Origin of the sequence: Actomonas spartinae, from assembly GCF_051209155.1 — a bacterium.
Classification (GTDB): domain Bacteria; phylum Verrucomicrobiota; class Verrucomicrobiia; order Opitutales; family Opitutaceae; genus Actomonas.
The window spans coordinates 1-226107 of sequence record NZ_JBPJGB010000002.1; the positions used below are offsets into that span (position 1 = coordinate 1).

Genomic DNA, 226107 nt, shown 5'->3' on the forward strand with positions numbered 1-226107 from the left:
AACTCGCCGCATGTTCGTGCTGCGACCGATCAGCAAATTAACTCCTGATGCCCCCAATCCCAAGATGAGATCGCAGTGCCTCAGCCGTGTGGTTCACCCCGAGCCCACTCCAGTTTTACGCTTCCGCAGGCCCGGAGTGAACCACACTGGAAGACCGATACAATCGCCGGAGACAAGGCCGACAAGTCGGCCTGTCTCAGCTTAGACGTTAGGCTGATCCATGAGGGAAATACTTCCTGCCGACATTGATACCCGCATTAAATTTCTTTGCGCAGCCGGAGATGCACTAGCGGCAAAGGGAGAACCGCGCGAGGCCTTCCAAAACTACAGGGAAGCACTTTCTATCTTACCCGACCCCGTTGAAGGATGGGAAGCCGCGACCTGGATATTAGCAGCTATCGGCGATCTATATTTTGGCATCCTGAGGTTCGAGAAAGCCAGAACCGCATTTGCCGATGCGGTTGCCTGTCCTGGTGGATTGGGAAATCCGTTCATCCACCTCCGACTTGGACAGTGTCAGTTTGAGTTGGGCGAAATGCATCGAGCAGCAGATGAGCTGACTCGAGCTTACATGGGCGCGGGAAAGGATCTGTTTCTATCCGAGGACCCGAAGTATTTCGATTTCCTGAAACAGCAGATCAAACTATGAAAAGCCTAACCAACCAGTGGAGCCAACGTCGGGCTGCGCCCGCCGCGGCTCACTTCTAACGTTGGGCGAAGAAGACACCATGCATCCGAGAAACAAAGCGGCCGTGGGGCTTTTGGTGAGCGGCACGCCCGTTCTGCTCGTTGTCGGGCTGCTAACAAACGCTCATTTGTTCAGTTGGCAGGTTCTCACTGCTTCATTGGTCGTCATTGCCATAGCCGTCTCAATCGGTCGTTCTCTCCTTGCCCCAAAATCCGAAGGTGAGATCGACGCGGATTCCGCAGACGGAAAGCACGCGGGCGTCGCTGACACCCTCAGAGACAAATTTGTCCTTTGGCTAGTTATCGCAGCGACCATGGTGGTCGCATGCTGGTTCGCATTACGCATGGCGAAATGACGAAGAGCCCAACCAATCAGTGGAGACAACTCCGGTCAGTGCTCCGCTCCGACCTCCGTGTCTCACTTTAGACGTTGGGCGGCCGCATGCACACAAAACTCGTTATAGTTCTGACGATGCTATTTCTGGCCGGCTGCTCACGCGTCAATGAACGGGCGTCCTTACGCATCGAGCCTACATTTCAGAAACCAATTACATTTCATATCGAGAGCGAAGGGACAGAGCTTTTTCTTCGAGTGACTGTTTACGAGAGGCTTGGCGGATACGCCAAAGGCGGTGTGGAAAGGGTTAGCCGGCACGTTCTGTCTGCAGAAGAGGCGACGTTGGTTCGGGCTGCGCTCGAGGCGGTTGAATCATCGTCTCCCAGCGACCCTGAGCTGAGTGGATGGCGCGATGGGTCGATGTGGTATTTCGAGGGCGGCGGTCTTTGGCCAAAGAGGATGGAGATTTGCTCCCCAGAAGTTTTCGCCGATGAACGCGGGACGCAGCCGCTCGTAAATTTAGGCGTGCTTTTGCAGCGTTTGGGAAAAGTCACCGACAAATATCAACATGAAGAGACGCCCAACCAGCCGGCACAGCCAACTCCGGGGAGCTGACGCTCCCCGTCGTGGCTGACCTCAATCGTTCGACATAGAAGCATGAGGAAGTGGAGCATCAGACTAGTTTTAATCGCCGTCTGCTTCACCGGAGTCGGTCTCGCACTTTGGTTGAGCCCTATGATGGCAGATGTGCGCGCCGCCCATAAGAAGGTGGACGACTTCATGGCCCTCGATGACTCCCGATACGAACACCTCATTGCGCTGTCTTTGCAGATCGAGTCCAGTCATTCGGACAGCTCTTGGCACAGATTCGGTGGCATTGGAGAGCCGCCCGTTCCGACGGAGTTTGCTGATTTCGGATTCGAGCGACTTGAGGTTCGCGAGGGCCATGTCGAAGGCTGTCTCTATTGGTTGGTAGACTCCGGTGCGTTTGTGAGAATCGACCTCGGATCCAAGCCTGTGAAGATCAGTTTAGTTCGAGGCGACTATGGCGATATCCTCGACGAGATTTACCCAAAGAAAGAGTCGAACCAGTAGGAATGAGAAGGCGTGAGTCTACCGGATCGCGGTAAGCGGCCGGTGGATACAGACTCCGCCTTATGAAGCCCGCCACAACATCGACCGATAGTTCCGCCTGCACGATTGGCCTCGACCTGGGAGACCGCCGCCACGCGGCCTGCGTTCTCAACCGCCCGGGTAAGATCATCGACGAGCACACTGTGACCAACGATCGCGAGGGGCTCGCTCGCTTGAGCACTCAGTATCCCGGGGCTACCCTCGCCATGGAGACCGGCACGCACTCGCCGTGGATCAGCCGGTTCTTTACCGAGCGTGGCCATCGGGTCTACGTGGCCAACGCACGCAAACTGCGCGCGATCTCCAAGTCCGACACCAAGAGCGATCGACACGACGCCCGGATGCTCGCTCGGTTGTGCCGCGCGGATCCGCAGTTGCTCAGTCCGGTCACCCATCGCAGCGAGCGCTGTCAGCGGGCGTTGCTCAAGATCAAGGTGCGCGACGCCTTGGTGCGCAGCCGGGTCGCGCAAACCAACACCGTGCGCTTCCTGCTCAAGAGCCTGGGCATCCAGCTGCCCGCCGCGACCAAGGCCTGCCGCTTTGTGGCCAAGGCCAGGGCCGCGTTGGACGAGTCGACCCAGGCACTGGTCGAACCGTTGCTGTGTTCGCTGGAGCACCTCAGCGAGCAGATCAAGACACTCGATCAGGAGTTGGAGCGGATGGGACGCGAGGAGTATCCAGTGACCTTGCAACTGCGACAGATCCCCGGAGTCGGCCCGCTGACTGCGCTCTACTTCGTGTTGGCCATCGAGACGCCGCAACGCTTCGGCGACACACGCACGGTGGGCGCCTACCTCGGGCTGGTGCCACGAAGAGACCAATCGGGCGAGACCGACAAGCAGCTGCGGATCACCAAAGCGGGCAACACCGCGTTGCGATGCCTGTTGGTCAACTGCGCCCATTACATCCTCGGACCCTTCGGGCCGGACACCGCGTTGCGCCAGACCGGCCTGCGTCTGTGCGAACGCGGCGGCGCGGCCGCGAAGAAACGCGCGGTGATCGCGGTGGCCCGCAAACTGGCCGTCACCATGCTCGCGCTATGGAAGAGCGGCCACGACTACGAACCCCAACCCCTCCTTTCCCGGACCGTTTGTCCCGTCCAAGCCACTGCGATCACGGTGACAGCATGAAACACCAATGCGCTATCCAGTAGGCAGGGCTTGAGACTGGACTCTCACCTGCACCGGTGGCACTTAGAAGCCGCCCCCAGAGTGCGTATGGAAGCCTGACAAACGGACTCCGATCTCAACCACGCCACCAACCCCTTCCACCCAAATGGTGAACCATTTGAAACCTCTTAAACTTGACGCCTTCTCATGGAAGTCACCGCAGCCAACGCAGGTCAGCTCCGCTGACCCTCGCGGCTGAGTTCAAGCGAGGGCAGAGCATGAGGGTCATCAAACGATGTGGCGCCGCATTTGTTCTCGGATGGTTGATTTACATGTTCGCGCTTCCCAAAGTCGATGAGCGATCGCCGTTCGTTATCCAGTCAGTCGAAGCGGGCATCTCCAGCGGAATATTCGTCGTCGGTGCGCTATTGGTCGGTCTTCCTTTGCGGTTGCCGAAGATCCGAGATGTATGGATCTCCGTCGGATTCTGGCCGCTTCTCCTGACCGTTGCATCAATTGTCGTTATTATCTTCCATCGGAAGCTTGGACTTCAGGCCACGACAGTGGTTGGATTTTCGTCAGACGAGTCAGTAGAGATCATGTCACGAGAAGCAGCACGGATTTGCTACTTCGTGGCTCTCTTTCCGGTCGTGAATCTACCCCAAACAAAGAAGCCCATCCGGTTGGTGCAGGCAGGACCCACTAGTAGCTCTTTCTGAGCGCTACCGATGAAATGGCTGCTCGCAATTCTCGTTGGTGTCATCGCGTTCGCGGTCGGATTTTTTGCTCGCCCGCTCTACGACGACAAGCGCTTCGAGGAACACAGGGCACACATGGAAGAGCATCTTCGCGAAGCGTTGCCCGTGGGGAGTAAGATCAGTGACAGCAGGAGCCGCCTCGTGAAGGCGCTAGCGTCCTCGCAGAATTTCGGTAGGGGTGAATTCGAGGCAGTTTTACCGCCCGATACAGATGAGCGGCTGCGCGTCTACGTGGAAGTAGATGGTTCAGATCGCGTTAAGTCCGTTCATGTCATTCGAGAGAAACTGTAGCGAATCGGTTGAACAACCGCCGGAAGCGGAGCGGACAAGTCCGCCTGTCTGACCTCAAACGATTGGCCTATTTCAGAAGATTTTCGGCCATGAAGTATTCTTTGGATTTCCGTGGACCGAGAGTCGGAGTGAAGTCGACCCTTTGCGGTTTCAACCTGCGAAATGATCCCGGTGGCTTTCCCCAGGCTCAGCCAAACACGTAGTCCAATCCGTAGGCGCCGTGGAGGCCGCCGTCTTGCCAGGTCTCACCGAGGTCGTCGCTGAACCAGCTGCCTTGCTCGAAGGTGGAAGCCCAGAGGCGACCGGGACCCGGGCGCTGCGGGTCGAAGGCGAGGACGAAGATGCGGCGGTTGGGCAGGCCGACGCTGCGGTCGGTCCAGGTCGTGCCGCCGTCGGTGGAGACGCGGACGCCGGTTTCCCAGCCTCCGGTGGCCATGATGTTTGGATCGTGGGGGGCGAGGGCGGCGGCGTAGAGGTGGGCTTCGGCGGTGGCCGGGTCGAGGGGCTGCCAGGTCGTGCCGGTGTCGGTTGAGCGCCAGGCGCCGCGTTTGAGTGTCGTGGCGAGCAGGTGCGTGGGGTGACTTGGGCTTTGGGCGAGTTGGGTAGTGGTGGCGTCGGGGAAGGTGGCGACGGGTTGCCACGTGAGGGCGTCGTCGGTCGAGACGTAGAGGCCGTTCTCCATGCCGAGCAGAATGCGGCCGGGTTGGGTGCGGTCGGCGACGAGGGTTTGGCAGTAGAGGCGGTCGAGGCCGGCTTGCGTGGTCGACCAGGTTTGGCCGGCGTCGACGGAGCGCAGGGGGCCCCACATGGTCGCGGCGTAGACGAGGTCGGGGTTGCCGGCGTCGAAGACGATGGCGCGCACGTCGACGACCTGCCAGCCGGTGGTCTTGCGCCAGGAGCGGCCACCGTCGGCACTGCGCACGACGCCGTCGGAGCAGGCGATCAGGCGGATGGCTGGTTGGGTGGGGTGAATGGCGAGGCTGGCGACGCCAAGGATGCGCGGGCCGGTGTGGATCCATTCGCCGGAGGGCAGGCGTTGGAAGAGTCCGGCATCGGACGGCGTGGCGGTGTTGCGCTGGTTGCCGGTCATGGTGGCCGCGGCGTAGAGGGTCGGCTCGGTGGTCGGCGCGATCTCGGCAACGGGCTGGGGCGACGGCGTGGGTTGGGTGGAATGGCCCCAGGGCACGTCGGTGAAATCGAGCACATGGGTTTCGTCAGCATGCCTGATCGTGAGACGACGGCTGCCGACGGCGGACTCGCCAAACGGGCTGCCGAAGAGCGGCCAGCCGGCGAAGTCGACCGGCGTGCCGTTGATCTGCGGGGTGTCGCCGTAGTGGGCGTGGAGCGTTGTGCCGTCGAGCGCGGTGAAGGTCGCGGTGGGGGTCGGGTCGACGCTGAACGTGAGCGGGCGGGTGCGCACGGCGTCCTGAAAAGCTGAATACGTGGCGAAGTCGCGCACCGGGGCGACCTGCACGACGTAGCCGTTGCGCGGGGCTTCGCTGACGAAGCAGCGGTGGCCGACGCCCCACTCGTTGAAGTCGCCGCTCACCAGGATGCCGCCGGCGCCGTTGGCGAGGAAACCGGTCCAGTCGTTGGGCCGCCACTCGCCGGCGACAAAGGGCCGCACCGCGAGGTAAACCGGACCGCCTTGGGCGAAGATCCAGCCGGACGGATCCTCGACGACCTCGGTGAGGTCGCGGGAGAAGAAGAGGGTGATGTGGCGGAAGAGCGCGTGTGCCGGAATGTCCTGCAAGGCGATGAGGGCGGTGCCGTGTTGCATCACCTGTTCGTAGGGCGAACCGCCGGGGAGTTTGTCGGGGGAATCGTAGTCGGCCTTGGAGCGGGTGATGAGGTCGGTGGCGACGTCGGGATCGACCGGGAAATACATGCTGCCCTCGATCGCGGAGGCGTAGGGTTGGCAGCCGAAGAAGGAAGGACAGCGGTTGATCGCGTCGGCGGTGCGCCAGATGAGGCCCCAGGTCTGTTGTTGGATCGGTTGGAGCAGGCCGCCCTGCGAAGACCCGAGCACGAAGTCGGGATCGACGTAGCTGGTCTTGTAAACGGGCACGGTGCGGCGGTCGCCGACGACGAAGGAGTCGGGGCCGGCGTGGCGCATGCGCCAGCGGGTGCGTTTGCGCTCGAGGTTGACGTAGGGCGTGGTGCGGGCGCGGGCGATGCGTTCGAGGATGGGCGGAGGGGTGTAGCCGGTGAGGGCGAGCAACTTGGCGCCGCGTTCGGGCAACTCCTCGCGCAACTGGTGGCGGGTCACTTGACGCTCGCTCGGCTCGTAGTCGCCGAGCCCGAAGAGCAACCAGCCGAGCGCGGCGGCGGCGGTGCGGGCGGGCGCCATGATGTGGCGTGGATACACGCGGCTGTGGGCGCCACCGTAGAGGCCGTCGAGGGTTTCGACAACGTAGTCGAAGAAGATGTAGTCGAGGGCGCGTTTGGCGCGGTCGCGGAAGTCGGGTTCGTCGGCCCAACCGGCGAGCATGGCGAGGCCGATGGCGTATTCCTCGATGTAGTTGGGGGAGTCATACTCGCCCTGACCCTGACTGGTCATGACATTGATCCAGTGGTTCAGGTAGTCGCGGGCCTCGGCGCGGTTTTCGGCGGCGGAGCGGCCGTTGAACCACTGGTCGGGTCCGGCGTCGGGGTAACATTGCGCGGCGAGGTAGAGGCTCGCATAGGACAGCACCCAATGGTTTTCAGTGTCGCCGCGGCTCGGCCAGTAGGTGCGCCAGAGTTCGGCGATGCGGTCGCGGCGGGCGGCGTCGAGGTGCGACGGGCCGGCCAGCATCACGCTCACGGTGGGATAAACCCAGAACATGTCGCCGGAGGGCGGACCGTCGTCGAGCCGGGCGAGCCGGGCGAGCGCGGCGTCGAGGTTGCGGCCCGTGTGCAGGCAGGCGGCGATGTCGAACTTGCTGCCTTGGGTCGGGTCGCCGGGGACGATGCTGGCGACCGCCTCGCCGAGGATGAAGGCACGGCGTTCGGCCAGGCGGTGCGCGATGGCGGCGTCGGACAGATCGGGGTCGGTAGGCGTGCGGGGAGTGGGGCGGTCCGAGGTCGGCATGACGGTCGAGTTTCGCACTGCGGTCGTGATGGATGCGAGAGCTTATCTCGCATAATATCAGTCAGTTGTGAAATTTCATTCTGCTCAGCGCGGCGCGACTTTCGGGACCAAAAAAAGCTCCCGGCGAATGGCGGGAGCTTGGTGGGCTGACTAGGCCGGTCTATTCAGCCGGTTACTCGATCTCCAAGATCGTTTTTCGTCGTGCGGCGTATTCTTCGTCTGAGACCAACCCGTCGGCTCTAAGCTTTTCCAATTCAGCCAATTTCTCGGTGATTCCCGGCGCGGCGTCTGGTGCGGGACCGGCATCGGCGATTCGCACAAGCTCAACCTGAATCGGATTGGGAAACAGATCCTTCATCGCGCCCGTGCCGGCGTCGACGGCTGCGCCGATCAGGCCGCCCACCAGAACATTGCCCGCCATCCCGGCACCGCCCGCGCCGACGACTTTGGGGGTCACGTTCACGGTTACAGTCTCATAGCCTTCCTTGCTGATGGTCACCACGAGCGCGTGCTTTCGCGGCAACTCGAAGGAAGTCGGCGTTTTTCCACGTAGGCCGTTGGAGAGTTCTACGTCCGCTCCCGGAGGATTGGATTCGATCACGAGCACGTCTTTGGTGCCGCGGGTGACGGTCGTGCAACCGGTCATCGTGATGATGGAGAGCGCCAAAACTAAGGCGCGGAGGATATGGTTCAGTTTCTTCATGCTGGCGTGTGAATCGATGGATGGAACGCACGACTGTTCGAGCCATGCGAAGCGCGGGTGAATCGTCACTCAGTGCCAGCGGGCCCGTCAGGATGCGGTGGTCGAAGATTCGACCGTTGAACGGGTTCGCTGGCGGGCCAGTCAGCGAACGGTCCGCGCTCAGACTTCGAGAAACTGGATTCGACAAGCAATCTCGATTTTCAAACGGCGCCTCGTTTTGCGATACAGCAGCGCCAGCTTGCGGGAGGATTGGCCGTCAGCGCCCGGAAAGGTTCGATCGACTGAGTGGCACGCGAAACGCGCGGCGGGCCTTGGTGGCGCGGGGGCGGGAGGCGCAGCCGTCGGCGTGGTCGTTGATCAGACCCATGGCCTGCATGAAGGCGAACATCGTGGTCGGACCGACGAACTTCCAGCCGCGCTTTTTGAGATCCTTCGACAGCGCGATCGACGCGGGGGACGTCGTGAGCGTCTGGGGTGGAGCGAGCTCGCTGGCGGCGGGTTCAAAGCTCCAGAAGTAGGCGGCGAGGGTGCCGGTCTCGGCCACGAGTTCGACGGCGCGGCGGGCGTTGTTGATCGCGGCCTCGATCTTGCCGCGGTGCCGGATGATGCCGGCGTTGCCGAGCAGGCGTTGCACGTCGCGGTCGGTGAACTTCGCGACCTTGTGATAGTCGAAGCCGGCGAACGCGGCGCGAAAGGCGGCACGCTTGTTGAGGATGGTGCGCCAACTGAGCCCGGACTGGAAACCCTCGAGGCAGATCTTCTCGAACAAGCGAATGTCATCCCCGACCGGAAACCCCCACTCGGTGTCGTGGTAGGGGATGAACTCGGGGATGTCGCCGCACCAAGCGCAGCGGGCTTGGCCATCGGGGCCGGTGATGGTGGAGGGCATGGGAGGCGGCCGGGGCTTACAGCGTGAACTCGCCGTCGCAGTAGATGACCTTCGTCGTGCCGTCCGCGAGGTGGGCGGTGACGACACGGTTGCTGGTCGCGACGATGTCGGTGTGCACGACCGAGTTGTTGTAACCCATCTCCGCCCACTGTTCCTCGCTCACCGTGGCGGGGTCGCCGGTGAAGGAGTCGCGGTAGGCGCTGCCGACGGCGAGGTGGGTGTTGCCCCACTGGCCGCCGACGTTCTCGTCGAAGAGGGTCTCGCCCATGAATTTGGTGATGCGCGAGAAGCGGCGGTCGGTGAGGGAGAACTCGCCAATCTTGTCGGCGTTCTCCACCGCGATCATTTCGCGCAGGAGCTCCTCGCCCTTGGTGGCGGTGGCGGAGGTGACGCAGCCGTCCTTGAATTCCAAATACGCGCCTTCGATGAGCGAGCCGTAGCGGTAGAGCGGCTCGGTGAACTGGATGCGGCCCTCGGTGCCGCGCCAGTCGGGCGAGATGAAGAGCTCGAAGCTGGGGATGTTGCGGCCGGAGCCGCCGAGCCATTTGCGGTTGGGGCCGATCTGGACCCAGATGTCGGTGTTGTCCGCCTCGACGTGGAGTTTGTCGATGGCGAGGGCGTCGAGCTTGGCCTTGGTGGCATAGAGCTCGGCGTAGAGGGCCTTCCATTTCTCGGCCGGCTGTTCTTCGTCGAGGTAGCAGGCCTGAATGATCTCCTGCCAATAGTCCTCGAGGCTCAGGCCCACTTCATCGGCCATGGCCTGGGTGCCATACATGGCGAGCGTCCAGGTGTAGTCGCCGGCGCTTTCCTTGGCGCGGCGCCAGTCCATGTAGGGCTTCATGGCCTTCTGGGCGGCCATGATCTTTTTGGAGGGAATGCCGGCGAGCTCCTGTTTGTCGGTCTCGGCCAGGATGGCGACGGTGTGGTCGATCTGATCGACGGTGCCGCGGTAGTATTTTTCGGCGAAGAACGAGAGCTGTTCTTCGTTGGCGAGCTCGTAGAATTCGCGGGCGAAGTCGTCGGGCGTGTAGAACACGAGCGGGTGCGCGCCGGCTTTGAGCACGGCGCGGCGGAGGGCGACGAGCAGGGGCTTGGCGGCCTCGGTGACGCGGAGTTGGACGACCTCGCCGGGCTTCACGCCTTCGCCGCTGTTGAGGGCGAAGTTGATGAGCACGTCGGCGTATTTATCGAGCAGGGCCTCGGACGGTTGATATGTCATGGGCCGAAGTTTGCCGGGCGGCGGGCGAGCGCAAGCCCGGTTAGGGGATGCCTACTCCGCCCAGTGCCGCGCGATGACTTCGCGCATGTGGGGTTCGCTCATGAGGAAGGTTTCGCCGCGGGAGTCGCCGGGGAACCATTTCCAGAGGAAAGCGCCGAGCAGGTCGTCGCCGGGGGCGTCGACGGCTTCGAGGGCGCGGTCGAGGCAAAGGGCCTGCAGAGCCGCGCCACCTTCGCGACGATCGCCGTCACGCCAGGGTTCGCGGGCGGCGTTGAGGCCGGTGTCGTAGCCGAGTTCCATGAGCACGACGCGACGCCCCTCGCGGCGACCGTAGGCGAGCAACTCGTGGCGGATGTCGGCCCAGGCCTGGTCGAGTTCGTGCGCGGTCGGCTCGGCGTCGTGTTGCACGAGCGGGAAGTAGGCAGAGACCGAGATGCAATCGAGGGCGTCCCAAAAAGGCACGCGTTGGTAGTCGGGCCAGTTGGCGGCGTAGGAGAGGGCGGAGGTCGTTTCGCGGCGCACGGCGGCGATGATGTCACGCCACTCGCGTTCGTGGCCGGGGATGGTTTGGTCGAGCTCGGAGCCGACCACAAATCCGTCGGCGTCGCGGCAAAGGCGGGCGAGGCGGGTGATCCAGGCTTGGTAGTTGGCGAAAAAGCGGGCCCAGGTCGCCTTGTCTTCGAAGCGGATGTCCCCGCGCCACGACCACCCGGCGCGCCATGGCGCGAGGTGCGGGGTGATGCAGATTTTAAGGCCGAGGCGTTTGGCTTCGGCGATGGGGCGGGCGAGCCAGACAGGCGCCTCGTCGGGGTTTTCGGGCAGACGACCGAAGTTGATCGTGCCGTCGCGCTGGATACCGCCGTAGGGGTGGATCTGCACCCAGTTGCCGCCGAGGGCTTTGATCTCGGCCATCGCCTCGACCATCTCATCGGTGCCCCATTCCCGGCCCCACGTTTGGCAGGAAATCACGATCCCACGAATCGGCGGCTCAGCGTCTTGCGCCTGCACGGCGAGCACGCCGAGCAGCATGAACCAGAAATAACGCAGCGTTCGCATGGGAATAACCACAGAGGTCACAGAAAACACGGAGCAAAGGATCTGTGCTCTTCTGTGCAATCTGTGGTTCAACTTAGTCCTTCTTCGGAAAGAGCAACGAGGCGCCGACGGAGACGGCGAGCACGAGGCCGATGATGCCCAGCGAAATGCCGACCGGGATGTGAAACTTGGCGGAGAGCAGCATCTTTACGCCGATGAAACTCAGGACGACCGACAGCCCGATGTTGAGGAAGCGGAACAGGCCCATCACGCCGTTGAGCGCGAAGTAGATCGAGCGCAGGCCGAGGATGGCGAAGATGTTGGACGTAAAAACGATGAACGGCACATCGGTGATCGCCAGCACGGCCGGGATCGAATCGAGCGCGAAGGCGACGTCGGTCGTCTCGATCACGAGCAGCACGACAAACAGCGGCGTCGCCATGCGGATGCCGTGATCGACGGTGAAGAAGTGTTTGCCGTGGTATTGATTGGAGACCGGGTAGAACTTGCGCAGCAGGCGCACCGCGATGTTTTTCTCCGGGTCGAAATCGTCCTTTTGCGGCAGCGCGAGTTTGATGCCGGTGTAGACCAGAAACGCGCCGAAGACGTAGATCAGCCAGTGGAACTTCGCCAGCAGGCTGACGCCGGCAAAGATGAAGACGAAGCGCAGGACGGCCGCGCCCACGATGCCCCAGAACAAGACCCGATGCTGATGCTCCGGCGGCACCTTGAAGTAGGTGAAGATGACGATGAAGACGAAGACGTTGTCCACGCTCAGCGCGATCTCGACGACGTAGCCGGTGAGCCACTCCATGCCGTGCTTGGGGCCGAGCGACCACCAAACCACCGCGCAGAACACCATCGCGAGCGAGAACCACACGCCGCACCAGGTGAGCGCTTCGCGCAGTTTGATGGTGTGCGATTGCCGGCGAAACACACCCAGATCGAGCGCGAGCATCGCAATGATGAAGCTGAGGAAGGCGGCCCAGGCCCAGAGTGGCATCGTCTCCATGGAGTCGCGCAGGATGCGTTTGGCGGAACCCGCGGTGCAAGCAGCGAGTCATTTGTCACCTCTCCTGTCACTTGACCCCGTCCCCGTGCGTCATTGTGTTGGAGTTTCTGTCATCCCTATGTCCGCCCGCCGTGTCCTGATCCCCCTCCTTGTCTGCGTTGCCGCCGTGGCTTCGTCCGCGCAGACCATGCGCAATCCCTTCGCGCAAAAGGTGGAGGAAGCGACCGATGCTCCCGCGGCCGCCGCGCCGGTGGAGAACGCGCAACTGCAGTTCTGCGGGACCTACGGCAGCGGCGACACCCGACGTTTCCTACTCTTCAATGTCTCCAAGAACCGCTCCGCGTGGCTCGGCATCGGCGAAGAGGGACCGGACGGCGAAGTGGTGGAAGCTTACGATGCGGAGTCGGGCGCCGTGCAAGTGCGGCAGAACGGTCAACCGCTCAACCTCGCGCTGCAGGTCGCGACGATTTCCGGCGCGCCGCGTCCGGCGGGTCCGGTGCCAAGCGCCGCCCAATCGCAGACGGCGTTGCAGACGACGGTGAAGGTGAATCCGACTCCGGCCGACGAACGCCGCCGTTTGGAAGCGGTCGCCGCCGAAGTGCGCCGCCGCCGCGCCATGCGCCAGCAGGCGAAGAGCAACCAGAACCCCGGCGCGCAGCCGAACTGAAGCGCGCGCGTGGTTTCGGACCGGCGGCCCTTGTCGCCAAATTGTGGATACGTCCGAGCGGCGCACGGTTGCGGGGTCTTTCCCGGGTGGTTCGGCTTTGCCCGCCCGCTTGGTTTACCTCTGAAAATACCCCGTTTTACCTCTGAAATTCATGTTGCTTTGTGTCCGGCGCAGTCTACACCCGGAATTCGCTATGGCTAAACGCAAACCCAACGCTGCATTCATGAAACCGGTAACCCCCGACGAAGCCCTCGCGGCCGTTGTTGGGTCGAAGCCGCTCCCCCGGACCGAGCTCACCAAGAAGCTCTGGGTCTACATCAAGAAGAACGGCCTCCAAGATCCGAAGGTGAAGACCAAGATCAATGCCGACGACAAGCTGAAGAAGGTCTTCGACGGCAAGAAGTCCGTCAGCATGTTCGAGATGACCAAGCTCGTCTCGGGTCACGTGACCAAGTAAGCTTTCTTACCCCGCTTTCCCTTTTCTTCTTTCAACGCCACGGCGCGAAGCCGTGGCGTTTTTTTTGGCGAGTTGGTCGGACGGTGCAGGTTGGGTTTAAAACGTAAGACCAAGCTCGGGAGGCGCTTACGTCAGCCCGTGCCGATCAATTCATTCGGTCCCGAACCTACCCATCCAGCGCCGCGACGATCTGTTTGCAGGCCGTGCGCAGGACGTCGAGGCGGGCGTAGCGTTTGTTGTTGGCCGGCACCAGGTGCCAGGGCGCGTGGGCGGTGTCGGTGAGGGCGAGCATGTCGCCGACCGCGGTTTCGTAGGCCTTCCACTGGGCACGGTTGCGCCAGTCCTCGTCGTTGATCTTGTGCTGCTTGTAGGGCGTGTTCTGGCGCGACTCGAAGCGGGCGAGCTGTTCCTCCTTGGAGACCTGCAGCCAGAACTTGATCACGATGCTGCCGTGGTCGGCGAGTTGTTCCTCGAAGTCGTTGATCTCATCGAAAGCGCGCCGCCATTCGTGCGGATGACAAAAACCTTCGATGCGTTCGACCAGCACACGGCCATACCAGGAGCGGTCAAAAATGGCGGTGAAACCGTCGCGCGGGATCTGCCGCCAAAAGCGCCACAGGTAGTGGTGCGACTTCTCTTCGTCGGTCGGTTTGGCCACCGGGATGACGCGGTAGTCGCGCGCGTCGATGGCGCTGGTGAGGCGTCGGATGGCGCCGCCCTTGCCGGCGGCGTCCTGGCCTTCGAAGACGAACACGAGGGAACGCTTGGCCGACTTCGCGCGGCGGATGGCCTTGTTGAGGCGCCCCAGCCATTTCTCGCGCTTGGCCTCGTAGTCCTTGGAGCTGAGCTTGTGATCGAGGGGCAGCGCGAGCAGGCGATCGCGACCATCGGGCCGCAGGGCCACGATGCGCTTCGGTTTGATCGGTGGTTTGGTGATGTGCCGGGAAAGCAGGCGTTTGTGCTCGCGAAAGCGGCGGAGCAGCATCTGTCCAAAGGCGAGGTTGCGCAGCTTCGGGTTGGCCGCCTCGATGCGATCCCAATGCGCGCCGGGTCGATCGGTTTCGCCGAGGATGTGTTCGGCCGTGCGGGCGAGCCGATCGTAGATGCGGTGGGCGCGTTGCTGGTCCTCGGTGACGCGCCAGGCGGTGTCTTCGTTGGCGAGCAGCTCTTTGAGGCGGCGGCCCTGCTCGACCTTGGAAAGGTGGAACCAGACCTTCACGACGAGCGTGCCGTTGTCGGCCAGGAGGCGCTCGAAATGGCGAATGCGACGCAGCTCGTGATCGAGTTCGGCCAGGGCCTTCTTGCCCCGTGCCTCCTCCCGCAGGGTTTCGGTATACCAGGAGCCGACGAAGATGCCGACGCGGCCGCGAGTGGGCAGGTCGCGCCAGAAGCGCCACATGAGCGGGCGCTGGCGTTCCTCGTCGGACGGGTCCGACACGGCAATGGTTTCGACGCCGCGCGGGTCCAGCCAACCCATGAGCGTATTGATGGCATCGCCGCGGCCGGCGCCGTCGACGCCTGCCGGGATGAGCACGATTTTGAAAGGCGCCTCTTTCAGGTCGACCTGGAGTTGCACCAGATCCTCCCGGAGCTGGGCGACCTGCGCGTCGTAGTCTTTTTTGGAAAGCTTGCCGATCTCGCCGTTGCCTTTGGCCATGGGCGGGAAGCTTGGTGACAGCGGTCCGGGCCTGTCGAGCCTGCGGCGTGCGAGAAGACACGGCGAAGCCGGACTTGGCGCGGACCGCGAGGCCGCTAGGGTTGAAGGTTTTCCCCTTCATGCCTGCCACCGATCCCGCGCTGCGCCGTCGTGCGATATTGATGCTGCTGCTGGCCACCAGCTACTGGGGGCTGAGCTTTCCGCTGATGAAGGCGACCGGGCAGCTCGTGGCCGCGGCGGTGCCGGAGGCCGGGTCATGGTTCTCCACCGCCATGATGATCCTGCCGCGTTTCCTGCTCGCGGCGTTGGTGCTGGCGGCGGCGTTGGGGCGGTCGCTGCGCACGATCACGGCGGCGGAGTGGCAACAAGGCGCGATGCTGGGTGGCTTTGCGGCGATGGGCATGGTGTTCCAGGCCGACGGGCTGCAGTTCACCGCCGCGTCGACCTCGGCCTTTCTGTCGCAGTTTTACGCCATCCTTATCCCGCTGTGGGTGGCGCTGCGCACGCGGCGCAATCCGGGCGCGCGGGTGTGGATGTGTGTCGGCTTGGTGCTGATTGGTGTGGCGGTGCTGGGTCGCTTCGACTGGCACGGGCTGCACCTCGGGCGAGGTGAGGCCGAGACCTTGGTGGCCTCGGTGTTTTTCATGGGGCAGATCCTCGCGTTGGAGCGGCCGGAGTTTGCGCTCAACCGCGTGCTGCCGATCACGTTTGTCATGTTCCTGGTGGAGGCGACGGTGTTCGGCGCGCTGGCGGTGGTCGCGGCGCCGACTCCCGGCGCGTTGGTGGCGCCGTTGAGTTCGGTGCCGTGGTGGGGGTTCACGCTCGCGCTGACGGTGTTTTGCACCCTCGGGTCCTTTCTCACCATGAACAAGTGGCAGCCGCGCATCAGCTCGACCGAGGCAGGTTTGCTCTACTGCGCGGAGCCGGTGTTCAGCTCGGTCATGTCGCTCTTCCTGCCGGGTTTGTTTTCGCTGTGGGCGGGATTGAACTACGCCAACGAAGCGATCACGGGTCACCTGCTGGTTGGCGGAGGATTTGTCCTCGCGGCGAATGTGCTGCTGCAGTTACGGCGCGGTGTCGCTTAGCGACGCATCTTTATTCTTTCCTCTTTATCTTGGCAGAGTGTCGCTTTGCTCGGAACTCTTTCTCCCCCCTGGCCGGATGGGTTCCGCTCCACGTGGATAATGAGAAAGAGGGGGCGGGCTTTGCCCGATCACCTCGTGAACCGGCCTTCGCGCAGGAAGGCCACCACTTGGGCGATGGGTTTGCGGCGGTATTGGATCCAGGTGTGCGAGTGCGGCAGGACGATGTGATCGCTCATGCCATCCAACTTGGTGTCCTCGACGCGCACCTTGCCGTCGCCGGGGCCGCCGGTCCAGTGGGCCAGCAGCGGATTGACCGGGCGGTCGCCGGCGATGATGCCGAGCTCGGGACCCTCGGGCCAGGAGCCGAGTTGGTTGGGAAAGGAGTCGGCTGCCGTGCTCAGTTCCCGGCCGTTGATGCCGGTGCTCAGGCGAAAGAGGCGCCAGGTGCCGATGCGGTCAACGAGCGTCGACCCCTGATTGGGTGGGGCGAACATCACCACGCGGCCCCGGGCGAGCGCCGGCGGCACGTCACCGCGTTCCTTTAACCAGCCCCGCAACACGATCCCGCCCATGGAATGCGTCACGAAGTGCAGGGTGGGTGCGTGGTCCTCGAGCTCGACGTCGTGCGCGGCGAGTTGGGTGGGCAACCAGGTTTGGGTGAGCTCGGGCAGCGGGGTGCGCAGCGAATCGTAGCTGAGGTTGATGACGCGGTAGCCGTCAGCGGTCAGCGCGCGTTCGGTGCGTTTCATCGCCCACGCGCCGAGACCGAGGCCGTGGAGGAGCACGACGGTTTCGGAGGGGGGAGTATCGGCGCGTTGATTCACGGCAAGAAGACCCAGCAGGGCGAGGCACCGTGCGAAACGTTTCATGACTTGGCAACGACGCCCGGCATGCGCGGCCGGCGCAGAGAAGCGACGGCGCGCAGGGTGACGGCGGCGAGCACGATCGCGCCGCCGGCGAGCGACAAGGGGGTGGGTTTCTCCCCCAGCGCGAGCAGCACCCAAACCGGATTGAGCAACGGCTCGATCACCGGAATCAGCACCGCCTGCAACGCAGTGACGTGCCGGATGGCGTAGGCATAGAGCAAATACGAGATGCCGAGCTGCACGATGCCCAGCGTGATCAGCGCGCCCCAGCCGCTGGCCGACGGCGGCGGTGCGGACAACATCCACGGCAGGCCGATGATAAACCCGAGCGCGTTGCCGAGGATGACCGACTCAAGCGGTGAGCTGTCCTTTTGGTAGCGCAGCGCGATGACCATCGCGGCGAAGAACACGCCGGACAGCAGCGCGATGCCGTCGCCGAGCAGGTTGCCGCCGATGCTGAGTCCGTCGGCGAGGAAGAGCGCCATGCCGCCGAGCACGATGGCCACGGTGAGCCAATCGAGGCGGCTGGCGCGCTCACCCAGAGCCCACGCGCCAAAGAGCGCGATCCACACCGGCGCGGTGTATTGGAGCAGAATGGCGTTGGCCGCGGTGGTGAGTTTGGTCGCGGAGCAAAAGGCGACCGTGCAGCCCGCGTAGAACACCGCACCGAGCAGCTGCGGCCGCGACCAGGTGAAGCGCAGTTGGCGGCCGCGGGCGGCGAGCAGGAACAGGCCGGCGAAGAGTCCGCGACCGCCAGCGACGGCGAGCGGCGGCCAATCGACGTGTTTGATCAGCAGTCCGCCCGTGCTCCAGAGCAAGGCCGCCAGCGCCAGCAGGAGGACGGCGCGGCGATGCTCCGCGGGCGACGACATGGGCGATCAGTCTTTGGGGCGGCGGTAGGCCTTGTGGCCCGAGCGCTGGGTGTCGCGCATCTTGCCGACGAGTTCCTCGGCCTTGGCGTTATCGCCGGCTTTCACGGCGGCGATGGCTTCCTCCACGATCGCGATGAAGGCGTGCATGTCCTCTTTGAACGATTCCACGAAGTGAGCCTGTTCACCGGCCGGTTTGTCGGCGGTGTATTCGGGCTTGAAATCGAGACTGTGTTGCGCGGCGGCGTGAATCGTCTCGAGCAGCTCGAGGGTCGACGCGTTTTGTTCGGCGTCACCCGCCTGACGGCGCAACTGGCGGAAGGCGTCGCCGATGACCTCCATCTGTTCGCCCAGGGGGGTGTGGTCGTCCTCGGCGAACGAAACCGTGGGCAGCGAGATGAGGGTGGCGAGCGAGGAAGCGAGGAGCAGGCGGCGAAGATTCATGGCAGGGTAGGGTGGAAGAGGTTTGAGGTGGGACGCAGCCAGACAGATTGGCCGGGGACGGTCAACGGGGACGACGCCGTGACCTTGCTTTCGCTTTAACGAGGTTACGTTTCTGCGCGGCGGTCCTTGCGGCCGCGATCCCGCTCGCCGGAGGGGCGCGGAAACGCCAGAGTGGGTGTCTGCGCCCGTCATGAAATCGTTGTCCTCACTCCTGCCTCTCTGCCTGCTCGTTTGCGCCGTTCCGTTGCGGGCCGCCGATGCTCCGGCGGCGTCTCCGCGCCTGGTCGTGGGCATCGTGGTCGACCAGATGCGTTACGACTACCTCACGCGCTTTGGCGCGGCGATGGGCGAGGATGGGTTCAAGCGGCTCATGCGCGAGGGCACGCAGTTTCGCTCCATGCATTTCAACTATGCGCCGACCGCGACCGGGCCGGGTCACGCGGCGATTTGGTCGGGCGCCTACCCGGCGACGTCCGGCATCGCCAACAACGATTTCTACGACCGCCAGCTCGGCCGCGAGGTGTATTGCGTGGAGGATGACACGGTCGAACCGATCGGAACGACGGCGACCGAGGGGCGGCGTTCGCCGCAGCGGTTGCTCGTCACCACGGTCGGCGACGAACTCAAGCTCGCCACCAACGAGCGCGCCCTGGTCTATGCCATCAGCTTGAAAGACCGCGCCAGCGTGCTGCCGGGCGGGCACTTTGCTGATCAGGCGTTTTGGTTTGATGTCACCTCCGGCCACTTCGTGAGCTCCAGCTACTATGCGCCGGCGCTGCCGGACTGGGTGGGCGACTACAATGCCTCGGGGCGGGTCGACGCGCTCATGCACACGCCATGGACGCTGCGCGATGATGTCGCGACCTACACCGAAAACATCGGGGACGATAATCCCTTTGAGGAGCCCTTTGACGGGCAGGCGGCGCCGGTGTTTCCGCATGACCTGAGCCAGGTCACGCCCATGGCCGGCGAACCTTACAAACCGATCGCCACCTCGCCCTGGGGCAACACGATCGTGCGCGAGCTGGCGCAGGCGGCGCTCGTGCATACCGCGCTCGGCCGCGACGCGACGCCCGATGTGCTGGCGATCAGTTTTTCGGCCACGGATTATGTGGGCCATCGGTTTGGGCCGACCTCCTTGGAAGTCGAAGACCTGTATCGACGATTGGATGACGATCTGGCGGCGCTGCTCGACACGATCGATCGCACGGTAGGGCTGGAGCACACGATTGTGTTTCTGACCTCCGATCACGGCGTGTCGTTCAACTCCGCCTTTCTGCGCGATCGTGGCCTGGCCTCCGCCCGCACGCTCAACAAGCAGGCCTTCGTCGACAGCATCAAGCGCACGCTGGCCGAGCACTACGGCACCTCGGGCGCGGCGCAGTGGGTGTTGAGAGTCTACAAGGGACAGATCGTGCTCGACCGCGCCGCGATTCGTCGCGCCGGTCATGAACTCGAGGAGGTGGCGGAATTTCTGCGCGATCGGTTGCTGGAGACCGAAGGGGTGGTCGACGCCATGACGGCGGACGAGCTGCACGGAAGTGCGACGGAGGACGGCTACCGCGCCCTGATCCGACGCGGCGCCCACGCGACGCGCTCGGGGGATGTGTTTGCCCTGTTCGCGCCGGGCTCGGTTTTTGGTTACGCCCACGGTGGCGCCGGCCACAGCGAACCGTTCAGCTACGACACGCACGCGCCGTTCCTGATTCGTGGTCCGGGCATCGCGGCGGGAGCCGAGGTTTACGAGCGGGTGGCGATCACGCAGATCGCGCCGACCATTTCGGCACTGTTGCGCATCAACGAGCCGGCCGGCGCCTTTGAGGGACCGTTGCCGATCTTTGGCCGTTGATTACATGCGGCGCTCAGCGGACGTGCCGTCGATCCACTTGAGGCCCCAGTCGCGCAGCGCGCGCATGGCGGGTCCGAGCGCCCGTCCCTTGGCGGTGAGCTGATAGCCGGGATGCCGGGAGCCGTCGGAGGCCGGCACCTGTTCGACGATACCGTGCGCGAGCAGCCGCTTCAGACGCTCGGCCAGGATGTTGGTCGGGATGTGCTCGGGCGAGGCGGCGAATTCCTTGTAGCGCTCCGCCCCGAGCATCAGGTCGCGCACCACCAACAGGGTCCATTTGTCGCCCAACACATCAAGGCTGCAGGCCACGGGACAAGGGCTGCGGGGCGGGGGTTCGGCGGCGGGACGTCGGGACATGCGCGGAAGGAAGATTCGATGCTTGCAAAACACAAGTAAGTGTTACTTGCATAATGAAAGTATGGCTACCGCCACTCCCTCCTCTTCTCCCCGTCTGGCCCCGCCCGGAGCCGGTTTGCCCGCGCCCGAATTGCTCGTGGCGCGGCTGTTGTTTCGCCTCCACCGTTGGCGCCACGATCAGGTGGCCCGCCGCGACCTGTTTGTTCGCGAGCGCGACACCATTGTGAAATTGGTGCGTTCGGTGCCGCCGGTGGCGGCGACGCAACAGGTGCTGATCAAGCGGCTGCCCGGCATGGAGGACAGCAGTCGCAACTGGTCCTTGTGCATGGTGGTGGAGCACCTGCGGATGGTGAACCGAGGCATCCGCGGCGCGATGGTGGCCCTGAAGGCGGACCGGCTGCCGCCGGAGCCGGCCAGCACCGCCACGGTCAAGCCGGCCCCCGGTGTGCGGATCGAGGTCGTTGAGGCCTTTGCCAGCGAGTGTGATGATTTTCTGAATACGATCGACGGTCTGGGCGACCTGTCCACGCGACTGCGCTACACGCACCCCTGGTTTGGCCCGCTCGACGCCGAGGCCTGGTGGGCGTTGGTCGGCTTTCACCAGCGGCTGCACCGCAAACAGATCGAGCGCATCCTGGCGACGATGGCCGCATGAACGCGCTGGCTCCCGCCCCGGCGCCGTTGCCTCCGGCGGCGACGTTTGCGCCGCCGACGAGCAATCCCTGGCGGATGTTTGTGCTGACGGCGGGCGCGGTGTTTGTGGTCACCCTTGATGCCACCGCGGCGGTGGCGGCGTTTCCGGTGTGGCGCGAGTCCTTCGCGGGCGCGGCGCCGGCCTTGCTGTCGTGGATCCTCAACGCCTACACCATCGTCTACGCGGCCTTGCTGGTGACGGCGGGCCGATGGGCCGATGGCCACGGCCGGGCGCGGGCGTTTCAGGTGGGGCTGATCTGGTTTGGCGTGGGATCGGTCTGGTGCGCGGTGGTGGACGCACCGCTGTGGTTGGTGGCCGGCCGTGTGGCGCAGGCGGTGGGGGCGGCGTGGCTGACCCCCAGCTCGCTCGCGCTGGCGCTCGGAGCGTTTCCGCGGGCGCGGCGGGGTGAGGTGATGGGCCTGTGGGGGGCGATCGGGGCCTTGGCGGCGGCGGTGGGACCGGCGGTGGGCGCGGGTTTGATGGAGCTCACCTCGTGGCGGGCGATCTTTTGGATCAATGTGCCGTTGGTGGCGCTCATGCTGGTGCGGTTTCGACGGGCGCAGGTTGGGCGGTCGGCCGAATCGGAGCAGCGGTTCAGTCGCGGCGCATTCGATCCGCTGGGCACGGCGCTGCTCGTGGCCGGCGTCGGGCTGCTGGCCTGGGCGCTGGTCGATGCGGGGAGCGAAACCGGCGCGGCCTCCTCGGGATCCTGGCTACGCTTCGCGGCCGGGCTGGGGTTGCTCGGTGCCTTGGCGGCGTGGGCGGTGCGTCGGCCGGGCGGGGCGATCGACGCGAGTTTGTTCCGGTCCCCCTCCTTTGCCTTGGCAACGCTGCTGCTGGCGGTGTTTGGCGCGGCGTTTTCGGCCATGTTCCTGAACAGCTACCTGTTCCTGACCGGGGTCTGGGGTCTGAGCCGATCGCTGGCGGGTCTGGCGAGTGTGCCGGGTCCGCTGGTGGTGATTCCGAGCGCGATCCTGGCCGGGCGGCTGGTGGCGCGTTGGGGACACCGGCGCCTGTTGGCGAGCGGCGGGCTGCTGTTCGCGCTCGGCCAGATTTGGTATCTCCTGCGAGTCGGGAATGTGGTGGCCTATTGGTCGGACTGGCTCCCGGGGCAGCTCCTGACGGGGGCGGCCATCGGACTGGTGCTGCCGACCCTCTTCGGCGCGGCGATGGCCGCGCTGCGGGAATCGGCGCTGGCGGAGGGCAACGCGATGGCGACGACCGCGCGTCAGCTGGGCGGGGCGTTGGGGATCGCGCTGGCGGTGGCGTGGGTGGGCGGCGTCGAAACCGCGGCGGCGCACCACCGCCTGCTATGGGGCTTCATTGCGGCGGCGGGCGGGTTGGTCGCGGGATTGAGTCTGGGTTTGCGCGATGAAAAACGCTGACCGGAGGGTCAGGGCACTTCGAAGTAGTTGCGGGCGGAGTTGTAGCGGAGTTCGCGCTCGGGGGCTTCGCCGTTGAAGGCGGCCATGAAGGCGCGGCGCACGTGCTCGTTCTGCAGCGGATCGCCCTCGAAGTAGGCGTGGGAGCGACCGACCTTGGCGGCGTCGGTAAAGTTGAGGTAGGTGGCGTTGCGGGCGTTGAGGCCAAAAAGGTAGTGACCGAGCCGCGCCTTTTGTTGCTCGCCCATCTTGAGCTGGGAGGCGGCGAGGGCGATGTCGTGCTCGTTGATGGTGATGAGCACGCGACGGCGGGCTTTGATCTCTTCGACCCAGGCAGCGTGGTCCTCGCTGTTGGTGTCGGCGGCCACCAGCACGACGTTGTCGAAGATCGGGAGGGCGGCGCGGAAGGCCGAGGTGCCGAGCGCCTTTTTGAACAGGTAGTTGCCCATGCTGTGCAGCACGAGGTTCACGGTGAAGGGACAGCGGGCCTCGGCGCGTTGGGTGTAGAACGAGAGCCAGGCTTCGTCGTTGTCGCCGTGGCGCTGGTCGGCCCGGGTGGCAAGTTGGGCCTCGTAGCTGGCGTGCGCCTCCAGGAGGAGGGCTTTGAGCTTTTCGAGCACCCGGCCGAAGGCGCCGACCGAGGCCATGGCGTCGCGCTTGTCGCTCAGATAGCTGGCGACGCCTTTGGCCCCGCCGCCGTTGGCCGGCCAGGAGAAGACGAGCACCTCCACGTTGTAGGTCTGTTCGAAGTCATGCGCGCGATCGAGCGCTGCCTCGAGGTCGTTGTTGAAGCCATGCACGAAAAGCACGAAATTGCGTCCGCTGCCGCCCTGGGTGGGGTTGATGCGGGCGAGCAATTTGGCGGCGACGTAGCGGCTGGCGTAGGCCTTTTCGCCGGCCTTGAGCTTGAGACCGGCGTCCTTGGCCATGGCGGCCGTGACCTGGTCGGGCAGGATGCGGACGGACCATTTGCCGCGGGTTTTGTTGGCCTCGGCGAGGCGCAGTTCGTGGGGGCCGGCGGGGTTGGGCAAGGCGCCAAAGGCTTTGAGGCTGGCGCGGTTGGGGAAAACGTTGCGATTGGTGACGACGAACATGGCAGACGGAGGGGCGGAGGTTTGCGCTTTCAGGATGAAAAACGCGGTGGCGCGAAGCATCCCCGCGGCGGAAGGCCAATGCTCCGCCAGTCTGCCCCACCGTTTGTGGTTCGCGAGTTTTTACTCCAACGCGTCCAGCACGATGCTCGGAGTGAGGAGCTCGGGGAGGACAACCGGGTCCGGTTCGCCAGGGAGGTAGAACAAGTTGAACGGGACCGCGCTGCGGTTCCATTTGGCGAGCTCGGCGGTGATGGCCGGGTCTTTGTTGGTCCAGTCGGCCTTGAGGGTGAGCACGTTGCGGTCGCGGAAGGTTTCCTTCACGTCGTCGGAGGCGAACACGAGCTTCTTGTTGGCCTGGCAGGTGGCGCACCAACGCGCGGTGAAATCCACATAAACCGGGCGGCCGTCGGCGCGGGCGGCGGCGATGGCTTCGGGGCTCCACTTTTCCCAGACGACGTCGTTCGGCGCGGGCGGCTTGGGCCAGCCAAAGGCGGTGCCGGCGCCGAGCAGAAGCAGCCCGGCGAGGATGCCGACGTTGCGGCGGGTGGCCTTGGCGCCGGGCGCGGCGTAGCGGCCGTAGAACCACACGCCAAAGGCGATGAGCGTGAGGCCGAAGATGGCGTTGAGCGCGCCGCCTTCGGTGGTCTGGCCGACCAGCACCCAGACGAGGTATCCAACCGTCGCATACAGCGGGAAGGCCATGGCCTGCTTGAAGGTTTCCATCCAGGCGCCGGGGCGCGGCAGGATTTTGACCGCGCTGGGGAAGAGCGAAAGCAGCAGGTAGGGCAGACTCAGGCCGACCGCGATGGCGGTGAAGATGACGAACGATTCGGTCACGGACACCGCCAGCGCCGCGCCGAGGGCGGGCGCGAGGAAGGGTGCGCTGCAGGGGGTGGCCACGACGGTGGCGAGCACGCCGGTGAAGAAGGTGCCGGTGAGGCCGTCCTTGGACTGGAGCTTCGCGCCGACCCCGGTGGCGCCGAGACCGAACTCGAAGACGCCACTCATCGCCATGGCGAAGACCAACATCACCGCCGCGAGCACGAAGACGAAGGGTGCGGACTGCAGTTGGAAGCCCCAGCCGAGTTGATCCCCGCCGGCGCGCAGCACGGCAAGCAAGCCGGCCAGCGACCAGAATGAGGCCAGCACGCCGAGGGCGAAGACCCAGCCGTGCGCGGCGACTTTTTTGCGGTCGGCCCCGGCTTGGTTGACGAAGCCGAGGATCTTGATGCCGAGCACCGGGAAAACGCAGGGCATGAGGTTGAGAATGAGGCCGCCGACGAAAGCGAGGGCGAGCGTGCCGACGAGGCTGGTGGTCGCGGTGCCGGCGGCGGTCGCGGCCGAGGGGGTGGCGGAGGCAGTCGGGGCGGCGGTTGCGGCACCAAACGCGACGTCGATGGCGAGGCCGTCGAGGGAACCCGCCGAGCTCCAACTGGCGTCCTGCCGCAGGGTGCCGAGCAAGCGGTCGCCGTCGCCTTCGTAATATTCGGCGAAGGGCAGGGTGATCGTGAGGGTGCCGTCGGCGTAGGTGACCGTTTGCGGCTGGTCGTAGGCGATCTGCGCGTCGCTGGCGAAGAACCAGGGTTCGACCGGCTCGGCGGTGAGCCCGGAAACGGTGAGGGTGGCGGAGGTGGCGGACTTGGCCGCGCTGACCTGCACGTTGGCCGGCACGGTGGGCAAGGCCGCGATCGTGGCGCGCACCTCGTCACCGTGTTCGCCGTGGGCTTCGACCGAGGTGCCGGCAGGCACGACCGGGAGCGTGAGCTCGATGGGCGTGTCGCCGGGGATGCAAACATCGGCGCACATCAGCCAGTCGGCGTGGCCTTTCAGCGTGACTGAGGAGCCGGGCGCCAGATCGGCGGGCGGAGTCAGCGTGATGGGCAGATAAGTGACGTCCTCATAGCCGTTGCCGGTGATGGTGCCGTGGCTGTCGCGGATGATCTTGGGCGTGGGCCATTGGATCTCGCCGGCGGTCCAGCCCTCCGGCAGGTCCCAGGTGATCGAGGTCGGGTAACCCGTGCCGGCGTTGATCCAATAGGTGTGCCAATGGGGCTCGTGGTCGAGGCGCAGGGCGACGGTGATCGGCTGACCGGGGCGCACCGCGGCGTCGGCCGCCGCGAGCGAGGCCTCGACTTGGGCGGAGGCGGCTGAGGCAAAAAGGGCGACGGAGAGCGTCGCAACGGCGTGGCGCAGGAAAGACATGGCAGGAACAGAGTGGCGAAAGAAGAGAGAGGCGCAACCGACGGGATTGTTCCCGGGAGGCAGGTCGCGTTGTCCGTTCAGCTCGGTGGGCAGAACAAACGGGTCGAATAATAACGTTCGGCGCGGTCGCACAGAATGGTGACCACCTGGGCGTCGGGACCGAGTTCGCGAGCGACGGAGAGCGCGGCGCAGAGGTTGGCGCCGGAGGAGGTGCCCACGAGCAGGCCGAATTCGCGGGCGAGCCGCTGCGTCATGGCGATCGCGTCCGCGCTGCTGACCTTCACTTTGCGATCAATCGGCGCCTGCCGCACCAGCGGTGGAATGTATCCGCCCGCCACCCCCTCGATGGCGTGGCAGCAGGGCATTTCGCCGGAGAGCATGGCGGCTTCGGCGGGTTCCATGGCGACGATGAGGGTGTCGGCCGCGGCGGCTTTCAACGCGCGGCCGCAGCCGGTGAGCGTGCCGCCGGTGCCGTAGCCGGACACGAAGGCGTCGACCCGACCGTGCGGGACCTGCCGCAGGATCTCGGGTCCGGTGCTGTGCTCGTGGTCGAGGGCGTTGAGCGGATTTTCAAACTGGTTGGGCAGGAAAATGCGGTCGTCGCGGGCCGCCATCTCGCGGGCGAGGCCGATGCCGGTGGCGTAGCCTTGGGTCGGCGCGAACAACTCGATCTCGGCGCCGAAGTGCCGAATGAGGTGCCGGCGTTCCACGCTGGCGGATTCGCTCATCAGGATTTTGACCCGGTAACCCTTGGCGGCGCCGACCATGGCGAGGGAGATGCCGGTGTTGCCGGAGGTGCACTCCAGGATGATCGAGTCGGACCGCAACCGGCCCTGGCGCTCCGCGTCCTCGATGATGTGCAGCGCGAGCCGGTCCTTGATCGAGCCCGACGGGTTCAGGTATTCAGCCTTCGCATACACCGTGATGCCTTCGGCGGCGAAACGCAGCGGCACCAGGGCGGTGTTGCCGACGAGATTGAGCAAGGGTGAACGCCCCCGGCGGGTGGCGTAGGGCCGGGCAAAGGGCAGGGCGGGCGAACTCATCGGTAGGTGCGGGCGGATTTCCAGGCTTCGCGTTCGGTGAAGGTCGACGTGGCGGTCGAGCCTTCGTGGTTCTCACCATTGAGCAGGACGAGCCGTTCGCGCTTCGTCGGACCGGAGAGGGTGTCGCGCAGGAGGGCGACGAGTTCGGTTTGGTTGAGCGCGTCCAGCGCGGCGAGGGTCTCGTCCTGGCGGTCCCAGTCCTCGTCCTGGTCGAACGCGAGGCTGAAAAAGCGGCCCGCCTTTTCGGGCAGGCTCTTGTCCTTCGCCTCAAGGTTGGCACGGGCGCCGGCCATGAGCGCGGCGAAGGCGTCGGCTGGCAGGGCGGCAAGCTGGTCCGGCAAGGTTGCCATAAAGGTCTCGGCGCGCTGGCGCAGTTCGTCGGGCGCATGGGTGCTGGACTGGATTACGAAGTAGAGCGCGCGGGTGCGGCGGGAGCCGTTGCTGCCGGCGCCGACGATGTAACCGAGCTGTTGCTGGGTGCGCAGTTCGTTGAAGAAGGGTTGGGAAACGAAGTTGCCCAGCACGACGGCGGCGGCGCGGTCGCGGGCGGTCACGCCGGGCAGCAACAGTTCGGCGCTGTAGGCGGAGTTCACGCCGGCGGTGGCGTCGACCTCGACCAACAGCTCGCCCGGCTCCTGCACGAGTTCGCGCGGACGGCGCAGCGATTCCCCGGTCGCGGTGGCGAAGTTGAGCTGCTCGCGCATGTCGCGAGCGGTGGCCAACGCGGCTTCGGGGGCGAGGTGGCCGTGGATCACGCCTTCCAGCGTGCCGCCGGCGAAGAACTCGCGCGCGGCGGCCTGCACCTCGGCCCAGGTCGCGGCGGTGGCGGTGGGCAGCAGTTGGTCGGGCAAGTAGGAGAGTTCGTGGGTCCACGCACCGCGGCGCATGCTGGCCATGCGGAAGGCCTCGGTTTGCGGGAAGCTGCGCAGGGAGCGGAGGTAACCCTCTTGCAGCACAGCGAAGCGTTCGGCGGTGGGCTCGACCTGGTGCACGCGGCGGATGACCTCGTTGGCAAAGCGCACGGCGGAGTCCCCGAAACCGGTCACGGTGAGGTTGAAGCCGTCGAGGCTGGCACCGACGTTGAACGACACGCCGGCGCGGGCGGCTTCGCCGGCGGTCTCGTTGAGCGCATCGCCGAGGCATTGGTCAAACAGCGCGATGAGCGCGGCCGTGGCCGGACTGGTGTTGGCGCGGCGCGGCACAAAGCGGAAACGCAGCGTGGTCTGTGGGCGCTTGAACTCGAGGTCGGGCGCGTAGAAGAGGGTGAGGCCGGGCTCGCGGGTGAGCAGCACTGGGCGCTCGGGCAGCAGTTCAGGTTGGTCGGGCTGGTAGGGGTTGGCGCGGGGCAGGGCGAAGGTGCCGTCGGTCGGAGCGCGCGCCGCGAGGAGGCGGGCGTAGGCGGGACCGGTGTCCTCGGAATATGAATACGCGGTGCCGTAGAATTCCTCGGTGCGGTCGGTCGGCACACCCTGGGCGGCGAAGACGGCGATGAAGTTGTCGGGCGTGAGCTGGGCGAGGATGTGGCGGTAGTCGGCCTCGTCGGGCGCGACCCACAGGTGGGGCACGCGTTCGGCGAGTTCGAGTGGGTAATACAGGGCCTGGTTGGCGAGATTGGTGGCGAGGTTCGCGCCCTCGCCGCGGTCGTTGTAGGTTTCGTTGAGCGCGGCGATGCGGGCCGATTCCTGCCAAAGCGTGGTGGGGAAGTCCGCCTGCCGCAGGAAGTCGAGGTAGCCGAAGACGAGGTCGAACACCTCGGGCAATCGGTCGGCACCCTCGGGCGTGAGGGCGATGGAGAGGAACAGCGAACTGTAGTCGGCGCTGCGGTCCCAGAAGCCGCCGCCGGCGGAGAGGGCGAGGCCGGCGTCCTTCAGCACGGCCTCGAGTCCGCCGGGGTTGGCGTGCGAGAGCAGCGTGCCGATGAGCGCGTCGTTCTTGGCACCGAAGTTGGCGCGGGTGGCGTCGAGCGGGAACTGGAGTTGGAGCTCACGCACCTCGCGCACGGGCTCGACCTGGGCCAGGCGCAGGGCGGGCTCGCGGGGCAGGAAGGTCGACGTGCGGTGGTTCGGGCCGAGCTGGCGATTGGGGATGGCGGAAAAGTGGCGGCGGGCCATGGCCTCGAGTTCGGCCAGCGGCGCCGCGCCGGTGATGGCTAGCGCCATGCGGTCGGCACTGTAGTAGGACTCAAAGAAGGCGCGCACCTTGGCGGAGTCGGCGTCGGCAAGGGTGTCCTTGTTGCCCGCGGTGAAGCGCGATTCGGGCGAGCCCGGGGTGTAGAGTTCGCGGAGCACGTTGTAGATGCGGCGGCCGTCGTTCTGCACGTGGCGCATGACCTCGTTGTGCACGGCGTTGACCTCGCGCTCCGTGTAGGTGGGCGTGAAGAGTGGGGCGATGAAGAATTGGGCGAAGCGGTCGAGCGTCGGGTCGAGCGCCTCGTGGCGCACCTCGAACTGGTAGTTGGTGTGGTCGGACGAGGTGTAGGCGTTGGTGTAGCCGCCGTTGTTTTTCACGAAGGTGCCGTATTCGCCCTCGTCGGGGAACTTCTCGGTGCCGAGGAAGAGCATGTGCTCGGTGAAGTGGGCGAGGCCGGTGGTCTCGGCCGGGTCCTCGAGCTGGCCCACGTCGATGGCGAGCGCAGCGGCGGATTTGTTGAACGACGGATCGCTGACCAGCAGCACGCGCAGGCCGTTGGCGAGGACGAGGCGGTCGAACTTGGCTTGGTCGGTCGGCGCGATCTCGCGCGTAGGGACGTCCTCGAGACTCAGATGTTCGCGGGCGGAAAGGGAGGCTTCGGCTCGCAGGGCAAGGACGAGCGGAGACAGGACGAGCAGAGACAGGACGAGGAGATGGACGACGGGTCGGAAACGCATGAACAAAAAGGGGATTTGGACGGAGGGTGGTGTGAAAGTTAGGACGAACGGGAGCGGACTATCCTCAGGGCTTAGTTCCGCTCCGGGGCAAAAAGGGCGGTCGACAGGTAGCGGTCGGCGCGGTCGCAAAGGATCGTGGCGACGCGGGCATCCGGACCGAGATCGGCGGCCAGGCGCAGCGCGGCGCACACGTTGGCTCCGCTGGAGGGACCCACGAGCAAGCCGAATTCCCGCGCGAGTCGGCGAGTCATGGTCAGGGTGTCGTTGACGCTGACCGTGAGGGTGGCGTCCAGCGGCACGTCGGCGAGCAGGGGTGGGCGAAAGCCGCCGGTGAATCCTTCGATGAGTTCGCAGCACGGCATCTCCGCCATGGCGGAGCCAGTGCCGACCACCTCGACGGCGGCGAGGGTGAGGGACGGGTTGGTGGGTCGCAGGGCCTGCGCGCAACCGGCGAGCGTGCCGCCGGTGCCGTAGCCGGACACAAAGGCATCGACACGGTGGTCCGGCATCTGGGCGAGGATCTCGGGGCCGGTGTGTCGCGCGTGGTCGGCGGCGTTGAGCGGATTTTCGAACTGGCGCGGCAGGAACACGCGCGGGTCGGCGGCCGCCATGTCCTCGGCGAGGGCGATGCCAGTCAGGTAGCCGCGATCGGCGTGAAAAAGGGTGAGGTCAGCGCCGCAGTGGCGGATGAGGCTGCGTCGTTCCAGGCTCGCGCTGTCGCTCATGAGGATGTGCACCGCCACCCCGAGGCGGGCGCCGAGCCGGGCGAGGGCGATGCCGGTGTTGCCGCTGCTCACTTCGACAATGCGCAGGTCGGGCGTGAGCCGGTCGAGTTGGATCAACTCAGTGAAGATGCAGGCCGCGAGGCGGTCTTTGATCGAACCGGAGGGATGCAGGTATTCCGCTTTGGCGTAGACGGTGATTTCCTCCGCGGCGAAGTGCAGGGGCAGCAGCGGAGACGCGGCGAGTTGGAGGTCGCGCGGGGCGTCGGGGGCTGGATTGAATAACGGAGAAACGTGCATGAACGGTCGCAGGGCGGAGCCCTTGTAGCGACCGTGAAGCGCGATGCGGCGGAGTCAGGTTAACTTTAGTTAGCTCTTGGTCCGGTGCCTTTCGCGACGAGGCGTGACCCCAGAGCAACCACGGCTAATTCAGCGCAATGCGATGATGAGCTGGGCCCGGCTGCCGACGCGCAGCTTTTGGTAGATGCCGCTGATCTGCACGCGCACGCTGCCTTCGGTTTTGCAGAGTTTCTGGGCGATGATCTTGTTGGGGAGCCCTTCGCAAATGAGGGCGGCGAGTTCGCGTTCGGCCGGTGTCAGTTGAGCCAACAGGTGGCGGGTCTGACTTTGGCCATCGGAGCCCGCGGCAGCTTCCTTGAGGCGGATGACAAAAACGGGTTGCTCGTGCCCACCGCGGTTGTCGCGGCGCAAGGTGACGGCGGCTTCGCACTCGCCGCGTGGGGCGACCACCGTGAGCGTGCGCGGCGCGGGTTCGGCGTTGGGCGAGATCTCGCGTCCGGACGTCAGCAGGGAGTTCTTGAGCTCTTCGCAGGCGCCGGCGATTTCGGCCGGCAGGGCAAAGACGGCCTGGGAGTTGTAGCGGCGGGCTTCATCGGCGCCAAAGTTCCACACCGCGCAGAGGCGGGAGGCTTCGACGCTGGTGTAGATCACGTGCAGGTTCCAATCGAGGAAGAGCACCGCGTCGGGCTGGGCGCGGTAGAAGGACTCCAGCAGCACGCGGGTGCGACGCTCGCCTTCGTAGGCATCGAGGCGGTCGAGGGCGGCGCCGATGTGCGGGTGCAGGGAGTGCAGGCGGGCGAGTTCCGCGGCGGTGAAGTCGCTTTGGTCGGGCCGGCGGCGCAGCGCGAACGAAGTGGTGACCTCGCCGCCTTGCCAAAAGAGCATGTGGGCGGAGTAGCGCCAGCCGAGCGGTTGCATGAACCGTTTGTAGTAACGGGTTTGCGGAACTTTGCGCGGATCGGCCAGCACCTGACTGTGGCTGTAGACCGGCACCCCGTGGCGCGCGTCGAGAAAGGGTTGGAAAAAATTGCGCCCTTCGCCGGCCACTACGGGCTGAATGCTGGTGTCATCCACCACGCGGGACTTGGCCGAGGTGAGTCGGCGGGTGGTGGATTCCTTGCGCCAATCGGTGTAGCCCTGCGACATCACCAGGCTGTCGTGCGGGACCAGATCCTCGAAGAGGGACTGCAGGCTCTTCCACAAAGCGTTGACCCCCAGGGCCCGGTTCACCTCCAGAATGGCGTCCTGCTCCACGCCGTGGAGGGCGCGGGCGGGCGGAAGTTCGGGACAATAGGTGGTCTCAGGCATGCCGGAAGGGTGCATCGCAGAGCAGGAAACGAACCAGAGGGTGGCGGCCTGCTCTTAACGTTTGTTAGATTGAAGTGGTCGTAACGCAACCGCAACGGTCCTTCCATGGCCACGCCGACCTATCGCAAACATTTCGCCACCGCCCTGCTCGCGGTGGCTTCCTCCGTCGCCGCGCTGCAGGCGCAGGAGACGTCAACCGCTTCGACCAACACCGCCGACACCGCCCGCGAGGACGGGGCGGTTGTGCAACTCCAACAGATGGAGGTGACTGGATCGCGCCTCCGCTCCCTCGTGGGTGAACAGCCGGCCATGCCGGTCATCAGCTTCGACGCCATGGAACTCGAGCGCCGCGGCCTGACCCGCCTCGCCGACGTTCGCTGGGCCATCCCGCAGCTGGGCGCTTCGGTGGGCTTCAATGACAACCTCTCCAATGGCGGTCCGTCCCGCGCCCAGATGGCCAGCACGACCTTTGACCTGCGTGGTCTCGGCGGTAACTCCACCCTCGTGCTGGTCGACGGTCGCCGCGTCCCGCACTCCGGCCAGGCCTTTCCGGGCGGTGCGGGTGGTCGCGAGGACTTCAATATCGACGGTCTGCCGATCTCGGCCGTCGAGCGCATCGACATCCTGCCCCAGGGCGCCGGCGCCATCTACGGCTCCGAGGCCATTGCCGGCGTGGTGAACATCGTCCTCAAGAAGGACTACAACGGCGGTCAGCTCGACCTCACCTACGACAATGCGTTCGACAGCGACGTCGCCAACCTCACCGCCAGCCTCACCGGCGGCATCACGAAGGACAAATTCTCGCTCTTCGCCACGGTGACCGCCGCCACCCAGAACGCCCTCGCATCGCGGGACCGCGCCTTCAGCTTCGCGCCGCCGGCGTCAAATTTTGTGCCTTACGAGGGGGCCACGCTCTCCACGGCGTTCTACCCGGCCACCGGCGGGGCCAATCTGCCCGGGCTCTCCACCCATGTGGTGGCGCTGCCCGACGGCACCAACGGCTCCGGCTACACCGTCGCCGATTTGGTCGGCAATTCGATCGCGCCGGCCTACAACTCGGCCAACTACTCCTACCTCGTCGATGAGTCCGAGACCCGCAGCATCCTGGTCAAGGGCAGTTACACGCTGAGCGAGGCGTTCCGTTTCTACGCCGAGACCCGTTGGAGCGAGGCCAAGTTCGACTACGTGGGCTCGCCGCTGACCCTCATCACCTCGCTGCCAGCCGGCTACCTTGGCAACCCGTTCGGCTCCCAGGTCAACCTCGCCAAGGTGTTCTACGACATCATGCCGCAGAGCGAATCCAGCCAAACCAACTCCGGTCTCACCGTCGGCGTCCAGGGCGACCTCGCCCACGGCTGGCGCTACGACGTGGGTCTCACCTGGACTCGCAACGTGGTCTATGACAAGGGCACCCGCACTGGCTTCAACTTTGGTGCGCTCAACGCGGCCAAAAATGAAACCGACCCGACCAAGCAACTCAACTTCACCTATGATTCCCGCACGGCGGCGCCCTACGCCGGCGCGCTCGACAGCGTGCTCGTCAACAGCCTCCACGAAGACACGTCCGACGTCTACGATCTGCTGATCACGGCCGATGGTCCGATCTGGTCCGGCTGGGCCGGTGACGTCCGCCTCGCCGTGGGCGCCGAGAGCCAGCGCGAGGAGGTCGAGTTCTTCATCGACCCCTCGCCCGGTTATCAGCTGCAGGATCCCTTTGATCGCACCATCAATTCGGCTTTCGCCGAGATCGCCGTGCCGCTCATCAGCGACGAACAGAAACTGCCCTTCGTCCATCGCTTCGAGCTGCGTGGCGCCGGCCGGTATGAGGATTTCTCCGACATCGGCGATCACCTGACCCCGAGCGTCAGCGCGCTGCTGCAGCCTGTTTCCTGGATGACCATCCGCGCTTCGCGCAGTGAAGGCTTCAAGGCGCCCAAGCTCTTCGACCTGCAGAGCCCGCAAAGCAACTTTACCACCAGCATCACGGCCTCCCGCAACGTCTACGACACCGCCCGGGGCGGCGAAGCGGTCATCGGCAGTTACTCCCTCACCAGTGGCGGTCAGCCTGGGCTGAATGCGGAGACCTCTGTTTCCCGCAACGTGGGCATCGTCATCGATGTGCCGTGGGTGAAGGGCCTCTCCCTGTCCGCCGACTGGTGGGACACGGTGTTCGACGACAAGGTCGGTTCCACCTCTTACCAGACCCTGATCGATTTCTTCCCCGAGCGCGTGATCCGCGGTCCGAAGCCGGCGGGCGATCCGGCCGACTGGCTCGGCCCGATCACCGGGTTCGACACCAGCGCGCTCAACCTCGCCTGGCAGAAGGCCCAGGGTTATGACCTCGGTCTGTCCTACCACCGCATCACCGATCTGGGCGAGTTCATGCTGACTGGCACCTACACCAACCAGGATCCGCAGGCCTCCCTGTCGACCCCGGCGGCCTCACTCTCCTACAGTTACAAGCCGGACCGGTTCAGTGGTTCCTTCTTCTGGGCCAAGGACGGCTGGGAAGCGGGTGTGTCGGTCAACTACCAAGGCCTTTACGAGATTTTTGGCCCGTCCTTTCCGCAGTTTAGCTATCCGTCCTATGTGGAGTGGAATCCGCGCGTATCCTACAGCTTCAGCGATCAGGGTCCGGACAACGCGTTTGGTCAGCTGTTTGCCGGATCGAAGATCGGCCTTACGGTGATCAATGCCTTCAACACGGGTCCCTCCGACACGGCTGCCGCCAACGGTCGCGTGGTGATGGATCCCCGCCTGAGCCGCTACATCCTCAGCTTCACCAAGAAGTTCTAACCTGGTCCGACGCCATGACTCGATTCGCCTCCCGTCTCCGCCCTCTCGCCCTGGTTCTTCTCGCGCTGCCCATCCTGCCGGCGGGCCTCGTCGCGGAGGACGTGCCGACGGCCGCCCCCGCGACCGTTTCGGCGGCCGACGCCGATTGGGCGACGGTGCAGGCGATCATCGAGCGCCAGCCGCCGGTGAGCGGCAACTTCGCCGATCTCTCGCCGGCCGACGGCCGGGAACTCATCCGTTTCTTCGACCAGAGGGCGCAGGATCTCGAGGCCGCCATCGACGCGTTCGCCGCGGCCCATCCGAACGATCCGCGCCGGCTGGATGTGTTCGTGCAGCTGTCGTATCAGCCGCCCCACTACCTGCTGGGTTTCAACATCCCCGACGACGAACGCCCCTCGTGGAATGCGCGCATCGGCGACGAGGCGAAGCAGGCGGCTTTCCGCGAGCGTCAGGACCGCCGCATTGACGAAGTGCTGGCGTCGCCCGATGCCACGCCGCGCCACGTCGGCGGCGCGCTCTACACGCGCTATGTCGAGGCTCGGGGGCGGTTTGTGCGCGACCAGACCCCGGAGAACTTGCAGGCCTTCATCGACGTGGCGGACGCCGTGATGGACCGTCGGCCCGATATGGCCGGCGGCCTCGCTCGCGAGCATCTCGGCTTCCTCGACCGCTTCGGCACCGCCGAGCAACGGACCGCTTTCCGCGCCCGCCTGGAGGGGAGCGAAGATCCCCAGATTCAGCGCATGCTGGCCGAGGCCGCCGGTGACTTCAGCCGGTTCGATGGCATCGCCGAGCTCGCCTTCACCGCCGCCGATGGTCGCGAAGTGGATCTGGCCAAACTGCGCGGCAAAGTCGTGTTGATCGACTTCTGGGCCACCTGGTGCGCGCCGTGCATCGCCGAGATTCCCAACCTCCTCGCCAACTACGAGAAGTATCACGATGAGGGCTTCGAGATCATTGGCATCACCTTGGAGAACTCCGGTGTCCGGGAGGACTTCGAGAACCCGGCCAACGCCGGCAAACTCAAGATGGCCAAGTCCCGCATGCTCGCCTTTACCAAGAAGAACAACATGCCGTGGCCGCAGTTTTACGACGGCAAATTCTGGCAGAACGATTACGCGAAACGCTTCGGCATCGATGCCATTCCCGCGATGGTGCTCATCGGGCCGGACGGCGAGGTCGCGTCGATCGAGGCCCGCGGGCCGGAGCTCGAGGTCCAGATTCGGCGCCTGCTCAAGTTGGATGCCTGATTTCGTCGTTTCCCGTTTCCGCTAACGTTTTCGTTCGTAGTTGTGACCGACCCGCGAGCTCCCATCGGAGTCGCGGGTTTGGTTTTGGCGGAATGAGGCAACCGGCCGCTCGCTCGTCCCAGAGACTGTCATGGCTCGATCTGCAACCACGCCTTCCCGCCGTCGCGATTCACGGCCCCGCACTTGGCGCGACCTCGGACTCGTGGTGCTCGGGTCTTTGGTGGTGGCGCTCGGGTTCAACCTGTTGCTGCGCGCCGGCGGCATCGCGCCAGGTGGGGTGCCGGGGGCGTCGCTGGTGCTGCAACGGCTCAGCGGGCTCGAGCCGGCACTTTGGCAGGCAGGCCTCAATGGTGCTTTTCTGATTTTTGGGGGCTGGATGCTGGGGCGCGCCTTCCTGGTGCGCTGTGCGCTGGGGTCGGCGCTGGTGCCGCTTTTCGTCGCCCTCACGCGCGGTCTGCCGCCCTTGACGCAGAATCCGCTGCTGGCGGCGATCTGCGGTGGTGTGGCGGTTGGTGCAGGCATCGGCCTGGTGTTCCTCGGCCGGGGTTCGGTGGGTGGTTTCAGCACGGTGGCGATCGTAGCGCATCGCATATGGGGGTGGCCGGTCGATCGTTGCATCCTGGTGCTCGATGGCGTCGTGATCACGGCGGCGGCGTTTGTGTTTCCGACTGAGCAGGCGCTGTGCGCCATCGTGTCGTCGGCATTGATCAGCCGCACGGTCCGGCGGGTGTTGGGCGGTGGCGACCATGCCAAACTCGCCCTCATCGTCACGACGCAACCCGCGGCGGTCAGCGAAGCCGTGTTGCACGACATCGACCTTGGCCTGACACGGCTGGCGGGGGAGGGCGGCTACACCGGCGAAGCGCGGGCGGTCTTGATGGTCGTGATGCGCCCGAGCGACACCCCGCGCTTGAAACGGGTGGTGCGCGAACACGACCCGCGCGCCTTTGTCACACTCACCGACGCCAGTGAGGTGCTCGGTTACGGCTTCAAAATGCACGAATAGGCGCGGCCGGCTCGTTTTACGGGTTCCGAGCCTACGACGAACGAACTCCGCAAACCCGTAAGGAATGTGGTGAATATCGGGAAAACCCTTGCGGGTGGCCGCGCCCGGCACGTCAGCTGCACGCGCCGGCCCTGTTCTCGACTCGACCATGCCGCCCGACACTGCGCCCGAAACCGTTTCCTGGTATACCGAGCAGGTGCAACCGCACCGCCCGGCGCTGCGCGCGTGGTTGCTGGCGCGGTTTCCCTCGCTGCCGGATGTGGATGACCTCGTGCAGGAAGCCCTCACGCGCATGATCCGGGTGCGCGAATCGACCGAGATCCAATCCGTGCGCGCCCTCTTGTTCACCACCGCGCGCAACCTCGCGTTGGATGCGGTGCGGCGGCAGAACGTGGTTTCGTTCGAACCGATTACGGAGGTCGGTGATCCGTCCGTCTTTACTGATACCACCGATGTGGTGGCCACCGTCAGCAAACAACAGGAACTCGAACTCTTGACCGAAGCGATCCAATCCCTGCCGCATCGCTGCCGCCGCGTCTTCACGCTGCGGACCGCCTACGGCATGACTCAGGGCGAGATCGCGCGCAAACTCGGTGTTTCCCTCAGCACGGTTGAAAAGGAGATGGCCAAGGGTGTGCGTCTTTGCACGAGCTTCTTTCAGCACGGCGACGTCCGGTGATCCCGACATGAACCCCCCGTCCTCACCATCCTCTTCCCAACCTGCCAGTGCGGCCCTGCAAAAAGCGGCCACCGATTGGCTGGCGCGCCGCGATCGCGGTCTGACCGCCGCCGAGCAGGATGAATACATGCAGTGGCTGAGCGCCGATTCGCGCCACGCCGCCGCCGTCGCGCAACATGCCCAGGTGCTCGAGCGTATGATGCAGCTTTACGAGTGGACTCCCGCCAACGCGGTGGAGCCCAACCCGGACCTCTTCGCGCCCCCACCCCGACTCGAGCGCGTGCGCCAACTGGCGCGCAAACGGTCCTGGTGGGCATGGAGCGGTGGACTCGGTCTCGCCGCCGCCGCGGCTCTCATGGTGCTGTTGTGGCGCGGCTCGCCCGCAACGGATGCGCCGCCGGCCGACGCTCTGGCCGCCAACCGCCCGGCCTCTTTTCTCCACGTCAACGAACGCCTTGCGCTGCCCGACGGTTCGCGCGTGGAGCTTAACGATGGCGCGGAGCTGGTCGTGCTCTATTCCGAACACGAACGCCGCGTGCGCCTCACCGCCGGCGAGGCGCACTTCACGGTGTGGAAGGACGTTTCCCGTCCGTTCATCGTCGAAGCGGATGGGGTCGAGGTCGTCGCCGTGGGCACCGCTTTCAATGTGCAGCTTAGTCCCGAGGCGATCGAAGTCCTCGTGACCGAAGGTCGCGTGCGCGTGCAGTCCGAGACCGAATCGGTCGCGGCCGTGGCACCGGCGGCGGCCAAGGCGGCCGAGATGTCCGCCGAAATGTTTGTGTCCATGGGGCAACGCGCGGTGGTGCCGCGCGCGGTCGCGTTGGCTGCCGGCGTCCGGGTCGAACCGTCCGTTACCGCGGTATCGACCGACGAGATCGCGGCCGAATTGGCCTGGCAGGCGCCGCGCCTGCAGTTCGACAACACGCGGCTGGCCGACGCCATTGCGGAGTTCAACCGCCTCAACCGCCACCAGCTCGAGCTGCGCGATCCGCGTCTCGGCGATCTGCGCATCGGCGGCAATTTCCGGCCCGACAACGTCGACGGGTTTGTGCGTCTCCTTGGCCTGACCTTTGACATCGCGGCCCGGCCGCTGGGCGAGGGCCGCACCGAGCTTTCCCGCGGTCGCTGATTGTATCCGGATTTCGGATGCGGCAACAGGCGTCGGACGGCTGCGAAACTTTTTCGTGAAAACGTTTACGGGTGGGGCGGGGCGACTCGTCTCTAGAATGGACCGCCCCTGCGGTCGCCGATCATGACCTATCTCCAAATGCTCAAAAGCCTGCGCGCCGTGATGTTCGGTGTGCTCTGCACCGTGGCGGCCTTCGCTGCCACCGAGACCGAAAAGACCTACAACCTGCCGGCGGGCGATGCGACCGTTCGCCTCAAGGAGTTTGCCGAGATCTCCGGCCGGGAGACGCTCTTTGCCGCCGAAACCGTGCGCGGCATCACCACCAAACCCGTGCAAGGCAAACTGGGCGCCGTTGACGCGCTCAAACAAATGCTCGCCGGCACGGGCCTGGTGGTCATGACCGATCCGCAGACCGGCGCGCTCGCCGTGCGACGGGATTCGGACCCAAACGTCCCACGGACGGCGCCAGCGGCCAGCGACCGTCCGAACCAAACGACTCGCATTGAAGACGGCGCGCTCGTGCTCGAGCGCTTTGAGGTCACCGAGCATCGCATTGAGGGCGTGATCAATCGCGGTCTGCTCCAATCCGGCGAGAACGCTCCCCTCTACCACGACGTCATCACCCGCGCTGAAATCGAGCGCATGGGCGTCGCCAGCCTGGAGGAACTTTTCCGCAACCTGCCGCAGACCTCTTCGCTGTCCACGCCGCTGCAAGGCACGGCGAGCAACACCGGCGTCTCGGGCGGTTTGCTTCCCACCTACTCGACGGTCGGTTTGCGTGGTTTCAGTTCTGCGCAGACCGTTGTGCTGGTGAACGGTCGCGTGATGCCGCGCACCGGTCTCACCGACGGGGGCGGCGCCGATCTCGGTCGCATTCCGCTCGCCGCAATCGAGCGTGTGGAGCTGTTGCCGTCGTCCGGTTCCGCCATTTACGGCGCGGGGGCGTTGGGTGGCGCGATCAACATCATCCTGCGCAAGGAATACGCCGGTCGTGACCTCACCGCCTACATCGGCACTTCGACCGAGGGCGGCGCGACCGAGGCACGCATGACCTACCTCGAGGGCATGCGCTTCAACGACGGCCGCACCGGCCTGACCACCACGCTCAGCTACCACCACCGCGACGCTCTGCGGTCGGAGGATCGCGATTACCTTGCCAAAGCGATGCGCCGCTACGGTCCCAACTCCACCCTCACCAATGCGCAGGGTGTGCCTTACTTCGAAAGCATGATGCTGCGCGCCTACGCCGGTGCGCCCGGCACCATCCTGATCGGCGGCCAAGCCAGTCAACCCGGCCTCGGCATTCCCGGCGCCGAGGGGGCGCGTTACGCGGCGGTGCCGACGGGCACGACGCCGGAGCAATCCTTCAATCTGACGCCGGCCGACTTCGCCGGCACCGCCGGCGTGGCCAATCTCGAACCGCGTTTCGGTCGCACCGTGATCTATGAACCGATCGACGTGTTGAGCTTCAACGCCATCCTCGAGCATGAGTTCGTCCCGGACCGACTCGACGGTTACGTCGAGCTCACCGTGGGCCGCACCGAGAAAAACTACGCCGCACCGCAGAGCTTCAGCATCAGCCTGAGTGAGACCGATCCCCTCAATCCGTTTCGCACCGATGTGACGCCGGGATTTGTGGGCCGACCGATCACCGTCTTTCTCGACCTGCCCGATCTCCCCGATCCGGAGTTTGACTCCCAATACGATTCCGCCCGTCTCGTCGCCGGCCTCAAGGGCCAGCTGACCGAGACCTGGGAATGGTCGGTCGATGGCACCCTCGACTACATCGAGAGCGACGTGCACAGCCTCAATCCGGAGCAGGCAGTCTCAAACCTCTCCGCCCTCTCGCCCTTCGCCAGCCCGGGGCCGTCGGCCTCCGCCGCGACCCGTCGCGCGTATTACCCGATCCTCGCCGATCACGACGCGTATCCGGTCAACGCAGCCGACGCGGCCAACTACACCCTGTATGATCGCAACAGCTTCAGTCGCGGGGTGCAGAAGGAAATCAACGCCCGCCTGCTCGGCGATGTCTTCAACCTGCCGGGTGGACCGCTGCGCGCCTCCGTGGTGGGCAAGTTCTCCGATTGGACCTACACGGGTGGCCAGCGTATCATTCAGGGCAACGGCCTTTACCAAGCCATCAATGGCGAACCGTATTTCGACGACCCCTCCTCCTCGGAAGCTTCGCGCGAGGTGACCTATGGCGCAGTGGAGATCAGCATTCCGGTCTTTGGCGCCGACTGGAATCCGGTGCCCTTCATCGAAAGCTGGGACATCCAGGCCAGCCTTTCGATCGAGGAGAGTTCGACCGAGGGGATCGACTCCAACGACAATCCCTTCACGAACGATCAGTCGGCCGACAGCAATGTCATCGCGACCAAGATCCAGTTCACGCCCGACATTGCGATTCGTGGTTCCTACTCGGAGGGGTTCTATCCGCCCAACTGGTCCGACGTCAGCCTGCCGGAAACGCAGTTCATGTTGCCGGGTTTCTTCCCCGATCCCGCCCGCGGCAACACCATGCAGTTCACGCCGATGATGACGATCAAGCAGGGCGGCAATCCGGGCCTCGAGCCGGAAACCGCCGAGTCCTACAACGTCGGCCTGGTCTTTACGCCGCGTTTCCTGCCGGACTTCTCCCTCAACCTCGACTTCTGGCGCATCGAGAAAGCGGACGCGATCGTCTTCCAATCCTTCGTGAACGTGATCGCGAATCCGGAGGCCTTTGGTTTCCTCATCACTCGCGAAGAGCCGACCGCTGCCGAGGCGGCGATGGGCTGGCTCGGCCGCATCACCGAAGTCGACGCGCGGGCCTTCAATGCTTCGATCACGCGCACCGAGGGGGCCGACATTCGGCTGCGCTACCGTTTCGGCGCGGGCGAGCTGGGTGACTTCATCTTCAATGCCAGCGCGACCTTCACCAACAGCTTCGAGCTGCTCGCCACCCCGACCGCACCGATTGTGGAGCAGGTGGGCGCCGGCGGTCCGGTGCACTGGCGCGGCAACGCGGCGGTGACCTGGCAGCGCAACCGTTGGTCGGCCACCGTCACCGGGCGCTATGTTGACAGCCGCTTCGGTCCGACCACCGATCCGTCACCGAGTTTCCCGGGGGCGTATCCGATCGATGGGCACAAGCTGCCCTCCATTCTCACCGGCGATGTGCAGGTCAGCTACGAGGTCCCTTACGCCGCCGATTCGCGCAATTGGTTCCGGGGCACCAAGTGGACCCTCGGCGTGCTCAACGTCACCAACGAGGAGCCAACCTTCATCACCGACGGTCAGGCCTTTTACGACCGCGCCGCCGATCCGCGGCAGCGCTTCCTCTACGTGCAGATCAAAAAATCCCTCTGAGACCCGCCATGACCTCCCGTAACCTTTTGGCCCGCTTTCGGCGGATGATCCCCGTTGTCGCGGCGGGCCTGGCGTTCGTGTTGGGCGCCGGGTCCGTCGTGGCCGCTGAATCCGCCGAGGCCGACTTCCAGGCTCTGCGCGAGCTCATGAGCTCGCCGCGCCCAGATGAGCTGAATCCGCGCGAGAACTACCTCTGGTTTGACGGCGTCACGCGCAAGGTGAGTGCCGCCGCGCTGCAGTTTCTGGAGGACCATCCCGATGATCCGCTGCGCTGGGAAGTGGCACTCATTCTGCAGCAGCGCCGCTTCCACCCGCGCTTTGTGATCTCGATCGACGAAGGTTACCCGGAGGGCGGCGAGTCCGCGGTGCATCGCGACACGGCCAAGGAGCAGGCGTTCGAGGCCAAGGTCGCCCAGATCGAACTCGAACTGCGCGCCGCCACCGACGCCCCGGATCACGTGCGCGAGCAACTCGAGTTTGCCGATCTCAATCCGAAGTTCTTCCCGGCCTACGACGCCATGCGCGAGGGGCGGTCACCCGATCTCTCGACGATCGAGCCGGCCTTTCGGGATTTCATCGCCCGCTGGCCCGACAGCGAGACCGGCCGCGGTATGCTCTCGACTTTCGTCAGCCTGAAGATGGCGACGGCGGATAAACCGACCGAAGAGGAAGTGCTGCAGACCTTCGCCGACAGTCCCAATCGCCACGCCCGGGCCTACGTGAAGGACCGGCTGCGGTTCTTCGAGCTCAGCCAGGCGCCCTTTGAACTGGCTTTCACCGCCATCGACGGCCGCGAGGTCGATCTGGCGAAGCTGCGGGGCAAAGTGGTGCTGATCGATTTCTGGGCCACCTGGTGCGGCCCCTGCATCGCCGAGCTGCCCAACGTGAAGCAGGTGTATTCGGATTACCACGACAAGGGCTTCGAGATTGTGAGCATCTCGCTCGACGACGCGAAGGATCGACAGAAGTTCATCGACCTCGTCGCCAAGGAGGAGGTCACCTGGCCGCAGCGCTTCGAAGGCCTGGGCTGGAATGATCCGCTGGTGAAGACGTGGACCGTGAGCGGCATCCCGGCCATGTTCCTGCTCGACCAGGACGGCATGCTGGTCTCGACCAACGCCTGCGGTCCGAAGCTCGAGGCCGAGGTGAAGCGTTTGCTCAAACTCTGATGAAGGCGCGCAAGCTGCTCCGGCCCCTGATGCTGTTGGCCTGCGCCGCGGGCTGGCTCGCGGCGGAATCACCGACGCCGGAGGAGCAAGCGATCAATGCGATTGTGCGCGAAACGTTTGCGCCGCTCTTCGCCGCCGCGGCCGGCGCGCAGGCGCAACAACAGCCCTACGACGCGGCGCCGCTGGATGAGGCGATGCGAGCCTTTCTTGCCGAATGGCCGGATGCTCCGCACGGGTGGGACCTGTTCGTGGCTTACTCCCGTTTCGCGCTGGGCGGTTCACCCGCCCGCACGGAAACGGAGTTGTTCGAAAGCTACCGCGATTCACCCAACCGCTACGTGCGGGACTACGTCGAGAATCGGCTGCGTTTCAGCGAGCTGGCGGAGCAGCCGCTGGAGTTGAGTTTCACGGCCATGGATGGGCGCGAGGTCGATATGGCGCAGTTGCGCGGCAAGGTCGTGCTGCTCGATTTCTGGGCCTCCTGGTGCCAGCCCTGCATTGAGGAGCTGCCCAACGTGAAACACGTTTTCGCCGCGTATCACGAACAGGGTTTTGAGGTGATCGGCGTCTCCCTCGACAAAGCGGCGGCGCAGGGGGCGTTTGCCCGAAAGGTGGAGGAGCACGACCTGCCCTGGCCGCAGTGCTTCAACGGTCTCGGCTGGCATGACCCGCTGGCTTCGAAGTTCGGTGTCACCGCCATTCCGGCGACCTTCCTGTTCGATCAGAGCGGTCGGCTGGTGCGTTCGGACGTCCGCGGCGAGGAGCTTGAGGCTGCCGTTGCGGAGCTGCTGGCACCCTGAGCGATCAGTGCCGGGTGCGGCGTTGACTTGCCAGCTCGGGCTCAGGTGCTACGCAAACGGGTGACATGAATATTCGTCCCCTGGGCAAGACCGGCCGCAAAGTCGGTGAAATCGGACTCGGCACCTGGCAACTTGGCGCGAACTGGGGCGATGTGACCGAAGAAGACGCGCTGGCCACCCTGCAAGCCGCCGTGGCGGGTGGCGTGACCTTTCTGGATACCGCCGATGTTTACGGCGCGGGCCGCAGCGAGACCATCATCGGCGAGTTTCTGGCCGAACACTGCGACGAACCGGACGAGTTGTTTGTAGCCACCAAACTGGGTCGCGGCAGCGAGCCGGGCTGGCCGGAAAATTTCACCCGTGCGGCGGTGCGCCAGCACACCGAGGACTCGTTGGAGCGGCTAGGGGTCGATGCGCTCGACCTGACGCAGCTGCACTGCGTGCCGACCGAAGAACTTAAAAAAGGCGCCTTGTTCGACTGGCTCGACGAGCTGAAGGACGAGGGCAAAATCAAGGCCTACGGAGCGAGCGTCGAGTCGATGGAGGAAGCGTTGTATTGCATCGACGATGGCCGCGTCGCCTCGCTGCAGATCATCTTCAACGTGCTGCGGCAAAAGCCCATCACCGCGCTGTTTGAAAAAGCCAAGGCCGCCAACGTCGGTCTCATCGTGCGCCTCCCGCTCAACAGCGGGCTGCTCGGCGGCAAGATGTCGAAATACACCACCTTTGCGGCCGACGATCACCGCAACTTCAACCGCGACGGCCAGGCCTTCAACGTGGGCGAAACCTTTGGCGGGCTGCCGTTCGAGACCGGCTTGGAAATCATCGAAGAACTGCGACCGCTCGTGCCGGAAGGTTACACCATGGCCGAGTTTGCCCTGCGCTGGATCCTCGATCACGACGCTGTGAGCGTGGTCATTCCTGGCGCGCGCAGTCCCGAGCAGGTGAAGGCCAACCTGGCCGCCGCCGCGCTTGAGCCGTTGTCGGCCGAACTGCACGAAAAGCTCGCGGCCTTCTACCGCAGCCACGTCGCCGACCACATCCGCGGACCTTACTGAGGGGGCGGGACGGTGGACTGCTGAACGACCGCCAGCGGAAGAGAGATTTGTCGTCGCGCCAAAGGGGGGTCGCCCTAGAACGGAGCCATTACCCCGTTCCTGCTCCTGATCCTCACGGTGGCGTTCATTGTGTTCGCCACCACTCGTTGGCGACTGCCGCCGTTCCTGGCGCTGCTGGTTGGCGCGTTGGGCTTCGGCCTGGCGAGTGGTTTGTCGGCGGAGCAAACGCTGACCGCGATGACCGGCGGCCTCGGCAAAACTGTCGGCGGCATCGGCGTCATCATCGCCTGCGGCTGTGTGATCGGCGCCGTGCTGGAGCACACCGGCGGCGCGCGGGCGCTGGCGGAACTGGTGTTGCGGGTCGTGGGCCGCACGCGGGCCGTGCTGGCGATGGGGCTGACGGGTGGCGTGGTGTCGATCCCGGTGTTTTGTGACTCGGGTTACGTGGTGCTGTCGCCCCTGGCGAAATCGGTGGCGCGACGTTCGGGTCAGTCGATGGGCGCGATCGCGGTCGCGCTCAGTATGGGGCTTTACGCGACCCACTGCCTCGTGCCGCCAACACCGGGTCCGGTGGCGGCGGCGGGTGCGTTGTCGGCCGATCTCGGGCAGGTGATGGGTTTTGGCCTGCTCGTCGCCGTGGTGGTGATAATGGCGACCGGCCTGTTTGCGAAGTGGGCGGGACGCCGTTGGCCGGTGGCGGTCGACGATAAGGTGGCCGATGAGGCGACGGACACGGGTGTCCTTGGGGCTGGTGCCGCGATGTTGCCGTTACTGGTGCCGGTCGGGCTGATCGCGGTGCGTTCGTTCGCGCCGGGGGAGGCCGGATCGACGTGGCACGCGGTGGTATCGGCGTTGGGCAATCCGAATCTGGCCCTATTGATCGGCGCCTTGCTCGCGCTCGTCTTGGGGCGACGCAGCGGCGCAGCGGCTCTTGGCGAGTGGTCGGGTGATTCGCTGAAAACCGCGGGCAGCATCGTGCTGGTGACCGGGGCTGGCGGCGCCTTGGGCGCGGTGTTGCGGGAGACGCCGTTGGTGGATGTGATCGGAACGACCTTGTCCCAACTGCAATTGGGACCGCTCAACATCGTGCTGCCGTTCCTCGTGGCGGCGGCGCTGAAGACCGCGCAGGGGTCGTCGACCGTCGCGATCGTGACCACGGCGTCGCTGATGGCGCCGTTGCTGGCGACGCTCGGACTTGATCAGGGCGCCGTGCTCGCACTCACGGTGCTGGCGATCGGCGCGGGCGCGATGACGGTGTCGCACGTGAACGACAGCTATTTTTGGGTCATCACCCAGCTCTCCGGTTTGAGTGTCGCGCAGGGCTATCGTTTGGTGACGCTCGGCTCGGGCGTCGCCGGCCTCACGGCGATCGGGGCCGTGGTGGTGCTACGCATGCTCTTCGGTTGAGCGGTGCTGCGAGAGGTGGGCCATCAGCAGGGTGAAGAAGCAGAGCACCAGGTTTTGCATCGGCAGCTGTAGGGGCACGGGCAATACATAGATGAGTGCAACGGTGGGCGCCCAGATGCCGAAGTTGGCGATGAAGACGGGAAGCAGGTTGCGCGCATACCAGCCCGGCCGCCGCATCTGGGACCAAACCGGCGCGAAGCGGTAGCGGTGTTCAATCCACTGGTAGCCGATCCACATGGTCGGCACCGCCCACAGCGGACAATAGACCAGTTGATCGAGAAAGGATTTGAGCAGCACGGTGCTGATGGTGGGTTCGTTGCCCAGCAGCAGTGCGAGTCCCGCATAGAGGGCGTGCACTTCGAGTCCCTTGATGCCCCAGAACAGCACGAGGCCGAGCCCCTGCCGACCATCGTAACGGGCGCGCGTCGCGGGCATGAGGCGCAGGTAGATCCATGGGATCAGTCCGCCGGCCAAAGAGGTGGAGAGCATGCTGAACCCGACGCCCCAGCGCGCTCGCAGGTCGGTCAGCCCCTTCAGGCCATCCGCGATGCCCGGCACAAAGTAGTAGCCCAGCACCAAGCTCAAAGCCACCGCCTGCAATACCAGCCCTGGCCCGATATTGGCCCGCGCCCCCTCCAGCCCGGCTCGCCAAGGCGCCCGCGCAACGATCCCACCGGAGGCTGATTCTGAACTCATCGCGCGACGCTGCTCAGGGCCCTTCCGCAACGCGAGCCCAACCCCAGTAGCCGCCCCACTTGTCACTTGCTAAGTGACAAGTGGCTTCCGAATCGCTGGTCGCGATCCCGGTGGCCGACCGTTGGTGGTTCCGGTTTGTCACTTAGTAAGTGACAAACCAGTTGGCGTGCGGAAGGGAAATTGCGGTGTCTTAGCCATCACAGGGAATCTGGTGCGGGAGTGGAGGGAACGCGGGCTGCTTGTTCCGCCCGGATGAGCCACGCGACCAGCATCAGAGTCCGTTCCGCATCCGGCATGGCCGAACCACGGCGAAGGAATTCGGTGACGCGCTGACGGGGAAGATTGAGTTCGCGGGCGAGCACGGCCCTGGCGCCCCGTTTGTCGAGGCGCCGTATGAGTCGCTCCCGCAGGTGGTTCCACATGGGAGTGTCCGCGCCGGGCTGGAGATCGTGGCGCCGCGAGGTTTCAAGCCCGGTGCGCTTCAGGGTGGCGGTGGCGCGGGCCTGGCGCCCTGCTTCGACAGCATAGTCTAGGATCGCCATCAGCGTATCTGTGAAAATCGCATCGGGAGGAGGCAGGCCGCTGCCGAAGGTAGAGGTCATGGAAGCCAATCGGTTTGAAGGGTTGTGGCCAGCGAGACCAAGCTGGTTTGTCACTTAGTAAGTGACAAGTTCACGTTGGAGAAGCGGTGGGACGGGTCGGTGGGCGGTCGTTTGTCACTTAGCAAGTGACAAGTTTTTTGGGGGTCGGGGTGGGGTGGTGGTGAAGGCGGTGGTGACGACGCCGATGTAGTTGGTGGGGGTGACGCGGGTGGGGTCGATGATGCCGTCGTTGTTGACGCCGACGGCGAGCCAGCCTTGCCGGGTGGACTTGTAGAGGGCGTGGGCAATCATGCGGCCGTTGCGGGCGCGGTAGAGCACGACTTGGCCGGGTTGCAGATCGGCGTAGGGCACGGGTTCGGTCATGATCCAGGCGTCCGGTGGAATCAGGGGTTCCATGGACAGCCCGAGACCGCGCCAGGTTTGGGCGCCGGGAATGGTGGCGGCGTAGGCGTCGGCGCGGCGGGAGAGGGCGCGGTTGATCTCGCGCGGGGTCGCGGCGGGGTCGGCGAGGGTGAAGCGCTCGATGCGGGGGATGGTGACCGTGAGCGTCGGGCTGGCGCAGCCGGCGAGCAGCAGGCCGATGGCGAGGGGGAGGACGGACGCGTGTCGCAAGATCTTCAATACACGAAAATCATGCGGGCGGTGCCGTGGGAGACCGTGACTTCACCGACGCCGATCGCCTCGACCCGCAGGGGGAGCGCGACGCCGGCATATTCGATGATGGCCACGCCGCCTTCGGGAATCGGCACCTGGTTGATGACGATGTATTGGCGGTCGGAGACGGTGACGACGCCGGCCACGTGGATGACCTTGATGAGGTTGGCGAGGATGCGCTCATCCGGAGTGAGGTTGGGGTCGTCGAGACCCTCCTCCTCGGAGACGACGGTGGCCGGCAGGCTTTCGGTGGCGGGTTCGCGTTTGCGCACGAAGACATTGAACTCGGGGCCAATCTTGGCCGGCGGATCGTCGCGTTCGGCAAACAGTTCGGTGATCTTGCCGCGCACTTCCAGTTGACGGTCGGCCAGTTGGGGAATGGCGGGCGCGGGGTTGGCCTGCGCCCGCGCGCTTGCGGTGGCGAGGGTGAGGCCGGCCGCCATGGCGAGGAGGAGGTGTCGGGCGCGGCGGGTCATTTTTTGCCGAGGAGTTCGATTTCCAGTTCCATCTCGATGGAGCCTTCGGCGGCGCCGACGCGACGCATGGTGAAGCGGGAGAGGTGAAGCAGACGCGGGCCGGTTTCGAGCAGGCGGAGGAACTCGGCCACCTGGAGGAAGTCGCCGGTCACGCGCAGGTCGTAGGGGATAAGTCGATACTTGTCGTTGGCGCCAGGCTTGGAGCCGTTCTGTTGGTGCAGATCGGTCAGGCGGGTGCGGGCGCGGTTTTCGATGCTGTAGAAATACCAGAGGTTCTCGGCGAGGTTGTCCTCGATGACGAGGTTGTCCTCGGTGCGGTTGACCGCGAGTTTGACGAGGTCGAGTTCGCGCTCGAGCAGGGAGCGGTTGGCAATGACGTCGAGCAGGGAGTCGCCTTCGCGGTTGAGGTCCTCGAGTTCGCGGTCGTAGGCCTGCGCCTTGTCGATGATCCACAGGTTCGCGGCGAGCGCCGCGATGGCCACGAAGGTGCACCCCACAATGAAGGGGAAGCGTCGGATGGTCGTGAACAGGGGCTGGGACATGGCGGCGGCTCAGCGGGGGGTGAGGGTGATCTCGAAGAGCAGCCCTTCTTCGTCGTCGAAGCGTTCGAGGCCGGTGAGTTTGACGGTTTGGAAAACGGGACCGAGGACCTCGTGTTTGGCGAGTTCGCCGACCCAGTTGCCGACCAGTCGACTGGCGCGCTCGGAGTCGTCGTCGAGCTGACCGCGCACGACGAGGGCGCCCTGTTTGGTGTCGATCATGTCGACGACCATGCCGGGCGGGAGGGTCTTGGCCAACTCGACCAGAAAGGTGGTCATGGGGATCGGGTAGCTGACGAGCCGGTGGATCTCGTCGATGCGGGCGGCTTCGACGTCGTAGGCGCGTTGCAGGCGATCGATGTGGCGCACGTCGCCGTCGGCGTCGGCGATGCGGGATTCCCAGTCGGCGATGCCGTTGAGGGTGGTGTAGAGGGTGTAGCCGGACCAGGCGCAGGCGAGCAGCGCGGCGCCCGCGATGGTGCCGGCGACGAGGTTGGCGAGGAAGCGGCGGCCGACGACGGAGTCCTCGGGGAGGTCGTCGGTCAGGCGGAAGTCGAGCCGCCAATCACCGGAGGTGGGCGCTAAATCAGTCGGCTTCGCCATGGTCGAAGGTTTGAGGATTGGCCGCGAGGGCGAGGGTGGGCCACCAGTCCTCGCCTTCACCGGGCAGGGCGTCGAGCCGGAGTTGGTGGTCGGCGGCCCAGGCATCAATGTCGAGGGTCACACGGGGGAGGTCGACGGCTTCGCACATGGCCGGACCGAGCCAGGCGCGGCGGGTGGGGAGCTGGACGGGCAACATGGCGCGCACGGTGCGGCCGGTCTGGTGTTCGTAGTAGTCGAGGCAGAGCCGGAGGTGGCTGGCAAAGATGCGGAGGAGGCGCGGCAGGTTTTGACGCAGCGCGTCGTCGGGCTCGTCGAGGCGGGCGGCGGTGGCCTCCAGGTCGTCGAGTTTTAGGTCCTTTTGCGCGCTTTGGGTGAAGGTTTGCAGGCCGAAAGACACCGGCTGCTGTGGTTTCACGCCTTCGCGGTCGACGATGTAGACGGTGGTTTCCTGCTGGCCGAACTGGCAGAGAGCGACCGCCTTGCCGTCGAGGTGGGCAGTGGCATGGCGGGCGAGGGCACCGAGCAGGGGGAGCGTGTCGAGCTCGAGGCGGCGCGGGCGCAGGTGCTGTTTGAGGAGCTGGCGTTGGTGAGAGACGAGTTCGGCCCGGGGCACGCCGACGATGAGGGCGTCGACCATGGCAGTCGTGCCGGCGAGGGGACCGCCGCGCAGGGGGTCGAGCAGGCCGAGGTGCCAATCGGGGGCGGAGGCGGCACCGGCGGCGTTGCTGAGGGCGGTGCGCGCGGCGGCGAGTTGGGGGACGTTTTCCTTGAAGGGCACGTCTTCGCGCACCAGGCGGTGGCCGGCGGGGTGAAAGCCGGCGATCGCCGGAATCCAGTTTCCGGATACGGAGACATGGTCTTTGATCCACTGGCGCTGCGCGGCGGTATCGCCAGGGGGCAGCTCGGCGGCGGCGGAGACGCGCAGATCGCCGCCGTCTTTCTGCAGACGGGCCAGTCGCACGAAATGAGGCGTGCTATGGGCGAGGACGAGGCTGCGGGGAGAGCGTTCGAGCATGGGACGACGGCGCGATGGCGGACAGACGGAGCGTGGAAGAACTCAGTTGGTCATGCCAAAGACAAAGGCCGTCTCAATGCCGTTAAAATAGGCATTCTTCAAATCCCGATCAAAGTGGAAGCTGGTGCGGCCGTCGAAGAGGATGCGATCGGCCAGGATGGCGCCAAAGAGTTCACGGTCGTCGCCGCGGACGGTGAGGTCGGCCTGCGGCGAGTAGATGACGCCGTGGAAAGGGGTGGCGGTGTTGACGGTGATGGCGGTGTCCGCGTCGCTGGTGCCGATGACGGCGCAGCGGGCGGGGAGGGCGGAGCCGTTGAGGATGCCCTGGCCCCCGAGGTTGACGTTGCCGCTGACGTGGATCTCGAGCGAGGCGGTGTCGGCGATCTGGATATTGGCGGAGTCCTGCAGGGTAAGGTCACCGTCAACGACGAGGATGGTCGGACCGATCACGAGGTAGAAGGCGTCGCCGCTGAGCGCGAGGTCGGAGGCGTAGTAGATGCGGGCGACGGAGGAATCGACCTGGCCGAGCACGGTGCCGGGAGCGGGCAGGGCGGTGCCGACGCCGGAGGCGGCGGTGGTCGCGAGATCCGGTTGAAAGGGGAAGGCGATGACCCGCGCGGGATCGACGTCGACCTCTTCGTCGGTGTCGGGACCGAGCAGGCTGGCGCGGCGGCCAAAGGTGGGTTCGCGGCGACCGGAGGCGGAGGCGTAGCCGCGAACTTCGGCGCGGTGCACGATGACCCGGTTGCTGGCGACGACGGCGTCGTAGCTGCGGTTTTCGTCGGAGTAGGCGCCAAGGGAGGAGTCGTAGCTGTCGATCACGCCCTCGCGGCGGAGGCGGATGAGGCCGCGGGCGACCAAGGCATTGTGAATGGGGTGCAGGGCCTCGATCTCGGCGGTGAGGATGCGTTCGTGGATGGCGCCGTTGCCGCGTTGGTCGCGCTGGATCAGGCTGAGTTCACGACGGGTCGAACCGGCGGAGAGGCCGGTGAGGGTCATGGTGATCTCGTTCGGATCAATGATGTCCTTCACGACGGCCTCGGCGGTTTCGACGGTGTCTTCCACGACGGTTTCGGGGGAGCCATAGCTGAGCATGCCGAGCAGCCCGAAGGAATTGGTGCGGGAGGATCGTTCCATGCGCTCGCGGAAACGACGCATCATCGCTTCCCACGGGTCGACCACGGCGGGTTCCGGGCGGGGCGGGGGGATGACTTTCAGCTCCTCATCGAAGGTGAAGGGGAGGGTTTCGAGGAGGGAGTCAATATCCAGGTCGGTGACGACGCGGGTGGCGGTGTCGCCGTCGACGGTCCAGTCGGACAAGTCTGCGGAGGACACGTTGTGGAGCGTTTCCTCGAGCGTGTTGGTGGCTTCGATTTTTGCGGCGACCTCTTCGGCCTGAGCCTGGGCCTGTTGCATGGCGCTGTAAGAAACCGTGACGTAGCCCGCGAGCGAGATGGCGATCACGCTCGAGAAGCAAAGGGCGGCGAGCATGGTCGCGCCGCGTTCCTTACGTTGGCCTTGCAGTTGCATGAACATCGGCTCGGCGAATCAGAAGGTGGGGCTCGCGATCAGCATCGCCGGACCCACGAGTTGGTGAGTGGCTCCGGTGCCGAGGGTGGCGCTGCCGCTGCTCAAGGTGGCGTCGAACTCGATCCGGCGCACGACGCCCGGAAGCGTGGTGGGATCGGAGTCGGCGTCGGTGAAGGTGAAGGCGCAGGTGGTGATGTTGCGCAGCACCACGTAAGTGTGCGACGGGGCCGAGCGGGTGAGTTCGCCGGCGGCGGCGTCCCAGGTGTAGGTGACCGATTCGCTGCCACCGGTGGAGGTGGCGACGGTCAGGGTGAAGGCGTTGTTGGACAGGGCGGTGACGGCGGAGGCGAGCGCGATGTCGCGCTGGAGGGTGGCCGAGGCGGTGTTGGCCGCGTTGAGCAGGCTGGTCTCGTTGGACATGCGCACGAGGTTGCGGCCGAGGTAAGTGATGCTGCTGATGACCCCGAGGGTGATCACGGCGCCCAGACTCATCGCGATGAGCAGTTCAACCAGCGTGAAGCCGCGCGAGAAGTGCAGTTCAGAGACCATAACTCGCGTTGATGCCGTTTTTGGCGATGAGCACGTCTGCGCTGCGGGTGATGGTGGAACCGATGAAGTTGGTCCACGTGACGGTGTAAGTGACCCGGCAAAGATCGGCGGCCTCCTGCGTGACCTCGCGCCTGAGCGTCATGTCGCCGGCGACCTCGCTGAAACGCGCGGGCAGGGACAAGGTGCGTTGCGCCGGATAGGCCGCCAAAGTGGCCCAGGACTGCATGCGCGTGTCGTTGACCTCGTGGGTGAGCAGATCAGTCGCGACCGCGATGTGCCGGGAGGTATTGAGCATCTGCATACCCGACGTGATGGCGGTCAGGGTGCCCGTGATGACGAAGAGCATGACCGTGGCCGAAATAGCGACTTCCGCGAGGGTGAATCCCGCGGTGGAGCGATGTCGGTTGGAGGTCGGTGCTGGCATCTATATCAGGGTGAATACCCTAAAATGTGCCTGCCTCGTTCCTGCCTCAATTTGTGAGATTACGTAATCTGATAACGGCCGCCGACTATGCACCTGATTTATGTTCGGGAATTGGTGGTGCAGCGTTCGGGCAAACGATGCGCAGTGCCGAGGTTGGCGAGCGGCGCGAACCAGGTTGGCTGAGAGCCAGCGTCCGCCGCCTCGTGAAGAAGCAAGATTTATCCCGTAATAATCGATAAAACAGCGATTAACGTAATATCAATCATCGCGAAGCGAGGGCATTCAGGGCGTCATCGGCGACCAGGTGGTCCGCGCAAAACGCAGGCAAGTGGCACTCGCCGCGCGGACGCCCTAAATACCATAGTCTTGCATAAGGTCGTCTGATTGCGGAATGCGGTGATTACGTAAGCGGAAATCCTAGCAGAACGCCGAATATTCCGCTTCAGGTTGGCCAAGCGCGTGCCGAATACATTGAGTTTGGGCATGTTGCTCGATTTCGCCGCCCTCGAACCGCGCCACGCCTACCAGTGGATGATTTCGATGATCGTGCCTCGCCCGATTGCCTGGGTGTCGACGGTCGGACCTGAAGGTCAGGTTAACCTCGCTCCGTTTTCGTTTTTCAACGGAATCACCTCGCGACCGCCCACGATCATGTTTGTGCCGGTGACCCAAGCCGACGGCACGCCGAAGGACACCTTGCGCAATGTGGAGGCCACGCAGGAGTTCGTGGTGAACCTCGTTTCGGCGGACCTTGCGGAGCAGATGAACTCCACCGCGGCGAAGCTGCCCTACGGCGAAAGCGAATTCGAAACCTTCGGCGTCGCAGCCGCTGCCAGCGAGCGGGTGAAGGCGCCGCGCGTGGCCGCCGCGCCCATCGCGCTCGAGTGCCGCCTGCACACGATCGTGCGCATGGGCGATGAGCCGGGCGTGGCCAACTGCGTCTTTGGCCACATCCTGTGCGCGCACCTGCGTAACGATATCCTGAATACAGATGGTCGCATCGATCCGACCAAGCTCGACTTGATCGGCCGGATGGGGGGCAACGATTACTGCACCACCCGCGACCAGTTCACGATCGGCCGGCCCGGTGCCTGACTCCCCCATGCGACGATTCGCGACTTCCCTTGCGATCGGTCCCTCGCCAGTTTGAGCGCCCGTGATCGACGAAGTCTCGCCCGCCGTGTCCGCGACTGATGCCGCCGCCTCCGGAGGGGGTGGCTTCCAACCCGACGCCTGGCGCGGCGACGTCGAACGCCACCGGGTCGGGCGCACCCGAGACGGTCGTTGGTGGTGGGTGCATCCGGAGCAGGGGGCGTTGTTTGTCGCGGGTCTGGCCGGCGTCGAGCGGACTGTCGGTTCGCAGCCGGCGATCAGCCAAGTGCGCGGCTGGGGTTTCAATCTGCTCGTGCCGCCGGTGGCGGATGGTTTTTGCAGCCGCGGCCTGCCGCACCTCGTCGCCTTGGACCTGGCCCGCGCCGGGGACTGCGTGATCCGCCACTGCGGCGTGGTGCTGCCGGATGTATTTGATCAACGCTGGACGGAGGCCGTCACGCAACGGGCCGGCGTGGTGACCGCGACGGCCGGCGTGGCGGGTTACCTGGTCGACCAGGACTTGCGCTGGGGCGGCGATGCAGTGGCGGGAGAGCCCTTGCCCCGGCCCGCGCTGTTGCAGGTGTGCCTGAGCCTCGACCCCACCCACGCCGCCTATCACGCGGCCTGGGAGTTTGTGTTGGCGACGCGGCCCGGCGGCTTGAGCGATCTGGTGCGGGACTGGGGCATTCGCCTGCCCAACAAGGAGTCGCTGCGCCAGCAAACCGCGGACGACGTCGTGATCGACACCCCGGGTTTCCGCGTCGACCAAGATCGTTTTCTGCGGGAATTCTCCCAACGCTACCACCGCACCGTTTCGGAGGCGATGCGGGTCGCGGATGCCTCCCGCATGTGGCTCTGCGCCCCGCTCACGCCCGCGACGCCCGCCATCGTGCGGGCCAATGCGGCCAGCCTCGCGGGCGTGGTGCCGGTGACTGCGCCGGGACTCGGGGGTGGCCGTGCGCCGGAGCTGCTGTGGCAGGTCGATGGCGTCGATTGGGGCCGGCAGCGCCGCGCGGTGGACCCGGTGGCAATGAGCGCGCTGGAGCGGCAACTCGCCCGCACGCGTGAGACCTTGCTGGCGTGGTGTGAACAGCCGCAAGTGGTCGGCTACGTTTGGGCGCGCCACGCGGGTGGTGATCTGTCGGCGGACGGGCCGGCGTCGACGGCGCTGGTTGACGACAATGGCCGCGTCAACGAGGCACGGGTGGCACCCTTGGCGGCGTTCAACGCCAAGGCCACGGCGGTGCGATCCGCCGTCGGTTCGAGCGAGGTTTGAACGATCACGCGCACCAGCGGTCAGTGAGGAGGGTTTCCCTTGCCGCGACAGGTCGCGCGCGGGCAGTGTCGACGACCCTCTTCTGTCCCTCTTGTCCATGGAACCCAATCGCCTCGCCGCCTACTTGAAAGAGCGCATCCGCACGGTGCCCGACTGGCCCATCGCCGGGGTTAACTTTCGCGACGTCACCACCCTCTTCAATGATCCGGATGCGTTCCGGGTCATGATCGAGGCCTTCTCGCTCGATTGCTCCGCGTTGGGCGTCGATGTGATCGCAGCGATCGACGCGCGCGGCTTTATCATCGGCGGCGCGCTGGCCTACCAGTTGCACAAGCCCTTCGCGCTGGTGCGCAAGAAGGGCAAACTGCCCTACCGCACGGTCTCGGCCGACTACACCCTCGAATATGGCTCGGCCACCATCGAGATCAACGAGGACGCCTGCGCGGCCGGTCAGCGGGTGCTGCTGGTCGACGATCTCATCGCCACCGGTGGCACGCTGCTCGCTGCCGTGAAGCTGTTTGAACAGATCGGCGCCGAGGTCGCGGGCGTCGCGGCCATCATCGACCTGCCGGAGCTTGGCGGCTCGGCGAAGCTGCGCGCGGCCGGGTTGCCGGTGCACGCCTTGTGCGCATTCAACGAGGCGGAGTAACCACATTTTCACTACAACCTTCCGCTTCGTCTGCTTTTGACCATGGGACTTACGATCTGGTGCAACGCCAAGTTTGATGACGCTGCCACGGCGCATCTCGAACAAACCCTCGCCGCGCGCGGCCATCGCCTCATCTGGGCGGCGCAGTCCAGTGCTTCCGTGCTCGATGCAGGGGGCGAAGACCCGACCCTCGACGCAGCCGACATCGCGTTTGGCCAGCCCGATGCGGGGCAGTGCCAACGCTCGGCGAAGCTGCGTTGGCTGGAGGTGACGACGGCCGGCTACACGCGCTACGATACGGCCGATTTCAAAGAAACGCTGACCGCTCGCGACAGCGTGTTCACCAACATGTCGGGCGTCTTCTGCGAGCCCTGTGCACAGCACCTGCTCGCCATGATGCTGGCCCTCGCGCGGCAGCTGCCGCAGTCGTGGTCCGATCAGCATCAGGACGAGCCGGGTTGGGCGTATTATCCGCGCCGCGCCGCTTCGCACCTGCTGGGCGGGCAGACGGTGTTGTTGCTGAGCTACGGCGCGATCGCGCGACGCCTGGTGGAGTTGCTCCAGCCCTTCGGTATGAAGGTCTACGCGCTGCGTCGCCGCACCTATAGCGAACGCGGCGTGCACATCATCGCAGAGGATCGACTCAGCGCCGTGCTGCCCGAGGTCGACCACCTCGTGAACATCCTGCCGGAAAACGAAGCGACGCATCACTTCGTCAACGCCCGCCGCCTCGCCCAGCTGAAGCCCAGCGCCCGTTTCTACAACATCGGTCGCGGCACGACGGTCGACCAGATCGCACTGATGGAGGCGTTGAACAGCGGCAAACTCGACGCGGCTTACCTCGACGTGATGGACCCGGAACCCTTGCCGCCGGAGCATCCCCTGTGGCGCACCAAGAACTGCTTCATCACGCCGCACACCGGTGGCGGCCGCAGCGATCAGGACCAGGCGATCATCGGCCACTTCCTCGGCAACCTCGCCGCATTCGAGCGCGGCGAACGGGACGCGATGGTGAACCGGATTGTGTGAGGCAAGGCGCGCGAACTGAGGGGCAGGGAACCGGGGTCACCGACCCCGGCTACAGCGAGGTGCTGTCGGTTGTTCTGTAGCCGGGGTCGGTGACCCCGGTCGCGGGCACTGCTCGACTCAATCGTCGGGGGTGATGCGGCGGCCGCCGCGTTTGGGCTCGAAGGCCTTTTTGCGCCAGCCCGGTTTGTTGGCGACGGCGCGGGATGCTTTGGGAGCGGCGGTCTTGGGGGCGTGGTCGCCGGTGATCTTCAGGTAGTGGATGTAGCGCTCGGGATCGAGTCGGCCGTCGGCCAGGGCGGCCTGGATGGCGCAACCGGGTTCGGACTCGTGTTGGCAGTCGGAGAAGCGGCAGTGGCAGGCGAGATCGACGATGTCGGTGAAGGCCTCGGTCACGCCGTCGGCCGATTCCCAAAGCTGGAGTTCGCGGAGGCCAGGGGTGTCGATGAGCAGCGCGCCGCCGGGGGTGCGCACGAGTTCGCGGCGGGTGGTGGTGTGGCGGCCCTTGCTGTCCTTCTCGCGCACTTCGCCGGTGGGCAGGAAATCGTCCTGGCTGAGCAGGTTGGCGAGGGTCGATTTGCCCACGCCGGAGGAGCCGAGCAGAGCAAGGGTGACGCCGGGAGCGGCGAGTTTGCGCAACTCACCGAGTCCGCGGCGGCGGGTCGTGTTGGTGAGGATGACGCGGACGCCGGGGACGAGTTGTTCAATTTCGGCCTTCACCGCCTCGGGCTCCGGATGCACGTCACTTTTGTTGAGCACGATGACGGGTTCGGCGCCGCTCTCGCGGGCGGCGACGAGGAAGCGTTGGATGCGCGCCGGGTTGTGGTTGCGGTCGAGCCCGCTCACCAGAAGCACGTAGTCGATGTTGGCGGCGACGACTTGCTCGATGTCCTCTTCACCGGCGGCGCGACGGGAGAACTTGGTCCGGCGCGGGAGCACCGCGTGGATGTCGACGCGTTTGCCATCGCTGCGATGGCTGATCGCCACCCAATCGCCGACCGCCGGGAACGCACTCGTTTCGGCATGGCGGTGAAAAAAGCCGCCGCGGCATTCGCCGAGCCATTCTTTGTCGACGTCCTGCACCGCGTAGAACTTCCGGCGCAGCTCGCACACCACCCGCGCCGGTTGGTGACCGGCCGCGGCGTGGGGGGCGAAGGATTCCGCCCACAGATCGTTCCATCCGAATTGCTCAAGCGACATGTGCGAAGCGTAATTTGTGTCCGGGCCAAGGGGTGCGTGGCAATGGACAAACCATGCGGTAAGAGAACGGCCGTTGTGTCGTATACTTCAACCATGACAACACAGCTCCCGACCGTTCCGCCGGCGGTGGTGCGAGCTGGCTCCAGAAGCAAGAAAGCCCCCGCCGCAATCCGCCCGCTTCCGCGGGCAAACCCCTCGCTCGATCGCCCCGATTGGCGCTACGAACCCGCCCTGCCGCTCACCGGCATCCCGTGGTCCGCGTTGATCGTGTCCGGTGCCGCCCACCTGGTGGTGCTGCTCGGATTCAACAATCCTCCCGCCCCCGAAGTCGTCGACACCGGGGTGCAGGAACTCGCCGTGGTCTTCATGGAAATGCCCCCCATCGAGGACCTCGAAGAACCCGACAAGGTGTTCGATCCCGACGCCGCGCAACAGGAGGAACTCGACCCGGGGGCCTACGTGCCCATGCAGTCCGACGTGCCCTCCATCGTGACCGACGCGACGTTCGTGCAGAAGCTCGACTTCCAGTCGCTGTTGCCGAAACCCGACTTCGATGCGGCCAAGGTGGTCAGCATCCCGTCGCGCATCGCGCACGGCAAAGTGAGCCCCAATCAAATCAAAGATCTTTTCGACCTGGGTGATCTCGACCGCGTGCCGGTCCCGCTGCTCCAGCAGCCGCCGGTCTTCCCCGGCCACCTCAAGCACGAGGTGCGCGAGGCCGAGGTCGTGGTCGACTTCATTGTAGGCGCCGATGGCAAGGTCCCCTGGGCCAAGGTGTATTCATCGACGCATCGCGGTTTCGAGGATGCGGCGGTCCTCGGAGTTTCCCGCTGGCAGTTCCGCCCCGGCATGAAGAATGGCCGCAAGGTCGCGACGCGCATGCGCGTGCCGCTGAAATTCCGGGTCGTCGACGACGACTAGGCTCCCCCACGCGAGCCCTCGTCCCCCGCCACGGGAAAGTGTCAACGAGGCGTCGGACCCCAGATCGGGTCCGGCGCCTCCTTCGTTTTTCAGCAGGTGGCGGCAACGCGTCCGATCTGCGCAAGGTTGCGTATGGCGGGTGCGCGTGGTTCCCGCTAGACTCGGGACGTTAGTGGTTCTGGTTCCTAGTTTGCCGACTGGCCTGCCGGCCTGCTCCGGCGCCCCCTTTCGTCCTGCTGGCGTGGGACGAGAGTCGAGTCGAGCCGCGCCCTGCTTCGTGCGGGGTGCGGCTCATAGGCGAAGGGTGGTGACCGGGCTCACCGAGCCCGCCTTCAGCGATCCGGCGGGCCACCTGTGGCCGGGGTCGTTGACCCCGGTCTGGCCGTTGGCTTGTGCTACTGTTCGGCGTCGGGAATCGGCCGGTAGAGCAGCGCGGTGCGTCCGACCGTCCCGACCAGTGCACTGTTGGTGGCGGCGGCGAGTTCGGTAAAGAGCGCCTCGCGGGCCTTGCGGTCGGTTTCGCCGGCGCGGACCTTGATCAGGCCGTTGCGCGTGAGCTGGCTGTCCAGCTCCTTGGTCACCGTCGCGGTGATGCCCTCACGGCCGAGCGTGACGCTGGCTTCCAGCAGTTGGCCTTCGCCGCGCAGGGCGCGACGTTCGGCGCCGGTGAGGGTGGGAACTTGAGTCATGGGCGATGAGCGGAACTTCAATCCGAGGCGTCGTCAACATGGGCGATGGACGAAGACGAGCCGGTATGGCTACGCTCCGCGCATGTTCGTCGGACACTTTGGAATGGGCTTCGGCCTCAAGCGCTGGGCGCCCGCCGTTTCCTTGGGCACGCTGTTTTTGGCGACTCAACTCGTCGATCTGGTCTGGCCCACGTTCCTGCTATTGGGCGTGGAGCAGGTGAACATCGCGCCCGGGATCACACGTATGACGCCGCTGGATTTTGTGCACTATCCCTACACGCACAGCCTGCTGGCCGGCGCGTTGTGGGCGGCGCTGTTTGGCGGGATCTACTGGTTGCTGGCCAAGTCCCCGCGCGCGGCGGTGGTCTGTGCGGTCGGGGTGATCAGCCACTGGGTGCTCGATCTGTTGGTGCATCGACCGGACCTGCCGCTGGTGCCGGGCGGCGGGCCGATGGTGGGTTTAGGGGCGTGGAATTCTCCGGCGCTGACAGTGTTGCTGGAGTTTCTGTTTTTTGGCGGCGGCCTGTGGCTCTACCTGCGGGCGACGGCTGCGCGCGATCGGGTGGGGCGGTGGGGATTGGCGGGTTTGGTTGCCTTCCTGGTCGTGATCGAAATCAGCAACCTCACCGGGCCACCGCCGCCGTCGGTCACGGCGATCGCGGTTGTGGGGCACGCCCAGTGGCTGCTCGTCTTGTGGGGTTGGTGGGTGGACAAGCACCGCGAGGCGCGGTGAGGTCGCCGCGAGATCACCAGGTCCAGCGCAGGCCTGCGCGGGTGAAGCGCGGGGTGCCGAGGTCGTAGAGTCCTTCAGGCGTGCGGCGCGTGACGACGGTTTCGTCGAAGAGGTTTTCCACCGCGGCGAAGACCTCGCGGCCATCCGCGATGCGGTAGGCGACGCGGAGGTCGATCGTCGTGACGGCGTCCAACACGAGCGTGTTGGCGTCATCTTCAAACGCGTCGCTCACGTAGCGCAGTTGGGCGCCGAGGCGGAGTGGGGTGACGGGTTGCCAGTCGGCGCCAAACACGAAGGTGTGTTGCGGCACCTGCGGCAGGGTCTTGGCCGAGCCGTGATCGGTCGCATCGCTGTAAAGGTAATCGGCCCGCAATGTGAGGCTGGGGTCAGGGCGAAGGGTGGCGGCGAACTCGAAGCCATTGACGTCGACGCGGTCGAGGTTCTCCCGGCGCCGACCGAGTCCGCCGGCCGGCACAAATCCCACGCCCGGCACCACGCCCGGGCCGGCGCCGAGGGTGACGTTGGCCACGGCGTCCTCGAGGCGGTTGGTGAAGGCGCTCACGCGCAGGTTGGCGGTGGGGGTGCCGAAGGTCGTGCCGATCTCCGCGCCCCGCAGGGACTCGGGCGCGAGGTTGGGGTTGGCTTCGGTGATGGTGCTGCCCACCCGGAAAGGGCGGTAGAGCTCGTTGAGGGTGGGCAGGCGGAAAGCGCTGTAGGCGGCGGCGTGCCAGCGCCACTGCGGCGTCGCCTGCCACACGAGTCCGGCGCGCGGGCTGAACTCGTATCCGTTCCGGTCCGACAAGGTGTCTTTGCGCACGACGGCGCCGGTGGTGCGGTCGGTCTCGATACGGTAGGGATCGGTCAGCGCCCAGCGGTCGAGTCGGGCGGAAACACTGCCGCGCCAACCCGGTGCGAGGACGCGGTCGTGATGGGCAAACACGCCGGCGAAGGTCTGGGTGCCGCCGGCGTGGCGCTCGCGACTGAACTCGTTGCCGACGCGAAAGTAGCGTTCGCCGGTCTCGCCGTCGACCCAACGCACGTCGGCGCCGACGGTGGTGGTTTGGTCGGCGTCGGACCAGGTGGCGGTGGCCGCGGCACCGGCGGCGTCGGCTGGCACCGCGAACTGGTCGAGCACCGGTGTCTCGGCGTCGCGCGCGTCGGTGACGGAGGTGAAGAGGTTGGAGAACTCCTGTGTCTGCACGTAGGCGGTGGCGGACCAGTCAGCCACGTCGCCGAACAGATCGCGACGACCGTTGGCGCTGGCGGCGAGCAGCGCCTCGCGGGTGCGGTTACGTTGCAGCGGCGTGCCGTTGCCGCGTTCTTCGGTGAACACGCGGGCGGTGATCGTGCCACGGGTGCCGGCCTCGGTGGTGCGGGCCCAGCTGAGTTGCAGCATGCCTTGGTCGAGGTCGGTGGGTCGGTCGATCGGTCCCGCCCAGCCGGGCGCGGTGCGGGCAAAACCGTCGGAGTGAAACGCGCGGGCGTTTATGCTGATGCTATCGGCGCCACGGACCGTTGTGTGGGCGAGTTCGCCGGACACCGTGCCGAAGTCACCGGCCTCGACCTGTATCTGCGTGGAGGATACGCGGGCGGCATCGGGCAACGCGGTGGCGCTCAACAACTGCACGGTGCCGCCGAGGGCGGCGCTGCCCCAGGCGCTGGAACCGCCGCCGCGCACGATCTCGGCGCCGGCGAGGGAGAGGCGCGGGGCCTTGGTCCAGGCCACCCACCCGCCGAAGGGATCGTTGAGCGGAATGCCGTCGACCAGCACGAGGGTGCGCCCGGCGCCGTTGGGGCCGAGGTTGCGCAGCGAGACGCCTTGGGCGGTGGGGTTGGCCGAGAGGCTGCCCTGCCGGCGAAAGAGCGAGAAGGCGGCTGAGCTCTTGAGGGCGTCGTCGATCGTGAGGGTGGCGCCGTTGTTGAGCTGGTCGGCCGCGAACACATCAACCGCGACCGGCAGGGCCGAAAGTGGCTGCGGCGCGCGGGTGGCGGTGACGACGAGCGGATCGAGCAAGGTCGCTTGCGCGGAGAGCACGGGTGCGAGCGACAGCACGCAGGAAATGAAAATGGAGGCGCGGGGAAGCGTCATGGAGCGGGAAACATTCTGGCCGAGTGGCCGGCGGGTCAACTGGAGCCCCGCGAAGCGGTCCGCTGCACGTCAAGCCGCCCTTCTGCCCCCGCCCGCCGCAACCCGACAGGTCACACCGGCCAATTGTAACCTAATAGGTGACAAATTATTCAGCCTTCAGCGGCCCCTTCCAGTCGTGAGCGGAGGTAAAAGTGTCACCTAATAGGTTACACTTTTCGGGATGCTGTGAGAGGTGGCGGTGAGCGGCGGATTCGGGGGTGACGGTGGTTAAAGGATTGCGTTGGGCAGGGGTGGGGGCCTTGCTGCGCGGCTCGTTGCGTGCCTGCGGCGAGTCGCTTCTTACCCACCCAGCTTCACATTTCCATCACACCGCCCTCGCGAGGGCGCAGGCGTCGACCCCAACGTCGGCGCGTTTTGTTGGGGGCATTCGACCTCACAACATGACCAATCCTTTTCGTAAGAAACGCGGCAACTTTAAGGACGATGCGCTCTCCGGGCTCACCGTTGCGCTGGCGCTCGTGCCCGAGGCGATCGCCTTCGCCTTTGTGGCCGGGGTGCCGCCGCTGGTCGGGCTTTATGCGGCCTTTTTCATGGGCTTCATCACGGCGGCCTTTGGCGGGCGGCCGGGTATGATCTCAGGCGCGACCGGTGCGATGGCCGTGGTCATGGTCGCGCTGGTGCAGGAGGGCAATTTGCGCGGCGGCGAGGGCGCGGGCCTCGAGTTCCTTTTCGCGACGGTGATTCTGACTGGCGTGATCCAGATGTTGGTGGGAGCGCTGCAACTGGGTCGCCTCATCCGGCTGGTGCCCCACCCGGTGATGATGGGTTTCGTGAACGGGCTCGCAATCGTGATCTTCCTGGCGCAGCTCGACATGTTCAAGGAGCGCAACGGCGCGGAGGTGGGCGACTGGCTGAGCGGCAGTGCGCTGTGGATCATGCTCGGCCTGGTCGTGCTCACGATGGCGATCATCCATTTCCTGCCCAGGTTCACCAAGGCCGTGCCGTCATCGCTGGCGGCCATCCTGGTGGTGGCGGGCATCGCCTTCCTCGGCGTGAACACGCAGGTGGTCGGCGACCTCGCCACCGTGCAGGGCGGCCTGCCGCAACTGCACCTGCCGAACGTGGCGTTCAACTGGGAGACGCTGTCGTTCATTTTCCCCTACGCGGCGATTCTGGCCTCGGTCGGTTTGATCGAGTCGTTGATGACCCTCCAGCTGGTTGACGAACTCACCGAGACGCGCGGCAAGGGTAACCGCGAGTGCATCGCGCAGGGTGCGGCCAACCTGGTGAGCGGTTTCTTTCAGAGCATGGGCGGTTGCGCGATGATCGGGCAGAGCTTGATCAACATCCGCTCCGGCGGCCGGGGTCGCACCTCCGGCATCGTGGCGGCGGTCGGCCTGTTGGTTTTCATTCTGGTGGGGGCGCCATTCATTGACCGCATTCCGATCGCGGCGCTCACCGGCGTGATGTTCATGGTGGTCATCGGCACCTTCGAGTGGGCGACTTTCAACACCTTCGGTAAGGTGCCGAAGAGCGATATCCTGGTGATCGCGATTGTGACGGGCGTGACGGTTTACGCCGACCTTGCCATCGCGGTGCTGGTGGGGGTGTTGGTGTCGGCCCTGGTGTTTGCCTGGAAGAGCGCGCAGCACGTGCGGCTCGTGACGATCGCGGACACGCATCAGCAGCGCACCTACCTGCTGAGTGGCTTGTTGTATTTTGGCTCGGTGCGCGAATTCGCCGAGCAGTTTAAGCCGAGTGAAGATCCGGATGACGTGGTGATCGATTGTCGGGACACGCGCGTGTGTGACCTGTCTGGCCTCGAGGCGATCAACGCGCTGGCCGAACGCTACCGCAAGGTCGGCAAGACCCTGCACCTGCGCCACCTCTCGCCGGACTGTCGCATCATGCTGCAGAACGCCGGCAACCTGGTCGATGTGCAGGTGATGGACGACGACCCGCACTACTCGGTGGCCCGCATCTGAGGTGACGAACAGCGGTTGCGTGCTGGCCGGACGGCGGCTGGGATGCTCCGCGTCCCCTCCGCCCCGATGCTGCCCCGAACCTTGTTGCCCCTCGGCGTCGCGCTTGCGCTGACGCTTTCCCTCTCCGCTGCCCGGGCCGAACTGAGGGGCTTTGCCATCGCGGCGCCAAATCCCGCTGGGGTGGAGCGGTTCGTTGCCTTCATCGAGCAGGAACTGGCACCGCGGGCAATCAACACACTCGTGCTGCGCGTCGACTTCCGTTACGAGTTCGAGAGTCACCCGGAGCTGCGGGACGAAAATCCGCTGACGGCGCAGCAGGTGGCGCGGATTGCGGCGGTTTGCCGGCAGCACGGGATCCGCGTGGTGCCGCAGATCAGTTTGCTCGGCCATCAGTCCTGGCATTCGGAACTGGGGCGCCTGCTCACGGTGTATCCGCAGTTTGACGAGACGCCGGACATCACCCTGCCGGAGACCTACAAGTGGCCCAATCCGGACGGCCTCTATTGCAAGGGTTATTGCCCGCGGCATCCCGATCTCCACGCCATCGTGTTCGCGGTGGTGGACGAGATCGTCGCGGCCTTTGGCGCAGATGCCTTTCACGCGGGCATGGACGAGGTTTTCTATTTCGGTGACGACGATTGCCCGCGTTGCGGCGGTCACAACAAAGCCGAGCTCTTCGCTGCGGAGGTGACCCGCATCCGTGACCACTTGGCGAAACAGGGTCGCGAGTTGTGGATCTGGGGTGATCGGCTGATCGACGGCGACACCACGGGCATCGGGATGTGGGAAGGCAGCACCAACGGCACGCATCCGGCGATCGACCTCATCCCGCGCGACGTGGTGATCTGTGACTGGCACTACGAGCGGGCTGAGCCAACCGCAGCGCTCTTTGCGTTGAAGGGCCTGCGGGTCGTCACCTGCTCATGGAATCGGCCAGCGGTGGGGGCAGCGCAGGTGGCAGCCTACCGACAATTTCAGCAGGACGCCAACCCGGTGCTGGCCGAGCGTTACCTCGGGTTCATGCACACGGTCTGGACCTCGGCCGATCAGTTTCTGGGCGCGTATGACGGGACGATTGAGACCGACGAAAGCTTGCGCGGTCAGGTCGAGTGTTTCCACGCGATGTTTGATGCGCTGGCGCTGTAGCGTTGCGCTGCGGCGGTATCAACCGCGCGAATACCATTGCTGCGGATCGAGGCGGTAGTAGGCCTCCAGTTCGGCGTAGAGGTCGGGGCGTTTGCGGGCGAGTTGGCGCGGTTTTTCGAAGAAGGCCTCGGTGGCGACGGCGAAGAACTCGGCGGCGTTGGTGGCGCCGTATTTGTCGAGCACGGTGCGTTTGCCCTTGGCGGCGAGTTGCTCGAGGCGGGCGTGTCCGTCGGTCATGATCTCGGTCCAGCGGGCGTAGCGCGCGGGGTCGAGCAGGTGAGGCGTGCCATCGCCGCGGCCGTCGGCCTGGTCGAGTTGGTGGGCGAATTCGTGCAACGTCACGTTGTGGCCGTCGCGGGTGTTGCGGGCGCCGCTGAGCACGGCGTCCCAGGCCAGCACGATGGTGCCGTTGGACCAGGACTCGCCGAGGCGGGTGACCTCGCGTTCCATGACCACCCCCATGCCGCGGGCGACCTGTTCGCGAACGCGGTAGGCGCCCGGGTAAACGAGGATGGTGCGGAGCTTGGGGAAGGGCGGACCGGGCAGGTTGAGCGTGAGCACGCAGGCCTGGCCGGCGATGGTGAGCACCATCTCGTCGGTGAGCTTGAGGCCGCCGCAGCCCTCGAAGTGTTTGTGCCGCACGAAATGCGTGATCTGCATGTGCAGCCGCTCCCGCAGGCCGGACGGCAGCAGCACGTAGAGCGGCACGTTGGTGGTCAGAATGGCGACCCACTCGGGTTTGAATTCGAGTGGACCGGGGTCGGGGGGATTCAGCCAGGCGGCGAGGCGGGCCCAGAAACTCATGCGCCGGCAGGCAACGATGAGTTTTCGCAGAAGGCAACGAAGAGCGCGAAGTCGGTCCGGCGCGAGGCAGGCCGGCAGCGTGGTCAGTCGATGCGCAGCGCGATCATGGGGTCGAGACGGGAGGCGCGCCAGGCGGGTATCAGCGTGGCCACTGCGGTGGCAATGGCGACGGCGCCGGTGGCGAGCAGCACGGGCATGACGGTGACGCCGTCCATGTCGTAGACGATCGACTCCAACACCTTGGCGAGGGCGAAAACGCCGGCGATGCCGAGGGCGACGCCGATGAGGACCCAGCGCAGTCCCTGACTGAAGATCAGGCCGAGGATGTCGCCCTTGAGCGCGCCGATGGCCATGCGGACACCGATCTCGCGGGTGCGTTGCACGACGTGATAGGACAGGGTCCCGTAGAGGCCGACCGCGACGAGGCCGAGGGCGATGCCCATGAAGAAGTTCACCAGGCCGGCCATCACGCGCTGGCCTTGGGTGGAGTCGAGCACGACCTGGTTGAGCGTGCGCGGGTCCTCGATGGCGAGCTCGGGGTCGAAGTCGGCGATGACGGCGCGCACTTGGGGGATGAGGGCGGCGGCGGGTTGCGGCGAACGCAGGTTGAGGTGCACGCGGTTGCCCCAGTGGCCGGGCGGCGTGGTATACATTTCCGGCTGCATGGGCGCGGCGGCGCCCCATTGCCGCACGTCTTCAACGACACCGACGACAGTGGCGGTATACCACGGGTCGGCGGGTTGGTTGGCGCGGAAGACCTGGCCGATCGGGTCCCGGTCGGGCCACGCGCGCTCCACGAACGTGCGGTTGACGACCACCCCGAGTCGGCCGCCCTCCTGCATGTCGTCTTCGGGGCGGAGGAGGCGGCCCTGCAGGAGCTTGAGCCCCATGGTGTCGAAGTAGTCGAAGGTGACCGACGAACGCTCGACCTGGGTGCGGCGCTGGGTGGGATCATAGACCTCATCGTTGACGAGGGCGTTGGTGTTGCTGCCGCCCTGGAGGGGCAGTTTGGAGGTGAGCCCAACGTGGCTGACCCCGGGAATGGCGGCGAGGCGGCGCTCAAGTTCCTCCCAGGCGGCGACGCGTTGTTCGTTCTCTTCGTAGCGATCGCCGCGGAGGGTGAGTTTCGCGGTGATGACCTTGTCGGTGGCGAGGGTTTGGTTTTCGGCCAGCAGCTTGAGGTAGGCGTTGGAGAAGAGCACCGCGCCGTTGGCGAGCACGAAGGCGACGGCGATCTGGCCGATGACGAGGGCGCGCAGCATGTGGTGGCGGGACTTGGAACCGACGGCGCCACGGGCGTCGGTGCGGATGACGGTGTTGAGCGAGGTGCGCACGGCCGCCAGCGCGGGAGGCACGCCAGCCAGCAGCGAAGTGAGCGCGGTGGCGCCGAGGGCGAAGAGCAACACGCTGCCATCCAGACTCATGGCGGCGCGGCGGGCTTCGCTGATCGGGGCGATGGTCTTGAGCACGGCGATGCCGCCGTAGCTGATGAACAGACCGCCGATCGCGCCCGCCAGCGCAAGGGCGAGGCTTTCGGTGAGGGCGAGGCGAATGAGGTCGCCGCGGGTGGCACCGAGGGCGACGCGCACCGCATATTCGCCCTGACGGCGGGCATTGCGGGCGAGCAGCATCGAAGCGACGTTGGCGCAGGCCACGAGCAGCACGAGGGCGACGGCGCCGAAGAGCATCCAGACCTGCGAACCGATGTCCTTGGTCATCTCGTAGCGCAGCGAGCGAACGAGAAACTTTTTGTCGGTGTTGGAGTTGGGATAGAGTTCCGAGAGGCGCCGGCCGATGGTTTTGATCTCGGCGTCGGCGGCCTCGACGGACAGGCCGGGTTTCAGGCGCGCGACGCTGGTGAGCCAATGGCTGTCGCGGTTGTCGCCGCTGTGGTTGAGGTAGGTGATGGGGGTGAATACCTTTACTTCCTCGGTGCGCACCCAGGGGCCGGAAAACTCAAACTCCGGCGGCATGATGCCAATGACGGTGACATCGCCGCCGTTGAGGCGGATGGTGCTGCCGACGAGGTCGGGTTTGCCCGAGAAGGCGCTTTGCCAGAGGCCGTAGCTGATGACGGCGACCGGCGGAGCGCCCTCGACCTCGTCGGTGGGTTCGATCAGGCGGCCGCGAATCGGCCGAAGACCGAAGGCGTCGAGCACGCCGTGGGTGGTGCTCACGCCGGCGACAACCTGAGCGTTGCGCTCACCGAGGTTGACCGACTCGGGCGAGTAGACGCCAAAGGTTTCGAAGGACGATGACTGGTCGTGGAGGTCGACGAAATCGGCGGGCGAGAGCGGCCAACCATCGCCCGACCACACCATGACGAGACGATCCGACTCCGGGTAGTCGAAGGGGTGCACGACCAAGGCGCGCAGGGCGCTGAACATCGACGTGGCGGAGCCGATGCCGACGGCAAGGGTCAGGGTGGCGACGAGGGCAAAACCGCGGGCGGAGCGGAGATTGCGAAGGGCGAGGCGAAGATCGTTGAGCATGGCGGGTATGGAGGGAATACCCGCTGAATGGGAGGGGAGTTACAGGGAAACTATTCCAACCCGTAGCTGGCGACGTGTTCGAGGAGGGCGAGTTGAGCCTCGGTGAACGGAACGCCGAAACCGGAGGGCAGAAAACTCACCCACCCGGCAGTGGGGTCGGAGGTGAAACGTTTCACCCATGCGCCCGGGCGGCCGACTTCGTCGCGAGCCAGCACGGCGACGTCGTTGGGTGCGGTCGGATCGAGGTAGGCGAAGGTGGTCTTGGTGCGCGCGGGCAGACCCCAGTTGCGGCCGAGTTGCGTGGCGGTGGCGGCGTAGTTGCCGCCGTCCTCGAAGTCGATGACCTCAATTTCGAGCAGGCGCTCGGCGACGGTGGGATCGTAGGCTTTGAACCCGCCGTCGGCGTGGAAGGTGAGCTTGTTGGGGATGCCCCAGGGCCAGACGACTTTGCCGCCGGCTTCCAAGTAGGCGCGGAGCGGACCGGTGGCAGGATCGGTGCCGATGGTCGACTCCGGAATGAGCGGAAAGCCAAACACGAGCGCGCTGCGGGCCTTTTCGGACGTGCGGGTGGTCACCCAGTCGGCGAGCGCATCGGGGGAATCGAGCAAGGCGTAACCGCGGCTGGTCAGGAAGTCGGCGAGTGCGGCATCGATGATGAAGCCGCGCAGGTTGCCCGGGATGTTGGCGGGCAGATACACCGCGCGATGGGCGGGGGACGGCGCGTCGGCCACGGCGAGCAGACGGCCATCGTCGGTGCCGAAGAAAAAGGTGCCGTCGGTGTAGGCCGGTGAGCTGTAGATCTCGCTCCCCACGGCGTAGGCAAAGCGGCGTTCGCCGGTGGCTTTGTCGAAGCCGTGCAGGTGACCGTCCGCGCTGCCCCAGACGACGGTGTCGCCGACGATCGTGGCGGTGGTGTAAGTGTGGCTGCCGACGGTGGTGTCCCATTTGAGTTCGCCGGTGTGAAGATCGAGGGCGCTGAGCTTGTTGTTGGTCGACCACCCGACGAAGACGGTGCCGTCGGCCACCGTGGTGGACATGGCCCAGGTCGAATCGTAGTTGAAGGTCCAGGCCGCCTCGTGCGTGGCGACATCGATGGCGTAGACCTTGGAGTCGCGGGAACCGATGACGAGCAGGCCATCCTGCAGCGACGGCCGAGTGAAGATGTCGCTGCGAATAAAGCCCTGGCTCAGGTCGAAGTTCACGCCGTCGGTGGCAAAGCGCCATCGCTCTTCGCCGGTGGCGGCGTCGACCGCGTAGACATGGTCGTCACCACTGGGTTGATACACCACGCCGTCGACGACGAGCGGCGAGGCACGCAGGCTGTCACCGGTGGTGAAGTGCCAGCGCTCGGCGCCAGTGGCCAGATCGAGCGCGTAGAGCTTGCCGTCACCGGACGGCACCAGCACCTGATCGCCGTCCGCGACCGGCGCGGCGGTGAAGTAGTTCCAGCTCGTGAGCGTGGGCATCGTCGGACCCAGTGCGAACGACCAGCGAATTGAGCCGTCGGTCCGATCCACCGCGAGCGCGTTCGAGCCGCGCCCGGCGACGACGACGATGTCGTCCGTCACGGCAGGCGCGCCTGCGATGGCGCCGCCGGTGGCAACCTTCCAGCGCAGGGCGCCGTCGGCCGCATCGACTGCGTAGAGGAAACCATCGGCGCTGCCGAAGTAGACCGTGTCATCAACGACGACGGCTTCGCCGCGAATGGGACCATCGGTTTGAAAGGCCCACTGGATCCGCAGGTCGGCGCGGGCGGAGCCCGCGAGCGCGGTGAAGAGGATGAGGGCGAGCGAAACGAAGCGGGGGGAAGAACGCACGGACACCTAACCCCGCAGCGGGTCAATTCTCGTCAACTCTCCGGGCGGTGAGGGATTTCCGAACTGGACGCCGCGCCCGAAAGCCCCCCAATTTTCCGAAAGTGCTGGGCCTGTAGCTCAATGGTTAGAGCAGGGGACTCATAATCCCTTGGTTCCGGGTTCGACCCCCGGCGGGCCCACCACTGCGGGAGGAAATCGACGTCCGCGCAGGTGGCTCAGCGCACCCCAAGGATCCAGCCTTCGAGGTCGGCGATCTCGCGTTCGTGCGCGCCGAGTTTCACGTCGAACCATTCGTCGAGTTCGAAGTAGGCGTCGATTTCCTGCATCCACTGCGCGACGAGGTAGGCGTCCTGTTGATCGGGTGTGCGCCCTTCGGCATCGCCGGGATCGCCGTCGTTGAGCAGGCGGGGATAGACCTCGGCGACGACCGACATGCCTTCCGGCGGCACCCAGCCGTCGAAGGGCCAGAAGTGCAGGTGGCCGGTCAGCTCCTTGCCGAGATGGAGCAACCAGGGCAGGCCGCTGTGAGTCGACTTGGCAACGCTGCCCTGCACGTCGAAGTGGAAAACCGATTTCGCGGCGCCGGCGCGCTGTTCGGTCAGACGTCGCCAGCGGGCGTTACCCGCGCGGGCGGCGCCATTGCCGACCAAACCCCGCCGCACGTCCTCTACGCGCACGTCTTCAAGATCGGTCGGCCAGTGATGTCGGAAATCCTCGAGGAACCAGAACCAGTCTTGCGGCAGGCCGTGTTTTTGAAAGTAGGGCAGGGGAAAGGAGAATCCATGGTCGATACCGATAAGGGTGGGTGGTCCTTGCTTGATGGTTTCGATCAACCACGCGGCGAGGCCGCGCCGCGTCCAGTATTTGCGCAGGCCGGGCGGGGGATCGATTTCAACGGGCTCTTCGCCACGCGCGTCGGCGTAGTAGACGCGAATGCCGGGGAGGCTGGAGTCGGGCGTCTTGGCGCCGGAATAATCGATACCGAGGTAGCGTTCGAAGCGTTGCATGGACGAAGCGGAGCGAGCCGTTTGATACGGCTCGCGCGTTGCTTACGCCATTCGGTTCCGCGTGTCGAATGTCGGACCGCGTTTTGGCGGCCCTCTTCAGGGGGCGGGCGACGCCCGGCCTAGGACTTCGTGATTTCGTCGAAGGACGAAACACGGACCTTCACGTTGGGCGTGGTCGTTTCGGTCGCCGTCGGGGCCGCGAAAACCGGAAGTCGGCGAACGGTCTCGGTGGGCGTCTTGGCCGCCGGGTTGGCGGTCGCCACGCTGGGCACTTCGTGGCCGGGAATCGGCTCGGTGATGACGGTCAACAGCCGGGGCTTCGGCGCGGGTTTGTGACCGCGGGGCGTGCCCCAGTAAGCCACAGCGCCACGGTGAAACATCACGAGTCCGCCGGCATCGAAGGTCCATTGTTTGTAGCCGCGGGCCTCGTGCACGATGAGCGGGGTGCCGAGGATGGAGGACACCTCGAACTCGTTCAGTCCCGAGCTCATGTCTTCCCAACGCGAATCGGTGCGTGCGGTGGCAACGCACGTGAGGGCGGAGCAGAGCAGCAGGAGTTGAGCGAGTCGGTTGAACATGACGGGAGTGGTTTACCCAACGTGTCGGCACCGATGCACGTCGCATGAAGTCAGTCGCGGACCTTTGACACGGTGTTTACGCGGGGCTGGGGGGTTCCCGATATGGGGGTAGGGAGGAGGCCCCAGAAATGGGTGGGAAGGTGGGGAAAACAGGTGGACCGCGACCTCCGGACGCGGTGCGATCGGCGCGATGAAACTCGATCGCCTGCTCGCCAAACACGACCTGATGGGTCGCTCGCGGGCGCGGGCCGCCGTCCTGGCGGGACGGGTGCGCGTCGATGGCGTGCCGGCGGACCGTTTCGATGTGGCGGTCGATCGTTTCAGCGAAGTGCGGCTCGATGAGTCGGTGGTGCAGGCGGCGAGTCGGCGCCTGTATCTCATGCTGCACAAACCGATCGGCGTGGTGAGCGCGACTTCGGATGCCGAACACCCGACCGTGCTCGATCTGATCGATGATCCCGACAAGGAATCGCTGCATCTGGTGGGTCGGCTCGATCGTAACACGTCAGGACTCGTGTTGCTCACCAACGACGGGCGTTGGTCCAAGGCGCTGATGCATCCGGATCGCAAGGTGCCCAAGGTTTATCACGTGACGACCCGCGACCTGATCCCGGCGGCGGCGGTGCAGGCGTTCGCGGAGGGGTTCTATTTTCACACCGAGGACCACACGACCCAACCGGCGCAGCTCGAGATTCTGAGCCCGCACACCGCGCGGCTCACGCTGCACGAAGGCCGCTACCACCAGATCAAGCGGATGTTTCACCGTATCCAGAATCAGGTGACGGCGCTGCACCGCGAAAGCGTCGGCGACATCGGGTTGCCTGCCGACCTCGCGCCGGGCGAGTGGCGGCCGATCGAGCCAGTCCTGATCCAATTCCAGCCGATGTAGCCGCGAGCGTGAGCGAGTGGACTGCGCGACGGAGGAACCGGCCTCACCGAGGCCGGCTACAGCAGGCGGCATTGGGCGCTTTAGCCCATGTGGCCGCGAGCGTGAGCGAGTGGCTCGAACCGAAAGCGTTTACTCGAACAGAAACTCCTGCTTCACCTGCACGTAGGTCGGTTGACCGTCACGGGTGGGGCGGGAGAAGCGACTGCGGGTGAGCAATAGTGCGGCGGCGATGGCGACGTCGTCGTTGTCGCGTTCGACGGCGGAGGGGAAGCGGGGTTTGCCCTGCGGATCGATGTAGAACTCGAGCAGACAGCGCCCCTGTGCGGGCAGGGCGCTGTGGGTCGAGCGCACGCGGCGGGTCGGGGCGAGTCCGCGGATCGGTTCGTCGAGTTCGTCCAGCTCGCTTTCGCGATAGACAAACGACGAAGCCGAAGTGGCGTAGATGCGGCGATCGGCGGCATCGGAGGCGGAGTTGCCAAACGGCCGGACGCTCAGGCCCATTTTCCAAGCGCGTTGTTCGGGATCGTAGAAGCGGACGGTGACGGTCGCGCGGCTTCGCACGGGCGTGCCGTCCTGCTGGGCGGGTTGCAGGTCGGCATTGAGCAGCACCTCGGTCGCGGTGGGGATGAGGTCGCGGTGATTGCTGGCCGTGGCCATGACATCGAAGAGCGTGCCGTCCTCGCCCAGATCGATGAAGAAGGTGACGTAAGGGTTGTCGATCAACAGCCCCCGCAACTCCGCCGGCACCGTGGCGCTGAGCGACGTGCCGACGGTGATCGGCGTGTCCTGCGCAGGCGCGGTGCAGGCACAAGCAAGACCCAGAAGGCGCAGCAGCCAACCAACGGCGTGCCGCCATCGTGGGTTCACGGGCATCTGGTGAGGACGAAACAGACGGCGCGAGACGGACCCGTGGGAGTGCATGCCGGGTAAAGTTGCTCGCGGTGCAATTTAATGCAACATAATGCTGGACCGTGGTTCCTTTCAGCGCGTTTAGGCCAGCCTCATCACCAGCCACGAGATGACGGCCACGATCCCGACGCTCAGACCGATCAAGAGCAGCCAGCCCCACCACGGGGTCTTGAGCTGCGGTTCGCGCGCGAGGGCGGCGCGATAGGCCGCAGGATCAAGTCGGTTGGCTTCCGCGAAGTCGGCCAGCAGGGCGACGACTTGCTCGAAGTTTTGCAGTCGATCGAAGATCACCACCTGACCTTGGGTGGTGCGGACGGTGACTGCGCGACCGTGATTGTCGGCACGCGGTTCGAGGTGCAGGATATCAGTCGCGTGCAACACCTGTTCGGTTTGCGTGGGGTTGCGCATGAAGTGGCGGAGGAACGTGAACTGCCGAAACATGATGCGGCCCGACGCAGGGTCGATTTCAATGGACTGGCGACCGCCGCCGGTGCGCATCAGTTCGCTCAGAAACCAGATTCCGCCGATGACGACGACGAAGCCCAACACGGCCAGCGAACTGAACCACGGCCGCTCGGCGTAGAGTTGCAGGAGTAGCAGCACCACGAAGACGACGGGAATGGCGACCACCCAGATCCAGCGCAGGGAACGTCGCAGCGGCGGAGGTGAGGAGGCGATGACGGTTTTTCCGGAGTGGGCGAGTTTGCGGGCGACTTCTCCCGCGCCGGTTGCGGCCGGCCGGTCGGGTCGGGCGAGGCGGTGGTGGATGGCCCGATCAAGCGCCATCGAGGTGACCACGCCGAACATCAGTGCGCCGAACAAGGTCAGGAATCCGGTGCCACGTAGCTCGAGCCAGCGGTTCAGGCTTTGTTGTTGGGCGAGCCAGGTGCGGTGGGCCTCCTCCAGCTCCCGCGTGTCGGGACTGCCGTCACGCAGCCGCTCCAGGGATGGAGCCACCACCTCGCGATGAGTGTCGCGAAGTTGCTCCCGTTTGATCCACGACATGACAAACGAAGTCGCGACCAGAACCAGGCCGAGCGCGACTGCCCCCAGCGTGATCCGCGCGATCAATCGTCGCCACCAAACGAGGTTGTCCAGGTGGGAGTCAGTCATGGGCGCAACGGCGTGAGACGGGTGAAGCCAAGCGGCCGGACTACTTTTTCGCCTTCAGCCGGACCAGGTGCGTCACGCCGCTCTCCTCCTTCTGGCGTTTGGTTTCGAACAGATCGATGGCGGCGAAGAGGTCGCTGAGTTTGGCGTAGCCGTAGTTGCGGGAATCGAAGGAACCCTGGTTGGCGATGTGGGCCCCGACGGCGCCGAGGTGAGCCCACTCGTTTTCGCCCATGGCGGCGCTGACGGCGGTGCGCAGCGTGTTGATGAGTTTGGTGTCTCCCTTGAGCTCCTTGCCGGATTTCTTGGTTTTGATGCTCGGCGTATCCTTGGTCGCGGACTCCTCGTCGAGGTAAAGGAACTTGGAGCAACTGTTCACGAAGGGCGTGGCGGCCTTTTGGCTACCGAAGCCGATGACGGTCTTGCCCTCGGCGCGAAGCCGCAGCACGAGCGGGGTGAAATCGGCGTCGGACGACACGATGCAGAACACGTCGGCGTTCTTGGTGTAGAGGATGTCCATGGCGTCGACCAGCAGGGCCATGTCGGCCGCGTTCTTACCCTTCACCAGGTCGTATTGCTGGACGGGCGTGATGGCGTATTCGTGCAGCAGCTTCTCCCAGCCGGACAACTCGGCCTTCTTCCAATTGCCGTAAGCGCGCCGGATGTTGACGACGCCATGGCTGGCGAGCTCGGCGATGATGAAGTCGATCTTCGCCGCCGGCGCATTGTCGGCATCGATGAAGAGAGCAATATTGGCGGAAGGTTGGGTGAGGGGCATGGGTGTGTGGGTAGTCAGTGGTCGAGTGGCTGCCACTTCGGAGTGAATTCGACCAGTTTCACTTGCCCGTTGGATTCTTCGGTGAGGGCTTCGTAGCCGCGGCGCGTGGTGCGAACTTGTCCAGAGCCGACGTAGTATTCGATTTCGACGTTGCCAAAACTTCGGTAGCGCGGCCAGCCGGCAACGGATTCGGTCCGCAGCGGGGTGACCTCGACGCGGCGAATGCTTAGGTCGTTGGAGCCAAGTCTGTAGTCTTCCAGGAAATATCTCTCGGCTTCCCGCTCGACGAAGACCTGGTGCCGCTGCTGGATGGCCTCACGGCTGGATCTGGTTGGCTGAGATTGCGCACGGGCGGCGGAAGTGGGGACGGGCTGGGTTCGCTGAGGTCTTGGCGCCGGTGCGGCGGGTTTCGTAGTGGTTGCTTTTCGCACCGGAACACTGGCTGTCGACAAAGGCGATGCCGGGGAAAGAGATAACGGGCCACCAGAACGAGCTGCGTTTGCAGGAATGAGACTCGCAGGCTCAGAGGTGCTGGAAACCGGCGAGACCGAGTCGTGAAGGCGGACGTGGTCCGGGTTGGAGAATAGGATCCAACCCGCCACGGAAAGCGCGATGACGAGCACCAGCGCGACGAAGATCAGGGGGGCACGGCTTTGCGGTTCGCCGGCGATATCCACCAAGTCGGGAGACCGCGTTTCAGGTTTGGAGAGGCCCCGCGTGATCTCGCGAGCACGGCGGAGTTCGTCGTCGTTAAATTTGGGTTTCAAGCAGGTGCAAACGTAGTGGCTAGGTGTTTACAGCGGGCTCATCAGAACTGAGCACAGGTTCAGCACGGCTCATTGAGCTTTGGTAGAGAGGTCCATGAAACGCTCAGCTTTTTGCCGCCACGGCCCTTTGAGAGTTTGGCGCGCGGTATTCTTCTGGCGTCGAACATGAAGTGTTCGCTGATCTTAACGACGATCAGGATGTTGAAATGTCCTCGGCGCTTCGCGGTAGCGCGGGGTTTTGTTTTCCAAGGAGTGATCGTTTTGACCTCGTAGAAGTCATTGCCAACTCGTCCGTCGGAGCCCTGCGCATAGGGGCGTTGGCGCGTCATGCCGTAACGGATTTCGGCGTAGAGCTCTCCCATTTCGCCAAAGTTGATTTGCTCTCGGAGCCCACGGCGAAGCAGCTCCTTGGCTTCGTTCACTTTCAGTTCGAGCTCATCCAATTTTTCTTGGGTCGTGCGATGGGGCTCTTGCTCGTAGTCGTCTTCGACTTCACTCGGCTCGATTTGACCCGAATCGACAAGGTAGCGGTCGATGTCCTCCCAGCTAATCCACTCGCCATCGTCCCAAATCGCGTTCGAGGAGTCCAAGGGATCTGACGGCATGTGGTGGGCTTAGATTGATTTGAAATCCCAGTCTAAGCGGAAATCGGCAATTCGGGCGGGGCGCCGGTTGCTGGGGGATTCAGGACCGCTTCGATCTGAGTGAGAATCGCGCGGGGATCGTAGGTGGCCTGTGCTTTGACGCGGAGCAGGGGAAGTCCGGTCGCTTTGAAGGTCTGATCCACAAACTCGTCGCGTTTGACGCGTTTGGCGCGTTGGTGGGACTTATCGTCGAGCTCGATACCGAGGATCGGTTTGCCGTCCGATTTCTGCACGAGCAGGAAATCAACGTGTTTGGACGTGATGCGGTTCACCGCCCGTTGCCGCTCGCTGCGATCGACGCCTGGTTTGACCTCAAAAACGTCAGCCAAGCGAACCTTACTCGAAACCGTCAGCTCACCGAGGTCGATCCTTTCCAGCACACCGAAGAACGAACGTTCGGCAGGGGTGAAAATGGAGGGCCGCAAGGTGTAGAGGTTCGGCGCGCCACCGGAGTCACCCTGCGCTTTCAGCTTCAAGACCACGGCGGCCAATACGGACAGCCCGAGGAGAACCAAAACGACCAGAGCGAGGAGTAAGAGCGGATTCATGGATGAGCCAAAAGCTGTCTAAAGACCATCGCGTGAAACGCATCGAGGCTACCGAATCTTTCAGAAATTGCGCCCGAAAGTTCAGGGATGGTTCGCTGCGGATTTGGCTGAATTCAGGCACCCGCTGCCTTTCGAACCTAGTTCGACTACAAACTACAAAGCCTGACCCATTCTGGTCTCCCGTTCTTGAAGGTCCGGTATTTCATACTCATCGATGATTGCTTGGCGCTAAGTAAGCATGAATTGACAATCCATCCCGTTTGGACGACCTGTGTCTCGGGCCTGCCCTTACTGAAAGTCGTCTCCATGACGTCGCGGCGAAAGTCGCTCAGGTAATCGGCGGGCCTAATTTATTGGCGGCGGTCAACGGGTTACGTTTGTCGTAGTAGTTCTTGGATCCCGGGTATTTGTCGCGGTCGTAGAGGTCGACCACGACGCGAATCTTATTGGCAAGGTAGTTGTAGAACCGAACGTCGCCTTGTTCGAAAACCCGCTGCACGGCCCAGCACAGGTAGTCAGAGACGGTGAGCAGCGGTTCGGTTCGGGGGTTCTGCACGTTAAAAACCACTCGGGTTTTAACGTCAGCGTCACCCCACCTTTTGCTAGCCCGGGCGACGGCCAAATTCAATGCACTGCCGAGCACCTTCTCGCGGGTGCTTGATCCGCGTTCTGCAACGTTCAGAACCAGCTTCTGTTCCTTCTTCAGGCGGCGCTTGATCAAGTGGGAGAGCAGGTCGGCATAAAACTCATCTTCTCTGCCGTGGTGCTGCTTTTCAAAAAGTGCAGGGATCTTCCGTGCGATCACGATCTCTGCTTCGCAGGGCAATTCGCGGAGGTAGCGAAAAAGGACGGCACGCACATCCGGGGTATCTTTGCAGGCGTGGAAAAAGAAGCCGCCGGACGCGATCCGCTTTTGGACGCTGGGGATTGGATACAGCAAAGGATCGGTGCTGACTTGCTGCTCCAAGGCGCGGATTTCTGAGCGAATGTCCGGCAACGGACGATCGATACGAACTATCCCCATGCCAAAGCTGAGTGACACACCGTCTCGACCAATCAACAGCTTCCGCCCCTTGCCGAAAAAGGTCGCATCTCCGGTCTCGTCGAGGAACCGGTGGGCAACCTCCGATCGTGAGTGTAAAACGTCGGTCGCGTTCACCCCTTGGGGCCTCCACGAATTGGGGTTCCTACACCTCCTCCGTAAAACTGCGTTTTAGATCCGGCGGTAACGAACTGGTAGCTCGACCGGTCAATTCCCGAATCAGGAATGCTTTGAACTGCGATTCGGATATCTTGCTCGCCGTAGCCCAGCTTGGTCATGGCGGTGTAAATGACGTCGCGTTTGCTGCGGTTGCTCAGGTTAGTGAGCGCCCAATAGTTGGTATTGGGGATTCGCTCCGGAAACGTGCTCTTACCGCTATTTTCGATGTGATCCGGACTGTCGGATATCTGAACCCGCTTTCCGCGGCGAAGTCCAAGTGCAACGGTTTCAAACTTCTGGAAATCTTCACCAATGAGGAACCCCAGCAAGCTGAGGTATCGCCCTTTGCCATTTTTGTGCTGGAAATCTGCCGACGAAACAAAGGTTTCGATCGCTGAGCGCTCAACTTTTGCGCCAGCTGGGATGGAGCCGGCAGCACCCTCGGCAAGAGTAGCCTGGAGCCTGAGTAGCCGCTGAATCACCGTTTCCGGGGTTTCCCCGAATCCGGATACCTGAGCCTCCAAGGCTGAATAGGTCTGGTCGCTGACTTCGATCGTTTTCATGGCGTTGGCGCTCGTTGGAAGCTGTGTTCCGTCGACTCCATGTCAACAATAATTAAAAGCCCTGATCTAACGCCTTTTGATAATTGCTGATTTTTGCCCTAAATTTCCGTCACAATGTAATCTTATCTATTTACGGGATAATGGGTTCCGCTATTCACCTTGAGTCCTAGCCCCAAGCGATCACCGATCACCCTCTCAGATGGCGGAGGGCCTGTGCCCGAATTTCAGGCGAAACCCCACCAAGCATACGGAATAGCCCGTCGAGCGCGTTGTCGTCCCAGAACTGCTGAATGAGTTTGGTAACGGCCGTGCGAACACTGCCGGGAAGGATTCTCTGAACCATGGCCCCGATTGGAGCGGTCATCCCTCCGCCCACATGCGGCAGGCTCGTGAGACTCAGACTGACATCGAAGCTGAACCTCGCCCACCACTTGCCCTTGAAGAGGCGATCCACGTCGGCCGCCGCTGCTTCGAGCAGCGCAATACTTTTGGCAGAATCCTTGGAGCCCCGCTCAAGTGCTTGCTGAAATTCGCCAATCCACTCGCGAACGTTTCGGTAATCGTCTCTCAATTGAATCGCGGTGGGAATCAAATCCTCCGCTTCATGGCAGGCTGAGATCACTTCCAAGGCAACGGGAGGCAGGCTGAGACTCGTGGCTCGTGTGGTTTGGTTCGCGCTAATGCGGTCAAAGAGTTTTACGCGTTCGCTGCTGACAAAGCGATTGATCACATCGAGCGCCCCCATCCGCGATCCGCCCAATTGCCCCAGACCAATCACGCGACCTCGTGACGGGTGTCCCAAGTAAGGACGCTTTAAATACTGGCTCCGCGCAATCATCCCGGCCGTGCCCCAAAGGAGAGTGGAGAAGATAGGATGCGACTCACCCTTGAACGACTTTCGAAACGCAGTGAAGTCCTTGGCTAGCTGTGGAGAGAAACAGAGCTCCTCCTCCACGCATTCTCGTATGGGTAGCCATTCCTCCCTGACCTCGTTTAGGGGCCTTGCGAAGACGATGCCCTCATCACGCAGCAACTTCAATGGGCTACCATCTTGGTCCCAAGAAGCGGCGAACTTGGCCTCCACGACCAACTCGTCTTGGAGCACAATCGTGTTCAGAATCTGCAACAGGGCTTCCACTTGAATTCCCGCCGAAGAGACGAGCTTTACCTCATACCCGGCTTCGGCCGACGAGGCGCCAAGCTCTGGTCGTTCATCGTCATCCAACCCGGCCAAGATTGTGTAGGCCGCGTCCTGAAGGGCGAAATTATCGATAAATAGGGACGCGGAAGGTTTCAAAGTTTGCTGATCAAGTTACTGGTTCCCCGAGTCAGTATTTGGCTCACGACCTTGAAATCGGGCCAGTCCTATTTGCTTGAGAATGGCGTCGTGGCGGTCTGTGGCGGACCGGATGTCCTTTTCGATCTCGGGCATGGGGCCGCGGCGATGCATTCATTTTTGAGCGGCGAATTCCGGTTTGAAAACGCGATGGAAGGCTAGGGCATGTTTTGCGGCCCATTCGTGCAGCTTCGCGTTATCGACATCTGCGGGAATGCTGCCGTCGGTTGCGACCGCGATCCGACAGGCCCTCTTTTTATCCAGCGACTGCCACTCGACTGGAAATCCGAGTTCCTTCTCAATCGACATTTTACGCGCACTGAGTTGGTCGAAGGTCGCCCGCGTTGATTCCGCGTCTCCGTCGTCCAGATACAGTTCTATACGAAAGCGCTTTTTACGACCGAACACGGCAATGATCGTCGCACGACCACCTTGGTCTAGATAGACGAGGGGGTCCCAATTTGTGCCTTGTGGACCGCCGGCGCGCAGAGTGAACGCACGCGATTTTCTCAAAAGCGCCCGCACTCGGCTAAAGAACGAAATATATTCATTTTGGCGCTCATCTGTTCGCACAAACGTGAGTCGCTTTTCGTTCATGCTGACTGCTTGCGTCTTCCAACTTTGGCTCAACCAAGCGACCGCTTGGGGGCTATCTTCTTGGTTCGCCCACCAAGCTCGATACTCAAAGGCAGAACGAGGTAGTTGCTTCTCAAGGATCTGTTCTATCTCTCCAAAAGTCAGAGTCACAGAAGTCGTGTCAGTTTGGACTCTCCGTAGCGCTTCAGAAAGTTTTGCGTAGGAGCCCGATGGCGCAGTATCTTCGCCCGCGCTTTCGATCTCGGTATCCGAAGGCTTGGAACTTCCGACCTTTACGTATTCCCCTGAAACGAGAGTCGTTGAAATTTTCAACCCCTCTACGTGGGTTGGGAAGTTCGATTTTGCGATCTCGGGCGGGACGGCCATGGACTCCGGCAGATTATTCTCAAGCCAGCGTTTGGTATATCGGATATGGCTTCGTTCAACTGCGCTGATGTCCCCACGAAAGTGGGCGAGTTTGTTTCGGGCATCCCGAACTTGTTCTAGCATCTTTCGAACTTCGGCCGAGTCTTTCGCGCCTTCCAGTTTGGGCGCTTTCGGATGTTTAAGCAGAAGCTGTATGAACTCATCGAACGAAAGTCGGTCAAAGGGCTTCCCAGCTTTGGGTAGCGCGAGTAGATTCTCCGCCGCCATCAACGCAGCTCTCTCCGCCGCGGACTTTGGAGGAACGGGTATGTCCTGCTTTTCAAGGTAGGCCCTTATCGCAGCAGGCAACCTACGCCGAATTTCAGACGCGCGATCCGTGATACTTTCGATTGCTGCGGTCTTTCCTGTATTGTCTTCCGCATAAAGAACTTCAATGGCCTCTTTGACACTCGTTTCAATGTCTTCAATGAGCATGAAGTCCTGCGCGCGATGGCGGAAGAATTCGGTGGTATCGGCCGTGCTAACCAACCCGACAATTTTATCCTCGTCGTCTACAATCAGCACGAAGTCATTGGATTGGATATCTCCGAGAGCCGCCATCGGATCTTCGTCCTCGCGATACACTTTGGCAGGAACGCGCACGTCTGAAACGGTAAGTGCGGTCGCATGCGTGTTCATTGAGACCATCGCTTGAACTATTCCGCTAAAGGTAACCACTTCGCCGAGACAACGACGTTCCCCGTCGACTATTGGTAGCTGGCTGAACTCGTGGTGCCTCATGTGCTCAAGAGCTTTCTCGACGGGGTCCGATGCTTGGACGCAGAGCGGAATCTGTTCGGGCGGTAAAAGGTCTTTGAGCTTGAGTGGCATAGCTAGCTTGAACTTCTTGCTGTCGCTTTGGGGGAGACGCTGCGTTGACGAAATTCAGCAATTGAATGCGGCGGGCGAACAGACGGAGGGAAAGTGCGAGGTTGTATCTGGCATGGCGCCCAGCGGCACTTGTCCAGCGTTTGCTGCTTCGGGCAATTCGCGATATCTGAAATTCGTGACAGCCACATCACTATCCACCCCTTCTGAGGCATCTCGTAAGATTACATTAAGGTTTCGGATGTGCATATTGGTGAAACGTTACATTTGGCCCAAGTCTTTCAGGGTTTCGAGGATTTGGGTGATTTCGGTGAGGCGGGACTTGGTGCGTTTGCCGAAGTGGGCGGCGAGGGCGCTGGCGTCGGGGCCGGTGGTGGGGAGGAGGGCGCGCAGGGCGCTGACCTTGTCGGGGAGTTTGCTCGGCCAGGTCAGTTTGCCCGCCGCGGCCGGGACCACCGGGGTGTCGACGTCGAGTTGGGTTTGGGTGGCGGCCGCGGCGGTCTGGCCGGTCGGGTTTTGATATTCGGGGCGGAGCCAGCGGATCTTGCCCGCCGCTTCCTCGGCGGCGCGTTCGTGGTTGAGGGCGACGAGACGGGTGAGCAGGGCCTGCTCCAGAACTTCGTCGCCGCGGGCGAGGCGGTCGGCGAGCGGGACGGTGGTGGCGAGGTCGCTCCAGCCGTAGGCGGCGAGCACGGCGGCATCGAGTTCGTCGTGCAGTTGTTTCAACACCGCGGCGAGGCCGTCGTCGTGGATCTGGCGCTCCTTGGCGGTGAGCGCTTCCGCCCGTCGCAACTTTTCCACTACGTTGTAGAGGCCGGTGAGCGTGAGGTCGGGATGCGCCGCCTGCTGCCGCTTGCGGTGCGCGTCGAGCTGTTCACCCAAGTCGCGGATCGTCGCCTTCAGCGGATCGTCGTCGGCGAGGTCGGGGAAGGGGAATTTGTTAAAGCTGTCTCCGACAACGTAGGTGGGACGGTCCTCAAGCTTGGCTCCGACGTTGAGCGTCCAAATGTCATGAATAGCAGATGACACTACTCCGCACCCGAATGAGTCCCCCAGTGCGACACAGATTAGCTTACTGTCGGGCAGCGTCGGTGAATCCACGAATTGAAATATGCGATGTTTGGCCGTCTTTACCGAAACGAGGTATCGTGATAGATCGTAAATCGCATTTCGCATATCGGTGTTCTTACGACCGAAGAGCCACCAGTTCACACGTCGGTAGGCCTCTTTGTTTTCGAGCCTCTCGGGTCTTACGTTGTCGTAGACGTGCTGGTAAATCGAAGGCATTTGACCTCTGACTTCCGAATCGGTGAGGCCATGTAGGTCTATAATGAATACGTCGCGATCAGTCTGTGTTATATCGCGCCCGTTCTTGTAAGGTTTGATGTAGCGCTCTGTGGTCACGTCGGACTCGATGAGTTTCTGGCGTTCAGCTCTGCTGAGCACAAATCCCATGCCGTGTGGCTTAATTCCCTCAGACGCGAGTCCCAGATTGGCTTGCAATGAAACTGCCGAGGTGAGGTCCGCGCCGATCTTCAGATTCGCTGCGATCTTCCCGAGATCCACGTCGAGCTCCACGCGATGCTCTCCGTTCTCAACCTCGGTTTCTTCGGTTACGCGATTGAGTTCACCGAGGAATGGTTCGCTCGTGCCGACCGTCATCGCGATGCGGACGGCGGCGCCGTCGGTGCTGTCGACCCAAGGGTGATCCGGGATGGCGTAAGCGAGGGTGAGCGGGGACTTGTTGTCGTTAAGGTGACGCTCGACGACGCGGCGATTGAAAGTCTGGTGGATGCTGTTGGTGGTGATGAAGCCGAAGCGTTTGGTCGCGCCGGCGCGGACCTGTTCGGCGGCTTTTTCCCACCAGAACATCACGAAGTCGGCGGACTCAGGCACGTCGCCTTTCCATGCGCCGCGGAGGGCTTCGGTGTAGCCGTCGCCGAGTAGGTCGCGCATGCGCGAGGCGCCGATGAACGGCGGGTTGCCGACGATGTAGTCGGCTTGGGGCCATTCGGCGCGGCGTGGGTTGGTATAGTCGTAAACGGGTAAACGCGCGGTTTCGTCGGGGACTTCGCGTTGGGTGACGGGGTGCGGTTTGGTGGTGCGGCCGTCCCAGATGGTGACGAAGTTGCCGTCGGCGTCCTTGCGCGGGACTTCGGCGTCGTAGGCGAGCACGGCGTCCTGCGCGATGATGGTCTGTTCCTTGGGCAGGAGTGGGCGGTCGCCGGTGTCGGAGCGGCCGGTCGTCTTTTTGTGCCACTGGAAGTAGCCGATCCACAGCACGAGCTGGGCGATGGCGACGGCGCGTTCGTTGATCTCGAGCCCGTGGAACTGCTGCGGGCGCACCTTGAACTGCTCCATCTCGAAGGTGAGTTCGGTGTCGCCGAGGTTTTCGAGGAGTTCGAGCACTTCGCCTTCGAGGCGTTTCATGTGCTCGAGGGTGACGTAGAGGAAGTTGCCGGAGCCGCAGGCGGGATCGAGCACGCGCAGGGAGCAGAGCTCGTGATGGAAGGCTTTGACCTCGGCGATGGCAGCGGCGGTTTTCTTCGCGGCCTGGTGTTGGGCGGCGGCGGTGCGCACGGCGTCCCAGCGGGCGCGGAGCGGATCGATGATGGTGGGTTTGACGAGGCGTTCGACGTAGCTGCGCGGGGTGTAGTGGGCGCCGAGTTTGTGGCGGTCGCGGGGCGAGAGGGCGCGCTCGAGCAGGGTGCCGAAGATGGCGGGTTCGACGTCGGACCAGTCGGGTTTGGCGGCGCCGAGCAGGATGGCGATCTGCGCGGCGCTCAGCGGGAGCGGCGTGGCGTTTTCGAAGAGGCCGCCGTTGAAGTGGGCGATGCGCTGCATGAGCAGCGTCGAGTAGTCCGTGCCGGTGGCCATCTCCCGCCAGAGCTGGGTGACGAAGGCCATAAAACCCTGCGGGTGCTCGCGGGACTTTTGGAGGATGCCGAGGAAGGCGTTGTCGGGCAGCAGGCCGGTGTCCTCGGCGAAGAGGGTGAAGAGGCAGCGCTGAAGGAAGGTGGCGATGGGTTGCGGCTCATGGCCGTCGGCTTCGAGGGAGGCGGCGAGGCGGGCGAGGTGTTCGGCGACCTCGCGGGTGACGCGGGCAGCGTGTTTGGCGGGATCGAGCGAGGCGGGGTCGGTCCAGACGGCGCGCAGGCGGGCACGGATCTTGGCGTCGCGCAGATCTTCGAGGTAGATGCGGTGCGAGGTGGGATCGGGGAACCGCACGTAGGTGCCGCCGGTGCAAGTGAACTCGCTGTAGAGCTCGATGACGTAACCGACGTCGCAGACGATGAGGAAGGGCGGGCGGCCCTCGTCGGCCGGCAGGTCGCGGATGTAACCGCGGGCCTGGTTGTAGGCGCGTTCGAGGGCGAGGTCCCATTGTTTGGTGCCGCGCACGCCGTGGCCGGTTTTGTAGGGGGCGGGGTCTTCGCCGAGCAGGCCGAGTTGGCCGGGGTTGGCCTTTTGTTTGGCGTGGGCGCCCTGCTTGGTCTCGAGGATGAAGGCGCCGCGTTGGTAGAGGTCGGCGTAGACGGTGACCGCGGAGCCGTCGTGTTTGGTGCGGGTGATGGAGCGGTCGAAGACGTAGCGGTTGAAGGCGTTGTCGGCGCCGGAGGGATCGGGATGGGGGACGCCGAGCAGGTCGCAGAGTTCGGTGAGGAACATCTGGTAGTTGGCGCGTTCGGCCGCCTCGGCTTGGGCCCAGCGGGTGATGAAGGCTTCGACGGATTCGGGCGTGGAGTCGGGGGACTCGGGCATGCGGGAGAGGAAAGAAATTCGAGGCGAGGCCAGCGCCGAAGTGGTTCGGGATGAGAGCTATGGCAGGTGCGACGGTGACGGTAAAGCCCCGGGAGGCGGGAGAATCGTGAAAGACTAGGAATGAAGGTGGGACGCTGACGCGTCAGGCGAAGGTGGTGAGGGGGAGTTCGCGGTAGGTGCCGGGGGGGAGGTCGCCGAGGGTGAGGGGGCCGAAGGTGGTGCGGTGAAGGGTTTCGACGTGGATGCCCTGGGTGGCGAACATGCGGCGGACCTGGTGGTATTTGCCTTCGATGAGGGTGAGCTCGGCGAGGCGGGGCTCGAGGATGCGGAGCTCGGCCGGGGCGCAGGGGGCTTTTTCGCCTTCGAGTTGGAGGGTGCCGGTGGCGAAGAGGGCGATGAGCGCGGGGTCGAGGTCGGTGTCGACCGTGGCGCGGTAGATTTTGGGGACCTTGTGTTTGGGGCTGGTGAGCTGGTGCACGAGCGCCGTCTGGTCGGTGAGCAGGAGGAGTCCGCTGGTGTCCTTGTCGAGGCGGCCGATGCTGGTGACGACGGGGTTGCGGGCGCGCCAACGCTCGGGGAGGAGCGAGTAGATGAGCGGGCCTTCGCGTTCGTCGTGCGAGCAGGTGAGTCCGGTGGGTTTGTGCAGGAGGAGCAGCAGGCCGTCGGGGTGGTCGGGCGGTTCGCCGTCGATGAGGATGGTCTGGCGCGCGGGGTCGATCTTGTGGCCGGGGTCTTTGGCGGGCGTGCTGTCGATCGTGATGCGGCCGGCCTTCACCCAGGTGCGGGCGTCGCGGCGGGAGCAGTAACCGAGGTTGGCGAGCAGTTGGTCGAGACGGCGCATGGTTGAAATTTCGATTTTCGGTTCTCGATTTTGGATTTCGGGCGGCGGATGGCGTATTTGCGAGACCGGAGGACGTCGGAAGGAAGCAGGGGATTTGTGCTGGTGGTCGGGAATTGGGGTTTGGGTTTTAGGGTTTCCGGCAACTTCCGATGCCGGCATGTGTTTTAGGGTTCATGCGTTGGCTATTTCTGAGTCTGAGTTTGGGGCTGCTGGCGTGGTCGTCGCTGGTGGTGGTGAAGGCTTGGAACACCTTCCTGTGGAAGCTGGCGCTGATCGCGGGGGAGTTTGGACACTTCCTGGGGCTGGTCGCATTGGTGCTGGCCTGCACGATCGTGGCGCATGGGGCGGTGTTGGGGGTGAGCGAGGCGGCGTCGCCGCGGCGCGAGTGGCTGCTGATGGGCGGGGGTTTTGCGGCGAGCTTGTTGGCCACGGGGTTGTTCTTCGCCCCGGCGGTGCTGGCCACGATGGTGGGGCAGCCGTTGCCGCGGCAGCTGGAGAAGGCCTTCGGTGGCAAGGTGACGTCGTTTGGCGTCACGTCGTTGGGCGACATGTTGCTGCCATGGCCGGGCGTGGAGCGGGTGGGGGTGAGCACGCGAGTGTTCGCGCACGAGGGCACGGCGCAGGAGCTGGCGCTGGATTTTTACGCGCCGTCGGGCAGTGCGGCGGGGCGGGTGCCGTGCGTGGTGATGGTCCACGGTGGCGGTTGGGATAGTGGCGACCGCACGCAGTTGGCGGACTTCAATCACTGGCTGGCAGGACAAGGCTACGCGGTGGCGGCGATCTCGTATCGGCTGGCGCCGGCGTTTCCGTGGCCGGCCCAGCGCGAGGATACGCGGGCGGCGATCCGTTGGCTGAAGCGACATGCGGCCGAGCTGGGGATTGATCCGACCCGGCTGGTGTTGATGGGCCGCTCGGCGGGCGCGCAAATCGCGGCGGCGGTCGGCTACGGCGCGTCCGATCCGGATGTGCGCGGGGTGATCGGCCTGTATGGCGTCTACGACATGAACTTCGTGTGGTCGCTCGCGCGGGAGGACGACGTGCTCAACTCGGTGAAGTTGATGAACCAATACCTGGGCGGGGAACCGACGCTGGCCAACCAGGAGGCCTACGACTCTGCCAGCGCGCAGGGCATGGTGGCCAAGGGGCAGACGCCGCCGACGCTGCTCATGCACGGGACGATCGACACCCTGTGTTGGGTGAAGCACAGCGAACGGCTGGCCGAGCGGCTGCGGGAGGCGGAGGTGCCGCATGCCTTCGTGGAGCTGCCGTGGGGCGTGCACGCCTTCGACTACAACCTGCATGGGCCGGGCGGGCAGCTCACCCGCTACGCCGTGGCGGAGTTCCTGCAGATGGTTACTGGGCGCTAGGTGGCTGGTGGCTGGTGGCTGGTGGCTGGTGGCTGGTGGCTGGTGGCTGGTGGCTGGTGGCTGGTGGCTGGTGGCTGGTGGCTGGTGGCTGGTGGCTGGTGGCTGGTGGCTGGTGGCTGGTGGCTGGTGGAATGTTTTTATAATAAGAATGTTATGAAAGTTTGTCACTTGCTAAGTGACAAGTGGCGCGAGGGGGTGATTGCGGGGCAATGGAGGGTGGGGGTGAGATTAGTCTGGGCTTGGGGCGTGTGATCTGGGAGGGGTGGGGCGCTTAAACGCATTTTAACCAAGCATTCATGGCTATCTGGGAATACAAAGTGATCAGCAGCGGGAAGGGTGGGTTCGCATCCCCGCAGTTGCTGGAAAATTTTCTGAATCAACTGGGCAAGGACGAGTGGGAGATCATCGACTTCCGCCCCGCACCCGAAAATCCGCTGGCCTTCACCGGGCTGGCCAAGCGCGGCACGCAACGCGATTGGACGCTGGAGGCCGCCCAGGCCGCCCAGACCAAGGCCGAGGAGGAGAAGAACCGGGCCGAACTCGCCGCCGTCCGCGCCGCCAAGGAGGCCGCCGAGCGCGATGCCGAGAAGGCCCGCGAGGCCGCCGCGGCCGCGATTGCGGGCGAGGGCGACGATGCCCCGCAACGCGACGAGAGTCTGCGCACGCTGCGCGACACCGAACGCGACGACGACCCCGAGGCGCTGGCCGAGGAGGCCGAGGCCGCCGCGCTGGGCGACGATTGGGACGAGCTCGCGCTCGATGACGATCTGCCGACGCTGTTCGACGCCATCAAACCCCACCTGCGCCGCAACCAGAAGGGCATCGGCGAGGCCGCTGCGATCGACTACCTGGCACGCCGCTGGGAGCAGGAGACCGACGACGTGCTGGGCGCCCTCAAGGAGTGCGGCCTGACCTTGCCGGAGAGTGAAGATGCGATGCCGGACACCTTCGAATTTGAGGGCGATCTCTATTGGCTGAACATCAACAACCGTGGCCAGGTGTTCATCAACGTGCGCGAGAAGCCGCGTCCCCGATTCAAACCGACGCCGATGCGCAAACTCGATCCGGATGATCCGGCCAACGAGGAGCTGCGCGCCGAGCATGAGGCCGAGCAGGAAAAGAAGCGCGCCGCCCAAGCCGAGCGCGAGGCTCGCGAAGCCGAACGCGCTGCGCGCAAGGCGGCTGCCGAGGCCGAGGCCAACAAACCGCCGGAGCCGCTGCCCGAGGGCGAAGCCATCCTCGAGGTGGTGAAGCCGAAGATGCGTCGCAACCGTCGCGGTCCAGGCTACTCAGGTTCTGTTTCGTTCCTCGCCAAGGCGCTGAAGCACAGCGAAGAGGACATTTTGGCGGCCTTTGCCGCGATCGGGCTCAAGCTCGCGGAGGGCGACGACGAGAAGCCCGCCTTTGTCGAAATCGACGGCCAGTTGTATTGGCTGAAGAAGGACGGTCGCGGCGGTGTGTGGATCAACGCGCGCGACAAGGATAAGGTGCGCAAGAAGGACCAGAACGCCGAGGCGAAGTCGGATGACGCCGATCAGGAAGCGAGCGACGATAACGATGCGGGTTCCGCCGACGATTCCGCCGACGATGCCAACGACACGTCTTCCGACGATGCCGGCGACGGTGATGACGACGCTCAAATCGAAGTGACCTTCGAACCTGGCGCGAAGGCGCTGCCGGCGCTGCGGTTGCTGCTCAAGCCGAAGTCCCGCGGCACGGGCGCCTCGGCGGAGATCAACACCCTTTCCCGCAAGCTCAACAAACCGGCGGTCGAGATCCTGGAGTCCTTGGTGAAGGCCGGCCTGAACGTGCCGGAGGATGCCAAGGAGAAGCCGAAGTTTGCCGAGCTGGGCGACGAGATCCTCTGGCTCAACCGCAATGAAAAGGACGATTCGCTGTGGCTGAACGCCAAGGCGAAGCCGAAGCGTTCGCGTTCGCGGTCGTCGAAGAAGACGACGACCAAGAAGGCTGCGGCCGCGGACAAAAAAGAAGCCGCCGAGGGCGAAGCCCCGGCGGCGGAATAAGGCGCGGTCAAATCAACCGGGGTCAGCGACCCCGGCTACAGTGGAAGCATCACTCGGCTTTGCGAACGATGATGTCGCCGTTCATGGTGGCGATCTGCAGGTCGCCGTTGGCTTCGCCGGCGTCGTTGAGGGTGCCGCTGATGACCTTGCCACCGGACAGTGAGGGGATGCTCGGCGGGCGCGGGGCGCGGGGAGCGACGGGCACGTCCACATCGACGTTGACGCGATGCTCGCCGTCGCGGTCGGCGCGCATATTTTTCACGGCCACGCGCACGTCCTCAGCCACCTCGCGGGCGACTTCGGCGGCTTCGCGGGCGAGCTCACGGGCGGTCTCGGCGAACTCCTCCTTCATGCCGGGAGCGAAGGCCGGGCCGGAGGTGGTTTTGGTGACGAGCACGCTTTCGTCGAAGTCGGTGAGGATGCTGCCGTTCTGGGAGCGGAAGCGCACGTTGGCGGAGGCGTCGGCGGGAACGGTCACGTCGACCTCGCCGTTCATGGTGGTGATCGAGACCGGGTTGGCGGCGTTGAGTTGGGTGAAGCTGGCTTCGATCTCGCCGTTCATGGACTCGACGATCGCGCCGCCGCCGAGGTTGCTGAGGGAGATCTCACCGTTGAGGTTCTGCACGGTGACGTTGCCGTCGATGTCACTGACCATGATTTCGCCGCCGTAGTTGGTGCGCAGCTCGAGGCTGGTGTTGCGCGGCACGGTGACGAGGAAATCGGCGGGTTCGCCCCAGTCGGCGAGGCCGTATTGGAGGACCATGTGGTTGTCGCTTTCCTCGACCGCGAAGGACGTGCTCGAACTGATGACGCGGAGGCCATCGGAGCGGCGTTTGTCCTTTTGCTTGGACTCGGCGTCGGTGCGGACGGTGACGGCGTCGACGTCGGCGCCCTGGACCCGAATCTCGCCGTGGGCGATGTGCACGGTGAGATGGCCGGGTTGGCTGGGATCGGAGAAGGCGAAGGTGTTTTCATCGGCGCGCAGGGCCGGGCCGGCGGCGAGGCCGAGCGCGACGGTGGCGAGCAGCGGAAGGCGGTTGTATTTCATGAATGGATACGTTTTTGAATTTTGAAGAGGGTGCAGTGGATGTTGAAAGAGGGTCAGAGCAGGCTGAGGCCGCGGCGGGCGGCTTCGCGGACGACGGTGTCGGCGGCGGGGTTGCGGGCGAGCCGGTCGAGGGCGGGCGCGGCAGTGGGGTCGCGGGAGGCGACCATGAAGTCGATCATGGCGACCTGCACGAGGGGCGAGGGTTCGCGGGGCAGGGCGTTGATGATGCCGGCGCGGACGGGTTCGCGGTCGACGTGGGCGTAGAGGGCCTCGAGGGCGGTGAGGCGCACGTTCACGCTGGGGTCGAAGGCGAGGGTGTTGAGCAGGTCCGCGAGGGTGCGGTCGTTGGCGTCGTCTTCGTTGAGGGCGGCGATGACGCTGCGCAGGCGGTTGGTGGCGGGCTGGGTGAGCAGGTGGGTGCTCACGACCTTGTCCATCGATTCGACGCGTTCGCGGAGCGCGGCGAGTTCCTTTTGGGTGGCGGGGTCGGTCTGGGTGATGGTGCGCACCTCGGGCTCGGGCGTGGGCAGGAGGCGGGCGCCGAGCCAGACGCCGGCGAGGAGCACGGCGACGGTGAGGGCAAACTGCAGGGCGGGCCGGTTGGGCAACAGGGCGGCGAAGAAGCTGTCGAGGCGGCTGCGGGCGAGGGCGAAGGGGCTGGGTGCGTCGGCCTCGGCCTGGGCCTCGTCGAGCATGGCGTAGAAGTTGGCGCGCAGGCGGGGGGAAGGCTCGGGCGTCGGGAGTTTGTCGAGCGTGAGCAAAGTCTGTTGCAGGTCGGCCCACTCACGTTGGCAGGTGAGGCAGGTCTTGAGGTGATCGCGAACGGTGGCGGCCTCGTGAGTCGGCAGGGTGCCGGCCTGGTAGTCGATGAAGTGGTCCTGAATGCGTTGGCAGTTCATGGCGAAAATAGGCTTAGGCCGCGGAGGTGCGGCGGAGTTGGAAGAACTTGGTGCGCAGGGCGGTGAGGGCGCGGTGAACGCGGACTTTGGCGGCGCCGGCGGTGATGTTGAGGAGGCGGCCGATCTCGTCGTGTTGCAGGTGTTGGAAGCGATGGAGGACGAGGATCTCGCGTTGGTCGTGCGGGAGGATGGAGAGGGCGCGCTGCATGAGATCGAGGTCGTCGCGGCGGGCGGTCTGTTCGTCGGCCGCCGGGGCGTCGGAATCGGAGAGGCTGGTGAAGTCGGCCGGGTCGGTGGGCAGGGGCAGGCGTTTGCTGCGCTGGTAGTGGTCGGCGGCGGCACGGCGGGCGAGGTGGTAGAGCCAGGCGGTGAACTTGCCCTCGTCGCGGTAGGTGTGGCGGTATTTGAGGATGCGTTGAAAGACGATCTGCACGAGGTCTTCGGCGGTCTCAGGCTGCCCGGTGAGACGGGTGAGAAAGCCGTAGAGCGGGCGGTGGTGGCGCTCGAAGAGGTCGCCGAGCCGGGCGAGGTCGCCGGCCCGAACGGCAAGCATCAAGTCGTGATCGCTGGCTTCATCCATGACGGGATCGTCCGAGAGTGTGGCGGTGCGGTCGGGCGAGGCGAAGGTGATTTGTGAGGTGGTCGTCGGCACGGTGAAGCGGAGGCATGGTGTCGGTTGGGAAGGGGAAACCGGCCGGGATGTCGGGTGTTACGCACTATTTTGAGCCATTGCACCCCGAGTTGTGTAAGTGATTTGCGGAAGGAAATTTCCGCACGCTTTTTCTGAAAGATTGGCCCTGCGGAGGGCGTTACAGGGACGGGGCGGCTTGGGCTGTCTCCCTCATTCAAAACTCGAAACTCAACTCCCCTATTCATGAGCGATTCCCTGATTCTTGTTACAACTTGCAGTGGCCTGACGGCCGATGGTCGCCGTGTCGCATGGCAATCGTTTCGCCCGGCGAGTGCCGCGGCTGGTTCCGATCCGACCGTCTATTTTACGACGTTGGGTGCCGCGCCTGATGCGACCGGCACCACTTCCACCAACCTGATCACCGCCGGGGTGCAGGCGATCAACCACCCGGTGACCATCACCTTGCTGGATGGGCCAGCGGAACTGAAATTGGCCGACGGCAAGGTGCATGCGTTGCCGGTCGGCGGAACTTACACTTTGCCGGCGCGGGGCACGGCCGACGCGGTGGTGCTGACCTTCACCGCTCTGACTTGCACGCTGAAGGCCGAACCGCAGCGCGGCGGAGTCGAGACCAAATCCCTCGAGGGTGGGTTGATGCGGAGCGCGGCCACCACCGAGGGAGGAAGTGGACAGGGCGACGGTGGTGGTGGCGGGACCGGAACGCCGCCGCCGCCGCCGTTGCCGGGCAACGATGGCAACGATTGAGGCCGGTGGTTGTCCTGCAGCCGGTAAATCGCGCCGCGCGGGACCTCCAGCCGGAGGTCCCGCTATTTTCGCCAGATGCGCATGGTGCCGTTGTGGCAATGCGCGAAAAGAACGTTGCCGTCCGCGGAAAAAACGAGGCGCGAGATCCCGCTGGTGTTCGCGTTGTCATTCGCGGCGTTGAGCAGCAAAGATGGTTGCTCCTCCCAGCGATCCTGGCTGCCAAGGCGAAACAGTCGCAGCGAGGTGCGGGTGCCGTTGCAGGCGAGGAGCTGGCCATCGGGGTGGAAGGCGAACCCACCGACCATCGGCGCAACGTTTTCGATCAAGAGCGCGCGACTGAAGTCGGCGTTTCGCACGACGACCGTGTCGTCGATCGAACCCACCAAGGTCAGCCAGCGATTGTCGGGCGATACAACGATATCGGGCGGACGAGCGGAGTGGTGCCGCTCCAGCAGGAGTTGGGGAGTTCCCGCGGAGCAGTCCCATTTTTGCAGCCGCTGGTTGAAGTCCACGAAGATCACGTGGCCATGGTCATCGACGGCCAGACCGATGGTCGTGTAGTCGCTCGTCATGCGGCCGAGCAATCGCTCGGTGGATCGATCCCACAAATAGATCTGGTTGGAAAAGTCGGAGACCACGATCAAGCGGCCGTCGGGGGAGGCGTTGGCTTCCCGGACCTTTTCGCCAGGATCAAGGATGGCGGGGAAGGTGATCGCCGACTCCTGGTCGAGGGGCACCTGGCACAGACGTCGGTCGGTGGTTACCCCCCAGAGTATGCTGTTATCCAAGAGGACGCCGAAATCGATGTTCCGCTTGTTGGGGCGAAAGGAACCGTCCCGCGAATCGACAATGATGCTTCCGCTCCGGCCGCCGGGAACGAAGACATACGGACCCCGACGATCGGTCAGCATGTGGTAGCTGCCATCATCCGGGCCTTCTCTGGGCGGCAAGGCCAAGACGTCGGGCGAGCTTACGTCGGGCTGCGTGGACCAAAGGCGCACGTCGCCGCGGCGCGAGCCGACCAGCACGTGCTGTGAATCGGGCAGCCAAGCGAAAGCGTTGGGTTCGCCGGCGTGTCCCAGCAGCGTGGCTCGCACTTCGCCGGTCAGCGTCTCGGCGACGGTGACCTGTCGTCTGCGGTTGCCGAGCACGAAGAGACGGTTGTCGGGCGAGATGTTGGAGGTTATCTGCGGTCCGGCCTCCAGTATTAGCGGAAGTATCCGCGGTGGTTGATCCGCCACGTGGAGCTCAAGCTTCTGGTTTACCTGCGATCGCAGCCACAGCTCGCCATCGGGCGAAAAGGCGAACAGTTCGTTGTTTTCCGACGGCTCATCCGTCGATACCAGCTGCGGAACACCTTGGCTGAGATCCCAGCGGTAGGCGCGGAATTGATAGGCACCCAAAGACCCGTGAGCGGCTTGAAAGGCAATATGGCGCAGGTCGGCGGAAGCCGTGGCTTTATGAAAGTCCCAGACGAGTTCCCCTTCACGACGGGGAATGTCCCAGGAGATCTCGTCCTCGCCGGTATCCAAATTCTGGATCGCAAACCGATGGGGCGCGTCGTCGAGACTGTCCTGGAAATAAAGCAGCCGGGGGGCGTTGGCATCGACGGCGATGGGGCGGTGAATACCCGGGCGATTTGGCCGGGGATCGGGCGAGCCGTCAGCGAACGACCAGGTTTCGAGCTCGTATTGGGGATTGGTGCCGACCAGGCGCCGGCCGTCCGGGGTGAAGCCGGCCAGGCGGTGAATGCCCGGGATCCTGGTCACGAGTTTGGTGGTCGCGAGGTCGTAGATTTCGACCGCGGTGGAGGCGTCGTCGATGGCGACGAGACGGTGGTTCGGCGACAAGACGATGCGATCCACCCGGGCACCTTCCGTGCGCAGCACGATGGCGGGGTCGCCATGGGTCTCGCGTTCCAGCGCATACCATTCGAAGCCGCGCAGGTCCGGCTCCCCGGGTTTGGGCAGGGCATTGGCGAGCGCTTCGCGCGCGGCGCCAAAGTCATCGTAGGCCAGCGCGCGCTGGGCGTTGACGATGCTGGACTCGTAGAGGGAGCGGCGGGTGAGGGCAGCGAGCTGTTCTTCGGCGACGCGGCGGGCGGCGGTTTCGATGTCGGCGCGTTGTCGTTCGAAGTAGGCGCCCACCCCGGCCACGGCGGCGATGGCGGCGGCGGCGGCGACCCATTTGCGGGCGCGGGCGAGTCCGGCTTCGGCCCGTCGCAGGCGCCGAACCGAGCGGCCGGCTTCGAGCAACTGCAGGTCGGCCAGAAGCGCGGGGACGTCGGGATAGCGTTCGAGTGGGTTTTGTGCGCAGGCGCGCAGAATGATTTCATTGAGCTCGAGGAGTTCGCGGTGGTCGGAGCGTTGCCCGAAATCGTCGGGCAGGCGCGGGAAGTCGTGGCGGTCGCGGCCGGTGGCGAGCTCGTAGAGGACTTTGCCGAAACTGTAGATGTCGGCCGCGGCGGTGCCGGGACCTTCCGGAGGCATGAAGCCTTCGGTGCCGACGAAGGTGAGGGCCTCGCTGCTGTGGGTGACCAGACCGATGTCGGCGAGTTTGGGGCGGCCGTGCACCAGGATGATGTTGGACGGCTTGATGTCGCGGTGCAGGTGTCCGGTGGAGTGGAGCTCGGCGAGGCAGCGGGCGAGCTCGATGGCGTGGACGATGACGTCCTTGATGGGCGGGGTGGTGTTGGTTGCGCGGTAGGTGCGAAAGGTGAGGGGCTCGTAGCAACCGGGGTCGATCTCGCGGCCGGTAACGACGTCGTCGGCGAGATCCATCACGTAGTAGAAGAAGCCCGCCGGATCGTTGCGACCGACGTGGAGCAGGGAGAGTTGCAAGGTTTCGCCGGCGGTGATGCGGGCGAACTCGCGCAGGCCGTTGAATTCCCGTTCGTAGGGACCGATATCCTGAAAACGGGAGCGCCAGACGATCTTGACCGCCCGGAACAGGCCGGTGGCGCTGCGGGCGAGCCACACGTCGCCGTAGCTGCCGCGGCCGATCAAGCGAAGCAGCTCGTAGTCGGGGATGGGTGGCGGCGGGGTATCGGTGCTGGCGTCCGGCGGCGGCACAGAGATCAATCAGGCAAAGCGTCTCGGTCTCGTCGAATGGTTTCCATGCGTCGGGGAAAAAGGAACGCGCCGCGACCTGGAGGTCGCGACGCGCGTCTCGGAATGGTGATTAGGAACCGAGAAAAGGGGATGGAGCGTCGGCGAAGGCCGTGACGGCGGACGCTCAGCCGTGGTGGTCGCGCAGGCGGTCGACCTCGGCGCGCAGGCGCTTGGTGAGGCGGTGAGCGATGAGGTAGACGGTGGGTGCGTTCATCTCGAGGGTCTCGGCGATGCGCCGGACCGGCCAGCCTTGGCGGGAGTAGAGATCGAAGGCTTGGAAGTGTTTGGCCGGCACCTGGGCGGCGAGCCGCTCCATGGCGGCATTGAGGATGTGTTGCTGCCACTCGACCTCCCAAAAATCGACGATGTCGTTTTCGGCCGGGATGTCGTCGAGCGGGTCGCTATCGTGGTGGATGCTGCGCGCGACGCTGTTGCTCTGCGGGGCGGTGGCGCGATCGCGTTGGCGAAACTTGTCGGCGATGCGCCAGCGGGTCTGGTTCATCAACCAACGGCGAAAGGCGCCGCGGCGTTCCCGCGCCTCGTAATCGCCGATGTGTTCGGCGACGTTTTGCAGAACCTCCTGCACCACTTCGTCGGCTTCGGGAGAGCTGAGGCCGGCGCGCGAGGCCAAACCGTGAATGAAGCGGCGGTAAAGGCGGTGAAATTCCTCCCAACTGGAGTGGTCGTTCCAGTCCCGCAGCCGGTTGAGCAGGCTGGGCCGCGTGAGCAGGGAAGGCTGGGTTGGGATTGGCATGGGCGTTGTCATTTGTCCCCTGAAACGGGGCGAACGGCGCATTTCTTGCGACGAAATGAAACTTTTTTCGCATGGGGTCGCAAGATTCGGCGGCAGAGCGAGTTGGGGCGGTGGTTTCCGAGCTCAGATCGGCCAGGGAAAGTTTTTTCAGAATGGGGCACTTTTTCTGAAAGATTCGGAAAACTTGGCCCGTTTCATAGGGCGACACCGCTTTCTGTTCGCACCATGAATTCATTTTCCAACTCCAGTTTAGCACCGGCCGGGTTGCCGCTACCGGTGAGTTTGGAGCGTTGGCTGATGGCAGCGAAAGCGACAGCGGCGGCGAACCGACCGGAGCCCTTGGGGAGTGCCGCTGCCGCGAATACCGAGCGGGTAAGGTGGCACGCACCGGAGGATTTGCCGGCGGTGCCCGGGCCGGACGAGGTGTTGCCAGCGCTGCCGAGCAAGCGGGTCAAGATCGTCTGTCTGCCCAAGGCCCAGTCGGAGCTCCTGCCGTCCCAAGTGCGGGCGGCCTGTGCGGAGCAGGCCGACCTCGGGCTCAAGCTTTCCTCTACTTTCAGCCACGATCGCAGCGTGTTCCTCGTCTTCAAACGGCTATGACACCGCGCTTGGCATCCACCACTTTCAGGGCGTCGTTTAGAGTCGAGTCACCGACTCCCTGAAAACCCGGGGTCGCCGGCTCGAAGGCCAGTGTGCCGGCGGCCCCCTACTTTTTCTTTTGTCGGGTAATCGGTAGTTCCGCCGGCCGCGCTTCCGTTGGGAGTGCGGCCGGTTTGGTTTCAGGGCTGGCGCAGCACTGCGCGGATGGGCGAGCCGTCCCCGGTGGGAATGCGCAGCGGCAGGGCAATGAGCTCGTAGGTGCCCGCCGGAGCGGCCTCGAGGAGGAGGTTTTCCAGTATCAGCACGCCGGCGCGGTCGCAGGCATGGTGGCGCGGCAGGTCCTTGCTCGTGAGTTCGTCGACCGATGGGGCGTCGAGACCGATCACGCGCACGCCCTGCTCGGCGAGCCAAGCCGGCACCTCGAGGTCGAGGAGCGGCCAGGTGGTGGGGAAAACCGTCGGTTCGGTCCATGCGCCGGTGTGCAGCAGCAGCCGCGGGGCGGAGGGAGCGCCGAGGGATTTGAGGAGATCGATCGAAATGGCGGGGTGGCCGCGGACGTCGACGACCTGAGCCGGGCCGAGGTAGGTTTCGACCGGTATTTGATCAATGGAGACACCTTGGTCGTTGTAGTGATACGGTGCGTCGGCGTGCGTGCCATTGTGCACGCTGAGGGAAAGGTTGCCGATGTTGACCGCACTGCCCTCGGCAATGCGGGCGACGTGGTGAAAATCCACCCCGCGGTCACCGGGCCAGGGTGGGGTGTCGTTGCGCAGCGGGCGGGTGATATCGATGAAGGTAGGCATGGGGTTCAGGGGGCGGCGGAAGGGGGAGCGGGGAATTTGAGATGGGCGTCGGATCGCATGATCTCGATGAGCCGGTCGACGGCTGTGTCGACCTCGGCGGGCGGGTTGTAGAGCGGGTTGGGCGCGAGCCGTAGGACGACGGGCTGACGATAGTCCGGGACAACACCGACCTCGCGCAGGGCTTGGCAAATGCGACCGGCGTCGGGATGGGCGAGGGCGACATGGCCACTGCGCTCACCGGGCGCGGGCGGAGTCACGATGGAAAAGCCGAGCGGAGTAAGGTCGCGCTCGGCGCGGGACAACAGTTGCGCGGTGAGGGACAGGGAGGCCTCGCGGAACGCTTCAATGCCGCCGGCCTCCTGGAAGAGCTGCAAAGCGCCGCTCAAGGGGGCCAGGCTGAGAATCGGGGGTGTGCCGATTTGGAGTCGCGCCGCGCCGGTGGCCGGGGCGTGCTCGAGCGCGAGATCGAAGCGCTGGTCGGGTCGCACGCCCCACCAGCCGGCCATGCCGGCCGGTCGCTCGTGGTGGCGCGGGTGGAGATAGAGGCCGCCGACGGCACCGGGACCGGCGTTGAGGTATTTGTAGTTACACCAGAAGGCAAAGTCGGCGCCTTCGGTTTCAAGGGCGTGCGGCACGGAGCCGATGCTGTGTGAAAGGTCCCAGCCAATGAGGATGCCGCGATCGCGGGCGGCGCGGTTGATGACGGGCAGGTCGAGGAGCTGACCGCTCACGTAGAGCACGCTGGGCAAGATCACGAGTTGCACGTCGTCGGTGAGGGCCGCGAGGAGGTCCGCGGTGCGCAAGGTGAAACCGTCGCGGCTGGGCACGAGGCGCAGGTGGGTGGCCGGGTCGAGCCCGCGCAGGCGCAGGTGGCTCGTGATGGCGTGGTGATCGGAGGCGAAGTTGAGCGCGTCGGCGACGATCACCCGGCGGGTTGGGTGCGTCGGATCGTAAACGGTCGCCAGCAGTTGATGCAGGTTGATGGTGGTCTGGGCCGCGAGCGCGACGGAGGTCGCCGAAGCGCCGATCAGGGGCGCGAGTTGGGTGGCGGTGCGTTCGGCGAGGTCAATCCAGCCGGCCTCGGACCAGCCGCCGATGCCGAGTGTCGCCCACTCGGCGAGGGTGCGCTGGACGGCGGCTTCGGAACGACGATTGAGGGGGCCGAGCGAGTTGCCATCGAGGTAGATCTGGCCCGCGGGCAGATGGAACTCGGCGCGAAAGCGCTCCCAGAGCGGAGCCGGGGTGCTCATGATCGCAGGTGGGCGCAGACGATGCCGGCGGCGACGCCGGCGTTGAGGGATTCGGCACCGCCGTGGCGCGGGATGGTGATGCGACGCGTGAGGGTGGCGGCGACGGCGGGCGAGAGACCGCGACCCTCGCTGCCGATGACGACAACCGCTGAGTCGGGCGGCGTCACTTCACGGAGCGGATCACCGTCCAGGTCGCAGCCCAGCACCGGCACGCCGGCCGCGGCGAGGGCCGGAGCGAGGTCGAGGGTGATGACGCGCAGGCGGGCGAAGGAGCCCATGCTGGCATTGATCACCTTCTGCGAAAACAGGTCGGCGCAGTCGGGGGCGAGCAACACGCGCGCGAAGCCGAACCAGTCCGCGATGCGCAGCAGGGTCCCGACGTTGCCGGGGTCCTGGATGCCGTCCAGCGCGAGGGTCAGACCGGTGGCAAGTTCGCCAGCGGCGAGTTCAGTGCGCTCCACGCGACCCACGGCCAGCACCGTGGATGGTGTAGGGAAATGGCTGATACGCTCCATCTCCGCCGCCGTCACGGTGGTGACGGCGGGGGCGCTGGCGGGCGCGGACCATGCCGGGGTCGCGTAGACCTCGGCGAAGGTGTGCCCGGCCGCGAGCAGCTCGCCCACGACCTTGGGGCCTTCCACGACAAAGAGACCGGATTCTTCACGGTGCTTCTTTTGGCGCAGGCTGCGCAGGCGCTGGATCTGGGCCTTGGAGAGCGGCATGGACCGAGCAGAAGCACCGGTCACGGGAAGGCAACGTTCGTTACCATTGTGGCACGTTGGTGACGTTGCGGCGGCGGCGAGGTGAAGAAGCCGTGACGGCGCCCGACCGGCGTTGACCGGCGACGGCAGACGCGTGACTCGGAGGGAGACTTATCTCCTGCACACCATGAAACGCCATCTCTGCACATTCCTTTTCGCGATCGCCACGGCGGCGTCGCTGCTGGCCCAGTCCCTGGGCACGATCAGCGGTCGGGTGACCGACGCCAACACCGGCCTCGCGCTGGAGGGCGTCCGCGTTCGCGTCGCGGGCACCTCGACGGTCGCCTTCACCGGCGGCGACGGTCGCTACACGCTGCCCAACGTCGACACCGGCGCGCAGACCCTGCGCTTCAGCTACGTCGGTTATGAAGACATGGAGCAACCGGTCTCCGTCGACAGTTCCGGCATCACGCGGCTCGACGCGGCCTTTGAAGTGTTGGAGATGGACGCAATGGTGATCCAAGGCGCCGTGGTAGGCACGGCCCGCGCGATCAATGCCCAACGCGCCGCCGACACGCTCACCAACATCGTGGCCGCCGACGAGATCGGCAGCTTCCCCGACCAGAATGCCGCCGAGGCCTTGCAACGCATCCCGGGTCTGGCGCTTTACCGCGACCAGGGCGAGGGCCGCTACATCGTCGTCCGCGGCATCAACTACGCGCTGAACAACGTGCAGCTCAACGGCATGAAGCTCGCCAGCCCCGAGGAAGGCGACCGCGGTATCGCCCTCGACGTGATTCCGGCCGACGCGCTCGATTCCGTGGAGATCACCAAGGTCCCGACGCCCGACATGGACGGCGAAGGCGTGGGCGGAACGGTGAACATCAAAACCAAGAGCCCCTTTGATCACGATGGCCTGCACGCCTCGTTCAAGTCGCAGGGCATCTATTCGGCGCTGTCCGGCAAGACCGGCTACAAGTTCAACGGCAAGGTTTCCACCGTCACCGCGGACGGCACGATCGGCCTGCTGGTCGCGCCGACCTGGCAGGTGCGCAAATTCGGCTCCTACAACTACGAGCATGACGGCTGGAGCGAGGAAACTTCGCCCGGCGACAACAACGATTATTACCTGCTCGAAGCGGTGAACTTCCGCGACTACGTGATCGAGCGCGAACGCTACGGCGTCTCCGCCGCCGTCGAGGGGCGCCCGACCGACACGGTGGAGTGGTATGTGCGCGGCAACTACAACCGCTTCAAGGACACCGAGCAGCGCTACCGCACGGTGATCGATTTCACCGAAGGCGATCTCGTGTCGCTCGACGCCACCTCCGCCCGCTTCGAGGACGTGCGTCGCTTCCGTCGCGACCTGCGCGACCGGGTGAAAGATCAGGACCTCAAGGCCCTTTCCGCCGGGGTTGAGTTCAACAACGGCCCGTGGGCGGTCGATGTCGCGGTCGGTTACTCGAAGGGCCACGAAGAAAGCCCCGACGAGACCCAATACCGTTTCCGCCGCAACGCCCGCGACGGCATCTTCACCTACAACTTCTCCGACGCCTACGACATCCAGTTTGCCCAACTCGGCGGCGCGGCGATCACCGATCCGAATTCCTACGCGCTGCAGCGGGTCGAGTTCACCAGCGATGCCGGTGACGAGACCGAATACGACGCGGTGGTGAACGCCCGCTACGACTTCAGCGCTGCCAACCCGACCTTCCTCAAGTTCGGCGGAGCCTTCCGCGCGAAGGAGAAAACGCAGGAGGTCGAGGTCACTGAATACTCCGATGGTCCCGATTCGTTCAGCTTCGCCAACCTCGCCGGCGAAGTCGGCGACTATCCCTACGGTTTCGCCGTGCCGCGCATCGATCGTCTCGCCGCGGCCGCCGCGTTCTTCCCGAACCTCTCCAGCTTCGAAGCAGAGCGCCAGTTTGAGGACAGCGAGCTCGACGACTGGGTGAGCAACGAGGATGTGCTGGCCGGTTACGTCATGGGCAGCACGACGGTCGGCCAGACGACCTTCACCGCCGGCGTGCGCGTCGAACGCACCAAGTTCGACTCGACCGGCAAGCAGGTCGATCTCGCCAACGAAGTCGTGCTGGGCGACGAGTCCTTCTCCCGCAGCTACACCAACTGGCTGCCCGGCGTCTACCTGCGCCACGAAATCAACGAGAGCCTGGTGCTGCGCGCCTCCTTCTCCAACTCGCTTTCGCGTCCGTCCTTTGGGGACAGCGCGGCGCGCGTCGCGATCAATCACGACGACGAGGAGGTCTTCCTCGGCAACCCGGCGCTCGAAGCCCTCGAGTCGACCAACTGGGACGCCTCGATTGAATACTACCTGCCCTCGCTCGGTCTTGTGTCGGCCAGCGTGTTCTACAAGGACATCAAAAACTTCTCCTACGAATACGCCGTCGACGGCGGTTACGCCTCGCTGCCGACCTACGAGTTGACCACCTTCGCCAACGGCAGCTCCGGCGAGATCATGGGCCTCGAACTCGCCTATCAGCAGCAGCTTCGCATGCTGCCCGCGCCGTTCGACGGTCTGGGCTTGATGGCCAACGTGACGCTCGCCGACTCCGAGGCCAACTACCCGACCCGCCCCGGCGAGAAGCTCGATTTCATCGGCAACGCCGACACCGTCGGCAACCTCGCGCTGACTTACGAGAAGAGCGGTTTCTTCGCCCGCCTCGCGCTCAACTATCGCAGCGAACGTCTGCGTGAGGACGAGGCATTCGGGGGCGACGAGTGGGAGGACGTCTGGGTCGACGCCGCCACCCAACTCGACCTCACCATGCGTTACCGCGTGAACGACCAGTGGGAAGTGTTCGGCGAGTGGGCCAACATCACCAATGAACCCTTCAAGGTCTTCTTCAAGACGCCGAACGGTGGCGTCGACCGCCTCGGCCAGTTCGAGGAATACGATTACACCGTGAACTTCGGTCTGCGTTGGAGCATGTGAGCTCCGCGCCCGATCCTGTCAGCAGCCAGTAGTAAATAGTCGTTTGCATGTCCGAGGTGGCGCCTGATGGCGCCACCTCGTTGGTGCATTTCCCGACCGATCATCATGCGCATCCTCCGCCTTGTTTCCCTCTCGTTCCTGGCCGTGTCCGCCTTGGCGGATCAGCCCGTCGCCCCGCGCGTGGTCACCACGCCGGCCAAGCACGACAGCGATGATCCCGCCATCTGGGTGAACCGCGCCAACCCGGCGGAAAGCCTCGTGCTCGGCACCGACAAGGACGTCGATGGCGCGCTGCTGGTGTTCGGCCTCGATGGCGTGGAGCGCAAGGACCTCTCCGTGCGCGGTCTCGCGCGGCCCAACAACTGCGACCTCGCCTACGACATCGCGCTGGGCGCGGGCACGGCCGACCTCGTGGTCGTCGCGGAACGTTTCGCGCACCGGCTGCGCGTTTTCCGCCTGCCCGACATGGCACCGGTCGACGGCGGCGGCATCCCGGTGTTCGAAGGCGAGCGCGCCCGCGATGTGATGGGCATCGCGTTGTATCGACGTCCTCATGACGGCGCTTTGTTTGCGATTGTGAGCCGGTCGGACTTCGGCGCCCCGACGGCGGGATACCTGCACCAGTATCGCTTGGTCGATGACGGCACGGGCGTCATTCGCGGCCTCTTCGTGCGGGCCTTTGGCGAGTGGAGCGGCCGCAAGGAAATCGAGGCGCTGGCGGTCGACCAGGAGCTCGGCTACCTCTACGCCAGCGACGAAACGTATGGGGTTCGCAAATACCACGCCGATCCGGCGGCGGAGGATGCGGAGGACATGCTGGGTGAGTTTGGCCTGAGCGGATTTGCCCGCGACCACGAAGGCATTGCCATTTACCCGACCGGCGCCGGCACGGGCTACATCCTGGTGTCGGACCAGCAGGCCAACACGTTTCGGATCTTCCCGCGCGAAGGCACCGCGACCCATCCGCATGAACATCCCTTGATGGGAGTGGTGAAGCTGAGCACCGATGAAAGTGACGGCAGCGACGTCACGGCGGTGGAACTGCCAGGCTTCCCGGGCGGATTGTTCGTGGCGATGTCGACGGACCGAACGTTCCAGTTCTACGCTTGGGACGACATCGCGCAGGCGGCCGGCCTGCAGTGAGGGCTCAATCCCGGTTCGCCGCGGCGGTCGGGGCGAGCACACGCTTCTCGACCACGAAGGGACCGAAGGGCAGCAGCGCGCCGAGCACAACCAGCGCGGTGCGTTTAAGCGGCCACTTTTCGTCCTCCACTTGAGCCTGCAGCGCGGCGGCGCAAAGCGCGAGGAAGAGCACGCCATGGGCCATGCCGACGATGCGCACGGCCATGGGTTGATCGGCGAAATACTTGAGCGGCATCGCGACAAAAAGCAGGACGACGAAGGACCAACCTTCAATGAGACCGAGGAGCCGGACGCGGCCGAGGGGAGTGGAAAAAGACATGGGCTAGGCGCGACCTTGGGAAGGATGCGCCCGGGTTCAAGTGGGGTGCGCCGATTTTGCCGGCAGTCGTTTGACGATGGTCACCCCGAGTCCGCCGGTGATGTAGGCGGCGCCGCAGAGCAGGAGCAGGGGCCAGGTGGTGAGCACATGGAGGGCGCTGCCGCAGATCGCGCCGATGAAAAAGGAGACCGCGAGGAGAAAGGGGATCTGCAGTTTCCAACGATCGATGGCATGACCGCGCAATTTCATGCCCAGGGCGACACCGAGGTCGGTGAGCACGCCGGTCACGTGGGTGGTGCGGAGCACGACGCCACGGTAGCGGGAAGCGAGCGCGTTTTGCATGCCGCAGGCGAAGCCGGCGACGCCGATGGCGGCGGCGGCGTGGCGGGGCTGCAACATACCGGCGATGAGCAACAGCCCACCCATGGCCGAGAGCATGCGGCCGTAGGGTCTTTCGATTTCGAGTCTCGGGTGGTGGATGAGGAAACCCGACAGGGTGGCGCCGAGCACAAAGCCGATCGCGGCGGCGGTGACCCGCAGGAGGTCGGCGCTGAGTTGGCCGTGACTGGTGGCGAGATCGGAGGCGATGCGGGAGAGGTCACCCGTGAGATGACTCACGGAGGTGCCGGTTTCGAACAGGAAGGTCACGTTCACGACCGACGCGCCAAAGGCGAGGGCACAGCCGCCGAGCAAGACGAGGCGGGGGTTGAGCGGCGTCATCGTGGCGGGGCCGGTTATTCCGGATCGTTTTCCCAGAGACGCGGGGTGGCGAACTCAAGGCTGTTGCCGGCGGGATCGCGGAAGTAGATCGAGCGGGCGCCGTTGGGCCAGGTTTGCTCGTGCTCGATGTCGACGCCCGCCGCGATGAGTTTTTCGCGCCAGGTGGCGAGGTCGTCGCATTCCACGGCCCAGCAGATGTGCTCCTGGCCGGTGCTGCCGTGGCAGGGGATGCCATCGGGGTGGCACTCCTGCGTGGCGGTCGGGTTGAAGACGAGCACCATGCTGTCACCGCAGTGGTAGAAGTTATGCCGTCCCTCGACGCGCGAGTGCAGCCGCAGGCCGAGGATGCGGGTGTAGAAATCGTGCGCGGCGTCAAGATCCTCGGCGTAGATGCAGCTCTCCAGAATGCGAAGCGGACGAATCGACATGACGACGAGCGTGGCGAGCCCGCGGGCGCGGAGCAAGGGCGCTCAGCCGACGCGGTCGGCGGGCGCCCGGTCCAGATGCGCGCCGGGGTGTCCGAGCCAGGCCAAGGCGTCGTCGATGTCGCGGAAGACCTCGATGCGGTTCGTCGCGTCGGGGCCGAAGACGTTATACATGCGGCCCAGGCCGAAGGAGAGATCGTTGTCGGTGACGATGGCGGTGCGACCGCGGCGCTGGAAGCGGGCGGCGAGGCTGGCGAGTTTCTTGAGCCCCACGGTCGTGAGGTCGATGCGGGTGAGCCCGCGCAGATCCGCCAGTTCGCTGCAGGTCGGATCGTAGTCCGCCGCGCCGTAATAACGGCGGTAGTGGGAGAGCATGGCCTGATCGGTCATGTGGCCGAGCCAGGTGGCCACCTGGATGCCCGTCTTGGCGTCCTGCCGGTAGGTGATGGAGGCGGGGTTCTGCGGGGCGGTGGATCCGGATGAGGGTGGCATGAGGCTGAGGTTCAGATCGGACTCGCAGGCGGGAGGTTGAGACAAAAGCGCTCGGATCGGATTGCCAAGAACGGAGACGAAATTGATGGCGGAGCTGCGGCAGGGTTGCGCCGGACGGGGGGAATCGGCGTGCTGGGCGCATGAATCGGATCGACCGCCTGTTTGCCATCACCCTCTTGCTGCAATCACGGCGGGTGGTGACGGGGGCGGAGATTGCGGAGCATTTCGAGGTGAGCTTGCGCACGGTGTATCGGGACCTGGGGGCGCTGAGCGAAGCCGGCATCCCGGTGGTGGCCGAGGCGGGGGTGGGCTACTCGCTGCCGCGGGGGTATTTCCTGCCGCCGGTGGCCTTTACGCGGGACGAGGCGCAGGCGCTGGCGCTGGGCGCCGTGTTATTGGCGAAGTTCGGTGGGCGCGGGTCCGGGGAGGCGGCGGAAGGCGCGTTGTTGAAGATACGCTCCATTCTCTCCGCCGATGGGCGGGAGGGGATCGCGCGTTTGTCGCGATCGGCGACGGTTTTTGGGGCGGGGGCGGCGGTGCCGGGAGCGCATCATCTCGTGCTCTGTGCGCGGGCGGTGAGCGAGCAACGGGTGTTGCGGATCGACTACGAGACGGCGCAGGAAGTGCGCACGCAGCGGGATATCGAGCCGCTGGGCGTGGTGTTGTTCGACTTCAATTGGTATCTGGTCGCGTGGTGCCGGTTGCGGCGAGCGATGCGGAGCTTCCGGCTCGATCGGGTGCAGGCGCTGGAGTTGCAGGTGGAGCGCGTGCCCTTGCGGCCTCATTTCGACTTGGAGAAGCATCTGCGGGCGGCCTTCGACGAAGAGATGACCATGCGGGTGAGGCTCTGGTTTGCGAAGGGATATGCGGCCAACCGGGCGCTGAAGGAACTGGGAACCTGTGTGCAGGAGAAACGAAAGGTCGAGGGGGGCTGGGAGGTCTCGGCGCTGGTGTGGAGCGAGCCCTGGATCGCGCGCTGGTTGTTGCCCTTTGGCGAGCAGGCGCGGGTGCTGGAGCCGCCGGCGTTGATGGAGGCGGTGCGGCAGGAAATCGCGCGGCTGGCGCGGCATCACGGGGCGGTGGTGGCGACCGGAGCGTGCTGACATAGGGATGTCACTTGCGCCTGCTAGGTTGGGCGCATGCACCTTCCCGCCTTCGCCCTTTCCGTCGATCTGCCCGTTCCGGAGGTCTTTGATCTGCTCGCCAACGAGGCCAACTTGCCGGCGTGGTTGGATGCCGACCGGGCCGGGTTTCGTGCGGGCAGCGAGGTGACGATGCGCCTCGAAGCAGACTCGCGTTCCGGGGTGGTGGACGTGTGGATGCTCGATGCCGCAACGGGCGATTGGGAGGTGTGGTCGGTGCGCCTGCTGGCGGCGACGGTGACCCGTTGCGTGGTGCTGCTCACGCGGGTGACGGCGATGCAATTTGAGGGCGTGGAGTCCGCCGGTGAGCTCGCGCGAGCCGAAGCGCGTTTGGATCGCTTTCTGAGCGTCGCCGGTCAGCCGCTCGGGTGCGGTTGGATGTAAGCTTGGCCCGGGACGGGGCGTTTAATCTCGGGTCGCCCGCTACGTGTTTTTGCGGTCGGTCGTTTTACGCATATTCTTCTTTTGTCGGCCCTAAACCAACCGTGTCGTATAGGTATAAATGGGCCCATTATCAGCCGAATTATCCCGCGTTTTATTGATTGTCGTGTTACCCATATTGGTCGCGATGGCGTTGATGTTGTGGTGGATCAAACGCCAGCACGATCCGACGATTCTGGATCGTAAACGCGAGCGGGAGAGGCGGTTGCAAAAAGAGAAGCAGGCGGGGAATCGCAAACGATAGCATGGTGCCGGATCGGGCCGAGGGCGGAGGTAGGCCCGGATTTGAGGCGAGGGTTCGGCGGTGTGTAAGGTAATTGCTAAAATATCGCCGGAGGCTTGCTATACGCTTTGGGGCAAACCTTGTTGTTCGCATGTCGGGACCCCTTGCCGAGATTCTCCGACTGGCCACTTACATTCTTCTCCCCACGGTCCTTGTGATGACTCTATTGGTGTGGGCGGTGAAGCGGCAGCATGATCCTACAATTTTGGATCGGAAGCGAGAACGGGAAGCCCGCGCGCGGCGCAAAGCGCGTCGAAATCACGAATCCTGACCGTGGCTCATTCGCCCTCGGCGGGTTCGCGCGGCGCGCCGGCGCTGGCGCCTCGACTCCACGTGGTTCAGAACCAGTGTTCCTGCTTCCAGCCGAGCAGGTCCTTGAGGCGCTGGTTGGAGATGAAGGCCTCGTGGGCGGTGTAGTCGCGACGAAGGTCGGTCACGCCCGGCAGGAACCGCCGGATGAGTTCGGCGGACGGGATGGGCGATGAAGTGTTGTCGGAGGCGATGATGATGGGTTGGCTGCCGAGCCCATCCTTCTCGATGCCGAGGCGACAGGCTTGGCCCAGATCGCGGGAATCGATGTAGGACCAAAGAATGCGGAGGCGGTCTTCGGGGTGGTCGGCGGCGCGGGCCTTGATCGCGGCGTAGTCCTCGGGACAGACGACGTTGCCGATTCGGAAAGACAGGATCTGGGTGCCGTCGCGGCGGTGAAACATGTCAGCCGTGGCCTCGTTGACGACCTTGGTGAGGCCGTAGGTGTCTTCCGGATACTGCGGGTGGGCCTCGTCCATCGGCAGGTAGTCGGGCGCGAAGAATTCGTTGGCGAAGCAGATGCCGTAGGACGACTCGGAGGAGGCGATGACGGCCTTCTTGATGCCGAGCAGTCCGCAGGCCTCGAGGACGTTGTAGGTGGTGTTGGTGTTGATGCGCCAGACCTCGGCGTTGGCGTGCATCTGCGGGCGCGGGATGGCGGCCATGTGGACGACGCCGTCGTAGGGCGTGCGGTCGCCAGTGCTGTGCGGGCCGAGGGCGTCGATGGTCTGGCCCAGGTCGGTGAGATCGGCGGTGAGGTGGTGGCAATCCAACTCGGGTGCGGGTGGGCGGGTGTCGACGTTGGTGACTTTGTAGCCCTGTTCGAGGAAGTGTTTGAGAATCCAGTGGCCGGCTTTGCCGGCACCGCCGGTGACGAGAACGCGTTACATGAGAGGAGTGAAGGTGGGGAGTGAAAGGGAAAGAGGAGCGGGGCGGCGGGGTCAGGTGCCGGCTTCGATGTAGGCAATCTCGTCGGCCGTGAGTGTGAAGTCGAGTGCCGGGGCCGTGCCCTCCACTTGGGCGGCGGAACGGGCGCCGACGATGGCGGCGGTGACGGCGGGCAGACGGCGGGTCCAAGCGATGGCCACGACACCAGCCGAGACCCCGTGCTTTGCGCCGATGGTGCGCAGGCGTTCGGCGATGGCGAGGTGGGTGGTGAGTTTCGGCTCCTGGAAATTGGGGTTGTTGCGGCGCCAGTCGTCGGCGGGGAGTTGCGCGATGCGTTCGCGGGTCATGGCGCCGGTGAAGAGGCCGGAGCCCATGGGCGAGTAGTTGATCACGCCGATGCCGTGGGCTTCGCAATGGGGCAACACCTCCGCCTCGATGCCGCGGTTGAGCAGCGAGTAGGGCGGCTGGAGGGACGTGATCGGCGCGATGGCGGCGGCGGCGGTGAGTTCCTCGACGTTGAAGTTGGAAACGCCGATGTGGCGCACCTTGCCCTCGGCCTGGAGCTTGGCCATGGCGGCCCAGCCTTCGAGGGTGGGGCCGAGCTCATCGTCGGGCCAGTGCATCTGGTAGAGGTCGATGACGTCGGTCCTGAGGCGGCGCAGGCTGGCCTCGACCTCGGCGCGGATGGAAGCCTCGGTGTAGCGGTAGTCGATCTCGCCGGCTTCGTTCCAGACCATCGAGCATTTGGTGAAGACCAAGGGACGCTCGCCCGACCACTCCGCCAGCGCGCGGGCGACCACCTCCTCGGAGTGGCCGAGGCCGTAGATCGCCGCTGTATCGATCCAGTTGATACCGAGTTCGAGGGCCCGCAGAATGGCGGCGACCGAGTCGCCGTCGTTTTGGGTGGACCAGCCGAATTTCCAAGGGCCGCCGGCGGCCCAGGCGCCGAAGCCGATGGGGGTGAGGTGCAGGTCGGATTGGCCGAGTTGTCGCAGTTTCATGGAACGTCCAGCCAATACGGCCGACGGCGCGGGGGCAAAGGGTCGGTGGGCGCGGCGGGCTGACCGTTCAGCGGAATCGAGCTTCGATCAGGACGTCGAGCCGGAGTCCGTCGCGCTTCAACCGGGCAGGGTCGAGAGGATGGCGCCCAGGGTCTGCTTGTAGGCGCGCAAGGTCGGGCCGGCGGTGGAGGCGAGACGATAGCTGGTGCGGGCGCGGGCGCCGTCGAGTTGGCGGTCGAGCTCCACGAGGCCGGCCGTTTCGAGCTTGGTCATTTGCACAGAAAGGTTGCCGCGGCTGAGTCCGGTGGCGCGCAGAATGAACATAAAATCCGCTTCTTCGACCATGGCCAGAAGGGCGAGCACGCGCAGGCGCGCGGGCTCGTGGATGAAGCCGTCGATGTCGGGCAGGGAGGGAACGGACGCCATGGGTCAGGACGATGAAGGTTCGGCAAAGGCGCGGCTGTCGCGGCGGAAGCGGTTGAACTGCACCGCGCCGCTGATCAGGACACCCAAGCCGCCGGCGATAAGCGAGACATCCGGATCCCGGCCCGCGAGGACGACGGCAACGGCGCACAAGAGGAGCAGCGGCGCATACAGCAGAAAGCGGCGCGCGCCGGTGAGTGCACTGGCGAGGGCGAGGCCGACCGCGATAATGAGCGCGGGAAGTCCGGCTGCCCATGGGTGGCCACCCGCAGCGGCAGGGGCGGCCTGGCCGGTTTTGAAGATCACCAAGCCGAGCAAGGCGAGCACCCCGCAGCCGAGCGCCAGCGTGAGCGCGAGGCTGGTGGTGTTGCGCTGCTGCCGAGCCTGACTGAAGCGAACGAAGCCGGCGTGCGGCTCCACCCAAGTGCGTCGGAGTGGCGCCCAGAGGGTGATCCAAATCGGCACGTGGAGAACCGCCAAGGCGCCAAAACCCACCCAGGCGAGGCCGGCCGTGAGCACGGCACAACCGATCAAGAGGTCCAACAGGCCATCGTCCCAATACGAGGCGAAGAGACCCGATTCGAGGGAACTTTGTGAGGTCATGGTTTATGTCATGAACCTAAAGGTTTATGATGTAAACTAAGTTCATGCCGTAAACCGTGAGTCAGTTTGTAATCGGAACGGGGCGACGGCCTTGGCCGTGAGAGACCGTTGGGTGGAAACGGAGGGGATCGGCATTTGAGACCGGTTTGACCGGGTCCCAAAATTGGTCCACCCGGGGATTCAAGCTGGCGATGATGCCCGCGTGCGGTGGGATGGGTCCATGAAACGCGTCCTCGTTTGCAGTGGTCTGGTGATGGCTTGGCTGGTGGGCATGGTTGCGGCGGCGGAGACGCCGCCGGCGGAAAATCAGCTCCGGGAGGATCACCTGCCGACGCCCTTCAGCGCGGAGCAGATTCGGGGGGCGTCGCCGGAGGGTTACACCACGCGGCATCTGATCGAGACGTCGGGCCGGCCGCCGGTGCAGAGCGTGAACGCGTTCCACGGTGGCGATGAAACGATGGCGCGGTTTCGTTACTACACGGCCACGGCGGAGGGCGAGCTGATGGGGGAAGTGCAAACGGGCGAGGCGCCGTGGGCGGAGTTGCAAGCGCATGCCTCGTTTCCGACGGAGCGCACGACTGTGGAAACGGCGGCGGTGGAGGTCGCTGCCGGTGCGTTCGATTGCTGGCGCTACACGGTCCGTGGCGCGGTGCCGGTCGAAGGCGGTGAACCGCGAACGGTGGTGTCGCAGTTTTGGTTCGCGAAGGAGTTGCCCGGGCCGCCGGTCAAGATGGTGCAGACCATCGACGGGGAGGTCGCGATGACGATGGAGTTGCTGTCAGCCAAAGTGGAGTGAGCCCAACTCACGGCTCGGCCGGCAGGGTGACGCCGAAGCGTTCGGCGAGGTAGGTTTCGCAGATGCGATAGTAGCTCAGCATCGATTCGATATCGATCCATTCGTCGGGCGCGTGGAGGTTGCCGACGGTGGGGCGGGAGAGTAGGACCGGGATGCCGTGCGGGTGAAAAAAGCGGGCGTCGCTGCCGCCGGATTCACGCACGAGTTGGGTCGGTTCGCCGGTGATGGCGGTGGTGATTTCTGCGAAGCGGGGGTCGGGCGAGAGGTGGGTGGGTTCGGCGCCGACGACGAGGGTCACGGTGAGATCGGGTCCGAGCGTTTCGCGCACGGTCGCGAGCATCGAGGCGGAGGTGTGGGGGGGCGGGAAACGCACGTCGAGGGTGGCGTGGGCTTCGGCGGGGAGGCGGTTGATGGTGTGGTTCTCGGTGCCGATGGTCGTGACCGCGCAGGTGGGGAACCAGTGGTGTTGGTCGGTGCGCCAGGTGGCGAAGTGAGTCTCGAGGCGATGGAGGGCGGTGATGAGGCGAGCGAGCGGATTGTCCCCCAGCCAAGGGCGGGCGGCGTGGGCGCTGCGGCCGGTGGTTTGCACGCGCAGGTGGAGGATGCCTTTTTCCTCAATGGTGAGTCGGTTGAGCGCGCCGCCGTCGGGGACGATGGCGAGTCCGCAGCGCAGGCCACGCGTTTGCACGAGGTGGCCGACGCCGTGTTCGCCGCCGGTCTCCTCGTCGGTGGTGACGGCGAGGCCGAGGCTCACGCCGGGATGGGCGCGATGAAAGCGCCGGAAGAGCACCATGAGGATGGCGAGGGCGCCCTTCATGTCGCCGGCGCCCGGACCGATGATGCGGCCGTCCCGCAGGGTGGTGCGGTAGACGGCGGGGTCGGCGTGCGCGACGACGTCGAGGTGGGCCACGAGGAGGACGTCGGGGTGGGGGTGCGCGGTGGGCAGCGCGAGGAGCGAGGCAACACCGTCGTCTTCGATGTCGTGCAAGGTGACACTGGGAAAACCTTCGACGTGGTTGCGCACAAACTCGTAGCACTGGCGGCGCGCCGCGGCGTCCTGCTCGGTGCTGGGAATGAGCACGAGGTCGCGGGTGAGGGCGACGAGTCGATCGCGCAGGCGGGTATGGGCGTTGGGTTCAGTCACGGTCGAAAGCGTCGGCGACCGGCAGGTGTTGGTGCACGGCGTCGAGGAGTCGGCTGGCGGTGGCGAGATCCGGCGCGAGGCAGAGGAACTGGCCTTTGGCGATGCCACCGGTGGGCGCGGGGTTGAAGTTGATCGGCAGGAGACCGCGTTCCTGGCCGGGTTGAAAAAGCAGGCCGTGGCGGCGAAGGGTGTCGAGGATGGTGGCCGGGGGAGGCGCGGGGTCGAAGCGGACGTTGCGCATGAGCCAGGCGCCGGTCGGGTTGAAGTGGCGCGCGAGCAGAGCGGGGTAGGTGGCGCCGGTGACGCGGGCGTTGACCTCGCAGACCCGGATGGTGCGTTCGCCGGCGGCGTTTTCGGTGACGTGAAAATCGATGCTGGCGGTGCCACGATAACCCCGGTCGTGCAACCAGCGGGCGACGAGGGAAGTCTGGCGGAAGAGTTCACCGCGGGCGGCTTCATCGGCGACGAGCCACGGGGGCGGGGCGGCGTTGCCTTGGTGAACGCTTTCGTGGCTGAGGATCTGATCGGTCAGGTCGAAGACGTGCACCGCGTCGGGGTGCAGCATGAGCTGCGCGCTGGGCGAGCGGGTGCAGACGATCGTGTCGTCGGCGTTGGCGTCGAGCCAACCTTGCAGCAGGCAGGGGCCGTTGGCGAAGGCGTAGGCAGGCGGGTGGGGCTGGGGGGCGTCGGTGGCAAATTGCCAGAGGCCGATGCCGGAGGCGCCGATGGGGGATTTGAGCGCGGCGCGGGCGAAGCCGGCGGCGGCGAGATGGCGCAGGGCGGCGGGCAGCGCGGCGCGGTCCTCGACGAGGTGGGTGGTGAAGACCGGCAGGCCAAGCGCGACGAGGTGTTCGTGGAGCAGGCGCTTGTGGTTGCCCTCGTAACTGCTGCGCGGGTGGTTGAGCGTCGCATGACCCGAGCGTCGCGCGAAGGCGGCGAGGGCCGCGTCGGTCACGAAACCGTCCAACCATGCCTGCGGCACGTGGCCCAGGTGTTCGAGCACCCGGGAGATGGCGTCATTTTCCTGATCGCGGGACGCGGCCAGCAGATCGTCGTGCGACAGGACGTGAATGTGGGGCAGGGCGAGGCCGAGTTCCTCGGCGAAATAGCGCAACAGGAGGGGTTGGGGGGCGTTTTCGAGGATGACGGTGTTGGGGGTGTCGCCGCGATAGAGCAGGCCCATGATGGGGAGGAGGCGCCCGCCATAGGTTTCGAGGCGACCCACCGTCTCGCGCAGCGCGGCGGTTTGGGCTTCGTTGCCAAAAAAGAGACTGAGGAGATTGGCGACAAAAATGCCGGGCCGATCCCACGTGGGGGGCAGGGTGCCGGGGGCGAGGATGACTGGGGTAGGAGGTCGCGTCATGCCGCGGGCGAGTTGCGCACAGCCTGCCCGCAGGTGGCGGCGGGCACAATGTTAACCTCGTCCGCCGCCCGCCGGGAAACTCAGTTGCGGAACTCCGAGCGGTCCTCGACCTGGCGTTCGATGTCGATCACGCGCGGACCGCGGAACGTGAGCGTGATCGTCTCAAAACGCTGGATACGCTGTTGGTTGATCACCGGTTCTTCAATCATGCGCATGATGCCGGTGAAGGGATCGACGTAGGGCACTTCAGTCATCTCCGCCACCACGGTTTTGTAGGCGGGCGCGTGGATGACCTCGTAGACCCAGGTTTCGCGCATGCCGTTGGCGTTGGTGGCGGGATCGCTCTCCTTGGGTTCGCCGAGCCAGTCCAAGACCTGCGGTTTGTGCATGCCGAGGCGCAGGAGCTGGGCGCGGAACACCCGCGCTTCGGTGTCGAAGCCCACGTCCTTCCGCGCCGCGGACGCGGGTTGGGCCGATGCTTCGCCGTTTGCACCGCCGGTGGCGCACCCGCCCAACCCGAGGAGGCACCAAGGCAGGAGGCAGGCAATCAATCGGCGGAGGCGGCGGTGGGTCATGTTGAACAGGGGTTTAGATTTCGCGCGTCTGCTGCAGGTCGTAGTCGAGGTCCACGATCTGGTTGTTGGCATCGAAGGTGAGCTCAAAGTATTCCTTGCGGGTAATGCGCTCCATCTGCTGGCGCGGATCGAGGATGGTGCGCGTGATGCCCGTGATCGGATCGGTGTAGGCGACCTCCTCCAATTCGACGGCGACCTCCCGGTAGACCGGCGGCAGCCAATTCACATAGATCCACGTTTCGGCGGGGCCGGTTGCAGTCGTGGAGGTTTTGACCTCGCTGGGCTGCCCGACGAGTTCGATGACGGTGGCCTTGGCCATGCCGACCCGGAGTTGTTTCATCGACTCGCGCGGAAAGGCATTGGCGGCCGCTTCCGACGTTTCAGCCTTCGCCGGCGATGAGGCGGCGGTCGAGGCCGAGGTCGGCGCGACCGTTTCGCAGCCCGCCGAGAGCAGCGCGAAAGCGGAAAGGGCAATAAAGGGCAGGATGTGCCGGGTCGTGTGGGTGGGCATAGGTGGGCTGAAAGTCAGACGAGAGACGGTGGGGTGCAAACGACTTTGAGAGTTAACGGTTCACAGCAGGAATCGAGTGGTTTCCGGGGAAGAACGGCGTGGATTGGCCCCGCGGGAATTAACCCCAAGCAGGATGCCAGCCCTTCTTTGGTCCACGGCGGAAATTTACGCCAAAAAATGGGCGGCCGGCGACGGGAGTTTTGCGCCGTTTTTCCGCGAGCGGACTCGCTGGCGAAGCCTAGATAGGCCCGCTCGGCTACATTATGTGCATAAAATTGCATTGACGATGCACAAGTAATGCACATTTATGCAATGAAATCGTCGCCTCGTCCCCGTTTCTACCCCTGAGCGACGCCCCTCAAACCCTACACGAGCCATGACCTACCCTTCCCTCTGCCGTCGCGTCTTTGCATTGACCGGCGCCATCCTCGCACCCGGGCTCCTAGCCCAGGTTGCCCCGTCGACGGACGATCCGGTCGACGAAGACGTCGTCGAGCTGTCCCCCTTCACGGTCGATACCACCGCTGACAAGGGCTACCGCGCGACCAACTCCATCTCTGGTTCGCGTCTCAACACTGCGATCAAGGACATCCCCATGCCGATCGAGGTGATCACCGAGGAATTCCTGCAGGATGTCGGTGCTGACGACCTGCGCGAATCCCTCAAATACAGCGCTGGCGTGATCCTGAACTCCCAAAACGACGCGGGACAGGGCAACACCTTCGTGAATGCTGGCGGGGTCCATAACTCCGAAGGCGCCACGGCTGCCAAGACCCAGACGACGGTGAAGTTGCGGGGCTTCATCACCGACTCTGTCCTGCGCGATGGTTTCCGCCGCCAGCATGCGACAGATTCGGCCAATATCGGTCGTATCGAAGTAATCCGCGGTCCGGCTGCCCTGCTCTACGGCATCGGCAACTTCGGCGGCATCGTGAACTACCTGCCCAAGCGCCCGCTCGAGGAAGATCGCACCGAGCTCACCTTCGGTCTCGGCACGGACGGTTATGTGCGCGGCGCCTTCGATGTGAACCAGACCTTTGACGATATGCCGGAGTTGGGCCTGCGCCTGAGTGCCTCGGCCCAGCAGGCGGGTGATCACACCGAGCTGTTCGAAGCTGAACACTTTTTCGTCGCTCCGGTGGCGGTCTACCAGCCTTTCGATGGCACGACCATCACCTTCGACGCCGAATACGGCGAGGATGAGCGCAGTGGCACCGGTTTTCAGAGTGTGCGCGCCCGGGCCGATGTGCCGGCCGACCAGCAGGACCGCCTTGAGCGCGCCGGCTTCCTGGAGTTTCCGGGCAAGGACCGTCGCACCTTTCGTTGGTCGGGCCCTGACACCGGGCTCGACACCAAGTCCTATAACATGCTGCTGAAGCTCGAGCAGAAGATCACTGACAATTTGTATCTGTTGGCCGGATACAACCAGTCCATGGCCCGCTTTGCCGGTCTCGATGTCGGCGGAGCGTTGCAGGTGGGCGTCGGTCCGGCTTCCCAGCGAGGTTCGGTCACCGTCGCCCCGCTCACCCCCGAGGATGCCGCTTTTTCGGCAGGCAATCTTGATGATGTGACTTTCCAATACAATTGGACCGATTTCTACGAGAAGACCAACCGCGAGCAGGTGCGCGCCGAATTGAATTACAAGTTCGAGACCTTTGGTGACCGCAAGTGGCTCGGCATGGAACACAACTTCCTCATCGGTCGCTCCGAGGAATACTCCGACAAGAAGGTTCGCACCGATCGCACGTTGCCGGGAACCAACAACTACAAGAACCCGGCCGACACCTCTTACATTCGTTTCGGCACGCAGGGTGACGGCTCGGTTGACGCGCCGATGGCTCGCATCGCCAACGAGCGCAACGAAGCCTGGAACCAAGGCACCTACGCGGTCTACCAAGGCACCTGGCTCGACGATCGGGTCACGATTGTGGCCGGCCGTCGGCGAGATCGAAATGACAACCACGTTGTGCGGATCGACGCGCTCAACCCGGCAGCCTCCTCCGACGTCGATCGCGATCCGCAGACCAAGGACACCGGGCAATACGGCGTGAGCATCAAGCTCACGGACGAGCTGTCGGTCTTCGCCCTTTCGGCCGAGGGTCTCGTCCCTAACTTCGAGGGATTGCGTGACGGTTACGGTCGTCCGATCGACGCCACCGTGGCGAAGAGCAACGAGTTCGGCGTGAAGGTCGACCTCTTCAACGGCAAGCTGTCCGGGACGATCTCCAGCTTCAAAATCGAGCGCACCGGCACGCCTTACTTCTACTGGTGGGCCCCGGCGCCGGCCAAGCAGCAGTTCGATCCCAGCAAGCCCATCACCTACCTCGTGCAGGGCGCCAACCCGGAACCCGGCAACGCCGACTGGTCTGCCGCGCAGCAAAACGCCATCGTCGAGTGGCAGGCGGCCAAGGACGCCGGTGCCGCCTACCAACAGGATGGCAAATGGTATCTTAACGCTTCCACCGCCGCCGGTGCCGCCTACATGGACAAGGTCTACGCCAATGTCGCGGCAGGCCAGGGCTGGCCGGGCTGGTTCTTCGACATCTCCGATCCCAACGTAAACATCGCGACCATGGACCGCGCTTCTCCAGACCGCGGCACCTATCAGGCCTACACCAGCGGTGACGACGAGTCCAAGGGGTGGGATGCTCAGATTCTGTGGACGCCGAACGACCGCATGCAGTTGTTCATGACCTACTCCCGCCTCGAGCGCCGCACGGTCAATGTGGGCAAGTTCCCGACCTACCCCTACCCGGAGGACCGTTGGGCCAACTGGTTCTTCCCCGATGGCAGCTGGGGCCTGAGTGGTTTCCCGCTCAACGAAGCCTACGGCGATCCGACTGATACCTCCACCTGGACTGGCGCCGGTTATCTTGGCAAGGGTTCGGATGACGACACGCCGAAGCACGCCGCGTCGTTCTGGGGCACTTACAACTTCGCTGAAGACGGCGCGTTGGGTGGCCTGGTGCTCGGTCTCGGTGGCCAGTGGGAATCGGAGCGCGAGTTCATCAGCGCCCGCACCGATGGTTCGGGTCAGTTGCAGGTTGACGCCAATGGCAATCCGATCGCGCTCTACACGGAACCGCGCTTCAGTCTCGACGCGATGGCTCGCTACCACTTCCGCCTGCAGGAGCATGACGCCCACCTGCAGCTGAACGTGAGCAACGTTTTGGACGACACCGATCAATACGGTCTTGGTTTTGCGCCCGGCATGTCGGCCCGCCTCGAGTTTGGTATTGTGTTCTAAGCGGCCGCCTCGCGACCGCGGTCAGCACCACTTGAACCCCGCCCGCCTCGGTCCGCCGAGGCGGGCGTTTTTGTTGCAGGGCAGATCGTCGGCCCCGTTGACGCTAACCATTTTGGCGCTGGCGGACGCAGGGCGCGGGCCGAGGCTGGAAGCCTGGGCCATGGTAACGTTCCATGTCGCCGACCTATTCGACGTAGAATGGCACGTTGTGCGTTGAGCCGCCGCCGTGGCCGTCGGTGACGGTCAGGAACACGCGGTAGGCGCCGGAGTGGCTCGGCGCTTTGATGATCGCGCGGGCGCCGTGGTCCTCGACCACGCATCCTTCAATCAGCGGTGGCTTCTCCTCGCGGTCGCCGCCGAACTTACGGTCGTGCGTCTCCGCGAGGACTTTCCAGGCAAAGGTCAGTTCGGCGTCTTCCGGGGCAGCGACGTCGGCCACGATTGCGTGTAACGAACCGGCGGATACACGCTCACCGGCGAGATCCGACTGCAGGGTGTGGATCACCGGGCTGGGGCGAGCGGGTGCCTGACCGGTCCAGGCGCGCACCATGGCGTCGACCGACGGGGTCTTCTCGCCGCTCTCCAAAAACATGCTGAACCACGTCGCGGTGGTTTCCTGCTTCTGGCCCCAGAGGAAACAAAAGGTGCCCAGGCAAAGTCCGCGCGGCGCCCCCATCATGGCGGTGTGCGCGTCGAAGTAGGTGGCGGCCTTGGCGGCGGGGGAGGGCTCGATCGGCGCTTCCCAGGTGGTGGCTTCGATTTCCCAATGACCCACCGGACCAAATTCGGTGACGATGTAGGGGCCGTCCCAGCCTTGTTGGGTCAGGGCCTCATCCAGTTTCTCGGCGCCGCCGTAAATGTTGATGCCGAGCAGATCCAGCGAAGTGTAGTGCTCCTGCATCGAGCGCACCTTGTCGTTGTAGGTGCCGGCGAGCACGGTGCAGACCGGGTGGTTCGGATCTTCCTCCTTGATGATGCGAGCCAGGACGTCGAGCTCGCGCCAGATGCGCGGGTCACTGCCGTCCTCCTCCATCTCGTTGCCCAAACCCCACATCAGCACGGCGGGATGGTCCTTGTAGCGGCGGACGGTCTCCCGCACCCGTTCGCGTTGGGCGAGCAACATGGCTTTGTCGCCGTAGTCGTGACCATGACGCGGGTGGTTGATCCAGATGCCGACCAGCACGCACAGGCCCTGGCGGGCGGCGCGGTCGAGCAGGGGCTCGCCGGATGCATCGGCACCCAGTTGCTCAACGCCCCACGTGCGCAGGGTATTGCCCCCGGCCGCCCGCAGGAGCTCCAGGTGGCGGTAGCCGCCGGCGCCGCGGATGGTGTAGGGCTCGCCATTGCGCAGCAGCTGCCACTCGCCGGCGGCGTCGCGCTCCAAGGTGACTCGGGAAGCTTCGGCGCCAAGGGGTAGAGGCAGGGAAGCAAGGCTAAGGGCGCAACCTAGTCCCAAACGGTTCATGCAACGATGAAAACGAAACCCCCGCCCTCGAGGCAAGCGCAATTGATGCATAAAATTGCATAAAAGATTGCATTGTGATTGCGTGCAACAGCGCTCAATCTGCCGAGTCGGTCCGGCGCCTGCGGCGCGTGGGCCGGTTTCCTGCTTTCAACACATCGCCCATGGCCAAAATCAACCAGCAACTTATCGCCAAGGAACTGGGAATCTCGCGTGCGACGGTTTCGCGTTGTTTCACCAATCACCCCGGCATCAATCCGAAGACGCGCGCCAAGGTCTTCGCTTTGGCCTCGCGCATGGGCTACACCCACGCCGAGAAGCGCGAGCCGGCGGTGCACCAACGCGGGCGGACCGCCCTGGCATTTGGCGTGTTGGTGTGTGTGGACATGCCGAACTTTGATCGCACCGGCTACGCCAACCCGGGGCAGGAGCTGCTCAATGGCCTTTCGGAGGTGGCGCGGGTGCAGAACGTGCGGCTCGACCTGCACTTCGTGCGCCCCGAGGACCTGCACATCGATGGTCCGTCCTACGAGAAGATCGTCTCGGAAGGTCGCAAACTGTGGGATGGCGTTGTGCTCATTTACCCGTTCCCGCAGAGCATCGTCGATGAGCTGAAGGCCACGTTCCCGGTGGTTTCACTGGTGGAGCAATACGGCCGCACCCCGCTCGATTGTGTGGATGTGGATCATCACCGCGGCATCGAGCGTTTGGTCGAGCATCTCTCGGCGCAGGGACACGAGCGGATCGGTTTCTTCACCTGGCGTTATCCGGTCGAGGCGAGTTGGGCGCTGCGGCGCTACGGCGCCTTTGTGGAGATGATGACCGCGCGCGGCCTGGAGATCGATCCGGCCGACACGATCAATGTGAGCCCCCGCGAAGTGCTGGAGCTCCCCGCTGCCCATGCCCGGGTGCGAGAGCGGATCAAGGCCGGCACGACCGCCTGGATCTGCGCGGCGGATCACCAGGCCTTTGACCTGCTCCTCGATTTGCGCGAAGCGGGCGTCAAGGTGCCGGAGGATGTGTCGGTCGTGGGCTTCGACGGTCTCGCGCCGCCTCGCGGCGCGCCGCGGCTCACGACGGTGGAGATCCCCTTTCACCAGATCGGGGTGACGGGCGGCAAGCGGCTGCTCGACCTCATCCAAAAGCGTTTCGATTCGGAGCAGCACATCCTGCTCAACTGCGACCTGCGCAAAGGCGAAACCGCGGCCAGACCGAAAAAGGCGAAGGCCAAGCGCTGAGTTTTTTCTTACCGGAGGAAACAGAGAGGAAAAGAGCCGTCAGCCTGGAACGTTTTACAGGAGGTAACGAAGAGAACAAAGGTAAGGTTCCAAGCCCTTCGTTCTCTTCGTTACCTTCTGTGAAATCACTGCGGCGGAGTGGCTCTGTTGCCCTCTGTTCTCTCCTGTAAACCTAGCCCTGCTGGGCGTCGGCCTGCGCGGCGAGGTCGCGTTCCATCTCCTGCACGTCGGCTTCCCGCAGCGGGTAGAACCAGATCACCACCACGCTGGCGGCGGCGAAGGCGGCCGGAATGAAAGTGAAGAGCAGGCGGATGCCGAACAGGCTGTCCGGCGTCTGGTCGGTGTTGGCCGTGAAGCCGTAGGCCGTGAGCACGACGCCGGGAATGAAGGAACCGAGCGCGAGGCCCATCTTTTGGGCGAATTGGATCGAAGAGAAGGTGAGGGCGGTCATGCGCCGACCGAGCTTCCACATGTTGTAGTCGGCCGCTTCGGCAAACATCGCCCAGACCAGCGCGGGCGTCGGGCCGACGAGGAAGGTGGAGATCACGTTGATCCACACCATGAGGTTGGCTGCGTCGGGCGGCACGAAGAACAGGGCTGCGACGCCGATCGCATTGCCGAGCGACAACCAGATCATGAGTTCGCGTTTACCGGCGAGTTTGGCAAACCACGGGGTGCAGGCGACGCCGGCGATCATGGCGATCGTGCCGGTGGTCATGAACACGGTGGTGAGGTCGGCGCCGAAAAGATACGGCGCGCCGGTATCCTGCACGACGTATTTAAAAAAGTGCACCGTGACCGCCCCCTTCACCGCGACGTTGGCGAGGATGAGGATGCCGGAGATCGACATCACTTTCCACGGGGTGTTGCGCAGCAGGAGACGCAGTTCGGCCTTCAAGTCGGACTGCTGGGTGACCGGGGGCTGGACGCGTTCGCGGGTGGTATAGAAGGTCAGGAGGAACAGTCCCACCGCCACGACCGCGAAGATGGCCATGGTGACCTGAAATCCGGCGGCCTCATTGCCCTCGCCAAAGTGAGCGATCAGGGGCCGCGCCAACGCGACAATGAGCAACTGTCCGGCAAAGGCGCAGACGAAGCGGTAGGTCGACAGCGAGGTGCGTTGGACCGACGACGGTGAAATCACCCCCAGGAGCGCCGAATAAGGAATGTTGATCGCGGTGTAGATGAGCATCATCGCGATGTAGGTGATGTAGGCGTAGGTCAGTTTGCCGGAGGCGCTGAGATCGGGGCCGGCGAAAAGCAGGTAACCGCAAATGCCAAACGGGATCGCCATCCACAGGAGGTAGGGCCGGTATTTGCCCCAGCGGGTGGTGGTGCGGTCGGCCATCGCGCCCATGAGCGGGTCGCTGACGGCATCGAACACCCGCGCCACCAGCGAGAGCGTGCCCACCGCGGCGGCGGTCAAACCGAAGACGTCCGTATAGTAGTAGAACAGGAAGACGTTGACGGTGTGGAAGACGAAGTTCGACGCCGTGTCGCCGAGACCGTAACCGACTTTTTCGCGGACAGAAAGGTGCGGGGATGCTGGGGAAGCCATGGGGTAGGGGTTGGGCCAACGTGCGTGCAGAAAGGACCCCGCGCAACAGGAATTGCATAAAATTACATTGTTGGCGGCGATTGGCGATAAGGAGGCCCATTTAGTGCGAAACTCGCGAGCGGATTTTGGCTTGGAGTTCGGCTGGCGGGTCTGTCTGCATCGCGCGCGATGGCCTCACCAACGCTGCTCGTTCTCGCCGCCGGCATGGGATCCCGCTACGGCGGGCTCAAGCAACTCGACCCGGTCGGACCGGCGGGCGAGACGATCCTGGATTACGCGGTGTTCGATGCCCGGCGGGCGGGTTTCGATCGGGTGGTGTTTGTGATCCGGCGCGATTTTGAAAGCGCCTTTCGCGAGCAAATCGGCGCGAAATATGCGGGGCGTATCCGGGTCGACTACGCGTTTCAGGCGCTGGACATGCTACCGGCTGGCCAGGCCGTGCCGGAGGGGCGCGAGAAGCCCTGGGGCACCGGCCACGCCGTGTGGTGCGCCCGCGCGGTGGTGGGCGACGCGGTGCCGTTTGCGGTGATCAATGCCGACGATTTTCTGGGCCGCGATGCCTTTGCCCAGCTGGCGCGGTTCGCGGCGGCGCCGGATGCGGATCATGCGATGGTCGGCTATCGGCTGGCCAACACCTTGTCGGAACAGGGCGCGGTGTCGCGTGGGGTTTGCCAAGTGGATACAGCCGGCCTGCTGACCGAAGTCGTCGAGCACACCGGCATCCGCGCGGCCGATGTTGGGGCTGGCCGGACCTTCACCGGCGAAGAGATGGTTTCGATGAACTGCTGGCTGTTTCAGCCGACGTTCTGGGCGGCCTTGGATCGGCAATGGCGGGCGTTTGTTGCCGGGCGTCTCACGGAGCCCAAGGCGGAGTTTTATCTGCCGGCATCGGTCTCAGCGGAGATATCTTCGCGGGCGCTCTCGGTGCGCGTGCGCCCGACGACAGCGAGTTGGTTTGGCGTGACCTACCGCGAGGATAAGCCGCGGGTGGAAGCTTTGCTCCGCGACTTGGTCGCCGCCGGCGAATACCCGTCACCGCTGTTCTGATCCCAGAACGTCGGGCACCTCACCCGGGGGCTTTCCCTTATCGCGGTGATCTTGCGTTAACCATGTCCGCGATGCAGTTTGCCGCACCGGCCGCCCTAGAATCCCCCGCTCGTCTAAGGCATGAAGCTTTCTTCCCCCCGAAGTCTTTCCCTCCTCGCGGCTAGTTTGCTGCTGTGCGTCATCGGCGCCGTTACGATCTATCTTCAAGCTGCCCGGCAACTTGAGCAAATCGAGCTGCACCGGGTAAGCGCTCAGGTGGCTCAGGAATCGGAAGCGCTGTTGCGTTTGGCAGAAATCGCGAGCTACCAGGTGGAGGCCGCGCGCGACTCGGCTACGGTGCGGCGTTTGGCCGAAGCGGACAATGCGGCGGAACGCGCCCGTTTGGCGGAGGATTTTTTGGCGGCGGTGGCGGCCCGACCGGAGTTGCAGCAACTGCGTTTGATCCGAGTGGACGAGGCAGGTCGGGAGTGGGTGCGGGTGGACCGAAACCTGCCGGGTGACCCGCCCCGCGTGGTGCCGGAGGATGAGTTGCAGGCCAAAGGAGGGCGCGACTACGTGCGGCAGGGCAGGCAACTACCGCCGGGCGAAACGCTTGTGACTCCGATCGAACTTAACCGGGAGGGCGGCGACTACGAGCGCCCTATCCGGCCGGTGCTGCGGGCAGTCACGCCGGTGACGCGGGCGGATGAAACGGTGGTCGCCGTGGTGGTGGCCAACGTGGATGTGCGAGCCGCGCTGGCGGCCATGCAAATCGACGAAGATGGACAGGTTCCAGTTTATGTCGTTGATGCGCAGGGGCAGTTCTTGCTGCACCCGGAGGAGACCAAGCGCTATGGCCTCACCGACGTGGCGGGTTGGACGGCTCCGCAGGAGTTCGTCGGGTGGACAGCGTGGTTGCAGCAGGTGGGGCAAGCCTCCTCCGGCGACGTCATTCCCGTGCATGAAGATGCCGATGCGGTGGCGGTGATGTTGCCGCTGATCCATGGGGTGGGACCGCACCGGCAAACGCTGGCCTACGTGGTCGCCCGGGTGCCCACCGCCACCTTGCAGGTGCTCTCCAGCGCGACCCAGGGCGGCGTGTTGACCTTTGCGGTCGTCCTGGTGGTTGGCCTGCTGCTGGTGGCCGGCCTGCTCTGGCGGGCGGTGCAGCGTCCGTTGGAAGCGATCATCGGAGCGGTGGAAGCGCACGAGCCGGATTCGCCGCTGCGGATTCCGGTGAAACGGGCCTCGCAATTCTCGGGCCTGGCCCGCGCCATCGAATCGTTGGCGGCCTCCGCGGCGGAGCGGAAGATGGACTTGGAACAAGAGGTGGCGGAGCGCAGGCGGTTGCACGAGATGATGGAACGCATCGTCGAAGCCCTGCCGGACGCGCTGCTCGTCGTCGACGCGGAGGGGAAGGTGAGTTTTGCGACCGCGCGGGCCTTGCAGCTTTGCGACCGGACGGCGTCGGCCGTGCTGGGGTCGCCGTCGCCCTTTGTGTTCAAGATCGGCGAGGTCATCGAATCGAGTCGAGTGCCGGAAGGCAGTCGCAAGCTCTGCAGCCTGGAAAAGCGCGCGGTGCCGGTGCGCTGGCTGGGCGAGGAAGCCACCCTGGTGCTGGTGCGCGACGTCACCGAACAGCGCGAGTTGGTCAACCAATTGAATCAGGCGCAAAAGATGGAGGCGGTGGGACAACTGGCCGGCGGCATTTCCCACGACTTCGCCAATCTGCTTTCCATCATGACCATGAGCACCGAAATGATGCAGCTTGAGGGCTGCATCGAGAGTGACGCGGGCCGCGAGTTGTTGCGAGACCTGCGGACCGCCGTGCGACGGGCGAGCGGATTGACCAAGCGACTGTTGGCTTTCAGCCACAAGTCGGACGACGATCCGGAACCGCTCAACCTTTCCGATGTGGTCGCCGAGATCATGAAGATGCTGCGGCGGCTGCTGCCGGCTGACGTGCAGGTGACGCTGAGCATGGAGCCGGAGTTGTATCCAGTCTTTATGGACAGGGTGCAGCTCGAGCAGGTGATTGTGAACCTGGTGGTCAACGCCCGGGACGCGATGCTCGAAGGTGGCGAAGTGGTGGTCGCCACGCAGAACATCACCTTTGAAGAAAGTTATCAGGACTCCACCTCGCGCATTCCGGCGGGCGAATACGCGGTCGTGGCGGTGACCGACAACGGGAGCGGAATGACGGCCGAGGTGCGGGAGCGGATTTTTGAGCCCTTTTTCACCACCAAGGGCGCGGGCAGCGGGACCGGACTGGGGTTGGCCAACGTGTATGGCATCGTGCAGCGCGCCGGTGGAGTCATCGCCGTCTACAGCGAAGTGGATGTCGGCACCACTTTCCGGTGCTACCTGCCCCGGTATCACCTCGACCTCGCAAGCTTGACGGAGGTGGCCCAAACGGAATCCTTGGTGTGCGGGACCGGGCGAATCCTTTTGGTCGAGGACGACCCGCATATTCGTGCGCTGGTGGCCCGCTCACTGGAACAGGCGGGCTACGAGATCGAATCGACGGCCAACGGTTGCGAAGCGATCGAGCGGTTGGAGCGAAACTCCGTTGGCTTCGATTTGGTGGTGACCGATATGATGATGCCCAAAGTCGGGGGCATGGCCCTGCGCACCTTTGTGGCCAAGCACTATCCGGAAACCAAGGTGCTGCTGACCTCGGGCTTTGGCGGCGCCTTCGCCGAGGATGGAGATCACGGATTTGAGAACGTGCCGTTCCTGGCGAAACCGTTTTCGCCCTTGGTGCTGACCCGCAAAGTGAAAGAGGTCCTGCGCTAAAGCGATTCAGCGAGAGCGCAACGCGTCGAGCGCGGCGATGATCTCGACGGGGTCGAGGCGTTGGGCCGGATTTTCGTCGATGGCGGCGGTGTGGATCGTGCGATCGGGTGCGATGACGAAGGTCGCGGCGAGGGGCAACTGGGACTCGCCGTCCGGGCCGTTGGCGGATTTCAGATCGATGCCGAACTGGCCGTAGACGCGCCGCACGGCGGCAGGCAGCGGGTAGCTGAGCCCGAAGCGGGTGCTGACCTTCAGGCCGACGTCGCACAACAAAGTGAAGGTGAGCGCCTGTTTGATCTCTTGGGCCAGGGCGGGATCGGGCAACTGCGGTGAGATGGCGAGCAGACGGGCGCCCCGTGCTTCGATTTTTGGCAGGGCCGCTTGGAGTCCGCGCAGGTAGGTTTGGCAAAAACCGCACCAGCCGCCCCGGAAGAACACCAGGACCACCGGACCCTGTTGCAGCAGGCCGTGCAGGCGCACCGCTTCGCCCGCGCAATTGGGCAGGATGAAATCGGGCGCCGCGTCACCGGCTTTGAGGGCGTCGCGAGCGAGTCCGCTGGCGACGAGCGAGCCGATGAGTTGTTCGATGGTGCGCAGTTGCGCCGGCGTCACCGACTTCCGCCAACCGACGGCACACTCCGCGAGTTCGCGGGTGGTGCTGGAGTCGGTGGCGGGTTGAGTCATGGCAATCGGGGGAATCAGGCGAGGGCGGGCACGTCGATGCCGCACGAGACGAGGAAGGGCAGCAATTCGACGGCGCCGAAATCGGACAGGATCTTGCCGTTCCAGTCGAGCACCGGGGCGTAGGTCTGGCCGGAAAGGCGTCGCATGTCGGCGAAGGCCTCGGCGGATTGGGTGACGTTGCGCTCGTCATAAACGACGCGGGCAGCGTCGAGGACCTGGCGGGCTTCGGCACACCAGGGGCAGCCGGTTTTCACGTAGAGGGTGGGAGTCATTTGGATTTCGAATTTTGGAATGGTGATTTTGGATTAGCGCCAGGTGCTGGCAGCGGGCGGCGGTGAAACCTTGGTGCCGGCGAAAAGACGGCGGATCGTGCCGACGGGTCGGCTGTAGACGATGGAGACGGTTTCGGAACCCGGGTTCTGGCGTCCGAGTCCGGCGTTGGAGAGGTGGCCGATGCGCACGCCGAGCCGTTGTTCACGCGGCAGTTCGCGGGTGAGCTCGAGGAAGGAATAGAACTCGAGTTTCAGGCCGAGATCGCGGTTGGGTTCATGTTGGTAGTAGAACGGGCCGGAACCGACGGAGAGGCGCGTGCGCGGGGTGAGAGCGGTGTGATAAACGAATCCGGCGCCGGCGAACCAGGTGCGCGAATCGGTCAGGTTGAGGCTCACCCACGGGTGGATGCCGCGCCAGTTTTGCGCGAGGCGGAGTTCGAGTGCGGCGAGCGGGTCGGCCGGTTCGTCGTCGAGCACGCCGAGGAAACCAAAGCGGGCCACCAGTTCGGCGGAGGGACGGTCGGGCACGGCGGCATGCGCGGTGGCCAGGGAGGCGAGAATGAAGAGCAGGCAGGCGACAAAACGCCGGCGGAAAGAGCGATGCGGATTCATGGCAAACAATGCGTTGAAGGTGCAGGTTGCGATGAAGCGGCGGACCGGATCGGGCCGGACCCGAACCGGCACACCGCGCGGGTTCAATAAACGTTCGCGCGGTGGCCGGGATGGGCGCGATCAGGCAGCGGCTTCAGCGCGGAAGGCAGGGTCGATTTCGACAGGTGACAGGTGCGTGAAGAAGTTGCTGATGGTCTTCTGGGCGACGCCGAGGAGGATCTCCACGGCCTGCTCGCGGGTGTAGCCATGGGCGAGGAAGTCCTCGAGGGCGGCGGCCGAAACGTGTCCGCGGTTGGCCACGATCTCGCGGGTGAGTGTGACGAGCGCGTTCTGTTTCGCATCGGGCAGGGTGGTGCCGGCGCGCACGGCGGCGACGGCGGCGGGATCGGCCTTGAGCATGGCCTTGGCCACGGTGCTGTGGGCCGCGAGGCAGTAGTCGCATTCGTTCACCGCCGAGACGGCGATCAACACGAGCTGCTGCTCGACGGGCGAGAAAGAGGACTGCTCAAACGAGGTGGCGGCGCTCAGGTAGGCCTGGACGCTGGCCGGCACGTTGGCGAGGGCGCCGAGCAGGTTGGGCACGAAGCCAAACTTGCCTTTTACGGCGACGAGCGTGTCGCGAATTTCGGCCGGAGCGTCTTCGATCGAGCGCACCGGAAGTTCGAGGGAGGCGAGGGAATCAATGTTTTGGTTCATCGGGTTTTCTTGAGTGGGTTAAGGTTGGTTTTATTCGCCGCGTCGCGTCGGGCGGTTTGGCGATGGGCCCAGAATAGCCGAATTTGAGAAATCACGGAAATCGTATGATTCGCTTGTAGTAATCGGTTTTACTTATCAATGGTGCGGCATGGAACTGAGGCACCTGCGAACCTTTGCGGCGGTGGCGCGGCACCTGAATTTCACCGCCGCGGCGGCGGAATTGCGGGTGGCGCAGCCGGCGGTGAGTCAGACCATCCGCGACCTCGAGGAGGAGATGGGCGTGCGGCTGCTGCAGCGCACCAAACGGCTCGTGCGCCTGACGGCGGCGGGCGGGGTGTTCCTGCGCGAAGTGCAGCGCTTGTTGACGGCGGCCGATGAAGCGGTGCGCGCGGCGCAACGCGCGGCGCGGGGCGAGGTGGGCAAGGTCGTGCTCGGTTACATGGGGCCGGCGGTGACGCCATTTTTGCCGCGTTTGCTGCGCGTGTTTCGCGAGCGATATCCGGATGTGGAGCTCTGCCTGCACGAGATGATGCCGACGCAGCAACTGGCGGCGTTTGTCGATGGCGAAATCGATGTGGCGTTCACGCGACCGACGGGGCCCGCGGGGGAAAAAATATGGTTGAGCGAAGAGCGGGTTTACACCGATCGCGTGATCGCGGTGTTGCCCGATGACCATCGCTTGGCTCGCCGTCGCGGCAAAACGCTGCCGGTGAAGCAGCTCGGGGCGGAGCCTTTGGTGGTTTACGAGCGAGCGGGGGCGCCCGGGCTGTTTGACACCATCATGGCCCTGTGTCGGACGGCAGGAATCGCGCCGCGGATCGAGCATGAGCCGGACCTCATGACGACGGTGCTTACGCTGGTGGCGGGTGGGGCGGGCATCGGCTTGGTGCCGGGATGCGTGGCCTGCCGCTTTGCGCCTGGCGTGGTGTTTCGCGAAGTGAGTCCGGCTTCGGACGAGGTGCCGTTGGTGATGGCGTGGCCGCGCGACAATGAGTCTCCGGCCTTGGGGGCGTTTTTGGATGTGGTGCGGGAGCTCGGTCCGGAGATCCGGGCGCAGATGGAGTGCGCCGCGCACTTGGGGCGAAGGGCCTGAGCCGCCTTACAACACGAGTTTCAAGGTTTGCGCCTCGTCGGCCTCGTTGGTGCGGAGGCGCACGATGACCTCGATCTCGTCGATGGGCGCGGGGTAGGAGGCGCGCATGGGTTCGAGGGCCTGAATCTGACCGGGCTCGAGGGTGAAGATCTCGGGCACCGGCACGAAGTTGCCCAGGACGCAGCGCACCTCGGCCACGCGCAGGCGCAGCGATTGATCGCCGAGGTTGCGCACGGTGACGGTGAGAGACTGGCGGGGCGGACCCCCGGTGGCGTTGCGGGAGCCAGGTCCGGCGTAGGCGCGGGGGCGGCGGTCGGTGAGCGGTTCCTCATCGATCGCCACCGGCGAGCCCCCAAGGCGCTGCGGGGGCAGCGCATCCACCAGGCGGAAGGGGCCGAGCTCGGCCACGACGCGCACTTGATCGTTGAGGTAGGTGCCGCTGCCGGTAATGACCGGCTGGGGGCCTGGCGGCGTCGGTTTGGGCGGCGATCCGCACCCACCGACGATGAGCAAAACGATCATCGCGGAACACAGGTTGAGGAGTGTTCGCGGGCGGCGGGTCATGAAGCGGAGAGGACTGAGACGACCGCAGGGTGCAAGTGTTTCGTGGCCAAGCGCAAAAAGTTGGGCGGGCCGCCGTTTGCGGGGGAACGTTGACGGTGCGGGGGTGGTCGGCGATGGTGCCCGCCTCCCCATGATTGCCGCGCTCTTTTCCCAACGATTCCTCACCCGCAACATTCTGATCGCGATGGCGCTGGGCATTGTCCTGGGGTCGGTGCTCAACACCGCGGGTGTCACGGCGGACGAGCCCGGGTTTCTGGCCGGCACCTTCTTCCCGCTGATCGGCAGCATCTTCGTGCGGCTGCTGCAGATGTTGGTCGTGCCGCTCGTCCTGTTCTCGCTCATGACGGGCACGGCGGCGCTCGACGATGTGCGCAAGCTCGGTCGCATCGGCATCAAGACGCTGGCCTTCTACCTGACGACGACCGCGGTCGCGATCGCGATCGCCATCGGCCTCGCGGTGGTGGTGCAGCCGGGCGCGGGCTTTGAGCTCAACTACGACAGCAGCTTCGCGGTGTCGGCGAGTCCGCCGTTGAGCGAGGTCTTGCTGAACATCTTCCCGAAGAACCCGATCCAGTCCATGGCCGAGGGCAACATGCTCCAAGTGATCGTGTTCGCGATCCTCTTCGGCATCGCGATGTGCCTCGCGGGCGAGCCGGGCAAACGGGTTCTGGCGATCGCCACCGACCTCAACGAGATCGTGATGAAGCTGGTCATGATCCTCATGCTCTTCGCGCCCTTCGGCGTGTTCGCCTTGGTGGCGAAGACCTTTTCGCTCGAGGGCTTCGCGGCGATTCAGGCGCTGGGGAAATACTTCCTCTTGGTGGTCGTCGCGCTGCTCATCCACGCCTTCGTGACCTACGGGGCGATCCTCAAGACCTTCACCGGCCTGAAGGTCATCACATTTTTTAAAATGATGCGGCGGGTGCAGCTTTTCGCCTTCTCCACCGCGAGCAGCAACGCGACCCTGCCGGTGAGCTTGGAGAACGCGGAGCACAATCTGGGCGTGAAGCCGTCCATTGCCTCGTTTACGATTCCGCTCGGCGCGACGGTCAACATGGACGGCACCGCCATCATGCAGGGCGTGGCCACGGTGTTCATCTCGCAGGCCCTTGGTATCGACATCGGCATTCAGGGTTACCTCATGGTCATCCTCACCGCCACGCTTGCTTCAATCGGCACGGCCGGGGTGCCGGGCGTGGGCCTCATCATGCTGGCGATGGTGTTTCAACAAGTGGGTCTGCCGGTCGCCGCCATCGGTGTGATCTATGGTGTCGATCGCCTGTTGGACATGGCGCGCACGGCGGTGAATGTGACGGGAGACGCGGTGGTTTCGGTCATCGTGGCCAAGAGCGAAGGCGAGTTTGACCAGGCGGTTTACGACGCCGATGAGCCCGAGTGGAAGCACGGGACATGAAAATTCCGCACGTGGCACGACCACGAAACGGTTTGCGCCGGGACGCGATATGCGCGTAGGTCCGGCCCCAAGTAGATGAACTCCATTTCCAACGAGCTGTTGATCCTGCTGCTGTTGCTGTTGATCAACGGCATCTTCGCCATGGCGGAGGTCGCGCTGATTTCGGCGCGCAAATCCCGCCTACGGGAACTGGCCGAGGACGGCGACAAACGGGCCGATCAGGCTCTCGCCGAGGCCTCGAACCCGTCGCGCTTCCTCTCCACCGTGCAGGTAGGCATCACCATGGTCGCGGTGCTGGCGGGTGCCTTTGGTGGCGGAGCGCTGACCACGCGCCTGGAGATGGTGCTGGGCGGCTTCGAGCCAATCGCGGAGTTCGCTCACTCGATCGCCCTCGGCATCGTCGTTGTGATCATCACCCTCGCTTCGGTCGTGCTCGGCGAACTCGTGCCGAAACGCATCGCGTTGATGAAGCCCGAGGCGCTCGCGCTGATGTTGGTCGGTCCGATCCGCCGCTTGTCGGGCGTCGTGGCGCCGGCGGTCAATCTGCTCACTTGGCTGAGCGAACTGGCGCTGCGGCCCTTCGGGTTGCACCGCGCGCCCAAGGAGGCGCCGGTGACCGAAGAAGAGGTCAACATCATGGTCGAGCAGGGCATGGCCGAAGGCGTCTTCAACGAGAGCGAGCGCGACATGGTCGCGGGCGTGCTCGAGCTCGACGAGATGCCGGTCACCTACCTGATGACGCCGCGGCCCAAGCTGGTGTTTCTCGATCTCGCCGAGCCCGACGAAACGAATTGGCGCAAGGTCGTGGCCAGCGGTCACTCCCACTTTCCGGTCGTGCAAGGTAACCGCGAGCAGGTCGTCGGCATGGTCTCGGTCAAGGCGATCTGGGCCAACAACGCGTTCGGCGTGCCGACGCAGCTCCGCCACCTGCTGACGGCGCCGCTCACGGTGCCGGAAACCATGGCGGCGAGCGCCTTGCTCGAGCAGTTCAAGTTGTCGGGCAAACATATCGCGCTGGTCGCGGATGAGTTTGGCTCGGTCGCGGGCATCGTTTCACTCTACGACGTGCTCGAGGCCATCGTGGGCGACATCCCCGATTCCGGTCGCCGCGATGAACCCGAGGCCAAGCAACGCTCCGACGGTTCGTGGTTGGTCGATGCGACCTATGATATCGACGAACTCAAGGAAATCACCGGCATCGACGAATTCCCGCACGAGGAGGAAGCGGAATATCAGACGGCCGGTGGCTTTGTGATGACGCACTTTGGCCGCATCCCGACGACGGGCGAAGCCTTTGAGCACGACGGCTGGCGTTTTGAGGTGGTCGACATGGACCGCCACAAGATCGACAAGCTCCTCGTCTCGAAGTTGCCGGAGGCCGAAAAGGGCGACGGCAACGACGAAGACGGCGAAGAGCAGGTGGCGGGGTAGAAACCGTCCGCCCGGCGGCAACCGGATCTTAAGTCTTTCTCTTTATCTTTCTCCCCGTGGAGCGGATGGGTTTCAGCCCGCGGGGGGAAAGCGAAAGATAAAGAGGAAGGAGAATGATGGAGGTGCGCCGTTGGCGCGCCTTACCAGCCTCGGCCGAGCCAGGTGGTTTTGACCGGGATGCGGACCAGGGAATCGTCGGCGGTGAGGAACAGGGTCATGCCGTCCTCGCCCCCAAAGGCGACGTTGGCGGTGCCGCGGCCGGTGAGCAGCGAGCCGAGCAGTTTGCCCTGTGGATTGAGGATCACGAGACCGCCAGGGCCCGTGGCCCAGACGTAACCGTCGACGTCGACCTTGAGGCCGTCAAAACCACCGCGGCGGCCTTGGGCGGCGAGGTCCTTGCCGCTGAAGAACACCCGCGGCTCGCCGACCGCGTTGCCGTCGGCATCGAGCGTGATGGCGAAGATGCAGCCTTCGCGAAAGTCGGTGCTGCCGACGTAGAGGGTGCGCTCATCCGGTGAAAGGCCGATACCATTGGGGCGGCTGATCTGGTCGCTGATGAGCTTGAGTTGGCCGCTGGGCAGGAGGCGGTAGACGCCTTGGAAGTCGAGTTCTTTGCCGACGCTTTGATCGGTGAGGCCGTAGGGCGGATCGGTGAAGAACACATCGCCGTTGCGGGCGCGCACGAGGTCGTTGGGGCTGTTGAAGCGTTTGCCGTCCCAACGCCCGGCGAGGGTGGTGAAGGTGCGACCGTCGGCGTTGAGGCGGGCGAGCTGGCGGTTGCCGTGCTGGCAAAGCATGAGTCGGCCCTCGGCGTCGAACGCGAGGCCGTTGGCGCCCTCTTCATAAGGCGCTTCGCTCATGAGGCCCGTGTAACCCGACGGGTGCAGGAAGAGGCGGGTGCCCTGTTCGGCGGTCCAGGCGTAGGCCTTGTTCTCGGGCACGTCGGTGAAGAGGAGGCGGCTGTTGGCGGCGTCCCAGACCGGACCTTCGGCCCATTCGAAGCCGGTGGAGAGCAGCTCCATGTGGGCGTCAGGTGCGAGGCGGGAATCCAGTTCGGCGTCGAGGCGCTCGACCTCGCCGAAGGCCGGATAGGCACCGGGCTCCTCGTTGACGATGTGGGCGGCGACAAACGCGGCGGTGAGGGTGAAGGCCGTGGTGGCGGCGGCGAAGAGGGGCAAGCGGGATGGGGTCATGGGGTGGAAAAATCTTTAGTCTTTCTCTTTATCTTTATCTTTCTCCCCACGGGGCGAGTGGATTCCGGCCGGCGCGGAGAAAGAGAAAGAAGAAAAAATAAAGAGAAAGATCGGGTGAACGCGGCGAGGGACCGGGGCTTGATCGTTAACACGTTGCTCTCTGTTGGGCGCGGTTGTGAACAACGTGTGGACAAGGGTGAAGAACTTGGCGCAAGTTCCGTTTGCTTTGTGCCTCGGGTCGCCCGACGTTATCGGCCTTCCCTCCCGACCATGAGCCGCGACGAAACATGCAAGACCTCTTCACCGGCAAACCCACCTGCATCCAAGGCGGGCGGCTCCCCGACGAAGCAACGTGGCGCGCGCTTCAACACGATCACCGGCGAAGACTGGAAGCGCTCGCTCGCTTCCGCGCGGCTGCGCAGGCAGTCGGCATCGGAACGTATCCGGACGATGACCTCGTCCTCTGGGAACCCGACGAAATAGGTCTGCTGGCGGCGGCGGATCCGCTGTGGGGGGAACTCGACGCGGCGGCGCGGGCCTTTCGCGAAACCTTTCCGCTCATTGAGCTGGAGGACTTCGGGTTTCCGCCCGACGTGGAGGACCTGTTGGGCGAATGCAGTCCGCGCCTGCGACCGATCAGCAGCGGCGTGGAAGCCACGGCCTTTGAGGCGGAGGACCAGTCGATCTACAAGTTTTTCATGCCGCGCGAGGACGGGCACATCGGCGGGACCTTCGAGTTCTTTCGCGAGGACGATGTGGCCCTGCACGCCGAAGCGGCCGACGGCACCTATCAGGCGATGTTGGAGAAGTTCGATCTGATCCTGCGGCTTGGCGGCATGCCGACGGAGGTGATCGGCGTGACCAAACGCGAAGGCGTGCTCGTGACCAAACAGACACTTGGCGGGCTGCTGTCCGAAGGCGCCGACACCTCCGGTGTGCAACCGGCCGGATTGATCGCGTGGCCCTCGCGCTTCCTGCGCGCGCACCGCGACCACCCGCGGCTGTATTTTGTCGACGACCACCCCTGGCTGGTGGCCGACCTGCACAGCAAGAACCTCGTCCGCGCGGCCGATGGCCAGCTGCGTGCGATCGACCTCCTGGCTGCCCCGCTGCCGTTGGACCTGGTCGCCAAGGAACCACTTTTGGCGGACTGGTTGCAGCGCGTGCGCCACGACGCAGACGCCACGGTGCTGCACGCCGTCGACGACGACGAACTGTGAGGCAGGCGAAGGTTTTTAACCACAGATTACACAGATGAGCACGGATGGCTGACGCGCTGAAGAGCCTTTGGATCTGTGGTCTCTGTGTAATCTGTAGTTAGATCAGAATCACCACACGCGGCTGGCGCGTTTGGATTCGAGGGTGGCTTCGGCGTCGTCGGGGAGGGCGGTGAGGAAGTCGAGGCCGGTGCGTTGTTCGATTTCGTCGATGGTGGTGAGGAAGTCGGCGAGGCGGGCGTGATCGGCGGGTTCGGCGGGGAAGAGGAAGGCCTGGGTGCGCACGCGGCCGTCGCTTTCGTCGACCAGGATCATGTAGCACCAGCCGGGAATGGCCGGGCCGGCACGGCCGCTGCCGGCGAGGCGCGCCGGCGGGTCACCGAGCACGGGGCCGCACAGCACCCAGACCTCGCCGAAGCGCGCCGGGTAGGCGGTGGCGATCTGCAGCTCCAGCTGCTTCCAGAGGCCGGCGTTGAGGCTGTGCTTCTGGGGCATGATGTTGCTCATCAGGAAGGTTTCGCGCTGGGCGGGTTCACCGTAGCGCGTGGCGATGGCGTAGTTGGGCGCGAGGTGGCCACGGTCGTATCCGGTTCCTGTATACGCATCGCTGTCGATGCGAGCGACGGTGCGACGGTCGACCTCGAAGCGGTCGGGACGCTCGGCCGGGGTGGGCAGCGGCGAGATGTCGGCGATGCGGTAGGCGGCCCAGCGCGGCACGCCGACGTGGTCGTCATAGCCGACGACGTAGCCGGTGTTGGTGAGCACGCGAGTGACCTGGGCGGGAGCGGCTGCCGGCACGGGCACGCCGGCGTAGAGGTGGGTGCGGTCGCCGGGCGCGGGCGGCGCGCTGACGAAGTCGGGGCTGTAGTAGAGCTGGTAGATGTCCCAGGCGACATCGAGAAACTCGACGCGTTTATTCTCGGCGAAGGCATTGCCCACGAGTTGCCGCACCTCGGTCTGGCGGGTGGGCGGTTGGAGGAAATACCAGATGCCGCCGCCGAGGAGGATGAGGACGTTCAGATAAAGGAACGCCCTGGTGCGGCGGAAGCGGGCCGGAATGGCGGAGGAACGGCGGGAGCTGGATTTGCGGCGAGGCATGAGAGCGCATCGTGAACCGGGGTCAGCGACCCCGGCTACAGCGAAGGTGGTGCAAGGGATTAAAAATCGAGAGTGTTGCGCTGGCGAAGATCGGTCGTCTTGCTGACGCCGACCGGACCGATGATGGAGTTGATGATATTTCCCGCGATCTGGATTTGGGCGATGTTCGCGATCACATGCCACGAAATGGCGCACTGGTTGGTCGGGTGGCTGGTTGGGTTTCGTGGATTAAAGCTCAACGTGGGGCGCGGTCCGATTGCGTGGAAAGGTAAGTTCGGTCACGTCGCGTTAATCCTCCGTTGGCTGCCTTTCGGCGGCTTGTTTTTGGCCACGTGGAGTTCGGCCAAGTGCCTTCGCTGGCGAGGTGTGCTTTTCGCGTTGGCGGGGCCGCTGTGCGACGTGGCCTTGCTGGCGCTGCTTTGGCGTTTGAGGTGGGATTTCGGACGTGGGGCCGTCGAGGACTGGTGGGCTTCGGTTGAAGCCCAGACGGCGATATCGTTCTTGTTGTTCTACCAAGGACTGATGTTGCTGCAGAATCTTTTGCCCTCGGAATACGTCGTGGACGGAGTGAAGCGGAGCAGCGATGGGCGAATGGCGTGGGATTTCCTGTCAGGAAAACTCCATGAAGAATCCGGGCAAACGGGTCAGGTATACGGCGAATCCATTCAGCGGTATGATGGGGAATTCGAGGTGGCGTCCTCGTGGCTACACGATGCGGATGAGGATCTGCGAGTAACCTATCAGGAGGCACTGGAACACCTCGTTGAGGGCGAGCACGCGGCTGCGATCGCGGGGCTCAAGCAGGTGCGGTTGGCGGCTCAGATGAGCAAAGGAGAGGAGGCCGCGTTGTTGGATCAAATGGCTTCGGTGGTCGCCATTCAGGGGCGGCTGGAGTTTCTCGCGGAAGCGCTGGTCTGGGCGCGCGAGGCGGTGGCGCTTTGTCCGGAGGCTCCGACGTTGCGGGGCACGCTGGGCAGCTTGCTGGTCCTCGATGGGCAACATACCGAAGCGCTTCCGTTGCTCCTGCCGCTCACGGCGGAGGAAGCGGAGCCAATTGATCGTGCGATTGCCTACGCTTACCTGGCCTTGGTGTATCAGCACTTCGGTCGCGAGCGCCAAGCTCACGAGGCTTTGCGCACGAGCCTCAACCTGGACGCTTCCCAAGGGGTGGCCGAACGAATTGCCAAACAGCTTTGGCGCGAGCGCGACGGCGGATGACGCGCCTCCCACAAAAAACGCCCCCCGGGGAGCCGGGAGGCGTTTTTTCTAGTTCGTTTGTCTGTAGTTTGTGTGACCGTCGGTCGGACTGGCTTTCGTAGCAATTACTTGGCCAGAAAGGAGAGGATATCGTTGGCCTGCTGGGTGGTGGAGCCCTTGTGATCGGCGTAGACGACTTTGCCGTCGTGCACGAGGTAGGCGGAGCGGCTGGCCATGATCATGCCATTGGCGCCGAAGGCCTTGGCGACGGCCTTGTCGGTGTCGGCGAGCAGGGTGAAGGGGAACTGGTATTTTTCCTTAAACGCGGCCTGCTTTTCGACCGTGTCGTAGGAGACGCCGATGACCGCGACACCCTTGTCGGTGAGCTCCTCGTAGGCATCGCGCAGCGAGCAGCCCTGCTTGGTGCAACCGGGGGTGTCGGCCTTGGGGTAAAAGTAGACCAGCGTGTAGTCGTGAGACGCGTAGACCTCGCTGAGGTTGAGTTCGTTGCCCTCGTCGGTGAGGGCGGATACGGCGGGAGCGGATGCCCCCACCTCAAGCGGGGCGGCGGTGCCAAAACTGAGCATGGTAAGAAAGAGGGTGGTGATGAAGAACGGGCGGAGCTTCATGGTGGGAGGATGTTGGAACGAAAGCGGGTTCTGCGAAAGCGCAAGGAAGGTGGGTGACGTTGATGTTAACTTGCCGTGACGCCAAACGCCCGCCGCGGCGGGGGCCGGGCGGGCACTGAGGGCGGAGGGAGAAAGATCGGTTTACTCCACACCCGTCACGTCGAGGTCGTTGGGGTGTTCGATGCTGAACTTGAGGGTCAGGCTCCGGCTCGCGCCGGGCGCGAGCGAGCCGGTCCAGGTGAGGATACCTTCGTCGTCGCGGTGGAAGGCCTTGGTCTTGTCGTCGCCGGTGGCGATGTCGCGTTCGGCGGGTGCGAGGATTTTCACCGTGATTTTCTCGTGGCGGCTGACGGGCAGAGGTTCGGCGAGGCGCAGGGTGACGGGCACGGTCTTGTGGTTGGTGAGCTCAAGTTTCACCTCGTAGGTCACACGGGTGCCGCTGTTGGTGAAGCCGGTCTTTTCGACAAAGCGGTTGAGGAGGGTGCGTTCGACGACGACGGCCTCGTCGACGCCGAGGGCGAGTTCGAAGTCCTCGCCGGGCATGGTTTGCTCGAGAAAACTGTTGGCGATGAAGGCGCCGTCGACAAAAGCGGCGAGTTTGCCCCCGAGCAACGGGAAGTCGGTGGTGTTCTCGACCGTGGCGGTGAGGAAGGCGTTGGCGACGTATTTGGGCGTCGTTTCGTAGCGCAGGCCGGCCGGCAGGGTGACGGTGGTGACGCTGACCTTTTGGGTGGTGCCGTCGGCCGGGATGGTGGCGGGCGCGGTGATCTTGAAGGTGGCGGCGGTGAGGCCGGTTTCAACGGTGGCGAGGTTGTTGCGGATGTCGGCCAGCTCGGTCTTCAGGCGGCTTCCAGAGACGGTCGTTGCTGAAGTGTAACCCTGCTCGGCCGCTGGGGCGGCGCGGGTGACGGAGAACGGGGAAAGCTCCATCGCGTCATCCGTGCTGTAAGTCTGCTGTGCTACGATCCATGGCATCGCTTCCGGCGCGCTGCCACCGGCGCTGGGGCGGGCGGTGGAGAGGGTGAGGGCGACGGCGTTCCAGGGCTCGCCGGTGCGGTTGATGACCTGGGCCTGGTAGTCGAAACTCACCTCGCGGGTGGTGGAGTTGAGGCGGGCGTTGTAGACGGGGCTCCAGTTGGCGCCGGGAGCGGTGTAGGTGAGCTCGAGTTGGCCGCGGCCGGCGGTCGGGGAGGTGAGGCGCACGGTGACTTCCTTCACGGCGCGGCGGCCGGGCACGCGACCGCGGGCTTCGTTGAGCTGGGCTTGGGCGGCGTTGATGCGGTGGGCGAGGTTCTCACGCTGGAGGGTGACCTCGCGCTGGGTGGTGATCAGGCGGGCCTGGTTCTCGGCGGTGAAGGTGAGCAGGTCCTGCCACTCGCCGAGGTCGCGTTGCGGCGCGGCGCCTTCCGTGGGCACGGTGGTGTTGGCGGTGATGATGCGATCGAGCACGCTGAACTGGCGGTCGATGTTCTTGAGTTGGTCGGCGAGGACGCGGTCTTCGTCGCGGAGGCTTTTGAGTTTCTCTTCGAGCTGCGCGATTGCCGGGCTGGGTTCGGATTCGAGGAAAAGGTTGCGCGAATTGACGTCGAGGATGGTGGTGCCGTCGGGCCCGCTGCCGCGCACCTGGATGGAGTCATCCCAGAGGTTGGCGGGCAGGCCGCTGAGGACGAAGGATGACTCGCCGGCGGGGAGATCGAGCGTGGCGGCACGCGTGACCAGAGCGCGATCGGGGTAGACGGTGACGGCCGTGATGGTGGAGTCGATCGATTGGGCGCGCAGCGCGAGGCTGCAGGTGCAGGCCGCGAGCAGGCCTGGCAAAAGGGAGCGGGTATTCATGGGCATAGCGTCGTTAGGAGGACAACGAACCGACGGGAGTGTTCTTAGAACGCGGCTAAAACTAGCCGCGTGTGGGCGGCGCTCAAGACCCGGCGGTGTCGGCTTCCTGGAGCAACGTGATGAGGAGTTCGCGCACCGGGGCGAGGTCGGTGGGCGAGCTGAGCAGGTGTTGTTCGACCAATCCGAGTTGCTCCACCCACACCTGTTCGCCCAACAGGGCCAGCTTGCCGCGGGCGGCGTGGGCGAGGAAGGTGGCTCGCTCGGGCACGTCGTCCCATCGCGCGAGGATTTCACGCACGTCCCGCAGGGCGTCGGCGTGCAGGTCGCGGCGTTGCTCGGCGGTCATGACCCAGGTGGCGGGGGTGGCCGTCGTGCTGGGTTCTGTGGTCGAGGGGGGCGCAGCGAGACTGCGGACGAGGGCATCGTGCAGGGCTTGGGGTTGGAGCGGCTTGCTCAGAAATGCCTGGGCGCCGGCGCGCAGGCATTCTTCGCGCTTGGCGACGGTCGAAAAGGCGCTGATGACGATCACGGGAGCGGCGGGCTCGGTTTGGCGTTGGCGCAAGGCATCCAGCAGCGCCGCTCCGGAGAGACCGGGCAGGTGCCAGTCCATCAAAACGGCGTCGAAGCGTGGCGTGTGGTTCAGCTCGGTGAGGGCGCTTTCACCGTCGCGGGCCCACGAGACGCGAACCCCCAATTGTTGGAGATAGTGGCCGAGCGCGAGGCGGTTGTAGTCCTCGTCTTCAATGGCGAGCACATGCACGGGAGGCTCGGTGCGCAGGCGGCGCTGAGCCGGGGCCGCCGGCGAGCTCGGGGTAAAGGTGCAGGAGAAGGAGAATATGGTCTGCCCCTGATCGTTGCGGGCGGTGGTGCGACCGCCCATGGCGTTGCCGACGCGGCGGCAGAGGGACAGGCCGATGCCGAGGCCCGGCGCTTGCGTTTCCTGCGCCCGCTGCCCCCGCTCGAAGGGTTCGAAAAGAGCCTCGATGTTGGCGTCGGTGAGCGTGGTCCCGGCGTTCACCACTTCAAATTGCAGGGAAATTTCGTCGGCCGCGGCGGGCTGGCGGCTGACGCGCAGGGTCGCGGTTTGGTCGGTCCCGTATTTGAGCGCATTGTCGAGGTAGTTGCCGAGAATCTGGCGCAGTTTGCCGGTATCGCCAATGAGCCAAAGCGGGGTCGGCGTCATGGTCTCGATTGCGACTTGGTCCCGCTGCAAATTGTAGAGTCCGACGGTGTCGTGCAGAAACGCGCCGAGTTCGAACGTTTGTTCTTCGAGCTGAATGGCGCCGGCGTCGAGATTGGCGAAGTCCATCACCTCCTCGATCGTCGCGCTCAGGCGGTCGATGCACGCGTGGAGGTTGCGCAGGAGCGCCTCGGCGCGCGGACTGCCGGCTTCGCTGCGCAACATCGAGGCGATGCCCTTCACGCCGTTGAGGGGATTGCGCATTTCGTGATTGATGCTGGAGAGGAACCGGTCCTTGGCCGCGTTGATCTGGCGCAATTGCTCGGTGTGAGCGATGGCCATGCGGTCGAACTGAAAGGTGAGGTGGCGGCACAGCTCGCGCACTTGGGCGGAGTCGGTCTGGGTCCACGGCCACGATTCCCGTTTGCCCAGAGCGAGGAAACCGCGGGCGGCGCCCTCTTTTTCGCCCAACGGGAACACCCGCACAAAGGCGTCCCGAACAGGCGCGTTGGCGGGTGGTGCGGCGGGTTGGACCGGGAGCCCGGGCAGCCGCAGGCCGAGTTGTTGGGCGGCCCAGGCCGGCAGGGCCTCGGTCGGCGACCAGGCGGTGTCGCCGATGCGTCCTTCTTGCCAGCGTTGGCCGGTTTGGTCGGTGAGCCAGATCGCGCAGGCGGTGACCCCGTAGGCGCGGACCAGGGTGTCGCAGGTCTCCTCGACCAAGCTCGTGGGCTCGTCGATGAAGGGCACCCGGTCGATGAAGTCGCGCAGTTTGTTGCGGTAGATGAGGCTTTCGCCCAGCAGCCTGCCCCGCCAACGATCGAGGGCGGAGTCGAGGTCGCGCGGAAACGGCAGGGCGCACAGGATCGCGGCAATGAGTCCCGCACCGATCGCCAGAAGTTTCTGCACGGCGGACGAGGCGGGAATCATCGCGGTCTCGCTCACCAGCAGGATGAGCAGCATGACCAGGGCAAAGAAGCTGAGACGTAGCGCCACCGCCAGACGGCGACCGATGAAGAGGCGCACGCGGCCCAGCCGGTCGTTGAGCACGGTGTAGGCCGCCAGGATGCCGTAGCCGCTGGCCGCCAGGGAGCTCCAGGGCATCGCACCGAGGTTGGTGGTGGGGGGAGGCAGGATGCCGACCAGGTGCAGACTCTCCTTGAGGGCGGCGAGGGGCATGGCCATCACGATAACAAACAGGGTGCGAGCGCGGGAGCGTTGCAGCGGGTCGGGTGAACGAAACTTTCGCCACAACAACCAGCCGGACAACCCGACGTTGGCGGGCATGAAACCGCCGATGTAGAACAGCACCAACGGGGTGGGAGTGGCGAACCAGGCGCCAAAGCGGTGCTGCAGGTCCGACACCCCCCAGCGTGTCGCCAATAAACTGATACAGATGGCGCTCACCGCATAGTTGGCCACGATGAGCCGCCGCCAGCCGGGCCAGTCCGTTGTGAGCGCCGCGAGGTGCAGGAACGAGGACGGCAGGGTGAACAGCGCGGCCCAGGTGAGGTAGGCCAGAGGGCGGGCGGTCGTGAGGTCGGCGGCGCGGAAGAGGCCCCACACTCCGGCGTTCCACAGCGCGACCCCCAAACAAAAGACACCGATGGATCGCGCGGCCGCTCCCCGTGGTCGACCGACAACCAAGGCCAGCAAGGCCAGCACGTTGGCGAGGGCGGCAAAAAGTGGGATATTTTGAAACGGGTTCAAGTCGGTTCGCCTGGCGAAGGGGGACGCGGGGGCGCAGGAACGAAGCCCGCGGTGATGGCGTAGGCGATGAGTTCGGTGGTGCGGTGCAGGCCCAGTTTGCGCATGAGGTTGCGACGGTGGGTCTGCACGGTGCCGGCGCTCACGCCGATGATGGCGGCGATTTCCTCGTTCGCGAGGCCCTGTCCGATCCACTTGAGCGCGTCCTGTTCGCGCGGGGTGAGGATTTTGCTGAAGTGTTGAGGGTTCTGTTGTTGGCTGGTCTGCAGTTCCTTGATCCGCGGGCTCACGAAGCGACGACCGGCCGCGACCTCGCGAATCGCTTCGACGAGGATTTCGGCGGGATCGCCTTTGTGCACGAAACCATCGGGGCCGGCCTGGGCGGCGGTGTGGAGGCTGAATTCGGAGGTGAGCCCGGTGACGATGATCAGGCGCAAGTTCGGGAACTGTTGGCGGAACCGGGGGAAGAAGTCCTGCGCCTGTTCAGTTTCGAGCTGCAAATCAACGAGGGCGAGCTGGCAGCCAGCGATCACCCCGGGAGCATTCAGCGCCTCCGCGCAGGAGGCGAAGAGGTGCGTCGTGACCGCTGGGGTGGTGCGAATGATGGTGTGGGAGAGGCTTTCACGAATAAGAAGTTGGTCTTCGATGATCGCGAGGTGGAGTCGGTCCAAAGGCATACTGCGGCCAGGTCATGGGAATCGAGTCGGTTGAGGGGAGGGTGAAGGGCCAGGTCAGTTTTGAAGTGCAATCGCCCCGACGAATCGAGGATTCGTTTTTATTCACTCGATGCATTGGCCGTGAGATCCCGGCGGAGCACCCACTCTGGGCCGTCGACTTCGTCTTCCTGTTCGCCGACTTGGCGGAAGCCCAGTTTCTGGGCGAGGCGTAGCGACGGTGCGTTGGTGGGCGAGATGGAAAGGAAGAACGATCGCACCGCGGCCGTGTCGTGTGCCCACCGCATCATGCCTCCGATGGCCTCGGTGGCATAACCCTGGCGGCGGTGCGGTGGGGCGATGGTGTAGCCCAGCTCGGCGCCGTGGGAGCAGTAGGGCAGGAGAAACGGGTCGGGAGCCCGATGGTGGAAGTTGATACTGCCGACCAAGGTGTTCGTCGCGGTCAAAACCACTGCGCGGTAGACCCAGGGCAACTGCGCCGGGTCCTGCTCGACCAGCGCGAGGCGGCGCAGGGCGAAGCCCCGATCAGGCAAGGCGCCGGGATCGGGCACCCGGTAGGGCAGGCGATCAAGCACCCGGGCACCGTGACCCGCGGCCAGCGCCTGCAGGTCGGCCCGGCTCATCGACTCGAGGCGGAGCCGGGGCGTGAGGATCGGGACGGGAGGCGCGGGATCACCGGAGGTCATACCTTCGTAAACGACGCATCGGAGTTTGGGGGCAATCGAGGCGCCGGCAGCGTTTTTTTTGGCGCGGCGGTCACAAACGCGGCGTGCGACTCGTCCTCCTTGTTGCAGATCCACTTTTGTCATGAATGCAGAACAAATCACCTCCGCCCGCACGCAGACCCGCCAGTTCGGCGACCACTACGACTACGATGTCACCTACATGGAGGAGATGCTCGATGCCTCCCCCGAGGGCTTTGCCCGCTTCCAAGGTGTGCTGGGCATGTCGTCCTTTCGCGACGTGCTGCCGGTGGAGGTCGCCTTCATCGCCAAGGTCGCCGCGTTCAGTGTGGTCGATTGCGGGCCGTGCTTGGAGCTCAACCTGAAGATGGCCCGGGAGGCGGGCGTGGAAACCGAGCTTCTGCGCCTGGCGGTGCGCGACCCCGATCGCCTGCCGCCGGAGCTCGCCGAAGTGCATGGCTACGCCGCGCAGATTGCCGCCGGCGCCACGCCGGAACCCGAAAAGGTGGAGCGTTTTCGCGAGCGCTACGGCTCGGCGGGTTTGGTTGAACTCTCCCTGGGCATCGCCAGCGCGCTCGTTTTTCCGGCGGTGAAGCGCACGCTCGGCCACGCCCGGAGTTGCTCGCTCACCCCCCTATCCGTCTGATGTTTCCGAACCATGTCGGATACCGAAGCCGCGATCGTATTTGAAAACCAGCGTGAGGCGCTCCTGCGCCTCGCCTATCGCATGCTCGGCGTTGTGAGTGACGCGCAGGATGCGGTGCAGGAAACGTGGCTGCGTTGGGCGGCGACGGATCGGGCGAAGGTGCGCGAACCGCGGTCGTGGTTGTTGCGCACCTGCAGCCGCTGGTGCCTCGACCACCTCAAGTCGGCCCGCGTGCAGCGTGAGGTGTATCCCGGCCCCTGGCTGCCCGAACCGCTGGTGCTGGATGTGGCCGTGACCGAAGACAACGGCGCGCGGCGCCTGGAGTTGGACGAAGCGGTTTCGATGGCGCTGCTCACGGCGATGGAACGGCTCACACCCACCGAGCGCGCGGCCCTGCTGCTGCACGACGTGTTTGACCACGACTACGCGGAGGTCGCGGAAGCGCTCGGGCGCAACGAGGCCGCCTGTCGCAAACTGGTCTCCCGCGCCCGCGCGCGGGTGCAGGAGGAGCGGGCCACGGTTCGGGCCGATGCCATTACGGCGGACGACCACCGGCGCCTGCTCGGGGCGTTTTTGGATGCCGCCGCGGTGGGCGATACCGCCGCGCTGAAGGCGGTGCTCTGCGACGATGTGGCTTTCCACTCCGACGGCGGCGGCAAAGTGGTCGCGGCCGGCAAGGTCGTGTTCGGCGCCGCGCTGGTGGCGAAATTTTTCACCAACCTCGTGCGCAAATTCGGCGCGCGCTATGACGAGTCGATGCTGCGCTGGGTCTGGTTTAACGGCGCCCCGGGCGTGGTGGTGCTCGACGCGCCCGGCGGACAACCGGTCACGGCCTTCTCGATCGCGATCCGCGACGGCCGGATTGGCGGGCTCTACGCCCTGCGCAATCCGGATAAGCTTGCGGGCCTGGCGCTCAGTCGTCGCGCAGGGCTTCCATCGGGTTGACGCGCGAGGCGCGGTGCGAGGGCAGCAGGGTCGCGACCAGCACGACCAGCACCATCACGGCGGCGGTCAGGGCGACCACGCCGGGATTGAAAGCGCTCACGTCGAAGAGCTGGCTTTGCATCGCGCGGCCGACGAAATAACTCAGGCCGATGCCGATGGCGGCGCCGATTGCGAGCAGCACGCCGCCGAGGCCGAGGAACTGGCGGAGGACCTGGCCGGGCAAGGCACCGAGCGCCATGCGCACCCCGATCTCGCGACGGCGCTGGCTCACCGCATAGGCGAGCACGCCGTAGGTGCCGACGGCGGCGAGCAGGAGCGCGGCGATGGCGAACACGCCGGCGAGTAAAGCGGGCGAACGGCGCGCGACGAGGCTGTCGTCGAGGCGGGCCTGCATGACCTTGATGTCGTCGACCGGGAGCTCGGGGTCGATGGCGAGCACGAGTTTTTGCAGCGTGGTGCCGAGGGCTTCGGGCTCGACGGCGGTGCGCAGCACGATGGTGGCGCCCTGATTGCCGCGCTCGCGATAGGGCACGTAAATGGTGCCGAGCGGCGCGTCGTCGGTGAGGTCACGTTGCTTCACGGTGCCAACCACGCCGACGATGGTCAGCGCGTTCTCGTCGTTGATTTCCACGTCGCTGGCGATGCGGCGGCCAAGTCCACTCTGGCCCGGCCAGTAGCGATCGACAAAGGCCTGGTCGACGACCACGACCTTTTGGTCGCGGTGGTTGTCGGCGTCCTCGAGGAAGCGGCCTTCGATGAGCGGAATGCCGAGTGCCTGCCAGTAGTCGCCCATGGCGTAGGACGTGAAGTGGGTGCGGATGGATTCGCCGGGAGCGAGCTCGACCCCTTCAACCGTGGTGGCGTTGTCCGACACGCCGCCGCCGAAGGGCAAGCCGTCGGAGAAGGCGGCGTAGGTTACGCCGGGTTGGGTGCGGAGTTCGCCGAGCAAGCGTTCCAGAAAAGCCAGGCGGGGGGCTTGTTCAGGATAGGTTTTCCACGGCAGTGACAGCCGGGCGGTGAGCACATGGTCGCTGTCGAAGCCGGGGTCGGTTTGCAGGACCTTTTGCAGGCTCAGGCCGAGCAGGCCGGCGCCGGTGAGCAGCACGAAGGTGATGGCGATCTGCACCACGATGAAGACGTGGCGCAGGTTTTGCGCGGCGCGGGAGACGGTGCCGCCGCGGGTCTCGGCCTGGAGCACGGGAGCGAGGGTGCGGCGCACGCTGACGGCGATGACCGGAGCGGCGAGGGCGAGGCCCACCAACACCGAGGCGGCGAGGGTGATGGCGGCGATGCGGCCATCGAAGGCGATGTTGACGCCGAGCGGCAATTGCTCGGTCCCCAGTGTCGCGAGAAGTTGGATACCGCCGGCGCCGACGGCGAGACCGAGCAGGCTGCCGGCCAGGGTGAGCAGCAGGGTCTCGAGAATGATGGCGCGGGCGAGGTCGGTGCGGCCGGCGCCAAGGGCCTGGCGCACGGCGAATTCCTTGGCGCGACCGTGGGCGCGGATGAGGAGCAGGTTGACGAGGTTGACGCCGCCGATGAGCAGCAGCGCGAGCACGCCGGCCTGGAGCAGGATGAGCGCGGGGCGGATCTCGCGCACGATGTCGCTGTGCAGGGAGTGCACGTAGGTGGTGAACCCGGCGTTGCGCACGAGTTCGGCGAAGGGATCGGTCTCGAGTTGGGCGGCGTTGTGGGCATCCATCTGCGCCTGGGCGCCGGCCACGGTCATGCCCGGCGCGAGGCGGGCGACCATGGTCTGGTTGTTGGAATGGCGGCGGTTGGGTGCGCGGTCCTCGAGGGCGGAGGCGAGCGGGACGAAGAAGCGGGCCTCGCTGTCGATGAAACGGAACTTGGGCGGGAGCACGCCGATGATCGAGTGCGTGAGGCCATCGACGGTGAGGGTGCGGCCGAGGATATCGGGGTCGCTGCTGAACCGGTTTTGCCAGAACTCGTGGGTCAGAATGATGACCTGGGCGTTGGCGTAGAGCAGCTCGTCGTCGGTGAAGGTGCGGCCCATGGCGAGGGGGACGCCGAGGGTGGCGAAGAACTCAGGTGACACGCGGTCACGGGCGATGCGATTGGGCGCGCCGGCTTCACCGACGATGGCGCTGCCGGGTTGCCAAACGGACACCGACTCGAAGGCCGCGATCTGGCCGTCGCGGCGATCGTAGTAGTTGGGCAGGGAGCAGCCGCTGCGGGGCGCACCGGCTCCCGGGTAGGAGTTGACCATGGTCACGAGCCGGTCGGCGTGCGGGTAGGGCAGCGGGCGCACGAGGATGGCGTCGACCACGGCGAAGATCGCGACGTTGGCGCCGATGCAGAGGGCGAGGGTCAGCAGGACCGTGGTGGCAAAACCGCGTTCGCGCAGGAGGCGGCGCAAAGCTTGGCGAAGTTCCGGAACGAGAGAAGTGAGGTGCACGGGAGAGATTACCCGATGCGACGCGCGAAAGTTGCGGATTATTTCACCCGGCGACCTTTACCCCTTGTTCGTATTACGAACATTGGGTTGGAAGTGACTGTAAGTGATGGGGATAAGGCTTTTTTGGGGGAGGAGCAGCGGGAGTGGGTTGCGTTGGGCCGGAGAAGTCGTCCGTTGGGGGATGTCCTCCGAGACCCTGCAATCCCTCGCCCTTGATTTGAACACGACCACGCCGCGGAGTCCGCGCGAGGTGTTGGCCGGTTACGTGCATGCCGGGCGCATGCTCGACAAGTGTCGGGCGGTGTGCGCCGGCACGGCGGGCGAATACCACTACAACTGCCCGCTGGATCGTTTCTTCTTTGATTTCACCGGCATCGACGCGGATGCGTTCAAGGAGTTTGTGGCCACTGGGGCCGACGATGAGGCGGTGGCGGCGTGGATCACCGCGCATTCGCAGGTGAAGGAGCCGCGCGAGGTGATCGCGTGGAACAACAAGATGCGCGACATGCGGCTGAGCGAGATGCCGATCGAGTTGCAGGAGTTCCTGGAAGGTTACATCCCGCAAGTCATTCCGGCCGGCAAGGTGGTGCGGGTGTGGTTCGACGTCTACGACATCGAGGAAGGCCGCCTCTAATCGGGCGGGCTCGCCCGCCTACCGGCTGAGTTGGACCCGCCGCGAACGATCGGCGGTCTCGAGGCTGATCGCTTCGTCCGTCACCCGGGCCATCACGGTCTCGCGGGCGGTTGTGACGCGCCAAGTCCCCGGCGTGTCGCCGGGGTGCCATGGTGTGCGGCCGCCAAAATCGCTCGCGGGGCCGGTGGCAAAAAGCGTGAGCCAGCGGCAGCCTTTGGCCGTGGCGGTCGCCTCCACAAAGGATTCGTGACGGGGTGCCAATGGTTCGCCGGTGCGGGTGCGATCGTGCGGCGCGACGTAGGCGTGATGGCGGAGGTCGAGGGGGAGCGCGCGCCCGTCGAGCGTGGTGACCAAACCGGTGGCGGCGGCGGTGTCGCCGGTGACCACAAACGCGCCGGGGGTTGGCAGGGTGGGATTGGTCAGCGTGTGCCAACGCAGGGAGATGGCTTGGTCGGTGGGGAGGGTGGCTTCGTCGAGCACCGCGATGAAACCGGGCCAGAGGTGGAGCACCGTGCGCTGCACCTGCACGACGTCCGCATAGGCCGGCGTGAGGTCGATCCGCCAGGCGGCGCCGTGGCCGGGGTCCTGCCACCAGTCGAGCAAGCGGCCGGAGAGCGTGCTCACGTCGATCGGTTGGCCCCGTTCGCGGATCGGATAGCGTTGCTCCCGGCCGTCGAACATCAGCACGTTGTGGCCGACGATGGAGGCGTTGTAGTAACGCCAACGGCTGTGCGGTTCGAAGAAATCCGGCGGATAGGTGGACGGTGAGCCGAGGTCGACGATGAGGCGTTCGCCGAGCACGTCGAAGCCCAGCTGGCCGACGTCGTTGTGCTCGTGGTTCTCCTCGCGCCCGGCCTTGGCGAAGACGATGCAGGCCGCTTTGTCCCAGTCCCATGACGTGCGGCTGACGATCACGCCGCCGTGGTCGTGGTAGGCGACCGCGAGCGGTTCGCGGCCGGCGGGGGCTTGCGGTATTACGCGCGGATCATACCAGACCAGTTCGAAGGGGTTGGTGGTTTCATCCTGATGCGCGAGGTAGTAGTGCTGCAACACCCCGTCACGGTTGGCCGCCGCTATGGCACTCACGTAGCCGGCCATGACGGCGCGCTCCGGATGGCCGTCGCCAAACGGCACCACCCGGCGGCCGGTGAGGGTGGTTTGCATGACCCAGCGGGCCATTTCGGGGAAAGGGGCCTCGCCGAGGCGGCGCGCTTGGCCACCGGTGGCATACTGCTGCGCCAAAAAAAAGGCGACGGGCATGCGGTTGGCGTTCGCGTAGGCGACCGACTCGTTGAACTCGCCCGCGCGCCCGTAGGTGGTGAGGTAACGCTCAAAGGCCTCGACACCGAGCGCGACCAGCCGGTCGGCGTCGGGGTGTTCGCCCGCCAGCACCATGCCGGCGATGCCGAGTCCGCCGTAGATGACGGTGAGCCAGTTGTTGAGGTCGCGGGTCCACCAGGCGCCGGCCTCCACCGATGTAAGGAAAGGTTGGATACCGCGGCGATCGAGTCCCGTGCGGATACGGGTCCGTTCCGCGGTGCTGAGGCTGGGGGCCAGCCAATCGTAGGCGATGGCCACGTCCTTGCTGAGCATGCCGGTGCGCAGGTCGGCCGGATGACCGAAGCGCAGGTGGGCCTGGTCGATCCAATCGGGCCACTGGGCGGGATCGAAGAGCGCGTCGCACTGGGTGAGCGCGGCGGCGCGACAGGCCTCGTCGCCGGTGAGCAGATGGACGAGGGCGAAGCGCACCAGGCGGGCCCCGGTTTCCTCGCAGAGGTAAAAGTCGGGGTTGCGGTCGCGAATGGAGGCGGCCGGGCGCGCCGGCAGCGGGCTGTCGGGGAGCAACGGCTGCTGCCCGGCTTCCCGCTGAGCCTGCTCCCGCAGTCGATCCCACGTGGCGGCACACCATGCGTCGGTGCGGATGGCGGTGCGCAGATCGGCCGGGGTGCGCAGCCCGTTGGGCCCCTCGGCGGAGAGGTAGATGCGCGGGTGGGAGCCGGAGGTCGGTCCGTCGGCCGCGAACACCTGCGGCGTCAGCCACCATGCGGCGGCACTGGTGGCGGACGTGCGCAAAAAGGACCGGCGGGTGCAGTCCGGTATCCAAGGGAATTCAGGGGGCATCGATCGGGCGAAGTTCGATGGTGTGTGCACCGGTCGCGGCTGGAGACTTCTCGATGAGTTTGATGAGGTGAACCTCGGGACCCCAGATGCCGCGCAGGGTGGCGTCGGTGACCTCGCGTGATTCGATTTCGACCGTCAGTTGCTTCGGATCGTAGCTCAACTCGGCTCCGCGCCCGGTCGGGGCGGAGGGCGCAGGACCGAGGCGCAGCACGCCGGGCCGCAGCACGGTGACGGCACGGTGGGTGAGGTGGTGCAGCTCGGTCGGTGCGCTCGGTTGGTTGATTGTATAGGTATCGTGGATACGCAGGCTCTGGCCGCGGACGAGGGCGTAGTCGCGGCGCCAGCTGGTGATGCCGGCGGCGGCGGGGTAGGCGTCGGCGAGTTCGAGACCAAAGCGCGCGGCTTGGTCATCGCTGGCGTAGTGGAGGTCGCGCGCAGCGTGTTCACGGCCGGGGGCCTGCTCGGCGCCGTTGATGAGGGGCACGTTGTGCCAGCCGGAACGCATGGTCCAAATCTGGTAGCGTTCGGCGCTGAAGGTGCGACCGGTGTAGGCTTCGGGGCCGGCGTCGATGATGAGCGGTTCGCCGTCGAGGTAGGCGAGGTAGGAACCGACGTCGTTGTGGTTGTGGTTCTCGGCGTTGTGACCGCCCTTGGCCACGAGGGTGAGGCCGCGGTTGGTGCCACCCGCGTCGCGGGCGATCATGACCTGGAGGTCAGGCAGCCAACCGTCGCGCGGCAGCGGGGCGTCGGCCGGTTGGCGATTGAGCTCGGCGGTGACAAAGAGCTGCGGCAACACGCGGCCGAGGGAACGATCAAAGCCGGGTTCAAAGGCGGGTCCGTTTTGCCACACCCAGGCCCCGAAGGCGGCGAGCTCGGGATCGTGCACGGCCTGACCAAAGCGGTAGATGAGAGCGCCGTCGGTGCGGTTGCGCGCGCGGGCGTCGGCGAAGTTGATGAACCAGTCACGATTGATGTGGGCCAGCATGATGTAGCGGCCGACGTTGCGTATGAGCGGGTGGTCGAAGATCGAGATGCGGCCGGCGCTGGCGCTGTCCATCCAAGAGAGGGCGTCAAAGAGGCTGGCGCCGGCGCGCCCCCAATAACCGGGACCTTCGTCGCAGCCGCCGTCGTCGGGCAGGGTGTTGAGGTAGTTGTCGAGGACCCGCTGGCCCTTCTCGACATGGCGGGCACGGCGTTCCGGGTCTTCCTCCAACAGCAGCGCGGTGGAGAGCCAGTTGGAGACGATCCACGGATTCCAGTTGTTGATGCCATGGCCCTGGTCGTCCCAGCTCATCCACCAGAAGTCGGCCCGGTCGAAACAAGGCGCGAGCAGACGCCGTTCGCATTCGTAGCGAATCCGCTTTCGCAACAGGGGGGAGACGTCGTCGAGTTGCGGACCGAGCAGGTAGGAGGTCCACGCTAACATGGCGCCGGTTTCGCCGACCCCGAGGTCAACGGTGGGCTCGGTCACATCGGGCAGGCCGGACCCCGCGCGCTGCATGAACACATGGGCGGAGTAGCCCCAGTAGGTCTCTTCGCAGGTGGCCCAGATGCCGTCGGCGATCTCGTCCAGAAAACGTCCCTGGCCCTCCACGCACTCGGCGAGGACCAGTTTGATCAGGCGTTGGCGGCGTTCGATGCGGGGACCTTGGTTGGCGACGCGGTCGCCGGTTCGCACGTAGGCGAGATAGCCGGTGGCGCGCAGCGAGGCCCACGGGCCGACCAGCGCGGCTTCGCCGGCGGCGAGGATGCCTTGGCGCAGATCCGCGGGAAGACCGGTCCACGCGGCACGTTCGGCGGCCCTGGGAAAGGGGTGCCACTGCCCCGGCGGCAACAGTGCGGCCTGGACCGCGGGCACGTCGCGGCCGAGTTCATGTTTCTCCGGCGCACCGGAAAGCAGGTTGCGTGGCGTCGCCGGCGGGGTGGCCCAGGCGTGGCTCAAGACCGCCAGGAGCAAGGCAACGCGCAAGGGGAAGCGGGGTTGAAATTTCATTTCGATCAACGGGGTGAAGGGGCACCAGAAAGGCGGTGCCAACTAACCGTGATCGCGGGCGGGGTCCAAGCGTTAAACGCGCGGAAACGTCGGTCATTCGGCTTGAAATTTCATCGAACGTAGTGGTAAAACAACTACAGAGGAAGTGCGGTCGGGCCGTTGGCCTGAGCGGAAAAACAACGACCCCACCGGGCGAGCCCAGCGGGGTCGTGCCTCACGGGAGCGTGGCGGCGGGCAGCCTTGCCGAACCGACCCTTCCCGTCACCGGCTCAGGTGAAGATGATTTGGCCGCCGGCGGCCAGTTCGTAGAAGTCGCCCACGGTGAGGACCTTTTCCATCTGCGGGACGAAGTCGTCCTCGCTAAGGTGGAACATGTCGACGGTGGCCTTGCAGGCGTAGAGGTGTCCGCCGGCGTCGGAGATCATCTCGATGAATTCGCTGACGGGCGGGATATCGAGTTTCTCCATTTCCTTCTTCATCATGTTGGTGGCGAAGGCGGACATGCCGGGGATGAGACCGAGGACGGTGGGCAAGGGAAATCCCTTCGCGTCGGGCACGCGCATGGCGGCGTTGCCGACGGTGGATATCTTGATGTTGTCCTGGTAACCTTTCATCACGCCGTAGAGGCCGAAGAAGGTGAAGAAGAGGTTGGCTTCGATGCCTTCCATGCGGGCGCCGTTGGCCATGATGAGGCCGGGATAAATGCCGTCGAGGGAGCCCTTGGAGACGACGATCGAAACCTTTTTGATGGGTTCGGGATTCATGACGGAAGGGATGTTGAATGTGAGCGGTGTGAGGTCGGATGGAGGATGTTTTCGAGGATGGCCGATGTAGGTGGTTTACTGATACATTCGACCTCGGCCATCTTGCATCCTACCTGATTTCATCAGATGCAGCCGTGGGGCTTTTTGATGCCGGCGATGCGGGCGGCCTTTTTGGCGGGGCCGCCGGGGAAGAGGGCGTAGAGCTCCTTGGTGGGCACGCCGCTTTCCTTGGTGAGGCGGCGCATGGAGGGGCCGTCGCCCTTTTCGATGAACTCCTTGCGCATGAAATCGATGACGACGAAGTGGCGGTCGGTGAGTTCGGCGATGCCGTCCTTGACGGCGAGTTCGCGGGCGATGTCGGGCGTCCAGGCGGTGTGGTCGGTCATGAAGCCTTCGGCATCAAGTTCGACGGTGGTGTTGGCGATGGTTTCAGTGGGCATGGCTGTGGGGGGTTGAGGATTTACGAATCGGTGGAAGCTGAGGCGGGCGCCGCCGCCTGGTGGGCGCTGAGGTTGCGCAGGAAGACGATGAGGAAGCCGAGACCGCGGCGCATCTCGGGCTTGTTGACCTCGCGGAAGGCCTTCCAGAAGGAGTATTCCTCGACGGTGTTGAAATCGATCTTGCGGTAGATCTCGGTCGCGTTGTCGACCGCCTCCAGCATCTCGGGCTGGGTGAGGTTCTTGATGGTGTGGAGGATGGTGGTGGCGTTGTTGGCCAGCAGGCGGACGTCCTCGACCGAGAACTCGGCGACGATGTTGTCGAAGGCCCGGAGGAGCTCGCGGCCTTTTTCGAAGTAGCCCTTGTGTTCGAGGTCATCGAGTTGGCTGAGCGTGTCGCTCATGAGGGCCTTGCCGAGCGGGGCGGCGTCGGCGAGGAAGGCGCGCGCGCTCTCCAACTGCACGAGCATGTCGTTGAGCGCGTTGGTGGAGCGGAGGAGGCGTTTGCCGAGGTCGGTGAAGTCGCCGGTCTGGACGAAGGGGGCGACGTCTTCGAGTTCGTGGACGGTGGTGGCGAAGAGGTCCTTGGCCACACGGGAGAGGTCTTCTTTGAGTTCCTCGACCTCGCGACGCAGGCGGCGCACCTCGTCGACCTCGGTGAGCACCAAGTCGAGCTTGGTGTCGAGGGCCTCGAGGCGGGCTTCGAGGGTGGGGGCTGCGGTGGTCATGGCGGCAGGGCTTTGAAGGGTGGAAGCGTGCTCAGCGGTGTTTGCCGGCCATGGTCATCTCGGCCTCGATCGGGAGCTCGGCGCCGCGCAGCAGGAGGTTCCAGTAGACCCAGCGGAACATCATCTTGCCGTAGTGGTTGGTGCGGGTCTCCTCGAGGAGGGAGAAGGGGCCGATGCCGGGCAGGGGGAACTTTCCGGGCAGAGGCTCGGTGTCGTAGTTGAAATCGATGAGCAGCCCCTTGTTGAAGCCGGATTCGATGAAGCAGTTGGCGTGGCCGTCGAAGTGGCCGCGGAGCGGTTGTTCGTCGATGGCCGCGAGGATGTTCTCGTAGAGGATGTCGGCCTGGAAGTGGGCCACGGAGCCGGCCTTGGAGGACGGCAGGTCGGTGGCGTCGCCAAGCACGAAGATGTTGTCGGCCACCCGGGAACGCAGGGTGTGTTTGTCGGTGGGGATGAAGTTCAACTCGTCGCCGAAACCGGAGCGGGCGATGGATTCGTCGCCCATGTTGACCGGCACGCTGACGAGCAGGTCGTAGGGCACCTCGCGCTCGTCCCAGGAGACGATCTTGTTGGCCTCGGCGTCGACGGAGCCGATGGAGAAATCGGCGGTGAGGTGGATGTTCTTGCGATCGAGGAAGTCGCCGAGGAGTTCGGCGGCCTTGGGTTTGGTGAAGGCGCCGGGCAGCGGCGTCACGTAGTCGATCTCGACCTTGTCGCGGATGCCGCGCTCGGTGAACCACCAGTCGGCGAGGAAGGCGAACTCCAGCGGGGCGACCGGGCACTTGATGGGCATCTCGGCGATGTTGATGACGAGGCGGCCGCCCTCCCAGTGCTTGAGGTGGCGAGCGAGCGCGGTGGCGCCCTCGAGGGTGTAGAAATCGAAGATGTTGCGGCGCCAGCCTTCGCCCTCGAGGCCTTCGGTTTCCGAGGGCACGGGGCGTGCGCCGGTCGCGATGATGAGGTAGTCGTAGCCGAGCACGCGGCCGTCGAGCAGGCGGACCTGGTTCTTCTCGGGATCGATGACGTCGATGCCGGCGTAGACGACGTCGATGCCGCGCGGCAGGTAGTCGCGGCGGGGTTTCACGATGTCGCGCGGCTGATAGATGCCGAAGGGAACGAAGAGGTAACCGGGCTGGTAGTGATGCTCGCCGTCGCGATCGACCACCGTGATCTGCCACGAGTCACGGTCGAGGGCGCCGGCCAACTTGTTGGCCATTATGGTGCCGGCGGTGCCGGCTCCGAGGATCAGCAGTTTTTTCATGGCAAGGCAGGAGTTAAGGGCGGTGGTTTACTATATGCTTATATGATCATAAAAACTCGAAAGCGGAAGCCGCAAACCTGTGCGTATCTTGGCAAAACATGAGCGGAGTCGCGGTGCAGGGATCGGTTGGCGGCGGCCGCACCGGGGCGAGGTGGTGGTCTCGCTTCCGGTGAGTCAGGTCCTAGAAGCGGTAGCCATACATGACCTGCAAATTGAGTTGGCTGTGGCTGACGGTGACACCGTAGCCGCTGGTCAGCTTCTTTTCCGGTGCCCAGGCAATGGATACATCCAGACTGTTGCGATCGTCGAAGGCGTAGCCAAAGCCGCCGGTGAAGTGGCTTTCGATGATCGCGGGGAAGAGGCAGTTGAGGTAGCGGTTGGGCACGGGGTTGGAGCCGTAGTTGTAGCCACCGCGGAGCGTGAGCTGCGGGGTCACGCGGTAGGCGGCGCCGAGTTGAATGATCGTCTGGTCATCCCAGTCCTGGTAGAGCACGGCGTCCATGACCGCGCCGGCGAAGCCGCCGTTGACGGCGGGGTTGTTGTCGGCGGTGAAGCTCATGGCGAACTGCTGCATGACGTCGGCCCAAAAGACGTGGCGCAGGTCGGCGACGAAGAGCCAATCGCTGTTCGGCCGGTAGGCGAAACCCGCGCCGAGCATGGCGGGCCATTCGAAATCGTCGACCTTGATGGTCCCCTGCAACGCCTGCGGCATGGCGCCCATGCCGGGAATGTTGAGCTGGAAGGCGAGGCTGTTGCCCGGGGCATCGAGGTCGCCGAGGTCGGTCTGGCTGTGGTAGGTGAGGCCGAAAGTGAGTTCGTCGTTCACCAGGTAGGTGAGACCGATTTTGCCGGCCACGCCGTAGCCCTGCGCCTCGCCGGTGAAGTCGGACGAGTTGCTGAAGTTGAAGTAGGCGTAGTCGACGTTGGTGCCGGCCGGCAGGGTCATCATCATCTGCGAGAAGCCCTGCACGAGCGAGCCGGAGGCGCGGCCGAAGTTCTGCTGGGTGGGGTTGACCAGGTCAAAGAACTGAGCGCCGCTCATCGCCATTTGCAGGTCCATGCCGGCCCAGATGAAATCGGCGGTGGCGCCGAGGTGGAGTCGATCGTTGACCCGGTAGGCGAGGGGCAGGATGGCGCGACCGACGGAGACCTCGGTGCGGTTGACGAGGTTGAAGCCGAGTCCGCGCCAGGAGTCGGGTTCGTATTCGCAGCCCATGCCACCCTGGCCAAACACGGCCAGGCCGTAAACCAGTTCGCCGGAGCGGCGGGTGTAGCCGAACGCGGGCATGAGAAAGGAGGTGGCGGTGGAATCGGCGGCGACACCGTTCGGGCTGGTGGCGGTGATGTCGGGCCCCAGAATGCCAAAGGCGAGATCGAGGCGGGCGGCCTCTTCCATGAGGGAGAGCGTGGCGGGGTTGTTGATGACGCCAGCCGTGCCATTGTCGTAGGCGAAGGAGGCGCCGCCCATGCCGGTGGCGACCGGCCCGTAGCCCTCCATGTTCATGCCGTTGGTGGCGAATACGGCGGGTGAAAACACAAGTGCGACCAACGTCGCGAGGGCGAACGAACGGTGAAACGGGGATTTCATGGCAAGGCAGCGCGCGGGGCGCATTGAGGGTTTTGGTTGAACGGTTGGTTCTCCTCTTAGCTTCGGCGCAATTAGCCAAACTTACCCTGCGTCTATTGCCGTATAAGCATCACATATTGCGCATATGCGCAGAAACCGATGTAAATGCCGCGATCGGGCCGACGCTTGCCGCGGGATTGTGCGGACCGGGCGCATGAACCGCGGTGCACGCTATGCAACCGGTCGACCTACCTAAATTTGTGTAAAATAGGCGTTCGAGTTCTGGTTTTAGTTAACCGATTCCTTCTGCAGCGGGACGACCCCGTCTTACCATCCAGTTCCAATTTTCGGTGAAGTTGAGTCGACTTCATCGGGAGCCCGGGGCCGTCAGCGTGAAGGCCAGTGCGCTGGCGGCCCAAACTTTTTCAAGGCCCGGAGCCGTCGCGGCGGGCGATCGGGCTCGCCCCCGGCCGGAATTTCGCATGCTGGGGAGCGTGAGCACCGCACCTGACCCGGGCGCCCCGCCGCCGCCATCGCCGTCTTCGGTCGTCCGTTCTGACCTTCCGGTTGCGCCACCCGCCGAAGTTGAAGTGACTGAAACCCGCACGTTGCGGCGTCTCGGCTGGGGGTTGGTGGGCGATGCCTTCCTGAGTTTCATCGCGGCGGAGAAGGGGTTTCTCTTCACGATGCGCGCCTTCCTGCGGGAGCCGCGCGTGGCGTTTGAGGATTACCTCGGGGCCGGGCGTTTGCGCTACAGCAACCCGATCAAGCTGGTGATCTTTCTGGCGGCAATCGCGACCTTCCTGAACTACCAGTTCGGCACCTTTGTGGATATCTCGGAGGGTTTCGCAAACCAGGCCGCGGAGGCGGGCGAAGAAGCGGCGCGCACCGCGGAGAAGCTGGCGGCGATGGATCAGTTTTTCCGCCAGAACTACAACCTGATGCTGCTGGCCTCGCTGCCGGTTCTGGCGCTGGTGAGTCGCCTGTTGTATTGGAAAAGGGCCTACAACTGGATGGAGCACCTTGCGCTCAACAGCTTCATCTTCGCGGTCTACACCGTGGCTTATCTGCTCATTCTGGGCCCGATGGCGTTGTTTCCGCCGATCGGCCTGCTCTACGTGGTGGTGTCGGTCGCCTACCAAACGTGGGCCTATCGGCGGACCCTCGGCCCCGGATGGATTAGAGCGTTTCTCGCCACCACGCTGAGTTATGTGGCTTATCTGGTGGTGTTCATGTTGACGGTCTCCGCCTGGATGCTGATGCGGGTGAGTTGAGCCTGGCAGTCGCCAACCGGAGCACGTCTCAGAGCCGACCACCGAGGCGCACCAAGAGATCCCGGGTGAGGCGGATGCCGGTGTCGGCGTCGATCTCGTCGCCCTCGTATTCGATGTCGATCGTGCCGGAGAAACCGCTGTCCTTCACGATCTGCATGAGGCGGCGGAAATCCATGGTGTTCTCTTCACCATCACTGCCGAAATGGAAGGTCTTGCCGCTCACGCCCTTGGCGTAGGGCACCGACTGGGCGGTGCCGAGGTAGGGGTCATAGGCCCAGCCTTGGCGGCGATCGCCGTAGTTGCCGAAGTCCGGCAGGGTGCCGACGCGCGGGTGGCCGACGAGATCCATGAGGGCGGCGAGCCAGGCGCCGTTGGAGGAAAGGCCGCCGTGGGGTTCGACGATCACGTTGAGCCCGTAGGTTTCGCCGCGTCGGCAAAGGCGGCGCAGTCCATCGGCGGTGCGATCCAGTTGCGTGCCATAGCTCTCGCTCGCTTCGGAAAAGGCGTTCACCCGGATCGCGTGGCAACCGAGGGTGCGGGCGGCCTCGAGCCAGGGTTCGTGGGCGTCGATGGAAGCCTGTTGTTTGGTGGGGTCGGGGTCGCCGAGGCGGCCGCAGCGGTCGCACATGATGAGCACATTGCGCACGCCCTCGCCATCGGAGACGCGTTTCAGTTCGGCGGTCACGGTTTGGGTGAACCCTTCGAGGTAGAACTGGTTGACGTATTCGACCGCGTTAACGCCGAAGTCCTGTTTCGCGATCTGGGCGAAACGCAGCTTGTCGCGGGCGCCGCTCCAGAAGTCCTTGTTGAGCGACCACTGGGCGAGGGAGATGTCGAACCAGGTTGCGTCGTCCGCGGGTGAAGACGTCGTGGCGGCCGGCAGGCGGGAAGCGGTGATGGAGGCGGCGGCGAGTCCGAGCGCGGACTTCACAAAGGTGCGGCGGGAGGACATGGGGCGGGGTGTTTTTGAGGTTGGCCCGAGGGCGGACGGAGGCAGGCTGGGTGGTGACTGGCCGTCCTGCGAGTTTGTTTACCCCCATCTCTTTTGATCGTGATGAAAAACGTTGTGCTGTCAGTTGTGTTGGTGATGAGCGTGGCCGCTCACGCGGCCCTGTGGTGGAGTCGCCCGACGGCTCCGGAAACCGATCAAATCGCACCGGCGGCCGTGGCCGCTGCGGCGGCGGTCGAAAAGTCGGCCACAGCCGATGATCAAGCGGCAGCGGAGCTTCCAGTTGAGGCCGCCGGTCCGGCTTGGCCAAGGCTGGCGACCTTGGAGCTCGATCAATGGGTCCCCCGTCTGCGCGAGGCGGGTTTCCCGCCGCACCTGGTGCGCGCGCTGGTGGCGGCCGAGGTGCGCGAATCCCATCGCGCAGAATTGGAGGAGTTGGCGGCGCAGGTGACGGACTTCCGGTATTGGGATCACGCGGACATTCAGTATCTGCCGAAACTGGCCCGGGCCTCCGCGCGTCTGCACGATGCGATCAATGCCGAGGTGGACGGGCTGCTTGGCCAGCCCGCTCCGGCGGATCCGTTTCGCGAGGCGATCGACCGGCGGCGTTACGGCCCGTTGCCCAGCGACGTGCTCACGCGCCTCAAAGCGATCGAGAGCGATTACCAGGACATCAGCGCCGAAATCTACCAAAGCAATGGCAGCGTCATGACGCCCGAGGACATGAAACAGCTCCGCTACCTGGAGGAGGAAAAGGCCCGCGATTTTGCTGAGCTCCTCACGCCGGAGCAGTTGCTCGAATACAAACTGCGCGCGGATCAAGACGCGAACATGCTGCGCAATCGCCTCGGCATCATGCACGTGACCGAGGAGGAGTTCCGCCTCATCTACGAGGCCAATGCCGCGTTGTTGGAGCAGGGCGGGGGTCTCCAGTTCGGGGTGTGGGATCCGGAACGGCAGCAGGCTCAAAGTCAGGCGCTGCGGGAGGCGGTGGCGGCGCAGCTCCCACCCGAGCGGATGGCGTTGCTGGAGCAGGCGCTGGATCCGCAGATGTCGATGATCAACAACATCGCCGCGCGCTTTGACCTGTCCGCGCAGGTGGCGCGCGACGCGCGAGACGTGCAAAGCAGCACCATCCAGGAGGTGCTCAAACTGCGCAACGACCGGGCCCTGTCCGAGGCGGAGAAGCAGCTCAAACTGGACGTGATGCGGGACGAGACGGTCCGCAAACTGCAAGGCATGTTGGGCCCCGACGCCTATGCCGCTTACGAGGGCATGAACGGGCACTGGCTCAAGTCATTCTTCGCGCCGGCCCCGCGGCCTACCCCGCCGGGAGGCGGTTGAGCGGTTGGTCGGATTAGGATTCATTTTGCGGGATTGCGCTGCGCATGAGGACAACTCATGCGCGAGTTCGGCCAAAGCGTGACGAGTCGGCCAGGCGGGCTTTGCGCTAGGGTGCGGTCCGTCGCCCATCCCAAGACCGTGGCGGCGGACCCAACACCTTGTAACTATGAACAAATCCCGCTTCGCTTTGCTGGGAGCCTTGGCCCTCGGCATCGCTTCCGCTTCCTCTCTCTTTGCCGCCGGCCCATGGTCGGTGCGCCTGCGCGCCACGTATTTGGAAACCGTGGACAAATCTGCGGCCTTCTCGGCCTTGGGCATCAACTTTGCCGCCGACTCTGTGGTCGTGACCGACAAGTTCATTCCGGAGATCGACATCGACTACGCGATCAACGACGTGCTCAGCGCGGAGCTCGTGCTCACGATCCCGCAGAAGCACGGCGTCGACCTCACCGGCGCCGGTCACCTCGGTTCGTTCAAGCACCTGCCGCCAACGCTGCTGCTGCAGTATCACCCCAACACCGGCAGCGCCTTTGAGCCCTACCTTGGCGTGGGCGTGAACTTCACTCTCATCTTTGACGACAACCTTTCGGTCGCCGGCGTGCCGCTGAAGCTCGAAAACTACAGTCTGGGCCTCGCGGCACAGGCGGGCTTCGACTACCGCATCGATGAGCAATGGTCCTTCAACGTCGACGTGAAGCGCGCCGCGATTCGCTCCGACGTGCTGGCTGGTGGCGCCAAGCTCACCACCGCCAAGCTCGACCCTTGGCTCTGGGCCGTGGGTCTCAAATACGACTTCTGAGACGCGGGTAACGTCTCAGCGCGGACGCAGTTGTGTCCGTTGGTCCGGCGCCGGGTTGATGGAACCCGGCGCCTTTTCGTATCTGGCTGCCAACGCGTTGTTTGCCTTCTGTCTAGTGTGAATACACTAGGGAAATTTCCGAAAAGGATGCCGAGACCCGACGCCCGTTGACAGGACCCGCCTGGGCCGAAAGCTCCCGCGCTTTCGTCCGCGCATGATTTCCTTCTGCCAACTGCCTGAGCATCGCCTCAGCATTGTGAAACTCCAAGGCCGGGTGGAGTTTGCGGAAGTCCTGCGCTACCTCCACCTCCGCTTGGCCGACACCACCCGACCGCCACCGGGTGGCATGGACAGCTTGATTGATCTGCGCGAACTGGAAAACACCCACACCTACGACGAGGTGTCACAGCTCAGCGATTTGCTGCGGCAGGCAGTTAAGAGTTGGGGGGACAAACGGGTGGCGATGCTCGTGCACCGCGATGCGCACTACGGCGTAAGCCGTATGTTCGGGATGGTGATGACCGCGCGCACCGAAGTGAACATCAGCATCTTTCGTTCGATCGAGGATGCCTCCGAGTGGTTGAACCACCCGCTGGCGACGCTCATGGCCGAGACCCCGCCCGATCAGTGGCAGACGCCCCTGGCCTAGTGATCGATGGGTGCGGGAAACTGCACGACGCTCCTGACAGCGCGGTGGGGCCGGTTTAACTTGGGGTATGACAACCCACGTTTCCGAATCCCGCGATCGTTTGCTCAAAAAAACCACCAACCGGCCCTTTGCCGAGGTGTGTGACGCCGTCGCCGCCGCCTGCCAGGCCCACCAGTTTGGCGTCATCGGCACCGTCGATCTCAAAGCCAAGATGAACGCCAAGGGCGTGGACTTCGATGCGCCCTGCACGGTCTTTGAAATCTGCAATCCGCATAAAGCCCAGGGCGTGCTCACGGCCAACATGGACATTGCCAGCGCCTTGCCGTGTCGCCTGGCGATCTATGAACAGGCCGGCCGCACGGTGCTCTCGACGATGAAGCCGACCCTTCTGCTCGAGCTCTATGACGCCCCCGGCATCGAAGCCGAAGCGCAGGAAGTTGAGCAAACCATGGCCGCCATCATTGACGAGCTCTGCGGCTGAACCCGGCTTGCGGCACCCCGCCGCTCGATCTTAGTCTGCTCCGCATGCGAGCCGCCATTCTTGCCGACATCCACGGCAACGCGCCCGCCCTCGAGGCGGTGCTGGAAGACCTGCAACGCTACGACGTCGACCACCTTTATCATCTGGGTGACGCGTTCAACGGGCCCATCGACCCGGCCGGCGTCGCGCGCCTGTTGCGTGCCCTGCCCATGGCGCATGTGCGCGGGAACGGTGAGCGCATGATTCTCGCCTCCGATCCGGCGGCGCGCAGCGGCAGTGCGCAGTTTGCCCGCGAGAGGCTGCACGACGACGACCTCGAGTGGATTGAGACCTGGCCCGGCGTGCACCGCGAGAGCCGGGTGCTGGCCTGCCACGGTTCGCCACGCAGCGATGAGGAGTATCTGTTGGAACACCTCGGCCCCGACGGCGGCGTGACCCTGCGCGCGCCGAGCACGGTGGCCGACATCCTCGGCTCCGACCGCGCGCCGCTGGTCCTGTGCGGTCACACCCACCTGCCTCACATCGTGCGGGTGGATGCGACCTGCACAGTGCTCAATCCCGGCAGCGTCGGCCTGCCGGCCTACGACGACACCCGGCCGGTGCCCCACCGCATGGAAGCCGGCACGCCGCACGCGCGCTACGCTATCGTCGAGCTGTTGCCGCACGGATTCGAGATCACCCTGCGCGCCATCCCCTACGACGTCGAACGGGCCGCGCACCTCGCCGAGCAGTTCGGTTTCGATGCCTGGGCCAAGACCCTGCGCACCGGGTTTGCCGCTCCCGTCAGGTGACGAGGCCCGCGGCGGGGTCGCCCTTGTGCACGGTGTGGAAAAAGTCGGTCACGTGCTGCTCGAGGTTGGGCAACATTTCCTCGGCGGTGGAGACGTCGAGATCGTGAAAGTGCCAGTAGGTGATGCGGTCGACCCAGTCGGGAAAATCTCGGCGCAAGAAGGCGCGATGTTCGGTTTCCTTTAAGGCGACGCTGATGCGGGCGTAGGCCAGGTCGGCGGTCGTGAGGCGGTTGCGGTCGGGCGTGGTGTGGCTTCGGTCGATGCCGTGTTGATCCAACCATGCGGCGGTGAAGGGCGAGAGACCGGGCGGCGCCAGGTCGATATCCACGCCCCGCGAAAAGGCGCGCCAAGGTGAGTCGTGCTGGGCGGCGAGATGGTTGAAGAGCGCTTCGGAAAAGCGGCTGCGGTAGTAGTTGCCGGTGCAGATGAAGAGCACGTGCGGCGCGGCGGACGGATTTGGATCCATGCCGAAGACTAGGAGGTGGTCGAAGTCGGGTGGCAACCCGCCCTAGCTCGACTTTGTTAGATGGAGCAAGGGTGCCACGGATCGCACGGATACCCACGGTTTTGTGCTGCTGGAACCGGCCTTCTTATCCGTGTGAATCCGTGAAACCCCGGGCTGGAGAACCAATCAGCTATGTGGGCCTAACCGAGTGCGTTGAACAACCAACCGATGAGCGTGGTGCCAACGAGCACGACGCCGGCAAAGACCGAGAGTAGTTTCACCGACATCACGCTGCGCAGCAGCACCAGCTCGGGAAAGGAAACACCGACCGCTGACAGCAGAAATGCCAGCGCGGTGCCGAGTGGGACCCCTTTCGTCACGAACGCATCGAGCAGCGGCACCGTGGCGTTGGCGCTCACGTAGAGTGGCAAGCCGCCGAGCGAAGCCAGGGGCACCGTCCACGCGCCCGTGCCGGCGAACAGGCTCTCGAAAAATCCGCCCGGCACGAAGCCATGCATGGCCGCGCCGAGACCGAGCGAGACCAGCAACCACGGCGCGATCTTGCGTAGAATGAACAGGCTGGTTTCGGCGGCGTCACGCAGGCGCGGACCGATGCCATGCGGCGGGGGTTCATCGTCTTCCTCGGGCGCGCGCATCGCGTCTTCCGTCAACCAGCGGTCGGCGCGCACGACCGTGAGCACGAGCCCGCCGGTGATGCCCAGCGCAATGCCGGCCAGCGCGTAGGTGAGCGCGAACTTCCAGCCAAAGGTCGCGCCGAGCAAAGCCACCGCAATCTCGTTGACCAGCGGCGAGGTGATGAGAAAGGCGAACGCGACGCCGATGGGGAAGCGCGCCTGCACGAAGCCCAAAAACACCGGCACCGAAGAGCAGGAGCAAAATGGCGTGAGCGCGCCGAAAGCCGCCGCGGCCGGATAACCCAGGGTGCGCCCACCTGGTCGATCGAGTGCAACGCGGATGCGATCCAGCGGCAACGCGCCGCGCACCAGGGCCATGATGAACGCGACCACCGCGACCAGCACCACGATCTTGAGCAGGTCGTAGATGAAGAAGTGCAGGGCCGCGCCCGCACCTTGCGCGGCATCCCAGCCTGTCAGCAAGACAGCCTGATCAGCGATCCATTCGGCCCAGGTCCACATGCGGCTACCTTAACAGTCTGTCGCCCAATGGCTACGCACGACGTGGCGGAGTTATCCGCCGTTTTCCGATTCGTCCGTTTGCTCTGCCCCGTCGCTGGCGGACGGCTCCGCCGGCCCGGTCAGTTGGTCGAGAAACGGAATGCTCGGCGCCCATTTGAGCCAACTTTTCTCCTCCTCCTCCTGCAGTTGAAATACCGTGCCGGCCTCGGCGAGGGGGGCGTCCGCGGCGTCGTCCGGCGTAGCGAAGGCGATGCCGCCGGCCACGAGCGACTCGAGCGAGTTGCTATGCAGCTGTGCCCCGAGCAGGCCGACCTTCATATCGAGTCCGCCGGCGTTCCAGAACTTTGTCTGCGGTCGCACGAGTCGGTAGTAAGGTTCGAAGACATTGACCTCGACCATGACCTCGGTCGCGTCGTCGTTGAGTTTGGCGGTGGCGACGGCGCCGACCTTGATGCCGCGGAAATACACCGGCGTGCCCGGGTTGAGGCTGCCGAGGTGATCGGTGGTGAGCCAAAAGCGCCGACCTTCCGCTTCACCGGCCGCCGGCGGCGCCTTGGCCAGGGCCTCAAAACGATCCTGTGGCGCGCCGGTTCCCGCGCGGACTCCGAGGTGCGTGCCGCGCACGAGGGTTTCGAGGCCGCGCACCCCGCCGAATCCGATCTCCGGTTGCACCAGCCAAAACTCGGACCCGGCAACCGCCAGCGGGCGGGCATGGTCGGCCAGCTCCACCTGCACATCGACGCCGTCCAGGTCGGGCGTGAGCGCGACGGATTTCACGTGACCGACCTCCACGCCCTTGTGCATGAGCGGGGTTTTGCCGGCCTCGATGCCGGCGCCGTCGGCGAAGTGAATCGTGATGAGCATGCCCTCCTGCCGGAACTCACGGTGAATGAGCCAGGCGGCGACGATCACGGCGATGACGGGCACGATCCAGACGAGCGGAAGGTTGCGAGGGGAGCGCGGGGCGGAGTCCGGTGTGGGCGGGGATGAGCTCATGGCGGTGTTAGGGTAAAAGGATTACGCGCGCCTTCGCCACAGCAGGCGGCGATCATAGGCGCTGGTGGCGAGCAGGGTGAGGATGACCACGCTGGCAAAGGCGAGCGCGCCCGGCCGGGCCTCGACACTGGCGAGGCCGTCGAAGCGCACGATGCCGCAGAGGAAGGCGACGAGGAAGATGTCGAGCATCGACCAGCGGCCGATGCTGTGGAGCACATGGTGCAGCCGACCGAGCGCGCGGGCCGAACCGAGGCGCGGCCAGCGCGCCGCGGCGATGAGCAGGCCGAGGCCGCCGAGTTTGAGCAGCGGCACGAGCAGGCTCGCGGTGAACACGATGATGGCCAGGCCCCACATGCCGCCCCGCCACAGTTTGGCCACGCCGGAGAAAATGGTGTCGGCATGCGGATGGCCGATTTGGTCGAGGCTCATCACCGGCAACCAGTAGGCCGGCACCAGCATGACGGTGGCGGCGAGCCCCAAGGCGGCGGCGGTGCGCACATCCTGCGGCGGACGCTGGGATCGCGTGTGACCACAGTGCGGGCAATCCGCTGCGTGCGTGGCCGGCGTGGTGACCAAACGGCAGACCGGGCAGGCTTCGAGTTCGGACGGATTCATCATTCGTCGTTGAGCAGCGGGGAACTCGTGCGGGCAACTGCGGCTGGGTCGAAGCGGCGCCATGCCAGCAGCGCAAGGAAGGAGGCGGCGCCATAGCACCAAAGTCCGGGGCCGGGCGAGGTGTCGACGAGAGAGGAGAGTTTGGTGAACGCCACCAGCACGCCGAGCAATTGCACCTCGGGCATTGACCAGCGTTCACACCAGGCGGCAAGTCGCAGCAGCCGGCGGCGAGTGGGTTGCCGCGGCCGGGACGCGCCGGGTATCAATAAGACGGTGAGCAGACCCGTGAGGCCCAGTGGGGCCGCGATGCCGCAAAGGGCGACCAACAACGCCAGCGGAACCTGACCCTGTCTCCATAAACTGGTGACACCCGAACTCACGTAGCCGGCGTGCGCTTCGCCGAATTTGGCGGCCACGGCCACGGGCAGCAACAGCGCGGCGATCAGCATCACCGTCGCAGCGACGGCCAGCGCCAAGGCGGCCGAGTGGCGGGAGGCTACCCGGTGCGGCAATTCCACTTCACACCGCACACAAGTCAGTCGGCCTTGGGGTGGTGCGTTCGCCAGGTCGTGCACTTGACCGCAGTGCTCGCAGGCCTGCCAGTGCGCGGCGGCTCGGCGCAGAATCGAAGCGGTGTCGCTCATGGTTGGTGGCGCAGCATGGTGGTGCCGGCCGGAAGATCAATCAGCCGGCGCGTATAAACACGTTGAACCGGGGCTGACCAGGTTCGGTTCCCGCTACCTCTGCGGACGGAGTGGTCAGGGCGACGGAGTCGAGGACAGCAGCTCCAAGGAAGGCGCCAGATCTTCGAGAGTGATTTCGACCACTTTTTCGGTTTGGAAGATGAGCAAGATCTGTTGACCGGCCGGCGAGTCTTGGAGTTCGGTCAGGGCTTCCACCAGCTTCGGCAGTTGCGGTGAGCGATATTCCATCCGGGTGGCGACCAGGCGGGGGATCACTTCCGGAGAAATGGCGATGGGATGAAGTTGGCGCCCGATCTGGGGGTTGAGTTCCCGCATGGTATCAAACCCGTGTTTGGGCACCAGGCAGGCGGCGCGCTGACCGAAAAAAACCGGCAGCACGGCCTTCGAAAGTTTTTCGGTGTGCGTGATCTTGCTGAAGTGGGTGGTCGCCGCGGGCAGGCCTCGTTGGCGGAGGACCTGGTCCAACCAGGGCAAGGCGAGGCTCGATTGAGCGTTGTCGAGCAGCAGCAGTTCCTCACCAGCCAGGCTTGCGAGTTGTTCGCCTGGATCGCCGGCTGCGCTGGCCAACAACACATACTGGCTGGAGTCGCCGCCGACCGGGAGCAGTTTGAAGAGATGGGAGCACTCGATGTGCTCGATCAAGTGGGCGAGCTCCGGAAGGGTGAGCACGATGGCATCGGCGTCACCGGCGGTGAGCGATTGCACGATCTTTTCGGTCGAGTTGTAGAGCAGAATATTTGGGTCGGCGGCCAGATCGCGTTCGTTGATGACGGCCTCAGCCCAAACCCGCACCGCCGCGCGGGCGTCATTTTCGTTCAGCCCTGCGAACATCGAGGAAGAAAAGGCGATGCGCATCGGAGCGACGGAGGTGTTCGCCGGGACCGATTCGGTGCTAGGATCGGGCCGGGCGATGGTCGCTGCCACACCGCAAACGAGCAGGCACCAGCAGCGTCGCCAGCTCGTGCTCAACCTTCCGCATCGAGGTTCAGTCACAACGGGGCGTGCCGAGTTGGGGCCCTGCCGTTTGGGTGGATACGAACAGGCATACGCAAAGTCCAAGATGCGAACACCTTGCTACACTCCTCGATGGTATGCGAGGGTGCTGCCTGGGGAATTATTACTTAGGCGGAATAAAGGCAAACCGCGTCAGAACAGCGTCACATCGATCCGCACGATGCCGCCGCATGCCCGCACTCGTTTGGTCATGGGAACAAGCGCGTAGGTTCGCGTTGCTGCCTACGGTGTGAGCGAGACCCTGATGAGGCCGCGCCAGTCGCCGACGGCGTAGCCGATGGCGGCGTCGGCGGGATAGCGCTCCGCCAGGGTGTGGCGCAGGCGCGGACTAAAGCCGGCCGGGTCGCCGTGGCAGGCGACGCATTGGGGACCGATGCTCAGGGGTTTGTAGATGCGGACCTCCGCGTCGTGTTCGGCGGTCGCGGGGAGTTCCTGCACGAGAAGGCGGGGCACGTCCTCGCCGTCGGCGAGGAGACGGGCGACGCGGGCGAGTGCGGCTTGCTCAAAGACGTCGGGGGCGTTGGCCGGATTGCGCACCTGCAGGCTGGTGCGTTTGAGCGCGGTGACGCGGGGCGCCGTTTTTTGCGCGGTTTCGCTGGTGAGCGGGAGGGCGCGGATTTGGCAGACGACGACGGCCTGGTGGGGGCCGCCGTCCTGCACCGCCTCGGCGACCGAGGCGGACAAGGTGGAGACGAGGAGCTGCAGGGAGGCCTGGGCTTCCTCGAGGTGGGACGCGAGGGCGGGATCGCTGGGATCCCGCCAAGTTGCGGATGCCGATTGCGCCGTCGCTGAACCGAGCGGCCAGACCACCGCCGCGAGGAGCAGGAGAGGTCGGCTGAGTTTCATGGTGAACGACGGAACGTCGGCAGAAGGTTCAGCAAGCGGGAATCAGGCCGGCTTCTTCACGAAGGCCATGCACCAACCGTCGGCCGTGACGAGCTTGTTGCCAAACGCGGTGCAGGGACCCTCGGTGGAACCCGGTTTGCCGGTGTAGAGTGCGCAGCCGACGCACTTCTGGTCGGGCTTGTGCTGGGGATACTTCTTTCCGTCCACCTTGGTGGTGTCCTTCTTGTAGCCGAGAGCGACGGCGGTCGGCTCGGTCTCCTCGACGTGGGCAGGAGCGGGCTGCGCGTGCATCGCGAGCGGCGCGAGGGCCACGGCTCCGGCGGAGGCGGCGAGTTGTTTGAGGAAGCTACGGCGTTGGTTGGTCGTGTTCATGGTCGTTCTGACGTTCTTGGTGGGAGAAAAATTCTAAAATGGCGGAAATGCCGGCCAGCCGGCTCGGCATTCCTTGTTCAAATCGGCTCAGGTTTGCCGGCAGATGACAATATTTGCGCGGGAAAGATTTCTCGTAAAGCAATCCGGTTCAGTTCGCCCCGGGGACGATGGCGGCGAAGGCCTCGGCGCTGAGAAGCTGAGGTTCGTAGCTGATGCCGTGGCGACGGAGGTTGCGCACGAAGGCGTTGAGGTGGTGGTGCGAACCCTGTTCGAGCTGGGCGACGATCGCCTTGGCGCCGGCGTGATCGAGGCGGACGGCGAGGGCGCGCAGATCGAGGATGTCCTTTTCCTCAATGTAGGCGCCGACGCGCAGGGCTTCCACCTCGCCGGCGGAGCCGCGCGCGATGAGTTCGTCACCAAGGGTTGAATACGACGAGTCTGAGATCATGGCGGAAAGGGAGAAGTTGGGGTCGGCGCTGGCCAGGAGGGTCGTGACGGAACCGGCATGGCGGTCCTCGGCGAGGGGAATGCGTTGGAAAGGGGGCACCCGCGGGTAGCGTTCGCTGAGGGTGCGGTAGACCCGCGCGGCCATGCGTTCCTCGGCGACCTGATCGCGGAGCAAGGCGATGGTTTCCGCGTCGAACTGCGGCCGGGTTTCGTCGGTGAGGGCTGCGGTCAAACCGCAGGGCCCGGCCGTGCCGCAGGCGCTTGATGGGGCAGCGCAACCTGGGCCGCCACCGCCACCCGCGCAGCAGCCGGGGCCGGTCGCGGCGCAGGCGCCGCCGCGGTTTTTATTGGTCGCGGCTTGGAGGAGCGGCAGGCCGATGAGCAGGGCGATCAGGACGGTGTGACGGGGCGTGGGTTTCATGGCGGGAAGATCAGGTCAGGACTGGAGTTCTTTGGCGGAGGGTTGACGGGTGGGCAGACCGGAGCGGGCCCAGCGACCGAAGCCGCCCAGATTCTTGGCGGTGTGACCTTCGGACATGAGCTGGCGGGCGGCGGTGCCGGAGCGCATGCCGCTGGCGCAGTAGAGCAGGAAGGTCTTGCCCTGGTGCTGCTCAAGCGCGGGCCCCCATTGCTGGCGGGGTCCGCGCAGGTCGGAGAGCGACAGCAGCAGCGCGGGTTTGGCGACGCCGCCGGCCCATTCAGCGGGTTCGCGCACGTCGACGAGCACGGCCTCACCGCTCTCGACGAGGCGGGCGGCCTCGTCCGGTTTCATGGCGTTCAGGTTGCCGAGCAGCCGAAAGGCAACGAACACGAAGACAACAACGATGGTGATGGTGACGGGATCCATGGGATGGAGGCGGCCGGAGAGGCAGGTTTTTTTTAACCACGGATGGACATGGATAGCTTCGGCTACCGCCTACGCACCGAGTCGTCCGGGTTGGAATTTAGGGCTTAGGATTTCTTCTCTTGGTTTGCCATGAAGTAGAGGACGGGGACGGCCATGCGGGAGATGGCGAGAGAGGCGATTTCGCCGAACATCAGGCTGATGGCGAGACCCTGGAAGATGGGATCGGCGAGGATGACACTCGCGCCGACCACGACGGCGAGGGCGGTGAGCAACATTGGGCGGAAGCGCACGGCGCCGGCCTCGACGACGGCGTTGCGCAGGCTCAGGCCTTCGCTGCGGCGCAGTTCGATGAAGTCGACGAGGATGATGGAATTGCGCACCACGATGCCGGCGCCGGCCATGAAACCGATCATCGAGGTGGCGGTGAAGAAGGCGCCCATCAGCCAGTGCGCGGGCAGGATGCCGATGAGCGAAAACGGGATCGCGGCCATCACCACCAACGGGGTCACGTAACTGCGGAACCAGCCGACCATGAGCATGGCGATGAGGATGAGCACGGCGGCGAAGGCGATGCCCAGGTCGCGAAACACCTCGAGGGTGATGTGCCACTCGCCGTCCCATTTTAGAGCGGGCTCGGTGTCGTCGGCCGGCAGGTTGAGGTGGTAAATGTCGAGCGTCTCGTCCGTCGCGCCGTAGTCGCGCGCGTCGAGGTCGAGCAACTGCATGTGCAGGTCGAACAGCGCGTAGGCCGGACTCTCCACCGCGCCGGCGACGTCGGCGGTGACGTAGGTGACCGCCTTCAGGTTTTTGCGGTAGAGACTGCGTTCGCGGGTGCCGTGCTCGATGCGCACCAACTCGGAGAGCGGCACGAGCGGGGCGGTCGGGTCGAGGTCGGAGCGAACCTGCAAGGCGAGTATTTCGCGTGAGGTGGTGCGGGCCCCGGCGGGCAACTCGAGCGTGATGGACACGTCCTCGCGCTCGTGGGGCTGGTGCAGCAGGTCGATCTCGTGACCCTGAGCAGCGAGGGCGAGGGTGCGTGAAATGGTGGCGGTGGAGATGCCGTGCAGCGCGGCCTTCTCCTTGTCGACGACGTAGGTGACCTTGGGTTGGGGGGCTTCGACATACCAGTCGAGGTCCACGATGCCCTTGGTGTGGGCCATGATGTCCTTCACCTTGGTCGCGAGGGCGAGGCGTCGCTCATCGGAGGGGCCGTAGATCTCGGCCACGATGCTCTGCAACACGGGCGGGCCGGGCGGCACTTCGGCGACCGCGACGGCGGCGCCGTGTTTTTGGGCGATGGCGGCGACATCGGGGCGAATGCGCTTGGCGATGTCATGGCTTTGGTCGGCGCGTTCACCCTTGCCGACGAGGTTGACCTGAATGTCGGCGACGTTGGGCCCGCGGCGCATGAAGTAGTGGCGCACGAGTCCATTAAAATTAAAGGGTGAAGCGGTGCCGCTGTAGATCTGGTAGTCGCGCACCTCGGGGTGAAGCGCAATGGCCGCGGCCATCTCCTGCGCGATGGCGGTGGTCTGTTCGAGGGTGGTGCCTTCCGGCGTGTTGATGACGACTTGGAACTCCGACTTGTTGTCGAACGGCAGCATCTTGATCTTCACCGCGCCGAAGAGCACAAGCGCGGCGGAGCCGGCGAGCAAGGCGACGATGGTGATGAGAAAGGCCCAGCGCCACCACGCGTAGTCGAGCAGCGGATCCATCACCTTGTGGTAGAGGCGCGTCGACCAATCGTGGGCGGCTTCGCTGCCGTGATTTTCGAGTTGGGATGCTGAATTTTCGCCCTTGGATTTTACGTGGCGCTTGAGGACGCGCAGGGCAGCCCAGGGGGTGATGGTGAAGGCAATCACCAGCGAGAAGAGCATGGCGGCGGTCGAGCCGATCGGAATGGGACGCATGTAAGGTCCCATCAATCCGCCGACGAAGGCCATCGGCAGGATGGCGGCGATGACGGCCCAGGTGGCGAGCACGGTGGGGTTGCCGACCTCGTCAACCGCTTCGAGCGCCACCTGCGTGAGGGACTTCTGGCGGGCGCCGGGCAGGCGCACATGGCGCACGATGTTCTCGACGACCACGATGGCGTCATCGACCAGGATACCGATCGAGAAGATCAGCGCGAACAGCGTGATACGGTTGAGCGTGTATCCATAAAGGTAGAACACGAGCAGGGTGAGCGCGAGGGTCGAGGGGATGGCGAGCAGCACCACCAAAGACTCGCGCCAGCCGAGGAAGAAAAGGATGAGAACGGCAACGCCGAAGACGGCGATGCCCATGTGCAACAGGAGCTCGTTGCTCTTTTCGGCGGCGGTGTGGCCGTAGTCGCGGGTGACGGTGAGTTCGACATCGGCCGGCAGGAGGGTGCCGCGCAGGGTGTCGACCTTGGCCATGATCTGGTTGACCACATCGATGGCATTCGCGCCGGGCCGCTTCGCGACCGAGAGCGTGACGGCGGCCTCGAGATCGTGGCCGGGCGCGCCGTGCAGCACGTAGTTGACGGGCTCCTCGGCGGAGTCGCTGATGGTCGCGACGTCGCGCAGGTAGATGGGACGGTTCCGCCAGGCGCCGACCACCACGTTGCCGACGTCGGTCGCGTCGCGCAGGAAGGCGCCGGTCTCGAGCAAGAGCTCGGTGTTGGCAAAGGGACGGGAACCGGCCTGGGCGGCGCGGTTGGCGGATTGCACCGCCAGGCTGACGATGTCGGTGGTGAGTCCGCGGGCGGCGAGGGCGGCGGGATCGAGGGCCACGCGGACGGCGCGGCGCACGCCACCGATGAGGGTGGTCTCGGCGACTTGGTCGACGGACTTCACCGCCTCATCGAGCTGCGCGCCGAGGCGGCGCAGGGTGAGGTGATCGTGGGTTTGGGAATGGAGCGTGAGCGCGAGGATCGGAACGTCGTCGATCGTGCGCGGTTTGATGAGGGGCTGGCTGACGCCGGGCGGGATGAGGTCGTAGTTGGCCTGAAGTTTCTGGTTGAGGCGGATGAGCGCGGCCTCGATGTCGGTGCCGACCTTGAAGCGCACGATGATCATGGCGCCGCCGGGCTCCGAGGTGGAGTAGAGGTATTCGACGTCGGGGATTTCCCAAAGGAGCTTTTCCACAGGGCGGGTGACGCGGTTCTCGACTTCGGTCGGGGTGGCGCCGGGCATGCCGACGAGCACGTCGATCATGGGGACCTTGATCTGCGGCTCCTCTTCGCGCGGCAGTTGGAGCACGGCGAAGATGCCGAGGAGAATCGAAGCGATGACTGCGATGGGCGTGAGCTTTGAATCGATGAACATCGCGGCCAGGCGGCCGGTCATGCCGAACCGAGGCGGCGGCGGAGACGAAGGGGTGACGGGCGCGTCGCTCATGGTCAGCGGGCGGCGTTAAGGGTGAGCGGCTGGCCGTCGCGGAGGATCGCGGGCGGGGCGGTCACGATGGTTTCGCCGGGATTGAGGCCGGAAAGAATGACCGTCTCGCCGTCCTGGATGTGACCGATTTTGACGAGGCGCAGCGAGGCATGGCCGTCGGTGACGACGAAGACGCGCTGCATCTGGCCGAAGGCGGAGACGGCGCTGGAGGGCACGCGCAGGACGGAGGCCGGGTCGTCGGGCCAGCGCACGCGCACGAACTGACCGGCGGCGGCGGGGGCTCCAGCGGGCAAGGCGAGGCGCACGAGCCGACTGCGGGTCACCGGATCGGCGGCAGGCGAGGCCTCGGTCACGAGGCCGTTCACTTTGGTGGTATCGGAGAGTTCAATACCAACGGTGTCCCCGAGGTTCGCGCTGGCGAGGGACTCGGGCACGGCCACCTGGACCTCAAGGTGCGGGCCTTCGAGGGTGAAGAGCGGAGCGCCGGGGGAGGCGAGGTCGCCGGTCTCGAGGTGGCGGGCGGTGACGCTACCGTCGAAAGGCGCGGTGACCCGGGTGGTGGCGAGTTGGGCGCTGGCGGCCTCGAGTTGGGCGGCGGCGATGCGGCGCTGGTCATCGAGGTTGCGCACGGTCTCGGCGGTGGAGGCGCCGCGTTCGAGCAGGGCGGCCTCGCGCTGGTGGTTGCGGGTGGCGAGGTCGAGGGCGGCGCGAGCTTGGGCGACGGCGGCGTCGAGCTCGTCGGCGGAGATGCGCACGAGGACGTCCCCAGCGGCGACGGATTGGCCGACGGTGGGCGCAGCGGTCACGGTCCCCATCGCTTTGGCGGCGACGGTGGCGCGCTCGGTGGCCTGCACGGTGCCGGGCAGGTGGCGGATCTGAGCCACGGAGGAAGTCGTGACGGTCGTGGTGGTGACGGCGACGGCGGGCAGATTGGCCGCGGCGTGCGGGGCGGTGTTGCCGTGGTCGCGACTGCATGCCGTGAACGCTGCGGTTGCGGTGACAACGAGGAGGAAGGTGAAGGGCGGGCGGGTCATCGGTCGGCAGGGAGAAAGGGAAAGATAAAGAGGAGAAAAAAAGGTTACGGGAGGATCGGGAGACCGGCGGCGTGGCGGACCTTGGCAGCGGCGATGCGCTCGGCGGCCGTGGCGACGGCGCGGCGGACGCGGGCGGAGGTGAGGCGGGTTTCGGCGCCGATGAGTTCAGTCGAGAGGAGCGAGCCGGCTTCGAAACGGTCGCGCGAAATCCGGGCGGCTTCCTCGGCCTGTGCGACGAGGGTGGCGGTGACGGCGAGTTGCTCGACGGCGTAGTCGTGGGCGAGGCGGGCTTGTTCGAGTTCCAGTTGGAGACTGAGTTCGAGTTGGTGTTGGGCGGCCTCGGTTTCGGTGAGGGTGGCGCGGGCTTCGCGGATCTTTCCGGTCGTGGCCTGGCCGTCGAAGATGGTCCACTCGGCCTGCAGGCCGGCCATCCAGGAGTCGCCGTCGCCATTGAGGCGCCAGCCCCGGTCGACTTGGTAGGAGGCAAAGGCGTTGACGGTCGGGCGGCGGGCGCCGTTGGCGGCGTTGACTGAGGCGGCGGCGGCGTCGCGGCGAGCGGCGAGGGCGTGGAGTTCGGGGCGTTGGTCGATGCTGGTGGCGGCGGGCACGCTTAGATCGACGAGACTCGCATCGTGGTCCGCGAGGGCGACCGGCTCCCCAACCACGGGGGCGCGACCGAGCAGGTAGAGAAACTGGCGATCGGCGAGGGTGGCTTGCTGGCGGGCGGCGAGGTGTTGCTCGCGGGTTTGGGCGAGTTGAACCTCGAGGTTGAGCAGTTCACTTTTGAGGAGTTGGCCGGCTTCGAACCGCAGGCGGGCGAGACGCAGGTTCTCCTCGGTGGTGGTGATGGCGGCGTCGAGGGCGGCGATCGCCTCACGGGCTTGGCGAATGTTGAAGTAGGCGGTGGTGACGGCGGCGTCGAGGCGGGTGAAGGTCGCGGCGCGATCGTGTTCGGTCGCGGCGACGCCGGAGCGGGCGGCGGCTTGGTGAGCGGAGGTGCGGCCACCGGAGTAGAGGTTGTAGGCGACGGTGCCGGTGAGGTTGAGGTTGTCGACCTGACCAGGGGCGTTGAAGTCAATCGTCGGGCTGAAGGCGCCTTGGTTGAGGATGGCGCCGAAGGCCATCATGGGGTTGTTCGTCTGCGTGTAACCGGCCGACAGTTTGAGCTGGGGCAGGCTGGCGGCCTGGGTCTGGTCAACCAAGGCTTGGGCGCGGTCGAGACGAGCGGCGGCGATGGCGGCCTCGGGACTGTGCGCGCGGGCCTCGGCGAGCGCGGCACGCAGGGTCCAGGGCGCATTCTTTTGGGCGAGGGCGGAGAGACTCGCGACGAGCGCGAGGGTGGCGGTGGCAAGGCGACGCATGGCAAGGGCGGGTCGGGTGGGGCGGCGGTTTATCGTCCGCCCCAGGCGATGGTGCCATCGGCACGCACCCAGCCGAGCTTCTCCAAAATGAGCGTCGGCGGGCAGAAACCGGTGAAGGCGGATTGGATCAGGTTAAGCCCGATGAAGCCGGTGAACAACAGCCACCACGGGCTGACGAAGTGGGTAAGAGCCACGCTGATCAGGATCATCAGGCCGGCGAGGATGCGGATAAAAGAGTCGGTTTTCATGGTTGACGCAAAAGTAACTACATGCGCATATACGTATATAGTTGCCAGCCATGTCAAGCATTTGCTCAATCATCGTTATGGGAAAAAAGCCGCGTAAACTCACGGAGGACGCCCTCGATCAAATCGCTCGACGCTTCTCGGCCTTGTCGGAGCCGATGCGCTTGCGCCTGATACACGCGCTGTTCGACGGTGAGAAGTCGGTGAACACCCTAGTGGAGTTGAGCGGCGGCACCCAGGCCAACGTTTCCCGTCATCTTCAGCACCTGGCCAACGCCGGGGTGCTCAATCGCCGCAAAGAAGGCCTGCAGGTCTTCTATTCGATCGGCGATCCGTCGATTTTTGAGCTGTGCGAGCTGGTGTGCGGCAGCTTGGAAAAGCAGCACGCGACGCGTGCGGCCGCCTTCGGCGCCTAGGTCGGACCGGTTGACGGCTGGCTGGTGGGGCCGCACTGCGCGTGCGGCCGCAGCGGACAGGTAAACGGGACGACGGGGCAACTCGACGCGAGGTCGAGCTCTACCGGGCAGCGAGGACGGCGGACTTGGCCAAAGTGCCGCTACTAAGGATCTTCGCGCGGAGCCCGCCCCGGCCTTGGAGGAAGGCTTCGGTGCCGGGGGCGAAAACGCGATCCATCCAGTAGCAAGGCGTGCATTCGACGGTGCCGAGGAAGCGCACGCCCTGCACCTCAAACTCTTGTCCGATGAGGGTGTTGAGGTCGACGCCTTCCGTAATGAGGTTGCGGCGCAAGACAGCGGGGGCGCAATCGAAGACCCCGAGTTCCCGTTGCAGCTCGGCAAAGACCTCACTGGCGAAGAAGGTGACCTGACCCTTGTAGTCGGTCTTGAAGTCGAAGAAACGATCGCCGGTGAGCCCGCTGCCGGCCACGCATTCCACGGTGTCCACTTCAACCGTTGGGTGGGCGCCGGCGGGTTTGCCGTGATGGCCGAAAAAATTGTGACCAGGGGAGATGTAGAGGTGCAGCAGGTTCACGCTGCCGAGACTGTGACAGCCGCGGCCGGTTTGGCGAGGGCAGGTCGCTGCTCAGTGATGCGGGTTGCACATCGTTTTGAGGAATGAGAGCCGCGAAAGGGGTGGGTTCCGACGGCTCGACTACTCCTGTGCGACCCGCGGGCGGTAAAGGCGGGCGGGGGCGTTGAGGATGGTGATGAGCAGCTCGGGTTTCCCGTCCCGGTCGAGGTCGCCGACGGCGGCGGAGCGGGCTTCACCGGGGATGGCGAGGCCACTTTCCGGAGCGGTGAGTTCAGTGAAGCTGCCGTCGCCGTTGCCGGCCAGCACGACGCTCAGGCCGCCGTTATACCAGCCGGTCTCCACTTGCGGACCATGGAAGTTCTGGGTCGCGACCAGATCGGTGACGCCGTCGCCCGTGAGGTCGGCGGCGGCGAAGCCGAAGATGGGCGCGGTCTGGGCGGCGTGCGGCAGTTCGGTGAAGGTGTAGTGGCCGCGTCCTTGATTGATGAATACGCCTGAGCCGAGGGTGCTCACGCGTAGGTGCAGTGATTGGTCGAGTTTCTCCTCGGTGTAGATTTCGGGCAGCAGCGCGGCGCCGAAGTCGTGGAAGGTGGGGAATTTTTTGGCCAGGCTGGGCATGGCGCGGGAGCTGCAGGACCGGCCGCGCACAGGCAGCAGGCGATCGCCTTCGTATTTGGCTTCGACGATCTCGCAGGTGCCGGTGCCCTCGAAGTCGCCGAAGAACATCTCCACGGGATGATCGGCCGAGGCGTGATACTTGGTGTTGTGACCAAAGTTGCCGGCCACGAGGTCGAGGTCGCCGTCGCCATCGACGTCGGTGGCGAGCACGGTGTTCCACCACCCGGAATGTTCGGCCAGACCGGTGATGCCCGGGTGGGGGACGAGGGTGGTGCCGTCGAACTGGAAAACACTTGGCGCCATCCATTCGCCAACGAGCACAAGATCCGGGCGGTTGTCTCCGTCGGCGTCGGTCCACAATGCGCCCGTGACCATGCCGATGTGGCGCAGCGATTCCGGAGTGATGTCGACCAGGCGGCCGTCGCGGTTCTCCAGTAGTTGCGAGACCGGTGCGGACGGGTATTGGCCGGGGACAACGCGGCCACCGATGAAGACGTCGGTATCGCCGTCGAGGTCATAGTCCCCCACCGCCACGGCGCCGGAGCTGCTGGCGATCGGATCGAAGACCTCGGTTGGAGCAAGCGAGAAGCGGGCGTGACCGTCGTTGAGGAAAAGTTGGGCGCGGTAGTGGGCGTCGTCGGCGTCAAATTCGGTGCTGCCGGTTGAAACCAACAGGTCGAGGTCACCGTCCCCGTCGAGATCAAACCACACCGGAGTCATCTGCTCGGCGGCGGCGAGCGCGGGGGCGTCCCACGGCTGCGGACCGGGGGCGGGCGCGAACTGACCGGAGCCGTCGTTGAGATAAAGGGCGCCGGGTTCACCGGCGCTGCCGGCGAAGTAGACGTCGGTCGCGCCGTCGCCGTTGGCGTCGCCGAGGGCGAGGCCGGCGCCGAGGGTGTTCATGCGATTGGGCAGCAGCGACTGGCGTAACATATCATTGAATACGGCCTCGCGGTTGACGTGGGCGAGGCCGTGCGCGGCGGCGGATTCCGTGAGCAGGCCACGATCGACCGGTCGGGAAGCGATCGCGGCGGGGGGCGTGGCGGCGGAGTTGGCCGGTTCGGTGATCGTGTAGCGTTGATCGGCCGGCAGGTCTGTGAAGGTCTGCACGACACCACTGGGCCAGCGCACGGTGAGGGTCGGGATGACGGCGCTGTCGCCGAGGCCGAAGTGCAGGATCGGCTCCGAAGAGGAGAGCACGCCGCGGGCGACGGTGAGCTTGCGGGTAAGGGTGCCCTGGGGGGCGTCGATGGTCACAACGGCGTCGACGCCGCGGCGGTTGGAGCGGGTGCCAACGAGTTCGAGGATGACGCGATGGCCGTCGGGGCTGTCGTTGCGGTAGAGGCTGACCGGGGCGTCGTAGTTGACGTAGGCGAGGTCGAGGTCGCCGTCGCCGTCGAAGTCGGCAAAGGTGGAACCGAAGCTGATGCCCACGTGGGCGAGACCCCAGTCCTGTTGCACCTTCTTGAAGTGCAGGTGGCCGTCGTTGCGCAGCGCGAGGTGATTCTCTTTCAGCGGCGGGCTGTTCTTCATCAGGCGGATGACGTCGGCCTGCGAGGTCTTGCGTTTCGCCTCGTTGACGAGGTCGGAGTCGATGAAGGAGCGAACCATGCCGTTGGTGATGTGCAGGTCGAGGAAGCCGTCGTTGTCGAGGTCCTCGAAGCGCGGGGACCAGGTCCAATCGCTGCTCTTTACGCCAGCCATCTGGGCGATCTCCTCAAAGCGGTCGGTGCCGGAGTTGAGGTAGAGAAAGTTGCGCATGTATTGCGGAGTGGCGAGGGTGTCCATTGCGTCCACGAGACCACCCATGTCGCCCATGGTGACCTTGGACTTGTAGTGGGTGGTGCCGGCCATGTCGGCGGCGAAGAGATCAAAGAGACCGTCGTTGTTGATGTCGCCGAAGTCGGCGCCCATGGCGAACCACGGCGTGGCGGGTAGATCGCGGTCGGCGGTGTCGGTGAAGGTGCCGTCACCGTTGTTTTGATACAGGTGGTCAGGGGCGGCGAAGTCGTTGGTCACGTAGAGGTCGGGCCAGCCGTCGGCGTTGGCGTCGAACCAGGTGGCGGAGTGCCCGCGTTCGCCGGCGAGGCTGATGCCGGCGGTGGCGGTGACGTCCTCGAAGGTGCCATCACCGCGATTGTGCAGGAGGAGGTCGGGGGCGCCGTCGAGTTGGGTGGCGGCGTCGTGCACGTTGGTGAGCACGAAGAGATCGAGGTGGCCGTCGCGGTCGTAGTCGGCAAAGGCGCCCACGACGCTGGCGGAGACAATGGCGGCGCCGCGCACGGCGGCTTCTTCGGTGAAGTGGCCCGAGCCGTCGTTGATGAAGAGCAGGTTGGGGGCGTCGAACTGACAGACGTAGAGGTCGAGGTCGCCGTCGTTGTCGACGTCGGCGAGCGTGGCGCCGGTGTTCCAGGCGGTGGAACCGGCGACGCCGGCGCCGGCGGTGATGTCCTCAAACTGGAAGGGCGCGACTTGGCGGAAGAGTTGGTTGGGACGGACCTTGTTGACCACGTAGAGATCGACGAGGCCGTCGCCATCGAGGTCGCCGGTGCAGATGCCGGAGCCGATCGCACCGCCCTGGAACTCGGTGTAGCGGGCGGTCGACCACATGCTGGGATCGTCGTAAGGGTTCTCGTTGTTGAGGCCGGAATCGGCGGCGGCGATGGCGGTGAAGTGCATGGCCGAGCCGTCGCCGCTGCGGGGCGCAAGCGGACGCGCGGTGAGGCCGTCGGGCAGGGTGGCGGCCGCGTAGCTAAAGCTGGAAACGGCGAGCGTGAGGCAGGGGAACAGGTGGTGCAGGTGCATGGCGGGGAAAGGTCAGAGGTGGGGCTTGAGCAGGCCGAGCAACTCGGTCGGTGTGGTGACGGGCAGTTGGCAGACAAAGTTTTCGCACAGGTAGACCGTGGGGGTGTCGGCGGGACCATCGGGCAGCGCGGCGATCAGCGGCACGCGGGCGGCGAAGAAGTCACGGTTGGCTGCGTCGATGCGGAGGCTGACCCGGTGCGGATGCGGGTGGTCTTGCAGGAGCCGCGTCAAGGCGTCGGCCTCGGGACCAGGTTCCGCGTGCAACAGGGCTTGCTGGGCGTCGCCGGTCAGCCATCCGGTGGCGGCGAGCAAGGCGGGCAAGGAGGTTGGGTGCTCGGTGGCGGTGCCGGCCAGCGAACGGGCGGCGGCGCGGGCCTGGTTGAGCAGCGTATCGTCGTGGAGCAGAGCGGCGAGGCGGCCGAGGTTGCGCACGGCGAGGGAGGTCGCGGCGGGCTCGGCCTGGTCGTGCGAGGCCTTGAGTCGGAGCACCACGCTGGCGTCGTCCGCCGCATTGGCGAAGTAGCCGCCGTGCTCCGGGTCGCCGAACAGCGCGTCCTGGGTCGCTTGCAGGCGCAGGGCCCACTGCAGGTGGGCGGAATCAAAATCGGTTTCGTAGAGATCGAGCAGACCCTGAATGAGGGCGGCGTAGTCTTCGGGGAAACCGATGGGATCGCTTTGGCCGGCGAGGTGGCTGCGGGCGAGTCGGCCGGTGGCCTCGTCGTAGAGGTCGGTTCGCAGGAACGTGGCGAGCTGTTGGGCGGTGGCGAGGTAGGCCGGGTCGTCGAGGGCTTGCGCGGCGCGCGCGAAGGCGGAAAGAGCGAGGCCGTTCCAGGCCGTGACAACCTTGTCGTCGCGGGCAGGGCGGGGACGCTCTTCGCGCGCTGTATCCAAAAGCTTGAGACTGGGACGCAGGCGGGCGCGCTCGCCGGGCGTGGCGGAGGCGGCGAAGGACGGGTCGAGGGCGAGCACGTTCTGGCCGGTGAGCTCGCCGGTCGGGTCCTGGGCGGGGGCGATATTGCCGGCGTCGTCGATGGCGAAGGCCCGCCGAAAGAGGTCGAGCTCGGCGGGGGGGAGGACGGTGGCCAGCTCCCGAGCGTTCCAGGTGTAGAAGGCGCCTTCGCGGTGTTGCGCGGGGTCGGCGGCGAGGGCGCTGTCGGCGTCTTCCGCCGAGGCGAAGCCGCCGTTGGGCAGCGCGAGACGGCGGTCGAGATAGGCGAGGGTGTCGACCGCGGTGTCGCGAAAGGTGGCGTCGCCGGTGGTCTGCCACGCCGCGAGCAGGAGGGGCACGAGCTGGGCCTGATCGTAGAGGGTCTTTTCGAAGTGCGGGACCCGCCAGGCCGCATCGACGGTGTAGCGATGGAAGCCGCCGCCAACATGATCGTGCAGACCACCGTCGGTGATGGCGCGGAGGGTGCGCGTGAGCAGGTGGAGGGCGAGTTCGCGATCGGTGGATGCGGGCGCGGTGGAGGCCTCGTGGAGCAAAAACTCGAGCGTGACGGGCGACGGGAATTTGGCCGCGGCATCGAAGCCGCCGTGGGTGGCGTCGAACTGGGCTTGGAGGTCTCGCAGGGCGGCGTGGCGGAGGGCGGGCCAGTCGGTGGCGGTGGACGGTGGGGCCGGCGCAAACTCGGCCGCAAGGGTGTCGAGCAGTTGGGTGGATTGAGCGCGGATGCGATCGGGGTCGGCCTGCCAGGCGGCGGCGATGCGCTGCAGGACGGTGCCGAAGCCAGGCCGGCGGCCCTCGTCTGCCGCCGGAAAGTAGGTGCCGCCGTAGAACGGTTTCAGGTCGGGCGTGAGCCAGACGTTGAGCGGCCAGCCGCCGGCGCCGGTGAGGGCCTCAACAAAGCTTTGGTAAACCCGGTCGAGGTCGGGGCGTTGCTCGCGGTCGACCTTGATGGCGATGAAGTCGCGGTTGAGTTGCGCGGCCAGCGTCGGGTTGTCGAAGGACTCGGCCGCCATCACGTGACACCAGTGGCAGGTGCTGTAGCCGATGGAGAGGAAGATGGGTTTGTTCTCGGCGCGGGCGCGGGCGAAGGCGTCCTCACTCCATGGATACCAGTCAACCGGCTGGTCGGCGTGCTGGCGCAGGTAAGGCGAAGCGGCGTCGGCGAGACGATTGGCACCGCGCGCGGCCGGTGGGGCGATCGGCGCGAGCAGCGCGACGACAAACAGACCGTGGGCGAGGATGGGGAATCCTGGCGGAGAAAGCATCAAACGAAAGGGACGGGTGGGTCCCAGCGTTGGACGAGGTCTTCGCGGAGCAATCCGGGCGGGGCGAAGTGCTAGGGGGATGGGGCGAACGGGCGGGGGAACGGCCGCCCGGCGTCGGCAGGTCGACTTTGGGCGGGAGCGCTGTCACTGACCCGGTGGGGCCGCGCATCGTGGGATCAGCGGGTGATCTCGTAGAGCGCGTAGCCGGCGCGGAGGTTGGGCAGGGTATCCACCGTGGTTTTCCAGTCGCCGCGCAGGTGCATGCGGCGGGTGATGCGGTAGGCATGTTCAGCGCAAAAGGCCTCGAAGTCGGCGATGGTGAGCGGGTTGGCCGGACGGCTCTCACCCCACGTCGTGGTGAAGACTTCGTTGCGCGGTTTGCGGCCTTGGAAAAAGGCGGCGAGCCGGTTGCGCCAATAACCGTAGTTGGCGAAACCGACGGTGAGCGAACGGCCGACGCGCAGCGCCTCGGCGATGACGAGGGCCGGTTGATCCACCTCCTCCAGCGTGCGCGAGCAGATCACGTGATCGAAGTGCCCGTCGTCGAAGATCGCCATCAGCTCCATCATGTCGCCCTGATAGGCGGAGAGGCCGCGGCGCACGCAGGCGGCGACCTTGTCGATCCCGAGGTCCACGCCGATGCCTTGGGTGTGTTTTTGTTGCACGAGCTCCTGTAGCAGCACGCCCCGGCCACAACCAAGATCGAGCACGCGGGCACCGTCCTTCACCCAATCGGTGATGATCTGGAGATCGACGGTGCGTTTGTTGGATCTAAGCGACATGGGTGAGTTAAAGGCCCACGGAACACACGGAATACACGGAAGGGGGAGGCCCACGAAACACACGAAAGGACCCGAAAGAGTCGGATTCGGTTTTCGTGTCCTTTCGTGTGTTCATCTGCGTTTGATGGATTCGGTGTATTCCGTGTGGTCCGTGGGCAAGACAGCTGCACTCAGCTCGCGAGGAAGTCGGTGACGAGAGCGTAGAGTTGTGGCGATTCGAGGAGGAAAGAGTCGTGGCCGAGGTCGGTGGCGAGTTCGGCGTAGCTGGCGTTTTTGCCGGCGCGGAGCAAGGCGGTGACGATGGCGCGGTTCTGCTCGGGCGGAAACAGCCAGTCGCTGGTAAAGCCCACCACGAGCGTGCGGGCTTGGATCGCGGCGAAGGCAGCCTCCAGCGAACCGGTCGCGGCGGCGGGGTCGTATTGGTCGAGCGCGCGGGTGATGTAGAGGTAGGAGTTGGCGTCGAAGCGATTGATGAAGCTCTGGCCCTGGTAGCGCAGGTAACTCTCCACCTCGAACTGCACGTCAAAGGCGCTCTCCGGCGCGACCGGTTGCTCGTCGGCGCCTGGGGTGGTGGCGCGGGCGCGGGCCGGACGTTCGGCGACGGTGCGCCGGCCGAACTTGCGGGCCATGGACGCGTCGCTGAGGTAGGTGATGTGCGCCATCATGCGGGCGATCGCGAGGCCGACCTTCGGTCCGCCGCCGGCGGGGTAGTTGCCCCCGGCCCAATCGGGGTCCTGCAGGATGGCCTGGCGCCCGACCTCGTTGAAGGCGATGGCCTGGGCGCTCTCGCGGGCAGTGGTGGCCATGCCCAGCAGGCGGTCGACGAAATCCGGGAAACACAGGCCCCATTCGAGCACCTGCATGCCGCCCATGGAGCCACCGACGACGGCGTGGAGTTTTTTGACCCCGATGGCGGTCAGCCAGCGATGCTGGGCGCGCACCATGTCGGTGATGGTGACGATGGGGAAGGTGACGCCGTAGGGTTTGCCGGTCTGCGGGTCGGTCGAGGACGGACCGGTCGAGCCCTGGCAACCGCCGAGGACGTTGCAGCAGGTGACGAAATATTTGTTGGTGTCGAGCGACTTGCCGGGGCCGATGATGTTGTTCCACCAGCCGGGTTTGCGGTCGTTGAGGCCATGGATGCCGGCGCAGTGGTGGTCGCCGGAGAGGGCGTGGCAAACGAGGATGGCGTTGTCGCCCGCGGCGTTGAGCCGGCCGTAGGTCTCGTAGCGCAGGGTGAAGCCAGGCAGGGTGCGTCCGCACTCAAAGGTGAACGGTTCGTCGGAGCGGTAGTCCTGCGGACGCACGATGCCCACCTCGCCGGGTTCGGCGGCGGTGATTTCGAGGGCATCGGGTTCGGCGTCGTTCATGACGGGGGCGGGAAGTAAGAAGTAAGATGTTTGAAGTAAGCCAGCCCTGGGCTGGTAAAAAGTCGAAATTGCGGAACAGGGATAACGGACAATAGCTTCGGGTATGACGAATCGCGCGTGTTTTTCCTTCGGGCTGGCGATGGCGCTGGGATCGAGTGTGCTGGCTCAAGTGGATCGCATCACCGGACAACCCTTCGCCACCCGCTCCGAGGTCATTGCCCCGCATGGCATGGTCGCGGCCAGTCAACCGCTCGCCGCGCAGGTTGGGCTCGATGTGCTGAAGGCCGGTGGCAGTGCGGTCGACGCCGCCATCGCGACCAATGCCGCGCTCGGGCTGATGGAGCCTGTGGGCAACGGCATCGGCGGCGATCTCTTCGCCATCGTGTGGGACGCCAAATCCCAGCAGCTCTACGGCCTCAACGGCTCCGGGCGGTCGCCGCTCGGGTTGAGCTACGACCAGATGCGGATCGAACTCGAAAAACTCGATCGCGATACGATCCCGCCCTTCGGCATGTTGCCGATCTCGGTCCCGGGCACGGTCGACGCGTGGTATGAGCTGCATGCCAAGTTCGGCAAACTGCCCATGGCCGACCTGCTCGCGCCGACCATCCGCTACGCCGAGGACGGGTTTCCACTCAGCGAGTTGATCGCGTTTTATTGGGAGCGGAATGTGCGCTACTTCAAAGATTTGCCCGGCGCGGCCTACGCCACCTGGGCACCGGGTGGAAAAGCGCCGGCGAAGGGCGAGAGGTTCAAGAACCCCGACCTCGCCCGCACCCTGCGCCGGATCGGCGAGGGTGGCCGCGACGTGTTTTACCGGGGCGAAATCGCGGACGAGATCGATGCCTTCATGCGCGCCCACGGCGGCTACCTGCGCAAGGCCGACCTCGAGGCGCACACCTCCACCTGGATCACGCCGGTTTCGGTCAACTACCGCGGCTACGACGTTTACGAACTTCCGCCCAACGGCCAGGGCATCGCGGCGCTGCAGATGCTGCAGATCCTCAAGGGTTACGACCTGCGCAGCCTTGGCCGCAATTCGCCGGAAACGCTGCACCTCATGATCGAGGCCAAGAAGCTGGCCTTTGAGGACCGCGCCAAGTTCTACGCCGATCCGGACTTTGCCGACATCCCGCTGGAGTGGTTGTTGTCCGACGACTACGCTGCCGAACGCCGGGCCCTGATCGATCCGAACCGCGCCGCCGCGCGGGTGGATGCCGGCCACCCGGCCCTGCGCGAGGGCGACACGATTTACCTCACGACGGCCGACGCCGAGGGCAACATGGTCTCCCTCATCCAGAGCAACTACCGTGGCATGGGCGCGGGCATCATGGTGCCGGGGCAGGGCTTCGGGTTTCAGGATCGCGGCCAGATGTTCGTCTTCGAGCCGCGCGATCACGCCAACGTCTACGCGCCGGGCAAGCGGCCCTTCCACACCATCATCCCCGCTTTTATCATGAAGGACGGTCGACCGTGGGTGAGCTTCGGCCTCATGGGGGGCGCGATGCAGCCGCAGGGCCACGTGCAGATCGTGACCAACCTGATCGACTTTGACCTCAACCTGCAGGAAGCCGGCGACGCCGCGCGCTGGCAGCACATGGGCTCGACCGACTACGATACCCCGCAGATGACCGACGGCGGTTACACCTTCATGGAGTCGGGCATCCCGTGGGAAACCCGGCGCGCCTTGAGCCTGTTGCGGCACGACATCCGCACCGACGTCGGCGGCTACGGCGGCTACCAGGCCATCATGTGGGACGCGGAAAATCAGGTCTGGATCGGCGCCAGCGAAAGCCGCAAGGACGGCCACGCGGTGGGGTATTGACTCACCACGCAAGCGTCCGGCCCGTCCCAAAAGTCGAAACGTGCCTTGACACGGGGGGGGCGGACCGGCACTTCAGTCGACCCTTTTAACGATTTACAACGATGCAACCGACCTTCCGTCCTCACCGCAAAAAGCGCGTCCGCAAGATTGGCTTCCGCGCCCGTATGGCCACCCGTGGCGGCCGTGCGGTCATCAACGCCCGTCGCCGCAAGGGCCGCAAGCGCCTCACCGTCGCCTGAGCCTCGCTGTCGCGCGACGTAACATAACTGCCGGAGCACCATGCGCTTCCGTGCCGAATCGCACCTGCGACGGCCGGTCGACTTCGCTCGGGTGCGAGCCCAAGGCCGCCGCTTTCATTGCGGCGGTTTTGTTTTGTGGGCCTGTCCGCAGCCGCCGCCAGCCGCCGATGCGCCGCTCGGCGAACGCCCGACGCGTGCGGGCTTTGTGGCTTCCCGAGCCGCCGTGGGTGGCGCCGTGCAGCGTAATCGGGCCAAACGCCGCCTGCGGGAAGTTTTTCGCGCCCACCAGGACCGGGTCCCTCCCGGCATCGACCTCATTCTGCAGGCGCGGCGCTCGCTCAATGGGCTTGAGTATGCTGAGATCGAACGGTCTTTCTTAAAAGCCTGCGTCGTTTTGTTTCCCGCTCTTTCCTCCTGATGTCCGCCTCCCGAGACCGTCGTTTGATCGCCACCCTGGCCGGTTTGCCCGCCCGGGGACTGCTCGGGCTCATCCGCGTGTATCAGGCGACGCTCTCGCCGGTCCTGCCGGCGGTCTTTGGTCCGGCCTGCGGCTGCCGCTTTCACCCGACCTGTTCGCACTACGCGGCCGGGGCGATTCGCACCCACGGCGCGCTGCGTGGTGCGGCGCTCGCGGCCTGGCGCTTGCTGAAATGCACGCCGCTGCACCCGGGCGGACTGGATCCGGTTCCGCCGCCGCGTTCGCGATCGGTGCGACCGACCTGCGTGCGCGTGGGCGCGGAAGCGCCGGTGCGCTGAGCATTCCCCAATATTTCCTTCCTCTTTCTCGACCCTTTTCTGCATGGATAAAAAGAACTCAGTCATCGGCGTCCTGCTGCTCGTCGCGGCCTTCGCCACCTTGTTCATTGGGCAACGCTTTGCGCCGCCGGCGCCCGACGCGCCCGAGTTGGCTCCGTCCCACGCCCCGTTGCCCACGGCGGAGAACCAGGCGTCGCCGGAGAACCGCTCCACGGTGACCTCGCCGCCCGATGCGGAGTTTGCCGCGTTGTCCGAGAGCAACAACGACGAGGTCGTCACCACCCTCGAAAACGATTACATCCGGGTGGCCTTCACGAACTTTGGCGGCGCCATCGGCGACGTGGCCTTCAAGCACTACGAATCCCGCCTCGATAGTGGCATGCCCTTCGTCTTCAACCAGCCACGCGTCGAGCCCATTCTGGCCATCAACGACGTGCCCGGACTCGGTTCGCGGACCGCCTACCAACTCGTCTCCGCCAGCGCCACCGAGGTGGTGTATCGGGCGGTGTTGGAAGGTCGCCTCGAAGTCATCCGTCGCTACTCGCTGGGCACCGATGCCGAGGGTTCGGACCCGTATTTGATCCGGCATGACACGACCCTGCACGATCTTTCCGGCAACGGCGCGCCGCAGACCTTGGCCGCGTTCAATCTCGGCACCACGTCGTTGGTTTCGCCCAGCGACTACGGCCAATACCTCAACATCATGTCGTGGAACGGGGAGGATGAAACCTTCACCAAACCGGGCGAGATGGAAGGCGGGGGCATCCTCGCCGCGGTCGGCCTGAAGGACGGCGCGCCCAAGTCGTCACTCACCAAGGGCGACAACGTCGTGTGGGCGGCGGCGAAGAACCAGTTCTTCGTGAGTCTCTACACCGGGGACAGCATCGGTCTCAATACCACGGCGCGTCGCGTCGAGTTGCCGCCGTTCCCGGGCAGCTCCCGCCCCAACAAGGGCATCACCGGCGTCGTCAACTACGCCGTGCCGGCGATCGAGGCCGGCGGCTCGGCCGAACTCGGTGGCTCACTTTACGTTGGCCCGAAGGAATACGAACGCCTGCGCAAGTTTGAGCAGAAGCAATCGGTGGTCATGCAGTTCGCCCCGTTCTTCTTCTCCAAGATCATGCTCTCCGGCGTCATCGCCCCGATCCTCAATCTCACCATGGTCACCATGCACGACTGGGTGGGCAACTGGGGCGTGGCGATCGTGCTGATGACGCTCATCCTTAAGCTCGTCACCCTGCCGTTCACCCTGGCCGCCTCCCGCTCGGCCAAGAAGATGGGCAAGCTCCAGCCGCTCATGAAGGAGGTCCGCGAGAAGTATAAGGACAATCCGCAGAAGATGAACGAGGCCACCATCAAGATCTTCAAGGAGAACAAGGTGAACCCGATGGGGGGCTGTATCCCGATTTTCATTACGATGCCGCTCTTCGTGGCCTTCTTTGCCATGCTGCAGGGCACGGCCGAGTTGCGATTCGCCGACTTCCTGTGGGTGTCCGACCTCTCGGCGCCCGACACGGTCTGGCGGCTGCCGTTCGGCAACCTGCCACTCAACATCATGCCGTTGCTCATGGGGGCGACGATGGTCTACCAGATGCGCCTCACTCCGACGCCGACGACCGACAACGCGCAGGCGCAGATCATGAAGTTCATGCCGATCGTGTTCACCCTGATCTGCTACAACTTCGCCGCCGCCCTCGCGCTCTATTCAACCGTCAACGGCGTGTTCACCATCATCCAACAGGTCATCGTGAACAAGACGACGAAGGACACCGGCACTGTGGTTGACCCCACCGCCCCGGTTAAGTCGACCGACTGGAACCCCAATAAAAACAAAGCCCGCAAGAAGAAGTGACCCGCTTCACCGTCGCGAGCTGAAGCCAGCACTCAAAAGGAGAACCCCCCATGGCCGGACATAACAAGTGGTCCAAGATCAAGCGCCAGAAAGGCGCCAACGACGCGAAGCGCGGCAAGGTGTTCAGTCGCCTGTCGCGTGACATCACCCTCGCCGCCAAATCCGGTGGTGGTGACCCCGACATGAACGCCCGCCTGCGCACCGTGTTGCTCAAAGCCCGCGCCGAGAACATGCCTGTCGATAACATCGACCGCGCCATCAAGAAAGGCACCGGCGAGCTCCCGGGCGTGAGTTACGAGGACAACACTTACGAAGGTTACGGTCCCGGCGGTGTCGCGTTCGTGATCAAGTGCACGACCGACAACAAGACCCGCACCTCGCAGGATGTGCGTTCCATCCTGGCCAAGCACGGCGGCAACCTCGCGCAAAGCGGCGCGGTGGCCTTCCAGTTTCTGCATGCCGGCCAGTTCCTCATCGCCAAGGACGCGAGCACCGAGGACCAGCTCATGGAGCTCGCGCTCGAGGCGGGGGCGGACGACGTGATCACCAGCGACGATGGTTACGAAGTGCGCTGCGAGATCGCCGCCTTCGACACCGTGGCGCATGCCCTCGACCAGGCCGGCATCAGCCCGGAGAACGCCGAACTCGCCTACATCCCGACCAACACCGTGCCGGTCGATGACGTCAGCACGGCCCGCACCTTGGAGAAGTTGCACGACGCCCTCGACGACAACGACGATGTGCAGCAGGTCTTCTCCAACGAAGAGCTGAGCGCCGACGTCGAAGCCCAGCTCGCGGAGGCCTGAGCCTTACTCGCGACGCTCGGCATTCCGACTCCAGCCTCGCGCTTTGGCGCGCGGCCTGCAGTCATCGTCACGCATGCGCATCGCGGTTCTCTCCGACACCCACGACCACATGCCGGCACGTCTGCCGGCGTTGATCGAAGCGGGGAAGCCCGATGCGATTTGGCACTTGGGTGATGTGTGTGATCCCGGACTGCTGGTCGAATTGGAGTTGATCGGGTGCCCGCTCGTCATCGTGGCCGGCAACTGTGATTCGTGGCCGGTCTGGCCGCAGCATCGTCTGATTGAGTTGGGCGGCTACCGCTTCCATCTGGAACACATCCCGCGCCGGCTGGCGCCGCGCGGGGTGCAGGTGATGTTGCACGGGCACACCCACGTGCCGCGCAACGAGACGGATGTTTTGGGTGTGCGCTGGCTCAACCCGGGATCGGCCAGTTCGCCGCGCTATGACGGCCCGCCGAGCTTTGCCTGGCTCACGATCGACGCGGCCGCCGAGCGAGCGCCGCTGCAGTGGGACCTGGTGCCGCTGTAGCACACCTTTGCGGACGTCGCGCTTTACGCTCCGGGTTTGGCTGCTTTAGTTCGGAGCCCATCAGCAACGGCGCGGAACAACTGGATTTGTTTGGTTTCGCCGCCGCGTCGACGGCGCGGGCGGGGGAGGCGGCGCCGGCGCCGCTTTCGGTGCCCGACTTGCCGTTGCGCGCTGACCACGGTGTCGCGCCGGTTTCCGTGCCGCCGGCGGTGGTCTATGAACGAAACCTGCGGGCGAAACACTACCGCCTCACCCTGCGCCGCGATGGTGTGGCGGTGGCGACCATTCCGGCGCGCGGCAGCGAGCGGGCGGCGCGGGCGTTTGTGGCGGAGCACGCCGACTGGCTCGCGCGGGTGCATGAGCGCCAACGTCGGCGGCCGCGCCAGGCCGAGGTGTGGCGGGTGGGGACGGCCGTGATGTGGCGCGGCGAGATGTGGCCGATCCGGCGGGCGAGCGAGGGGCCGCATCCGCGGGTAGCGGTGGGCGCCGATGTGTTTCGCGTGCCGCACTTCGATGGTGACCTGCGGGCAACCTTGGAGGCGGGCTTCGTGCGCCGGGCTCGGATTGAGTTGCCGGCGCGCACCTGGGAACTCGCCGCGGAGACGCGGATGGACGTGAAGAAGGTGGCGGTGCGCAACCAGCGGTCGCGCTGGGGGTCTTGCACCGAAGGTGGGGTGATTTCCCTCAACTGGCGTTTGTTGCTCACGCCGCCGTGGGTGAGCGACTACGTGATTTACCACGAGTTGATGCACCTGCGGGAAATGAACCATTCGCCGCGATTTTGGCGGGCGGTGGCGGAGGTGTGTCCGCAGTGGGAAGAGGCCGAAGTCTGGCTGAAGCAGAAGGGCGCGTTTCTAGGTCTCTGACGACGGCGGTTCGGCGCCGATTTCGCGCAGGTAGGGCCGCACCTTTTCGATCAGGGTGTCGATGCTGAAGGGTTTGCTCAGGAAGCTGTTCGGCTTGCGGGAACCGACGCGTTGGATGGTGTCCTGCTCGTTGAAACCGCTCATCATCACGATCGGAAGATCGGGGGCGATTTCACCCATGCGGGCGATCACTTCGTCGCCGTCCATCATCGGCATGGTCAGGTCCACCATCACGAGATCAAATTTGGCGGGGTCCTGGGTCACGAGCTCCAGTCCCGCCGCGCCGGAGCTGGCCATCTCGACGTTAAGGCCGAAGTGACGCAGGGCGTTGCGGGCGAGTTTTCGCACCACGATTTCGTCGTCGATGACCAACACGTTGCCGGCCAGCCGGACAGGGCGGGCGGTGGGGTTGCTGGCCGTCGGTTGCTCCGCCTGGATGCCGACCGGCGGCAGCAGGATTTTGAACAAGGTGCCACGGCCCGGTTCGCTGTAGACGCGGATGCCGCCGCCGTGGTTGTGCACGATGCCCTGAACGGCCGCCAGACCGAGCCCACGCCCGGTGAACTTGGTGGTGAAGAAGGGATCGAAAATGCGATTGCGGGTGGCCTCATCCATGCCCTTGCCGTTGTCCTGCACCTCGAGCGAGACATAGCGGCCGGGGTTGAGTTCGTTGGCCAGAGCGAGGGACTCGATGTATTCAGCGCTCGCGTCCAGGAGGGTGGTGGAAATGAAGATCTGGCCCTGCTTGGGTTCGACGGCTTCGGACGCGTTGATGACGAGATTCATCAGCACCTGCCGAATCTGCGTCGGATCGCCCATGACGGCCGGGAGGTGGTCGTCCAAGCAGTATTTGATCTGGGCCACCTTGCCGACGGACACGTCCAGCAGGTTGCCGGTTTCGGTGACCAACTGGCTGAGGTCGAAGGGCTTCTGCTCGAACTTGCCCTTGCCGGCGTAGGCCATGAGTTGGCGGCAGAGGTCGGCGGCGCGTTCGGAAGAGGTTTCGATCTGGGCCAGCGCCTCCATGGTCGCCGAATCGCGGCCTTCGGCATCGAGGCGGATGAGCGAGCTGTGGCCTAGAATGCCGGTGAGCAAATTGTTGAAATCGTGGGCGATGCCGCCGGCGAGCACCCCGAGGCTCTCCAGTTTTTGGGTCTCGTGCAGCGAGCGTTCGAACTGCAGGCGGTCGGCTTCCTCCTGTTTTCGCCGAGTGATGTCCTGAAAGGTGCCCACGCTGCCGCGGACGTTGCCGGACACGTCGGTGATCGGTGCCACGGAAACGAGCAGGGTCAGCTCGGTGCCGCTGGACAAACGCACTCGCAGCTCCTCGTCCTGGACCGGAGTGCCTTGGCGGGCGCAGCGCACGAGCGGCATTTCGTCGTAGGTCAACTCCTGGTCGCCACGGAAGCAGCGCACGGCCCCGAGCAGCTCTTGCGGGCCAGGCTTGTTGTCGCCCTCGGTATGCTCGGGCAGCTCAAATTGGTCGGCGAAGGTGCGGTTATACTCGAGTGCCACCCCGACGTCGCGGGTCTTGATGGCGATGCCGACCGGCAGCAGATCCAGCAGGGTGCGGAGTTCGGCCACGTGGTTGGCGAGGGTGCGGTTGACCCGTTCGGTTTCGTCTTCGGCCGCGCGTCGTTGGGCAATCTCTTCGCGCAGCCGTTCATTGGCGGCGGTGAGGTTGCTCGTGCGTTCTTTCACCAGCGCGTCCAACTCCTCATTGAGGCGCCGGTAGGTCTCCGGTGTCGGAGCCTTCAGCATGGTGTCCCGCATGGTCCAGAGCATGGTCGCAACGGCGATGGAGATCAGCGCGGTGGCGGCTTTGGTGAATCCACTCAACCAATACACCGGTGACCAGATTGAGATCACCTCCAGGACATGGGTGAGGCCACACGCGAAGATGAAGAGCGCGAAAGCCAGCAGCGTGGCGCGGAAAGGGAAATCCCGCCGCTGCCAAAGCAAATAGCCGATGATCGTGGGGATCGAAAAATAGGCTAGTGCGATGAGCCCATCCGAGAGCGCGTGTAGCCAGACGAGACCCGGGTCCCAGACGTAGCAAACGCCGTGTGGCATGAGCGCGAGCATAGCCTCCAGCGTCTTTGCGGAAGAGTTGAACTCAAACGCAAGCCTATGAAAATCAAGGCCTTTACTTAAATTTTACACACCCCTCCAGACGTCATGAGCGCAAGCCCTCATGGCTGGCTAGGGTATCTATCTCGGTCGCTGGCACGCCGAAATTGACCGGGTTGTTGGCGGACGCGCCGTGGTCCGAATCAGTTCGGCGTCCGGTTTAATGGCGGACACCACCGTGCACGGGAAAGCCAGCGAGGCTCAGTCTGCCATTGGCAGCAAGTCGACCAATTCGATCTCAAAAACCAAGGTGGTTTTGGCCGGGATGCTGCCCTTCACGCCCTTTTCGCCGTAGGCCAGCCAGTAGGGGATGATGAGGGTGCGTTTTTCACCCTTGGTCATATCGAGGATGCCTTCATCCCAACCGGGAATCACTTGGGCGCGACCAACCTGAAAGTTGTAGGGCGCGCCGCGTTTGAAGCTGTCGTCGAGATAGGTGCCGTCGAGGAAGGCGCCGCGATAGTTGACCGCGACAACTTGGCCGCGCTCGGGGTGACTCTCGCCGTCACCGGGCTGGGTGACCACGTAGCGCAGGCCGGTGCCGGTGATTTGTGCGGTGGGGAAGCGTTGCAGCACGGCGGCTTCGTCGGCCGGGGGCAGGGTCATTTGGTTCATCGCCTCGCGCATGGCGCTGTTGATCGGCGCGCCGGGATTGTCGCGGGCGAGTTTGCCGGAGCGCGTCACGAGAGCGATCGTGAGGAGCGCGAGACCGAAGACGGCGGGAACGAGAAGGGTGCGAAGAGCGCGCATGGAAAGGAAAGGTTGAGCGCCCGAAACCGGAAAGGCAAACGCGCGAGGTCTTGTGCACGAAGGGTTGACCCTCTGCCGATGTGAGCGGTAATGGTGGTTTTCTTAACTCTTTAATGAATATTCATTTAGGAGATCCAGCGATTCTGTTGTGATCCGGAACCCGCCCCCTGCCCATGAAAGCCCATGCCGTCGTATTCACCGCCCCCGGAGTGGTTGCGTTTCAGGAGGCCTCGTGTCCGGAGCCGGGCCCCGAGGACGTCGTCATTGAGGTGACGCACTCGTGGATCAGCAACGGCACCGAGGGCTCCTTTCTGCGCGGCGAGCGCCTGGCCGGCGACACGGCGCGCAAGCCGGGGGACCCGGAACCGTTTCCGCTCATCGCCGGTTATCAAAAGGTCGGCTGGGTGCGACAGGTCGGCGCGGCGGTGCGCGACCTTGCGGTGGGCGATTTTGTTTTCGCGATCATGAGCCAGGTCGAAGGCATGTTTGACAACGAGTATGCGGGCCACGTGTCGCCGTCGGTTTGCCGGCAACACTTTGTGCATCTGCTGCCACCCGAGGCGCGCGCGAATCCGGAGGCCTACAGTGGCTTGGTCTTGGCCCAAGTGGGCTACAACTGCGGTTCGCGACCCCGGCTGGAGCCGGGCGAACTTGCGGTTGTGGTCGGCGACGGATTGGTGGGGCAGTGGACGGCGCAAACCCTGCTGGAACGCGGCGCGCGCGTCATCATGACTGGTCGGCACGAGGACCGCCTCGACGCGTTCCGGCGCGATTGTGGCGATCGACCCGGCCGAGCGCTCAGAGTGGCCGGTCTCGGTGTCGACGAAGTTGTGGCCGCGGACGCGGGGCCGGTGGCCGTTCTCGTCGACACGGTGGGCGACGCCCGGCTTTTTGATGCCTACCTGCCGCACCTCAAACACGGCGGCACAATCGTGGCGGCGGGTTTCTACGGCCTGGAGGGGTTCATCGAAATCCAACGCTACCGGTTTCGCGAGATTGCCTTCGACCTGGTGGCGGGCATCACCCGCGAACGGGTGGACACGACCATCGAGTGGGTGCGCGACGGACGCCTGCAAACGACACCGCTGATCACCCACCGTTTCCCGGTCGATCAGGCGGCGGCGGCCTGGGAACTCATCGAATCCAAACGTGAGCCCGTGCTCGGGGTGGTGTTGGAATGGCCGGCCGCGAGGGCAGGAGGGGCGGCATGAGCGCGCCGCCGATTCCTGCGACCATGCGTCAACTGGTCATCACGGCGCCGGGTGAAATTGAGTGGGCGGAAGGGCCGGTGCCGGTCCCGCAGCCCGACGAGGTGTTGGTGCGCGTTCTGGGCATCTCGACGTGTCCGCATTGGGACCTGCACATCCTCGGGGGGCAGCCGATGTTTCCGGGGCAGAAACTGGTTTATCCCTACCTGCCGGGGAAGCCCGGCCACGAGGCCGTCGGTGAAGTTGCCGCGGTGGGCCGGGCGGTGAGCTCCCTGCGGGTCGGCCAACGTGTGGTGGCGTGGCGCGACACCGGTGAAGCGCGACCGGGATTTTATGCGCAGTTCAACACCTTCCGGGCGGTCGACCTGCTGGCGGTGTCGGCCGAGCGCTCCCCGGCGCACTGGGCGTCGGTGGAATTGGCGATGTGTGTCGAAGTAAGTTTTCAACGCCTTGCGGAACTCGGCGGCGTGAAAGGACGCCGGGTGGCGATCGCGGGACTCGGCCCGGCCGGACTGGTCGCGGTGCAACTGGCGCGGCATCACGGCGCGGCGACGGTCATCGGCATCGATCCGGTGGCGGAGCGGCGCGAGCTCGCCCGCGGGCTGGGCGCCACCGAAGTGCGCGCGGGCGACGCGGAGACCTGGCCGGCCGACCGCAGCGGTGCCCGGGCGCCGGATGTGGCGATCGACTGCACTGGTCTCGCGTCAGTAGTGGAATTTTTGTTACACCGCACCCGGCATGCCGTCGCGCTGTTTGGGGTGGTGCGTGAAGGGATCCGTTACGACGGCGAGCTCATGTGGGGCCCGGGCGTGACCCTGCTCGGTTACGGCGATCACAACCGGTCGGCGGCCGAGACGGCGATCGCGGCCGTGGAAGCGGGCGCTCTGGATCTGTCGACCCTCATCACCACGACCCTGCCGCTGCGCGACTACGTGCAGGGGGTCGACCTCCTGCGGCGGAAGGAGGCAATCAAGGTGCTGTTCGATCCCTGGGCGTAGGGATGCCCGCTTCCTCGTCCGCCGGAGTCTTGGCGCAGGCGGAGCGGGCGCTGCGTTGCCTCAGCGCGCGGACGGACCCTGCGGTTCGAGGTAGGGGATGAAGGTGTCGATCAATGCGTCGAGGTGCGCGCGACGACCTTGTTCGGGCGGGATGGGGTTTTCGCCGTAGCGTTGCTGTAAGGCTTCGTCGGCCCGGGTGCGAATAGTGGCCAGGAGTGTTTCGATCGTGTCGTCGTTCCCTCCGGTCAGTTGAGCCGCGGTCGCGGTGCCGGGCGCAAGGTGCCATTGTTGCGTGTCGGCGAGATAGACCGCGGCCAGACCCGTGTCGGTGATGTCGGCGCGGCGAGCGAGGTCGGCGGCGAGCTCGGGACCGGTGGAGACGGGCGGACAGGTTTCGCGCAGCAGCACGTGCAGTGACGCGCCGCCGAAGCGGTGGAAGTTGGCGAGCTTGAGACCGAGGATGCGCGCCCAGTCGGGTTTTTGCGGCAGCACCTGATCGGGGTCGTCGAGGTAGGCCGGGTGCGCTTTGGGCGCGGCGGCGATGAGCGCGTCGAAGGTGGCTTGGTCGGCGACGAACGCTTCGGCGGTGGCGCCCACGCGGCGGATCCGCACCTGCATGGTATCGCCTTCCGTGATGGCGGGCAGCAGATCGAGCCCGTCGACGATTTCGCCGAAAACGCTGTGCAGGTAGTTGAGGCGATTGAGCGGCGCGAGGGTGATGAAGAACTGGGAGCCGTTGCTGTCGGGGCCATCGTTGGCCATGGACAGGATGCCGATGCGGTCGTGGCGCAACGCTGGCGAAAACTCGTCGGGAAAGCTGTAGCCCGGGCCACCCTCGCCATCCCCGCGCGGGTCACCGCCCTGCACCACGAATCCGGGCACGACACGATGAAAGGTGACGCCGTCGAAGTAGGGCTGGCCGGGGCGGGGGCCGAGCGTGCCCTCCGCGAGACCGACGAAGTTGGTCACGGTCAGGGGCGCCGCCTCGGCGTGGAGTCGGGCGGTGATCAACCCATGAGCGGTTTCGATTTCGGCGTAGAGCCCGTCGTCCGGTTGAGGGGGGTGCGCGGTGGTCAGCAGCGGGAGAACCACCGCGGCGACAAGGCGAACAGACAGGCGAATGGCCAGGGTCGGACGAAGCATGCGGCAAGTTGCGATCTTGGGCTGAAAATTGCGATCAATCGTGCCACGCTGCGCGCCATGTTGAAATTTCTCCGTTTGGTTTTGGTCATGGGTGCCGTCTCCCGCCTCCTCGGGCTGGGTGAACCGGTGGACTATTATCTGCCCGACGGCGGGCCTTACGACGAAGCGGTGCCGACGCCGGGCGAGCACTTCGGCTTCGAGGTGGGCGAGTGGCACCTGCGGCCCGACCAGATTGAGAGCTACCTGCGTGCGCTGGCGGCGGCGCGGCCCGACCGCGCGAAGACCGAGGTCTTTGGTCACAGCCACGAGCGGCGTCCGCTGCTGCAATTCGTCGTGGCCGCGCCGGAGCGCCTCGCCGACCTCGAGCGCGTGCGCACCGAGCATCTGGCGATGAAGCAAACGGGGAAGCGCCCGGCGGTGGTGAACCTCGGTTATTCGATTCACGGCAACGAATCCTCCGGCGCCAACGCGTCCGTGCTTGTCGCCTACTGGCTGGTGGCTTCCGAACACCCGGCGGCGCAGGCCGCGCGGCGCGACCTCGTGGTGCTGCTCGACCCGATGTTCAATCCCGATGGTCTCGCCCGTTTCGCGCACTGGGCCAACACCCACCGCGGTCAGCAGGTGGTGGCCGATCGTTACCATCGTGAGCACCGCGAGCCGTGGCCCAACGGTCGCACCAACCACTACTGGTTTGATCTCAATCGCGATTGGTTTCCGCTGGTGCACCCCGAAAGCGAGGCGCGCATCACGCGGTTTCACCAGTGGTTGCCCAACATCATGAACGACCACCATGAGATGGGCACGGACAAGACCTTCTTCTTTCAACCCGGCGTCCCGTCGCGCAACAACCCCACCACGCCGACGCGCGTTTATGAGCTGCAGGCCAAGCTCGCCGAGCACCACGCCGCCGCGCTTGATCGGGCGGGGTCGTTCTACTATTCGGCCGAAGGCTACGACGACTTTTACGTTGGCAAGGGCTCCGTCTATCCCGACCTCACCGGCGGCCTCGGCATCCTCTACGAACAGGCGAGTTCGCGTGGCCATGTGCAGGAGACGGACTTCGGCGACCTCACCTTTCCCTTCACCATTCGCAACCAGGTGCTCACCTCGCTCTCAACGCTTGAAGGCGCGGTGGCGATGCGGACCGACTTGCTCGACCACCAGCGCGACTTCTACCGCTCCGCCATCGCCTTTGCCGAAGGCCGTGAGATCGGCGGGTGGTTGATCGATCCCTCCGTCGACCCGGCGCGGGGCTGGGAGCTGCAGTCGCGGCTGGCGCGGCACCGGATCGAGGTGCGCGCCCTGCGACGCGATCAGGAAGTCGACGGTCATGTTTATCGTGCCGGCGAAGCGTGGTGGGTGCCCGCGGCCCAGCCGCAGGCCCGGTTGCTGGCGGAGCTGTTCACCGATCGTAAGGACTTTGAGGATACGGCATTCTACGACATCTCGGCATGGAGTCTGTTGCTGGCGTTCAACCTACCGCATGCGACGGTGCCGATGGACGGCGCAACGCGCCTGGGCGGCGAGGTGTTGGCCGTCGGCTCGCGTCCGGTGGGTCGCTTGATCGGCGCGCGCGACGGCGTGCGGGCTTATGTGATTCAAGGGAACTCCTTCGATGTGCCGCGCGTGTTGAGCCGCCTCGGCCAGGCCGGGCTCGTCAGCGAGGTGGTCACCAAGACCTTTGCGGTGCGGCCGGCCGGAGAGGATCAGCCGATCGAAGTGGGTCTGGGCTCGGTGGTGATCGCGGTGGGGCGTCAGTCGGCGAACGCGCCGGCAATCGAGACGGTCATCGACGCGGTGTTGGCGGAGGACGCCGTGGACGTGATCGCCCTCGACAGCGGTTACACGGCCGATGGCCCCGACCTGGGCAGTCCGAGCTGGGTGACCACGACGCGCGGTCGCGTTGCGCTCCTGGTGGGCGAAGGCACCGATCCCTATGACGCGGGCGCGGCATGGCACACGCTGGACACGCGGTGGAATCTACCGGTGGTGTTGCTGGAGCGCGATGACGTCACTCGCGCCGACCTGAGTCGCTTCGACGCAATCGTGATGGTCGACGGACTTTACAGCCGGATGAACGACGCGACCAACGCGGCACTGGAGACGTGGGTGCGCAGCGGTGGTTCGTTGATCACCGTTGGTCGCGCGGCCAAGTGGGCGGCCGACAAATTGAAGGCGCCGATCCATTTTGTGGAGGACGCCAAACCGGCCGCCGGCAGTGAGGCCCGTCAGCCCTTTGGCGACGGCGAGCGACTGGAGCGCGCCAAACTTATTCCCGGATCGGTTTTCGCGGCGGACGTCGATCTCACGCATCCCCTGGCCTACGGTTTGGGGGCGGCGACGGTGGCCTTGTTTCGCGAAGGCAAACTGGCATTGAAACCCTCCGAGTCGCCCTACCAGACACCCCTGCTCTATCAAGCGGAGCCTTTGCTGGCTGGTTACGCGACCGATGCGGATGTGGCGCGCCTCGCCAACCAAGCGGCGGGGGTGGTGGCGCCGCTGGGCGGAGGACGGGTGATCGCGATGACGGATTTTCCGGCCTTCCGCGGCTATTGGTTCGGCAGCATGCGCCTGCTCGGCAATGCGATCTTCTACGGCCCGGCCATGGAGTCGCCGTAGGATCGGGTGCGGTGGCGGTGCTGGTGGTCTTCGCACCGAACAAACGCTGCCGGGGTCACCGACCCCGGCTACAGTTCGAGCAGACGTTGGTGTTGTAGCCGGGCTCGGTGAGCCCGGTGCGCTGCCTCTCCGCTTGCACCCCTTCCCCATCCGTTCAACAGGAGGGGTAGGGGTTTGGAGGGTAAGGTGGACCGTGACCTCCGGACGCGGTCTTGCCGTGGAGTCGCGTTTAAAATCCCGCCTAGACGCGGGGGCACTGCTCGCTGATGCTCCGCGGCCGTGGCCGTCATCAACCTGCTCGCCCCGATTTTCCTGATCATCGCGCTCGGCGCGGCCCTTCAGCGTGGTGGCATGTTGCCCGGCGAGGTGGTGAGCGGAATCAACAAACTGCTCTTTTGGGTCGGTCTGCCGGCGGCGGTTTTTAATGCCTTGGTGACCGCGACCTCCGGCTCCGATGGCGCGGGCATGTTGTTGCTGGTCATCCTCGCGGCCACCGCGCTGACGGCGGCGTTGGCGTGGTGGGGTGGTCCGCTGCTCGGGGTGAAGGATTCGGCGCGCGGCACCTTCACGCAGGGGGCCTTTCGCAGCAATCTGTCCTTCATCGCGCTGCCTCTGCTCCTGTCGGTGCCCGGTGTGCCGATCGGTCGCATCATGCTGACCTTTGCGCCGATGCTTTTGCTGAACAACGCGCTGGCAGTCGGCGTGCTTCTGGCAAGTCAGCGCGAGTCGCAGGCAAACATGTGGCGGCGAATCGGGGTGGGCGTCGTGAAGAATCCCATCATCATCGCCTCCTTGGCCGGTTTGCTGGCGCGGGCGGCCGGATGGGCGCCGCCGGTGGCGGTGTTGTCGACCCTGCAGTCGCTCGGCCGCATGGCCCTGCCGCTGGCGTTGCTCTGCATCGGCGCGGCCCTGATGACGGTGCCCGTCCGGGGCAATCGTCGACTGCCGCTGATCGCCGCCGGCATCAAGGTCGTGCTGTCACCATTGATTGGATACGGATTGGGCCGGGCACTGGGGCTGGATGGTCCGGCGATGTTGGCCTTGCTCATCTGCCTGGCCTGTCCCACGGCGGCGGTGTCGCACACCATGGTCAAACAGATGGGCGGCGACGAAGGCATGGCTGCCAGCACGGTGGTGTATGCGTCGATCGCGAGCGCGGTGGCGCTGGCGGTGGTGATTGCCACGTTCGCGGGCTGAGCGGCTGTCCGGGCCGTCCGGGGTCAGCGACCCCGGCTACCGCAGGTCTCTCTTTACTCCGGAATGCGGAGGATCGTGCCCGCGCCGAGGGAGCTGGGGTTGGGGACCTGTTCGCGGTTGGCGGCGAGGATGTCGCGCCAGCGCAGTGCCGTGCCGTAATATTGGCGGGAAATGGAAGACAGGGTTTCGCCGGGCATGACGGTGTGGGTGCGCTCGGCGGTGGCGACGGGCGCGCTCGGCGTGGGGGCGACCGGCGTGACCGCCGAACCGGGACGAGTCGGCACGGCGCGGTCGACGGTGTTGTCTGTCGTGGCGAGCGCGAGTTGGGTGCGCAGCGCGGAGAGTTCGGCGGCCATGGACGCGGACTGGGCCTGGGCTTGGCGGGCGAGTTCGCGGAGGTTGGCGTTTTCGGTGGCGGCGGTCTCGGCGGCGGAGAGTTCGGCGCGCAGGGTCGCCAGTTCGTCGGCGCGGGTGGCGGCGAGCGCCTGGGCGCTTTCGAGCTGGTCCCGCAACGAAGAGGTCTGGGCGTCGGCGGCGTCGGTCTGAGCCTCGGCGGCGACGAGGCTGTCGCGGGCGTTTTCGAGCTCGGGTTGCAGGGTGGCGAGTTGGTCGCGCAACGCGGCGAGGGAAGCGTCGGCGGCATCGGCGCGGGCGGCGGCGTCCTTGAGCTCCTGGCGGGTGCGGGCGAGTTCGCGTTCCTGGGTGCTGAAGGCGCGGAGGCTGGAGTTGAGTTTGCCCTGCAGCTCGGCGAAGTCGACCGGGTCGATCGTGGTCGACGGGGTGTCTGCGGCGGCGGCCTGTTCGGCCTGCGCGAGGGCTTCGCGCATCGAGGTGGCTTCGGCCTCGGCGGCGGCGAGCTGAGTTTCCAGGTCATTCACCTGGCTGCGGAAGGAGTCGCGTTGACTGGCGGCGCTCGCGAGTTGCTCGCGCAGTTGGGCAACTTGGCTGGATTGTTCTTCGCTCGCCGAGGCGCCGCGGCGCAGGCGGGCGACTTCGGTGCGGGTGGCGCCGAGCTCGGAGGTGGTCTCGTTCAACTGGTTGCGCAGGGATTCGAGTTGAGATGAGACGCGTTCGTGGGCCGAGCGGCTGGTGGCGAGGTCGGCTTCGAGCTGGCGGATGCGGCCGGCGTCGGCGCGTTGGTCGGCCACATCGCCGGAGAGGGCGGCGACTTGGGATTCGGCGGCGGCGAGGCGGTCGGCCAATTGATCGCGCTCGGTGGTGAGGTCGGTGGTCGACTCCTGCGCGCGGGCAAGGTCGCGGCGGGCGGCGGTGAGGTCGCGTTCGGTGGTGGCGAGGTCGGACTTGGTGGACTGGAGCTGGGCGGCGAGCTCGTCGGCCCGGTCCTGAGCGGAAGCGAGTTGTCCGCGCAGGGTTTGTTCGGTGTCGGTCTGCCCGTTGGCGAGTCGGTCCAACTGGGTGCGCAGGTCGGCGTTGGTATCGCGGGCGGCCGCGACCTGCGTAATCAGGTCCTGGATACGAGTGGCGGCGGCGGCGAGGTCGGCGCGCGCCGTGGCCAGTTCGTCATCGGCGGCCGAGGAGGCGCTGGCCGTCGCGCTGAGTCGGGCGTTGGCGGCGGTGAGTTCCTGTTCGAGTGTGGCGCGGCTGGCGCGTGCGGTGGCCAGGTCCGTCGTGGTGGCGGCGAGTTGCTGGCGGAGGGATTCGATTTGTTTGCTGGCTTCGTCGGCGTCCTCCCACGCTTGGGCGATTTCCTGGTTCTTGGATTCGTTTTGGGCGCGCAGCTCGGAGACTTCGCCGAGCAGGGTGCTGATGCGATCGGTGGCGGAGCCAAGGTCGGCCTGGCTGGCGGAGAGTTCGGCGATGCGGGCCTCGGCGGTGGCGAGCTCGGCCGCGAGGGACTGGCGTTCGGCTTGGATGGTGGCGACCTGATCGCTCAAGGTGGCGAAGCGAGCGATGGCGTCGGCTTTGTCGGCCTCGACCATCGCAAGTGCGCGGGTTGCCTGGCCGTTGGCGGTTTGGAGCTGTTCGATCTGCCGGCGGGCGGCGGAGACTTCGCCGAGCAGGTCGCTGATGCGTTGGGTGGCGGCGGTGAGGTTGGCGGAGGCGTCGGCGCGCTCGTTGAGGAGTTGTTGGGCGGCGGTGAGCTCGGCTTGGAGGCGGGTGGCTTCGGCGCGGCTGGTTGATAGTTCGCCGGTGAGCTCGCGGGCACGGGACTGGGTGCGGGAGAGTTCGTCGCGCAGGAGATTGGTGGACTCGGTGGTGTCGCGATGGGTGGCGACCTGCTCGTTGAGCGCGGTGTTGGATTGGGTGAGACGGGCGTTGACGGCGCGGAGGGTGGCGAGCTCGGCGGCGGAGGCCTCGGCTTCGGCGGCGAGGCGGTCGCGCTCCTGGCGCAGGGCGGTCTCGGTCGAGGAGGGGGCGCGGTTGCGATAGGAGGCGAGTTCCGCGGTGAGTTGTTCGACGTCGCGGGTGCGACTGGCGAGGGCGGCTTCGGCGATGGCGGCGCGTTTGCGAAGATCCGCGTCGCCCGAGGTGGAGGCGCGGAGCTGGGCGAGCTCGGCCTGGGCGGTGGCGAGGCGGGCGGCGAGGGTGTCGCGTTCCTGGGTGAGTTGCGCGACAGCCTGATCGTCGCGGTCGAGCGGGACGGCGGTGAAGGTGGAGGATCCGCCGGTTTCGGTGATGGGGGCGGCGGTGATGCGAACGGTGGGGGTGTCGGTCGCGGGAGCGGGGCTCTGCGCGAGGCGGCTGCGGGCGGTGGCGAGTTCGGTGGCGGTGAGGCGATCGGTGACGATGGCGAGTTCACGGCTGCGTGAACCGTTGGCTGCGGCGCGGGAAAGCCAGACGTAGGCTTCGACCAGATCGTAGGCGGGCTCGGATGAGTCGGCATAGACGAGCCCGAGGTTGTATTGGGCGATGGCGTTGCCGGACTCGGCTTTGGCGCGCAGGGAGGCGAGGGCCTCGGGTGAGGTGGCGGCGTGGGCGGAAAGGGCCAGCAGGAGGAGGAAGCTGAGCAGAGCGCGGGTGAGTCGAGCGGTCATGGGCGGGCCGAGGTTGAAGGGGCGTGGGGGGAATGCAAAGCGAGATGCGCGGGTCAGGGAGCGGGGACCGGCGTGGCGGAATCAGGTTCGGGGGCGGACTCCGCCCCATCGGCGGTGAAGATCACCTCGGCGGCGGCGGCTTCCATTTCGGCCAGGTCGGCGCGCATTTGGGCGTCGATTTCGGGGTCAACTTGAGTGACGACGGCGTGACCGGATGAGTAGTCGATGGTCATGCCATGTTCGATCGCGAGGGTGCTGTCGGTGGCGGCGGAGGGAGTGTGATTCGCCGGGGGCGTGGTGATCGCCGCGGTGGTTGGAGCGTCACTCGCCGCGTGCGGCAAGGCGGGGCTGTGGGTGACCGGTGGTTCGGCCCGATGGGTGTGCTTGAATCGCAGCACGGCGACGAGTCCGATGAGGAGGATCGTGATCCAGAGGAGCAGGCGGCTCTGTTTCATCGGGGGATAAGCTTGGTGGTGGTCCGTCGGCGAGGGAAGGGTGAAACCGGTCAAGCGGTCGTAAGAATGAGCAGGCCGGCGACCATGCCCGCGGCGCACCAGAGGCGCCGCGGGGTGTGGGTCTCGCCAAATGCGCGGGCGCCGAGGTAGGCACCGATGAGGATGCTGAACTCGCGGGCGGGGGCAACGTAGCTCACCGGCGTAAAACTCAGCGCGGTGAGGACGAGCACGTAGGCGGCGGGCGACAGGGTGCCCATGATGATGATCTCGCGGCGGTGCTCGCGCCAGATGGTCCGCACCTCATCGCGCCGGCTCCACGCGAACGGCGCGAGCAGGACGGTAAGGCCGAGGTTGGTGAAACCGTCGAAAAGGATGGGGTTGAGGTGGTGGTAGCCGACCGCGTTGCGGTCCCACACCGTGTAAGTGGCGATGAAGGAGCCGGCGACGAGGGCGTTGAACAGGGCGCGACCCAGCGCTGGCGTGGTGCTGCCGGAGGTGGGCGTTTGCCACAGGCGTTCGCCGTGGCTCAGGAAGAAGATGCTGGTGACGATGAGCAACCCGCCGACGGCGCCCAGCGGGGTGGGGAGTTCCTGCAGGAAAACGGCCGCGCCGATCGTGGCGATGACCGGCGCGCTGCCGCGCACCAGCGGATAAACAAACGAGAAGTCGCCGCTGCGGTAGGCGCGTTGCAGGAAGAGCGCGTAACCGGTCTTGAGCACGGTGCTGACCGCGATGACGAGCAGGTCGGTGTCGGTGAGGGTGAGCCCGCCGTTCCAGATCACGACCGTGATCATCACCGGTGGGTAGAGCACACACATGAGCAGACCGACCGCGAAGACGAAGGGCAGCCCGCTGCCCGCCCGCTTGGCCGCGAGGTTCCACGTCGCGTGCAGCACGGCGGCGGTGAGGACGAGAGCGACGGCGAGGAGGGACATCGGCGGAGGGGACGGGGCAAAGGAGAACCGTGAAGAAGGTTGCAGCGCAATTCTCCGTGTCCGTTGCTCTACGGTCCCATGTCCGCCTACGTCCAAGAAACCAAACGCACGCTGGTGCTCGCGGGTCCGATCATCGTCGGGCAGGTGAGCCAGATGCTGATGGGCGTGACGGACAGCATCATGATCGGTCGCGTGGGCAAGGAGGCACTGGCGGCCTCGGCCTTTGCCGGCAGCATCTGGGGCCTGTTTTTCATGATCGGCGTCGGTCTGATGATTCCGGTCACGGTGCTGGTGTCGCAAACCCACGGCGCGGGTGACGAAAAGGGCGCGGCCAACTGGATGAAGCACGGCACGGCGCTGAGCGTGATCGCGGGCACGGTGACGATGGTGGCCATGCTCGCGCTCGGCTCGCAGTTGCACCGCTTCGGCCAACCGCCGGAGGTCCTGGCGTTGGTGCCGGGTTATTACGTGCTGATCGCGATTTCAAACGTGCCGACGCTGGCGTTCCAGGCGATGCGGCACTTCGCGGAATCCTTGGAGCGGCCGGTCGGGCCGATGGTGATCATGTTGGGCGGCGTCCTGTTGAACGTCCTGCTCAACTGGATTTTCATTTACGGCAATCTCGGCGCGCCGGCCATGGGGCTGACGGGGGCGGGCGTGGCGACCCTGTTGTCGCGCCTCATCGGTGTGGTGGCGATCTGGTGGTGGGTGAGTCGGTCGCCGCATTTTCACGCGGCGTGGCCGACGCAGTGGTTTTCTGGATACACGTGGAGTGGCTTTCGCAAGTTGCTCGGCTTGGGCGTGCCGATTGCGTTCAGTCTGGTGTTTGAAGGCGGCGCGTTTGGTGCCGCGGCGATCATGATGGGCTGGCTGGGCGCGACCCAGCTCGCAGCGCACCAGATCGCGATCAGTTGCGCGGCCTTCACCTTCATGTTCCCGCTCGGCCTCGCCATGGCGGTGAGCATGCGGGTGAGCCGGGCGGTGGGCGCGGGGCGCTTGGAAGCGCTGCGGCCGATCGGTTTCGGCGCGCAGGTGTTGTCCGCGTTGGTGATGGGGGCCTTTGCCACGGTGTTCGCGCTTGCCGGCGAAGTGCTGGCGGCGGGATTTGTGACCGAACGCGAAGTGATCGCCTTGGCGGCGAAACTTCTCGTGGTCGCGGCGGTGTTTCAGTTGGCCGACGGCGCTCAGGTCGTCGCGGCCTCGTCGTTGCGCGGTTTGCAGGACGTGAAGGTGCCGACGGGCATCACGGCCTTCGCCTATTGGGGGCTGGCGCTGCCGTTGGCTTACTTCGTCGGCGTGAAAGGCCCCTGGGGCGCGGTTGGCATTTGGGCCGGCTTGGCCGTCGGCCTGATCTTCGCCTCGGTCGCGCTTAACCTCCGCTTCGCCCGCCGCACGCGGGCGGACAAAATGTCACGCCTGACCCAATAGTTGGTCGAGGCGGACACGGAGGTCGGCCGAGGAAAGGCCCGTGACGGCGACGCGCTTTTGGCGGGCGGAGGCGCCGGTGGCGAGGGTGACGGCGGTCTTGGGGAGGCCGAGGACCTCGGCGAGGAAGCGGCAGAGTTCGGCGTTGGCTTTGCCGTCCACGGGTGGAGCCTTGAGCTTCACCTTCAAGGAGTCACCCAGCCAACCGACGACCTCGCTGCGGGAGGCGTTGGGCACGGCTTTGATGGGGAGGAGGGTGGGGTCGGACAAAACGCTGAAAGGCTGAAAATCTGAAAAGCTGAAACGGGGAAGCGATTACCGGCGAAAACCGGGGTCAGCGACCGCGGCTACAGCGGCGAGGTGGCCTCAGTGACGTCGTTTGCAACGTATTACGTTACAAATGGGCGATGCGGTTGGGGGTTTGTCACGTCCTACGTGACAAGTGGGGAGAGGGCGGTGTCGAGGGCGGCGAGGATTTCCTCGAGAGGTTCGGTGCCGACGGAGAGGCGGAGGAGTTGCGGGTCGATGCCGGCGGCGGCCAGTTCGGCGCGGCCGGTTTCGCTGGTCACGAGATCGTAGTGCGCGAGGTAGATGAAGGGGCAGATGAGCGTGGTGGTCATGCCGAAGCTGGGGCCCTTGGCGAAGGCCAAGCGGTCGTAGCAGGCCGCGAGCTCGCCTTTCACCGTGAAGCTGATGATGCTGCCGACTGACTCCGGGCTCCGGGCGATCTTGAGATAGTTGGCGCGGGAATCGGGGTGCAGTGACCAATACAGATCCTTGACGCCGGGGTGGTCGCGCAGATGGGCGACGACGGCGGCGGCGTTGGCGTTGGTCCGGGCGATGATCGCGGGGTAGTCGACGATCTGGGCGGCGAGGCGACGCAGGTCGCGGGTGTAGATGGGGTCGCTGCGTCGGGCGACTTTGGCGCGCAGCCAATCGGCGTCGGGACCGGCCGGGTTGATGATGGTGGCGCCGGCGATCACGTCGCCGGCGGAGGCGGCGTATTTGGTGAGGCTGTTGACGACCAGGTCGGCGTGTTCGAGCACGCGGACGTTCAGTGGCGACACGAGGGTGGGGTCGATGATGACGCGGCCGCCGGCAGCGTGCACGCGGGCGGCGAGGGCGGGCAGGTCGGCGGTTTGGACGAGCGGGTTGGTGGGCGCTTCCGTGACGATGCCAGCGAGGCGATCACCGGCGGCGGTGATGGCGGCTTCGATGGCGGCGGTGTCGTTGATGTCGGTGAGCGCGACGTAGTCGGTGGGGGTGGCGGTGAAGCGTTTGAGTTGCGCGATGGTGTCGAGGTAGAGCCAGCCGAGTTGGATCCACACGGTGCGGCCACGGCTGGCCTGGAGTTGGGCGAGGGTGCTCCAGGCGGCGTGAAAGGCGTTCATGCCGGACGGGGCCAGCACGATATCGGCGCGGGCGGTGCCGGGGTAGGCGGCGATCAGGGCGTCGGTGACGGTGTGCAGCGCGGTGACCGCGGGGGCGAGTTCCTCGGGGGCGGATGCGGGGAGAGTGCCGCGGGCGGCGAGGCGGTCCTCGGCTTCGCGGGAGGAAATGAAACCGCCGGTGTTTTGGAGGTAGCGTTTGGTGCGGGTGAAGAGGTCGGGGTCGGTCGGATGGGCGACGCCGTGCAAGCCTTCGTGATCCACGCGGATGGCGTGAGCGATGCCGAGCTCGGCGTGCAGGGCGTCGGCGGCGCGGGCGGAGCAGGTGAGCCAGAGCTCGTGCTCGGCGAGCTCGAGTTCGGTGGCGATGGCCGCGGCGAGTTGCCGGTTGAAGGGATGGACGACGAAGCGCGGGTAGCCGCTGGTGAGGTGTTGGACGATTGCCGGGTCTTTTTCCTCGTAGCCGATCACGTCGCGCATGGTCGGCAGGCTGCACGAGACCGCGTGGGGGCGGTTGGGAATCGGTTGGCCGAGGGGAAGCGGAGTGAAGGCAGGCATCGCGGGACGAAGGATCACGATGCGGCTAACGGCCGGGGCTCGGCAAATCGCAAAATTCGGCCACTCAGCACTCCACACTCATCCACTCGCTCACGCTCGAGGCTACACCCTGGAGAATTTCACCGCGGGAAGCTCAGTGTGATGCTCAGGCCGCGTTTGGGGCGGTTGTCGAGTTGCCAGGTTCCGCCGAGGGCTTGGGTGAGGCGTTCGCTGAGACGGAGGCCGTAGCCGGTGGAGGCGGGGAGCGGATCGGGGAGGCCCATGCCGTAGTCGATTACGGTGATCGCGTAGGTGTCGGCCGTGACGGCGAGTTTTACGTCGATGGGCTCGCTCTTGATGGAGTAGCGGCAGGCGTTGTCGACGAGCTCGGCGACGAGTTTGGCGAGGTATTCGCGGGGGACTGCGGTGGTGAGGTCGGCAAGTTCGAAACGCAGGTGCTCGGCGCGGTGGTGGCGGCGGGCGGTGGTCTCGGCGGCATGGCGCACGAGGTCGGCCACGGCGATGGCGGGGCCGGACGCCGCGGGCTTCAAGTGACCGGATTCGAGGCGGGAGAAGAGAATAAAGTTCTCGAAGCGCCGGTTGAGGGTGTCGGCCGAAGCGAGAATGCTGCGGGCGAAGTCGCGCACGTCATTGGCCGGCATGAGCTCGGCGTCGACCTCAAGGACGGAAGCGCAACCGATGATCTCGTGAAGGGGCTCGACCAGGTCGGGTGGCAGCAGGGCGTCGAGGTTGCGGCGCAGGTTTTGCAGTTCGGTCGAGGCGGAGTCGCGGCGTTGGCCGGCGCGCTCGAGGTGCGATTGCACCGTCCGCAGCAGGGCGAGGTTGTCGAAAGGTTTGGGGATGTAGTCATCGGCGCCCAGATCCATGCCTTTGCGCATGTCGGGGAGGTCGGCATCGCCGGTCATGAGGATGAGCGGGGTATCGGCCAGTTCGGGGGTTTCACGCAGGGCGGCGACGAGTTCGTGGCCGGTGAGGCCGGGCATGCGCACGTCGGACACGATGATGTCGGGCCGGTGGGCCCGGGCGAGCCGCAGGCCCTGTTGGCCGTCGCCGGCGGTGATCACGCGGTGACCTTCGGCGAGGAAGAGCTCTTCGAGCATCAGGCGCAGGTTTTCGTCGTCGTCGATGAGGAGGAGCGTGCTCATGGGAAGCGGGAGTGTGGGGGGCGAGGGCGCGGGGAGAAAGAGAAAGATGGCAGGAAAGAATAAAGCGGGCCGCTCAGCCGGGGGTTGATTATTGCGCGGGGGGCGTGAGCATGCGCGGCGATGAAATTGGTTTCCTGGAATGTGAACGGGCTGCGGGCCGTGTTGGGTAAGGGATTTTTGGACTTCTTCGGGGCGACCAAGCCCGACGTGCTGTGCCTGCAGGAGACCAAGTGTCATCCGGGGGATGTGGCGCACGTGGAATGGCCCAAGGGCTACACGGCGCACTTCAGCGCGGCGAAGAAGAAGGGTTACAGCGGCACGGCGGTCTTCACCAAGCAGCCCGTGCTGGGCGTGACCGAGGGCATCGGCCTCGAGGAGCACGATCAGGAAGGACGCACGCTGACGGTCGAGTTTGAGGATTTCTTTCTCGTGAATGTCTACGTGCCCAACGCGCAGCACGAGCTGGCGCGGCTGCCATATCGTGAACGCTGGGATCTGGATTTCTGCACTTACCTGACGAAGCTTCAGCAGAAGAAGCCGGTGGTGTTCTGCGGCGACCTGAACGTGGCGCACCAGGAAATCGATCTGGCGCGGCCCAAGGCCAACGTGGGCAATCCAGGTTTCACGGTGGAAGAGCGTGCGGGCTTCGACCGGTTTCTGGAGAACGGCTTCGTGGATACCTTCCGTGAGTTTGAGAAAGGCCCCGACCACTATTCGTGGTGGTCCTACCGGGCGGGGGCGCGCGGCAAGAACATCGGGTGGCGTATCGACTATTTCCTGACATCGGCCGCGTTGCAGCCTCGCCTCAAAAAAGCGTGGATCAGCCCCGAGGTGATGGGCAGCGATCACTGCCCGGTGGGTTTGGAGTTGAAGTAATCGCCGCGGCGCGGCTCGCTCTGCGCTCTCCCGCTTTCCCTGCCATGGCCACGCGTTCGACGAAGACCAAGAAGAAGTCCACTCCTGCCACTTCCACCGCTGAGCCCGCGCCGACGACGTCGGAGTGGATCGAAGTAGCCGCCTCCAAGGTGCACGGCGACGGGGTCTACGCCGCCAAGGACATCCCGGCGGGCACCCGCGTGATCGAGTATGTGGGCGAGAAGATCACCAAGGCCGAGTCACAGCGCCGCGACGAGGTGCGGGTGGCGCGCCAAGAGAAAGGCGAGGACGATGGCTGCGTGTATCTCTTCGAGGTCAACAAGCGCTACGATCTCGACGGCGCGGTGTCCTGGAATACGGCGCGGTTGATCAACCATTCCTGTGAGCCGAATTGCGAGACGGAGAACGTGCGGGGCCACATCTGGATCAGCGCGCTGCGTGACATCAAAGCGGGCGAGGAACTGAGCTACGACTACGGTTTTGATTGGGAGAACTGGAAGGACCATCCCTGCCATTGTGGTTCGCCGAAATGCTTTGGCTGGATCGTGCACCGCGACCAACGCAAGAAGGTGAAGAAGCTCCTGAAAAAGGAGGCGAAGAAGGCGAAAGAGAAAAAGAAGAAGGGCGGCAAGAAGGGGAAGAAGTCCAAGAAAGAGAAGAAGGGGAAGTAGGACCGGGAGGCCGGGCGTTTTTTACCACGGATGGACACGGATGGCTTCGCCCACCGGCTACGCACGGGAGGGGGCGGACGATAGGTCGGATGCTTTTTGTGCTTTTTTGTGACCCAACAAAACCGTCACAGTGAGCCCGTGCTGGACCTGGTTCCTCTCAAATCCCTGATGGCGCGAAGACCCGGCGACGGGTTGGCGGTGGCGGAAAGCCTCACCTCCGGCGGGGTGCAGGCTCGGATCGGGGCACTGTCGGGGGCATCGACATTTTTTCGCGGTGGGATCACGGCCTACACGCTGGCGCAGAAGGTGCGCCATCTCGGCGTCGATCACGACGAGGCGGCGGCCTGCAATTGCGTGAGCGAAGGCGTCGCGCGACAGATGGCGCGGGGGGTAGCGCAACTTTTTGACGCACGCTTCGCGCTCGCCACGACGGGTTATGCCGAGGCGGCGCCGGATGACGGTGTGCCGGTGCCTTTCGCGTGGTGGGCAGTCGTCGAGCGGTGCGATGATGGCGGCTGGCACGAGGTGACCGGGCGCGTGGAGGGGCCCGGCCTCGATCGCACCGGGGTGCAGGCGCTGGTGAGTGAAACGGTGTTGGCGGCGCTGCTGACCTTACTGGTGGAGGCGCGCGCATGAGCGCGGCGCAAAGCTGGTCGGGCGCGGCGGCGCGTTGGCTGGTGCATGGGCTCGCGCGATTTTATTATCCGCGCATCGAGGTCACGGGCACGATCCCGGCGGAGGGGCCGGTGTTGCTGGTGGCGAATCATCCCAACTCGTTGCTCGATCCGGTGCTGCTCGGCGTGGCCGCGCGGCGACCGGTGCGCCTGATGGCGAAGGCGCCGCTTTTCGACCTGCCCGTGTTTGGTCGGATCATCAAAGGGCTGGGCATGATCCCGGCCTATCGCGGCAGCGACGGCGGCGGTCGTGCGGAGGTGAAGAAGAACCTCGAGTCCTTGGCGAAGGCGGCCGGCGCGCTCGGCGAAAACGGCGGTTCGGTGGTGGGTATCTTTCCGGAGGGCAAGAGCCACGACGACGTGCAGGTCGCGTTGGTGCGATCGGGCGCGGCGCGGATGGCGATGCAGGCGCTGGAGGTGGGCGTGCGCGGACTGCGCATCGTGCCGGTGGGCATCAACTACGAGCGCAAGGAACGTTTTCGCACGGCGGTGTGGATCAAGGTGGGTGAAGCAATCGATGCGGATGCCTTGTTGGCCGAGCACGGCGGCGATCATCGCGAGACGATGCGCGCGCTTACGCCGGTGATCGATCAGGCGTTGAAGGACGTGGTCGTGCACTTGGAGGACGCGACGTGGGAGCCGCTGCTGAACGAAGTGGAAGGGCTCCTGCCGGCGGCGCGCGGGCTGCGCGTCACCGGCGTGTTAAAATTGCGCAAACGCGTGGCGGATGCGATCAACTGGTTTCACGCCCAGGACCGGCCGCGCGCCGAAGCGATGGCCGAGCGCGTGCAGGCGTGGCGGTCGCGGCGCGAAGCGAGCGGGTTGCCGGCGGATGCGCGCTTCTTTCGTCAGCCGCTGTGGCGGCGCGTGATCGCGGTGACATGGGACGCCGTGCGGCTGCCCATCGCGTTGGGCCTGGGCCTGCTCGGGCTGGTGCATCACCTCGTGCCGCATGTCATCACGCGGGTCTTAGCGGCGAAACTGGATCATCCGGGCCGCGTCACGGTGGCGTTGAATCGCATGTTGGTCGGCGTGCCGGTGCACGGGATTTGGTATGCGGCGGTGCTTTGGTGGATGCTGGGCGTGTTCATGCCGTGGGTGGCGTGGGGCTGGCTGGCGTTGATGCCGGCGGCGGGTTTTTGCGCGATCTGGGTGGGGCGGCGTCTGCGCGTGGTGCTGCCGATCTGGTGGGCCGAGGTGAAGCTGTTGCCACAGCGCGAGCGGGTGGCGGGGTTGCGGCGGGAGCGCACGGAACTGGTGGCCGCGTTGGAGGCGATGGCGGCGGAGTTTCCCGGTGCGTTCGGTGCCGAGCCACCGCGCAAGTTGTGGCGTCCGCCGCTGTGGGTGAGCGTGGTCATTCTCGCGGTGTTGGCGGCGGTGGGAACGGCGGTGGCGGGTTGGCTGCTGCGAGATCGGCCTTTGGAGTGGATGCAAAGTGATGCCCCGGCCTTGCACCGGCTGAGTCAGGAAGTTTTGGCGGGGCGGATCGCGAGTGACGAAGGTGGTCTGACGGGCGTGATCACGGCGTTGGGCGAGCTGGAGGCGCGGTTTCGGGTGTTTGAGCGCGAACTGCACGCGGGGGAGCGAAGCTATTACCAGCCGGAGGACGACGATGAGATGCGGCGCATGCTGGTAACCTACCTGTCGCTGCGGACCGCGCTACTGCGGACGGTGTGGTCGTATCAGCGTTACGAGCAGATTGCCGATGAGCGGCTGCGGTTGCGCGCGCTGTTGCTGCATTACACGGCGGCGGCGGTGCTCTACGACTACTCAGCGCGCTTTGTGTTGGCGTTTGAAGGCAGCAAGGACGCGATCACCAAACTCAACGAAGCCGAGCCGCGTTGGGGTGTGCCGGCGGGTGTGTATGACCGCATTCGTGCGAACCTAGCCAATGTCGCGCACCGGCGGTGGCTGGAGGCGGGGTGGCGGCACTATCACGCGACATTGCCGGCGTGGAAGGCGGCGGGGCTGGCCCCGGATGGCGGTGCGGCGGCGGCAAAGTTTCATGCGGCAATCGCGGAGGCCGGTGCGCGCACGGCGGAGCTGAGCGAACGCATCCTCGCCTACAAAGTCGCGACGGCGGTGAGCGACGCGAAGCAGGCGGTAGGCGGGAGCTACTATCGGGCGAGCTCGGCGATCTCGACCTTGATCGGCGATGCGAAGATCCGCGCGCCGCGCGACGGGAAAACTCTCGTCACACCGGAGCTGTTGGAGCGGCTGCGGCCGCTGCTGCAGCCGGGTGACATCCTGATCGAGCGGCGCAATTGGTATATGTCCAATGCCTTCCTGCCCGGCTACTGGCCGCACGCGGCGCTCTATGTCGGCACCACCGAAGACCTGCGCGCCCTGGGCCTGGCCGACGATCCGGCGGTGGCGGCGAAGTTGGCCGAATTTTCGCGACCGGATGCGGCCGGCCATGCGCATGCGGTGATCGAAGCGATGAGCGAAGGGGTGGTGTTCACCTCGATTGAACACTCGATCGGCGAGGCGGACGCGGTGGCGGTGCTGCGACCGCGTTTGTCGATCGAGCAGAAGCGCATGGCTATCGCGCGGGCGTTTGCGCACGCGGGGAAGCCCTACGACTTCGATTTCGATTTTTTCAGCAGCGACAAGCTGGTCTGCACCGAAGTGGTGTATCGAAGTTATGGCGACATGCTGAACATCCCGCTGGTGGAGATTCTCGGTCGCCAGACCCTGCCGGCGCTGGAGATCGTGCGGGTGTGGGCCGAGGAGGCGGCCGATCGTGATCTGGCGAACGACCAGTTTGAGTTCATTGCCCTGCTGGACGGCGACGAAGCCGCCGGGACCTGCACGTGGGCGGATGCGGCGACGCTGCGGGAGTCGCTGGGGCGGCCGGCGCTGACGTGGTTGAACTGAGGGCGATCCGGTTGGGCACAAAAAACCCGGCCGTCTATTTGGGCCGGGTCTGAAAGGGGGCGAGGGCTGTATCGCTTACCTCGTGATCTGCGCGATGTATTGCATGAGGGGTTCGACCTCGGGTTGGGCAGGGACCCAGTCGCCGAAGAGGATTTCGGGCAGATTGTAGCGGGTCTGGTAGAAGTAGCGGTTGCCCACGTTGTTGGCGGCGATCCAGCCGGCTTTGACGGTGGCGCCGGCGAAGAGGCCCTGCTTCTTGGTGTAGACCAGAATCGGGGTGGCGAGGATCTCGCGGTTGATGCGGGTGGTCTCGGCGACGCGCGGGCCGGCGATGGCGGCGGCGTCGACGCCGATGTTGAAGCGACCTTTGTAGAGGCGGCGGGCGATCTCCGCGTCGTTGAGGATGTAGACCGTCTCGATCGCATTGGCGCCGAGCTGCAGGCCGAGGCTGGCCTCACCGGCGGCGATCATGGCGGGAAGGCTCCAGGAGCCGTCGGCGCGGCGCACCATGATGACGCCGTAGCCGTCCTTGATGCCGAAGAAAAAGCCGGCCTTGAACTGGTTGGTGATGACGATCGCCTGAGCGTTTTGGAGCACCTGCTGCGGGATCGCGTAGTCGCGACTGGCTTGGAACTCGCGGATGATCGCTTCGCACGACTCGATGCGGGTCACGTAGTCTTTGCGCGGCAGGGTGCGCTCCGCTTGGGCGACTCCGGCGAAGGTGAGGGCGAGGAGGGCGAGGGTGAGAAAACGCTTCATAACAGGTCGATCTGAGACGGAACTAAGCACGGTGGCGGAGTTTTGGAAATGTCGAATTGCGAATGGTTCTGGAGGATCAGACGCGGTTGGGCGGGAAAAGATTCAATCCAATTCGCGTTTGGCGAGGTCCTCCTCGTCCCAGCCAAAGTAATGGCCGAGCTCATGCAGGTAGGTGACGTGCACCTCATCGAGGAAGATTTCGCGGTCGTGCTCGGCGAAGTCCCAGAGGTTGCCGACGAAGAGCAGAATCTGCGACGGGAGGTCGTTGCGGTCGCCGGAATCCTCGCCGTGGGGTGGGCCGACGAAGAGGCCGAGGATGTCGGGTTCAAACTCCCCGCCGAGGATCTCGTCGGTGGGAAAATCGTGGTAGAGCACCGGGATGCGTTCGGCGTGCGGCCGCAGCTCCGGCGGAAGATCGGCGATGGTGGCGGCGACCTCCTCGGCGGCGAGGGAACGGAGCTGGGCGGGGGACATGGGCGGCAGGACAGTTTTTACAGAAGGAAACGAAGAATACGAAGTCGCGGTCAGGATGCCGCGCTGAAGTCCTTTGTTCCCTTCGTTGCCTTCTGTAAAACATGCGGTGGAGTGGCCGTCGACATGGCTGACTTGAAGATTGCAGTGATTGGCGGGGGTGCGGCGGGGTTTTTTGCCGCGGTGCGGGCGGCGGAGCAGAATCCGGCTGCCCGCGTGGTCATCTTCGAGGCGACGGCGCATGTGCTGGCCAAGGTGCGCATTTCGGGCGGCGGGCGCTGCAACACCACGCATGCCTGCTTCGAACCACGCGAGTTGGTGAAACGCTATCCGCGTGGCTCGCGGGAACTGATCGGGCCGTTCAACCGGTTTGGTCCGCGTGACACCGTGGCCTGGTTCGCCGAACGCGGAGTGGAGCTGAAGACCGAGGCCGACGGGCGCATGTTTCCGGTCACCGACGATTCCGGCACGATCATCCAGTGCCTGCGACAAGCGGCGAGTCAGGCCGCCGTCGAGGTGCGGGTGCGGACACCGGTGCAGGCCATCGGGCGCGAGGAGGCGGGCGAGTCGTTCCAGCTGGAGCTGGAGAGCGGTATCGAGCGCTTCGATCGCGTGATCCTCGCGGCGGGCGGCGGCAAGGCTGGCGGCGGCCACGCCTTGGCGGAGACGCTGGGGCACACGATCGAGCCGCTGGCGCCGTCGTTGTTCACCTTTCAGATCGAAGACGAACGCCTGCGTGGACTCGAAGGCCTGGCCGTGCCGGAGGCTGAGGTCAGCGTGCCGGGCACAAAGCTGCGCGAGCGCGGGCCGGTGCTGGTGACCCATTGGGGCCTGAGTGGTCCCGGTATCCTGCGCCTGTCGGCGTGGGGCGCGCGCGAGCTGGCGGAGCGGGACTACTTTTTCACCGTGCGGGTGGCCTGGACGGGCGAAGCCAACGAGGAGAAAGTGCGCTCGGCGATCGCGGCCGGCCGCGAGAGTTTGGCGCGCAAACAGATCACCACCGCCAACCCGCTCGGCCTGCCGGGTCGATTGTGGGAACGGCTGGTGGCTGCGGCGGACCTGCCGACGACGACGGTGTGGAACGCCCTGCCGAAGACCGGCCTCAACGCGCTCACGGCAGCGGTGGCCGGCAGCGAGTTTCGCGTGACTGGCAAGAGCATGAACAAGGAAGAGTTTGTGACCTGCGGCGGGGTGCGGCTGCGCGAAGTGGATTTTAAAACGATGCAGAGTCGGGTCTGCCCGGGTCTGTTCTTTGCCGGCGAGGTGCTCGACATCGACGGCATCACGGGTGGCTTTAATTTCCAGAACGCCTGGACCACCGGCTGGCTCGCCGGCAGCGCGGCGGCGGAGGCGACGGAAGTCGGGAACCCCTAGCTTGCGGCGCCGGTCGCACGGCGACATGGCTTGAACTTTGCCTGCTTCGTTGGAGCCGAAAAATCGCATGCGTCGTTTCAGCAAAGTCCTGTTTGTCCTCGCCGTCGTCGGAGCCCTCGGATTCGGCGTGGCCCGATTGACCCGAACGGAGGTTCGAGGTCCATCGGTGTCGCAGGTTTCGCCCAACGGTGGGTCTGTGCCACCGGAGCCCGCGGCGGAAGCGGCGATTGAAGCACAACCCGCGCGGGTATCGCCGGGTCAGCCGTGGACCACCTTTGCACCGTCGCCCGCGTTGCGGGCGCGGGTCGCGAGTGTGCGGGCCAACACGCACGAGATGACCTTCGCCCGATTGAACCCCGCGGCACTCTCCGGCAAGACGTCGCCGTTGATGCGACCGGGAAGCGGGGAGCTGAGTTTTGTGTTGCCGGAAGGCGCCACGGTGGTGGGTCGGGTCGAGCGCACCACGATGCAGGGGCCGGACTCGTTTGTGAGCGAAGGCACGATTCCCACGGTGCCAGGCGCGCGGTGGTTGCTGGCTTCGGTGCGGGGGCGAATCTCGGCATCGATCGACGGCCTGCCCGGTGGTGAGGTGAAGCTGCGCACCATCGAGACCGCCGAGGGACCAGTCGCCCAACTTTACCGCGTCGATCCGAAAATGGCGGGCGATTGCATCGCGATCCCGGCTCCCGGCCGTCCTCCGGTCGGGGCGGCGGTGCAAGCCGCCATCGATGTCACCGACGTGGCATCGGCGGTAAGCGGCAGTGGTCAGGCAAGCGTCGACCTCCTCGTGGTCTACAGTTCCGCGGCGCGGGCGGCGCTTGGCGGGGAAGCGAATGTCGAGGCCGAGGCTTTGTTGGCGGTCGGGCAGGTCAACGCGGACTTCGCCAACAGCGGCCTCTCTGCGCGTATCCGTTTGGCGGGCACGCTGGAGGTAAGTTATCCGGGCGACGAACTGACCACGGCGATCAGCGGCTACAACGCCACCGCCTTGGAAAACATCACCGGAGTCACCGATGGCATCATGGACGAGGTGCACGCCGCCCGCGACGCGGCGGGCGCGGATCTCGTCACCCTCGTGTTGCAACGGCCGTCCAGCAGTAGTGCGGGCATCGCCTACATCCTCGAGCGGGTGGGGCATTACAGCGAGGTGTTCTTCGGCTTTTCGGTGGTGAATCTTGATGCCTTCAGCGACGCCACCACGTTGACGCACGAACTCGGTCACAATTTCGGCTGTGCCCACGACCGCGAGAATGCCGGGGCCTTGCCTGCGCGCGGATATCACGGTGCGTTTCCGGGTGCCTACGGCACCCGCCGGACGGTGACGGACACCCAAAACCAGCAATGGCAGATTCGGTCGCTGATGGCCTACGCGCCCGGCACGCGCGTGCGCTATTTTTCGGGGCCGGAGGTGCGAGTGAGCTCCTTCCGCAGCGGTAACCAAACCATCGCGCTGGCGGCGGAAGTGCCGCTGGGCGTGGCGGTGGCGGACGATCCGGACAACGCTGCCGACAACGTTGCGGTTATCGAGCGCACGGCGTTCCAGGTGGCCGGCTATCGGCTTTCGCCCGAACGGTCGTTTGACGGTCGGTTGGTCAATGTTTCCACCCGGGCGTATGTGGGCACTGGATACCAGGCGCTGGTTGGCGGATTTGTGGTTGCGGGCGATCAGCCCAAGCAGGTGTTGGTGCGCGCGCCGGGACCGACCCTTGGGTTGCCGCCTTACAACCTGACCGGAGTGCTGGCCGATCCGGTGCTGCGTCTGGTGAAGATCAATGCCGGGGAGGTGGCGGCGAACGACGATTGGGAGTTGCCGGTCGCCAACGGCGCGGCGGCGGCGGTGGCGGGGCAGGCGGTCGGCGCGTTTGCTTTCGGAAATGGTCAAAAGGATGCGGCCTTGGTGGCGCAGCTGGAACCGGGGTTCTATTCCGCGGAGGTGAGCGGCGCGGGGGGCAGCGAAGGCACGGCCTTGGTCGAGGTTTATGACGCCACGCCGAGTGACTCCGGTGCGGCCCGACTGCTCAATCTTTCGACCCGCGCCTACGCTTCGACGGTCCATCCCATTGTGGCCGGGTTCGTGGTGCGGCCGGATTCCGTCGGTAACAAACCGAAGACCATGTTTGTGCGGGTGCGCGGTCCATCGCTGGCCCACTACGGCTTGCCGGCCGACGAAGTGATGCCGGATCCGATGATCGAAATCTACGACGATCAGGCGCGCTTGGTTTATCAGAACGACGACTGGGATGCGCCGACCGCGATCCTCGATCAGTTCATCCCGGACCTGCAGCGAGGTGTGGTTGACCAGGTTTCCGAGGAAGCCGTTTTTGCGGCCGCCGCGGCGGTGGGGCCGACCGACATGTTGCCGGTCGAACCCGGTGCCGTGATCGAGCTGCCGGTGGGTCTCTACACGATGTTTGTCCGCCCCTTCACAAGCGAGCGCGATCCGGTTGGTGAACCGGGCGTGGCGATCGTCGAGGTTTTCGAGCTGAGCCAGTAGGCAGCATTGTTTAGTGGAAGAAACGACCTTCAGCTGTGTCTTTCCGGCGCTAGGTGTGGCGGGGTGGCTCGCGGATGTCACACCTCGGGTAACCGCTTCCCTCTGACCGCGCGTTGGCGCACCGCATGCAAGGGGTGGGAGCATGGATATGAACAAACTCACCCAGATGTCGCGCCAAGCCGTCACCGACGCGCAGGCGGAGGCGCGCCGCCGCAACCACCACGAGGTGGACACGTGGCATTTGCTGCACGCCTTGCTCGGGCAGGAGGACGGCATCGTGCCGGCCTTGGTGGAGAAACTCGACCTGACGACCAGCGCCATGCAGCTCGCCGTGCAGCGCGAACTCGACCGCCTGCCGTCGGTCACCGGCAGCGTCGACGCATCGAAGATCTACGTGACCCAGGCGGTCAATGAGGTGCTGGTGCGTGCCGAGAAGGAAGCGAAGTCGCTCAAGGACGAGTTTGTCTCCACCGAGCACGTTTTCCTCGCCGTCGTGGAGGTGGCCAAACCCGACAGTGTGGCGAAGTTCATCAAATCTTTCGGCCTCGATCGCGGCCGC

General features: G+C 65.2%; 198 protein-coding genes, 1 tRNA gene and 1 pseudogene (1 of these 200 only partly in view). 80 read left to right on the forward strand and 120 right to left on the reverse strand.

Annotated features, from left to right (window positions below):
- The first annotated feature begins 220 nt into the window (after nt 1-220).
- The 6 genes from AC0MRV_RS08015 to AC0MRV_RS08040 all read left to right on the forward strand — a co-directional run bounded on the left by AC0MRV_RS08015 (nt 221) and on the right by AC0MRV_RS08040 (nt 4316).
- Complete coding sequence (locus AC0MRV_RS08015; RefSeq protein ID WP_472763933.1) at nt 221-649, forward strand: tetratricopeptide repeat protein; 429 nt, start codon at nt 221-223, stop codon at nt 647-649.
- A gap of 480 nt (nt 650-1129) precedes the next feature.
- Nucleotides 1130-1639 (forward strand): hypothetical protein, encoded by a 510-nt coding sequence (locus AC0MRV_RS08020; RefSeq protein ID WP_472763934.1) that lies wholly within the window; start codon nt 1130-1132, stop codon nt 1637-1639.
- A 120-nt stretch (nt 1640-1759) separates the two neighbouring features.
- Nucleotides 1760-2119: a hypothetical protein gene (locus tag AC0MRV_RS08025; RefSeq protein ID WP_472763935.1), complete on the forward strand. Its 360-nt coding sequence runs from the start codon at nt 1760-1762 to the stop codon at nt 2117-2119.
- 62 nt (nt 2120-2181) lie between these two features.
- Nucleotides 2182-3288 carry an IS110 family RNA-guided transposase gene (locus AC0MRV_RS08030; protein ID WP_472763936.1) on the forward strand — a complete coding sequence of 369 codons (1107 nt, stop codon included), beginning with the start codon at nt 2182-2184 and terminating at the stop codon, nt 3286-3288.
- A 257-nt stretch (nt 3289-3545) separates the two neighbouring features.
- Nucleotides 3546-3986, forward strand: a complete 441-nt coding sequence (locus tag AC0MRV_RS08035) for a hypothetical protein (protein ID WP_472763937.1) — start codon at nt 3546-3548, stop codon at nt 3984-3986.
- Between the two features lie 9 nt (nt 3987-3995).
- Complete coding sequence (locus tag AC0MRV_RS08040; RefSeq protein ID WP_472763938.1) at nt 3996-4316, forward strand: hypothetical protein; 321 nt, start codon at nt 3996-3998, stop codon at nt 4314-4316.
- Between the two features lie 187 nt (nt 4317-4503).
- Here the strand turns inward: AC0MRV_RS08040 and AC0MRV_RS08045 are convergent, their stop codons facing one another.
- From AC0MRV_RS08045 to AC0MRV_RS08070, 6 genes are all read right to left on the reverse strand, one after another.
- On the reverse strand, nt 4504-7389 hold the full coding sequence (locus tag AC0MRV_RS08045) for a WD40/YVTN/BNR-like repeat-containing protein (protein ID WP_472763939.1): 2886 nt from the start codon (nt 7387-7389) through the stop codon (nt 4504-4506).
- Nucleotides 7390-7561: 172 nt separating this feature from the next.
- Nucleotides 7562-8092 (reverse strand): PEGA domain-containing protein, encoded by a 531-nt coding sequence (locus AC0MRV_RS08050; protein WP_472763940.1) that lies wholly within the window; start codon nt 8090-8092, stop codon nt 7562-7564.
- Nucleotides 8093-8348: 256 nt separating this feature from the next.
- A complete protein-coding gene (locus AC0MRV_RS08055) occupies nt 8349-8981 on the reverse strand; it encodes a DNA-3-methyladenine glycosylase I (RefSeq protein ID WP_472763941.1) in 633 nt (210 codons plus the stop codon).
- Between the two features lie 16 nt (nt 8982-8997).
- Nucleotides 8998-10200, reverse strand: a complete 1203-nt coding sequence (locus AC0MRV_RS08060; protein WP_472763942.1) for an aminopeptidase — start codon at nt 10198-10200, stop codon at nt 8998-9000.
- A 51-nt stretch (nt 10201-10251) separates the two neighbouring features.
- Nucleotides 10252-11256 carry a glycoside hydrolase family 113 gene (locus AC0MRV_RS08065; RefSeq protein ID WP_472763943.1) on the reverse strand — a complete coding sequence of 335 codons (1005 nt, stop codon included), beginning with the start codon at nt 11254-11256 and terminating at the stop codon, nt 10252-10254.
- 73 nt (nt 11257-11329) lie between these two features.
- Nucleotides 11330-12247 (reverse strand): TerC family protein, encoded by a 918-nt coding sequence (locus tag AC0MRV_RS08070; protein WP_472763944.1) that lies wholly within the window; start codon nt 12245-12247, stop codon nt 11330-11332.
- Between the two features lie 118 nt (nt 12248-12365).
- On the opposite strand from AC0MRV_RS08070, the gene AC0MRV_RS08075 reads away from it, so the two are divergent.
- Together AC0MRV_RS08075 and AC0MRV_RS08080 are read left to right on the forward strand one after the other, a co-directional pair.
- Complete coding sequence (locus AC0MRV_RS08075; RefSeq protein ID WP_472763945.1) at nt 12366-12914, forward strand: hypothetical protein; 549 nt, start codon at nt 12366-12368, stop codon at nt 12912-12914.
- A 223-nt stretch (nt 12915-13137) separates the two neighbouring features.
- On the forward strand, nt 13138-13371 hold the full coding sequence (locus AC0MRV_RS08080; protein WP_472763946.1) for an SWIB/MDM2 domain-containing protein: 234 nt from the start codon (nt 13138-13140) through the stop codon (nt 13369-13371).
- A 166-nt stretch (nt 13372-13537) separates the two neighbouring features.
- Here the strand turns inward: AC0MRV_RS08080 and pap are convergent, their stop codons facing one another.
- A complete protein-coding gene (gene pap / locus AC0MRV_RS08085) occupies nt 13538-15028 on the reverse strand; it encodes a polyphosphate:AMP phosphotransferase (protein WP_472763947.1) in 1491 nt (496 codons plus the stop codon).
- Between the two features lie 119 nt (nt 15029-15147).
- Here pap and AC0MRV_RS08090 point away from each other — a divergent pair, with 119 nt between their 5' ends.
- Entirely contained in the window at nt 15148-16113 is a 966-nt protein-coding gene (locus AC0MRV_RS08090; RefSeq protein ID WP_472763948.1) for a DMT family transporter, read from the forward strand.
- 128 nt (nt 16114-16241) lie between these two features.
- Here the strand turns inward: AC0MRV_RS08090 and AC0MRV_RS08095 are convergent, their stop codons facing one another.
- From AC0MRV_RS08095 to AC0MRV_RS08105, 3 genes are read right to left on the reverse strand one after another with little or no spacing between them, the layout of a single operon-like run.
- Nucleotides 16242-16982 carry an esterase/lipase family protein gene (locus tag AC0MRV_RS08095; protein WP_472763949.1) on the reverse strand — a complete coding sequence of 247 codons (741 nt, stop codon included), beginning with the start codon at nt 16980-16982 and terminating at the stop codon, nt 16242-16244.
- Nucleotides 16979-17851 (reverse strand): DMT family transporter, encoded by an 873-nt coding sequence (locus AC0MRV_RS08100; RefSeq protein WP_472763950.1) that lies wholly within the window; start codon nt 17849-17851, stop codon nt 16979-16981. Before AC0MRV_RS08100 ends, AC0MRV_RS08095 begins: the two co-directional genes overlap by 4 nt.
- A gap of 6 nt (nt 17852-17857) precedes the next feature.
- Nucleotides 17858-18292, reverse strand: a complete 435-nt coding sequence (locus AC0MRV_RS08105; protein WP_472763951.1) for a cytochrome b562 — start codon at nt 18290-18292, stop codon at nt 17858-17860.
- A 190-nt stretch (nt 18293-18482) separates the two neighbouring features.
- Here AC0MRV_RS08105 and AC0MRV_RS08110 point away from each other — a divergent pair, with 190 nt between their 5' ends.
- Nucleotides 18483-20141: an alkaline phosphatase family protein gene (locus AC0MRV_RS08110; RefSeq protein ID WP_472763952.1), complete on the forward strand. Its 1659-nt coding sequence runs from the start codon at nt 18483-18485 to the stop codon at nt 20139-20141.
- On the opposite strand, the gene AC0MRV_RS08115 is transcribed toward AC0MRV_RS08110, so the two are convergent.
- Nucleotides 20142-20498: a winged helix-turn-helix transcriptional regulator gene (locus AC0MRV_RS08115; RefSeq protein WP_472763953.1), complete on the reverse strand. Its 357-nt coding sequence runs from the start codon at nt 20496-20498 to the stop codon at nt 20142-20144.
- Between the two features lie 61 nt (nt 20499-20559).
- Between AC0MRV_RS08115 and AC0MRV_RS08120 the strand changes: the two genes are divergently transcribed.
- Entirely contained in the window at nt 20560-21153 is a 594-nt protein-coding gene (locus AC0MRV_RS08120) for a DinB family protein (protein WP_472763954.1), read from the forward strand.
- The gene (locus AC0MRV_RS08125; RefSeq protein WP_472763955.1) at nt 21150-22577 is read left to right on the forward strand and encodes an MFS transporter; all 1428 of its coding nucleotides are present in this window, start codon (nt 21150-21152) and stop codon (nt 22575-22577) included. Before AC0MRV_RS08120 ends, AC0MRV_RS08125 begins: the two co-directional genes overlap by 4 nt.
- 8 nt (nt 22578-22585) lie before the next feature.
- On the opposite strand, the gene AC0MRV_RS08130 is transcribed toward AC0MRV_RS08125, so the two are convergent.
- The 6 genes from AC0MRV_RS08130 to AC0MRV_RS08155 all read right to left on the reverse strand — a co-directional run bounded on the left by AC0MRV_RS08130 (nt 22586) and on the right by AC0MRV_RS08155 (nt 32110).
- Nucleotides 22586-23668, reverse strand: a complete 1083-nt coding sequence (locus tag AC0MRV_RS08130) for an alpha/beta hydrolase (protein WP_472763956.1) — start codon at nt 23666-23668, stop codon at nt 22586-22588.
- 120 nt (nt 23669-23788) lie between these two features.
- Nucleotides 23789-25870: a protein-disulfide reductase DsbD family protein gene (locus tag AC0MRV_RS08135; RefSeq protein WP_472763957.1), complete on the reverse strand. Its 2082-nt coding sequence runs from the start codon at nt 25868-25870 to the stop codon at nt 23789-23791.
- A 77-nt stretch (nt 25871-25947) separates the two neighbouring features.
- Nucleotides 25948-26913 carry a PLP-dependent cysteine synthase family protein gene (locus AC0MRV_RS08140; protein WP_472763958.1) on the reverse strand — a complete coding sequence of 322 codons (966 nt, stop codon included), beginning with the start codon at nt 26911-26913 and terminating at the stop codon, nt 25948-25950.
- Nucleotides 26910-29780, reverse strand: a complete 2871-nt coding sequence (locus AC0MRV_RS08145) for an insulinase family protein (RefSeq protein ID WP_472763959.1) — start codon at nt 29778-29780, stop codon at nt 26910-26912. Before AC0MRV_RS08145 ends, AC0MRV_RS08140 begins: the two co-directional genes overlap by 4 nt.
- Nucleotides 29781-29851: 71 nt before the next feature.
- Nucleotides 29852-30802 carry a PLP-dependent cysteine synthase family protein gene (locus AC0MRV_RS08150; RefSeq protein WP_472763960.1) on the reverse strand — a complete coding sequence of 317 codons (951 nt, stop codon included), beginning with the start codon at nt 30800-30802 and terminating at the stop codon, nt 29852-29854.
- Between the two features lie 129 nt (nt 30803-30931).
- Nucleotides 30932-32110: a helix-turn-helix transcriptional regulator gene (locus tag AC0MRV_RS08155; RefSeq protein WP_472763961.1), complete on the reverse strand. Its 1179-nt coding sequence runs from the start codon at nt 32108-32110 to the stop codon at nt 30932-30934.
- Between the two features lie 105 nt (nt 32111-32215).
- Between AC0MRV_RS08155 and AC0MRV_RS08160 the strand changes: the two genes are divergently transcribed.
- From AC0MRV_RS08160 to AC0MRV_RS08205, 10 genes are all read left to right on the forward strand, one after another.
- Nucleotides 32216-34906: a TonB-dependent receptor plug domain-containing protein gene (locus tag AC0MRV_RS08160; protein ID WP_472763962.1), complete on the forward strand. Its 2691-nt coding sequence runs from the start codon at nt 32216-32218 to the stop codon at nt 34904-34906.
- Between the two features lie 14 nt (nt 34907-34920).
- Entirely contained in the window at nt 34921-36156 is a 1236-nt protein-coding gene (locus AC0MRV_RS08165; RefSeq protein ID WP_472763963.1) for a TlpA family protein disulfide reductase, read from the forward strand.
- A gap of 130 nt (nt 36157-36286) precedes the next feature.
- On the forward strand, nt 36287-37162 hold the full coding sequence (locus AC0MRV_RS08170) for a YitT family protein (RefSeq protein WP_472763964.1): 876 nt from the start codon (nt 36287-36289) through the stop codon (nt 37160-37162).
- Between the two features lie 148 nt (nt 37163-37310).
- Nucleotides 37311-37841, forward strand: coding sequence for an RNA polymerase sigma factor (locus tag AC0MRV_RS08175; RefSeq protein ID WP_472763965.1), 531 nt, complete (start codon nt 37311-37313; stop codon nt 37839-37841).
- Between the two features lie 7 nt (nt 37842-37848).
- Nucleotides 37849-38970, forward strand: coding sequence for a FecR family protein (locus tag AC0MRV_RS08180; RefSeq protein WP_472763966.1), 1122 nt, complete (start codon nt 37849-37851; stop codon nt 38968-38970).
- 123 nt (nt 38971-39093) lie between these two features.
- Nucleotides 39094-42321, forward strand: coding sequence for a TonB-dependent receptor domain-containing protein (locus tag AC0MRV_RS08185; RefSeq protein WP_472763967.1), 3228 nt, complete (start codon nt 39094-39096; stop codon nt 42319-42321).
- Nucleotides 42322-42329: 8 nt separating this feature from the next.
- Complete coding sequence (locus AC0MRV_RS08190) at nt 42330-43490, forward strand: TlpA family protein disulfide reductase (RefSeq protein ID WP_472763968.1); 1161 nt, start codon at nt 42330-42332, stop codon at nt 43488-43490.
- Nucleotides 43490-44290 carry a TlpA family protein disulfide reductase gene (locus AC0MRV_RS08195; RefSeq protein WP_472763969.1) on the forward strand — a complete coding sequence of 267 codons (801 nt, stop codon included), beginning with the start codon at nt 43490-43492 and terminating at the stop codon, nt 44288-44290. The genes AC0MRV_RS08190 and AC0MRV_RS08195 overlap by 1 nt, the downstream gene beginning before the upstream one ends.
- 65 nt (nt 44291-44355) lie before the next feature.
- Nucleotides 44356-45348, forward strand: coding sequence for an aldo/keto reductase (locus AC0MRV_RS08200; protein WP_472763970.1), 993 nt, complete (start codon nt 44356-44358; stop codon nt 45346-45348).
- Between the two features lie 129 nt (nt 45349-45477).
- Nucleotides 45478-46755, forward strand: coding sequence for a GntP family permease (locus tag AC0MRV_RS08205; protein WP_472763971.1), 1278 nt, complete (start codon nt 45478-45480; stop codon nt 46753-46755).
- Here AC0MRV_RS08205 and AC0MRV_RS08210 read toward each other — a convergent pair.
- From AC0MRV_RS08210 to AC0MRV_RS08255, 10 genes are all read right to left on the reverse strand, one after another.
- On the reverse strand, nt 46735-47451 hold the full coding sequence (locus AC0MRV_RS08210) for a hypothetical protein (RefSeq protein ID WP_472763972.1): 717 nt from the start codon (nt 47449-47451) through the stop codon (nt 46735-46737). The two genes, AC0MRV_RS08205 and AC0MRV_RS08210, sit on opposite strands and share 21 nt — an antisense overlap.
- A gap of 197 nt (nt 47452-47648) precedes the next feature.
- On the reverse strand, nt 47649-48053 hold the full coding sequence (locus AC0MRV_RS08215; RefSeq protein WP_472763973.1) for a hypothetical protein: 405 nt from the start codon (nt 48051-48053) through the stop codon (nt 47649-47651).
- 114 nt (nt 48054-48167) lie between these two features.
- Nucleotides 48168-48665: a S24/S26 family peptidase gene (locus tag AC0MRV_RS08220; RefSeq protein ID WP_472763974.1), complete on the reverse strand. Its 498-nt coding sequence runs from the start codon at nt 48663-48665 to the stop codon at nt 48168-48170.
- A gap of 5 nt (nt 48666-48670) precedes the next feature.
- Nucleotides 48671-49183, reverse strand: coding sequence for a hypothetical protein (locus AC0MRV_RS08225; RefSeq protein ID WP_472763975.1), 513 nt, complete (start codon nt 49181-49183; stop codon nt 48671-48673).
- A complete protein-coding gene (gene pilO / locus AC0MRV_RS08230; protein WP_472763976.1) occupies nt 49180-49725 on the reverse strand; it encodes a type 4a pilus biogenesis protein PilO in 546 nt (181 codons plus the stop codon). The genes AC0MRV_RS08225 and pilO overlap by 4 nt, the downstream gene beginning before the upstream one ends.
- Before the next feature lie 9 nt (nt 49726-49734).
- On the reverse strand, nt 49735-50325 hold the full coding sequence (locus AC0MRV_RS08235; RefSeq protein WP_472763977.1) for a PilN domain-containing protein: 591 nt from the start codon (nt 50323-50325) through the stop codon (nt 49735-49737).
- The gene (locus AC0MRV_RS08240) at nt 50309-51340 is read right to left on the reverse strand and encodes a hypothetical protein (RefSeq protein WP_472763978.1); all 1032 of its coding nucleotides are present in this window, start codon (nt 51338-51340) and stop codon (nt 50309-50311) included. Before AC0MRV_RS08240 ends, AC0MRV_RS08235 begins: the two co-directional genes overlap by 17 nt.
- 42 nt (nt 51341-51382) lie before the next feature.
- Entirely contained in the window at nt 51383-52876 is a 1494-nt protein-coding gene (locus tag AC0MRV_RS08245; protein WP_472763979.1) for a DUF7305 domain-containing protein, read from the reverse strand.
- A 12-nt stretch (nt 52877-52888) separates the two neighbouring features.
- Nucleotides 52889-53419: a prepilin-type N-terminal cleavage/methylation domain-containing protein gene (locus AC0MRV_RS08250; protein ID WP_472763980.1), complete on the reverse strand. Its 531-nt coding sequence runs from the start codon at nt 53417-53419 to the stop codon at nt 52889-52891.
- Nucleotides 53409-53843, reverse strand: coding sequence for a hypothetical protein (locus AC0MRV_RS08255; protein ID WP_472763981.1), 435 nt, complete (start codon nt 53841-53843; stop codon nt 53409-53411). The genes AC0MRV_RS08250 and AC0MRV_RS08255 overlap by 11 nt, the downstream gene beginning before the upstream one ends.
- 483 nt (nt 53844-54326) lie before the next feature.
- Between AC0MRV_RS08255 and AC0MRV_RS08260 the strand changes: the two genes are divergently transcribed.
- The 4 genes from AC0MRV_RS08260 (at nt 54327) to AC0MRV_RS08275 (ending at nt 57889) form a co-directional block, all read left to right on the forward strand.
- Nucleotides 54327-54938 (forward strand): flavin reductase family protein, encoded by a 612-nt coding sequence (locus tag AC0MRV_RS08260; protein ID WP_472763982.1) that lies wholly within the window; start codon nt 54327-54329, stop codon nt 54936-54938.
- An 85-nt stretch (nt 54939-55023) separates the two neighbouring features.
- Entirely contained in the window at nt 55024-56211 is a 1188-nt protein-coding gene (locus AC0MRV_RS08265; protein WP_472763983.1) for a hypothetical protein, read from the forward strand.
- A 97-nt stretch (nt 56212-56308) separates the two neighbouring features.
- On the forward strand, nt 56309-56860 hold the full coding sequence (locus AC0MRV_RS08270) for an adenine phosphoribosyltransferase (RefSeq protein WP_472763984.1): 552 nt from the start codon (nt 56309-56311) through the stop codon (nt 56858-56860).
- A gap of 42 nt (nt 56861-56902) precedes the next feature.
- Nucleotides 56903-57889, forward strand: a complete 987-nt coding sequence (locus AC0MRV_RS08275) for a D-2-hydroxyacid dehydrogenase (RefSeq protein WP_472763985.1) — start codon at nt 56903-56905, stop codon at nt 57887-57889.
- Between the two features lie 117 nt (nt 57890-58006).
- Here AC0MRV_RS08275 and rsgA read toward each other — a convergent pair whose 3' ends face one another.
- Nucleotides 58007-59086 carry a ribosome small subunit-dependent GTPase A gene (rsgA, locus tag AC0MRV_RS08280; protein WP_472763986.1) on the reverse strand — a complete coding sequence of 360 codons (1080 nt, stop codon included), beginning with the start codon at nt 59084-59086 and terminating at the stop codon, nt 58007-58009.
- Between the two features lie 93 nt (nt 59087-59179).
- On the opposite strand from rsgA, the gene AC0MRV_RS08285 reads away from it, so the two are divergent.
- Nucleotides 59180-60007, forward strand: a complete 828-nt coding sequence (locus tag AC0MRV_RS08285; protein ID WP_472763987.1) for an energy transducer TonB — start codon at nt 59180-59182, stop codon at nt 60005-60007.
- A 395-nt stretch (nt 60008-60402) separates the two neighbouring features.
- Here the strand turns inward: AC0MRV_RS08285 and AC0MRV_RS08290 are convergent, their stop codons facing one another.
- Entirely contained in the window at nt 60403-60696 is a 294-nt protein-coding gene (locus AC0MRV_RS08290; RefSeq protein ID WP_472763988.1) for a YhbY family RNA-binding protein, read from the reverse strand.
- A gap of 82 nt (nt 60697-60778) precedes the next feature.
- Here AC0MRV_RS08290 and AC0MRV_RS08295 point away from each other — a divergent pair, with 82 nt between their 5' ends.
- A complete protein-coding gene (locus AC0MRV_RS08295) occupies nt 60779-61429 on the forward strand; it encodes a hypothetical protein (RefSeq protein ID WP_472763989.1) in 651 nt (216 codons plus the stop codon).
- 13 nt (nt 61430-61442) lie between these two features.
- Here AC0MRV_RS08295 and AC0MRV_RS08300 read toward each other — a convergent pair whose 3' ends face one another.
- Nucleotides 61443-63518 (reverse strand): TonB-dependent receptor, encoded by a 2076-nt coding sequence (locus AC0MRV_RS08300; RefSeq protein ID WP_472763990.1) that lies wholly within the window; start codon nt 63516-63518, stop codon nt 61443-61445.
- Between the two features lie 440 nt (nt 63519-63958).
- Between AC0MRV_RS08300 and AC0MRV_RS08305 the strand changes: the two genes are divergently transcribed.
- Together AC0MRV_RS08305 and AC0MRV_RS08310 are read left to right on the forward strand one after the other, a co-directional pair.
- The gene (locus AC0MRV_RS08305) at nt 63959-65503 is read left to right on the forward strand and encodes a SulP family inorganic anion transporter (RefSeq protein WP_472763991.1); all 1545 of its coding nucleotides are present in this window, start codon (nt 63959-63961) and stop codon (nt 65501-65503) included.
- Nucleotides 65504-65569: 66 nt separating this feature from the next.
- A complete protein-coding gene (locus tag AC0MRV_RS08310) occupies nt 65570-66649 on the forward strand; it encodes a family 20 glycosylhydrolase (RefSeq protein ID WP_472763992.1) in 1080 nt (359 codons plus the stop codon).
- Between the two features lie 18 nt (nt 66650-66667).
- Here AC0MRV_RS08310 and AC0MRV_RS08315 read toward each other — a convergent pair whose 3' ends face one another.
- The 3 genes from AC0MRV_RS08315 to AC0MRV_RS08325 all read right to left on the reverse strand — a co-directional run bounded on the left by AC0MRV_RS08315 (nt 66668) and on the right by AC0MRV_RS08325 (nt 71762).
- Nucleotides 66668-67453: a M90 family metallopeptidase gene (locus tag AC0MRV_RS08315; RefSeq protein WP_472763993.1), complete on the reverse strand. Its 786-nt coding sequence runs from the start codon at nt 67451-67453 to the stop codon at nt 66668-66670.
- Nucleotides 67454-67536: 83 nt separating this feature from the next.
- Nucleotides 67537-69945, reverse strand: coding sequence for an ABC transporter permease (locus AC0MRV_RS08320; protein ID WP_472763994.1), 2409 nt, complete (start codon nt 69943-69945; stop codon nt 67537-67539).
- 50 nt (nt 69946-69995) lie between these two features.
- Complete coding sequence (locus AC0MRV_RS08325) at nt 69996-71762, reverse strand: outer membrane protein assembly factor BamB family protein (RefSeq protein ID WP_472763995.1); 1767 nt, start codon at nt 71760-71762, stop codon at nt 69996-69998.
- A gap of 106 nt (nt 71763-71868) precedes the next feature.
- Between AC0MRV_RS08325 and AC0MRV_RS08330 the strand changes: the two genes are divergently transcribed.
- Nucleotides 71869-71944: transfer RNA gene (locus AC0MRV_RS08330), tRNA-Ile, on the forward strand.
- Between the two features lie 33 nt (nt 71945-71977).
- Here AC0MRV_RS08330 and AC0MRV_RS08335 read toward each other — a convergent pair.
- Together AC0MRV_RS08335 and AC0MRV_RS08340 are read right to left on the reverse strand one after the other, a co-directional pair.
- Complete coding sequence (locus AC0MRV_RS08335; RefSeq protein ID WP_472763996.1) at nt 71978-72769, reverse strand: hypothetical protein; 792 nt, start codon at nt 72767-72769, stop codon at nt 71978-71980.
- A gap of 119 nt (nt 72770-72888) precedes the next feature.
- Nucleotides 72889-73347 carry a hypothetical protein gene (locus AC0MRV_RS08340; protein WP_472763997.1) on the reverse strand — a complete coding sequence of 153 codons (459 nt, stop codon included), beginning with the start codon at nt 73345-73347 and terminating at the stop codon, nt 72889-72891.
- Between the two features lie 190 nt (nt 73348-73537).
- On the opposite strand from AC0MRV_RS08340, the gene AC0MRV_RS08345 reads away from it, so the two are divergent.
- Nucleotides 73538-74236: a pseudouridine synthase gene (locus AC0MRV_RS08345; protein ID WP_472763998.1), complete on the forward strand. Its 699-nt coding sequence runs from the start codon at nt 73538-73540 to the stop codon at nt 74234-74236.
- 129 nt (nt 74237-74365) lie between these two features.
- On the opposite strand, the gene AC0MRV_RS08350 is transcribed toward AC0MRV_RS08345, so the two are convergent.
- From AC0MRV_RS08350 to AC0MRV_RS08405, 12 genes are all read right to left on the reverse strand, one after another.
- Nucleotides 74366-75103: an energy transducer TonB gene (locus AC0MRV_RS08350; RefSeq protein WP_472763999.1), complete on the reverse strand. Its 738-nt coding sequence runs from the start codon at nt 75101-75103 to the stop codon at nt 74366-74368.
- A gap of 123 nt (nt 75104-75226) precedes the next feature.
- The gene (locus AC0MRV_RS08355) at nt 75227-76258 is read right to left on the reverse strand and encodes a hypothetical protein (RefSeq protein ID WP_472764000.1); all 1032 of its coding nucleotides are present in this window, start codon (nt 76256-76258) and stop codon (nt 75227-75229) included.
- 40 nt (nt 76259-76298) lie between these two features.
- Complete coding sequence (locus AC0MRV_RS08360) at nt 76299-77033, reverse strand: NYN domain-containing protein (RefSeq protein ID WP_472764001.1); 735 nt, start codon at nt 77031-77033, stop codon at nt 76299-76301.
- A 14-nt stretch (nt 77034-77047) separates the two neighbouring features.
- Nucleotides 77048-77800, reverse strand: a complete 753-nt coding sequence (locus tag AC0MRV_RS08365; RefSeq protein WP_472764002.1) for a hypothetical protein — start codon at nt 77798-77800, stop codon at nt 77048-77050.
- A 59-nt stretch (nt 77801-77859) separates the two neighbouring features.
- Nucleotides 77860-78405, reverse strand: a complete 546-nt coding sequence (locus AC0MRV_RS08370; protein ID WP_472764003.1) for a hypothetical protein — start codon at nt 78403-78405, stop codon at nt 77860-77862.
- A 32-nt stretch (nt 78406-78437) separates the two neighbouring features.
- Nucleotides 78438-78992 (reverse strand): DUF2726 domain-containing protein, encoded by a 555-nt coding sequence (locus AC0MRV_RS08375; protein WP_472764004.1) that lies wholly within the window; start codon nt 78990-78992, stop codon nt 78438-78440.
- Between the two features lie 328 nt (nt 78993-79320).
- Nucleotides 79321-80151, reverse strand: a complete 831-nt coding sequence (locus AC0MRV_RS08380) for a hypothetical protein (protein WP_472764005.1) — start codon at nt 80149-80151, stop codon at nt 79321-79323.
- Nucleotides 80148-80756 carry a hypothetical protein gene (locus AC0MRV_RS08385; RefSeq protein ID WP_472764006.1) on the reverse strand — a complete coding sequence of 203 codons (609 nt, stop codon included), beginning with the start codon at nt 80754-80756 and terminating at the stop codon, nt 80148-80150. Before AC0MRV_RS08385 ends, AC0MRV_RS08380 begins: the two co-directional genes overlap by 4 nt.
- Before the next feature lie 187 nt (nt 80757-80943).
- Complete coding sequence (locus AC0MRV_RS08390) at nt 80944-82053, reverse strand: hypothetical protein (protein WP_472764007.1); 1110 nt, start codon at nt 82051-82053, stop codon at nt 80944-80946.
- 153 nt (nt 82054-82206) lie between these two features.
- A complete protein-coding gene (locus AC0MRV_RS08395; protein WP_472764008.1) occupies nt 82207-83925 on the reverse strand; it encodes a DUF4268 domain-containing protein in 1719 nt (572 codons plus the stop codon).
- A gap of 258 nt (nt 83926-84183) precedes the next feature.
- Nucleotides 84184-87681, reverse strand: a complete 3498-nt coding sequence (locus AC0MRV_RS08400) for a class I SAM-dependent DNA methyltransferase (protein WP_472764009.1) — start codon at nt 87679-87681, stop codon at nt 84184-84186.
- Between the two features lie 142 nt (nt 87682-87823).
- A complete protein-coding gene (locus AC0MRV_RS08405; protein WP_472764010.1) occupies nt 87824-88522 on the reverse strand; it encodes a pseudouridine synthase in 699 nt (232 codons plus the stop codon).
- 173 nt (nt 88523-88695) lie between these two features.
- Here AC0MRV_RS08405 and AC0MRV_RS08410 point away from each other — a divergent pair, with 173 nt between their 5' ends.
- Together AC0MRV_RS08410 and AC0MRV_RS08415 are read left to right on the forward strand one after the other, a co-directional pair.
- A complete protein-coding gene (locus AC0MRV_RS08410; RefSeq protein WP_472764011.1) occupies nt 88696-89889 on the forward strand; it encodes an alpha/beta hydrolase in 1194 nt (397 codons plus the stop codon).
- Between the two features lie 296 nt (nt 89890-90185).
- Nucleotides 90186-91913, forward strand: coding sequence for a hypothetical protein (locus AC0MRV_RS08415; protein WP_472764012.1), 1728 nt, complete (start codon nt 90186-90188; stop codon nt 91911-91913).
- Nucleotides 91914-91962: 49 nt separating this feature from the next.
- On the opposite strand, the gene AC0MRV_RS08420 is transcribed toward AC0MRV_RS08415, so the two are convergent.
- Genes AC0MRV_RS08420 through AC0MRV_RS08430 form a run of 3 tightly spaced genes read right to left on the reverse strand, consistent with a single transcriptional unit; the run spans nt 91963 to nt 94512 of the window.
- Nucleotides 91963-92961: a DUF4097 family beta strand repeat-containing protein gene (locus AC0MRV_RS08420; protein WP_472764013.1), complete on the reverse strand. Its 999-nt coding sequence runs from the start codon at nt 92959-92961 to the stop codon at nt 91963-91965.
- 53 nt (nt 92962-93014) lie between these two features.
- Nucleotides 93015-93860 (reverse strand): HEAT repeat domain-containing protein, encoded by an 846-nt coding sequence (locus tag AC0MRV_RS08425; protein WP_472764014.1) that lies wholly within the window; start codon nt 93858-93860, stop codon nt 93015-93017.
- A gap of 13 nt (nt 93861-93873) precedes the next feature.
- Nucleotides 93874-94512 carry an RNA polymerase sigma factor gene (locus AC0MRV_RS08430; RefSeq protein ID WP_472764015.1) on the reverse strand — a complete coding sequence of 213 codons (639 nt, stop codon included), beginning with the start codon at nt 94510-94512 and terminating at the stop codon, nt 93874-93876.
- Between the two features lie 222 nt (nt 94513-94734).
- Here AC0MRV_RS08430 and AC0MRV_RS08435 point away from each other — a divergent pair, with 222 nt between their 5' ends.
- Complete coding sequence (locus tag AC0MRV_RS08435; RefSeq protein WP_472764016.1) at nt 94735-95256, forward strand: hypothetical protein; 522 nt, start codon at nt 94735-94737, stop codon at nt 95254-95256.
- 62 nt (nt 95257-95318) lie between these two features.
- Here the strand turns inward: AC0MRV_RS08435 and AC0MRV_RS08440 are convergent, their stop codons facing one another.
- Both AC0MRV_RS08440 and AC0MRV_RS08445 read right to left on the reverse strand, forming a co-directional pair.
- A complete protein-coding gene (locus tag AC0MRV_RS08440; RefSeq protein WP_472764017.1) occupies nt 95319-98327 on the reverse strand; it encodes a protein kinase domain-containing protein in 3009 nt (1002 codons plus the stop codon).
- Nucleotides 98328-98490: 163 nt separating this feature from the next.
- Complete coding sequence (locus AC0MRV_RS08445; protein WP_472764018.1) at nt 98491-99120, reverse strand: RNA polymerase sigma factor; 630 nt, start codon at nt 99118-99120, stop codon at nt 98491-98493.
- 225 nt (nt 99121-99345) lie between these two features.
- Between AC0MRV_RS08445 and AC0MRV_RS08450 the strand changes: the two genes are divergently transcribed.
- Complete coding sequence (locus AC0MRV_RS08450) at nt 99346-99720, forward strand: hypothetical protein (protein WP_472764019.1); 375 nt, start codon at nt 99346-99348, stop codon at nt 99718-99720.
- Between the two features lie 179 nt (nt 99721-99899).
- Here the strand turns inward: AC0MRV_RS08450 and AC0MRV_RS08455 are convergent, their stop codons facing one another.
- From AC0MRV_RS08455 to AC0MRV_RS08465, 3 genes are read right to left on the reverse strand one after another with little or no spacing between them, the layout of a single operon-like run.
- Entirely contained in the window at nt 99900-100523 is a 624-nt protein-coding gene (locus AC0MRV_RS08455; RefSeq protein WP_472764020.1) for a cyclase family protein, read from the reverse strand.
- 5 nt (nt 100524-100528) lie between these two features.
- Entirely contained in the window at nt 100529-101773 is a 1245-nt protein-coding gene (gene kynU, locus AC0MRV_RS08460; protein ID WP_472764021.1) for a kynureninase, read from the reverse strand.
- Entirely contained in the window at nt 101770-102495 is a 726-nt protein-coding gene (locus AC0MRV_RS08465) for a TrmH family RNA methyltransferase (RefSeq protein ID WP_472764022.1), read from the reverse strand. The genes kynU and AC0MRV_RS08465 overlap by 4 nt, the downstream gene beginning before the upstream one ends.
- A gap of 166 nt (nt 102496-102661) precedes the next feature.
- Here AC0MRV_RS08465 and AC0MRV_RS08470 point away from each other — a divergent pair, with 166 nt between their 5' ends.
- Both AC0MRV_RS08470 and AC0MRV_RS08475 read left to right on the forward strand, forming a co-directional pair.
- Nucleotides 102662-105427: a TonB-dependent receptor gene (locus AC0MRV_RS08470; protein WP_472764023.1), complete on the forward strand. Its 2766-nt coding sequence runs from the start codon at nt 102662-102664 to the stop codon at nt 105425-105427.
- A 105-nt stretch (nt 105428-105532) separates the two neighbouring features.
- A complete protein-coding gene (locus AC0MRV_RS08475) occupies nt 105533-106570 on the forward strand; it encodes a phytase (RefSeq protein ID WP_472764024.1) in 1038 nt (345 codons plus the stop codon).
- Nucleotides 106571-106574: 4 nt separating this feature from the next.
- Here AC0MRV_RS08475 and AC0MRV_RS08480 read toward each other — a convergent pair whose 3' ends face one another.
- From AC0MRV_RS08480 to AC0MRV_RS08495, 4 genes are read right to left on the reverse strand one after another with little or no spacing between them, the layout of a single operon-like run.
- Nucleotides 106575-106889 (reverse strand): DUF3817 domain-containing protein, encoded by a 315-nt coding sequence (locus tag AC0MRV_RS08480; protein ID WP_472764025.1) that lies wholly within the window; start codon nt 106887-106889, stop codon nt 106575-106577.
- A 36-nt stretch (nt 106890-106925) separates the two neighbouring features.
- Entirely contained in the window at nt 106926-107609 is a 684-nt protein-coding gene (locus tag AC0MRV_RS08485) for a YoaK family protein (protein ID WP_472764026.1), read from the reverse strand.
- Nucleotides 107610-107623: 14 nt separating this feature from the next.
- The gene (locus tag AC0MRV_RS08490) at nt 107624-108073 is read right to left on the reverse strand and encodes a VOC family protein (protein WP_472764027.1); all 450 of its coding nucleotides are present in this window, start codon (nt 108071-108073) and stop codon (nt 107624-107626) included.
- Between the two features lie 6 nt (nt 108074-108079).
- On the reverse strand, nt 108080-108526 hold the full coding sequence (locus AC0MRV_RS08495) for a hypothetical protein (protein WP_472764028.1): 447 nt from the start codon (nt 108524-108526) through the stop codon (nt 108080-108082).
- 140 nt (nt 108527-108666) lie between these two features.
- On the opposite strand from AC0MRV_RS08495, the gene AC0MRV_RS08500 reads away from it, so the two are divergent.
- Complete coding sequence (locus AC0MRV_RS08500) at nt 108667-109629, forward strand: helix-turn-helix transcriptional regulator (protein WP_472764029.1); 963 nt, start codon at nt 108667-108669, stop codon at nt 109627-109629.
- 36 nt (nt 109630-109665) lie between these two features.
- Nucleotides 109666-110052: a hypothetical protein gene (locus AC0MRV_RS08505; RefSeq protein WP_472764030.1), complete on the forward strand. Its 387-nt coding sequence runs from the start codon at nt 109666-109668 to the stop codon at nt 110050-110052.
- Nucleotides 110053-110730: 678 nt separating this feature from the next.
- Here the strand turns inward: AC0MRV_RS08505 and AC0MRV_RS08510 are convergent.
- The 4 genes and pseudogenes from AC0MRV_RS08510 to AC0MRV_RS08525 all read right to left on the reverse strand — a co-directional run.
- Nucleotides 110731-111570: pseudogene (locus AC0MRV_RS08510) on the reverse strand (NAD-dependent epimerase/dehydratase family protein); the annotation flags it as partial.
- A 72-nt stretch (nt 111571-111642) separates the two neighbouring features.
- A complete protein-coding gene (locus tag AC0MRV_RS08515; protein ID WP_472764031.1) occupies nt 111643-112590 on the reverse strand; it encodes an aldo/keto reductase in 948 nt (315 codons plus the stop codon).
- Between the two features lie 117 nt (nt 112591-112707).
- Nucleotides 112708-113016 (reverse strand): transcriptional regulator, encoded by a 309-nt coding sequence (locus tag AC0MRV_RS08520; protein ID WP_472764032.1) that lies wholly within the window; start codon nt 113014-113016, stop codon nt 112708-112710.
- 3 nt (nt 113017-113019) lie between these two features.
- Entirely contained in the window at nt 113020-113616 is a 597-nt protein-coding gene (locus AC0MRV_RS08525; RefSeq protein ID WP_472764033.1) for a hypothetical protein, read from the reverse strand.
- Between the two features lie 220 nt (nt 113617-113836).
- Here AC0MRV_RS08525 and AC0MRV_RS08530 point away from each other — a divergent pair, with 220 nt between their 5' ends.
- A complete protein-coding gene (locus AC0MRV_RS08530) occupies nt 113837-114412 on the forward strand; it encodes a hypothetical protein (RefSeq protein ID WP_472764034.1) in 576 nt (191 codons plus the stop codon).
- A 7-nt stretch (nt 114413-114419) separates the two neighbouring features.
- On the opposite strand, the gene AC0MRV_RS08535 is transcribed toward AC0MRV_RS08530, so the two are convergent.
- From AC0MRV_RS08535 to AC0MRV_RS08550, 4 genes are all read right to left on the reverse strand, one after another.
- Entirely contained in the window at nt 114420-115556 is a 1137-nt protein-coding gene (locus tag AC0MRV_RS08535; RefSeq protein WP_472764035.1) for a M20 family metallopeptidase, read from the reverse strand.
- On the reverse strand, nt 115549-116919 hold the full coding sequence (locus AC0MRV_RS08540; protein ID WP_472764036.1) for a preATP grasp domain-containing protein: 1371 nt from the start codon (nt 116917-116919) through the stop codon (nt 115549-115551). The genes AC0MRV_RS08535 and AC0MRV_RS08540 overlap by 8 nt, the downstream gene beginning before the upstream one ends.
- A gap of 80 nt (nt 116920-116999) precedes the next feature.
- On the reverse strand, nt 117000-117494 hold the full coding sequence (locus AC0MRV_RS08545; protein WP_472764037.1) for a hypothetical protein: 495 nt from the start codon (nt 117492-117494) through the stop codon (nt 117000-117002).
- A 13-nt stretch (nt 117495-117507) separates the two neighbouring features.
- Nucleotides 117508-118005 carry a hypothetical protein gene (locus AC0MRV_RS08550; RefSeq protein WP_472764038.1) on the reverse strand — a complete coding sequence of 166 codons (498 nt, stop codon included), beginning with the start codon at nt 118003-118005 and terminating at the stop codon, nt 117508-117510.
- A gap of 376 nt (nt 118006-118381) precedes the next feature.
- Between AC0MRV_RS08550 and AC0MRV_RS08555 the strand changes: the two genes are divergently transcribed.
- Nucleotides 118382-121252 (forward strand): TonB-dependent siderophore receptor, encoded by a 2871-nt coding sequence (locus tag AC0MRV_RS08555; RefSeq protein ID WP_472764039.1) that lies wholly within the window; start codon nt 118382-118384, stop codon nt 121250-121252.
- 184 nt (nt 121253-121436) lie between these two features.
- Here the strand turns inward: AC0MRV_RS08555 and AC0MRV_RS08560 are convergent, their stop codons facing one another.
- Nucleotides 121437-122636, reverse strand: a complete 1200-nt coding sequence (locus AC0MRV_RS08560; protein WP_472764040.1) for a glycoside hydrolase family 2 TIM barrel-domain containing protein — start codon at nt 122634-122636, stop codon at nt 121437-121439.
- 242 nt (nt 122637-122878) lie between these two features.
- On the opposite strand from AC0MRV_RS08560, the gene AC0MRV_RS08565 reads away from it, so the two are divergent.
- On the forward strand, nt 122879-123952 hold the full coding sequence (locus tag AC0MRV_RS08565) for a LacI family DNA-binding transcriptional regulator (protein ID WP_472764041.1): 1074 nt from the start codon (nt 122879-122881) through the stop codon (nt 123950-123952).
- Between the two features lie 172 nt (nt 123953-124124).
- Here AC0MRV_RS08565 and AC0MRV_RS08570 read toward each other — a convergent pair whose 3' ends face one another.
- Nucleotides 124125-125510, reverse strand: a complete 1386-nt coding sequence (locus AC0MRV_RS08570; protein WP_472764042.1) for an MFS transporter — start codon at nt 125508-125510, stop codon at nt 124125-124127.
- 168 nt (nt 125511-125678) lie between these two features.
- Between AC0MRV_RS08570 and AC0MRV_RS08575 the strand changes: the two genes are divergently transcribed.
- A complete protein-coding gene (locus AC0MRV_RS08575) occupies nt 125679-126557 on the forward strand; it encodes a nucleotidyltransferase family protein (RefSeq protein WP_472764043.1) in 879 nt (292 codons plus the stop codon).
- Nucleotides 126558-126677: 120 nt separating this feature from the next.
- Nucleotides 126678-129332, forward strand: a complete 2655-nt coding sequence (locus AC0MRV_RS08580) for an ATP-binding protein (RefSeq protein ID WP_472764044.1) — start codon at nt 126678-126680, stop codon at nt 129330-129332.
- Between the two features lie 6 nt (nt 129333-129338).
- On the opposite strand, the gene AC0MRV_RS08585 is transcribed toward AC0MRV_RS08580, so the two are convergent.
- The 4 genes from AC0MRV_RS08585 to AC0MRV_RS08600 form a co-directional block, all read right to left on the reverse strand.
- Nucleotides 129339-130016, reverse strand: coding sequence for a peroxiredoxin-like family protein (locus AC0MRV_RS08585; RefSeq protein ID WP_472764045.1), 678 nt, complete (start codon nt 130014-130016; stop codon nt 129339-129341).
- A 14-nt stretch (nt 130017-130030) separates the two neighbouring features.
- Nucleotides 130031-130288 (reverse strand): glutaredoxin family protein, encoded by a 258-nt coding sequence (locus AC0MRV_RS08590; protein WP_472764046.1) that lies wholly within the window; start codon nt 130286-130288, stop codon nt 130031-130033.
- Nucleotides 130289-130321: 33 nt separating this feature from the next.
- The gene (locus AC0MRV_RS08595; protein WP_472764047.1) at nt 130322-130900 is read right to left on the reverse strand and encodes an acyloxyacyl hydrolase; all 579 of its coding nucleotides are present in this window, start codon (nt 130898-130900) and stop codon (nt 130322-130324) included.
- A 120-nt stretch (nt 130901-131020) separates the two neighbouring features.
- Nucleotides 131021-131596 carry a carboxymuconolactone decarboxylase family protein gene (locus AC0MRV_RS08600; protein WP_472764049.1) on the reverse strand — a complete coding sequence of 192 codons (576 nt, stop codon included), beginning with the start codon at nt 131594-131596 and terminating at the stop codon, nt 131021-131023.
- A gap of 148 nt (nt 131597-131744) precedes the next feature.
- Between AC0MRV_RS08600 and AC0MRV_RS08605 the strand changes: the two genes are divergently transcribed.
- On the forward strand, nt 131745-132689 hold the full coding sequence (locus tag AC0MRV_RS08605) for a LysR family transcriptional regulator (protein WP_472764050.1): 945 nt from the start codon (nt 131745-131747) through the stop codon (nt 132687-132689).
- A 6-nt stretch (nt 132690-132695) separates the two neighbouring features.
- Here the strand turns inward: AC0MRV_RS08605 and AC0MRV_RS08610 are convergent, their stop codons facing one another.
- On the reverse strand, nt 132696-133253 hold the full coding sequence (locus tag AC0MRV_RS08610; RefSeq protein WP_472764051.1) for a hypothetical protein: 558 nt from the start codon (nt 133251-133253) through the stop codon (nt 132696-132698).
- Nucleotides 133254-133383: 130 nt separating this feature from the next.
- On the opposite strand from AC0MRV_RS08610, the gene AC0MRV_RS08615 reads away from it, so the two are divergent.
- Together AC0MRV_RS08615 and AC0MRV_RS08620 are read left to right on the forward strand one after the other, a co-directional pair.
- Complete coding sequence (locus tag AC0MRV_RS08615) at nt 133384-134667, forward strand: dicarboxylate/amino acid:cation symporter (RefSeq protein WP_472764052.1); 1284 nt, start codon at nt 133384-133386, stop codon at nt 134665-134667.
- Nucleotides 134668-134742: 75 nt separating this feature from the next.
- Nucleotides 134743-136098 carry a hemolysin family protein gene (locus AC0MRV_RS08620; protein WP_472764053.1) on the forward strand — a complete coding sequence of 452 codons (1356 nt, stop codon included), beginning with the start codon at nt 134743-134745 and terminating at the stop codon, nt 136096-136098.
- 140 nt (nt 136099-136238) lie between these two features.
- Here AC0MRV_RS08620 and AC0MRV_RS08625 read toward each other — a convergent pair whose 3' ends face one another.
- On the reverse strand, nt 136239-137291 hold the full coding sequence (locus tag AC0MRV_RS08625) for an SMP-30/gluconolactonase/LRE family protein (protein WP_472764054.1): 1053 nt from the start codon (nt 137289-137291) through the stop codon (nt 136239-136241).
- A gap of 287 nt (nt 137292-137578) precedes the next feature.
- On the opposite strand from AC0MRV_RS08625, the gene AC0MRV_RS08630 reads away from it, so the two are divergent.
- Nucleotides 137579-138511: a hypothetical protein gene (locus tag AC0MRV_RS08630; RefSeq protein ID WP_472764055.1), complete on the forward strand. Its 933-nt coding sequence runs from the start codon at nt 137579-137581 to the stop codon at nt 138509-138511.
- A gap of 108 nt (nt 138512-138619) precedes the next feature.
- Here AC0MRV_RS08630 and AC0MRV_RS08635 read toward each other — a convergent pair whose 3' ends face one another.
- On the reverse strand, nt 138620-139606 hold the full coding sequence (locus AC0MRV_RS08635) for a DNA/RNA non-specific endonuclease (protein WP_472764056.1): 987 nt from the start codon (nt 139604-139606) through the stop codon (nt 138620-138622).
- Between the two features lie 99 nt (nt 139607-139705).
- On the opposite strand from AC0MRV_RS08635, the gene AC0MRV_RS08640 reads away from it, so the two are divergent.
- Complete coding sequence (locus AC0MRV_RS08640) at nt 139706-140824, forward strand: hypothetical protein (protein ID WP_472764057.1); 1119 nt, start codon at nt 139706-139708, stop codon at nt 140822-140824.
- A gap of 104 nt (nt 140825-140928) precedes the next feature.
- Here AC0MRV_RS08640 and AC0MRV_RS08645 read toward each other — a convergent pair whose 3' ends face one another.
- The 5 genes from AC0MRV_RS08645 to AC0MRV_RS08665 form a co-directional block, all read right to left on the reverse strand.
- On the reverse strand, nt 140929-141432 hold the full coding sequence (locus AC0MRV_RS08645) for a peroxiredoxin (RefSeq protein WP_472764058.1): 504 nt from the start codon (nt 141430-141432) through the stop codon (nt 140929-140931).
- Nucleotides 141433-141573: 141 nt separating this feature from the next.
- Nucleotides 141574-143268: a mucoidy inhibitor MuiA family protein gene (locus tag AC0MRV_RS08650; RefSeq protein ID WP_472764059.1), complete on the reverse strand. Its 1695-nt coding sequence runs from the start codon at nt 143266-143268 to the stop codon at nt 141574-141576.
- An 82-nt stretch (nt 143269-143350) separates the two neighbouring features.
- Nucleotides 143351-146155, reverse strand: coding sequence for a response regulator (locus AC0MRV_RS08655; protein ID WP_472764060.1), 2805 nt, complete (start codon nt 146153-146155; stop codon nt 143351-143353).
- Nucleotides 146152-146829 carry a LuxR C-terminal-related transcriptional regulator gene (locus AC0MRV_RS08660; RefSeq protein WP_472764061.1) on the reverse strand — a complete coding sequence of 226 codons (678 nt, stop codon included), beginning with the start codon at nt 146827-146829 and terminating at the stop codon, nt 146152-146154. Before AC0MRV_RS08660 ends, AC0MRV_RS08655 begins: the two co-directional genes overlap by 4 nt.
- Before the next feature lie 98 nt (nt 146830-146927).
- The gene (locus AC0MRV_RS08665; RefSeq protein ID WP_472764062.1) at nt 146928-147512 is read right to left on the reverse strand and encodes a GNAT family N-acetyltransferase; all 585 of its coding nucleotides are present in this window, start codon (nt 147510-147512) and stop codon (nt 146928-146930) included.
- 121 nt (nt 147513-147633) lie between these two features.
- Between AC0MRV_RS08665 and AC0MRV_RS08670 the strand changes: the two genes are divergently transcribed.
- Together AC0MRV_RS08670 and sigJ are read left to right on the forward strand one after the other, a co-directional pair.
- On the forward strand, nt 147634-148155 hold the full coding sequence (locus AC0MRV_RS08670; protein WP_472764063.1) for a carboxymuconolactone decarboxylase family protein: 522 nt from the start codon (nt 147634-147636) through the stop codon (nt 148153-148155).
- A 12-nt stretch (nt 148156-148167) separates the two neighbouring features.
- A complete protein-coding gene (gene sigJ / locus AC0MRV_RS08675; protein ID WP_472764064.1) occupies nt 148168-149100 on the forward strand; it encodes an RNA polymerase sigma factor SigJ in 933 nt (310 codons plus the stop codon).
- On the opposite strand, the gene AC0MRV_RS08680 is transcribed toward sigJ, so the two are convergent.
- Entirely contained in the window at nt 149069-151519 is a 2451-nt protein-coding gene (locus tag AC0MRV_RS08680; RefSeq protein WP_472764065.1) for an ABC transporter permease, read from the reverse strand. The two genes, sigJ and AC0MRV_RS08680, sit on opposite strands and share 32 nt — an antisense overlap.
- A 181-nt stretch (nt 151520-151700) precedes the next feature.
- On the opposite strand from AC0MRV_RS08680, the gene AC0MRV_RS08685 reads away from it, so the two are divergent.
- The gene (locus AC0MRV_RS08685) at nt 151701-152153 is read left to right on the forward strand and encodes a DUF5069 domain-containing protein (RefSeq protein WP_472764066.1); all 453 of its coding nucleotides are present in this window, start codon (nt 151701-151703) and stop codon (nt 152151-152153) included.
- Between the two features lie 18 nt (nt 152154-152171).
- Here the strand turns inward: AC0MRV_RS08685 and AC0MRV_RS08690 are convergent, their stop codons facing one another.
- The 7 genes from AC0MRV_RS08690 to AC0MRV_RS08720 form a co-directional block, all read right to left on the reverse strand.
- The gene (locus AC0MRV_RS08690) at nt 152172-154274 is read right to left on the reverse strand and encodes a heparinase II/III domain-containing protein (RefSeq protein ID WP_472764067.1); all 2103 of its coding nucleotides are present in this window, start codon (nt 154272-154274) and stop codon (nt 152172-152174) included.
- A complete protein-coding gene (locus AC0MRV_RS08695) occupies nt 154264-156267 on the reverse strand; it encodes a heparinase II/III domain-containing protein (protein ID WP_472764068.1) in 2004 nt (667 codons plus the stop codon). Before AC0MRV_RS08695 ends, AC0MRV_RS08690 begins: the two co-directional genes overlap by 11 nt.
- A 269-nt stretch (nt 156268-156536) precedes the next feature.
- Nucleotides 156537-157031 (reverse strand): DsrE/DsrF/DrsH-like family protein, encoded by a 495-nt coding sequence (locus tag AC0MRV_RS08700; RefSeq protein WP_472764069.1) that lies wholly within the window; start codon nt 157029-157031, stop codon nt 156537-156539.
- Nucleotides 157032-157153: 122 nt separating this feature from the next.
- A complete protein-coding gene (locus tag AC0MRV_RS08705; RefSeq protein WP_472764070.1) occupies nt 157154-157471 on the reverse strand; it encodes a TusE/DsrC/DsvC family sulfur relay protein in 318 nt (105 codons plus the stop codon).
- A gap of 20 nt (nt 157472-157491) precedes the next feature.
- Nucleotides 157492-158196, reverse strand: coding sequence for a helical membrane plugin domain-containing protein (locus AC0MRV_RS08710; protein ID WP_472764071.1), 705 nt, complete (start codon nt 158194-158196; stop codon nt 157492-157494).
- A gap of 31 nt (nt 158197-158227) precedes the next feature.
- The gene (gene sqr, locus AC0MRV_RS08715; RefSeq protein WP_472764072.1) at nt 158228-159457 is read right to left on the reverse strand and encodes a type III sulfide quinone reductase, selenoprotein subtype; all 1230 of its coding nucleotides are present in this window, start codon (nt 159455-159457) and stop codon (nt 158228-158230) included.
- A gap of 181 nt (nt 159458-159638) precedes the next feature.
- Nucleotides 159639-161045, reverse strand: coding sequence for an OmpP1/FadL family transporter (locus AC0MRV_RS08720; protein ID WP_472764073.1), 1407 nt, complete (start codon nt 161043-161045; stop codon nt 159639-159641).
- A gap of 569 nt (nt 161046-161614) precedes the next feature.
- Between AC0MRV_RS08720 and AC0MRV_RS08725 the strand changes: the two genes are divergently transcribed.
- Complete coding sequence (locus AC0MRV_RS08725) at nt 161615-162298, forward strand: DUF3667 domain-containing protein (RefSeq protein ID WP_472764074.1); 684 nt, start codon at nt 161615-161617, stop codon at nt 162296-162298.
- A 28-nt stretch (nt 162299-162326) separates the two neighbouring features.
- Here the strand turns inward: AC0MRV_RS08725 and AC0MRV_RS08730 are convergent, their stop codons facing one another.
- Complete coding sequence (locus tag AC0MRV_RS08730) at nt 162327-163250, reverse strand: sugar phosphate isomerase/epimerase family protein (RefSeq protein WP_472764075.1); 924 nt, start codon at nt 163248-163250, stop codon at nt 162327-162329.
- A gap of 99 nt (nt 163251-163349) precedes the next feature.
- On the opposite strand from AC0MRV_RS08730, the gene AC0MRV_RS08735 reads away from it, so the two are divergent.
- The 5 genes from AC0MRV_RS08735 (at nt 163350) to AC0MRV_RS08755 (ending at nt 167311) form a co-directional block, all read left to right on the forward strand.
- A complete protein-coding gene (locus AC0MRV_RS08735) occupies nt 163350-164591 on the forward strand; it encodes a hypothetical protein (RefSeq protein WP_472764076.1) in 1242 nt (413 codons plus the stop codon).
- Between the two features lie 166 nt (nt 164592-164757).
- Entirely contained in the window at nt 164758-165390 is a 633-nt protein-coding gene (locus AC0MRV_RS08740; RefSeq protein WP_472764077.1) for an OmpW/AlkL family protein, read from the forward strand.
- A 214-nt stretch (nt 165391-165604) separates the two neighbouring features.
- On the forward strand, nt 165605-166039 hold the full coding sequence (locus tag AC0MRV_RS08745) for a hypothetical protein (RefSeq protein WP_472764078.1): 435 nt from the start codon (nt 165605-165607) through the stop codon (nt 166037-166039).
- A gap of 67 nt (nt 166040-166106) precedes the next feature.
- A complete protein-coding gene (locus AC0MRV_RS08750) occupies nt 166107-166520 on the forward strand; it encodes a DUF302 domain-containing protein (protein ID WP_472764079.1) in 414 nt (137 codons plus the stop codon).
- A gap of 44 nt (nt 166521-166564) precedes the next feature.
- Complete coding sequence (locus AC0MRV_RS08755) at nt 166565-167311, forward strand: metallophosphoesterase family protein (RefSeq protein WP_472764080.1); 747 nt, start codon at nt 166565-166567, stop codon at nt 167309-167311.
- On the opposite strand, the gene AC0MRV_RS08760 is transcribed toward AC0MRV_RS08755, so the two are convergent.
- From AC0MRV_RS08760 to AC0MRV_RS08825, 14 genes are all read right to left on the reverse strand, one after another.
- A complete protein-coding gene (locus AC0MRV_RS08760; RefSeq protein ID WP_472764081.1) occupies nt 167304-167777 on the reverse strand; it encodes an arsenate-mycothiol transferase ArsC in 474 nt (157 codons plus the stop codon). The two genes, AC0MRV_RS08755 and AC0MRV_RS08760, sit on opposite strands and share 8 nt — an antisense overlap.
- Nucleotides 167778-167956: 179 nt before the next feature.
- The gene (locus AC0MRV_RS08765; protein WP_472764082.1) at nt 167957-168913 is read right to left on the reverse strand and encodes a permease; all 957 of its coding nucleotides are present in this window, start codon (nt 168911-168913) and stop codon (nt 167957-167959) included.
- A gap of 51 nt (nt 168914-168964) precedes the next feature.
- Nucleotides 168965-169909 (reverse strand): PqiB family protein, encoded by a 945-nt coding sequence (locus AC0MRV_RS08770; protein ID WP_472764083.1) that lies wholly within the window; start codon nt 169907-169909, stop codon nt 168965-168967.
- Between the two features lie 21 nt (nt 169910-169930).
- A complete protein-coding gene (locus AC0MRV_RS08775) occupies nt 169931-170527 on the reverse strand; it encodes a paraquat-inducible protein A (RefSeq protein WP_472764084.1) in 597 nt (198 codons plus the stop codon).
- On the reverse strand, nt 170524-171168 hold the full coding sequence (locus tag AC0MRV_RS08780) for a paraquat-inducible protein A (RefSeq protein ID WP_472764085.1): 645 nt from the start codon (nt 171166-171168) through the stop codon (nt 170524-170526). The genes AC0MRV_RS08775 and AC0MRV_RS08780 overlap by 4 nt, the downstream gene beginning before the upstream one ends.
- Nucleotides 171169-171282: 114 nt before the next feature.
- Nucleotides 171283-172083 (reverse strand): PhnD/SsuA/transferrin family substrate-binding protein, encoded by an 801-nt coding sequence (locus AC0MRV_RS08785; protein ID WP_472764086.1) that lies wholly within the window; start codon nt 172081-172083, stop codon nt 171283-171285.
- Nucleotides 172084-172464: 381 nt separating this feature from the next.
- Nucleotides 172465-173088: a Tll0287-like domain-containing protein gene (locus tag AC0MRV_RS08790; protein ID WP_472764087.1), complete on the reverse strand. Its 624-nt coding sequence runs from the start codon at nt 173086-173088 to the stop codon at nt 172465-172467.
- Nucleotides 173089-173130: 42 nt separating this feature from the next.
- A complete protein-coding gene (locus AC0MRV_RS08795) occupies nt 173131-173460 on the reverse strand; it encodes a high-potential iron-sulfur protein (RefSeq protein WP_472764088.1) in 330 nt (109 codons plus the stop codon).
- Between the two features lie 148 nt (nt 173461-173608).
- Nucleotides 173609-174328 carry a DUF2202 domain-containing protein gene (locus AC0MRV_RS08800; protein ID WP_472764089.1) on the reverse strand — a complete coding sequence of 240 codons (720 nt, stop codon included), beginning with the start codon at nt 174326-174328 and terminating at the stop codon, nt 173609-173611.
- Between the two features lie 15 nt (nt 174329-174343).
- Nucleotides 174344-174754, reverse strand: coding sequence for a rhodanese-like domain-containing protein (locus AC0MRV_RS08805; protein WP_472764090.1), 411 nt, complete (start codon nt 174752-174754; stop codon nt 174344-174346).
- A gap of 104 nt (nt 174755-174858) precedes the next feature.
- A complete protein-coding gene (locus AC0MRV_RS08810) occupies nt 174859-178116 on the reverse strand; it encodes an efflux RND transporter permease subunit (RefSeq protein ID WP_472764091.1) in 3258 nt (1085 codons plus the stop codon).
- Between the two features lie 2 nt (nt 178117-178118).
- Nucleotides 178119-179150, reverse strand: a complete 1032-nt coding sequence (locus AC0MRV_RS08815) for an efflux RND transporter periplasmic adaptor subunit (RefSeq protein WP_472764092.1) — start codon at nt 179148-179150, stop codon at nt 178119-178121.
- 44 nt (nt 179151-179194) lie between these two features.
- Complete coding sequence (locus AC0MRV_RS08820; RefSeq protein ID WP_472764093.1) at nt 179195-180511, reverse strand: TolC family protein; 1317 nt, start codon at nt 180509-180511, stop codon at nt 179195-179197.
- Nucleotides 180512-180540: 29 nt separating this feature from the next.
- A complete protein-coding gene (locus AC0MRV_RS08825) occupies nt 180541-180759 on the reverse strand; it encodes a YgaP family membrane protein (RefSeq protein ID WP_472764094.1) in 219 nt (72 codons plus the stop codon).
- Between the two features lie 77 nt (nt 180760-180836).
- Between AC0MRV_RS08825 and AC0MRV_RS08830 the strand changes: the two genes are divergently transcribed.
- The gene (locus tag AC0MRV_RS08830) at nt 180837-181172 is read left to right on the forward strand and encodes an ArsR/SmtB family transcription factor (protein WP_472764095.1); all 336 of its coding nucleotides are present in this window, start codon (nt 180837-180839) and stop codon (nt 181170-181172) included.
- A 100-nt stretch (nt 181173-181272) separates the two neighbouring features.
- On the opposite strand, the gene AC0MRV_RS08835 is transcribed toward AC0MRV_RS08830, so the two are convergent.
- From AC0MRV_RS08835 to metX, 5 genes are all read right to left on the reverse strand, one after another.
- Nucleotides 181273-181746: an MOSC domain-containing protein gene (locus AC0MRV_RS08835; RefSeq protein WP_472764096.1), complete on the reverse strand. Its 474-nt coding sequence runs from the start codon at nt 181744-181746 to the stop codon at nt 181273-181275.
- Between the two features lie 120 nt (nt 181747-181866).
- Nucleotides 181867-185169 (reverse strand): VCBS repeat-containing protein, encoded by a 3303-nt coding sequence (locus AC0MRV_RS08840; RefSeq protein ID WP_472764097.1) that lies wholly within the window; start codon nt 185167-185169, stop codon nt 181867-181869.
- Nucleotides 185170-185181: 12 nt separating this feature from the next.
- Nucleotides 185182-187380 carry a thioredoxin domain-containing protein gene (locus AC0MRV_RS08845; protein ID WP_472764098.1) on the reverse strand — a complete coding sequence of 733 codons (2199 nt, stop codon included), beginning with the start codon at nt 187378-187380 and terminating at the stop codon, nt 185182-185184.
- A 176-nt stretch (nt 187381-187556) separates the two neighbouring features.
- Nucleotides 187557-188162, reverse strand: a complete 606-nt coding sequence (locus tag AC0MRV_RS08850) for a methionine biosynthesis protein MetW (RefSeq protein WP_472764099.1) — start codon at nt 188160-188162, stop codon at nt 187557-187559.
- Nucleotides 188163-188332: 170 nt separating this feature from the next.
- Entirely contained in the window at nt 188333-189532 is a 1200-nt protein-coding gene (gene metX, locus AC0MRV_RS08855; protein WP_472764100.1) for a homoserine O-acetyltransferase MetX, read from the reverse strand.
- 103 nt (nt 189533-189635) lie between these two features.
- Here metX and ggt point away from each other — a divergent pair, with 103 nt between their 5' ends.
- The 8 genes from ggt to AC0MRV_RS08895 all read left to right on the forward strand — a co-directional run bounded on the left by ggt (nt 189636) and on the right by AC0MRV_RS08895 (nt 196405).
- Nucleotides 189636-191357, forward strand: a complete 1722-nt coding sequence (gene ggt, locus AC0MRV_RS08860) for a gamma-glutamyltransferase (RefSeq protein WP_472764101.1) — start codon at nt 189636-189638, stop codon at nt 191355-191357.
- A 101-nt stretch (nt 191358-191458) separates the two neighbouring features.
- Nucleotides 191459-191596: a 50S ribosomal protein L34 gene (gene rpmH, locus AC0MRV_RS08865; RefSeq protein ID WP_221031292.1), complete on the forward strand. Its 138-nt coding sequence runs from the start codon at nt 191459-191461 to the stop codon at nt 191594-191596.
- 40 nt (nt 191597-191636) lie between these two features.
- Nucleotides 191637-192014 (forward strand): ribonuclease P protein component, encoded by a 378-nt coding sequence (rnpA, locus tag AC0MRV_RS08870; RefSeq protein ID WP_472764102.1) that lies wholly within the window; start codon nt 191637-191639, stop codon nt 192012-192014.
- Entirely contained in the window at nt 192014-192352 is a 339-nt protein-coding gene (gene yidD / locus AC0MRV_RS08875; protein WP_472764103.1) for a membrane protein insertion efficiency factor YidD, read from the forward strand. The genes rnpA and yidD overlap by 1 nt, the downstream gene beginning before the upstream one ends.
- 43 nt (nt 192353-192395) lie before the next feature.
- Nucleotides 192396-194204, forward strand: coding sequence for a YidC/Oxa1 family insertase periplasmic-domain containing protein (locus AC0MRV_RS08880; protein ID WP_472764104.1), 1809 nt, complete (start codon nt 192396-192398; stop codon nt 194202-194204).
- 50 nt (nt 194205-194254) lie between these two features.
- The gene (locus tag AC0MRV_RS08885) at nt 194255-195010 is read left to right on the forward strand and encodes a YebC/PmpR family DNA-binding transcriptional regulator (protein WP_472764105.1); all 756 of its coding nucleotides are present in this window, start codon (nt 194255-194257) and stop codon (nt 195008-195010) included.
- Nucleotides 195011-195083: 73 nt separating this feature from the next.
- Entirely contained in the window at nt 195084-195539 is a 456-nt protein-coding gene (locus tag AC0MRV_RS08890; RefSeq protein ID WP_472764106.1) for a metallophosphoesterase family protein, read from the forward strand.
- Between the two features lie 158 nt (nt 195540-195697).
- Nucleotides 195698-196405, forward strand: a complete 708-nt coding sequence (locus tag AC0MRV_RS08895; protein ID WP_472764107.1) for a M48 family metallopeptidase — start codon at nt 195698-195700, stop codon at nt 196403-196405.
- Here AC0MRV_RS08895 and AC0MRV_RS08900 read toward each other — a convergent pair.
- Both AC0MRV_RS08900 and AC0MRV_RS08905 read right to left on the reverse strand, forming a co-directional pair.
- Nucleotides 196394-198478 (reverse strand): response regulator, encoded by a 2085-nt coding sequence (locus AC0MRV_RS08900; RefSeq protein ID WP_472764108.1) that lies wholly within the window; start codon nt 198476-198478, stop codon nt 196394-196396. The two genes, AC0MRV_RS08895 and AC0MRV_RS08900, sit on opposite strands and share 12 nt — an antisense overlap.
- A gap of 258 nt (nt 198479-198736) precedes the next feature.
- Nucleotides 198737-199285 carry an FKBP-type peptidyl-prolyl cis-trans isomerase gene (locus AC0MRV_RS08905; RefSeq protein WP_472764109.1) on the reverse strand — a complete coding sequence of 183 codons (549 nt, stop codon included), beginning with the start codon at nt 199283-199285 and terminating at the stop codon, nt 198737-198739.
- Nucleotides 199286-199458: 173 nt separating this feature from the next.
- On the opposite strand from AC0MRV_RS08905, the gene AC0MRV_RS08910 reads away from it, so the two are divergent.
- Nucleotides 199459-200496: a zinc-binding dehydrogenase gene (locus tag AC0MRV_RS08910; protein WP_472764110.1), complete on the forward strand. Its 1038-nt coding sequence runs from the start codon at nt 199459-199461 to the stop codon at nt 200494-200496.
- A gap of 23 nt (nt 200497-200519) precedes the next feature.
- Entirely contained in the window at nt 200520-201491 is a 972-nt protein-coding gene (locus AC0MRV_RS08915) for a zinc-dependent alcohol dehydrogenase (protein WP_472764111.1), read from the forward strand.
- Nucleotides 201492-201551: 60 nt separating this feature from the next.
- Here the strand turns inward: AC0MRV_RS08915 and AC0MRV_RS08920 are convergent, their stop codons facing one another.
- Nucleotides 201552-202634: a peptidylprolyl isomerase gene (locus tag AC0MRV_RS08920; protein WP_472764112.1), complete on the reverse strand. Its 1083-nt coding sequence runs from the start codon at nt 202632-202634 to the stop codon at nt 201552-201554.
- 57 nt (nt 202635-202691) lie between these two features.
- Here AC0MRV_RS08920 and AC0MRV_RS08925 point away from each other — a divergent pair, with 57 nt between their 5' ends.
- Both AC0MRV_RS08925 and AC0MRV_RS08930 read left to right on the forward strand, forming a co-directional pair.
- On the forward strand, nt 202692-205253 hold the full coding sequence (locus tag AC0MRV_RS08925; protein WP_472764113.1) for a M14 family zinc carboxypeptidase: 2562 nt from the start codon (nt 202692-202694) through the stop codon (nt 205251-205253).
- A gap of 279 nt (nt 205254-205532) precedes the next feature.
- Nucleotides 205533-206450, forward strand: a complete 918-nt coding sequence (locus AC0MRV_RS08930) for an AEC family transporter (RefSeq protein ID WP_472764114.1) — start codon at nt 205533-205535, stop codon at nt 206448-206450.
- A gap of 53 nt (nt 206451-206503) precedes the next feature.
- Here AC0MRV_RS08930 and AC0MRV_RS08935 read toward each other — a convergent pair whose 3' ends face one another.
- Genes AC0MRV_RS08935 through AC0MRV_RS08945 form a run of 3 tightly spaced genes read right to left on the reverse strand, consistent with a single transcriptional unit; the run spans nt 206504 to nt 210836 of the window.
- Entirely contained in the window at nt 206504-209446 is a 2943-nt protein-coding gene (locus AC0MRV_RS08935) for a LysM peptidoglycan-binding domain-containing protein (RefSeq protein ID WP_472764115.1), read from the reverse strand.
- A 53-nt stretch (nt 209447-209499) separates the two neighbouring features.
- Nucleotides 209500-209901: a hypothetical protein gene (locus AC0MRV_RS08940; RefSeq protein ID WP_472764116.1), complete on the reverse strand. Its 402-nt coding sequence runs from the start codon at nt 209899-209901 to the stop codon at nt 209500-209502.
- A gap of 50 nt (nt 209902-209951) precedes the next feature.
- Nucleotides 209952-210836, reverse strand: a complete 885-nt coding sequence (locus AC0MRV_RS08945; RefSeq protein WP_472764117.1) for an EamA family transporter — start codon at nt 210834-210836, stop codon at nt 209952-209954.
- Nucleotides 210837-210914: 78 nt separating this feature from the next.
- Here AC0MRV_RS08945 and AC0MRV_RS08950 point away from each other — a divergent pair, with 78 nt between their 5' ends.
- Nucleotides 210915-212264, forward strand: a complete 1350-nt coding sequence (locus tag AC0MRV_RS08950; RefSeq protein WP_472764118.1) for an MATE family efflux transporter — start codon at nt 210915-210917, stop codon at nt 212262-212264.
- Here the strand turns inward: AC0MRV_RS08950 and AC0MRV_RS08955 are convergent.
- The 3 genes from AC0MRV_RS08955 to AC0MRV_RS08965 all read right to left on the reverse strand — a co-directional run bounded on the left by AC0MRV_RS08955 (nt 212247) and on the right by AC0MRV_RS08965 (nt 215352).
- Complete coding sequence (locus AC0MRV_RS08955) at nt 212247-212531, reverse strand: DUF167 domain-containing protein (RefSeq protein WP_472764119.1); 285 nt, start codon at nt 212529-212531, stop codon at nt 212247-212249. The two genes, AC0MRV_RS08950 and AC0MRV_RS08955, sit on opposite strands and share 18 nt — an antisense overlap.
- A gap of 161 nt (nt 212532-212692) precedes the next feature.
- A complete protein-coding gene (locus tag AC0MRV_RS08960) occupies nt 212693-214207 on the reverse strand; it encodes a PLP-dependent transferase (protein WP_472764120.1) in 1515 nt (504 codons plus the stop codon).
- Between the two features lie 119 nt (nt 214208-214326).
- Nucleotides 214327-215352, reverse strand: a complete 1026-nt coding sequence (locus tag AC0MRV_RS08965) for a hybrid sensor histidine kinase/response regulator (RefSeq protein WP_472764121.1) — start codon at nt 215350-215352, stop codon at nt 214327-214329.
- Nucleotides 215353-215472: 120 nt separating this feature from the next.
- On the opposite strand from AC0MRV_RS08965, the gene AC0MRV_RS08970 reads away from it, so the two are divergent.
- From AC0MRV_RS08970 to AC0MRV_RS08985, 4 genes are all read left to right on the forward strand, one after another.
- Nucleotides 215473-216228: an exodeoxyribonuclease III gene (locus AC0MRV_RS08970; protein ID WP_472764122.1), complete on the forward strand. Its 756-nt coding sequence runs from the start codon at nt 215473-215475 to the stop codon at nt 216226-216228.
- Nucleotides 216229-216272: 44 nt separating this feature from the next.
- Nucleotides 216273-216899: an SET domain-containing protein gene (locus AC0MRV_RS08975; RefSeq protein ID WP_472764123.1), complete on the forward strand. Its 627-nt coding sequence runs from the start codon at nt 216273-216275 to the stop codon at nt 216897-216899.
- 138 nt (nt 216900-217037) lie between these two features.
- Entirely contained in the window at nt 217038-217535 is a 498-nt protein-coding gene (locus tag AC0MRV_RS08980; protein ID WP_472764124.1) for a CinA family protein, read from the forward strand.
- Nucleotides 217532-220450 (forward strand): 1-acyl-sn-glycerol-3-phosphate acyltransferase, encoded by a 2919-nt coding sequence (locus tag AC0MRV_RS08985; protein ID WP_472764125.1) that lies wholly within the window; start codon nt 217532-217534, stop codon nt 220448-220450. Before AC0MRV_RS08980 ends, AC0MRV_RS08985 begins: the two co-directional genes overlap by 4 nt.
- 75 nt (nt 220451-220525) lie before the next feature.
- On the opposite strand, the gene AC0MRV_RS08990 is transcribed toward AC0MRV_RS08985, so the two are convergent.
- Together AC0MRV_RS08990 and AC0MRV_RS08995 are read right to left on the reverse strand one after the other, a co-directional pair.
- Nucleotides 220526-221209: a lipid-binding SYLF domain-containing protein gene (locus AC0MRV_RS08990; protein ID WP_472764126.1), complete on the reverse strand. Its 684-nt coding sequence runs from the start codon at nt 221207-221209 to the stop codon at nt 220526-220528.
- A 102-nt stretch (nt 221210-221311) separates the two neighbouring features.
- On the reverse strand, nt 221312-221683 hold the full coding sequence (locus tag AC0MRV_RS08995) for a metallopeptidase family protein (RefSeq protein ID WP_472764127.1): 372 nt from the start codon (nt 221681-221683) through the stop codon (nt 221312-221314).
- A 123-nt stretch (nt 221684-221806) separates the two neighbouring features.
- Here AC0MRV_RS08995 and AC0MRV_RS09000 point away from each other — a divergent pair, with 123 nt between their 5' ends.
- The 3 genes from AC0MRV_RS09000 to clpB all read left to right on the forward strand — a co-directional run.
- Nucleotides 221807-223054 (forward strand): BaiN/RdsA family NAD(P)/FAD-dependent oxidoreductase, encoded by a 1248-nt coding sequence (locus tag AC0MRV_RS09000; RefSeq protein ID WP_472764128.1) that lies wholly within the window; start codon nt 221807-221809, stop codon nt 223052-223054.
- A gap of 67 nt (nt 223055-223121) precedes the next feature.
- Nucleotides 223122-225548: a M12 family metallo-peptidase gene (locus tag AC0MRV_RS09005; protein WP_472764129.1), complete on the forward strand. Its 2427-nt coding sequence runs from the start codon at nt 223122-223124 to the stop codon at nt 225546-225548.
- A 142-nt stretch (nt 225549-225690) separates the two neighbouring features.
- Nucleotides 225691-226107 carry the start of an ATP-dependent chaperone ClpB gene (clpB, locus tag AC0MRV_RS09010; RefSeq protein ID WP_472764130.1) on the forward strand. It continues 2166 nt past the right edge of the window, so only the first 417 of its 2583 coding nucleotides appear in the window; its start codon is at nt 225691-225693; its stop codon lies off the right edge, out of view.

What these genes read in the sequence shown, in the direction of transcription:
- AC0MRV_RS08015 (WP_472763933.1), top strand. Translation starts at nt 221, where the DNA reads ATGAGGGAAATACTTCCTGCCGACATTGATACCCGCATTAAATTTCTT.
- AC0MRV_RS08020 (WP_472763934.1), top strand. Translation starts at nt 1,130, where the DNA reads ATGCACACAAAACTCGTTATAGTTCTGACGATGCTATTTCTGGCCGGC.
- AC0MRV_RS08025 (WP_472763935.1), top strand. Translation starts at nt 1,760, where the DNA reads ATGATGGCAGATGTGCGCGCCGCCCATAAGAAGGTGGACGACTTCATG.
- AC0MRV_RS08030 (WP_472763936.1), top strand. Translation starts at nt 2,182, where the DNA reads ATGAAGCCCGCCACAACATCGACCGATAGTTCCGCCTGCACGATTGGC.
- AC0MRV_RS08035 (WP_472763937.1), top strand. Translation starts at nt 3,546, where the DNA reads ATGAGGGTCATCAAACGATGTGGCGCCGCATTTGTTCTCGGATGGTTG.
- AC0MRV_RS08040 (WP_472763938.1), top strand. Translation starts at nt 3,996, where the DNA reads ATGAAATGGCTGCTCGCAATTCTCGTTGGTGTCATCGCGTTCGCGGTC.
- AC0MRV_RS08045 (WP_472763939.1), bottom strand. Translation starts at nt 7,389, where the DNA reads ATGCCGACCTCGGACCGCCCCACTCCCCGCACGCCTACCGACCCCGAT.
- AC0MRV_RS08050 (WP_472763940.1), bottom strand. Translation starts at nt 8,092, where the DNA reads ATGAAGAAACTGAACCATATCCTCCGCGCCTTAGTTTTGGCGCTCTCC.
- AC0MRV_RS08055 (WP_472763941.1), bottom strand. Translation starts at nt 8,981, where the DNA reads ATGCCCTCCACCATCACCGGCCCCGATGGCCAAGCCCGCTGCGCTTGG.
- AC0MRV_RS08060 (WP_472763942.1), bottom strand. Translation starts at nt 10,200, where the DNA reads ATGACATATCAACCGTCCGAGGCCCTGCTCGATAAATACGCCGACGTG.
- AC0MRV_RS08065 (WP_472763943.1), bottom strand. Translation starts at nt 11,256, where the DNA reads ATGCGAACGCTGCGTTATTTCTGGTTCATGCTGCTCGGCGTGCTCGCC.
- AC0MRV_RS08070 (WP_472763944.1), bottom strand. Translation starts at nt 12,247, where the DNA reads ATGGAGACGATGCCACTCTGGGCCTGGGCCGCCTTCCTCAGCTTCATC.
- AC0MRV_RS08075 (WP_472763945.1), top strand. Translation starts at nt 12,366, where the DNA reads ATGTCCGCCCGCCGTGTCCTGATCCCCCTCCTTGTCTGCGTTGCCGCC.
- AC0MRV_RS08080 (WP_472763946.1), top strand. Translation starts at nt 13,138, where the DNA reads ATGAAACCGGTAACCCCCGACGAAGCCCTCGCGGCCGTTGTTGGGTCG.
- pap (WP_472763947.1), bottom strand. Translation starts at nt 15,028, where the DNA reads ATGGCCAAAGGCAACGGCGAGATCGGCAAGCTTTCCAAAAAAGACTAC.
- AC0MRV_RS08090 (WP_472763948.1), top strand. Translation starts at nt 15,148, where the DNA reads ATGCCTGCCACCGATCCCGCGCTGCGCCGTCGTGCGATATTGATGCTG.
- AC0MRV_RS08095 (WP_472763949.1), bottom strand. Translation starts at nt 16,982, where the DNA reads ATGAAACGTTTCGCACGGTGCCTCGCCCTGCTGGGTCTTCTTGCCGTG.
- AC0MRV_RS08100 (WP_472763950.1), bottom strand. Translation starts at nt 17,851, where the DNA reads ATGTCGTCGCCCGCGGAGCATCGCCGCGCCGTCCTCCTGCTGGCGCTG.
- AC0MRV_RS08105 (WP_472763951.1), bottom strand. Translation starts at nt 18,292, where the DNA reads ATGAATCTTCGCCGCCTGCTCCTCGCTTCCTCGCTCGCCACCCTCATC.
- AC0MRV_RS08110 (WP_472763952.1), top strand. Translation starts at nt 18,483, where the DNA reads ATGAAATCGTTGTCCTCACTCCTGCCTCTCTGCCTGCTCGTTTGCGCC.
- AC0MRV_RS08115 (WP_472763953.1), bottom strand. Translation starts at nt 20,498, where the DNA reads ATGTCCCGACGTCCCGCCGCCGAACCCCCGCCCCGCAGCCCTTGTCCC.
- AC0MRV_RS08120 (WP_472763954.1), top strand. Translation starts at nt 20,560, where the DNA reads ATGGCTACCGCCACTCCCTCCTCTTCTCCCCGTCTGGCCCCGCCCGGA.
- AC0MRV_RS08125 (WP_472763955.1), top strand. Translation starts at nt 21,150, where the DNA reads ATGAACGCGCTGGCTCCCGCCCCGGCGCCGTTGCCTCCGGCGGCGACG.
- AC0MRV_RS08130 (WP_472763956.1), bottom strand. Translation starts at nt 23,668, where the DNA reads ATGTTCGTCGTCACCAATCGCAACGTTTTCCCCAACCGCGCCAGCCTC.
- AC0MRV_RS08135 (WP_472763957.1), bottom strand. Translation starts at nt 25,870, where the DNA reads ATGTCTTTCCTGCGCCACGCCGTTGCGACGCTCTCCGTCGCCCTTTTT.
- AC0MRV_RS08140 (WP_472763958.1), bottom strand. Translation starts at nt 26,913, where the DNA reads ATGAGTTCGCCCGCCCTGCCCTTTGCCCGGCCCTACGCCACCCGCCGG.
- AC0MRV_RS08145 (WP_472763959.1), bottom strand. Translation starts at nt 29,780, where the DNA reads ATGCGTTTCCGACCCGTCGTCCATCTCCTCGTCCTGTCTCTGCTCGTC.
- AC0MRV_RS08150 (WP_472763960.1), bottom strand. Translation starts at nt 30,802, where the DNA reads ATGCACGTTTCTCCGTTATTCAATCCAGCCCCCGACGCCCCGCGCGAC.
- AC0MRV_RS08155 (WP_472763961.1), bottom strand. Translation starts at nt 32,110, where the DNA reads ATGCCTGAGACCACCTATTGTCCCGAACTTCCGCCCGCCCGCGCCCTC.
- AC0MRV_RS08160 (WP_472763962.1), top strand. Translation starts at nt 32,216, where the DNA reads ATGGCCACGCCGACCTATCGCAAACATTTCGCCACCGCCCTGCTCGCG.
- AC0MRV_RS08165 (WP_472763963.1), top strand. Translation starts at nt 34,921, where the DNA reads ATGACTCGATTCGCCTCCCGTCTCCGCCCTCTCGCCCTGGTTCTTCTC.
- AC0MRV_RS08170 (WP_472763964.1), top strand. Translation starts at nt 36,287, where the DNA reads ATGGCTCGATCTGCAACCACGCCTTCCCGCCGTCGCGATTCACGGCCC.
- AC0MRV_RS08175 (WP_472763965.1), top strand. Translation starts at nt 37,311, where the DNA reads ATGCCGCCCGACACTGCGCCCGAAACCGTTTCCTGGTATACCGAGCAG.
- AC0MRV_RS08180 (WP_472763966.1), top strand. Translation starts at nt 37,849, where the DNA reads ATGAACCCCCCGTCCTCACCATCCTCTTCCCAACCTGCCAGTGCGGCC.
- AC0MRV_RS08185 (WP_472763967.1), top strand. Translation starts at nt 39,094, where the DNA reads ATGACCTATCTCCAAATGCTCAAAAGCCTGCGCGCCGTGATGTTCGGT.
- AC0MRV_RS08190 (WP_472763968.1), top strand. Translation starts at nt 42,330, where the DNA reads ATGACCTCCCGTAACCTTTTGGCCCGCTTTCGGCGGATGATCCCCGTT.
- AC0MRV_RS08195 (WP_472763969.1), top strand. Translation starts at nt 43,490, where the DNA reads ATGAAGGCGCGCAAGCTGCTCCGGCCCCTGATGCTGTTGGCCTGCGCC.
- AC0MRV_RS08200 (WP_472763970.1), top strand. Translation starts at nt 44,356, where the DNA reads ATGAATATTCGTCCCCTGGGCAAGACCGGCCGCAAAGTCGGTGAAATC.
- AC0MRV_RS08210 (WP_472763972.1), bottom strand. Translation starts at nt 47,451, where the DNA reads ATGAGTTCAGAATCAGCCTCCGGTGGGATCGTTGCGCGGGCGCCTTGG.
- AC0MRV_RS08215 (WP_472763973.1), bottom strand. Translation starts at nt 48,053, where the DNA reads ATGACCTCTACCTTCGGCAGCGGCCTGCCTCCTCCCGATGCGATTTTC.
- AC0MRV_RS08225 (WP_472763975.1), bottom strand. Translation starts at nt 49,183, where the DNA reads ATGACCCGCCGCGCCCGACACCTCCTCCTCGCCATGGCGGCCGGCCTC.
- pilO (WP_472763976.1), bottom strand. Translation starts at nt 49,725, where the DNA reads ATGTCCCAGCCCCTGTTCACGACCATCCGACGCTTCCCCTTCATTGTG.
- AC0MRV_RS08235 (WP_472763977.1), bottom strand. Translation starts at nt 50,325, where the DNA reads ATGGCGAAGCCGACTGATTTAGCGCCCACCTCCGGTGATTGGCGGCTC.
- AC0MRV_RS08240 (WP_472763978.1), bottom strand. Translation starts at nt 51,340, where the DNA reads ATGCTCGAACGCTCTCCCCGCAGCCTCGTCCTCGCCCATAGCACGCCT.
- AC0MRV_RS08245 (WP_472763979.1), bottom strand. Translation starts at nt 52,876, where the DNA reads ATGTTCATGCAACTGCAAGGCCAACGTAAGGAACGCGGCGCGACCATG.
- AC0MRV_RS08250 (WP_472763980.1), bottom strand. Translation starts at nt 53,419, where the DNA reads ATGGTCTCTGAACTGCACTTCTCGCGCGGCTTCACGCTGGTTGAACTG.
- AC0MRV_RS08255 (WP_472763981.1), bottom strand. Translation starts at nt 53,843, where the DNA reads ATGCCAGCACCGACCTCCAACCGACATCGCTCCACCGCGGGATTCACC.
- AC0MRV_RS08260 (WP_472763982.1), top strand. Translation starts at nt 54,327, where the DNA reads ATGTTGCTCGATTTCGCCGCCCTCGAACCGCGCCACGCCTACCAGTGG.
- AC0MRV_RS08270 (WP_472763984.1), top strand. Translation starts at nt 56,309, where the DNA reads ATGGAACCCAATCGCCTCGCCGCCTACTTGAAAGAGCGCATCCGCACG.
- AC0MRV_RS08275 (WP_472763985.1), top strand. Translation starts at nt 56,903, where the DNA reads ATGGGACTTACGATCTGGTGCAACGCCAAGTTTGATGACGCTGCCACG.
- rsgA (WP_472763986.1), bottom strand. Translation starts at nt 59,086, where the DNA reads ATGTCGCTTGAGCAATTCGGATGGAACGATCTGTGGGCGGAATCCTTC.
- AC0MRV_RS08285 (WP_472763987.1), top strand. Translation starts at nt 59,180, where the DNA reads ATGACAACACAGCTCCCGACCGTTCCGCCGGCGGTGGTGCGAGCTGGC.
- AC0MRV_RS08290 (WP_472763988.1), bottom strand. Translation starts at nt 60,696, where the DNA reads ATGACTCAAGTTCCCACCCTCACCGGCGCCGAACGTCGCGCCCTGCGC.
- AC0MRV_RS08295 (WP_472763989.1), top strand. Translation starts at nt 60,779, where the DNA reads ATGTTCGTCGGACACTTTGGAATGGGCTTCGGCCTCAAGCGCTGGGCG.
- AC0MRV_RS08300 (WP_472763990.1), bottom strand. Translation starts at nt 63,518, where the DNA reads ATGACGCTTCCCCGCGCCTCCATTTTCATTTCCTGCGTGCTGTCGCTC.
- AC0MRV_RS08305 (WP_472763991.1), top strand. Translation starts at nt 63,959, where the DNA reads ATGACCAATCCTTTTCGTAAGAAACGCGGCAACTTTAAGGACGATGCG.
- AC0MRV_RS08310 (WP_472763992.1), top strand. Translation starts at nt 65,570, where the DNA reads ATGCTGCCCCGAACCTTGTTGCCCCTCGGCGTCGCGCTTGCGCTGACG.
- AC0MRV_RS08315 (WP_472763993.1), bottom strand. Translation starts at nt 67,453, where the DNA reads ATGAGTTTCTGGGCCCGCCTCGCCGCCTGGCTGAATCCCCCCGACCCC.
- AC0MRV_RS08320 (WP_472763994.1), bottom strand. Translation starts at nt 69,945, where the DNA reads ATGCTCAACGATCTTCGCCTCGCCCTTCGCAATCTCCGCTCCGCCCGC.
- AC0MRV_RS08335 (WP_472763996.1), bottom strand. Translation starts at nt 72,769, where the DNA reads ATGCAACGCTTCGAACGCTACCTCGGTATCGATTATTCCGGCGCCAAG.
- AC0MRV_RS08340 (WP_472763997.1), bottom strand. Translation starts at nt 73,347, where the DNA reads ATGTTCAACCGACTCGCTCAACTCCTGCTGCTCTGCTCCGCCCTCACG.
- AC0MRV_RS08345 (WP_472763998.1), top strand. Translation starts at nt 73,538, where the DNA reads ATGAAACTCGATCGCCTGCTCGCCAAACACGACCTGATGGGTCGCTCG.
- AC0MRV_RS08355 (WP_472764000.1), bottom strand. Translation starts at nt 76,258, where the DNA reads ATGACTGACTCCCACCTGGACAACCTCGTTTGGTGGCGACGATTGATC.
- AC0MRV_RS08360 (WP_472764001.1), bottom strand. Translation starts at nt 77,033, where the DNA reads ATGCCCCTCACCCAACCTTCCGCCAATATTGCTCTCTTCATCGATGCC.
- AC0MRV_RS08370 (WP_472764003.1), bottom strand. Translation starts at nt 78,405, where the DNA reads ATGCCGTCAGATCCCTTGGACTCCTCGAACGCGATTTGGGACGATGGC.
- AC0MRV_RS08375 (WP_472764004.1), bottom strand. Translation starts at nt 78,992, where the DNA reads ATGAATCCGCTCTTACTCCTCGCTCTGGTCGTTTTGGTTCTCCTCGGG.
- AC0MRV_RS08385 (WP_472764006.1), bottom strand. Translation starts at nt 80,756, where the DNA reads ATGAAAACGATCGAAGTCAGCGACCAGACCTATTCAGCCTTGGAGGCT.
- AC0MRV_RS08395 (WP_472764008.1), bottom strand. Translation starts at nt 83,925, where the DNA reads ATGCCACTCAAGCTCAAAGACCTTTTACCGCCCGAACAGATTCCGCTC.
- AC0MRV_RS08400 (WP_472764009.1), bottom strand. Translation starts at nt 87,681, where the DNA reads ATGCCCGAGTCCCCCGACTCCACGCCCGAATCCGTCGAAGCCTTCATC.
- AC0MRV_RS08405 (WP_472764010.1), bottom strand. Translation starts at nt 88,522, where the DNA reads ATGCGCCGTCTCGACCAACTGCTCGCCAACCTCGGTTACTGCTCCCGC.
- AC0MRV_RS08410 (WP_472764011.1), top strand. Translation starts at nt 88,696, where the DNA reads ATGCGTTGGCTATTTCTGAGTCTGAGTTTGGGGCTGCTGGCGTGGTCG.
- AC0MRV_RS08415 (WP_472764012.1), top strand. Translation starts at nt 90,186, where the DNA reads ATGGCTATCTGGGAATACAAAGTGATCAGCAGCGGGAAGGGTGGGTTC.
- AC0MRV_RS08420 (WP_472764013.1), bottom strand. Translation starts at nt 92,961, where the DNA reads ATGAAATACAACCGCCTTCCGCTGCTCGCCACCGTCGCGCTCGGCCTC.
- AC0MRV_RS08425 (WP_472764014.1), bottom strand. Translation starts at nt 93,860, where the DNA reads ATGAACTGCCAACGCATTCAGGACCACTTCATCGACTACCAGGCCGGC.
- AC0MRV_RS08435 (WP_472764016.1), top strand. Translation starts at nt 94,735, where the DNA reads ATGAGCGATTCCCTGATTCTTGTTACAACTTGCAGTGGCCTGACGGCC.
- AC0MRV_RS08445 (WP_472764018.1), bottom strand. Translation starts at nt 99,120, where the DNA reads ATGCCAATCCCAACCCAGCCTTCCCTGCTCACGCGGCCCAGCCTGCTC.
- AC0MRV_RS08450 (WP_472764019.1), top strand. Translation starts at nt 99,346, where the DNA reads ATGAATTCATTTTCCAACTCCAGTTTAGCACCGGCCGGGTTGCCGCTA.
- AC0MRV_RS08455 (WP_472764020.1), bottom strand. Translation starts at nt 100,523, where the DNA reads ATGCCTACCTTCATCGATATCACCCGCCCGCTGCGCAACGACACCCCA.
- kynU (WP_472764021.1), bottom strand. Translation starts at nt 101,773, where the DNA reads ATGAGCACCCCGGCTCCGCTCTGGGAGCGCTTTCGCGCCGAGTTCCAT.
- AC0MRV_RS08465 (WP_472764022.1), bottom strand. Translation starts at nt 102,495, where the DNA reads ATGCCGCTCTCCAAGGCCCAGATCCAGCGCCTGCGCAGCCTGCGCCAA.
- AC0MRV_RS08470 (WP_472764023.1), top strand. Translation starts at nt 102,662, where the DNA reads ATGAAACGCCATCTCTGCACATTCCTTTTCGCGATCGCCACGGCGGCG.
- AC0MRV_RS08475 (WP_472764024.1), top strand. Translation starts at nt 105,533, where the DNA reads ATGCGCATCCTCCGCCTTGTTTCCCTCTCGTTCCTGGCCGTGTCCGCC.
- AC0MRV_RS08480 (WP_472764025.1), bottom strand. Translation starts at nt 106,889, where the DNA reads ATGTCTTTTTCCACTCCCCTCGGCCGCGTCCGGCTCCTCGGTCTCATT.
- AC0MRV_RS08485 (WP_472764026.1), bottom strand. Translation starts at nt 107,609, where the DNA reads ATGACGCCGCTCAACCCCCGCCTCGTCTTGCTCGGCGGCTGTGCCCTC.
- AC0MRV_RS08495 (WP_472764028.1), bottom strand. Translation starts at nt 108,526, where the DNA reads ATGCCACCCTCATCCGGATCCACCGCCCCGCAGAACCCCGCCTCCATC.
- AC0MRV_RS08500 (WP_472764029.1), top strand. Translation starts at nt 108,667, where the DNA reads ATGAATCGGATCGACCGCCTGTTTGCCATCACCCTCTTGCTGCAATCA.
- AC0MRV_RS08505 (WP_472764030.1), top strand. Translation starts at nt 109,666, where the DNA reads ATGCACCTTCCCGCCTTCGCCCTTTCCGTCGATCTGCCCGTTCCGGAG.
- AC0MRV_RS08515 (WP_472764031.1), bottom strand. Translation starts at nt 112,590, where the DNA reads ATGAAACTGCGACAACTCGGCCAATCCGACCTGCACCTCACCCCCATC.
- AC0MRV_RS08520 (WP_472764032.1), bottom strand. Translation starts at nt 113,016, where the DNA reads ATGGCGTCCGTTCCCTCCCTGCCCGACATCGACGGCTTCATCCACGAG.
- AC0MRV_RS08525 (WP_472764033.1), bottom strand. Translation starts at nt 113,616, where the DNA reads ATGACCTCACAAAGTTCCCTCGAATCGGGTCTCTTCGCCTCGTATTGG.
- AC0MRV_RS08530 (WP_472764034.1), top strand. Translation starts at nt 113,837, where the DNA reads ATGAAACGCGTCCTCGTTTGCAGTGGTCTGGTGATGGCTTGGCTGGTG.
- AC0MRV_RS08540 (WP_472764036.1), bottom strand. Translation starts at nt 116,919, where the DNA reads ATGACGCGACCTCCTACCCCAGTCATCCTCGCCCCCGGCACCCTGCCC.
- AC0MRV_RS08545 (WP_472764037.1), bottom strand. Translation starts at nt 117,494, where the DNA reads ATGACCCACCGCCGCCTCCGCCGATTGATTGCCTGCCTCCTGCCTTGG.
- AC0MRV_RS08550 (WP_472764038.1), bottom strand. Translation starts at nt 118,005, where the DNA reads ATGCCCACCCACACGACCCGGCACATCCTGCCCTTTATTGCCCTTTCC.
- AC0MRV_RS08555 (WP_472764039.1), top strand. Translation starts at nt 118,382, where the DNA reads ATGACCTACCCTTCCCTCTGCCGTCGCGTCTTTGCATTGACCGGCGCC.
- AC0MRV_RS08565 (WP_472764041.1), top strand. Translation starts at nt 122,879, where the DNA reads ATGGCCAAAATCAACCAGCAACTTATCGCCAAGGAACTGGGAATCTCG.
- AC0MRV_RS08570 (WP_472764042.1), bottom strand. Translation starts at nt 125,510, where the DNA reads ATGGCTTCCCCAGCATCCCCGCACCTTTCTGTCCGCGAAAAAGTCGGT.
- AC0MRV_RS08575 (WP_472764043.1), top strand. Translation starts at nt 125,679, where the DNA reads ATGGCCTCACCAACGCTGCTCGTTCTCGCCGCCGGCATGGGATCCCGC.
- AC0MRV_RS08580 (WP_472764044.1), top strand. Translation starts at nt 126,678, where the DNA reads ATGAAGCTTTCTTCCCCCCGAAGTCTTTCCCTCCTCGCGGCTAGTTTG.
- AC0MRV_RS08585 (WP_472764045.1), bottom strand. Translation starts at nt 130,016, where the DNA reads ATGACTCAACCCGCCACCGACTCCAGCACCACCCGCGAACTCGCGGAG.
- AC0MRV_RS08590 (WP_472764046.1), bottom strand. Translation starts at nt 130,288, where the DNA reads ATGACTCCCACCCTCTACGTGAAAACCGGCTGCCCCTGGTGTGCCGAA.
- AC0MRV_RS08595 (WP_472764047.1), bottom strand. Translation starts at nt 130,900, where the DNA reads ATGAATCCGCATCGCTCTTTCCGCCGGCGTTTTGTCGCCTGCCTGCTC.
- AC0MRV_RS08600 (WP_472764049.1), bottom strand. Translation starts at nt 131,596, where the DNA reads ATGAACCAAAACATTGATTCCCTCGCCTCCCTCGAACTTCCGGTGCGC.
- AC0MRV_RS08605 (WP_472764050.1), top strand. Translation starts at nt 131,745, where the DNA reads ATGGAACTGAGGCACCTGCGAACCTTTGCGGCGGTGGCGCGGCACCTG.
- AC0MRV_RS08610 (WP_472764051.1), bottom strand. Translation starts at nt 133,253, where the DNA reads ATGACCCGCCGCCCGCGAACACTCCTCAACCTGTGTTCCGCGATGATC.
- AC0MRV_RS08615 (WP_472764052.1), top strand. Translation starts at nt 133,384, where the DNA reads ATGATTGCCGCGCTCTTTTCCCAACGATTCCTCACCCGCAACATTCTG.
- AC0MRV_RS08620 (WP_472764053.1), top strand. Translation starts at nt 134,743, where the DNA reads ATGAACTCCATTTCCAACGAGCTGTTGATCCTGCTGCTGTTGCTGTTG.
- AC0MRV_RS08625 (WP_472764054.1), bottom strand. Translation starts at nt 137,291, where the DNA reads ATGACCCCATCCCGCTTGCCCCTCTTCGCCGCCGCCACCACGGCCTTC.
- AC0MRV_RS08630 (WP_472764055.1), top strand. Translation starts at nt 137,579, where the DNA reads ATGCAAGACCTCTTCACCGGCAAACCCACCTGCATCCAAGGCGGGCGG.
- AC0MRV_RS08635 (WP_472764056.1), bottom strand. Translation starts at nt 139,606, where the DNA reads ATGCCTCGCCGCAAATCCAGCTCCCGCCGTTCCTCCGCCATTCCGGCC.
- AC0MRV_RS08645 (WP_472764058.1), bottom strand. Translation starts at nt 141,432, where the DNA reads ATGAAGCTCCGCCCGTTCTTCATCACCACCCTCTTTCTTACCATGCTC.
- AC0MRV_RS08650 (WP_472764059.1), bottom strand. Translation starts at nt 143,268, where the DNA reads ATGAATACCCGCTCCCTTTTGCCAGGCCTGCTCGCGGCCTGCACCTGC.
- AC0MRV_RS08660 (WP_472764061.1), bottom strand. Translation starts at nt 146,829, where the DNA reads ATGCCTTTGGACCGACTCCACCTCGCGATCATCGAAGACCAACTTCTT.
- AC0MRV_RS08665 (WP_472764062.1), bottom strand. Translation starts at nt 147,512, where the DNA reads ATGACCTCCGGTGATCCCGCGCCTCCCGTCCCGATCCTCACGCCCCGG.
- AC0MRV_RS08670 (WP_472764063.1), top strand. Translation starts at nt 147,634, where the DNA reads ATGAATGCAGAACAAATCACCTCCGCCCGCACGCAGACCCGCCAGTTC.
- sigJ (WP_472764064.1), top strand. Translation starts at nt 148,168, where the DNA reads ATGTCGGATACCGAAGCCGCGATCGTATTTGAAAACCAGCGTGAGGCG.
- AC0MRV_RS08685 (WP_472764066.1), top strand. Translation starts at nt 151,701, where the DNA reads ATGTCCTCCGAGACCCTGCAATCCCTCGCCCTTGATTTGAACACGACC.
- AC0MRV_RS08690 (WP_472764067.1), bottom strand. Translation starts at nt 154,274, where the DNA reads ATGCCCCCTGAATTCCCTTGGATACCGGACTGCACCCGCCGGTCCTTT.
- AC0MRV_RS08695 (WP_472764068.1), bottom strand. Translation starts at nt 156,267, where the DNA reads ATGAAATTTCAACCCCGCTTCCCCTTGCGCGTTGCCTTGCTCCTGGCG.
- AC0MRV_RS08700 (WP_472764069.1), bottom strand. Translation starts at nt 157,031, where the DNA reads ATGAATCCCGAACCCATCAAAAAGGTTTCGATCGTCGTCTCCAAGGGC.
- AC0MRV_RS08705 (WP_472764070.1), bottom strand. Translation starts at nt 157,471, where the DNA reads ATGCCCACTGAAACCATCGCCAACACCACCGTCGAACTTGATGCCGAA.
- AC0MRV_RS08710 (WP_472764071.1), bottom strand. Translation starts at nt 158,196, where the DNA reads ATGACCACCGCAGCCCCCACCCTCGAAGCCCGCCTCGAGGCCCTCGAC.
- sqr (WP_472764072.1), bottom strand. Translation starts at nt 159,457, where the DNA reads ATGAAAAAACTGCTGATCCTCGGAGCCGGCACCGCCGGCACCATAATG.
- AC0MRV_RS08720 (WP_472764073.1), bottom strand. Translation starts at nt 161,045, where the DNA reads ATGAAATCCCCGTTTCACCGTTCGTTCGCCCTCGCGACGTTGGTCGCA.
- AC0MRV_RS08730 (WP_472764075.1), bottom strand. Translation starts at nt 163,250, where the DNA reads ATGTCCTCCCGCCGCACCTTTGTGAAGTCCGCGCTCGGACTCGCCGCC.
- AC0MRV_RS08740 (WP_472764077.1), top strand. Translation starts at nt 164,758, where the DNA reads ATGAACAAATCCCGCTTCGCTTTGCTGGGAGCCTTGGCCCTCGGCATC.
- AC0MRV_RS08745 (WP_472764078.1), top strand. Translation starts at nt 165,605, where the DNA reads ATGATTTCCTTCTGCCAACTGCCTGAGCATCGCCTCAGCATTGTGAAA.
- AC0MRV_RS08750 (WP_472764079.1), top strand. Translation starts at nt 166,107, where the DNA reads ATGACAACCCACGTTTCCGAATCCCGCGATCGTTTGCTCAAAAAAACC.
- AC0MRV_RS08755 (WP_472764080.1), top strand. Translation starts at nt 166,565, where the DNA reads ATGCGAGCCGCCATTCTTGCCGACATCCACGGCAACGCGCCCGCCCTC.
- AC0MRV_RS08760 (WP_472764081.1), bottom strand. Translation starts at nt 167,777, where the DNA reads ATGGATCCAAATCCGTCCGCCGCGCCGCACGTGCTCTTCATCTGCACC.
- AC0MRV_RS08765 (WP_472764082.1), bottom strand. Translation starts at nt 168,913, where the DNA reads ATGTGGACCTGGGCCGAATGGATCGCTGATCAGGCTGTCTTGCTGACA.
- AC0MRV_RS08770 (WP_472764083.1), bottom strand. Translation starts at nt 169,909, where the DNA reads ATGAGCTCATCCCCGCCCACACCGGACTCCGCCCCGCGCTCCCCTCGC.
- AC0MRV_RS08775 (WP_472764084.1), bottom strand. Translation starts at nt 170,527, where the DNA reads ATGATGAATCCGTCCGAACTCGAAGCCTGCCCGGTCTGCCGTTTGGTC.
- AC0MRV_RS08780 (WP_472764085.1), bottom strand. Translation starts at nt 171,168, where the DNA reads ATGAGCGACACCGCTTCGATTCTGCGCCGAGCCGCCGCGCACTGGCAG.
- AC0MRV_RS08785 (WP_472764086.1), bottom strand. Translation starts at nt 172,083, where the DNA reads ATGCGCATCGCCTTTTCTTCCTCGATGTTCGCAGGGCTGAACGAAAAT.
- AC0MRV_RS08790 (WP_472764087.1), bottom strand. Translation starts at nt 173,088, where the DNA reads ATGAAACTCAGCCGACCTCTCCTGCTCCTCGCGGCGGTGGTCTGGCCG.
- AC0MRV_RS08795 (WP_472764088.1), bottom strand. Translation starts at nt 173,460, where the DNA reads ATGAACACGACCAACCAACGCCGTAGCTTCCTCAAACAACTCGCCGCC.
- AC0MRV_RS08800 (WP_472764089.1), bottom strand. Translation starts at nt 174,328, where the DNA reads ATGAAACCCACGCCCCGTCACACCGTCCTGATCGCCCTGCTCATCGGC.
- AC0MRV_RS08805 (WP_472764090.1), bottom strand. Translation starts at nt 174,754, where the DNA reads ATGGATCCCGTCACCATCACCATCGTTGTTGTCTTCGTGTTCGTTGCC.
- AC0MRV_RS08810 (WP_472764091.1), bottom strand. Translation starts at nt 178,116, where the DNA reads ATGAGCGACGCGCCCGTCACCCCTTCGTCTCCGCCGCCGCCTCGGTTC.
- AC0MRV_RS08815 (WP_472764092.1), bottom strand. Translation starts at nt 179,150, where the DNA reads ATGACCCGCCCGCCCTTCACCTTCCTCCTCGTTGTCACCGCAACCGCA.
- AC0MRV_RS08820 (WP_472764093.1), bottom strand. Translation starts at nt 180,511, where the DNA reads ATGCGTCGCCTTGCCACCGCCACCCTCGCGCTCGTCGCGAGTCTCTCC.
- AC0MRV_RS08825 (WP_472764094.1), bottom strand. Translation starts at nt 180,759, where the DNA reads ATGAAAACCGACTCTTTTATCCGCATCCTCGCCGGCCTGATGATCCTG.
- AC0MRV_RS08830 (WP_472764095.1), top strand. Translation starts at nt 180,837, where the DNA reads ATGGGAAAAAAGCCGCGTAAACTCACGGAGGACGCCCTCGATCAAATC.
- AC0MRV_RS08840 (WP_472764097.1), bottom strand. Translation starts at nt 185,169, where the DNA reads ATGCACCTGCACCACCTGTTCCCCTGCCTCACGCTCGCCGTTTCCAGC.
- AC0MRV_RS08845 (WP_472764098.1), bottom strand. Translation starts at nt 187,380, where the DNA reads ATGCTTTCTCCGCCAGGATTCCCCATCCTCGCCCACGGTCTGTTTGTC.
- AC0MRV_RS08850 (WP_472764099.1), bottom strand. Translation starts at nt 188,162, where the DNA reads ATGTCGCTTAGATCCAACAAACGCACCGTCGATCTCCAGATCATCACC.
- metX (WP_472764100.1), bottom strand. Translation starts at nt 189,532, where the DNA reads ATGAACGACGCCGAACCCGATGCCCTCGAAATCACCGCCGCCGAACCC.
- ggt (WP_472764101.1), top strand. Translation starts at nt 189,636, where the DNA reads ATGACGAATCGCGCGTGTTTTTCCTTCGGGCTGGCGATGGCGCTGGGA.
- rpmH (WP_221031292.1), top strand. Translation starts at nt 191,459, where the DNA reads ATGCAACCGACCTTCCGTCCTCACCGCAAAAAGCGCGTCCGCAAGATT.
- rnpA (WP_472764102.1), top strand. Translation starts at nt 191,637, where the DNA reads ATGCGCTTCCGTGCCGAATCGCACCTGCGACGGCCGGTCGACTTCGCT.
- yidD (WP_472764103.1), top strand. Translation starts at nt 192,014, where the DNA reads ATGTCCGCCTCCCGAGACCGTCGTTTGATCGCCACCCTGGCCGGTTTG.
- AC0MRV_RS08880 (WP_472764104.1), top strand. Translation starts at nt 192,396, where the DNA reads ATGGATAAAAAGAACTCAGTCATCGGCGTCCTGCTGCTCGTCGCGGCC.
- AC0MRV_RS08885 (WP_472764105.1), top strand. Translation starts at nt 194,255, where the DNA reads ATGGCCGGACATAACAAGTGGTCCAAGATCAAGCGCCAGAAAGGCGCC.
- AC0MRV_RS08890 (WP_472764106.1), top strand. Translation starts at nt 195,084, where the DNA reads ATGCGCATCGCGGTTCTCTCCGACACCCACGACCACATGCCGGCACGT.
- AC0MRV_RS08900 (WP_472764108.1), bottom strand. Translation starts at nt 198,478, where the DNA reads ATGCCACACGGCGTTTGCTACGTCTGGGACCCGGGTCTCGTCTGGCTA.
- AC0MRV_RS08905 (WP_472764109.1), bottom strand. Translation starts at nt 199,285, where the DNA reads ATGCGCGCTCTTCGCACCCTTCTCGTTCCCGCCGTCTTCGGTCTCGCG.
- AC0MRV_RS08910 (WP_472764110.1), top strand. Translation starts at nt 199,459, where the DNA reads ATGAAAGCCCATGCCGTCGTATTCACCGCCCCCGGAGTGGTTGCGTTT.
- AC0MRV_RS08915 (WP_472764111.1), top strand. Translation starts at nt 200,520, where the DNA reads ATGCGTCAACTGGTCATCACGGCGCCGGGTGAAATTGAGTGGGCGGAA.
- AC0MRV_RS08920 (WP_472764112.1), bottom strand. Translation starts at nt 202,634, where the DNA reads ATGCTTCGTCCGACCCTGGCCATTCGCCTGTCTGTTCGCCTTGTCGCC.
- AC0MRV_RS08925 (WP_472764113.1), top strand. Translation starts at nt 202,692, where the DNA reads ATGTTGAAATTTCTCCGTTTGGTTTTGGTCATGGGTGCCGTCTCCCGC.
- AC0MRV_RS08935 (WP_472764115.1), bottom strand. Translation starts at nt 209,446, where the DNA reads ATGACCGCTCGACTCACCCGCGCTCTGCTCAGCTTCCTCCTCCTGCTG.
- AC0MRV_RS08940 (WP_472764116.1), bottom strand. Translation starts at nt 209,901, where the DNA reads ATGAAACAGAGCCGCCTGCTCCTCTGGATCACGATCCTCCTCATCGGA.
- AC0MRV_RS08945 (WP_472764117.1), bottom strand. Translation starts at nt 210,836, where the DNA reads ATGTCCCTCCTCGCCGTCGCTCTCGTCCTCACCGCCGCCGTGCTGCAC.
- AC0MRV_RS08950 (WP_472764118.1), top strand. Translation starts at nt 210,915, where the DNA reads ATGTCCGCCTACGTCCAAGAAACCAAACGCACGCTGGTGCTCGCGGGT.
- AC0MRV_RS08960 (WP_472764120.1), bottom strand. Translation starts at nt 214,207, where the DNA reads ATGCCTGCCTTCACTCCGCTTCCCCTCGGCCAACCGATTCCCAACCGC.
- AC0MRV_RS08965 (WP_472764121.1), bottom strand. Translation starts at nt 215,352, where the DNA reads ATGAGCACGCTCCTCCTCATCGACGACGACGAAAACCTGCGCCTGATG.
- AC0MRV_RS08970 (WP_472764122.1), top strand. Translation starts at nt 215,473, where the DNA reads ATGAAATTGGTTTCCTGGAATGTGAACGGGCTGCGGGCCGTGTTGGGT.
- AC0MRV_RS08975 (WP_472764123.1), top strand. Translation starts at nt 216,273, where the DNA reads ATGGCCACGCGTTCGACGAAGACCAAGAAGAAGTCCACTCCTGCCACT.
- AC0MRV_RS08985 (WP_472764125.1), top strand. Translation starts at nt 217,532, where the DNA reads ATGAGCGCGGCGCAAAGCTGGTCGGGCGCGGCGGCGCGTTGGCTGGTG.
- AC0MRV_RS08990 (WP_472764126.1), bottom strand. Translation starts at nt 221,209, where the DNA reads ATGAAGCGTTTTCTCACCCTCGCCCTCCTCGCCCTCACCTTCGCCGGA.
- AC0MRV_RS08995 (WP_472764127.1), bottom strand. Translation starts at nt 221,683, where the DNA reads ATGTCCCCCGCCCAGCTCCGTTCCCTCGCCGCCGAGGAGGTCGCCGCC.
- AC0MRV_RS09000 (WP_472764128.1), top strand. Translation starts at nt 221,807, where the DNA reads ATGGCTGACTTGAAGATTGCAGTGATTGGCGGGGGTGCGGCGGGGTTT.
- AC0MRV_RS09005 (WP_472764129.1), top strand. Translation starts at nt 223,122, where the DNA reads ATGCGTCGTTTCAGCAAAGTCCTGTTTGTCCTCGCCGTCGTCGGAGCC.